Annotated in this window: 213 protein-coding genes, 18 tRNA genes, 6 rRNA genes, 15 pseudogenes and 4 riboswitches (2 of these 256 running past the window's edge); of the genes and pseudogenes, 208 read left to right on the plus strand and 44 right to left on the minus strand. The window is 50.0% G+C overall.

From position 1 onward, the window contains the following. The 23 genes from GC56T3_RS00880 to GC56T3_RS00985 form a co-directional block, all read left to right on the plus strand. Positions 1-2,435, plus strand: a 23S ribosomal RNA gene (locus GC56T3_RS00880); it begins 494 nt to the left of the window's first position. A gap of 241 nt (positions 2,436-2,676) precedes the next feature. Beyond that, positions 2,677-2,793, plus strand: a 5S ribosomal RNA gene (rrf, locus tag GC56T3_RS00885). 156 nt (positions 2,794-2,949) lie between these two features. After that, positions 2,950-3,024, plus strand: a tRNA-Asn gene (locus GC56T3_RS00890). Positions 3,025-3,031: 7 nt separating this feature from the next. Then, positions 3,032-3,107 (plus strand) — tRNA-Thr (locus GC56T3_RS00895). A gap of 10 nt (positions 3,108-3,117) precedes the next feature. Continuing rightward, positions 3,118-3,189, plus strand: a tRNA-Glu gene (locus tag GC56T3_RS00900). 114 nt (positions 3,190-3,303) lie between these two features. After that, a tRNA-Gln gene (locus GC56T3_RS00905) sits at positions 3,304-3,378 on the plus strand. Positions 3,379-3,803: 425 nt separating this feature from the next. Next, positions 3,804-3,879, plus strand: a tRNA-Lys gene (locus GC56T3_RS00910). Positions 3,880-3,883: 4 nt separating this feature from the next. Beyond that, positions 3,884-3,955 (plus strand) — tRNA-Gly (locus tag GC56T3_RS00915). Between the two features lie 6 nt (positions 3,956-3,961). Further along, positions 3,962-4,034, plus strand: a tRNA-Ala gene (locus tag GC56T3_RS00920). 148 nt (positions 4,035-4,182) lie between these two features. Further along, positions 4,183-5,082 (plus strand): arginase, encoded by a 900-nt coding sequence (gene rocF / locus GC56T3_RS00925; RefSeq protein WP_013143994.1) that lies wholly within the window; start codon positions 4,183-4,185, stop codon positions 5,080-5,082. Positions 5,083-5,282: 200 nt separating this feature from the next. Next, complete coding sequence (gene sigW / locus GC56T3_RS00930) at positions 5,283-5,846, plus strand: RNA polymerase sigma factor SigW (protein WP_011229662.1); 564 nt, start codon at positions 5,283-5,285, stop codon at positions 5,844-5,846. A gap of 14 nt (positions 5,847-5,860) precedes the next feature. Continuing rightward, positions 5,861-6,472: an anti-sigma-W factor RsiW gene (gene rsiW / locus GC56T3_RS00935; RefSeq protein ID WP_012820507.1), complete on the plus strand. Its 612-nt coding sequence runs from the start codon at positions 5,861-5,863 to the stop codon at positions 6,470-6,472. Positions 6,473-6,544: 72 nt separating this feature from the next. Beyond that, a complete protein-coding gene (gene cdaA, locus GC56T3_RS00940; RefSeq protein WP_011229664.1) occupies positions 6,545-7,366 on the plus strand; it encodes a diadenylate cyclase CdaA in 822 nt (273 codons plus the stop codon). Continuing rightward, positions 7,359-8,597 carry a YbbR-like domain-containing protein gene (locus GC56T3_RS00945; protein ID WP_013143995.1) on the plus strand — a complete coding sequence of 413 codons (1,239 nt, stop codon included), beginning with the start codon at positions 7,359-7,361 and terminating at the stop codon, positions 8,595-8,597. The genes cdaA and GC56T3_RS00945 overlap by 8 nt, the downstream gene beginning before the upstream one ends. 27 nt (positions 8,598-8,624) lie before the next feature. Then, positions 8,625-9,974: a phosphoglucosamine mutase gene (gene glmM / locus GC56T3_RS00950; RefSeq protein WP_011229666.1), complete on the plus strand. Its 1,350-nt coding sequence runs from the start codon at positions 8,625-8,627 to the stop codon at positions 9,972-9,974. A gap of 550 nt (positions 9,975-10,524) precedes the next feature. After that, positions 10,525-12,327, plus strand: a complete 1,803-nt coding sequence (gene glmS, locus GC56T3_RS00955) for a glutamine--fructose-6-phosphate transaminase (isomerizing) (protein ID WP_013143996.1) — start codon at positions 10,525-10,527, stop codon at positions 12,325-12,327. Positions 12,328-12,729: 402 nt separating this feature from the next. After that, on the plus strand, positions 12,730-13,035 hold the full coding sequence (locus tag GC56T3_RS19805) for an ABC transporter permease subunit (RefSeq protein ID WP_227456672.1): 306 nt from the start codon (positions 12,730-12,732) through the stop codon (positions 13,033-13,035). After that, positions 13,017-13,268 (plus strand): hypothetical protein, encoded by a 252-nt coding sequence (locus tag GC56T3_RS19810; protein WP_227456673.1) that lies wholly within the window; start codon positions 13,017-13,019, stop codon positions 13,266-13,268. Before GC56T3_RS19805 ends, GC56T3_RS19810 begins: the two co-directional genes overlap by 19 nt. Next, positions 13,268-14,284: an ABC transporter permease gene (locus GC56T3_RS00965; protein WP_013143997.1), complete on the plus strand. Its 1,017-nt coding sequence runs from the start codon at positions 13,268-13,270 to the stop codon at positions 14,282-14,284. The genes GC56T3_RS19810 and GC56T3_RS00965 overlap by 1 nt, the downstream gene beginning before the upstream one ends. Positions 14,285-14,310: 26 nt before the next feature. Continuing rightward, positions 14,311-14,916: a kinase gene (locus GC56T3_RS00970; protein WP_083778744.1), complete on the plus strand. Its 606-nt coding sequence runs from the start codon at positions 14,311-14,313 to the stop codon at positions 14,914-14,916. 520 nt (positions 14,917-15,436) lie between these two features. Continuing rightward, positions 15,437-15,916: a DUF2975 domain-containing protein gene (locus GC56T3_RS00975; protein WP_013143999.1), complete on the plus strand. Its 480-nt coding sequence runs from the start codon at positions 15,437-15,439 to the stop codon at positions 15,914-15,916. Positions 15,917-15,926: 10 nt separating this feature from the next. After that, entirely contained in the window at positions 15,927-16,151 is a 225-nt protein-coding gene (locus tag GC56T3_RS00980; RefSeq protein ID WP_013144000.1) for a helix-turn-helix transcriptional regulator, read from the plus strand. A gap of 16 nt (positions 16,152-16,167) precedes the next feature. Further along, positions 16,168-17,070, plus strand: coding sequence for a DUF817 domain-containing protein (locus tag GC56T3_RS00985; protein WP_013144001.1), 903 nt, complete (start codon positions 16,168-16,170; stop codon positions 17,068-17,070). Positions 17,071-17,133: 63 nt separating this feature from the next. On the opposite strand, the gene GC56T3_RS00990 is transcribed toward GC56T3_RS00985, so the two are convergent. The 3 genes from GC56T3_RS00990 to GC56T3_RS01000 are packed head-to-tail and all read right to left on the minus strand — an operon-like array spanning position 17,134 to position 19,855. Further along, entirely contained in the window at positions 17,134-17,622 is a 489-nt protein-coding gene (locus GC56T3_RS00990; protein ID WP_081132854.1) for a DinB family protein, read from the minus strand. A gap of 49 nt (positions 17,623-17,671) precedes the next feature. After that, positions 17,672-18,424 carry a TatD family hydrolase gene (locus tag GC56T3_RS00995; RefSeq protein ID WP_013144003.1) on the minus strand — a complete coding sequence of 251 codons (753 nt, stop codon included), beginning with the start codon at positions 18,422-18,424 and terminating at the stop codon, positions 17,672-17,674. A 57-nt stretch (positions 18,425-18,481) separates the two neighbouring features. Further along, on the minus strand, positions 18,482-19,855 hold the full coding sequence (locus tag GC56T3_RS01000) for a sigma-54-dependent Fis family transcriptional regulator (protein WP_013144004.1): 1,374 nt from the start codon (positions 19,853-19,855) through the stop codon (positions 18,482-18,484). A 235-nt stretch (positions 19,856-20,090) separates the two neighbouring features. Here GC56T3_RS01000 and GC56T3_RS01005 point away from each other — a divergent pair, with 235 nt between their 5' ends. The 5 genes from GC56T3_RS01005 (at position 20,091) to GC56T3_RS01025 (ending at position 26,572) form a co-directional block, all read left to right on the plus strand. Next, positions 20,091-21,503 carry an amino acid permease gene (locus tag GC56T3_RS01005; protein WP_013144005.1) on the plus strand — a complete coding sequence of 471 codons (1,413 nt, stop codon included), beginning with the start codon at positions 20,091-20,093 and terminating at the stop codon, positions 21,501-21,503. A gap of 95 nt (positions 21,504-21,598) precedes the next feature. Further along, a complete protein-coding gene (gene pruA, locus GC56T3_RS01010; protein ID WP_013144006.1) occupies positions 21,599-23,146 on the plus strand; it encodes an L-glutamate gamma-semialdehyde dehydrogenase in 1,548 nt (515 codons plus the stop codon). 115 nt (positions 23,147-23,261) lie between these two features. Next, positions 23,262-24,461, plus strand: coding sequence for an ornithine--oxo-acid transaminase (locus GC56T3_RS01015; protein WP_013144007.1), 1,200 nt, complete (start codon positions 23,262-23,264; stop codon positions 24,459-24,461). 26 nt (positions 24,462-24,487) lie between these two features. Continuing rightward, positions 24,488-25,726 carry a Glu/Leu/Phe/Val dehydrogenase gene (locus GC56T3_RS01020; protein WP_013144008.1) on the plus strand — a complete coding sequence of 413 codons (1,239 nt, stop codon included), beginning with the start codon at positions 24,488-24,490 and terminating at the stop codon, positions 25,724-25,726. Between the two features lie 237 nt (positions 25,727-25,963). Beyond that, entirely contained in the window at positions 25,964-26,572 is a 609-nt protein-coding gene (locus GC56T3_RS01025) for a DedA family protein (RefSeq protein ID WP_013144009.1), read from the plus strand. A 198-nt stretch (positions 26,573-26,770) separates the two neighbouring features. Here GC56T3_RS01025 and GC56T3_RS01030 read toward each other — a convergent pair whose 3' ends face one another. The 4 genes from GC56T3_RS01030 to GC56T3_RS01045 all read right to left on the minus strand — a co-directional run bounded on the left by GC56T3_RS01030 (position 26,771) and on the right by GC56T3_RS01045 (position 30,556). Next, the gene (locus GC56T3_RS01030) at positions 26,771-27,760 is read right to left on the minus strand and encodes an iron ABC transporter permease (RefSeq protein WP_013144010.1); all 990 of its coding nucleotides are present in this window, start codon (positions 27,758-27,760) and stop codon (positions 26,771-26,773) included. Further along, a complete protein-coding gene (locus GC56T3_RS01035) occupies positions 27,757-28,764 on the minus strand; it encodes an iron ABC transporter permease (RefSeq protein ID WP_013144011.1) in 1,008 nt (335 codons plus the stop codon). The genes GC56T3_RS01030 and GC56T3_RS01035 overlap by 4 nt, the downstream gene beginning before the upstream one ends. Before the next feature lie 67 nt (positions 28,765-28,831). After that, positions 28,832-29,758: an iron-hydroxamate ABC transporter substrate-binding protein gene (locus GC56T3_RS01040; RefSeq protein WP_011229703.1), complete on the minus strand. Its 927-nt coding sequence runs from the start codon at positions 29,756-29,758 to the stop codon at positions 28,832-28,834. A gap of 6 nt (positions 29,759-29,764) precedes the next feature. Continuing rightward, on the minus strand, positions 29,765-30,556 hold the full coding sequence (locus GC56T3_RS01045; protein ID WP_011229704.1) for an ABC transporter ATP-binding protein: 792 nt from the start codon (positions 30,554-30,556) through the stop codon (positions 29,765-29,767). 715 nt (positions 30,557-31,271) lie between these two features. On the opposite strand from GC56T3_RS01045, the gene GC56T3_RS01050 reads away from it, so the two are divergent. From GC56T3_RS01050 to GC56T3_RS01070, 5 genes are all read left to right on the plus strand, one after another. Then, positions 31,272-33,344, plus strand: a complete 2,073-nt coding sequence (locus GC56T3_RS01050; RefSeq protein ID WP_013144012.1) for a sigma-54-dependent Fis family transcriptional regulator — start codon at positions 31,272-31,274, stop codon at positions 33,342-33,344. Then, positions 33,316-34,476: an acyl-CoA dehydrogenase family protein gene (locus tag GC56T3_RS01055; protein WP_013144013.1), complete on the plus strand. Its 1,161-nt coding sequence runs from the start codon at positions 33,316-33,318 to the stop codon at positions 34,474-34,476. Before GC56T3_RS01050 ends, GC56T3_RS01055 begins: the two co-directional genes overlap by 29 nt. Positions 34,477-34,864: 388 nt before the next feature. Further along, complete coding sequence (locus GC56T3_RS01060; RefSeq protein WP_013144014.1) at positions 34,865-35,119, plus strand: hypothetical protein; 255 nt, start codon at positions 34,865-34,867, stop codon at positions 35,117-35,119. Between the two features lie 144 nt (positions 35,120-35,263). Further along, positions 35,264-36,805 carry an aldehyde dehydrogenase gene (locus tag GC56T3_RS01065; RefSeq protein WP_013144015.1) on the plus strand — a complete coding sequence of 514 codons (1,542 nt, stop codon included), beginning with the start codon at positions 35,264-35,266 and terminating at the stop codon, positions 36,803-36,805. Positions 36,806-36,820: 15 nt separating this feature from the next. Then, entirely contained in the window at positions 36,821-38,032 is a 1,212-nt protein-coding gene (locus GC56T3_RS01070; protein ID WP_013144016.1) for an iron-containing alcohol dehydrogenase, read from the plus strand. A gap of 63 nt (positions 38,033-38,095) precedes the next feature. Here GC56T3_RS01070 and GC56T3_RS01075 read toward each other — a convergent pair whose 3' ends face one another. After that, complete coding sequence (locus GC56T3_RS01075; protein ID WP_013144017.1) at positions 38,096-38,497, minus strand: DoxX family protein; 402 nt, start codon at positions 38,495-38,497, stop codon at positions 38,096-38,098. A gap of 139 nt (positions 38,498-38,636) precedes the next feature. Here GC56T3_RS01075 and GC56T3_RS01080 point away from each other — a divergent pair, with 139 nt between their 5' ends. Beyond that, on the plus strand, positions 38,637-39,344 hold the full coding sequence (locus GC56T3_RS01080) for a DsbA family oxidoreductase (RefSeq protein ID WP_013144018.1): 708 nt from the start codon (positions 38,637-38,639) through the stop codon (positions 39,342-39,344). Positions 39,345-39,453: 109 nt separating this feature from the next. On the opposite strand, the gene GC56T3_RS01085 is transcribed toward GC56T3_RS01080, so the two are convergent. Further along, complete coding sequence (locus tag GC56T3_RS01085) at positions 39,454-39,918, minus strand: DinB family protein (protein ID WP_013144019.1); 465 nt, start codon at positions 39,916-39,918, stop codon at positions 39,454-39,456. Positions 39,919-40,108: 190 nt separating this feature from the next. Here GC56T3_RS01085 and GC56T3_RS01090 point away from each other — a divergent pair. The 8 genes and pseudogenes from GC56T3_RS01090 to GC56T3_RS01125 all read left to right on the plus strand — a co-directional run. Then, positions 40,109-40,405, plus strand: a pseudogene (locus tag GC56T3_RS01090) (response regulator transcription factor); the annotation flags it as partial. Between the two features lie 135 nt (positions 40,406-40,540). Continuing rightward, positions 40,541-40,909 (plus strand): annotated as a pseudogene (locus GC56T3_RS01095) (LuxR C-terminal-related transcriptional regulator); the annotation flags it as partial. 9 nt (positions 40,910-40,918) lie between these two features. Beyond that, a complete protein-coding gene (locus tag GC56T3_RS01100) occupies positions 40,919-42,025 on the plus strand; it encodes a sensor histidine kinase (protein WP_013144020.1) in 1,107 nt (368 codons plus the stop codon). Positions 42,026-42,127: 102 nt separating this feature from the next. Then, on the plus strand, positions 42,128-43,063 hold the full coding sequence (locus tag GC56T3_RS01105) for an ABC transporter ATP-binding protein (protein ID WP_013144021.1): 936 nt from the start codon (positions 42,128-42,130) through the stop codon (positions 43,061-43,063). 37 nt (positions 43,064-43,100) lie between these two features. Further along, positions 43,101-44,204 (plus strand): ABC transporter permease, encoded by a 1,104-nt coding sequence (locus GC56T3_RS01110; protein WP_013144022.1) that lies wholly within the window; start codon positions 43,101-43,103, stop codon positions 44,202-44,204. A gap of 1 nt (position 44,205) precedes the next feature. Further along, complete coding sequence (locus GC56T3_RS01115) at positions 44,206-45,351, plus strand: ABC transporter permease (protein WP_013144023.1); 1,146 nt, start codon at positions 44,206-44,208, stop codon at positions 45,349-45,351. A 211-nt stretch (positions 45,352-45,562) separates the two neighbouring features. Further along, on the plus strand, positions 45,563-46,246 hold the full coding sequence (locus GC56T3_RS01120) for an N-acetylmuramoyl-L-alanine amidase (RefSeq protein WP_013144024.1): 684 nt from the start codon (positions 45,563-45,565) through the stop codon (positions 46,244-46,246). Positions 46,247-46,379: 133 nt separating this feature from the next. Continuing rightward, positions 46,380-47,705 carry a S8 family peptidase gene (locus GC56T3_RS01125; RefSeq protein WP_013144025.1) on the plus strand — a complete coding sequence of 442 codons (1,326 nt, stop codon included), beginning with the start codon at positions 46,380-46,382 and terminating at the stop codon, positions 47,703-47,705. A 17-nt stretch (positions 47,706-47,722) separates the two neighbouring features. Here GC56T3_RS01125 and GC56T3_RS01130 read toward each other — a convergent pair whose 3' ends face one another. Further along, positions 47,723-49,687 (minus strand): LTA synthase family protein, encoded by a 1,965-nt coding sequence (locus GC56T3_RS01130; RefSeq protein WP_013144026.1) that lies wholly within the window; start codon positions 49,685-49,687, stop codon positions 47,723-47,725. 450 nt (positions 49,688-50,137) lie between these two features. On the opposite strand from GC56T3_RS01130, the gene GC56T3_RS01135 reads away from it, so the two are divergent. From GC56T3_RS01135 to GC56T3_RS01165, 7 genes are all read left to right on the plus strand, one after another. Next, positions 50,138-51,475, plus strand: coding sequence for a TrkH family potassium uptake protein (locus tag GC56T3_RS01135; RefSeq protein WP_013144027.1), 1,338 nt, complete (start codon positions 50,138-50,140; stop codon positions 51,473-51,475). Positions 51,476-51,625: 150 nt separating this feature from the next. Further along, positions 51,626-51,765, plus strand: a riboswitch (cyclic di-AMP (ydaO/yuaA leader). A 104-nt stretch (positions 51,766-51,869) separates the two neighbouring features. Then, positions 51,870-53,705, plus strand: coding sequence for an APC family permease (locus GC56T3_RS01140; protein WP_013144028.1), 1,836 nt, complete (start codon positions 51,870-51,872; stop codon positions 53,703-53,705). A 105-nt stretch (positions 53,706-53,810) separates the two neighbouring features. Continuing rightward, entirely contained in the window at positions 53,811-54,449 is a 639-nt protein-coding gene (ytaF, locus tag GC56T3_RS01145; RefSeq protein WP_013144029.1) for a sporulation membrane protein YtaF, read from the plus strand. A 65-nt stretch (positions 54,450-54,514) separates the two neighbouring features. Continuing rightward, on the plus strand, positions 54,515-55,498 hold the full coding sequence (locus GC56T3_RS01150; protein ID WP_013144030.1) for a sporulation protein: 984 nt from the start codon (positions 54,515-54,517) through the stop codon (positions 55,496-55,498). Between the two features lie 148 nt (positions 55,499-55,646). Then, positions 55,647-56,153, plus strand: a complete 507-nt coding sequence (locus GC56T3_RS01155; RefSeq protein ID WP_013144031.1) for a spore coat protein — start codon at positions 55,647-55,649, stop codon at positions 56,151-56,153. Positions 56,154-56,306: 153 nt separating this feature from the next. Next, positions 56,307-57,245 (plus strand): ROK family protein, encoded by a 939-nt coding sequence (locus GC56T3_RS01160; RefSeq protein ID WP_013144032.1) that lies wholly within the window; start codon positions 56,307-56,309, stop codon positions 57,243-57,245. A gap of 183 nt (positions 57,246-57,428) precedes the next feature. Next, positions 57,429-58,250, plus strand: a complete 822-nt coding sequence (locus tag GC56T3_RS01165) for an undecaprenyl-diphosphate phosphatase (protein ID WP_013144033.1) — start codon at positions 57,429-57,431, stop codon at positions 58,248-58,250. A gap of 644 nt (positions 58,251-58,894) precedes the next feature. Here the strand turns inward: GC56T3_RS01165 and GC56T3_RS01170 are convergent. Continuing rightward, positions 58,895-59,287, minus strand: coding sequence for a response regulator transcription factor (locus GC56T3_RS01170; protein ID WP_049775706.1), 393 nt, complete (start codon positions 59,285-59,287; stop codon positions 58,895-58,897). Positions 59,288-59,672: 385 nt separating this feature from the next. Here GC56T3_RS01170 and GC56T3_RS01175 point away from each other — a divergent pair, with 385 nt between their 5' ends. The 3 genes from GC56T3_RS01175 to GC56T3_RS01185 all read left to right on the plus strand — a co-directional run bounded on the left by GC56T3_RS01175 (position 59,673) and on the right by GC56T3_RS01185 (position 63,188). Then, positions 59,673-61,040 carry a DDE-type integrase/transposase/recombinase gene (locus GC56T3_RS01175; RefSeq protein WP_369769990.1) on the plus strand — a complete coding sequence of 456 codons (1,368 nt, stop codon included), beginning with the start codon at positions 59,673-59,675 and terminating at the stop codon, positions 61,038-61,040. A 429-nt stretch (positions 61,041-61,469) separates the two neighbouring features. Then, on the plus strand, positions 61,470-62,174 hold the full coding sequence (locus GC56T3_RS01180; protein ID WP_013144034.1) for a hypothetical protein: 705 nt from the start codon (positions 61,470-61,472) through the stop codon (positions 62,172-62,174). Between the two features lie 222 nt (positions 62,175-62,396). Further along, entirely contained in the window at positions 62,397-63,188 is a 792-nt protein-coding gene (locus GC56T3_RS01185) for a hypothetical protein (RefSeq protein WP_227456675.1), read from the plus strand. A 239-nt stretch (positions 63,189-63,427) separates the two neighbouring features. On the opposite strand, the gene GC56T3_RS01190 is transcribed toward GC56T3_RS01185, so the two are convergent. Continuing rightward, a complete protein-coding gene (locus GC56T3_RS01190; RefSeq protein ID WP_083778745.1) occupies positions 63,428-64,897 on the minus strand; it encodes a transposase in 1,470 nt (489 codons plus the stop codon). Positions 64,898-65,059: 162 nt separating this feature from the next. Here GC56T3_RS01190 and GC56T3_RS01195 point away from each other — a divergent pair. Continuing rightward, positions 65,060-65,530, plus strand: a pseudogene (locus GC56T3_RS01195) (transposase); the annotation flags it as partial. Positions 65,531-65,647: 117 nt separating this feature from the next. Further along, positions 65,648-65,827 (plus strand): annotated as a pseudogene (locus GC56T3_RS20250) (transposase); the annotation flags it as partial. Positions 65,828-66,365: 538 nt separating this feature from the next. On the opposite strand, the gene GC56T3_RS01200 reads toward GC56T3_RS20250, so the two are convergent. Beyond that, on the minus strand, positions 66,366-67,439 hold the full coding sequence (locus GC56T3_RS01200) for an undecaprenyldiphospho-muramoylpentapeptide beta-N-acetylglucosaminyltransferase (RefSeq protein ID WP_013144036.1): 1,074 nt from the start codon (positions 67,437-67,439) through the stop codon (positions 66,366-66,368). 378 nt (positions 67,440-67,817) lie between these two features. Between GC56T3_RS01200 and GC56T3_RS01205 the strand changes: the two genes are divergently transcribed. The 7 genes and pseudogenes from GC56T3_RS01205 (at position 67,818) to GC56T3_RS01235 (ending at position 74,762) form a co-directional block, all read left to right on the plus strand. Beyond that, positions 67,818-68,546 (plus strand): polysaccharide deacetylase family protein, encoded by a 729-nt coding sequence (locus GC56T3_RS01205; RefSeq protein ID WP_013144037.1) that lies wholly within the window; start codon positions 67,818-67,820, stop codon positions 68,544-68,546. 10 nt (positions 68,547-68,556) lie between these two features. After that, the gene (locus GC56T3_RS01210; protein WP_011229731.1) at positions 68,557-69,153 is read left to right on the plus strand and encodes a DedA family protein; all 597 of its coding nucleotides are present in this window, start codon (positions 68,557-68,559) and stop codon (positions 69,151-69,153) included. A 12-nt stretch (positions 69,154-69,165) separates the two neighbouring features. Further along, positions 69,166-70,308 carry a galactosyldiacylglycerol synthase gene (locus GC56T3_RS01215; RefSeq protein WP_013144038.1) on the plus strand — a complete coding sequence of 381 codons (1,143 nt, stop codon included), beginning with the start codon at positions 69,166-69,168 and terminating at the stop codon, positions 70,306-70,308. 254 nt (positions 70,309-70,562) lie between these two features. Next, positions 70,563-71,666, plus strand: coding sequence for a D-alanine--D-alanine ligase (locus tag GC56T3_RS01220; RefSeq protein ID WP_013144039.1), 1,104 nt, complete (start codon positions 70,563-70,565; stop codon positions 71,664-71,666). A 6-nt stretch (positions 71,667-71,672) separates the two neighbouring features. Next, positions 71,673-73,049: a UDP-N-acetylmuramoyl-tripeptide--D-alanyl-D-alanine ligase gene (gene murF, locus GC56T3_RS01225; RefSeq protein WP_013144040.1), complete on the plus strand. Its 1,377-nt coding sequence runs from the start codon at positions 71,673-71,675 to the stop codon at positions 73,047-73,049. Between the two features lie 87 nt (positions 73,050-73,136). Continuing rightward, positions 73,137-73,298, plus strand: a pseudogene (locus GC56T3_RS19815) (carboxylesterase); the annotation flags it as partial. Positions 73,299-73,358: 60 nt separating this feature from the next. Next, positions 73,359-74,762: a DEAD/DEAH box helicase gene (locus GC56T3_RS01235; protein WP_013144041.1), complete on the plus strand. Its 1,404-nt coding sequence runs from the start codon at positions 73,359-73,361 to the stop codon at positions 74,760-74,762. A gap of 11 nt (positions 74,763-74,773) precedes the next feature. On the opposite strand, the gene GC56T3_RS01240 is transcribed toward GC56T3_RS01235, so the two are convergent. After that, positions 74,774-75,391: a rhomboid family intramembrane serine protease gene (locus GC56T3_RS01240; protein WP_011229737.1), complete on the minus strand. Its 618-nt coding sequence runs from the start codon at positions 75,389-75,391 to the stop codon at positions 74,774-74,776. A 113-nt stretch (positions 75,392-75,504) separates the two neighbouring features. On the opposite strand from GC56T3_RS01240, the gene acpS reads away from it, so the two are divergent. The 6 genes from acpS (at position 75,505) to GC56T3_RS01270 (ending at position 81,584) form a co-directional block, all read left to right on the plus strand. Further along, a complete protein-coding gene (acpS, locus tag GC56T3_RS01245; protein ID WP_011229738.1) occupies positions 75,505-75,894 on the plus strand; it encodes a holo-ACP synthase in 390 nt (129 codons plus the stop codon). A gap of 79 nt (positions 75,895-75,973) precedes the next feature. After that, positions 75,974-76,987, plus strand: a complete 1,014-nt coding sequence (locus tag GC56T3_RS01250; RefSeq protein WP_013144042.1) for an outer membrane lipoprotein carrier protein LolA — start codon at positions 75,974-75,976, stop codon at positions 76,985-76,987. Positions 76,988-77,235: 248 nt separating this feature from the next. Further along, positions 77,236-78,390, plus strand: coding sequence for an alanine racemase (gene alr / locus GC56T3_RS01255; protein WP_013144043.1), 1,155 nt, complete (start codon positions 77,236-77,238; stop codon positions 78,388-78,390). Positions 78,391-78,516: 126 nt separating this feature from the next. Beyond that, the gene (locus tag GC56T3_RS01260; protein ID WP_013144044.1) at positions 78,517-78,798 is read left to right on the plus strand and encodes a CopG family ribbon-helix-helix protein; all 282 of its coding nucleotides are present in this window, start codon (positions 78,517-78,519) and stop codon (positions 78,796-78,798) included. Between the two features lie 4 nt (positions 78,799-78,802). Beyond that, on the plus strand, positions 78,803-79,153 hold the full coding sequence (ndoA, locus tag GC56T3_RS01265; protein WP_003253417.1) for a type II toxin-antitoxin system endoribonuclease NdoA: 351 nt from the start codon (positions 78,803-78,805) through the stop codon (positions 79,151-79,153). A 265-nt stretch (positions 79,154-79,418) separates the two neighbouring features. Next, positions 79,419-81,584 (plus strand): Tex family protein, encoded by a 2,166-nt coding sequence (locus tag GC56T3_RS01270; protein WP_013144045.1) that lies wholly within the window; start codon positions 79,419-79,421, stop codon positions 81,582-81,584. Positions 81,585-81,602: 18 nt separating this feature from the next. Here the strand turns inward: GC56T3_RS01270 and cmpA are convergent, their stop codons facing one another. Next, positions 81,603-81,716: a cortex morphogenetic protein CmpA gene (gene cmpA / locus GC56T3_RS19105; protein ID WP_013144046.1), complete on the minus strand. Its 114-nt coding sequence runs from the start codon at positions 81,714-81,716 to the stop codon at positions 81,603-81,605. Positions 81,717-81,805: 89 nt separating this feature from the next. On the opposite strand from cmpA, the gene GC56T3_RS01275 reads away from it, so the two are divergent. The 19 genes from GC56T3_RS01275 to tsaD all read left to right on the plus strand — a co-directional run bounded on the left by GC56T3_RS01275 (position 81,806) and on the right by tsaD (position 93,306). Next, positions 81,806-82,255 (plus strand): SprT family protein, encoded by a 450-nt coding sequence (locus tag GC56T3_RS01275; protein WP_013144047.1) that lies wholly within the window; start codon positions 81,806-81,808, stop codon positions 82,253-82,255. A gap of 636 nt (positions 82,256-82,891) precedes the next feature. Further along, positions 82,892-82,966: transfer RNA gene (locus GC56T3_RS01280), tRNA-Asn, on the plus strand. Positions 82,967-82,973: 7 nt separating this feature from the next. After that, a tRNA-Ser gene (locus GC56T3_RS01285) sits at positions 82,974-83,066 on the plus strand. A gap of 19 nt (positions 83,067-83,085) precedes the next feature. Next, positions 83,086-83,157: transfer RNA gene (locus GC56T3_RS01290), tRNA-Glu, on the plus strand. A 32-nt stretch (positions 83,158-83,189) separates the two neighbouring features. Continuing rightward, positions 83,190-83,265, plus strand: a tRNA-Asp gene (locus GC56T3_RS01295). A gap of 14 nt (positions 83,266-83,279) precedes the next feature. After that, positions 83,280-83,354, plus strand: a tRNA-Gln gene (locus tag GC56T3_RS01300). 293 nt (positions 83,355-83,647) lie between these two features. After that, positions 83,648-83,723 (plus strand) — tRNA-Lys (locus GC56T3_RS01305). A 5-nt stretch (positions 83,724-83,728) separates the two neighbouring features. Further along, positions 83,729-83,810: transfer RNA gene (locus GC56T3_RS01310), tRNA-Leu, on the plus strand. Positions 83,811-83,825: 15 nt separating this feature from the next. Beyond that, positions 83,826-83,908, plus strand: a tRNA-Leu gene (locus tag GC56T3_RS01315). A gap of 76 nt (positions 83,909-83,984) precedes the next feature. Then, positions 83,985-84,061, plus strand: a tRNA-Arg gene (locus GC56T3_RS01320). A 4-nt stretch (positions 84,062-84,065) separates the two neighbouring features. Further along, a tRNA-Pro gene (locus GC56T3_RS01325) sits at positions 84,066-84,139 on the plus strand. A 169-nt stretch (positions 84,140-84,308) separates the two neighbouring features. Next, positions 84,309-84,382, plus strand: a tRNA-Gly gene (locus tag GC56T3_RS01330). Positions 84,383-84,778: 396 nt separating this feature from the next. Continuing rightward, positions 84,779-86,336: ribosomal RNA gene (locus tag GC56T3_RS01335) — 16S ribosomal RNA — on the plus strand. Between the two features lie 714 nt (positions 86,337-87,050). Then, positions 87,051-89,979, plus strand: a 23S ribosomal RNA gene (locus GC56T3_RS01345). A 359-nt stretch (positions 89,980-90,338) separates the two neighbouring features. Further along, positions 90,339-90,455, plus strand: a 5S ribosomal RNA gene (gene rrf / locus GC56T3_RS01350). Together the 16S, 23S and 5S rRNA genes with 11 tRNA genes alongside form the textbook arrangement of a ribosomal RNA operon. A 233-nt stretch (positions 90,456-90,688) precedes the next feature. Next, positions 90,689-91,147, plus strand: coding sequence for a tRNA (adenosine(37)-N6)-threonylcarbamoyltransferase complex ATPase subunit type 1 TsaE (tsaE, locus tag GC56T3_RS01355; protein WP_013144048.1), 459 nt, complete (start codon positions 90,689-90,691; stop codon positions 91,145-91,147). Further along, positions 91,144-91,884 carry a tRNA (adenosine(37)-N6)-threonylcarbamoyltransferase complex dimerization subunit type 1 TsaB gene (gene tsaB, locus GC56T3_RS01360; RefSeq protein ID WP_011229746.1) on the plus strand — a complete coding sequence of 247 codons (741 nt, stop codon included), beginning with the start codon at positions 91,144-91,146 and terminating at the stop codon, positions 91,882-91,884. Before tsaE ends, tsaB begins: the two co-directional genes overlap by 4 nt. Further along, positions 91,844-92,296, plus strand: coding sequence for a ribosomal protein S18-alanine N-acetyltransferase (rimI, locus tag GC56T3_RS01365; protein WP_011229747.1), 453 nt, complete (start codon positions 91,844-91,846; stop codon positions 92,294-92,296). The genes tsaB and rimI overlap by 41 nt, the downstream gene beginning before the upstream one ends. Further along, positions 92,293-93,306: a tRNA (adenosine(37)-N6)-threonylcarbamoyltransferase complex transferase subunit TsaD gene (tsaD, locus tag GC56T3_RS01370; RefSeq protein ID WP_013144049.1), complete on the plus strand. Its 1,014-nt coding sequence runs from the start codon at positions 92,293-92,295 to the stop codon at positions 93,304-93,306. The genes rimI and tsaD overlap by 4 nt, the downstream gene beginning before the upstream one ends. 321 nt (positions 93,307-93,627) lie before the next feature. On the opposite strand, the gene GC56T3_RS01375 is transcribed toward tsaD, so the two are convergent. Continuing rightward, positions 93,628-95,553, minus strand: coding sequence for an ABC-F family ATP-binding cassette domain-containing protein (locus tag GC56T3_RS01375; protein ID WP_013144050.1), 1,926 nt, complete (start codon positions 95,551-95,553; stop codon positions 93,628-93,630). A gap of 96 nt (positions 95,554-95,649) precedes the next feature. Here GC56T3_RS01375 and moaC point away from each other — a divergent pair, with 96 nt between their 5' ends. From moaC to tatC, 4 genes are all read left to right on the plus strand, one after another. Then, positions 95,650-96,138: a cyclic pyranopterin monophosphate synthase MoaC gene (gene moaC / locus GC56T3_RS01380; protein ID WP_011229750.1), complete on the plus strand. Its 489-nt coding sequence runs from the start codon at positions 95,650-95,652 to the stop codon at positions 96,136-96,138. 15 nt (positions 96,139-96,153) lie between these two features. Beyond that, positions 96,154-96,795 carry a redox-sensing transcriptional repressor Rex gene (locus tag GC56T3_RS01385; protein WP_013144051.1) on the plus strand — a complete coding sequence of 214 codons (642 nt, stop codon included), beginning with the start codon at positions 96,154-96,156 and terminating at the stop codon, positions 96,793-96,795. Positions 96,796-96,974: 179 nt separating this feature from the next. Beyond that, on the plus strand, positions 96,975-97,127 hold the full coding sequence (gene tatA, locus GC56T3_RS01390) for a twin-arginine translocase TatA/TatE family subunit (protein ID WP_013144052.1): 153 nt from the start codon (positions 96,975-96,977) through the stop codon (positions 97,125-97,127). A gap of 20 nt (positions 97,128-97,147) precedes the next feature. Then, on the plus strand, positions 97,148-97,891 hold the full coding sequence (tatC, locus tag GC56T3_RS01395) for a twin-arginine translocase subunit TatC (protein ID WP_013144053.1): 744 nt from the start codon (positions 97,148-97,150) through the stop codon (positions 97,889-97,891). 183 nt (positions 97,892-98,074) lie between these two features. On the opposite strand, the gene GC56T3_RS01405 is transcribed toward tatC, so the two are convergent. Next, positions 98,075-98,254, minus strand: a complete 180-nt coding sequence (locus GC56T3_RS01405; protein ID WP_013144055.1) for a YdiK family protein — start codon at positions 98,252-98,254, stop codon at positions 98,075-98,077. After that, a complete protein-coding gene (locus GC56T3_RS01410) occupies positions 98,251-98,985 on the minus strand; it encodes a CPBP family intramembrane glutamic endopeptidase (protein ID WP_013144056.1) in 735 nt (244 codons plus the stop codon). Before GC56T3_RS01410 ends, GC56T3_RS01405 begins: the two co-directional genes overlap by 4 nt. Positions 98,986-99,340: 355 nt before the next feature. Between GC56T3_RS01410 and groES the strand changes: the two genes are divergently transcribed. After that, positions 99,341-99,625: a co-chaperone GroES gene (gene groES / locus GC56T3_RS01415; protein ID WP_013144057.1), complete on the plus strand. Its 285-nt coding sequence runs from the start codon at positions 99,341-99,343 to the stop codon at positions 99,623-99,625. Between the two features lie 104 nt (positions 99,626-99,729). Next, complete coding sequence (groL, locus tag GC56T3_RS01420; protein WP_013144058.1) at positions 99,730-101,346, plus strand: chaperonin GroEL; 1,617 nt, start codon at positions 99,730-99,732, stop codon at positions 101,344-101,346. Positions 101,347-101,424: 78 nt separating this feature from the next. On the opposite strand, the gene GC56T3_RS01425 is transcribed toward groL, so the two are convergent. From GC56T3_RS01425 to GC56T3_RS01440, 4 genes are read right to left on the minus strand one after another with little or no spacing between them, the layout of a single operon-like run. Next, the gene (locus GC56T3_RS01425) at positions 101,425-102,609 is read right to left on the minus strand and encodes a site-specific integrase (RefSeq protein WP_013144059.1); all 1,185 of its coding nucleotides are present in this window, start codon (positions 102,607-102,609) and stop codon (positions 101,425-101,427) included. A 2-nt stretch (positions 102,610-102,611) separates the two neighbouring features. Next, entirely contained in the window at positions 102,612-102,809 is a 198-nt protein-coding gene (locus tag GC56T3_RS01430) for a hypothetical protein (RefSeq protein ID WP_255347842.1), read from the minus strand. A gap of 28 nt (positions 102,810-102,837) precedes the next feature. Beyond that, the gene (locus GC56T3_RS01435) at positions 102,838-103,278 is read right to left on the minus strand and encodes an ImmA/IrrE family metallo-endopeptidase (protein WP_013144061.1); all 441 of its coding nucleotides are present in this window, start codon (positions 103,276-103,278) and stop codon (positions 102,838-102,840) included. A 20-nt stretch (positions 103,279-103,298) separates the two neighbouring features. Continuing rightward, complete coding sequence (locus GC56T3_RS01440) at positions 103,299-103,745, minus strand: helix-turn-helix domain-containing protein (RefSeq protein ID WP_013144062.1); 447 nt, start codon at positions 103,743-103,745, stop codon at positions 103,299-103,301. Positions 103,746-103,907: 162 nt separating this feature from the next. Between GC56T3_RS01440 and GC56T3_RS01445 the strand changes: the two genes are divergently transcribed. From GC56T3_RS01445 to GC56T3_RS18225, 65 genes and pseudogenes are all read left to right on the plus strand, one after another. Next, positions 103,908-104,144 (plus strand): helix-turn-helix transcriptional regulator, encoded by a 237-nt coding sequence (locus GC56T3_RS01445; RefSeq protein WP_013144063.1) that lies wholly within the window; start codon positions 103,908-103,910, stop codon positions 104,142-104,144. After that, positions 104,141-104,896: a phage antirepressor Ant gene (locus tag GC56T3_RS01450; protein WP_013144064.1), complete on the plus strand. Its 756-nt coding sequence runs from the start codon at positions 104,141-104,143 to the stop codon at positions 104,894-104,896. Before GC56T3_RS01445 ends, GC56T3_RS01450 begins: the two co-directional genes overlap by 4 nt. Positions 104,897-104,912: 16 nt before the next feature. After that, a complete protein-coding gene (locus tag GC56T3_RS20105) occupies positions 104,913-105,047 on the plus strand; it encodes a hypothetical protein (protein ID WP_255347843.1) in 135 nt (44 codons plus the stop codon). Between the two features lie 157 nt (positions 105,048-105,204). Beyond that, the gene (locus tag GC56T3_RS01455; RefSeq protein ID WP_013144065.1) at positions 105,205-105,519 is read left to right on the plus strand and encodes a hypothetical protein; all 315 of its coding nucleotides are present in this window, start codon (positions 105,205-105,207) and stop codon (positions 105,517-105,519) included. A gap of 2 nt (positions 105,520-105,521) precedes the next feature. Then, on the plus strand, positions 105,522-105,797 hold the full coding sequence (locus GC56T3_RS01460; RefSeq protein ID WP_011888091.1) for a hypothetical protein: 276 nt from the start codon (positions 105,522-105,524) through the stop codon (positions 105,795-105,797). Between the two features lie 351 nt (positions 105,798-106,148). After that, positions 106,149-106,481, plus strand: coding sequence for a hypothetical protein (locus GC56T3_RS01465; protein ID WP_013144067.1), 333 nt, complete (start codon positions 106,149-106,151; stop codon positions 106,479-106,481). Further along, entirely contained in the window at positions 106,482-106,679 is a 198-nt protein-coding gene (locus GC56T3_RS01470; protein ID WP_013144068.1) for a hypothetical protein, read from the plus strand. Positions 106,680-106,698: 19 nt separating this feature from the next. Next, positions 106,699-107,175, plus strand: coding sequence for a siphovirus Gp157 family protein (locus GC56T3_RS01475; RefSeq protein WP_013144069.1), 477 nt, complete (start codon positions 106,699-106,701; stop codon positions 107,173-107,175). Next, positions 107,172-107,873, plus strand: coding sequence for an ERF family protein (locus GC56T3_RS01480; RefSeq protein WP_013144070.1), 702 nt, complete (start codon positions 107,172-107,174; stop codon positions 107,871-107,873). The genes GC56T3_RS01475 and GC56T3_RS01480 overlap by 4 nt, the downstream gene beginning before the upstream one ends. After that, positions 107,870-108,025: a hypothetical protein gene (locus tag GC56T3_RS19530; protein WP_013144071.1), complete on the plus strand. Its 156-nt coding sequence runs from the start codon at positions 107,870-107,872 to the stop codon at positions 108,023-108,025. The genes GC56T3_RS01480 and GC56T3_RS19530 overlap by 4 nt, the downstream gene beginning before the upstream one ends. A gap of 19 nt (positions 108,026-108,044) precedes the next feature. Further along, on the plus strand, positions 108,045-108,269 hold the full coding sequence (locus tag GC56T3_RS01485; RefSeq protein WP_013144072.1) for a hypothetical protein: 225 nt from the start codon (positions 108,045-108,047) through the stop codon (positions 108,267-108,269). A gap of 14 nt (positions 108,270-108,283) precedes the next feature. Next, positions 108,284-109,210, plus strand: a complete 927-nt coding sequence (locus GC56T3_RS01490; protein WP_013144073.1) for a DnaD domain protein — start codon at positions 108,284-108,286, stop codon at positions 109,208-109,210. Positions 109,211-109,230: 20 nt separating this feature from the next. Next, a complete protein-coding gene (locus GC56T3_RS01495) occupies positions 109,231-109,494 on the plus strand; it encodes a replicative helicase loader/inhibitor (protein ID WP_013144074.1) in 264 nt (87 codons plus the stop codon). After that, positions 109,491-110,741, plus strand: a complete 1,251-nt coding sequence (locus tag GC56T3_RS01500; RefSeq protein ID WP_013144075.1) for a DnaB-like helicase C-terminal domain-containing protein — start codon at positions 109,491-109,493, stop codon at positions 110,739-110,741. The genes GC56T3_RS01495 and GC56T3_RS01500 overlap by 4 nt, the downstream gene beginning before the upstream one ends. 4 nt (positions 110,742-110,745) lie before the next feature. Further along, on the plus strand, positions 110,746-111,174 hold the full coding sequence (locus GC56T3_RS01505; protein ID WP_011888084.1) for a hypothetical protein: 429 nt from the start codon (positions 110,746-110,748) through the stop codon (positions 111,172-111,174). 140 nt (positions 111,175-111,314) lie between these two features. Further along, positions 111,315-111,419 (plus strand): annotated as a pseudogene (locus GC56T3_RS19820) (HNH endonuclease); the annotation flags it as partial. A gap of 36 nt (positions 111,420-111,455) precedes the next feature. Continuing rightward, positions 111,456-111,629, plus strand: coding sequence for a hypothetical protein (locus tag GC56T3_RS19825; RefSeq protein WP_227456737.1), 174 nt, complete (start codon positions 111,456-111,458; stop codon positions 111,627-111,629). A gap of 89 nt (positions 111,630-111,718) precedes the next feature. After that, positions 111,719-112,216 (plus strand): single-stranded DNA-binding protein, encoded by a 498-nt coding sequence (gene ssb, locus GC56T3_RS01515; RefSeq protein ID WP_013144078.1) that lies wholly within the window; start codon positions 111,719-111,721, stop codon positions 112,214-112,216. A gap of 18 nt (positions 112,217-112,234) precedes the next feature. Beyond that, entirely contained in the window at positions 112,235-112,588 is a 354-nt protein-coding gene (locus GC56T3_RS01520; RefSeq protein WP_227456676.1) for a hypothetical protein, read from the plus strand. A gap of 91 nt (positions 112,589-112,679) precedes the next feature. Then, the gene (locus GC56T3_RS01525; protein ID WP_013144080.1) at positions 112,680-112,862 is read left to right on the plus strand and encodes a hypothetical protein; all 183 of its coding nucleotides are present in this window, start codon (positions 112,680-112,682) and stop codon (positions 112,860-112,862) included. A gap of 18 nt (positions 112,863-112,880) precedes the next feature. Next, complete coding sequence (locus GC56T3_RS01530; RefSeq protein WP_013144081.1) at positions 112,881-113,429, plus strand: dUTP diphosphatase; 549 nt, start codon at positions 112,881-112,883, stop codon at positions 113,427-113,429. A 9-nt stretch (positions 113,430-113,438) separates the two neighbouring features. Further along, entirely contained in the window at positions 113,439-113,939 is a 501-nt protein-coding gene (locus GC56T3_RS01535; RefSeq protein ID WP_013144082.1) for a hypothetical protein, read from the plus strand. A gap of 12 nt (positions 113,940-113,951) precedes the next feature. Continuing rightward, positions 113,952-114,374 carry a hypothetical protein gene (locus tag GC56T3_RS01540; protein ID WP_013144083.1) on the plus strand — a complete coding sequence of 141 codons (423 nt, stop codon included), beginning with the start codon at positions 113,952-113,954 and terminating at the stop codon, positions 114,372-114,374. Between the two features lie 11 nt (positions 114,375-114,385). Beyond that, on the plus strand, positions 114,386-115,180 hold the full coding sequence (gene thyA / locus GC56T3_RS01545; RefSeq protein WP_013144084.1) for a thymidylate synthase: 795 nt from the start codon (positions 114,386-114,388) through the stop codon (positions 115,178-115,180). 13 nt (positions 115,181-115,193) lie between these two features. Beyond that, positions 115,194-115,622, plus strand: coding sequence for a helix-turn-helix domain-containing protein (locus tag GC56T3_RS01550; protein WP_013144085.1), 429 nt, complete (start codon positions 115,194-115,196; stop codon positions 115,620-115,622). Then, positions 115,616-115,900 (plus strand): annotated as a pseudogene (locus tag GC56T3_RS01555) (ArpU family phage packaging/lysis transcriptional regulator); the annotation flags it as partial. The gene GC56T3_RS01550 and the pseudogene GC56T3_RS01555, both read left to right, overlap by 7 nt. Positions 115,901-116,124: 224 nt before the next feature. Continuing rightward, positions 116,125-117,087 (plus strand): hypothetical protein, encoded by a 963-nt coding sequence (locus GC56T3_RS01560; protein WP_013144086.1) that lies wholly within the window; start codon positions 116,125-116,127, stop codon positions 117,085-117,087. A gap of 25 nt (positions 117,088-117,112) precedes the next feature. Beyond that, entirely contained in the window at positions 117,113-117,478 is a 366-nt protein-coding gene (locus GC56T3_RS01565; RefSeq protein WP_013144087.1) for a hypothetical protein, read from the plus strand. A 112-nt stretch (positions 117,479-117,590) separates the two neighbouring features. Beyond that, a complete protein-coding gene (locus GC56T3_RS01570) occupies positions 117,591-117,908 on the plus strand; it encodes a hypothetical protein (RefSeq protein ID WP_041468155.1) in 318 nt (105 codons plus the stop codon). Between the two features lie 734 nt (positions 117,909-118,642). Further along, positions 118,643-119,005 carry a DUF2513 domain-containing protein gene (locus tag GC56T3_RS01575; protein WP_013144090.1) on the plus strand — a complete coding sequence of 121 codons (363 nt, stop codon included), beginning with the start codon at positions 118,643-118,645 and terminating at the stop codon, positions 119,003-119,005. A gap of 65 nt (positions 119,006-119,070) precedes the next feature. Further along, the gene (locus tag GC56T3_RS01580) at positions 119,071-119,604 is read left to right on the plus strand and encodes a hypothetical protein (protein WP_013144091.1); all 534 of its coding nucleotides are present in this window, start codon (positions 119,071-119,073) and stop codon (positions 119,602-119,604) included. Further along, positions 119,579-120,970: a phage terminase large subunit gene (gene terL / locus GC56T3_RS01585; RefSeq protein ID WP_013144092.1), complete on the plus strand. Its 1,392-nt coding sequence runs from the start codon at positions 119,579-119,581 to the stop codon at positions 120,968-120,970. The genes GC56T3_RS01580 and terL overlap by 26 nt, the downstream gene beginning before the upstream one ends. 18 nt (positions 120,971-120,988) lie before the next feature. Then, the gene (locus GC56T3_RS01590) at positions 120,989-122,431 is read left to right on the plus strand and encodes a phage portal protein (RefSeq protein WP_013144093.1); all 1,443 of its coding nucleotides are present in this window, start codon (positions 120,989-120,991) and stop codon (positions 122,429-122,431) included. After that, complete coding sequence (locus GC56T3_RS01595; RefSeq protein ID WP_013144094.1) at positions 122,424-123,290, plus strand: phage minor head protein; 867 nt, start codon at positions 122,424-122,426, stop codon at positions 123,288-123,290. The genes GC56T3_RS01590 and GC56T3_RS01595 overlap by 8 nt, the downstream gene beginning before the upstream one ends. Before the next feature lie 67 nt (positions 123,291-123,357). Then, a complete protein-coding gene (locus GC56T3_RS01600) occupies positions 123,358-124,761 on the plus strand; it encodes an XkdF-like putative serine protease domain-containing protein (protein ID WP_013144095.1) in 1,404 nt (467 codons plus the stop codon). A gap of 42 nt (positions 124,762-124,803) precedes the next feature. Further along, on the plus strand, positions 124,804-125,721 hold the full coding sequence (locus GC56T3_RS01605) for a phage major capsid protein (protein ID WP_013144096.1): 918 nt from the start codon (positions 124,804-124,806) through the stop codon (positions 125,719-125,721). A gap of 14 nt (positions 125,722-125,735) precedes the next feature. Then, on the plus strand, positions 125,736-126,095 hold the full coding sequence (locus tag GC56T3_RS01610) for a hypothetical protein (protein WP_013144097.1): 360 nt from the start codon (positions 125,736-125,738) through the stop codon (positions 126,093-126,095). A gap of 63 nt (positions 126,096-126,158) precedes the next feature. Continuing rightward, positions 126,159-126,524 (plus strand): hypothetical protein, encoded by a 366-nt coding sequence (locus tag GC56T3_RS01615; RefSeq protein WP_227456677.1) that lies wholly within the window; start codon positions 126,159-126,161, stop codon positions 126,522-126,524. Positions 126,525-126,550: 26 nt separating this feature from the next. Then, positions 126,551-126,955 (plus strand): HK97 gp10 family phage protein, encoded by a 405-nt coding sequence (locus GC56T3_RS01620; protein ID WP_227456678.1) that lies wholly within the window; start codon positions 126,551-126,553, stop codon positions 126,953-126,955. Further along, a complete protein-coding gene (locus GC56T3_RS01625) occupies positions 126,952-127,395 on the plus strand; it encodes a hypothetical protein (protein WP_013144100.1) in 444 nt (147 codons plus the stop codon). Before GC56T3_RS01620 ends, GC56T3_RS01625 begins: the two co-directional genes overlap by 4 nt. Position 127,396: 1 nt before the next feature. After that, positions 127,397-127,609, plus strand: coding sequence for a hypothetical protein (locus tag GC56T3_RS01630; protein ID WP_013144101.1), 213 nt, complete (start codon positions 127,397-127,399; stop codon positions 127,607-127,609). Between the two features lie 11 nt (positions 127,610-127,620). Then, positions 127,621-128,571: a phage tail tube protein gene (locus tag GC56T3_RS01635; protein WP_013144102.1), complete on the plus strand. Its 951-nt coding sequence runs from the start codon at positions 127,621-127,623 to the stop codon at positions 128,569-128,571. A 69-nt stretch (positions 128,572-128,640) separates the two neighbouring features. Next, positions 128,641-129,069 carry a hypothetical protein gene (locus tag GC56T3_RS01640; RefSeq protein ID WP_013144103.1) on the plus strand — a complete coding sequence of 143 codons (429 nt, stop codon included), beginning with the start codon at positions 128,641-128,643 and terminating at the stop codon, positions 129,067-129,069. 192 nt (positions 129,070-129,261) lie between these two features. Then, positions 129,262-131,958 carry a TMP repeat-containing protein gene (locus GC56T3_RS19830; RefSeq protein WP_013144104.1) on the plus strand — a complete coding sequence of 899 codons (2,697 nt, stop codon included), beginning with the start codon at positions 129,262-129,264 and terminating at the stop codon, positions 131,956-131,958. Next, positions 131,955-132,704 carry a distal tail protein Dit gene (locus tag GC56T3_RS01655; RefSeq protein WP_013144105.1) on the plus strand — a complete coding sequence of 250 codons (750 nt, stop codon included), beginning with the start codon at positions 131,955-131,957 and terminating at the stop codon, positions 132,702-132,704. Before GC56T3_RS19830 ends, GC56T3_RS01655 begins: the two co-directional genes overlap by 4 nt. 15 nt (positions 132,705-132,719) lie before the next feature. Next, positions 132,720-133,784 carry a hypothetical protein gene (locus GC56T3_RS01660; RefSeq protein WP_013144106.1) on the plus strand — a complete coding sequence of 355 codons (1,065 nt, stop codon included), beginning with the start codon at positions 132,720-132,722 and terminating at the stop codon, positions 133,782-133,784. A 10-nt stretch (positions 133,785-133,794) separates the two neighbouring features. Beyond that, the gene (locus GC56T3_RS01665; protein WP_013144107.1) at positions 133,795-135,288 is read left to right on the plus strand and encodes a phage tail spike protein; all 1,494 of its coding nucleotides are present in this window, start codon (positions 133,795-133,797) and stop codon (positions 135,286-135,288) included. Further along, positions 135,285-135,482, plus strand: a complete 198-nt coding sequence (locus GC56T3_RS01670; RefSeq protein ID WP_013144108.1) for a hypothetical protein — start codon at positions 135,285-135,287, stop codon at positions 135,480-135,482. Before GC56T3_RS01665 ends, GC56T3_RS01670 begins: the two co-directional genes overlap by 4 nt. Before the next feature lie 4 nt (positions 135,483-135,486). Next, positions 135,487-136,284 (plus strand): hypothetical protein, encoded by a 798-nt coding sequence (locus tag GC56T3_RS01675; RefSeq protein WP_011888048.1) that lies wholly within the window; start codon positions 135,487-135,489, stop codon positions 136,282-136,284. Further along, a complete protein-coding gene (locus tag GC56T3_RS01680) occupies positions 136,281-139,172 on the plus strand; it encodes a glycosyl hydrolase family 18 protein (RefSeq protein WP_013144109.1) in 2,892 nt (963 codons plus the stop codon). Before GC56T3_RS01675 ends, GC56T3_RS01680 begins: the two co-directional genes overlap by 4 nt. After that, positions 139,124-139,540, plus strand: coding sequence for a hypothetical protein (locus GC56T3_RS01685; RefSeq protein WP_227456679.1), 417 nt, complete (start codon positions 139,124-139,126; stop codon positions 139,538-139,540). The genes GC56T3_RS01680 and GC56T3_RS01685 overlap by 49 nt, the downstream gene beginning before the upstream one ends. Then, positions 139,540-139,734: a hypothetical protein gene (locus GC56T3_RS01690; protein WP_013144110.1), complete on the plus strand. Its 195-nt coding sequence runs from the start codon at positions 139,540-139,542 to the stop codon at positions 139,732-139,734. The genes GC56T3_RS01685 and GC56T3_RS01690 overlap by 1 nt, the downstream gene beginning before the upstream one ends. Continuing rightward, a complete protein-coding gene (locus tag GC56T3_RS01695) occupies positions 139,734-140,114 on the plus strand; it encodes a hypothetical protein (protein WP_013144111.1) in 381 nt (126 codons plus the stop codon). Before GC56T3_RS01690 ends, GC56T3_RS01695 begins: the two co-directional genes overlap by 1 nt. A 105-nt stretch (positions 140,115-140,219) precedes the next feature. Further along, on the plus strand, positions 140,220-141,038 hold the full coding sequence (locus GC56T3_RS01700) for a hypothetical protein (protein WP_013144112.1): 819 nt from the start codon (positions 140,220-140,222) through the stop codon (positions 141,036-141,038). Between the two features lie 51 nt (positions 141,039-141,089). Next, positions 141,090-141,812, plus strand: coding sequence for an N-acetylmuramoyl-L-alanine amidase (locus GC56T3_RS01705; RefSeq protein WP_013144113.1), 723 nt, complete (start codon positions 141,090-141,092; stop codon positions 141,810-141,812). Between the two features lie 66 nt (positions 141,813-141,878). Next, a complete protein-coding gene (locus GC56T3_RS01710; protein ID WP_013144114.1) occupies positions 141,879-142,649 on the plus strand; it encodes a hypothetical protein in 771 nt (256 codons plus the stop codon). Positions 142,650-142,655: 6 nt separating this feature from the next. Beyond that, positions 142,656-143,216, plus strand: coding sequence for a hypothetical protein (locus GC56T3_RS01715; protein ID WP_013144115.1), 561 nt, complete (start codon positions 142,656-142,658; stop codon positions 143,214-143,216). Between the two features lie 616 nt (positions 143,217-143,832). Next, positions 143,833-145,203, plus strand: a complete 1,371-nt coding sequence (gene fumC / locus GC56T3_RS01720) for a class II fumarate hydratase (RefSeq protein ID WP_013144116.1) — start codon at positions 143,833-143,835, stop codon at positions 145,201-145,203. Between the two features lie 190 nt (positions 145,204-145,393). Then, complete coding sequence (locus tag GC56T3_RS01725; protein ID WP_013144117.1) at positions 145,394-146,350, plus strand: MoxR family ATPase; 957 nt, start codon at positions 145,394-145,396, stop codon at positions 146,348-146,350. Beyond that, positions 146,347-147,528 (plus strand): DUF58 domain-containing protein, encoded by a 1,182-nt coding sequence (locus tag GC56T3_RS01730; protein ID WP_013144118.1) that lies wholly within the window; start codon positions 146,347-146,349, stop codon positions 147,526-147,528. The genes GC56T3_RS01725 and GC56T3_RS01730 overlap by 4 nt, the downstream gene beginning before the upstream one ends. Next, complete coding sequence (locus GC56T3_RS01735; RefSeq protein WP_013144119.1) at positions 147,525-149,687, plus strand: transglutaminaseTgpA domain-containing protein; 2,163 nt, start codon at positions 147,525-147,527, stop codon at positions 149,685-149,687. The genes GC56T3_RS01730 and GC56T3_RS01735 overlap by 4 nt, the downstream gene beginning before the upstream one ends. A gap of 40 nt (positions 149,688-149,727) precedes the next feature. Continuing rightward, a riboswitch (purine riboswitch) is annotated at positions 149,728-149,829 on the plus strand. 61 nt (positions 149,830-149,890) lie between these two features. Next, positions 149,891-151,423, plus strand: coding sequence for a glutamine-hydrolyzing GMP synthase (guaA, locus tag GC56T3_RS01740; RefSeq protein ID WP_013144120.1), 1,533 nt, complete (start codon positions 149,891-149,893; stop codon positions 151,421-151,423). Positions 151,424-151,511: 88 nt separating this feature from the next. Then, positions 151,512-151,613: riboswitch (purine riboswitch) on the plus strand. A gap of 100 nt (positions 151,614-151,713) precedes the next feature. Further along, positions 151,714-153,039 carry an NCS2 family permease gene (locus tag GC56T3_RS01745; protein WP_013144121.1) on the plus strand — a complete coding sequence of 442 codons (1,326 nt, stop codon included), beginning with the start codon at positions 151,714-151,716 and terminating at the stop codon, positions 153,037-153,039. Positions 153,040-153,115: 76 nt separating this feature from the next. Next, a pseudogene (locus GC56T3_RS01750) lies at positions 153,116-153,499 on the plus strand (GNAT family N-acetyltransferase); the annotation flags it as partial. A 228-nt stretch (positions 153,500-153,727) separates the two neighbouring features. Beyond that, positions 153,728-155,090, plus strand: a pseudogene (locus GC56T3_RS18225) (ISLre2 family transposase). Positions 155,091-155,391: 301 nt separating this feature from the next. Here the strand turns inward: GC56T3_RS18225 and GC56T3_RS01765 are convergent. Continuing rightward, positions 155,392-155,862 (minus strand): YjdJ family protein, encoded by a 471-nt coding sequence (locus GC56T3_RS01765; protein WP_041468649.1) that lies wholly within the window; start codon positions 155,860-155,862, stop codon positions 155,392-155,394. 127 nt (positions 155,863-155,989) lie between these two features. Here GC56T3_RS01765 and GC56T3_RS19110 point away from each other — a divergent pair. The 5 genes and pseudogenes from GC56T3_RS19110 to rrf (GC56T3_RS01785) form a co-directional block, all read left to right on the plus strand. After that, positions 155,990-156,130, plus strand: a pseudogene (locus tag GC56T3_RS19110) (IS4 family transposase); the annotation flags it as partial. 145 nt (positions 156,131-156,275) lie between these two features. Next, a complete protein-coding gene (locus tag GC56T3_RS01770; RefSeq protein WP_013144123.1) occupies positions 156,276-156,839 on the plus strand; it encodes a hypothetical protein in 564 nt (187 codons plus the stop codon). Between the two features lie 318 nt (positions 156,840-157,157). Next, a pseudogene (locus GC56T3_RS19120) lies at positions 157,158-157,689 on the plus strand (transposase); the annotation flags it as partial. Between the two features lie 254 nt (positions 157,690-157,943). Beyond that, positions 157,944-158,219 (plus strand): transposase, encoded by a 276-nt coding sequence (locus GC56T3_RS01780; protein WP_255347861.1) that lies wholly within the window; start codon positions 157,944-157,946, stop codon positions 158,217-158,219. A gap of 541 nt (positions 158,220-158,760) precedes the next feature. Next, positions 158,761-158,877, plus strand: a 5S ribosomal RNA gene (gene rrf, locus GC56T3_RS01785). A gap of 254 nt (positions 158,878-159,131) precedes the next feature. Here the strand turns inward: rrf (GC56T3_RS01785) and GC56T3_RS01790 are convergent. Continuing rightward, positions 159,132-159,575 (minus strand): Hsp20/alpha crystallin family protein, encoded by a 444-nt coding sequence (locus GC56T3_RS01790; protein WP_013144124.1) that lies wholly within the window; start codon positions 159,573-159,575, stop codon positions 159,132-159,134. Between the two features lie 149 nt (positions 159,576-159,724). Next, positions 159,725-159,826: riboswitch (purine riboswitch) on the plus strand. A 110-nt stretch (positions 159,827-159,936) separates the two neighbouring features. Between GC56T3_RS01790 and purE the strand changes: the two genes are divergently transcribed. The 12 genes from purE to purD all read left to right on the plus strand — a co-directional run bounded on the left by purE (position 159,937) and on the right by purD (position 172,797). Then, positions 159,937-160,425 (plus strand): 5-(carboxyamino)imidazole ribonucleotide mutase, encoded by a 489-nt coding sequence (gene purE / locus GC56T3_RS01795; RefSeq protein ID WP_013144125.1) that lies wholly within the window; start codon positions 159,937-159,939, stop codon positions 160,423-160,425. Continuing rightward, positions 160,418-161,566, plus strand: a complete 1,149-nt coding sequence (purK, locus tag GC56T3_RS01800; RefSeq protein ID WP_013144126.1) for a 5-(carboxyamino)imidazole ribonucleotide synthase — start codon at positions 160,418-160,420, stop codon at positions 161,564-161,566. The genes purE and purK overlap by 8 nt, the downstream gene beginning before the upstream one ends. Next, positions 161,563-162,858 (plus strand): adenylosuccinate lyase, encoded by a 1,296-nt coding sequence (purB, locus tag GC56T3_RS01805; protein WP_013144127.1) that lies wholly within the window; start codon positions 161,563-161,565, stop codon positions 162,856-162,858. The genes purK and purB overlap by 4 nt, the downstream gene beginning before the upstream one ends. Before the next feature lie 60 nt (positions 162,859-162,918). Next, positions 162,919-163,662, plus strand: a complete 744-nt coding sequence (purC, locus tag GC56T3_RS01810) for a phosphoribosylaminoimidazolesuccinocarboxamide synthase (RefSeq protein WP_014194762.1) — start codon at positions 162,919-162,921, stop codon at positions 163,660-163,662. Further along, positions 163,650-163,904 carry a phosphoribosylformylglycinamidine synthase subunit PurS gene (gene purS / locus GC56T3_RS01815; RefSeq protein WP_013144128.1) on the plus strand — a complete coding sequence of 85 codons (255 nt, stop codon included), beginning with the start codon at positions 163,650-163,652 and terminating at the stop codon, positions 163,902-163,904. The genes purC and purS overlap by 13 nt, the downstream gene beginning before the upstream one ends. Beyond that, positions 163,901-164,587, plus strand: coding sequence for a phosphoribosylformylglycinamidine synthase subunit PurQ (purQ, locus tag GC56T3_RS01820; RefSeq protein ID WP_013144129.1), 687 nt, complete (start codon positions 163,901-163,903; stop codon positions 164,585-164,587). The genes purS and purQ overlap by 4 nt, the downstream gene beginning before the upstream one ends. Beyond that, the gene (gene purL, locus GC56T3_RS01825) at positions 164,571-166,799 is read left to right on the plus strand and encodes a phosphoribosylformylglycinamidine synthase subunit PurL (RefSeq protein WP_013144130.1); all 2,229 of its coding nucleotides are present in this window, start codon (positions 164,571-164,573) and stop codon (positions 166,797-166,799) included. Before purQ ends, purL begins: the two co-directional genes overlap by 17 nt. Continuing rightward, a complete protein-coding gene (gene purF, locus GC56T3_RS01830) occupies positions 166,775-168,187 on the plus strand; it encodes an amidophosphoribosyltransferase (protein WP_013144131.1) in 1,413 nt (470 codons plus the stop codon). The genes purL and purF overlap by 25 nt, the downstream gene beginning before the upstream one ends. A gap of 123 nt (positions 168,188-168,310) precedes the next feature. Continuing rightward, entirely contained in the window at positions 168,311-169,351 is a 1,041-nt protein-coding gene (gene purM / locus GC56T3_RS01835) for a phosphoribosylformylglycinamidine cyclo-ligase (RefSeq protein ID WP_013144132.1), read from the plus strand. After that, entirely contained in the window at positions 169,348-169,980 is a 633-nt protein-coding gene (gene purN / locus GC56T3_RS01840) for a phosphoribosylglycinamide formyltransferase (RefSeq protein WP_013144133.1), read from the plus strand. The genes purM and purN overlap by 4 nt, the downstream gene beginning before the upstream one ends. Next, complete coding sequence (gene purH, locus GC56T3_RS01845; protein WP_013144134.1) at positions 169,943-171,481, plus strand: bifunctional phosphoribosylaminoimidazolecarboxamide formyltransferase/IMP cyclohydrolase; 1,539 nt, start codon at positions 169,943-169,945, stop codon at positions 171,479-171,481. The genes purN and purH overlap by 38 nt, the downstream gene beginning before the upstream one ends. Positions 171,482-171,504: 23 nt before the next feature. Then, positions 171,505-172,797, plus strand: a complete 1,293-nt coding sequence (purD, locus tag GC56T3_RS01850) for a phosphoribosylamine--glycine ligase (RefSeq protein ID WP_013144135.1) — start codon at positions 171,505-171,507, stop codon at positions 172,795-172,797. Here purD and GC56T3_RS20255 read toward each other — a convergent pair. From GC56T3_RS20255 to GC56T3_RS01855, 3 genes are all read right to left on the minus strand, one after another. After that, complete coding sequence (locus GC56T3_RS20255) at positions 172,751-172,855, minus strand: EYxxD motif small membrane protein (RefSeq protein WP_325048220.1); 105 nt, start codon at positions 172,853-172,855, stop codon at positions 172,751-172,753. The two genes, purD and GC56T3_RS20255, sit on opposite strands and share 47 nt — an antisense overlap. 130 nt (positions 172,856-172,985) lie before the next feature. Then, positions 172,986-173,111, minus strand: coding sequence for a hypothetical protein (locus tag GC56T3_RS20110; RefSeq protein ID WP_013144136.1), 126 nt, complete (start codon positions 173,109-173,111; stop codon positions 172,986-172,988). Then, positions 173,108-173,353, minus strand: coding sequence for a DUF2892 domain-containing protein (locus GC56T3_RS01855; protein WP_013144137.1), 246 nt, complete (start codon positions 173,351-173,353; stop codon positions 173,108-173,110). The genes GC56T3_RS20110 and GC56T3_RS01855 overlap by 4 nt, the downstream gene beginning before the upstream one ends. 96 nt (positions 173,354-173,449) lie before the next feature. Between GC56T3_RS01855 and GC56T3_RS01860 the strand changes: the two genes are divergently transcribed. The 8 genes from GC56T3_RS01860 (at position 173,450) to GC56T3_RS01895 (ending at position 183,677) form a co-directional block, all read left to right on the plus strand. After that, entirely contained in the window at positions 173,450-175,195 is a 1,746-nt protein-coding gene (locus tag GC56T3_RS01860; protein ID WP_013144138.1) for an adenine deaminase C-terminal domain-containing protein, read from the plus strand. 27 nt (positions 175,196-175,222) lie between these two features. Further along, entirely contained in the window at positions 175,223-176,242 is a 1,020-nt protein-coding gene (locus tag GC56T3_RS01865; RefSeq protein WP_013144139.1) for a DUF3048 domain-containing protein, read from the plus strand. A 92-nt stretch (positions 176,243-176,334) separates the two neighbouring features. Next, positions 176,335-176,670 (plus strand): YerC/YecD family TrpR-related protein, encoded by a 336-nt coding sequence (locus GC56T3_RS01870; protein ID WP_011229782.1) that lies wholly within the window; start codon positions 176,335-176,337, stop codon positions 176,668-176,670. 98 nt (positions 176,671-176,768) lie between these two features. Then, complete coding sequence (locus GC56T3_RS01875) at positions 176,769-177,488, plus strand: heptaprenylglyceryl phosphate synthase (protein WP_013144140.1); 720 nt, start codon at positions 176,769-176,771, stop codon at positions 177,486-177,488. Between the two features lie 28 nt (positions 177,489-177,516). Further along, positions 177,517-179,691, plus strand: a complete 2,175-nt coding sequence (gene pcrA, locus GC56T3_RS01880) for a DNA helicase PcrA (RefSeq protein ID WP_013144141.1) — start codon at positions 177,517-177,519, stop codon at positions 179,689-179,691. A 20-nt stretch (positions 179,692-179,711) separates the two neighbouring features. After that, the gene (ligA, locus tag GC56T3_RS01885; RefSeq protein WP_013144142.1) at positions 179,712-181,724 is read left to right on the plus strand and encodes an NAD-dependent DNA ligase LigA; all 2,013 of its coding nucleotides are present in this window, start codon (positions 179,712-179,714) and stop codon (positions 181,722-181,724) included. Further along, a complete protein-coding gene (locus tag GC56T3_RS01890; RefSeq protein WP_013144143.1) occupies positions 181,721-182,944 on the plus strand; it encodes a CamS family sex pheromone protein in 1,224 nt (407 codons plus the stop codon). The genes ligA and GC56T3_RS01890 overlap by 4 nt, the downstream gene beginning before the upstream one ends. Before the next feature lie 175 nt (positions 182,945-183,119). Further along, positions 183,120-183,677 (plus strand): TIGR00730 family Rossman fold protein, encoded by a 558-nt coding sequence (locus GC56T3_RS01895; RefSeq protein WP_013144144.1) that lies wholly within the window; start codon positions 183,120-183,122, stop codon positions 183,675-183,677. An 87-nt stretch (positions 183,678-183,764) separates the two neighbouring features. Here GC56T3_RS01895 and GC56T3_RS01900 read toward each other — a convergent pair whose 3' ends face one another. The 4 genes from GC56T3_RS01900 to GC56T3_RS01915 form a co-directional block, all read right to left on the minus strand. Continuing rightward, a complete protein-coding gene (locus GC56T3_RS01900) occupies positions 183,765-185,240 on the minus strand; it encodes a flavin monoamine oxidase family protein (protein ID WP_013144145.1) in 1,476 nt (491 codons plus the stop codon). A gap of 102 nt (positions 185,241-185,342) precedes the next feature. Beyond that, positions 185,343-186,119 carry a VOC family protein gene (locus tag GC56T3_RS01905; protein WP_013144146.1) on the minus strand — a complete coding sequence of 259 codons (777 nt, stop codon included), beginning with the start codon at positions 186,117-186,119 and terminating at the stop codon, positions 185,343-185,345. A gap of 29 nt (positions 186,120-186,148) precedes the next feature. Next, on the minus strand, positions 186,149-186,571 hold the full coding sequence (locus GC56T3_RS01910) for a hypothetical protein (RefSeq protein ID WP_041468163.1): 423 nt from the start codon (positions 186,569-186,571) through the stop codon (positions 186,149-186,151). Positions 186,572-186,755: 184 nt separating this feature from the next. Next, positions 186,756-187,331, minus strand: coding sequence for a Uma2 family endonuclease (locus GC56T3_RS01915; protein WP_013144148.1), 576 nt, complete (start codon positions 187,329-187,331; stop codon positions 186,756-186,758). A gap of 364 nt (positions 187,332-187,695) precedes the next feature. On the opposite strand from GC56T3_RS01915, the gene gatC reads away from it, so the two are divergent. The 11 genes from gatC (at position 187,696) to GC56T3_RS01970 (ending at position 199,161) form a co-directional block, all read left to right on the plus strand. Further along, on the plus strand, positions 187,696-187,986 hold the full coding sequence (gatC, locus tag GC56T3_RS01920) for an Asp-tRNA(Asn)/Glu-tRNA(Gln) amidotransferase subunit GatC (protein WP_013144149.1): 291 nt from the start codon (positions 187,696-187,698) through the stop codon (positions 187,984-187,986). A 12-nt stretch (positions 187,987-187,998) separates the two neighbouring features. Further along, positions 187,999-189,456: an Asp-tRNA(Asn)/Glu-tRNA(Gln) amidotransferase subunit GatA gene (gene gatA, locus GC56T3_RS01925; RefSeq protein WP_013144150.1), complete on the plus strand. Its 1,458-nt coding sequence runs from the start codon at positions 187,999-188,001 to the stop codon at positions 189,454-189,456. Between the two features lie 13 nt (positions 189,457-189,469). Next, positions 189,470-190,900: an Asp-tRNA(Asn)/Glu-tRNA(Gln) amidotransferase subunit GatB gene (gatB, locus tag GC56T3_RS01930; protein ID WP_013144151.1), complete on the plus strand. Its 1,431-nt coding sequence runs from the start codon at positions 189,470-189,472 to the stop codon at positions 190,898-190,900. Positions 190,901-191,075: 175 nt separating this feature from the next. Continuing rightward, positions 191,076-192,380, plus strand: a complete 1,305-nt coding sequence (locus GC56T3_RS01935) for a homocysteine synthase (protein WP_013144152.1) — start codon at positions 191,076-191,078, stop codon at positions 192,378-192,380. Between the two features lie 624 nt (positions 192,381-193,004). Continuing rightward, positions 193,005-193,394: a hypothetical protein gene (locus GC56T3_RS01940; protein WP_013144153.1), complete on the plus strand. Its 390-nt coding sequence runs from the start codon at positions 193,005-193,007 to the stop codon at positions 193,392-193,394. Between the two features lie 121 nt (positions 193,395-193,515). Then, a complete protein-coding gene (locus tag GC56T3_RS01945; RefSeq protein WP_013144154.1) occupies positions 193,516-194,397 on the plus strand; it encodes an NADH dehydrogenase in 882 nt (293 codons plus the stop codon). Beyond that, positions 194,381-195,121: a hypothetical protein gene (locus tag GC56T3_RS01950; protein WP_013144155.1), complete on the plus strand. Its 741-nt coding sequence runs from the start codon at positions 194,381-194,383 to the stop codon at positions 195,119-195,121. The genes GC56T3_RS01945 and GC56T3_RS01950 overlap by 17 nt, the downstream gene beginning before the upstream one ends. After that, a complete protein-coding gene (locus tag GC56T3_RS01955; protein WP_013144156.1) occupies positions 195,118-195,819 on the plus strand; it encodes a hypothetical protein in 702 nt (233 codons plus the stop codon). The genes GC56T3_RS01950 and GC56T3_RS01955 overlap by 4 nt, the downstream gene beginning before the upstream one ends. A gap of 12 nt (positions 195,820-195,831) precedes the next feature. After that, positions 195,832-196,485: a heme ABC exporter ATP-binding protein CcmA gene (ccmA, locus tag GC56T3_RS01960; RefSeq protein WP_013144157.1), complete on the plus strand. Its 654-nt coding sequence runs from the start codon at positions 195,832-195,834 to the stop codon at positions 196,483-196,485. Positions 196,486-197,057: 572 nt separating this feature from the next. Further along, on the plus strand, positions 197,058-197,756 hold the full coding sequence (locus GC56T3_RS01965) for a response regulator transcription factor (RefSeq protein WP_013144158.1): 699 nt from the start codon (positions 197,058-197,060) through the stop codon (positions 197,754-197,756). Beyond that, a complete protein-coding gene (locus GC56T3_RS01970; protein WP_013144159.1) occupies positions 197,743-199,161 on the plus strand; it encodes a HAMP domain-containing sensor histidine kinase in 1,419 nt (472 codons plus the stop codon). The genes GC56T3_RS01965 and GC56T3_RS01970 overlap by 14 nt, the downstream gene beginning before the upstream one ends. Before the next feature lie 86 nt (positions 199,162-199,247). Here the strand turns inward: GC56T3_RS01970 and GC56T3_RS01975 are convergent, their stop codons facing one another. The 4 genes from GC56T3_RS01975 to GC56T3_RS01990 form a co-directional block, all read right to left on the minus strand. Next, positions 199,248-199,682 (minus strand): NisI/SpaI family lantibiotic immunity lipoprotein, encoded by a 435-nt coding sequence (locus GC56T3_RS01975; protein ID WP_041468654.1) that lies wholly within the window; start codon positions 199,680-199,682, stop codon positions 199,248-199,250. A 94-nt stretch (positions 199,683-199,776) separates the two neighbouring features. After that, entirely contained in the window at positions 199,777-200,565 is a 789-nt protein-coding gene (locus tag GC56T3_RS01980) for a lantibiotic immunity ABC transporter MutG family permease subunit (protein WP_013144161.1), read from the minus strand. A gap of 1 nt (position 200,566) precedes the next feature. Next, a complete protein-coding gene (locus GC56T3_RS01985; protein ID WP_013144162.1) occupies positions 200,567-201,313 on the minus strand; it encodes a lantibiotic immunity ABC transporter MutE/EpiE family permease subunit in 747 nt (248 codons plus the stop codon). Positions 201,314-201,328: 15 nt separating this feature from the next. Then, positions 201,329-202,021, minus strand: coding sequence for a lantibiotic protection ABC transporter ATP-binding protein (locus tag GC56T3_RS01990; RefSeq protein WP_013144163.1), 693 nt, complete (start codon positions 202,019-202,021; stop codon positions 201,329-201,331). Positions 202,022-202,331: 310 nt separating this feature from the next. On the opposite strand from GC56T3_RS01990, the gene GC56T3_RS01995 reads away from it, so the two are divergent. The 5 genes and pseudogenes from GC56T3_RS01995 to GC56T3_RS02015 all read left to right on the plus strand — a co-directional run bounded on the left by GC56T3_RS01995 (position 202,332) and on the right by GC56T3_RS02015 (position 207,997). Further along, the gene (locus tag GC56T3_RS01995; RefSeq protein ID WP_013144164.1) at positions 202,332-203,171 is read left to right on the plus strand and encodes a polyprenyl synthetase family protein; all 840 of its coding nucleotides are present in this window, start codon (positions 202,332-202,334) and stop codon (positions 203,169-203,171) included. Between the two features lie 19 nt (positions 203,172-203,190). Further along, complete coding sequence (gene comX / locus GC56T3_RS02000) at positions 203,191-203,346, plus strand: competence pheromone ComX (protein WP_013144165.1); 156 nt, start codon at positions 203,191-203,193, stop codon at positions 203,344-203,346. Positions 203,347-203,352: 6 nt separating this feature from the next. After that, positions 203,353-205,617: an ATP-binding protein gene (locus GC56T3_RS02005; protein ID WP_041468167.1), complete on the plus strand. Its 2,265-nt coding sequence runs from the start codon at positions 203,353-203,355 to the stop codon at positions 205,615-205,617. A 161-nt stretch (positions 205,618-205,778) separates the two neighbouring features. Next, positions 205,779-206,450, plus strand: a complete 672-nt coding sequence (locus tag GC56T3_RS02010) for a response regulator transcription factor (RefSeq protein WP_013144167.1) — start codon at positions 205,779-205,781, stop codon at positions 206,448-206,450. Positions 206,451-206,768: 318 nt separating this feature from the next. Next, positions 206,769-207,997, plus strand: a pseudogene (locus tag GC56T3_RS02015) (IS701 family transposase). Positions 207,998-208,063: 66 nt separating this feature from the next. Here GC56T3_RS02015 and GC56T3_RS02020 read toward each other — a convergent pair. The 4 genes from GC56T3_RS02020 to GC56T3_RS02035 form a co-directional block, all read right to left on the minus strand. Beyond that, on the minus strand, positions 208,064-209,260 hold the full coding sequence (locus GC56T3_RS02020) for an ABC transporter permease (RefSeq protein WP_041468656.1): 1,197 nt from the start codon (positions 209,258-209,260) through the stop codon (positions 208,064-208,066). Positions 209,261-209,262: 2 nt separating this feature from the next. After that, positions 209,263-209,946, minus strand: coding sequence for an ABC transporter ATP-binding protein (locus GC56T3_RS02025; protein ID WP_013144169.1), 684 nt, complete (start codon positions 209,944-209,946; stop codon positions 209,263-209,265). Then, positions 209,939-211,087: an efflux RND transporter periplasmic adaptor subunit gene (locus GC56T3_RS02030; protein ID WP_013144170.1), complete on the minus strand. Its 1,149-nt coding sequence runs from the start codon at positions 211,085-211,087 to the stop codon at positions 209,939-209,941. The genes GC56T3_RS02025 and GC56T3_RS02030 overlap by 8 nt, the downstream gene beginning before the upstream one ends. 117 nt (positions 211,088-211,204) lie before the next feature. Beyond that, a complete protein-coding gene (locus GC56T3_RS02035) occupies positions 211,205-211,873 on the minus strand; it encodes a YIP1 family protein (protein ID WP_013144171.1) in 669 nt (222 codons plus the stop codon). A gap of 490 nt (positions 211,874-212,363) precedes the next feature. Between GC56T3_RS02035 and GC56T3_RS18100 the strand changes: the two genes are divergently transcribed. From GC56T3_RS18100 to GC56T3_RS02060, 6 genes and pseudogenes are all read left to right on the plus strand, one after another. Next, positions 212,364-213,455 carry a M50 family metallopeptidase gene (locus GC56T3_RS18100; RefSeq protein WP_013144173.1) on the plus strand — a complete coding sequence of 364 codons (1,092 nt, stop codon included), beginning with the start codon at positions 212,364-212,366 and terminating at the stop codon, positions 213,453-213,455. Beyond that, positions 213,452-214,855: a ThiF family adenylyltransferase gene (locus tag GC56T3_RS18105; protein ID WP_013144174.1), complete on the plus strand. Its 1,404-nt coding sequence runs from the start codon at positions 213,452-213,454 to the stop codon at positions 214,853-214,855. The genes GC56T3_RS18100 and GC56T3_RS18105 overlap by 4 nt, the downstream gene beginning before the upstream one ends. A 214-nt stretch (positions 214,856-215,069) precedes the next feature. Then, positions 215,070-215,584 (plus strand): annotated as a pseudogene (locus tag GC56T3_RS19835) (ABC transporter ATP-binding protein); the annotation flags it as partial. Between the two features lie 57 nt (positions 215,585-215,641). Further along, positions 215,642-215,968: a DUF4162 domain-containing protein gene (locus GC56T3_RS19840; protein WP_049775711.1), complete on the plus strand. Its 327-nt coding sequence runs from the start codon at positions 215,642-215,644 to the stop codon at positions 215,966-215,968. Beyond that, positions 215,968-217,233, plus strand: coding sequence for an ABC transporter permease (locus tag GC56T3_RS02055; protein ID WP_013144176.1), 1,266 nt, complete (start codon positions 215,968-215,970; stop codon positions 217,231-217,233). The genes GC56T3_RS19840 and GC56T3_RS02055 overlap by 1 nt, the downstream gene beginning before the upstream one ends. Before the next feature lie 370 nt (positions 217,234-217,603). After that, a pseudogene (locus tag GC56T3_RS02060) lies at positions 217,604-218,935 on the plus strand (IS1634 family transposase); the annotation flags it as partial. A gap of 298 nt (positions 218,936-219,233) precedes the next feature. Here GC56T3_RS02060 and GC56T3_RS02065 read toward each other — a convergent pair. Further along, a complete protein-coding gene (locus GC56T3_RS02065; RefSeq protein WP_013144177.1) occupies positions 219,234-219,863 on the minus strand; it encodes an ABC transporter permease in 630 nt (209 codons plus the stop codon). A gap of 224 nt (positions 219,864-220,087) precedes the next feature. After that, complete coding sequence (locus GC56T3_RS02070; RefSeq protein WP_227456681.1) at positions 220,088-220,450, minus strand: CBS domain-containing protein; 363 nt, start codon at positions 220,448-220,450, stop codon at positions 220,088-220,090. Between the two features lie 243 nt (positions 220,451-220,693). On the opposite strand from GC56T3_RS02070, the gene GC56T3_RS02075 reads away from it, so the two are divergent. Next, entirely contained in the window at positions 220,694-222,361 is a 1,668-nt protein-coding gene (locus tag GC56T3_RS02075) for an IS1634 family transposase (RefSeq protein WP_013144178.1), read from the plus strand. Positions 222,362-222,452: 91 nt separating this feature from the next. Here the strand turns inward: GC56T3_RS02075 and GC56T3_RS02080 are convergent. From GC56T3_RS02080 to GC56T3_RS02090, 3 genes and pseudogenes are all read right to left on the minus strand, one after another. Next, positions 222,453-223,148: pseudogene (locus GC56T3_RS02080) on the minus strand (ABC transporter ATP-binding protein); the annotation flags it as partial. 16 nt (positions 223,149-223,164) lie between these two features. Continuing rightward, the gene (locus GC56T3_RS02085; RefSeq protein ID WP_013144179.1) at positions 223,165-224,067 is read right to left on the minus strand and encodes a glycine betaine ABC transporter substrate-binding protein; all 903 of its coding nucleotides are present in this window, start codon (positions 224,065-224,067) and stop codon (positions 223,165-223,167) included. Between the two features lie 433 nt (positions 224,068-224,500). Further along, positions 224,501-225,316, minus strand: coding sequence for a tropomyosin (locus tag GC56T3_RS02090; RefSeq protein ID WP_013144180.1), 816 nt, complete (start codon positions 225,314-225,316; stop codon positions 224,501-224,503). A 145-nt stretch (positions 225,317-225,461) separates the two neighbouring features. Between GC56T3_RS02090 and GC56T3_RS02095 the strand changes: the two genes are divergently transcribed. The 3 genes in view from GC56T3_RS02095 to GC56T3_RS02105 are tightly spaced (at most 2 nt apart) and all read left to right on the plus strand, a layout consistent with a single transcriptional unit that may run on beyond the window. Continuing rightward, positions 225,462-226,952, plus strand: a complete 1,491-nt coding sequence (locus GC56T3_RS02095) for a TIGR02677 family protein (protein ID WP_013144181.1) — start codon at positions 225,462-225,464, stop codon at positions 226,950-226,952. A gap of 2 nt (positions 226,953-226,954) precedes the next feature. Beyond that, the gene (locus GC56T3_RS02100) at positions 226,955-228,151 is read left to right on the plus strand and encodes a TIGR02678 family protein (protein WP_013144182.1); all 1,197 of its coding nucleotides are present in this window, start codon (positions 226,955-226,957) and stop codon (positions 228,149-228,151) included. Next, positions 228,111-230,686, plus strand: partial view of a TIGR02680 family protein gene (locus tag GC56T3_RS02105; protein ID WP_013144183.1) — the 5' portion only. Its footprint extends 1,546 nt past the window's final position; only the first 2,576 of its 4,122 coding nucleotides appear in the window; its start codon is at positions 228,111-228,113; its stop codon lies off the right edge, out of view. The genes GC56T3_RS02100 and GC56T3_RS02105 overlap by 41 nt, the downstream gene beginning before the upstream one ends.

Genomic DNA, 230,686 nt, shown 5'->3' on the forward strand with positions numbered 1-230,686 from the left:
GATAGTGCACCAGTACCGTGAGGGAAAGGTGAAAAGCACCCCGGGAGGGGAGTGAAAGAGAACCTGAAACCGTGTGCCTACAAGTAGTCAGAGCCCGTTGATGGGTGATGGCGTGCCTTTTGTAGAATGAACCGGCGAGTGACGATGGCGTGCGAGGTTAAGCCGGAGAGGCGGAGCCGCAGCGAAAGCGAGTCTGAACAGGGCGTCAAGTACGTCGTCGTCGACCCGAAACCAGGTGATCTACCCATGTCCAGGGTGAAGGCCGGGTAACACCGGCTGGAGGCCCGAACCCACGCACGTTGAAAAGTGCGGGGATGAGGTGTGGGTAGGGGTGAAATGCCAATCGAACTTGGAGATAGCTGGTTCTCCCCGAAATAGCTTTAGGGCTAGCCTCGGGTTTAGGAGTCTTGGAGGTAGAGCACTGATTGGGCTAGGGGCCCAAAACGGGTTACCGAACCCAGTCAAACTCCGAATGCCAACGACTTATGCCCGGGAGTCAGACCGCGAGTGATAAGATCCGTGGTCGAGAGGGGAACAGCCCAGACCGCCAGCTAAGGCCCCGAAGTGCACGTTCAGTGGAAAAGGATGTGGAGTTGCCGAGACAACCAGGATGTTGGCTTAGAAGCAGCCACCATTTAAAGAGTGCGTAATAGCTCACTGGTCGAGTGACTCTGCGCCGAAAATGTACCGGGGCTAAACGTGCCGCCGAAGCTGCGGGATGACCGTTGGTCATCGGTAGGGGAGCGTTCTAAGGGCAGAGAAGCCAGACCGGAAGGACTGGTGGAGCGCTTAGAAGTGAGAATGCCGGTATGAGTAGCGAAAACAGAGGTGAGAATCCTCTGCGCCGAAAGCCTAAGGGTTCCTGAGGAAGGTTCGTCCGCTCAGGGTTAGTCGGGACCTAAGCCGAGGCCGAAAGGCGTAGGTGATGGACAACAGGTTGAGATTCCTGTACCACCTTCTTCCCGTTTGAGCGATGGGGGGACGCAGGAGGATAGGGCGAGCAGGCGGCTGGAAGAGCCTGTCCAAGCCGCAAGGCTGATCCGCAGGCAAATCCGCGGATCATAAGGCCAAGCGGTGACGGCGACGGATGGATCCGGAAGTCCCCGATTTCACACTGCCAAGAAAAGCCTCTAGCGAGGGAAGAGGTGCCCGTACCGCAAACCGACACAGGTAGGCGAGGAGAGAATCCTAAGGCGCGCGGGAGAACTCTCGTTAAGGAACTCGGCAAAATGACCCCGTAACTTCGGGAGAAGGGGTGCTCTTTGGGGTGAAGAGCCCTGAAGAGCCGCAGTGAAAAGGCCCAAGCGACTGTTTATCAAAAACACAGGTCTCTGCGAAGCCGAAAGGCGACGTATAGGGGCTGACACCTGCCCGGTGCTGGAAGGTTAAGGGGAGCGCTTAGCGGAAGCGAAGGTGCGAACCGAAGCCCCAGTAAACGGCGGCCGTAACTATAACGGTCCTAAGGTAGCGAAATTCCTTGTCGGGTAAGTTCCGACCCGCACGAAAGGTGTAACGACTTGGGCGCTGTCTCAACGAGAGACCCGGTGAAATTATACTACCTGTGAAGATGCAGGTTACCCGCGACAGGACGGAAAGACCCCGTGGAGCTTTACTGCAGCCTGATATGGAATTTTGGTATCGCTTGTACAGGATAGGTGGGAGCCTGGGAAGCCGGAGCGCCAGCTTCGGTGGAGGCGACGGTGGGATACCACCCTGGCGGTATTGAAATTCTAACCCGCACCCCTTAGCGGGGTGGGAGACAGTGTCAGGTGGGCAGTTTGACTGGGGCGGTCGCCTCCCAAAAGGTAACGGAGGCGCCCAAAGGTTCCCTCAGAATGGTTGGAAATCATTCGGAGAGTGCAAAGGCACAAGGGAGCTTGACTGCGAGACGGACAGGTCGAGCAGGGACGAAAGTCGGGCTTAGTGATCCGGTGGTTCCGCATGGAAGGGCCATCGCTCAACGGATAAAAGCTACCCCGGGGATAACAGGCTGATCTCCCCCAAGAGTCCACATCGACGGGGAGGTTTGGCACCTCGATGTCGGCTCATCGCATCCTGGGGCTGTAGTCGGTCCCAAGGGTTGGGCTGTTCGCCCATTAAAGCGGTACGCGAGCTGGGTTCAGAACGTCGTGAGACAGTTCGGTCCCTATCCGTCGCGGGCGGAGGAAATTTGAGAGGAGCTGTCCTTAGTACGAGAGGACCGGGATGGACGCACCGCTGGTGTACCAGTTGTCCCGCCAGGGGCACCGCTGGGTAGCTATGTGCGGACGGGATAAGCGCTGAAAGCATCTAAGCGTGAAGCCCCCCTCAAGATGAGATTTCCCACCGCGTTAGGCGGGTAAGATCCCTCGAAGATGACGAGGTCGATAGGTCCGAGGTGGAAGCGTGGCGACACGTGGAGCTGACGGATACTAATCGATCGAGGGCTTGACCTAGCAAGAAAAGCGGAGGCGAGCGGGTCGCCGCGATGGGCAAATGTTCTTCACCCGCAGGGGTGCTTGCACCCCGAGGGGGAAGGTTATTTGACCCCGAGCGGCGGCGAGCCGGAGCTGGACAACGAAAAGCGGAAGCGCCGCGGCTTCTTCCGACGGTTATCTAGTTTTGAGGGAATGAACATCCTGTTGACAAATCCAACAGGATGGATATAATAATTACTGTCCAAGATGATAACCATTGCCTAGTGGCTATGGCGGAGGGGAAACACCCGTTCCCATCCCGAACACGGAAGTTAAGCCCTCCAGCGCCGATGGTAGTTGGGGCCAGCGCCCCTGCAAGAGTAGGTCGCTGCTAGGCAATGTTTCATTATTCTGTAATAGTTCAGCGACGAGCTTCACATCTTCGAATTCGCTACGAGTTGCCTCGACGCATCTCGCTTCCTTGAATTAGCTGGCAGAGGAAGAGGCAACGAGCACATTGGGAAGATGTGCATGACATATAGTTATTCATCATTCCGCAATAGCTCAGCGGTAGAGCAACCGGCTGTTAACCGGTAGGTCGTAGGTTCGAATCCTACTTGCGGAGCCATTTTTACGCTTCCATAGCTCAGTAGGTAGAGCACTTCCATGGTAAGGAAGAGGTCACCGGTTCGAGCCCGGTTGGAAGCTCCATTTATTTTCCGGCCCGTTGGTCAAGTGGTTAAGACACCGCCCTTTCACGGCGGTAACACGGGTTCGAATCCCGTACGGGTCACTCCATTTCGGCCAGTCGTCCTTTCAAGGATGATTGGCCGAAATGAAAAGTGTATACTTCCCTGATTGCTGAGATATAATAGCAATTGAATACAGCGTTTCTTTCTCATCGCGTTGGGCTATAGCCAAGCGGTAAGGCAACGGACTTTGACTCCGTGATGCGCTGGTTCGAATCCAGCTAGCCCAGCCATTATTTTTTTGTACATAAAAATGGTCATGAGCCATTAGCTCAGTAACGAGCGTTACATCGTCGAATAGGCATCGAGTTGCCCCGACGCATCTGCTTCCTTGAACAGGCTGGCAGAGGAAGGGGCAGCATACTTAGAGTGTTATCCTAACTATGAGCCATTAGCTCAGTAACGAGCGCTACATCTTCGAGTTCGCTTCGAGTTGCCTCGACGCACTTGGCATCTTTGAATCGGCTGGGAGAGGAAGAGGCAGGTAGAGCTAGGTAGTACCTAGAGTGTATACCCAACCATGAGCCATTAGCTCAGTAGGTAGAGCAACGAGCAAAGCATCTTCGGATTTGCTTCGAGTTGTCCCGACGCATCCTGCATCTTCGAATATGCTAGTAGAGGAAGGGACATCGTTCACTGTGAGTGTATGCCCAACCATGAGCCATTAGCTCAGTAGGTAGAGCATCTGACTTTTAATCAGAGGGTCGGAGGTTCGAGTCCTCCATGGCTCACCATAGCGCGGAAGTAGTTCAGTGGTAGAACACCACCTTGCCAAGGTGGGGGTCGCGGGTTCGAGTCCCGTCTTCCGCTTGGGGCGGGGCCTTAGCTCAGCTGGGAGAGCGCCTGCTTTGCACGCAGGAGGTCATCGGTTCGATCCCGATAGGCTCCATCAAGAGCAGACTGCTTGACAACCAAAAGCAGCCTGCTCTTTTTTGTTATATCGGTATAAATATTCAAAATTTTGTCAAGTTGAGTCATCCCCTTTCTTTCCTCTACAATAAAGACGTAACAGGAACCGGAAAGGAGTGGGAGACAGCATGAAGCCAATTTCAATTATCGGGGTTCCGATGGATTTAGGGCAGACACGCCGCGGCGTTGATATGGGGCCGAGCGCAATGCGTTATGCAGGCGTCATCGAACGTCTGGAACGTCTTCATTACGATATTGAAGATTTGGGAGATATTCCGATTGGGAAAGCAGAGCGGTTGCACGAGCAAGGAGATTCACGGTTGCGCAATTTGAAAGCGGTTGCGGAGGCGAATGAGAAACTCGCGGCGGCGGTTGACCAAGTCGTTCAGCGGGGGCGCTTCCCACTTGTGCTGGGCGGCGACCATAGCATCGCCATTGGCACGCTCGCCGGGGTGGCGAAACATTATGAGCGGCTTGGAGTGATCTGGTATGACGCGCACGGCGACGTCAACACCGAGGAAACGTCGCCGTCTGGAAACATTCATGGCATGCCGCTGGCGGCGAGCCTCGGGTTTGGCCATCCGGCGCTGACGCAAATCGGCGGATACAGCCCCAAAATCAAGCCGGAACATGTCGTGTTGATCGGCGTCCGTTCCCTTGATGAAGGGGAGAAGAAGTTTATTCGCGAAAAAGGAATCAAAATTTACACGATGCATGAGGTTGATCGGCTCGGAATGACAAGGGTGATGGAAGAAACGATCGCCTATTTAAAAGAACGAACGGATGGCGTTCATTTGTCGCTTGACTTGGATGGCCTTGACCCAAGCGACGCACCGGGAGTCGGAACGCCTGTCATTGGAGGATTGACATACCGCGAAAGCCATTTGGCGATGGAGATGCTGGCCGAAGCACAAATCATCACTTCAGCGGAATTTGTCGAAGTGAACCCGATCTTGGATGAGCGGAACAAAACAGCATCAGTTGCTGTAGCGCTGATGGGGTCGTTGTTTGGTGAAAAACTCATTTAATGCATGTGGGCAAAGAGGGTTGGTTGCGGGATTCACGGATATGATGATGATTTGTTCCCGCTGTTTGTGAAAGAGGGGCTGCCATTTGTTTGGCGTCCCCTCTTTTTCAGTTGTATGATACAATAAATATGTTGCATGAAACTTTTCTTGATCGAGCGCCGTAATATACAGTAAGCCGTGAGGCGGGGGTATTGTATTTTATGGATCTATTTATTAAAAAGAGAATTAAGGCGATCCAAAAAGGGGATCAAAACGCATACGCGGATCTTGTCGATTTGTATAAGGACAAGATTTACCGTCTTTGCTATCGAATGTTGGGCAATCGGCATGAGGCGGAAGATGCGGCGCAGGAGGCGTTCATCCGCGCCTACATCCATATTGATACGTACAATCCTGAAATGAAGTTTTCCACTTGGCTGTACCGAATCGCGACGAACTTGACGATCGATAAATTGCGGAAACGGAAGCCGGACGTGTATTTAGATGAAGAGGTCGGAGGCACGGACGGGTTGACGATGCAGGCTCAGCTTCCTTCCCGCGAAGCATCCCCGGAGGAGGCAGTGGAAAGCCTGGAGCTGCAAGAGACGGTGCAGCGAGCGATTGAGCAGTTGCCAGAAAAGTATCGAAGCGTGATCGTGTTGAAATATATGGAAGATTTGTCGTTGCAAGAAATCAGCGAGATTTTAGGATTGCCGGTCGGCACGGTGAAAACGCGGCTGCATCGCGGCCGCGAAGCGTTGCGCAGGCAATTGGGTCATTTATAAGAGGGTGGGAGACTATGGAATGTCCGAAAGAAATCGTGTTGCTCATGCACAGCTATTTTGATGGAGATCTCCAGCCAGAAGGAGAGCAGCAGCTGAAAGAACATTTGCGTTCGTGCGCTGCGTGCGCTGCCCATTTTCACGAGCTGAAAAAGACGGTTGCTTTCCTCCAATATGCCGCCCACGTTGCGGCGCCGCCGTCGTTTGCAGCCAAGGTTATGGAGGCGATGCCGAAAGAGAGAAAGACCGCGCGGCTGCGCCGTTTTATGCATCGTCATCCGCTGCTTACGGCTGCCTCGTTGTTTTTAGCGCTCACTTTAGGCAGCTTAGCTTCTTCATGGGGGGAAAGAGGCGCGTTTTCCGTCTCAGCTGATGAACATGTCATCATCCGCGATCATACTGTCATCGTGCCGAAAGGAGAAACGGTCAAAGGAGATATTGTCGTCCGCAATGGCTCGATTCGGATTGAAGGAACGGTTGATGGGGACGTGACTGTGATCCATGGAAAGAAATATATGGCGTCCGCCGGGCAAGTGACAGGGGAAGTGGAGGAAATTAATCAAGTGTTTGAATGGATTTGGTATAATATTAAAGAAAGGTTCAATCGTGCGCTCCAATCGATTGAATGATGGCAGCCATCGTTCGATGGCTTTTTCCGTGGCCATCAACAGATTGGAATTAGAGATAAAGGAAGTGTGAAGATGTCCTTCGGAGAGCTCCCCATCGTGTCATATTTGTTAAAAGTGGTTGATATCCTTGTCGTTTGGTATGTGATTTACAAGTTGATCATGATGATTCGCGGGACGAAGGCCATTCAGCTGTTAAAAGGCATTTTTTTAATTATTTTGGTTCGTTTCGTGAGCAATTACCTCGGATTGACGACGTTGCAATGGCTGATGGATCAGGCGATCATTTGGGGATTTCTCGCGATCATCATCATTTTTCAACCAGAATTGCGGCGCGCCCTTGAGCAGCTCGGCCGCGGACGGCTGTTCACCCGCAATACGGTCAATGAAGATGAAGAGCGGATGCGAATGGTGGAAGCCATTGTAAAAGCGACCGAGTATATGGCGAAGCGACGCATCGGCGCGCTGATTTCCATTGAGCGGGAAACCGGAATGAACGATTATGTCGAAACCGGCATTATGTTAAACGCTCATGTATCGCCGGAACTGCTCATTAATATTTTCATTCCGAACACGCCGCTTCATGATGGGGCGGTCATTATTCAAAAAAACCAAATCGCTGCGGCGGCCTGTTATTTACCATTATCGGAAAGTCCGTTTATTTCGAAAGAGCTCGGAACACGCCATCGGGCGGCGCTCGGCATCAGCGAAGTGACTGACAGCGTCACCGTCGTCGTGTCGGAAGAGACGGGAGCAGTATCGTTGACGAAAAACGGCGAGCTGTACCGCGATTTAACGATCGATGAGTTTCGGGAGCTGTTGACCGGCGAACTTGCTCCAGCGACGAAGGCGCCTGCTTCTTCCCGTTGGCAGTGGAGGGGGAAGAAACATGGATAAGTTGATGGACCATCCTTGGTTTATTCGCGTTGTCTCCTTATTGCTGGCGATTATGCTGTATATGTCGGCCAATGTCGGGGCGAAAACCGGTGAGACGCGCAACACGTTTGGCCAGGAAGATACGGAAACGTTGATCGATATTCCGGTGGTCGCTTACTATGATGAAGACAACTTGGTCGTATCTGGCGTCCCGAAATACGTGAACGTTACGCTCCAAGGACCCGCCAGCATTGTCAAGCCGACGGCTCTGCAACGAAATTTCGAGGTGTATGTCGATTTAACGGAATTGCCATTAGGGACATACACGGTGCCGATCAAATACAGGGACATCTCCGACAAGTTGAAAGTGACGATTCAGCCTTCCTCGGCCAAAGTGACGATTCGTGAAAAAGTGTCGAAACGGTTTTCGGTCGGTGTTGAATTTTTCAATCGAAACAAAATGCCGGATGGCTATTCCGTTGGAGAACCGACTGTGAAACCAGATGCCGTGACGATTACCGGGGCGAAGGAACTAATCGACGAGATTGCGTTTGTCAAAGCCATCGTCGACTTAGATGGGGCGACGGAAACGCTGACGAGAGAAGCGCGCGTTCGGGTGTACGATCGACGGGGAAATGAGTTGGATATTGAGCCAGAGCCATCGTCGGTGGAAGTAACCGTGCCGGTGAAAAGCCCGAGCAAGACGGTGCCGGTTCAAGTGCAGACAACCGGAGAGCTGCCGGATGGTGTGCATCTTGTCAGCATCACGCCGGAGCCGGATCGAGTGACGATTTATGGACCGAAGGAAGTGTTGAACCATATTGACAAGCTGGAAGGATTGACAGTTGATTTGGACGACATTACTGATGATGCGACGGTAGAACTTGACGCTCCGCTCCCTGATGGGGCAAAAAACGTCGATCCAGACAAAATCAAGGTGCATATTGATGTGGAAAAAGACGTCACGCAAACGTGGAAAGACGTGCCGATCGCTGTCGTTGGTTTGCCGGATTCATACAAAGCCGAATTTGTCAAACCGCTTGAAGGCAAAATTACGGTCCGCCTTGTCGGTCCGCCCGATGTCGTCCGCGGGTTGACAAAAGACGATATTCGTTTGTATGTCGATGTCCGTGGGCTTGACACCGGCGAACATCAAGTTCCCATTCAATGGAACCACCCTGAACAAGTCCAATGGCAGCCGTCGGCGGAAACGGCGATGGTCCATATTAGCGACAAAGCAACTGCACAATAAACTGCATAGTAAGGAGAGAGTGAACGAATGGGCAAATATTTTGGCACTGATGGTGTACGAGGAGTCGCAAATCGTGAATTGACGCCAGAGTTGGCGTTTCAAATCGGCCGCTGCGGCGGATACGTGCTGACCAAAAGCGCTGAGCGCCCGAAAGTATTGATCGGGCGCGACACCCGCATTTCCGGCCATATGTTGGAAGGCGCCCTTGTCGCCGGGCTGCTGTCGATCGGGGCTGAAGTGATGCGCCTTGGCGTCATTTCCACGCCAGGTGTCGCCTATTTGACGAAGGCACTCGGAGCGCAGGCCGGCATCATGATTTCTGCTTCTCACAACCCGGTGCAAGATAACGGCATTAAATTTTTCGGCCCGGACGGGTTCAAGCTGTCGGATGAGCAGGAAGCGGAAATTGAGGCGCTGATCGACAGCGCGGAGGATATGCTGCCGCGGCCGATCGGGGCTGGACTTGGGCAAGTAAACGACTATTTTGAAGGCGGGCAAAAATACTTGCAGTATTTAAAACAAACGATCGATGAAGAAGATTTTTCCGGGATGAAAATCGCCCTCGACTGCGCGCACGGAGCGACGTCATCGCTTGCGACGTACTTATTTGCCGATTTGGATGCGGATGTCGTGACGATGGGGGCGTCGCCCAATGGGCTCAACATTAACGAAGGAGTCGGTTCCACCCATCCGGAAGCGTTGGCGGCGTTTGTCAAAGAAAAAGGAGCCGATGTCGGGCTCGCCTTTGACGGCGATGGCGACCGCCTCATCGCCGTGGATGAACGCGGCAACATTGTTGACGGCGATCAAATTATGTACATTTGCGCCAAATATTTAAAAGAAACCGGCCGCTTGAAACAGCAAACCGTCGTCTCGACGGTCATGAGCAACCTTGGGTTTTACAAGGCGCTTGAGGCGCAGGGAATCAAAAGTGTACAAACGGCCGTTGGCGACCGCTATGTCGTCGAGGAAATGAAGAAGAACGGCTATAATCTCGGCGGCGAGCAGTCCGGACATATCATCTTCCTCGACTACAACACGACGGGGGACGGCATGTTGACGGCGCTCCAGCTTGTCAACATCATGAAAATCAAAGGCAAGCCGCTGTCCGAATTGGCGGGGGAAATGAAAAAATACCCGCAGCTGCTTGTGAACGTCCGGGTGGCCGATAAGGAAAAAGCAATGGAAAACGAACAAGTGAAAAAAGTGATCCAGGAAGTGGAGGCAGAGATGAACGGCAATGGCCGCGTCCTCGTTCGTCCGTCAGGGACGGAACCCCTCGTGCGCATTATGGCGGAGGCCCAAACCGAGGAAGCGTGCCGCGCCTACGTTGAGCGGATCGCGGATGTCGTCCGCCGTGAAATGGGAGTGGAATAACCGACCGCTTGGACAACCACCCTATGCATAGACGGAACGTTCGCTTCCGTTTATGCATAGGTTATTTTATATAAAGGGATGGATAGATGATAGTTGACGCCGCTGGGAATGTCCTGTAATATTAACGTTGTTGCTTTTTTCTTGAAAGGAGGCGATGGAAGGGCGAAGAGCGGAACATGGTGAAGTGATGGCTTGCCGCAACCGTGGGCATGGCCAACAAAGCAAAAAGGTGGTTGGCTGTTGCATCGGTTTTAACGATCACAAAGCGCCTGGACTAAGCGTTGGACGGAAGAACGCTTAGTTGACGAGGAGGAGGTTTATCGAGGTTTTCGGCGGATGCCTCCCGGCTGGAGCGATGACAGCCGCAAGTCCTCTCTTAAAACAAAGGGGCGACCCTTTGCACAAAGGGGAGGATGTCATCGCGCAAAACGAAGAAGGGAGTCTGCCGCCCGTGGATCGGCGAGACCCCGAACATGTTCTTTGACAACTGAACAGGAAAGACGGTTCTCGTTAGCGGCAGCCTCCAAGATGAAAAGGAGGAACATTTGCCATGTGCGGCATTGTTGGTTATATCGGTTACCAAGATGTGAAGGAAATTTTATTGCGCGGATTGGAAAAACTCGAGTATCGCGGCTACGATTCGGCGGGGATCGCCGTGTTGAACGAAAGCGGCGTGCATGTGTTTAAGGAAAAAGGACGGATCGCTGATTTGCGCCGCATCGTCGACCCGAACGTCAACGCGACGGTCGGCATTGGCCATACACGCTGGGCGACACACGGGGCGCCAAGCCGAGTGAACGCCCACCCGCATCAAAGCGCCTCAGGCCGTTTTACGCTCGTGCATAACGGTGTCATTGAAAACTATGAAATGGTCAGGCGCGATTATTTAGCCGATGTCACATTCCAAAGCGACACGGACACGGAAGTCATCGTCCAGCTCGTGGAGAAGTTCGTCAATGATGGACTGGCAACGGAAGAAGCGTTTCGAAAAACGCTCTCGCTGTTAAAAGGATCGTACGCCATCGCCATGATCGATGCACAAGACGAAAACACCATCTATGCGGCCAAAAACAAAAGCCCGCTTCTTGTCGGATTGGGCGATGGGTTTAACGTCGTGGCGAGCGATGCAATGGCGATGCTCCAAGTGACGAATCAATTCGTCGAACTGATGGATGGGGAACTCGTCATCGTCACGAGCGAGAACGTCACGATTCAAACGCTAAACGGTGAAAAAGTCGAACGGAAGCCATTTACGGCTGAGCTCGATGCGAGCGACATTGAAAAAGGGACGTATCCGCATTATATGCTGAAAGAAATTGATGAGCAGCCGTTCGTCATCCGCCGCATCATTCAAAAATACCAAGACGAAAACGGCGGATTGACGATCGACCAAGCGATCATCAACGAAGTGCTGAACGCCGACCGCCTGTACATTGTCGCGTGCGGAACGAGCTACCATGCAGGTCTCGTCGGCAAGCAGTTGATCGAATCGTGGGCGAAAATTCCGGTGGAAGTGCATATCGCCAGCGAATTTTCGTACAACATGCCGCTGTTGTCGGAAAAGCCGCTCTTCATCTTTATCTCGCAAAGCGGCGAAACGGCCGACAGCCGCGCCGTGCTCGTGCAAACGAACAAACTCGGCCATAAAGCGATTACGATCACGAACGTCCCAGGTTCGACGCTGTCGCGGGAAGCCGATTATACGCTCCTGTTGCACGCCGGCCCGGAAATCGCCGTTGCCTCGACAAAGGCATATACGGCGCAAATTGCTGTGCTTGCGATTTTGGCCGCCGCGGCGGCGAAAGCGAAAGGCTTTGAGCTGGACTTTGACTTGACGAAAGAGCTTGCCATCGTCGCCAATGTGATGGAAATGCTGTGCGATGCGAAAGAAGAAATGGAGAAAATCGCAAGCGACTACTTGACGTTGACGCGCAACTGCTTCTTCATCGGCCGCGCCGTTGACTACTATGTCTGCCTAGAAGGCGCGCTGAAACTGAAGGAGATCTCTTACATCCAAGCGGAAGGGTTCGCCGGCGGCGAGCTGAAACACGGCACGATCGCCTTGATTGAGGACGGCACGCCGGTCATCGCCCTCGCTACCCAAGAGCACGTCAACTTAAGCATTCGCGGCAACGTAAAAGAAGTCGTCGCCCGCGGCGCGAACCCGTGCGTCATCTCGATGCGCGGCCTGGAAGGCGACGGCGACCGCTTCATCATCCCGGCCGTCCATCCGGATCTTACGCCGCTTGTGTCCGTCGTGCCGTTGCAGCTGATCGCATACTATGCCGCCTTGCACCGCGGCTGCGACGTCGACAAACCGCGCAACTTGGCGAAGAGCGTGACGGTGGAGTGAGCGGTTCGTTGGTCGGAAAGGCTGTTGTTAGGTGACAAAAAAAGCCTTATACTCGCGATCGTATCGAAGCGAAACAAATTCAATTCAGTTTGATTGGCAACGAGGATGGGATTCCAATTAGGGAGAAGGAAATAGGATTGAAGGGAATCGAGAAAGGCACCTAAAGGTGCTTTTCTCGATTTTTTATTTGGAACTAAAAGAGGAGACCTTCATGTCGCCAAACTAGTCATAGAAGAAGGAATCTGCTAAAGCCGGATAAAATCCAAATATAGCGGGAATAAAATTCCCCCTTCAAGATAAGCCCTACTGCAGCTAATTGAGTTTCTAAACTTATTTAGTCATATAAAAACTGCGCCTCCATTGGTTAGTTGTGTCTAACTGCTTCCGCGTCCGCTGCAAAAAATGGTTAAAGGAATCGCGTTTTTTCTTGAGTCGATCCCCGATGTTATTTTTATTTTTTCTACGCAACTGTTTGTCATCTGGGTGTTTAAAAAGACAGATTTGCTTATTGTCAATCCTGTTGCCGGTTTTGACAATGTATACGTGCTGCCGATTGTCATGATTTCCATTTTGCCTTCCATTCTGCTGTTCCAAATGACATTTCTTGCGTTTACGGAGGAAAAAGACAAGCCATACGTCGAATATGCGCTAGCGAAAGGATTGTCAAAAACGGCAGGCTATGGCGCCATATGTTCCGCAACGCGCTGATCACCGTGTTTTCTAACGTCCAATATTTGTTTTGGTTTATGCTGTCGAACTTGTTAGTGGCGGAATATTTGTTTAATATGCACGGATTGTTCCGGTTTTTGTATGAGCAGCTCCATACGCCGGAAGTAGTGGCTATCGGTCTTGCCATGCTGTTTTTGCCGTTTTACATCATTGATGTGGCCGGGAAACGAGTGATTGCTTATTTGACGGGAATCGAGAGGGGGGTAGCGTGATGCGCGCATTCCGTAACGTTTATTTTACGACAGGGTTTATGATCGCGGCCGGTCTATTGCTGGCCAGTTTTTTCTATTCTTATTGGCTGAAAGACATCATTCCACAGCCGTCGAAGCAGATCTACAATGAGGCTGGGCGGCTCGTTGACGTTCCTCCGTACCCGCCGAGCTGGGCCCATCCGTTTGGCGTCGATCGCCAAGGCGAAGATGTGTTTTGGAAAGTCATCGATGGGGCGAAATATACGATTTTCACCGCATTGGCGGTCAGTTTGCTGCGGCTGGCGTTCGGAACGGTCGGCGGAATCATGTATGCTTTTTATTTACAGAAATTTCGGTTTATTGCCGAGTCCATCGTCCGCGCCTTTCGGTTTGTGCCGGCGATCTTTTTAACGATGCTCTTTTTTGCTTTCATTCCATTGGAGGAGCAAGGAGCTGGAATGGGAGTGTTGATCAAACAACTATTGGTGCTTGCGGCTGTTGCGCTTCCGCCGTTAATGCTGGTCATCGGCAATGATATCGCTGTCTTTTTGCAAAATGAATTTGTCGTTTCTTCCCGGCTGATGGGAGCTGATCACGTTTGGCTCATCCGCAAGCACGTTCTCCCGTATATGCGGCCGCGGCTGTTTTTGCTGTTTACCCAGCAGACGGTGCAGTCGCTCTTGCTGCTTGTGCATCTCGGGGCGTTTCAAATATTGCTAGGAGGCGTAAAAGTTATATATGATTCCGATGGGTTGGGCCCTCCGGAGAAGGTGGCGCTCTCCCTTTCGAACGAATGGTCCGGCTTGATCGGTCTTTCCTATCGGGAAATGATGCTTGACCAATGGATTGTTGTCGGGCCGTGTGTTGCCTTTATCGTTGCCATTTTTGCCTTCAAATTAATGGGAAAAGGGTTAGAGCAAGTGATCGCTGGAAAAGGAAAACGGAAGCAGCGGAAAAAACAGCGGAGTTCATCGGGAAAAACCGCTTCTTTTCCGCCGCAGCAGGGCGATTTTGAATTTGTACTTTTTTATAGATAGGCTATCCTAAAAATACATGAGGGGGGATGGAGTTGCGTGATCGCATCGACTTCTTATGCAAGACCATTTTGGCGATCAAAACAGCGGGCCGATTGGTCCTCGGGATTGATGGGCTAAGCCGATCGGGCAAAACGACATTAGCCAATCAGCTGAGTCAAACGTTGCGGGAGCAAGGCATCTCCGTGTGCGTTTTTCACATGGATGATCATATTGTCGAGCGAGCCAAACGTTATCATACGGGAAACGAGGAATGGTTTGAATATTATTATTTACAGTGGGATGTGGAGTGGCTAACGCATCAGTTGTTCCGTCAACTCAAAGCATCCCACCAGCTGACCCTTCCGTTTTATGATCATGAGACCGATACGCACTCCAAGCGAACGGTTTACCTCTCTGATTCGGACATGATCATGATTGAAGGTGTTTTTCTGCAAAGGAAAGAATGGAGGCCGTTTTTTGATTTCGTCGTCTATTTGGATTGTCCGCGGGAGATTCGCTTTGCCCGTGAAAACGATCAAGCGAAACAAAACATCCAAAAGTTCATCAACCGGTATTGGAAAGCAGAAGACTATTATTTGGAAACCGAAGAGCCGATTAAACGGGCGGATGTTGTTTTCGATATGACCTCATGATCGGGAATCTTTGGTAGGGTTTGTTCCTTTGCGAGGATGACGATGTTGGAAAAGAAAACATCGAATCGATCATCGATAATTTCATACAATTTGTTGAATAATCAACGAATTGTCTTGATCTAACCATTGAAAGTGCCCTCATTCTTTTATAATGATAGACAGGTGTTGATGAAATTTATGGATTGAAGGAGGGTATCCTATTATGATTTCCGCGAAAGCACGGGCTGTCGATGAAAAACGAGTAATTGGGGGGAGTGCGGTTAAATAGCAGAATCGGGCCTGACGGGCCGAACGGCGGCTTTTTCCGGGATGGAAAGCGAATCGATTGGTAATGGGCGGCGTGGAAGTGAATACGGTGTGCCTGTTGTCTCAATAGGTATGGTCGGGCGTTCCCGTGTGGGGACGTCTTTTCTTTTTGTTGTTTTGCAGAAAAAATTTAATTTAAATCAACAATTATTTATTGATAAACGATAAGACATTCATTACAATAAAGTCGAAAACGAGTCAGTGAGGTGTTTCGATGAAACGGGAAACGTTGTTTTTGAAGGCGTCTTTAGTGTTGATCGGCCTTCCGGTTTTGGCATTGTGCCTATTTTTGGTTCCTGCGCTTGCGAAGGTGGCTGTCAAGCTGGTGCCAACGTTCCCTTGGATCAAGTATTTTGTTTATCTTGTGTTTGAGGTGTCCGCGCTGCCGTTCTACTTCGCTTTGTATCAGGCGTTCCGGTTGTTAGTGTATATTGACCGAAACGACGCGTTTTCCGAGGCGTCGGTGAAAGCGTTAAAGACGATCAAACATTGCGCCGTCGCCATCAGCGGGCTGCATTTGCTTGTCTTGCCGCTGTTTTACTTGTTCGCCGAGAAAGACGACGCTCCGGGTGTCATTTTCGTCGGTCTGATTGTGCCGTTTGCGTCGCTTGTCATCGCTGTGTTCGCCGCGGTTTTGCAAAAGCTGCTGCAGCAGGCGATTGAAATCAAACAAGAAAATGAGTTGACCATTTGAGGTGGATGGCATGCCGATTATCGTGAATCTTGATGTCATGTTGGCGAAGCGGAAGATGAGCGTCACCGAGCTGTCGGAGAGAGTCGGGATCACGATGGCGAATTTGTCGATCTTGAAAAACGGGAAGGCGAAGGCGATCCGTTTCTCGACGCTCGAAGCCATTTGCAAGGCGCTCGATTGCCAGCCCGGGGACATTTTGGAGTATCGAAGTGATGAAGGGGAGTCAAATCCGTGAGTAGGGAGGGGACGGCTTGAAAGGGGAAAAGCAAGAGCTAGCGGTGGACGAATCTCCACCGTTTGGCCTCATGATCGTCCGGGTGCGCCAGTTTGGCAGAAAGTCGCGGCTCATCAAAGCGTTTGTGCAGCTTGTTCGCTTCGGTTGGGCGCAGGCGCGATCGTGCGTGTTTCCGGTTGTCATTTTTGCCTCATTGGCGCTGACGAAGATCGCGCCGCTTCCGCTATTGCCGCGGTATGATTGGCTGCTTGTTATTTGCCTTCTCATGCAATGGTGGATGGTGCGGTCAGGGATGGAAACGCGGGATGAACTCAAAGTGATCACCTTGTTCCACGTCATTGGACTTGCGCTCGAGCTGTTTAAAGTGCGCATGGGTTCGTGGTCGTATCCGGAAGAGGGGTATACGAAAATCTTTGGCGTGCCCTTGTACAGCGGCTTTATGTATGCGAGCGTCGCCAGTTACCTTTGCCAGGTGTGGCGAAGGCTGAAGGTGGAGTTGGTGCAATGGCCGCCGTTTTGGATGGTCGTTCCTCTCGCTTCGGCGATTTACTTGAATTTTTTCACCCACCATTATTGGGTGGACGTTCGTTGGTGGCTCTCAAGCCTCGTCATGCTTGTCTTTTGGCGGTCATGGGTGACGTATGAGGTTGGGGGAATCCGCTACCGGATGCCGCTTGTTTTGTCGTTTTTGCTGATCGGGTTTTTCATCTGGATCGCGGAAAACATCGCCACCTTTTTTGGCGCTTGGCAATATCCAAACCAGGCGAAGGCGTGGAGCCTTGTTCATCTTGGGAAGGTGAGTTCGTGGTGTTTGCTCGTTATTGTCAGTTTTCTCATCGTGGCGACGTTAAAGCAAGTGAAAACAATTGCTGTGACAGGGGCAGTGGAGCGTTCACATGCAGATGGAAAATCGTTGTAAGCCGAGCAGGGCTACGATTCGTTGGCCGTTGCTCGGCTTTTTCCTTGATGAGCCGCCCGCTCCTCACGGAAGCTGTGCCTTGATTTCTTCAATTTGCGCGAGGTGGCGCTGTTCATGATAGCCGACAAATTCCACCCATTGCTTCAAATTCAGTGGCCCAAAAATTGGATGCGGGAACGATTTGGCTTCCAAGTCAGCCGGATTGGCTTGCTCCGTGATTTGGCGCAACCGCTGCCGCGATTGATGCAATTTTTCTTCCAGTTCGTGTCGAGTGAAAAAGCGGTTGTCCGGGCGGGCGAAATCAGGCGCCTCCACTTTTTTCGAACGGTCAACGGTCAAGTGGATCGGTTTCTCCTCAACCGGCTGGCTCTCGCCATGCTTTAATGTATGGGCGATCATGGCTGCGATCGATGTTTCGATTAAGTACAGGTGTTCGAGCACTTGGGCGATGGTCCAACTCCCTTTCGCCGCCCGGGTGTTCAGCTGTTCGTCCGACAGCCCGGAAACGCTTTTGATCAGCTGTTGGCGCACTCGCTCATTATGATCCATCATGTTTCCCTCATTTCGATGTAGATTTGGTTTCATCGTACGATAAGGAAGATCAACCGTAAAGCCGTTTTGTGTTCGCCGTGATCATGGTTTTGACTTGTTCGATATCTCGGCCATAGTGTGCCGCCACGGCTCGCGCGGAGTCCAATAGCCATAACGGCGTCGTCAGTTTTCCGGCAAACGGGCCTGCAAACGGCCATGGGCCATCGGTTTCAAGGAGCAGCTGCTCGATGGGAACGAGGGATAACAGCTGCTTGTCGCGCTCGCGGTAGCACACTTCCGGCGTGACGGAGATGTAGTAGCCGCATTGGACGATTTGTTTGACAACGGCAGGCTCGGCCTTCAGCCAGTGGAAATGGGCTTGTCGGACGCGAGTTTGCTGCAAGATGGCCAAGGCGGTTTCGGCGCGGTCGTAGACGGCGTGAAGAACGAGCGGCAAGGAGGCATTCGCGGCGATGGCCGCGATTTCGGTTAATCGTTCTTGATACGCGGGCAGCTTGGCGCATGCTTCCGCTGAATAGTATGGCAGCCCGACTTCGCCGATGGCGGCGAGCAGCGGCCGCTCTTGCTTGACAAGCTCTGTCCATTCGTTCCAATCGGCTTCGCTTGGCAGCGGTTGCTCGGGATGAAAGCCGATGGCGGCGTAGACGAAGGAAGGGAATCGCTGTTTCAACTCGAGCGTTCGGCAGCTGGAGCGCAAATCGGTGGATACGGCGACGACGCCGATGATGCCCGCTTCTTGCCAACGGTTGATTTGTTCATCGATGTCCGTGTACTGGTCGAGATGAATATGAGCGTCGATCATCCACAGCGACCTCCCCTGTCCTTTTTGCCGTCCCGCTGGCTGAGGCTTTTCGCCTTTTCATCCCCATTCCTTATCAATCTGGTACTTGCGGATGCGGTATTGCAAGTTTTGTCGGCTCAAACCAAGCGCTTTGGCCGTTTTTGTGATGTTGAAGCCGTGATGCTGCAGCGCCTTGCGGATGTAGTAAATTTCGACTTCTTCCATGTATTTGTCAAGAGGCAAAATGTCTTCCGTATCAAATAAAAAGTCCGTTTTCGTTTCGTCGGGCGCCAGCTTGGCTCGAAAAGGGGCAGGCAGATGGGCGAGGGTGATGGTTTGTTCTTGTTCCATCGTCGCCATCGTTTCCAAAATGACGGCCTCAAGCTCGCGCACGTTGCCGGGCCAGCTGTAAGCAAGAAACGCCTCTTGCACGTCATCGCCGAGTCCTTCGACATGTAGGCCATAGCGCTCGTTGCCTTGACGGATGAAATGGATAGCGAGCGGCAAAATGTCCTCTTTCCGTTCGCGCAACGGCGGCAGGACGATGCAGTGGACGGCAATTTGGTAGTAAAGCGATTTGAGCAATTCCCTGTTTTGGACCGCGTCAATCGGGTCGCCGCTTGTCGAGGCGATAAGGCGAATGTCCGCACGAACCGGTTTTTGGCCATGGGCGCGGACAAACTGTTTTTCTTGCAGGAAACGGGCAAGTTTTTGTTGAAGCGGCAGGCTTAACGAGTCAATATCGTCAAGCAGGACGGTGCCGCCGTCCGCTTGTTCAAACAAGCCGGGCTGGATCTCGCCGTCTTCTTCGCTGCCAAACAGCATCGTTTCCATCCAATCGTCCGGAAGCGACAAACACGTTTGCGCAAAAAACGGCTTAGCTCGCCGTTCGCTTTCATGGTGAATGCAGGAAGCGAGCAAGTCTTTTCCTGTCCCTTTCTCCCCAATGAGCAGCACGGACGCTTCGGAGCGGGCGGCATGACGAGCAAGGCGGATGGCCTTTTGCATGGCTTCGCTTTGGCCGATGATGTCCGCAAACGTGCGACCGGCTTCACCGCGTTGGTGGTGCTCTTGGATCAGCTTGCGGAATTTGGTGATGTCTTTGGCGATTTCCACGGCGCCGATGATGCGCCCGTCTTTTTGCAGCGGGTGTGTTTGATTGACCGTTGTCACGGCTTGTCCTTTGTTATTGAAATACGTTTGCTGCTTGTTCAGAATGCTTTCACCGGTGCGCAGCGCTTCAAGCAATGTGCTCGGCTGCTCCGGGTTGAAGCGGAAGACGTCCAAAATGTTTTTATCGAGTACGTCCTCGATGTTCATACCCTCTATGTCCCGCATTTTCCGGTTGTAAATGACGGTTTTCCCATGTTGATCGACCGCATGGACGCCAAGGTCGATCATTTCGAGAATTTGCTCATACATCGATAAAAGCGTTTCCATATCCCGGTTCACGATCAGCACCTCTCTTTTTTGTATTATAGCATAAGGTGGATGGGAGACAGGAAGGGAAAGAAAGATGTGAAAAAATTTTTTGCTAAATATATTGAAAATAGAAAAAAATCATTTCATAATAAAGTTGTAATACATTAGAAATTGAAAAATAATTTTGCATAAAAGGAGGTTGCTGTTCGTTTGATAAAAATGTAAGCGGTTGCGGAATCTATCATAGAGAGGGGAGAGTTTTCGGATGCAACCAGTGCAAGAACTGAAACGAGAGCTAAAAAGCAGGCATTTATTTATGATCGCGCTAGGTGGAGTGATCGGCACCGGTTTGTTTTTAGGATCGGGTTATACGATTCATGAGGCGGGGCCAGGAGGGGCCGTCGTTGCTTATCTTTTTGGCGGATTGGTCATGTATTTGACAATGCTTTCGTTAGGAGAATTGGCCGTGAGGATTCCTGATGCCGGGTCGTATCAGACGTATGCGACGAAGTTCATCTCGCCGGCAGTGGGGTATTGCATCGGTTGGCTGTCATGGCTGAACTGGTCGGTGACGGTCGGCATCGAGCTTCTCACTGTCAGCATCCTCATGAAACGATGGTTTCCCGATGTGCCGACATGGGTGTTTTGCGCCGTCTTCGCTTTGCTCTTGTTTTTGATCAATGCGTTGTCTGTCAAAGGATTTGGCGAGGTGGAGTTTTGGTTTTCAAGCGTGAAAGTGTTGACGGTCATCGCCTTTATTGTTCTTGGTCTGGCGGCGATGTTCGGAGTCATCCATATGAAAAATGGACAACCCGCTCCGTTTTTCTCGAATTTTACTGATCATGGCGGATTGTTTCCAAACGGGTTTTGGGCCATCTTTACGACCATGATCCTTGTGAACTTTTCGTTCCAAGGGACGGAATTGGTCGGCGTGGCCGCGGGGGAAAGCCGCGAGCCGGAAAAAACGGTGCCGGTTGCGTTGCGCAACACCGTATGGCGCATTTTGATCTTCTTTATTTTGGCCATTTTTGTGCTGGCTGGTTTGTTTCCGTGGGAGAAAGCCGGCGTTGTGGAAAGCCCGTTTGTTGAGGTGTTTGACAATATCGGCATTCCGTATGCGGCCGATATTATGAACTTTGTGATTATTACCGCGGTGTTGTCGGTGGCCAACTCGGGCTTATATGCGACATCGCGCGTCCTCTGGTCGATGTCGCGCCAAGGCATGGTCAGTCCGTTTTTCAGCAAGCTATCGAAACGCGGCGTGCCCATCAATGCGCTTATTGCCAGCATTGCCATCGGCTGCTTGTCTCTGTTGTGCAGCGTGTATGCGGAAGATACGGTGTACGTCTGGCTGACGGCGATCGCCGGGTTTGGCGCCGTCACGGTGTGGGCTTCCATCGCGCTGTCAAGCTATTTCGGCCGGAAAGCGTTTTTGCGCGAAGGCGGCGATGTGCGCGATCTGAAATACCGGACGCCGTTGTATCCGTTCGTGCCGCTGGCCGCGTTTGCGTTGAATATGGCGACGATCATCGGACTGGCCTTTATCCCAGATCAACGGATCGCTCTTTACTGCGGCATTCCGTTTTTGCTCGCTTGCTACGGGTACTACCACCTTGTGGCGAAAAAACGGGTTCAGCCCCTAGCCGCAGAAAAAGGGGAGCTCAAGGCCGCCAAGTAAAAACAATTGAAAAAAGCCATAATCATTTGCATAATATAACTATGAAACCGTTTTATAACGAAAAATTTTTTTGCCTTTAAAAGGAGGATGACGAAATGGTGCAGCCGTACAGACACGAACCGCTCACCGACTTTACCGTAGAAGCAAACCGTGAAGCGTTTTTAGCGGCGCTCAAAAAAGTGGAATCGGAGCTTGGGCGCGATTATCCGCTTGTGATCGGCGGCGAGCGGGTGATGACGGAAGACAAAATCATTTCGATCAATCCGGCGAACAAAACGGAAGTGGTCGGCCGGGTGGCGAAAGCGAACAAAGAGCTGGCGGAGCGGGCGATGAAAACCGCTGATGAGGCGTTCCGTACATGGAGCCGGATGAGCCCGGAAGCGCGGGCCGATATTTTGTTCCGGGCGGCGGCGATCGTGCGCCGGCGCAAGCACGAGTTTTCCGCTTGGCTGGTGAAAGAAGCAGGCAAACCGTGGCGCGAAGCGGACGCCGATACCGCGGAAGCGATTGACTTTATGGAATATTACGGCCGGCAAATGTTGAAGTTGAAAGACGGCATTCCGGTCGAAAGCCGTCCGGGGGAAACGAACCGGTTTTTCTATATCCCGCTTGGCGTCGGGGTTGTCATTTCGCCGTGGAACTTCCCGTTTGCCATTATGGCGGGAACAACGGTCGCTTCGCTTGTCACGGGCAATACGGTGCTGTTGAAACCGGCGAGCGCAACGCCGGTCGTGGCGTATAAATTTGTGGAAGTGTTGGAAGAAGCGGGGCTTCCGGCTGGTGTATTGAACTATATCCCGGGCAGCGGCGCGGAAGTCGGCGACTATTTGGTTGACCATCCGCGCACAAGATTTATCAGCTTCACCGGATCGCGGGATGTCGGCATCCGCATTTATGAGCGGGCAGCGAAAGTGCACCCAGGGCAAATTTGGCTGAAACGCGTCATCGCGGAAATGGGCGGCAAAGACGCCATCGTCGTCGATAAAGAAGCCGATCTCGAACTGGCGGCGCAATCGATTGTCGCGTCGGCGTTTGGATTCTCGGGGCAAAAATGCTCGGCGTGCTCGCGCGCGATCGTTGTTCAAGATGTCTATGACCAAGTGTTGAACCGCGTCGTCGAGCTGACGAAGCAGCTCAACGTCGGCGATCCGGCGGAGCAAGCGACGTTTATGGGCCCGGTCATCGACCAAGGGGCGTACAACAAAATTATGGAGTATATCGAAATCGGCAAACAAGAAGGCCGTCTCATGACGGGCGGAGAAGGAGACGATTCGAAAGGGTTCTTCATCCAGCCGACCGTGTTTGCTGATGTCGACCCGAACGCGCGCATCATGCAGGAGGAAATTTTCGGACCGGTCGTGGCGTTTGCGAAAGCGCGCGACTTTGACCATGCGCTTGAGATTGCGAACAACACCGAATACGGTCTGACAGGAGCCGTCATTTCGCGCAACCGGGCAAATCTTGAAAAAGCGCGGCACGAGTTCCATGTTGGCAACTTGTACTTCAACCGCGGCTGCACAGGGGCCATTGTCGGCTATCAGCCGTTTGGCGGCTTTAACATGTCAGGCACCGACTCGAAAGCTGGCGGCCCGGACTATTTGATTCTCCATATGCAAGCGAAAACCGTATCGGAAATGTTTTAATGGCGGGGCGGCCGCAGCCGCCCTTTTCCTGTAATGGAACGTTGGTCCGTCAATCGTCGGATGAAGGCAAACGTTGTCCGTGAAGGTGGAGAGTGAGGAAAAAAGGGGGATTTTGATGACGACAAAATCGCAACAGCTCATCGAACAAACGGAACGATATGGAGCACGAAATTATCATCCATTGCCGATTGTCATTTCGGAAGCGGAAGGGGTATGGGTGAAAGACCCAGAGGGCAACCGCTATATGGACATGTTAAGCGCTTATTCCGCTGTCAACCAAGGCCATCGCCATCCGAAGATTATTGAAGCGTTGAAAAAGCAAGCCGATCGGGTGACGCTCACATCGCGCGCGTTCCATAACGACCAGCTCGGCCCGTGGTATGAAAAAGTGTGTCAGCTGACGAAAAAGGACATGGTGCTGCCGATGAACACCGGCGCCGAGGCGGTGGAAACGGCGCTCAAGGCGGCGCGCCGCTGGGCGTATGACGTCAAAGGCGTTCCGGACAACGAAGCGGAAATCATCGTTTGTGAAGGCAATTTCCACGGCCGGACGCTCGCCGCGGTGTCCTTGTCGTCCGAACCGGCCTATAAACGGGGTTTTGGGCCGCTGCTATCCGGAGTGAAAATCATCCCGTACGGCGACATCGAAGCGTTGAAAGCGGCGATTACACCGAATACGGCGGCGTTTCTTGTCGAACCGATCCAAGGAGAAGCCGGCATCCGCATCCCACCGCAAGGTTTTTTAAAAGCGGCCTATGACGTGTGCAAAGAAAACAACGTGTTGTTCATCGCCGATGAAATCCAAACCGGTCTCGGGCGGACAGGAAAATTGTTTGCCTGCGACTGGGAAGACGTTGTGCCTGACATGTATATTTTAGGGAAAGCCCTCGGCGGCGGGGTGTTCCCGATTTCTTGCGTCGTCGCCAACCGCGACATTTTGTCGGTGTTTGAACCCGGCTCGCACGGATCGACGTTTGGCGGCAATCCGCTTGCATGTGCGGTGTCGATAGCGGCGCTCGAAGTGATTGAAGAAGAGCGGCTAGCGGAGCGTTCGCTTGAGCTTGGCGAATACTTCCTTTCGAAACTAAAACAAATCCGAAACGCCGATATTAAAGAAATCCGCGGCCGCGGCTTATTTATCGGCGTCGAGCTGCATGTGCCGGCGCGTCCGTACTGTGAGGCGCTGAAAGAGCAAGGATTGCTTTGCAAGGAAACGCATGAGACGGTCATTCGTTTCGCACCGCCGCTCATCATTACGAAAGAGGAATTGGATTGGGCGTTTGAACGGATTGCGAATGTCTTGTCCCGTCCATAAATCGAGTCAAAGAGGCGAATGAGACGATGGAAGAAAATATGTTTCTCTCCACCCAGCGTGTGATCAAAGCGGCGCTGGCCAAACTCGGCTACGGTGAGGAGATGTATGAGCTGCTCAAAGAACCATTGCGCGTCCTTACCGTACGCATTCCCGTCCGTATGGATGACGGAACGGTGAAAGTGTTTACCGGCTACCGCGCCCAGCATAGCGATGCCGTAGGGCCGACCAAGGGAGGCATTCGTTTTCATCCGGATGTCACCGAGGAAGAAGTGAAGGCGCTGTCGATGTGGATGACGATCAAAGCCGGAATTGTCGGTTTGCCGTATGGCGGCGGCAAAGGTGGCATCGTCTGCGACCCGCGGAACATGTCGATGGGTGAGCTGGAGCGGCTCAGCCGCGGCTATGTGCGGGCGATCAGCCAGATCGTGGGGCCATCCAAAGATATCCCGGCGCCGGACGTGTTTACCAACTCGCAAATTATGGCGTGGATGATGGATGAATATAGCCGCATCCGCGAATTTGATTCGCCTGGCTTTATCACCGGCAAGCCGCTTGTGCTCGGCGGCTCCCAAGGTCGGGAAAAAGCGACGGCGCTCGGTGTCACGATTTGCATCGAAGAAGCAGCGAAAAAAGCGGGAATTGAGTTGCAGGGGGCGCGGGTCATTATTCAAGGATTCGGCAATGCAGGCAGCTTTTTGGCCAAATTTTTGCATGAAGCTGGAGCTCGCGTCATTGGCATTTCCGATGCGTATGGCGCGTTGTATGACCCGAACGGACTGGATATTCCGTATTTGTTGGATCGCCGCGACAGTTTTGGCACGGTGACAACGCTGTTTGAGAATGTCATCACCAATCAAGAGCTGCTGGAAAAAGAGTGTGATATTTTAGTTCCGGCCGCGGTAGCGAATCAAATTACGCGTGACAATGCCGCGAATATTCGCGCTAAAATTGTGGTCGAGGCGGCCAACGGCCCGACGACGCTGGAAGCGACCAAAATCTTGACGGAGCGGGGCGTGCTATTGGTGCCTGATGTGCTGGCGAGCGCTGGCGGGGTGACGGTTTCCTATTTTGAATGGGTGCAAAACAACCAAGGCTATTATTGGACGGAAGAGGAAGTCGTCGAGAAGTTGAAAGAGAAATTGACGAGCGCGTTTCATCGCGTCTATGAATTGGCGGAATCGCGCCGTGTGGATATGCGCATGGCGGCGTACATGATCGGGCTGCGCCAAACAGCAGAAGCAGCTCGCTACCGTGGTTGGGTATAATCATGGAAAGGTTGTTGCTAGGGGGGCGCGCCGTCCATCCTCATCTGCTTGGGGGTGGGCGGCCTTTCGTTTGCGGGACGCCGATGAAGCCGGTGATATCGAAGGGAGAGCGAAAGCAAGCTGCTTTTCTTTTTTGCAAAGGATCTTTTTTTGTACTACCATATCATATACATACATTAATGAGGAAAGAGACATGCATACATACAATGAGCCGGGCGGAAGGGAGAGAATGGCGCCATGCAGGCGTGGATCACGAATGTAATGGAACAATTCGGCTATATCGGCATTTTTCTGATCATCGCGCTGGAAAACATTTTTCCACCGATTCCGTCGGAAGTCATTTTGCCGTTTGGCGGGTTTATGACGACGTACACGTCTTTGACGGTGCCCGGCGTCATTGCGGCGGCGACCGCCGGTTCGGTTGCCGGGGCATTGGTGCTGTACGGAATCGGCCGGCTGTTGTCGGTTGAACGGCTCGAGCGGATCGTCGACCGTTGGGGGAGATGGCTGCGGGTGAAGCCGGAAGACATCGCCAAGGCGAACCGGACGTTTCACCGTTATGGGGTATGGGCCGTCTTTCTTGGCCGCATGATTCCGTTGGTGCGCAGCTTGATTTCCATCCCGGCGGGCATGGCGAAGATGAATATCGGACTGTTTGTCTGGCTGTCGGTGCTGGGCACGCTCATTTGGAATACGATTTTAATCTCGATCGGGGCGGCGCTCGGTGAGTCGTGGGGGAAAGTATCCGAAGTGATTGGGATGTACGCCGAAGTGGTGTATGTCATTATTGCTGCGATCATTTTGATTGGAGCTGTCCGCTTTTGGAAGCGGCGCCGGGCTTCTTAATTCCGGCATTTTAAGGAATGGTTTTGCCAAAAAGGGCTGCGCGCCCAAGGCTGTTTTTCGGTCTTGGAGCCAGCCCTTTTCGCATCGCAAACGGAAAAATTCCCGTTTCAAAGTGAAACGGGAGTAGAGAGATGAAGATGAAGGCAGTTGAACGAGCTTATCCGCCATCCTTGATCCGTCTCATGGCCATCAAAAGGTTCAACGCTTCAATAACAAATAAATGAAGTATGGTGCACCGATGAATGACACAACAACTCCGGCCGGAAGCGGTTCGGCGAGAACGTTTCGCCCGATCGTGTCAGCGGCAAGCAGCAGCCAGCCGCCGATGAGCATCGCTGCCGGAATGGCCCGTTCATGGCGCGGGCCGACGATCATTTTGGCGATGTGCGGCGCCATTAAGCCGATAAAAGAGATGCCCCCGGTTACAGCGACGGCCGCTGCAGCGACGGCGACCGCTGTCGCCATCAGTACGAGCCGCTCGCGGCGAACATGAACGCCGACGCCGATGGCGACCGGATCGCCTAAATGCAAAAGGTTTAGCCGTTTCGCCCGATATAGACCGATCAATGCACCGATGACAAGCCACGGCAGCATCGCCCAAATAAACGGCCAATCATCGCCCCAAATGTTTCCGGAAAGCCATCTGGCGATAAAGTCGACTTTCGTTCGGTCCGCGGCGGAAATGAGGATGATCATGAGCCCGGAGAGCGCCATCGAAAACCCGACCCCGGTCAGGACGAACGATACCGGCTGCAGCCCGGTTGTTTGATGGTAGGAAACGGCGTACATGGCCGCCGCCGTCAACAGTGCTCCCACTAAGGCGACGAGCGGCAGAGCATAAAGGAACGTCCCGGCTTCAATCGGGAAAAATAAAAAGAATATAGCGACGCCTGCGCCGGCACCGGCGTTGATGCCCAATATGCCCGGATCGGCGAGCTCATTTCGGGTGGTGCCTTGCAGCATCGCTCCCGACAAGGCGAGCGCCATCCCGGCGAGCAACGTAATCACGATGCGCGGCAGGCGGAGAGAAAACAAAATAAACGCTTCTTGCATCGAACCGTAGCCGAACAGTGTCGGCGCGATGCGTCCGTACGAGAGCGGCGCTTCGCCGGTGCCCAACGCGATGGCGGCTGTTGCGGCAATAAGCAACAAAAGCATGCCTAACACTGCTGTGATGCGCATTCTCATTCAAAGCCCCTCCCTTTTTTCCGCACGACAAACAGGAAAAACGGCAAGCCGATCACCGCAACGATGGCTGCCACTGGCGTTTCAAATGGGGCATTGACCGTGCGGGCCGCCGTATCAGCGACGATCATGCCGGTCGCGCCGACCGTGGCCGACAGCGGGATGATAAATCGGTAATCGGCGCCGGCGATTGCGCGCACAAGATGAGGGATCATCAAGCCGATGAAGGTGATGTTGCCGGCGATGGCGACCGATGCTCCTGTTAATAAAAACACAGCGGAAAACAGCCACGTTTTGACGGCTGTTGTTTTTTGTCCGACGCCAACGGCGACGTCTTCGCTCAAGCTAAGAATCGTCAGCTGCCGCGAATACCATACGGCAATGGCGAGCCCGATCACGATGAGCGGAATGATGACTGACAGCTGTTTCCACGACGTTCCGGCTACCCCGCCCGATGTCCACATCGAAACGTCTTTGGAAATATGAAAATAAAGGCCAACTCCTTCAGCGACGGCAAACAAAAGCGCTGAGACCGCCGAGCCGGCTAGGACGATGCGCAATGGCGAAAAGCCGCCTTTGCGGGCGGCGCCGATGCCAAAGACCATCCCTGCTCCGGCCGCCGCCCCAAGCAAACAGGCGATGGTGATTGCGAGATAATGGGCGGAAGGAAAAAAGGCCATCGTTATGGCCAACGCTGCGTTCGCTCCAGCGGTTAAGCCGAGCAGTCCTGGGTCAGCAAGCGGGTTGCGTGTCATTCCTTGCATGATCGCCCCAGCGACGGCGAGTCCGGCGCCGACAAAGGCCGCCGCGGTTTCCCGAGGCAAACGGAGCTCGCGAATCAAGTCCAGTTGTTTACCTTGTTCATCGGAAAAGAGCGCGCGCCATACGTCACTCCATGTCGTATCAGCGACGCCGATGGCCATGGATCCGAACCAGATGGCCATCAGCAGGATAAGAGAGAAGAGAAACGTATAACGAAACGGCCATAGCCGGCGGTTTGCTTCCATCGGCGGTTTCCTCCTTTTCACAAGAAAGGACGGGACATTCACTGTCCGTGAACGCCCCGTCTCGTCATTATTGGCCTAAAAAATGCTTTTTAAAGAAATCGAGCTGGTAGTCTAACGTAATCGGGTCATTGAAATAAAACGCCTTGGCATCAGCGACGAACATACGGCCGTTTTTGACAGCAGGGATGTTTTTAAACGTGTTCGTTTCCATAAACGATGTATCGCCGTCGCCGTTTTTGCTTAAGATGAGGTAATCGCCGACAAACTGCGGCAGCGCTTCAAGGGAAACGGCATAGTAGCCCGGTTTGAGCGCCTGCTCTTCGACCGCTTTTGGCATTTTCAGCTTCATTTCTTGATACAAAATTTCTGTGCCGCGCGCCCAATTGTTGCCGAACACATACAGCTGCTTATCAAAGTTTTCGGCTACGGTGACCGTTGCGTTTTCGCCGATTTTCGCCCGGATGTCTTCCCCGGCTTGTTGCGCCCGTTGTTTGAAATCGTCGATCCACGCTTTCGCTTCTTTTTCTTTATTCAACAGTTTCCCGATTTCCAAAAACTGTGTCAAATAATCGACTTTGCCGTATGTAAAGGTGACGGTCGGGGCGATTTTGCTTAATTTGTCGACGTTTTTCGTATTGGATAATCCGATGATTAAGTCCGGTTTTAACGCCATAATTTTTTCAATGTCTTCATCGGTCACGACTTCGGCATCTTTCAGTTTTTCTTGAAAAAGCGGGCTCATTTTCGACCACGAATCCACGCCAACAATGGGGACGTCCAAGGCCAGCACATGCCCAGCAAACGTCGATAAGACGACGACGCGTTTTGGATCAGCCGGTACTTCCACCGGTCCGTTTTCCGATTGGTATGTAATCGTTTCCGGCTTTTTTTCTTTTGGTGAAGCGCTGCTGTTCTTGTTGTCGTCCGCCGCGTTGCCGCAGGCGCTTAGCACAAGCGCCAAAAGAAGCAACAAGGAAAGCCATGTTTTCCTCATGACGAATCAAGCCTCCCTAAGCAGTTGATAAGTGAAGCAAATCGGTTTGTTCGTCCGCGGGTCGCGGCCGATGTCAGCGTCAATGCCAAACACGTCGCGAAGCACATCGCGGCAAATGACGTCTTCGCTCGGCCCGGCTTTGACGATCGTGCCCGCCTTCATGGCGATCACATAGTCGGAAAACCGCGCCGCTTGGTTAATGTCATGGAGCACCATCACAATTGTCCGCCCTTCTTCTTTGTTCAGCCGTTCAAGCAGCTCGAGCACCTCGAGCTGGTGGGCGATGTCCAAATACGTCGTCGGTTCGTCCAAAAAGATGATGTCCGTCTCTTGAGCGAGCGCCATGGCGATCCAGACGCGCTGCCGCTGTCCGCCGGAGAGGGCGTCAACCGGCCGGTGTTTCAAATCGGCTGTTTTCGTTACGGCAAGCGCCCAGTCGATTGCTTCGTAATCTTGTTTCGTTAGGCGGCCCCATCCTCTTTGATAAGGGAAGCGGCCGTACGAGACGAGCTCAGCGACGGTCAATCCGCTTGTCGCTTCCGGCGTCTGCGGCAAAATAGCTATTTTTTTCGCCAGTTCTTTCGTTGGCTGTTGCGAAATGGCCCGGCCGTCCAAAATGACGGCGCCGGACTGCGGGGAAATGATGCGCGTCAACGTCTTGAGCAGCGTCGATTTTCCGCATCCGTTTGGTCCAATAATGGCTGTGATTTGTCGGTCGGGAATGCGGACGGACAAGCGTTCGAAAATCGTCCGGTCATCGTAGCGGACGGTCAACTCCTCGGCGTATAGGCGGACCATGAGGCCACCTCCTTCCGGATCAAGAAAATGAGAATCAATATCAATATTATTATAGCGCATCCAATGAAAAAAACAATGATTTTTTGAAAATGGGAATCAATTTTATATAGATGCAATTTAAAGCTTTAACATTTTTCGTCTTTGCCGGTCATTGCATCCGACTGTCGAGTGACCGAACAACGCCGCTTCCAGACCCATGAATGGGTCTGTGAAGCGAGTCGTTGTTCGGTCTTCCGTCACGCTAAGGCGTGACGGAGGCAAGCCACACGCTTGCCTTCGACAGTCGAAAATGGGCAAACCACTTTTCTGTCAAGGATATGTTAAACTTCTTTGTTGCATCTATATAGTTGCAAAGAAGTGACTAATGAGTGTTGCGAAATAACAACATTTTTTAGCTGAATAACGGCAGAACTGCAACAAATTCGTTCTGTTTGTTGCGAGATTGCAACAATATGTTGTTGTTTGGCAACAAGCGATCAAGTAAGATGAATTTTAGAAGGTTGGTGATTTAAGGGGAAATGCTGCTCTCCAACAGTGTTTCTCAAATTGAAAAACCTTGCAACACCATAACCTCCTTCCTTACGATTTCTCACAAACCGAGCGAATCCGTTGTTTTTCACCAGCCTTCTAGGGGTTTGTTTTTTCTGAATAGCGGGAACTTTTTTGGCACAAAAATTGCTTGAGTAGAAAATAAGGCGGAACGGTGGGAGAGGAAATGGCAATGATGGTCGGAGACATCATGGTGAAGGCAAAGGCAGTAATTTTTGAAAGCGATTCCCTTGATGAAGCGGCTCGGACATTCGTTGAATATGGACTTGATGGGATGGTCGTATGCCGTTGCAGTGAGGAAATCGTCGGCGTGGTGGCGGTCAAAGACGTGTTGTTCGGTCTTGTCCAAGGGAAAACAACTGTGCGTGAGGTGATGCGCCCGTCGCTGCCGCCGCTTTCCATTCACGACCGTGTGGAAGTGATCGAGTTTGGCGGCGGTCCGCTCCGGCCCGTTGTCGATGAGAGCGGACGCCTTGTCGGTGTGTTGACGAAAGAGCAGCATTTGACGGCATATGCGAAGGTGGCACAACTCCGCTTAAAACATTTGGATGCCATTTTCAACGCCGCCCATAACGGCATTTTATCGATCGATGCAAAAGGACGGATTACATCGATCAATCCACCGGCTGAGAAAATGGCGCGGACGACGAAAGAAGAAGCCATCGGCAAGTTTTTGACCGATGTCGTGATCCCGTCTGGCTTGCTCGAGGTCGTGCGCACCGGCAAAGGGCATACGGAAAAATACCGCGTCGGCAAGCGCGTCTATATTACAAACCGCTCGCCAATTATCGACGAGGGGAAGGTCGTTGGGGCGGTCGGGGTGTTTCAAGACATTTCCGAGATTGAATTTATCTCCAACGAACTTGAGACCGTCAAGCGCATCGTCAATGAATTGCAAACGGTGATGGAGGCATCCAGCGACGGCATCGCTATCACGGACCGCAGTGGAATGATCACACGGCGAAACAAAAAATGGGATGCGCTGTTTCTAGGAACGGAGCAAGAGCGGGTGACCGCCCCGCTTGACCGGGTCGTTCGACAGGCGCTTGATGGACGTCAGCCCTGTTCGATGCTTCATCAGGGGATGGAAACAGGAAATATTTGGATCGTTTCCGCGGTGCCGATCATCGAGGAAGATGGGCGGGCAGAGCGGGTTGTTCTCTACGTCAAAGATATGACCGAGATGGAACAGCTGCGCTCGGAACTGGAGGAGACGAAACGGCTCCTTCATATGTTGGGCCGTCAGGAAGAAGATCATCTCATTTATCGCGCTCCAGCGATGGCGCATGTTGTCAATATCGCCCGCCAAGCGGCGGCTGTCGATGTGACGTTGTTGTTGACCGGAGAGTCGGGCACCGGGAAAGAGGAATTGGCGAACTACATTTGGAAACAAAGCGCCCGCCGCGCCCGACCGTTTGTGAAAGTGAATTGCGGGGCGATCCCCGAGACGTTGATGGAGTCTGAACTGTTCGGCTACGAGCCGGGGGCGTTCACCGGAGCGGCGAAGAAAGGGAAAAAAGGCTATTTCGAGCAGGCGGATGGCGGGACGATTTTTCTCGATGAAATCAGTGAAATTCCGCTTCACCTGCAAGTGAAGCTCCTTCGCGTGTTGCAGTCGATGGAAATCATGAGGTTGGGGGCGGAGGCGCCGAAGCGGATCGATGTGCGTGTCATCGCCGCGACGAACAAGCCGCTTGAGGAGCTTGTTGCCGCTGGGCGGTTTCGCGCTGATTTGTTTTACCGGCTGAACGTGATGCCGATTGCCATTCCGCCGCTGCGCGACCGGAAAGAAGATATTCCGCTCTTGGTTGACCATTACCGAAAGCGGTTTGCGGAAAAGTATCAAAAACCGCTTGTCTTTACCGACGGAGCGCTGGCGGCGATGATGGACTATCACTGGCCCGGCAACGTTCGAGAGCTCGTTAATGCTGTAGAACGTATGTTTGTGACCGCCGTTTCCCCAGTCATTGACGAACACCAAGTGGCGAAATGGCTCCACCTTGAACCGGAGCCAGCTGCGAGCCCGGTGGCGGTCGGAGAGATCATCCCGCTCAAACAGGCAACGGCTGAGGTCGAGCGCCAGCTGATCATCAAGGCGCTTCACAAGGCGAAGACGTATCGGCGGGCTGCGAAACTGCTTGGTGTCGATGCGTCGACACTCGTGCGCAAGGCGCAAAAATATGGAATTCAATCATGGGGAGGGGAAGAAGATGGATTTCACGCTGCCAGCCGAGATTGAATTTTTAAAAGAAAACGTCCGCAAGTTTGTGAGAGAAGTTGTCGAACCGGTGGCGATGGATATTGAGGAAAATGACCAGATTCCGCAAGATATCATTGAAAAGTCGAAAGAAATGGGGCTGTTTGGATTAAGCATTCCGGAAGAGTACGGAGGCCTCGGTTTGTCAATGGTCGGCAAATGCGCCATTTACGAAGAGCTCGGCAAAACGCATAACGGCTATACGACGTTAATCGGCGCCCATACCGGCATCGGCACCGTCGGCATCGTTGAGCTCGGCACGGAAGAACAAAAGCAGCGCTATTTGCCAAAGATGGCGACGGGCGAATGGATCGGCGCTTTTGCTCTCACTGAGCCCAGCGCCGGATCAAACGCCGCTGCGATCAAAACGACCGCCGTCCGCAAAGGCGACCGCTACATCATTAACGGCTCGAAACATTATATTACGAACGCTGTCGACGCCCATGTGTTTACCGTCATGGCAGTCACCGATCCGTCGAAAGGCCCGAAAGGCATCACGTCCTTTATCGTAGAAAAAGATTTTCCCGGCTTTATCGTCGGAAAAGTCGAGCGGAAAATGGGGCTGCGCGGATCGCATTCGGCTGAGCTGTTTTTTGACAACTTGGAAGTGCCGGCCGAAAACGTGCTCGGGAGAGAAGGCGAAGGGTATGTCAACGCCTTGAAGATTTTAGCGAACGGCCGTGCTGGTCTTGCCGCGCGCAACCTCGGCTCGTGCATCCGCCTCTTGGAATACTGCATGGAATACGCCGAACAGCGTGAACAGTTCGGCAAGCCGATTATCGAGCAGCAAGCGATCCAGCATATGCTGGCGGAAATGAGCATGTTGATCGAAGTGCTGAGTTCGACCGTCTACCGCGTCGCCTGGATGGTCGACCAAAAGATGCGCGTCGTCAAAGAAGCGGCCATCGCCAAGCTGTTCGGTTCGGAAGTGTACAACAAAATCGCTGACATGGCCGTGCAAATCCACGGCGGCCTCGGCTACATGAAAGACTACCCGATCGAACGTTACTTCCGCGATGCCCGCATTACGAAAATTTACGAAGGTACCTCGGAAATCCAGCGCAACATCATTGCGAGCGAACTGCGGAAAGAATACGGAAAAGTGCGGGCATGACCGGAGTAGGTGCTGTCCTAACGAGGTGCTGGCTTTCAAGAGGAGTGCGAGAGATTGAATAACAAATCAGCTCGATGCGGATATACGGCCGTGGCAGAGGAGGTCTCGATGCTGTTGTGACCCCCTCTGTTTTTTTAGCGTTATTGTCGGAAAATGTCATTCGCTTTTTGTTGACGAAAGAAAGGGAAGGTTGCTAGAATGAGGGAAAATGATTGACTATTCATAACATTTTGGTCATTTTTACAACCTGCCTTTTTGCCAGCAACCCGCCTATTGTCGCAACAGCCTATTTGTAAGCCTTTACATTGATTGGTTGTCCCCGCGTTCATCTATCCAGAAGTACAACACCAGCCGACATTTCAAGAAAAATGGAAAAGGAGTGGTGAGCGTGCGGCGGGCCGAGCCGTTGGTTACAACAGGCAGCCGCGGGCTGCAGGAGGATTCGTTTCCGTTTCGGCTTTATCAAAAGGCCAAGCGGTTGGAAGCGGCGGCCCACGATTCGATGTTCGGCCCCGATCACCATGCCGACATCATGAATTTCACCGCTCGCCAACTGGCAACGAGGATGGAAGTGTTGAAAAAAGCGCAGGAGAAACCGTTTGACGAGCTGTTTGGGCTTGAAGAAAGCGAAATTGTCGGGTGATAGGGAGAGATTAAGCCGAAGAACGGTCTTCTGTGCGTTGGACAGGCAGTCGCCAACCCGCACTGGTGCCTGGCTGTTCAGCGGCAGGGGAAATCGATGGGTGATGCCATATGGGCAACAAAAAAAGAGAAAGGAGATGCCATCATGACGATTGACGTGCAAATGCATCATTTTCCGCTCTTCATTGACGGCCAATGGCAGCCGGCAAGCAGCGGGGAAACGTTTAACGTATACAATCCGGCGACCGGAGAGGCGGTGGCGACCGTCGCGAAGGCGACAGCGGATGATGTTGACCGGGCGGTGAAGGCGGCGCGCAAGGCGTTTGACGAGACCGATTGGAAGGCGATGAAACCGAAAGAACGGGCGCGCGTGCTGAATGTGATCGCCCAAGCCATTGCCGCCAACGCTCAAGAGCTCGTCTATTTGGAAGCAATCTCAAGCGGAGGGACGATCCGGCGCATCAGCTCGATCGATATTTTGCAGACGGTCGATTTATTCCAAACGATGGCAAACATCGTCCAAGAGTACCCGTTTTCGGAAACACTGCCGATTCCGCCGTTTCCCGGACCGGCGCACAACTTTGTCTGGCGCGAGCCGATCGGGGTTTGCGCGGCGATCACACCATGGAACTTGCCGCTCATGATCGCGTCGTGGAAAATCGCCCCGGCGCTGGCAGCGGGCAATACGATCGTCGTGAAACCGGCGAGCTATACACCGCTGTCGACACTGAAGCTGGCAGAAATCATTTCGTCCTTTGTGCCGCCGGGGGTCATCAACGTGGTGGCTGGTCCGGGCGCGGAAGTGGGAGAGGCGCTTGTCCGCCATCCGCAAGTGGACAAGGTGGCGTTCACCGGTTCGACGGAAGTCGGCCGCCGCATTATGGCGTTGGCGGCGGAAACGGTGAAAAACGTTACGCTTGAACTTGGCGGCAAGTCGCCGAACATTTTGCTCGAAGATGCCGATTTGGACATTGCCGTTCCCGGCAGTTTGTTTGGCGTCTTTTTGCATTCTGGTCAGTTGTGCGAATCGGGAACAAGGCTGTTTGTGCCTGACCGGCTCCATGATGAAGTGGTCGAGCAGCTTGCCGCGCTGACGAAGACGCTGCAAATCGGCCATCCGCTTGATCCGGCGACCGACGTCGGGCCGGTTATCTCCAAGCGGCAAAAAGAGACAGTGCTCTCCTATATTGAAGCCGGCAAGCAAGAAGGTGCGACCATTGTATGCGGCGGTCATGAAGTCGAAGTGCCCGGCTGTGAAGGCGGCCATTTTGTCGCGCCGACGATTTTTTCGAATGTCACGAATGACATGACAATCGCCCAAGAAGAGATTTTCGGCCCGGTGCTGTCGGTCATCCGCTATCATGACGTGGAAGAGGCAGTGGCGATGGCAAACGATACGATCTACGGGCTGGCAGCCGGCGTTTGGACGCGCGACGTCAACAAGGCGTACGCCATCGCCGGGCGCCTGCAGGCCGGCGTCGTCTGGATCAATGATTGGCATATGCTGCGCAATGACGCACCGTTTGGCGGCTACAAACAAAGCGGCATCGGGCGCGAGATGGGCAAATATTCACTTGATGCTTACACGCAGCTGAAGCATGTGCACACATCAATGGTGCCGGAGCTCGAGAAGCGGAAATGGTATCAAGTGCTGTTTTCCCGCCTGCACACCATGATGAAAAAGTAAAGGGGGATGAGGAACATGACGACGTTAGCGAACTTTTGGCTGCGCACGGCAATTTACACCGGGTCGAACACCCGAGCGCTCGTGCCGGACTTGTTCCGCGGGCTGGGGGCAAAACGGGTGCTATTGCTTTCCGACCGTGGGCTCGAGCAAGCTGGGGTTGTCGAAAAAGTAGCGAGCCTCTTTGACTTGACGATGCATGGAGTCGGACCAGAGCTTGCGGGCATCTTTTTGGATATTCGCCAAGATGCGGAGAGCGAATGCGTCAATGAAGCGGTGCGCTATGCGCGCGAGATCGGAGCGGACGCCTTGTTGGCGGTCGGCGGCGGCAGCGTGCTCGATACGGCCAAAGGGGTGAAATACGCCCTGTTTAAAGGGTTGCGCGACATTAAAGAGGCGATTCCCGGCGGGCTGCGGTACGAGTCGTTCCCGCAAGCGCAATTCATGCCGATCCCGCACATCGCCATCCCGACGACGGCCGGCACGGGGTCGGAAGTGTCGCCAATTGCGGTCATCTATAACGAAGAGCTGCGCTTGAAAACGAACATCATCAATCCGTTTATCAATGCTGATGTGGCCGTTTTGGATCCTGATTTAACGGTAGGGCTTCCCCCGAAGGTGACGGCGTTTACCGGCATGGACGCGCTCACCCATGCCATTGAGGCACTCGCCTCGCCGATGGCGACCGCGCTCACCGATGCATGCGCCTTGCAGGCGATCCGTTTGATTCGTGACTACTTGCCGGCGGCGGTTCGTGACGGCGGGAACATCCGCGCCCGCTTGGAGATGCTGCAGGCGAGCTTGCTTGGCATCACCGCGTTCAGCTTTGCGTTAAACGCCATTCCGGTGCACAATTTCGCCCATGCGTACGGAGCGATGTTTCGCATTCCACATGGCTTGGCGAACGCCGTCTTTTTGCCGGTCGTGATGGAAGCGATTCCGGAGTTGTATTTGCCGAAAGCGAAGCTGTTGGCTCAAGCGCTTGGCATTCATGATCACGGTCAAGGCAATGAAGCGCTGTTGGTAAAGTCCATTGAGCGAATTCGTCAATTGCGCGATGACATCGGGCTGCCGGCTGATTTTGCCGACTATCCGATGACGGAAGAACAATTCGCGGCGACGATTCAAGCGGTGGCATCTGACCCGGCTGCGATCAGTTTCCCGATGCCGCCTGAATTGATTCGGGCGATCGGCGAGCGCGTCGTCAAGCTGACAGTGGAAAAAGGGTGAAGCAGACAGAAAGAAACAGGTGTCCCGCGTCATGTGCGGGACACTTGTTTTCATGCCGGCTGTTCAGCCCCGCGGCCGTCCGATGACCGCATCTAACGACCAAAGCCGGCTGCCGTTTAACCATAAATAAATAGACATCGCAAGCAAGGCGAGATTGAATTCATAGCCCGTTTCCCGGCCGTTGCCGAGCAAACCGGCGTCGACTTTCGCCGTGGCGATGGCCCCGACCATGATGACGGCAAACGCCGCGGCGATCGGGCGTGTGCCAAGGCCGAGCATCATCGCCCAGCCACCGGCAAGCTCTACAATCGTCACGATGTAGGCGAGCCAGCCGGGAAGCCCCAGCGTCGCAAACGAATCCGTTGCCGCCTCAAGCCCCCGCTGCCATTTCACCCAGCCATGGGCGAAAAAGATGAACCCGGTGACAATCCGCAATAGAAAGGCGCATAGTTCCTGGAAATGCATCGGTTTTGTCCCTCCTTGTCCCAACAGCATGGTAGTACAATGTATGCGGGCGGGTCTGTCCCCATGCCTTTCGTTAGCCATTCGACCGGCAATGGGCTACAATGGAGGGGAAGCGCGTCAAAAGTAGAGGAGGATGGCCATGAAAATTGAAGTATGGTCCGATTTTGTCTGCCCGTTTTGCTATATCGGCAAACGTCGCTTGGAACAGGCGCTTGAACAGTTTCCGCACCGAGAAGATGTTGAGATTGTATTTCGCAGCTTTGAATTGGATCCGAATGCGAAAAAAGAGACGCCATTGACGATTCACGAAATCATTGCTAACAAATACGGCATTTCAATCGAGGAAGCGAAGCGGGCCAATGCCGATATCGGCAGGCAGGCGGAAGCGGTCGGATTGACATTCCGCTTTGAGACGATGAAGCCGACGAATACGTTTGACGCCCACCGTTTGGCTCATTATGCCAAGGAAAAAGGGAAGCTGAATGAAATGGTGGAACGGCTGTTTTATGCATATTTCACGGAGTCAAAGCGAATCAGCGACCGCGATGTGCTGCTTGCGATCGCCGAAGCAACCGGGCTTGACCGGGCGGAAGCTGAGGAGGTGTTGGCAAGCGGCCGTTACACGGAAGAGGTGCGCCGCGATGAGGAAGAAGCAGCGGCGTTGGGCGTCCGCGGCGTACCGTTTTTCGTGCTGAATGGGAAGTATGCGATTTCGGGGGCCCAGCCGGTTGACGTGTTCCGGCGGGCGCTAGAGAAAGTATGGGAGGAAGAACAACAAGCTTCCCCGTTGCGGTCGTTGGCGGGTGAAGGCGGAATGTGCGCAGACGGAAGCTGCTCGATTGACTAAATCGCCTCAACCAAAAAGGAAAAGCCGGCTAGGGGTTTCTTAGCCGGCTTTTTTGTTATTTTCACGGAGAAGCCTCTCGGTTAGTTAGATGAAACAAAAATGGGGAAGATTAACCGCGTTTCACAAACAGCGGCAAGTCCGTATGCCCCATGCCGCGGACGTAGACGAACAGCTGGCCTTTATGGTGGATTTCATGGTCCATTGCCAATTGCAGGAACTGAGCTGTGGACATTTGCGTGCCAAAGATGGCAGTTAAATCAAGCGTCCGGTCGAAGTCGTCATCGCTCATCGATTCGATGAGCTGCCTCGTTTTTTCCGTATACGTTTCCGCCAGCTTGGCCAAATTCGTCTCCGGTTCCTCGATTTTTTGCCGGAACAGCGATGGATCGCCGTGTTTTGCCGTGTTAGCGAAATTGTAGAAGCTGAACAGCATATGCGTCGCCAGCTGCTTCGCTGTCATCGAGGTCGGCGTCGGTTTGTAATCATAATGCGCTTCGTCGATTTTGTGGATCAGTTCCATCGTGACATGGCGGTGGGAAAGGAAATATTGCACCCATTTTTTTGCGCGGGACATGGCTCTTCCTCCTTCTAGTTATGGAATTCTGTTTTCCATTTTACCATAAACATCTTCTCTATCGTCATTTGGCTCATTTCCCTTATGGCAATGGAAGAAATCCCCCTTATTCATTATAATGAAAGTAAATCATAAAAATCATGCACGCGAGGTAGTGGACAGGCGTCATGATGAAAAGGGGTGGGTAAAGATGGAACATCACTCTTCGTCCCATGTTCCGCGCATAAAAGTGCTCATCGCCGATGACAATCCTTTTGTCCGCGAAGGGCTGCGGATCATCTTAAGCACGTATGACGAGTTTGATGTCGCCGCGACTGTAGGCGATGGGAAAGAGGCAGTGGAATATTGTCGACATCATGAAGTTGATGTCGCGTTATTGGATGTGCGCATGCCGAACATGAATGGAGTGGAAGCGATAAAGCTTCTATGCGAGCAGACGAAGACAAAGCCGCTCATCTTGACGATGTTTGATGATGATGAATACATTCTAGAAGGACGGTGAAAAACGGTTGTCACGAGCAAATCAGCGGCATTTCGCCAAAAAAGAAGGCTGATTTCGCAAGGTTTTTCTAATTGAGAAATAGCTGGAACTAGCAGCATTTTGTACTAAATCACCAGCCTCCTAGACGCCATTCAATACGGTGCAAAAGGATATTTTTTAAAAAATACCGATCCGGAACGAATCCGCGAAGCGATCAAAGCGGTGTATCACGGCCAAGTGGTGATGCAGGAGATTGTGATGGACAAAATTAAGTCCAACTTAAAAGAAGAAGCAGAAGCAGCCCCGAAAATCGATAAAAGCCTGTTTACGGAACGAGAGTTGGACATTATGGCGCTCATTGCGAAGGGGCTTTCGAATAAAGAGATTGCCAAACAGCTATTTCTCTCCGAGGGAACGGTGGCCAATTACATCACATCGATTTTGGACAAAACTGGACTGCAACATCGAACGCAAATTGCCGTTTATTATCTGACGGGAAAAGTCGGCTGAGGGGACGTTATGGAATCGCTGCTGATCATTTACAAGCTGATTGTATGGGGGTATGCGGCATTCGATTACATTTCATCGAAACAGCAAACGGGAGCGGGCTTTGTTCTCGTCTCTCTGATCTATTTTTGTCTTCAGCTGTTTGCCCTGATCGTTCGGCATATGAGGTGGAAAAGGGGAGCGGCGTTTGGTTCCGTTGTTCTTCTCGTTCTAGCCGCCGCCTTTGTGGAGCCGCTGTGGGCGTTGTTGCTGCCTCTCAATGGGTATGAGCTGGCCTCCGTGTATATCCACCGAGTTTGGGGGATCGGGGCGGTGTTGTTGACGCCGATGATTTGGCTTGATCCATCGGCGGGGAAATTATACGGCTTTGTGGCATTGTTCAGTTTTGTCAGCGTGACGGCAGTCAAGCGGCACATCGAGCGGATGGAACAACAAGAAGATCGTTTGGATCAAATGCGCAACGATTTGCATCGGCTGACAAGAAGGATCAGCGAATATCATCAATACATCAAGCAGTCGGAATATACGTTGCAGTTGGAAGAACGGAACCGTCTGTCGCAGCGCATCCATGACCAAATCGGCCACTCGCTCGCGGGAGCGCTCATTCAGATGGAGGCGGCCAAACGGTTGATGGATGCGGACCGCAACAAGGCGAAACAACTGTTGGAAAACGCCATCCATATTTCCAAAGAAGGCATGGAACAAATCCGGATGACATTAAAACAGATCAAGCCACCGCTCGAGCAAATCGGGCTGAATCGGGTGAAATTATTCATTGAGGAATTTTCCGCCCAACATCATCTCCCTGTTCCACTCGTATGCAAAGGGGATTTGGATGTGATTACACCAATCCAATGGAAAGTGATTTATGAGAACATTGCCGAAGCGTTGACGAATGCGAGCAAATACGCTGAGGCTACGGCCATTGCCGTTGAAATTCACGTGTTGAATCGAGTCATCAAGGTGGAAGTGAAAGATAACGGGAAAGGTGCGGCCAAGATCAAGAAAGGACTTGGGATCATCGGCATGGAGGAACGAGCGGCCTCTGTTCATGGCACGGTCATTGTCGATGGAACGAACGGTTTCTCTGTCACGACGTTGCTTCCGATTCATGAGTAAATCGTGAATGTTCTCATGTCAACGAGATGAATTCCTGCACTTACAGGAGTTCATCTTTTTTTCTATAATCCATAATACCAAGCATGGAAAGAAGGTGGAACGATGAACATGTTAGAGATCAAACAAGTGACCAAAAAATTTGGTGACTTCATCGCTGTTGATCATATGTCTCTTACGGTTGCCGAAGGGGAAATTTTTGGCTTCCTCGGAGCCAATGGCGCGGGAAAAAGCACAACCATCCATATGATTGCTGGGTTGCTCCGTCCGAATGCAGGAGAAATCAAGATTCTCGGCAAGGACATCGCCAAGCATCGCCAGTTTGCCAAACGACATATCGGCATTGTTCCCCAAGAGATCGCTATCTATGAAAATTTGACGGCGTATGAGAATGTTGAATTTTTTGCCGGGTTGTATGGACTGCGTGGCGCGGAGCTGCGCCAGCGGGTTGAAGAGGCGCTCGAGTTTGTCGGTTTAAGCGATAAGCGCAAAAGTTATCCGAAACATTTCTCAGGAGGGATGAAGCGGAGGCTCAATATCGCCTGCGCTCTTGCCCATCGGCCGAAGCTCATCATTATGGATGAACCAACTGTTGGCATCGATCCACAGTCGCGAAATTATATTTTGGCTTCGGTGAAAAAGCTCAATGAGATGGGATGCACGATCATTTATACAAGCCACTATATGGAGGAAGTGGAGGAGATTTGCACACGGATCGCCATCATTGATCATGGAAAGATCATCGCAGAGGGGACAAAGGAGAAGCTGGAAGCGATTATCACCGATACAAAAGATATTTGGCTGGAAATCAGGGGGATGGATCGGCTCAACAAGCAGCATCTCCAAGACATTCGCGGGGTCAAGGCAGTGCAATGCGAAGAAAATATGATCAAAATCAGTTCGGATATCAGTGTCAATAATTTAAACGAAATTGTGCAATGCCTGATCAATGACGGTGTCGAAATCCGTTCGCTGGAAGACAAATCACCGAACTTGGAAACGGTCTTTTTGGCGCTGACGGGGAGAAATTTGCGGGATTAGCGGTTTGGAGTGCCATCATGCGAAGGAGGTGCTTCTTTTGAATATTTTTCGCATTGCAGCCAAGGAAATCAAAAGCGATTTTCGTGATGTCCGGACGCTGTTTTTTATGCTGCTGTTTCCGATCGTACTGATGTTCATCTTAGGAACAGCCCTTTCCAACGCGTTTCACTGGACGATTTCTGTCGGTGATGTACACGTCTTGTACAACGATCAAAAAGCAGGGCCGTTGTCGCCGTATATTCAAACGATGATCCAAGCAGCGAAGAAAGCCCACATCGATTTTCAAAAGGCATCCGACCGTATAAAAGGAACGAAAGCGGTGCAGGAAGGAAAAGCGGATGGATACATCGAGATCGGCCCGCGTGGAGTGGAGTTGTACACCAATGAACGCAACAAGATCAAAGGAAGCATTGTAGAGGGGGTAATGGCCGCGTTTGTCGGCCGATGCCAGCTGGCGATGGCCGTTTCAGAGGTGAAGCCCGGTTTTGTTCCATCCAATAAAAGTGTGCATGATGAGTATATTCAAGAACGGTCGCTGCATGCCAAGCGCAAACCGGGAGCGATGGATTATTATGCGGTGGCGATGACGACGATGATCGCTTTGTACAGCGCATTGCCGGGCAGTTCGTTGCTGCGGGGGGAGCGAACGCGGAAGACGGCTGATCGCCTTTTGGCTGCTCCTGTTCGCAAAAGCGAGATTTTTATTGGAAAGCTGGCCGGGAACGTCGCGGCGAATTTTCTTTGTGTTGCGGTCGTCATGTTGTTCAGCCAATGGGTGCTTCATGCCGATTGGGGGCATCACGTAAGCCTCGTATGGTTGCTTATGTTGACCGAGGTGGTCTTAGCCATCAGCTTTGGTCTAGGGATGGGCTATATGGCAAGGACGGAAGGAGCGGCGCGAACGATTGCGATGGTCATCATTCAGCTGTCTTCCTTTTTCGGCGGCGCTTATTTTCCGATCGATGAAACAGCATGGTATGCCCATTTGTCTCCGCTTTCTTGGATGAATGACACGATTTTCAAAATCGTGTATGCGAACGATTTGTCAAGCGTCGTTCCAACTATGCTGCTGAATATCGGTATAGCGGCGTTGTTTTTGGTGATCGCTGTCGTGTCGATGGCGAGACGGGAGGGATTATAAGGTGAATGACGTCATCTGGTTGGTGAGATATACGTTAAAGCGAACGTTTCGTCGGAAAATCAATTTTTTGCTCTATTTCGGCACCCCTTTGGCCGCGATTCTGTTGTCCTTGTTTGCTTACGGAAGCTCCCCGGCCAAGGATGTGCGCATCGGGGTGGTCAATGAGGATCATGGGCGGATTTCCGATGATACGATCCGTTTTCTGAAAAGCCTTGATCATCTCTCCGTGAAAAGCGTGAAGTTATCAGCGGTCGATGAGCAAATCACCTCGCAAAAGATGGATGGCGTGCTGATTTTTCGCCAAGGGTTTTCCGAAAGCGTTCAGCACGGCCAGCCCCGGCCGATCAAACTCGTCTCGCTCAAGGGAGCGGAAATCACGATGTTCATCAAGTCGTACTTGCATGAATACATCGATCATCTGGCGATATTGGGGCGATTGGCCAATGGGGATCGCGATCTCTTTTGGAAGATGTATGAACGGTATCAACAAGCGCCGTTCCGCTTGTCCGTTCACTCGCTGTCCGACACAGCCAAACAAAAAGGGGTCACGTATCAAACGATCGGTTATTTGGTCATGATTATGTTGATGTCAGCGGGAAATTTGACGGAGATCATCATCAAAGAAAAAGAAGAGCGCACCTATTCTCGTTTATTGACGACGCCGATTCAGGCGAGAACGTATGTGTTATCGAATATCGTGGTGAATTTGTTGATTATGACGGCACAAATCATCGTGACAATCGTGGCAATGAAGAACATCTTTCATATTGATCCTAATATTCCGATGTGGCAAATGGCCCTGGTGCTCCTGCTTTTCTCTTTATCCGCGATCGGCTTGTCTTTGATTACAGTGATGTTTGCGAACAGCTCTGCTTCCGCCGGGGCGCTGCAGCCATTGATTACTGTGCCGACATGTATGCTGGCTGGCTGTTTTTGGCCGGTCGAGCTGATGCCGAAATTTTTGCAAAAAGCGGCGTATTTTATGCCGCAGCGGTGGGCGCTCGATTTTTTGGTAAAGCTGCAGGAGGGGCGCTCTTTTGGAAGTTTGTATTGGCATCTGTTGATTCTTCTCGCCTTTGCGCTGACCTTTTTCCTTCTGGCTGTTTACAAGTTTAGCCGAAGCCAACAGAGTGGACAGTTTGTATAATGCCCAGCGGTCTATGTTTTCTTGTATGGCTGTGTGGGGGGCTTTCATCATATCGAACAAGTCGATCAGCGGGAATGTCAGGTGCAGTCGTTCTTTTTGACTGCGCCTTATTTGTTGGCCCTGGGGAAGTATCCATGGCATTTGGGAGTGCCACGCTTATGCTAATAGTGCCATATTCCTAAACGACGAAGGATGTGAAAGGAGAAGAAAGATGGTCAAAATTTTTCTCGATCCAGGGCATGGTGGGAACGATGCCGGCGCGGTCGGCAACGGGTTGTTGGAAAAAGACATTACGTTGTTTATCGCTCTCGAAATCAATCGTCTGCTGCAAAGTGAGTATGAAGGAGTTTCCGTGCAGTTGAGCCGGACAAAAGATGAAACGGTGCCGCTTGATGAACGGACGGACCGGGCCAATCAATGGGGGGCGGATTTATACGTCGCGATTCACGTGAATGCCGGTGGCGGCACTGGGTATGAAGATTATATTTATGATCGGCTCGATGACGATTCGGCAACAGCCCGCATCCGCGATGCCATTCACGAAGAAGTCATCAAGTCTACAGGATTTCGCGATCGCGGGAAAAAGAAAGCGAATTTTCATGTGTTGCGGGAGACCGTGATGCCAGCCGTGCTCACGGAGAACGGATTTATTGACCGGGAAGAGGATGCGAGAAAACTGAATGATACCCGTTTTTTGCGCATGGTCGCCCGCGGGCATGTGAATGGGTTGGAGCGGGCGCTTGGGCTGCGGAAAAAACAAAAACCAGCATTGACCCGCGTCATTGTTGATGGGACGCAAGTCGGCGCATTTGCCAAACGGGAAAACGTGCTTCGTCAAGTCGAGCAGCATTTAGGGAGAGCCAGACAGATTGTGCTTGAACAGGTGGAAGAATGATAGAAAAAGCTTGCTTCGTTTCGTTTTGACGGGGCAGGCTTTTTTTCGTTCGTTCGTCCTAGTGGAACTGCCGCTTCCTTCTTTGTCTGCGCGTCATATGAGTATAGCGACAAACGAAAAGAGGAGGAAGAGCATGTTTGGCCATTCCATCGTGCAGCTCGTCCGCCGCCATGCGGGACGGCTTGACCGTCCGCTTCGTCATGTGCTCGTCAATATGTATAAACCGATGATGCATATGCCGTGCGTTTTTCACCACTGGCTGGAGAGATGGATGCGGAAATGGAGGACCATTCCGGTTCTCGTTCAAGTAGAGGATGAAGCCGGAATCGAAGCGGTGGCTGCGGTTGAGCAAGGCCATCTGCGCATGAAAGTGCATCACCGCTTTCGCCATGCTCCATTTTGCAGCGCCAGCGTGACGCCGGCGGCGCTCGAGCAGCTGCTCGAGCATCCGAAAGTGAAAAAAGTGTACCTTAACCGGCAAGTCAAGGTGCTGTTAAACAATGCAGTGCCGTCGGCCAATGCGAAACGCGTGGCGGTCAACGGGACGGAGTTGAGTGGAAAAGGAGTGACGATCGCTATTGTCGACACGGGGATTTACCCGCACCCGGACTTGGAGGGGAGGATTGCCGCCTTTGTCGATTTTGTCAATGGGCGTACGACGCCATATGATGACAACGGACACGGTACGCACTGCGCCGGCGATGCCGCTGGGAACGGGCGCATGTCCGATGGGCTGTATGCTGGACCGGCGTACGAGGCAAACCTTATCGGCGTTAAGGTGCTCGACCGTTCAGGAAGCGGGACGCTGGAAACGGTTATGCGCGGCATTGAATGGTGCATCGATTACAATGAAAGACATCCATCGAAACGAATCGATATTATTTCCTTATCGCTAGGAGGGGAGCCGCAACCGTTTCCGACCGAAAATGACGACCCGCTCGTGCAGGCGGCGGAGCGGGCGTGGGAGCAGGGGATTGTCGTCTGTGCGGCGGCCGGGAATGAAGGGCCGAGTTACGGCACGATTGCCAGTCCGGGCATTAGCGACCGTATCATTACCATCGGTGCTCTTGACGATCATGATACGGCGGCAATGCGCGCCGACGATGATGTGGCGTCGTTTTCAAGCCGAGGGCCGACGGAGTACGGGGTGACAAAACCGGATCTCGTCGTCCCAGGGGTCAACATTATTTCGCTTCGCGCCCCGCGTTCATTTCTTGACAAGATGAATAAGCAAAGCCGGGTCGGTGACCATTATATATCGATGTCCGGCACGTCCATGGCGACGCCGATTTGCGCCGGCATTGTCGCGTTGATGCTTCAGGCCAAACCAAATGCAACGCCGGATGAAATCAAGCGGGCGTTAAAAGACGGCGCCGATTTGTGGAAAGGGCGCGACCCGAACGTCTACGGAGCCGGCTATGTCAACGCCAAACGCGCTGTCGAGCTGCTGCAGCGCTAGAAAAAAGAGGGAGGCGATCATTGATCGCTTCCCTCTTCATTGTCTTCGCGGTTGTTATAATCGTATTTCGACGGATCGACCGGCTTGAAGCCTTTCGGTGTATAGAACCGGAGCAAATCGCCGTAGACGACTTTATCCGATAGGTCAAGCTTCGTACGGACGATTTGTTCGAGCCGCTGAATTTCCGGCGTGCTTTCAACAGGTTCGCCTGTTTTCGTGTCATAGTACTTGCCGTTGACCGCTGTCACCTTCGGCGTGACAAAGTCGCCGTTGCGGAACGGAACGATTTCTTGATGTTCAGGTGACAGCAAATCCGTTCCAAAATGGACGTAATTTTTTGTATCAATGCCCAGCAGGTGCAAGACCGTCGGCAACAAATCGATTTGGCCGCCAAACTCGTGAATGACGCCGCCTTTTATGCCCGGCACGTGGATGAACAGCGGCACCCGCTGCAATTGCGCATGTTCATACGGCGTAATTTCTTTTCCTAAAATTTGCGCCATGGCTTTGTTATGATTTTCCGAAATGCCGTAATGGTCGCCGTATAAAATGATGACCGAGCGGTCGTACAGACCTGATTTTTTCAAGTAGTCAAAGAACTCTTTCACTGCTTCGTCCAAATAGCGTGCCGTTTGGAAATAACGGTCGACCGAGCCGTCGCCTGTCGTTGCCGGCGGGATCGTCGCATCTTCCTCGCTGATCGGGTATGGGAAGTGATTCGACAGCGTAATAAATTTCACATAGAACGGTTCTTTCAATGTTTCTAATAGCGGGATCGACTCCCGGAAGAACGGTTTATCTTTCAGACCGTAGTTCAAGACGTCCTCGTCGTTCATATCGTAGTAGCTGGCGTCAAAGAAATGGTCAAAGCCGAACGACTTGTAAATTTCATCGCGGTTCCAGAACGTTTTGTAGTTGCCGTGGAAGACGGCGCTTGTATAGCCGTATTGGTGCAAAATGGCCGGAGCCGCCTGATACGTGTTTTGTCCTTTCGTCGTAAAGACAGCGCCTTGCGGCAAGCCAAACAGCGAGTTTTCGAGCATAAACTCCGCATCCGACGTTTTCCCTTGTCCTGTTTGATGGAAGAAGTTATCGAAATAGAACGTGTTCGGATCGCGGGTGAGCGAGTTTAAGAACGGGGTGACTTCTTCACCGTTCAACTTATAGTTAATCACAAAGTTTTGCAGCGACTCTAAATGAATGTAAATGACGTTTTTCCCTTTCGCCACGCCGAAATATTTCGGGTTCGGTTTGGCATACGTCGCCTGCACATAGTTCAGCACGGTCGTGATGTCGCTTTTGTTTGCGAACGCCCGCTGCGTCGATGATTTCATGCTTTGGAACGCATCGTAAATCAAATAGTTGTACACGCCTAAATATTTGACGATATAGTTGCGGTCGAACGTTCTTGTCAAGAGCTGCGGGCGGTCGGTCTCAGCGAGCGCCAAGTTGATGCTGAACATAAGAATGGCCGAAGCGAAAATGGCGCCTTTTTTGAATCGGCCGGCCTGCACTTCCGGGAGCGAGAATCGCTTCGAGAAAACGATCACCGCCAAAATGATCGTATCCAAGAAATAGAACACGTCATACCAGCGGAGCAACTCCCAAATGCTTCTGCCGAGATCGCCGAAGTTTTTCGTTTGCGTCAACGTCGGGAATGTAATAAAATCGCTGAAAAAACGATAATAAACGATATTGGCGTATAGAATGAACGATAAGATGAAATTAATAATAATGATCCATTTGTACACACGCGTTTCCTTGGCCAACAGCGCCAACCCAAGGAAGAATACCGCCGAGCTGATCGGGTTGATGAACAATAAAAACTCCTGCATGGAGTTGCTGATGCCAAGGTTAAATTCCGCTAAATAGGCGGCGTACGTCTTCAACCAAAATAAGAGCACGGCAAAAATAAAAAAGCCAATGTATTGGTTAGGGAGAGAACGACATTTTTTCAACCATTTTTCCCAAATTGCCTTCACGTCCTCTTCTCCTCCTTTGCCTCGTATTCTTAACGATGCTTCTATGTTTATATCAACAGCCGTTGCCCACAGCAACAGACATTTTATTCTTACATGATTTTACATCGGAACGTCTCCATGTCAAGTAGCATAATACGTCTGTTGCCAAAAGTCAATGGAATGTTTTTATGGGACTGGTGCAAGCCCCCTTCCGCGCTTCAATGCCTGTGTGGTCCCAGTCGGACTGTCATTCGCCATTCATATAGACGAACGGAGACGGAAAAGGTTTCAATGCATCCACATTCTTGAAGTCGGTGGCCATGCCCTTTATCCATTTTATTATGCAGAAAGAATGTTATGATGAAAATGGTTTAGAGTACCCGAACAAGCTTGTTTTTGGTATATTTTTTCTATGCATCATCCACAACTATAAAGAGGCGATTATGTGAGCGAGGGGGAAGGGATGGGGCTTTGAATGCGAACCGTAAATTTTTCGATCCGCCGAAAGTATTAGTGTCCGGCTTTGCCTTGATTATTTTGGTTGGAGCTTTCTTGTTGATGCTGCCGACGGCGACCGTTGACGGAAAAGGACTTCCGTTTTTAGACGCTTTGTTTACGGCGACGTCTGCTACGTGCGTGACCGGACTTGTTGTGGTTGATACGGGGACGACGTTCACGTTGTTCGGCCAGCTGGTCATTTTAGCGCTGATCCAAGTGGGCGGGCTTGGATTTATGACATTTGCTACGTTGTTTGCCTTTTTGCTCGGCAAGCGGATTTCCTTGAAAGAGCGGTTGTTGCTGCAAGAGGCGCTCAATCAGCTGAGCATCGAAGGGATTGTTCGGCTCGTGAAACGCATTCTCGTTTTTACCGTCGTCATTGAGGGCATCGGCGGATTGCTGTTGGCGATTCGTTTCTCGTTCGATATGCCGTTTTGGAAAGCCGTGTACTTTGGGTTCTTTCATGCGATTTCCAACTTTAACAACGCCGGCTTTGACTTGATGGGCGAGTTTCGCAGTTTGACCGGCTATGTGGAAGATCCGGTCGTGAGCCTTGTCGTGCCGATTTTAATTATACTGGGCGGCATCGGATTTATTGTCATGAATGAAGTGTATGAGTACCGGCAAACACGGCGGCTGTCTCTTCATACGAAGGTGGTGGTCATCACGACCGCATGGCTGGTGTTTGCCAGCATGGCGCTGATATTGCTGCTGGAGTGGAACAATCCGAAGACGATGGGGCCGCTGTCGCTCTCAGGCAAGTTTTTGTCCGCGTTTTACCAAGCGGTCACTCCGAGAACGGCGGGCTCGAATACGCTTAACATCCCGGATTTGACGCAACCGACGCTGTTTTTGATCGTTTTTCTCATGTTTGTCGGCGCTTCCCCGGGTTCGACGGGCGGAGGAATCAAAACAACGACATTTACGACCTTGCTCGGCGCGGTTTGGTCGCAAATCTGCGGGAAGGAAGACGTCATTTTGTTCCGAAAACGAATCGTCTACGATACGGTATACAAGTCGCTGACGGTGACGATGAGCGGATTGTTTGTCGTCATGCTTGTGACGATGGTGTTGACGATTACCGAAAAGGGAAAAGACTTTTTCATGATTTTATTCGAAGCGACATCGGCGTTTGGGACTGTTGGACTATCGATGGGATTAACGCCTGAATTGTCTCCGCTTGGAAAAGCGATCATTATTTTCACGATGTTTGCCGGCCGCGTAGGCCCGTTGACGATCGCTTATGCGGTCACGCTGCGCCGTCAGCCCGATCCGTTCCGCTATCCGAAAGGGAAAATGATGATTGGATGAGTGAAAAACAGAAAAATGTCGGGAGCGTGAGCGAAGGGAAGATAATAAAGAAAAAATAAGCCCAAAAGCCCAGAAACTCGCTGTTTTCCTCCTTTTTCAAGGTTGGCGGAGGGACAAGCAAAGGGGTAAGATATGGAAGCAAGAATAACTTGATACGATGCGCTGAATCCGGCATGGAGCGGGGGACCCGATTTGGCAGCGTCTGCTGTCTTGGGGTGAATCCGAAAGGACGGGCATCTCTCCGAGCCCGAACCCGACAGCTAACCTCGCAAGCGCTTTGGGGAGGGACGAGTATGACCTTAGAACATTTGTAGCCGTTGAGTGCGTCCTCAGCGGTTTTTTCTTTTGAATCGATGAGTCAACTCTATATGCTGCTTTAGGGAGGAACGGAAGCATGGCTTCGTTAAAACGTTTGTTGATTGGGAAACCGATGGAAACGAAACAGTTGAAACATGAAAAATTGCCCAAGTGGAAGGCATTGGCCGTTTTTTCTTCCGATGCCCTGTCATCGGTGGCTTACGCGACGGAAGAAATTTTGCTTGTGCTTGCTTTATTAGGGACAAGCGTCTTTTTCTATTCGCTGCCGATCGCGATGGCGATTTTAGTATTGCTCTTGTTAGTGACGTTGTCGTATCGGCAAATTATTTACGCGTTTCCGTCTGGAGGCGGGGCGTATGTTGTCGCCCGAGACCATTTGGGGACGAAAATCAGTTTAGTGGCTGGGGCGGCGCTTATGATCGATTATATCTTGACCGTCGCTGTCAGCATCAGCTCCGGCGTCGCCGCGTTGACATCGGCGTTTCCGGGGTTGCTGTCATGGAAAGTGGAGCTCGCTGTCGCTCTTGTCTTGCTTTTGATGGTGCTCAATTTGCGGGGCATTACCGAATCCGCGACGGTTTTCGCCTATCCGACGTATGTGTTCATTGGCTTCGTTCTTGTGATGATCGCTGTCGGTGGGTGGCAGTTGTGGCATGAAGGATGGCATGGGTTTACGATGCATGAGCATGCGTCAACCGCTCACATGTTTGCGTCCGGTTACAGCTTGTTTATTTTGCTGCGCGCCTTTTCGTCGGGATGTTCGGCGATGACCGGGGTCGAAGCCATCAGCAACGGCGTGCCGGCGTTCCGGCCAGACAGTTCAAAAAACGCCGCCATTACCATGGGATGGATGTCCGTGCTGCTTGGCACGATGTTTTTAAGCATCACCGTGTTGGCGGCAGGGTTTGGTGTTACCCCGACTGAGCATCAGACGGTCATTTCGCAAATCGGGCGCCATGTATTTGGGAATGGTCTTTTTTTTTACTTGTTTCAGCTGGCGACAATGGTCATTTTAGTGCTCGCAGCCAATACGAGTTTTGCCGGGTTTCCGCAGCTGACGTCGATTATGGCGAAGGACGGTTTTTTGCCGAGAAGCTTGGCGGCCCGGGGCGATCGCCTCGTGTTTTCCAATGGCATCATTTTGTTGAGCGTGCTGGCGATCGTATTGATCATCGCGTTTCATGCCAAAACTCATTCGCTCATCCCGCTTTACGCGGTCGGCGTATTTCTTTCCTTTACCATCGGTCAGAGCGGGTTGATTAAAAAATTATGGAAACGGGAAGAAGGACGGAAGATCGGCGTGCTGCTTACCGTTGGAACGGGAGCGGCTGTCACCGGGATGGTCACGCTCGTCACGATGGTCGCCAAATTTACGCAAGGAGCCTGGATCGTTATCGTGGCGATTCCGTTGTTTGTCTGGATGTTCAGCCGAATTCATGAACATTACAAAAAACTTGGCGAGCAGCTGCGGCTTGACGAACGGGAGTGGCAACAGCGCGAGAAACTGTTGAAACCAAAAGTCATTATTCCCATTTCCGGCGTCAGCAAAGTGGTCGCCCAATCCGTTCAGTACGCTCGCAGCATTTCCGACGACATTACGGCACTGTCGATTATTTTCGACGAAAAAGACGAACAAAAGCTGCGGCAAAAGTGGGAGAAGTTTTATCCGGACATTCCGTTGAAAGTCATCTATTCACCGTACCGAACCATTTTGTCGCCATTGTTAGAATACATCACGAAAGCGGAAAAAGAAGCAGACCGCGCGCCGGTGACGGTGCTCTTGTCTCAATTTATCGTGAAAAAATGGTGGCATACATTTTTGCATAACCAAACAGCCATCATCTTGCGCTTTTTCTTGATCATGAAAAAAGATGTTGTCATTGCGACATTGCCGTATCATTTGCGGGAATAATGTCGAGAAAAGGGGAAACATTTCCCCGGAAATCGATGCGTGTCGAATGGCAAGAAAGTCCCCTCTCCGTACGGAATTGCATATCGTACGGCAGGGGGGATTCATATGTGGTTATGGGTGTCCATGATTTTGCTCGCTTTCAGCGTGAGCATGGACAGCTTGAGCGTAGGCATTACGTATGGAATGGGTGGTGTCCGTTTTTCCTTCTTTTCGTTGGCGCTTATCGCATCCATGTCCGGGGCGGTGGTGTTTGCATCCATGAACATCGGCCGTCTGTTGGCGCTTTTTTTGCCGTTGCAAGTCGAGCGAGGGCTTGCTTCAGTCATTCTCATTGCGCTTGGCGGTTGGGCGATTTATAACGTCTATAAGCCAAAGGGAGATGGAAGCGATTCATCTATGGAATCTGATGGAGCAGGGGAGGCTAACCGATTCAGCGGCGCTGTTCAAGTATTGAAACGCCCCGAACTTGGCGATCTTGATCGTTCAGGCACGATCAGCCAAAAAGAAGCGGTGTTGATCGGGCTTGCCCTGTCGATGGATGCGTTTGGCGCCGGGATCAGTTCGTCGCTTTTGCATTTTCCTCCGCTTTCGTTTGCCCTGTTAGTTGGCGTGTTTAATCTCGTGTTCATCCGCGTTGGCTTATTGTTGGGGTACATGGTGTCGAAAACGGGAATCATGAAAAAGGCAACAATGCTGCCTGGGGTTGTGTTGATCGTCCTAGGGTTGATCAAATTATTTCGGTGACACCATTTTGGCGGCTTGTTCGTAATTCAAGTGTGAAATTAGGTTGATGAAAGGAGAGAGGTTCGATGTGGAAAAAGTTTTTATCGAAATTCGGCATTGGCGCTGCCAAAGTGGATCTTGTGCTGCATCGCCCTCATGTGCGCCTTGGTGAAACGTTGGAAGGGGAATTTTTGCTGGAAGGTGGTTCGGTCGCCCAACACATTCGGAACCTAGATGTCGTATTGCAATTGGAAGTGCACGCGGAAGGAAAGGCATATCGCCGAACCGCAGCGGTGATCCCGGTCGCTTCTTCGTTTACGATTCAGCCCGGTGAGCGGAAAGTGCTCCCGTTTTCGTACGCACTGCCGCTCCATTTGCCGATCAGCCGCCCAACGGTCCGTTATACGTTCGTCACCCGGCTGGATATTGCCGATGGGGCGGATGCATATGACCAAGACGCCATTCACATTTTGCCGCCGACGGCCTTGGAGCAAGTGTTTTCCGCTTTGGCCGCCCTGGGATTCCGGGAGAAAGCGACATCCGGAAGCATTACGCCGCATGGCCAGGAATTTTCGTTCTTCCCGACGAGCGAATTTCAAGGGATCGTCCAAGAAGTCGAGTTTTTTGCCCTCGTCGAGGGAGAAGGGGTGCGTTTGTATATGGAGATCGACGTCCGTCACGGCTTTGGCGGGGAACGCGAAATGAAACGGGAGCTGTTGATCACTCACGAACAGCTTCGCGATTCGGCGACGGCAGCCCGTCTGCTTCGAGAAGCCATCGAAGAGGCGGTGCGGGCGGCCGGGGCGTTCGGCCAGCTGAGCGGGCATCCGTTGGCAACGCCGCATTCGCCTATTTATAGCCATCCAGTTGGCCATTATCCACCCGTCCATCATTCGCATCATGGCGGACATGGGTGGGCTGGCGCCATTGGAGGATTTGCGGCCGGGATGTTGGCGGGAATGGTGGCGGAAGAGTTGCTTGACGATGTGATCGATGATGTCGCTGACGGGTTGGACGTGGATGATTGGTTTGATGGCGGCGATGGATTTGACGGCGGGGATCTGTTGTGACAGTGACTGAGGAAGGCGTTTCGCTTTTCGCGGGACGCCTTTTTTTGCTGGTGCGGGAAGCTTGGACAATAGTGACCATTTCCTTTTGGCAGGCATATACAGTAAATGGAAATCAACCAATGAAAAACAAGGGGAGAACGTGATCCATATGCATGGACAGATGCACGGCCATCGCCATTTGGCTTGGCATGAAACGTTGGAGCTGCATGAACTGATCGCTTTTCAAGCAAACGGGCTCATAAAAATGAAAAAGGCGGTCGGCAAAATCGACTGTCCTGAATTAAAAGGATTGTACCTTGAGACGATTCAAGGGCTGGAAACGAATTTGCGCGAGCTGCTTGCCTTCATTCCGGCGGCACCTATGATGGAAGAAAGCCGCGACCATGATGATGGCGACCGCGCCTTGCACGCTGGCGATTTGCTTGGCTTTTCAAAAACGGCAGTGCGTAATTATGCTGCTGCCATTACCGAGGCGGCGACGCCGGTGCTGCGCAAAACGTTTGTGAAGCATCTGCTCAAAGCCATTGACACGCACGAAAAAGCGTTCAACTATATGTATGAACGCGGCTATTACCCGGCATATGACCTTGCCCAGCTGCTGCATAACGATGTTCGCAATGCGCAAAAGGCGTTGTCAATGGGATATGAACGATGATGAAGGCGAGCCGCCCCCGCCTAACGGGGCGGCTTCTTTCCTTGCAGCGGGGAGGAGCGGATGGACCGACGGCGAATACATAAAAGCGGAGAAACAGCTGAGCCTAATGGAGCTAGAAGAGAGGAAAGATCATAAACGAAGGAGGCGTCATCGGTGCGTTACTATATCGTTTTTGATATTGGCGGCACATATGTCAAACATGCCGTCATGAACGAGCATGGCGACTTTTTCGAAAAGGGGCGTTACCGTTCGGAGCGGCATGACTTTCATCAATTTCGCGATGACTTGCTTAACGTCGTCCGCCAGGCGCAGGCCAACTATCCACTTTCCGGCATTGCGATCAGTTCCGCAGGAAGCGTTGACAGCGATCTTGGCATCATCGGCGGAAGCAGCGCATTGCCGTGCATTCACGGCCCAAACTTTAAAGAAGTATTCGGCGGGGCGATGGGCCTGCCGGTGGAGATGGAAAATGACGCGAATTGCGCGGCGCTTGGCGAGTTATGGAAGGGGGCGGGACGGGGCTGCCGCGACATCGCCTTTGTCATTGTCGGCACCGGCATTGGCGGGGCGATCGTGAAAGACGGACGCATCCATAAAGGGGCGCATTTGCACGGCGGGGAATTTGGCTATATGTTGATGGATGTCCGCTATAAGAACGGAAGGATCGAATGCAAAACATGGAGCGAACTGGCGGCGACAAGCGCGTTGATCCGGATGGCGGCTGAGGAAAAGGGGATGCCGGAGAGGGAGCTGGACGGAGAAAAAGTATTTGCGTTGGCCGAGAGCGGCGATGAAGCCGCGCAAAAGGCCATTGACCGGTTTTATTTTTCATTGGCCCAAGGGATTTTTAACTTGCAGTACGCATACGACCCGGAAAAAATCATTTTGGGCGGGGCCATTAGCAGCCGCCCCGATTTCGTCGACGAAATCAACAAGCGGCTTTCGGTGTTATTGTCGCTCGTTCCCATTGCCAAAGTCCAGCCGGTGGTGGAGACGTGCCAATTCAAAAACGATGCGAACTTGCTCGGCGCTTTGTATCATTACTTAGAGCGGCGCGGGGAGTTAGGGGAAGCGTCCGGCCCGTCCCATTAGGCAGCAACAGGAAGTCGATGATTCTGTCTCGAAAACAAGGTCGCTGACTAGAAAAAGCGCGGGTAGTACAAGACAAAGATTTGTAGTACAATAGAGCAGGCGCGGCCAAAAGCGGAGTGTTATTCCATCCGCTTGGCCCATATGTATAGAAAGGACGACCCCGCGCAGAAAGGATGGAAGGACATGCACTGGATGGAATTATGGAAGGCGATCATTTTAGGGATGGTCGAAGGGCTGACCGAGTTTGCCCCTGTTTCCTCGACCGGCCATATGATTATTGTCGACGATCTTTGGCTGAAATCCACAGAGTTTTTAGGCAAGTACGCGGCGAATACATTTAAAGTCGTCATTCAGCTCGGCTCGATTTTAGCTGCTGTGGTCGTGTTTAAAGACCGATTTCTCGACTTGCTTGGCGTTCGCGGCCGCCATCCGGGCGGACATCCGCGCCTTAACCTCATTCACGTCATCATTGGCCTGCTGCCGGCTGGGGTGCTCGGCGTCTTGTTTGAAGATTACATCGATGAACATTTGTTTTCGACAAAAACGGTGCTGATCGGCCTTGTGCTCGGCGCGTTGCTTATGATTGCCGCCGACAAATTCGCCAAAAAAGCCGCGCGGACGCAGACGGTCGACCAAATTACGTACAAGCAGGCGTTTTTTGTTGGTTTGATGCAATGTTTATCCTTGTGGCCCGGCTTTTCCCGCTCCGGCTCGACGATTTCTGGCGGGGTGCTTGTCGGCATGAGCCATCGCGCCGCCGCCGATTTCACGTTCATTATGGCTGTTCCGATCATGGCTGGGGCGAGCGGGCTGTCGCTGTTGAAAAACTGGCAATACGTCACCGCCGCCGATATCCCGTTTTTCATCGCCGGTTTTTTTAGCGCCTTTGTCTTCGCCTTGCTCGCGATCCGCTTTTTCCTTGAGCTCATCAACCGCATCCGCCTCGTGCCGTTTGCGGTGTATCGGATCGTGCTGGCCGTTGTCATTTATTTCTTATACTTCTAGTCGTGCCGCCTGGCGGGGTTGTTCCGACGGGCGGTTTTCGTTTGACGGGAAGTGAACACGGGAAGGCAGCAACAAACAAACATGAACGCATGTTACACTTCAGCCTTGAAAATGACTGCTTGTATATACATCCATTTTATAAGGGAGATCATTTAACTGAAAAATCCTGTTCTCCAGCAATGTTTTTTTAAATTAAAAAACCTTCTAAATCCGGTGTTCCGTCTTCGTAGAGAACCATCGATGGAAAAGGACAGGTTTTTTAACCACTCTTTTAGAAGGCCGGTGAATTAATGAAAAAGGCAACTCATCCCAACTCTTTTTCAATTAGAGAAACTTTGTCAGATCTGTTCTCCTTGCTGATCAAATACGGCTGGTTTGAGCAAAAAACTTGTTTTTCACCAGCCTTTTAGAAGAAAAATTAGCGTTTTCCACAATTCAATCATCCAAACAATCCGAGTTCGATGGCTTTTCCCACCGCTCCCGCCCGCGACTTTACATCAAGTTTTCACAAATATGGGAGATACGTGGTGCTCCACGGTTCGTTTACTGACTCACATTTCGCACCCTGAATAAAAATTTGAAATAAGCCCGATTTGACCGAATAAAAATTAATTATTTTACAATTTTTGTATAAAAAATTATATTTATGCGAATATTCTGGTCGTTTTTTGTATATTATGCAAAGGTTGCGAAATATGAGTACTGATGTTCAGTTGTTCGCCGATTTCGCTATTCGTTTTGTCTCTGGCAATGAGATCGAGAACGGCCAACTCCATTTCGGTTAGGGACGAACGATCATGGAAAACGAGATGGGTCGGAAATGATTTCACCCCTCGATGGCTTTCCCGAATGGCGTGAATAAGTGTTTCGACAGAGTCTTGTTTGGATACAAAGGCATAGGCGCCTGCCTCGTAGGCGGCGTTCATGCACTCCAAACAATGAGATCGAGACAAAATCACGACTTTGCATGCAGGAAATAATGATGCGATTTTCCTTATCCAAAGGAGGCCGTTTTTCCCTTTGAAGCGAATGTCCATGACAATAATGTCAGGCTGATGTTGAGCTTATTTTCTGCTCCAAGTCGGTCGGAGAGGAAACGGCGCCCATCACTTCCAAGTCTAACTCACGTGCCATCCATGACAAGACAATGATCATCCACTAGCAGGAACTTTGATCTTCACAATTTCTTCCCTCCCCCCCCCCCGTAAAGGTATTGTCAAAAGTGTATCCTCCACACTCACGGTTTTCCCTTGAGTTTCAACGGTTGAACGAAAAAAAGCTTGCCACCCCCGTTGTTTTCGGCCATCATTGAGGTAACGACACCCAACAGCCAAAACAAAGGAGTGACAAGCTTTGTTACCTCAATGATTAGCCTATTTGCTTCAAATCATCAAGACCCAATATCAAATCATTGTGTATTTGATGGGTGTGATATTGGGAAAATCCTTGAATCTCGAGGACTTGGACGAACCCATCCAAAAGCCGTGCCGGAAACTTCAGGTCGATGACCTTCCCATCATCGATGTGCCGGAAACCCTTGATTACCGGAAGCTGTTGGCGGACTACGAAGCCCAGCACGGACGTCCTTTACGGCCCATCCAGCGCCGCGCGAATGCGAAACACCGTGTTCCGGATTCGTTGACCTGCCCTCGCTGCCAGGCTCCCTCTTCTTACCTGTACGCCAATAACGGCGGAAACGGGCAATACCAATGCAAAGTGTGCCAATGCCGGTTCAACCACCGAAATCGGTTCACCAAGCAAGCGGTCTTTCGCTGCCCGCACTGCAAAAAGACGCTGGAAAAAATCAAGGAACGCAAAGAATACCACATCTATAAGTGCAAGAACAACGATTGCCCGTTTTACCAGGCCAACCTTCGCCGGATGACGAAGAAGGAGCGCCAACAGTTTCAACAGGATCCTCAAGCCTTCAAGGTGCGGTATTTGTTTCGAGAGTTCTTGTTTGACTTTCTCCCGTTGGCTTCCTCGTCGCTCATCAAGCCGAAGGTCGATTTGTCCCGGCTGGCTGCGTCGCCGCACGTGTTGGGGCTCGTGTTGACGTACTACGTCAACTTTGGGATGTCCTCGAGGGAGACCGCCGCCGCCATGAAGGACATCCATGGCGTCTCGATCTCCCATCAGACGGTGCTCAACTACGCCAACAGCGTCGCGCTTTGGATCAAGCCCTTTGTCGACCGGTTCCCGTATGAGCTGTCCGGTTCGTTTTGCGGGGACGAGACGTATATTCGCGTCAAAGGGCGCTGGCATGACCTGTTCTTTCTATTTGACGCCGTCAAAAAGATCGTGCTGTCCTATCGCGTCTCGCCCAACCGGGACACGCTCTCGGCCATCAAGGCCATCGATGATGTCCTGAGGAAGCTGGCGTCCCTCCCAGACGACTTGTCGTTCGTCGTGGATGGCAACCCGATTTACCGGCTGGCGCAACACTTCTTTGCCCAGCACGGGATTTCGTTTGACGTCCGCCAGGTGATCGGCCTGACCAACGAAGATCCGGTCTCGGAAGAGTTTCGCCCTCTCAAGCAGATCATCGAGCGATTCAACCGGACTTTTAAAGGCAACTACCGCCCGACCCATGGGTTCGGTGCGGAAGAAGGCTCGGTGTCCTTTGTGACGCTGTTTGTGGCGTATTTCAACTTTCTGCGCCCGCATAGCGCGCTCGAGGGCCGGGTGCCGGTCGTCATCCCGGAATTGGCGGATCTTCCGCATATGCCGGCCCGGTGGACGAAGCTGATCGCCATGGCACAAGCGTTTCTCCAACAAGAGGCGGCCTGACTTTTTTGTCCTCCGGAGCCCGTTGAACAGAACTCCTGCCGGATTCGGCGAAGCGAACCCTTGACCAACCGAACACCGCCAAAGGTAACATTCGGTCATGGCAAGGGCGGCTTTCTTATTGCCTTCTTTTTTGTCCCCGTCGCCCTTGACGACTCTTCCGCACCTTTGGCGGGTGTTGGTCAAGGGCGAATCCGGCTCTCCGCATGCCCAATGATGCTCAATGGGATGGCCTGTGTGGAGTTTTCATAAAACTTTTGACGCTACCCCCGTAAAACATTGTGAGTGGCTGTTTATTTGGTTGAAACACGGGTTGCTGTGGAAAACGATGGAGTTTTACAGGGGGATGAACGATGTGCCGTTTTGTCCAATGAGGCCGTCTCTCTCAGCCTAATCCATTAACTAAATTTCAAAAAATAGGTATTTTCCGCAATGAAATTTGCGGAAAATACGGATGTTTTTTCGATTTTATTTTGGTACAGTAAGGGTGAAGCCGGCCGGCTTGATAAGATAATGAATGAGGAGTTGTTTATTTTGAAAAAGGTAAAAGTATTAGCATTTTCACTCATCGGAGCATTGTCCATTTCTATAGCTACAGTATGCTTTGCTGCTGAAGGGGATGTGTTAACGGCAAAACAACAACAAGAAATCAAGGCCATTCAATCCTATCACCCAAGTATCAAGGGGATTGATCTTAAACATCCAGAAACTTGGAATCTTAAACAGAATGTAGGCATTCAAGTACCAGTTCAAAGTTCGGGAAAAGTGTCTTCAGGACAAGTTTCCACGTCATCAACAAGTACAGAATTTGTAGGGGCCAAGGGTTATACCTATGTAGTAGACGAAGGACTATATTATGAAGGCGTTCATGGTACAATTCCATATCAATTAACTCCAGTAGTAGTGGTTAATGCTTGGTTAGGAAAACAATCACCATCTGCTTCAGAAATTACATGGGTAGACAATCAGGAAGAGATAAAATATGCAACAAAGAGTGCTGCTGATGTTACAACAGGTACAAACAAAAAGGCAAAAGGTTCTGTAGGGACACTTATATATGGAGAAGCTGCTCATTCCATAACCTTTTTAACTGGAACTTATACTTCTACAACAAATGACGCCAAGATTATTGAATAATTATAATAATTAGAAAGAAGAGTTATTTCTCTTCTTTTCCGTTTATAGAAAGGTATTTGACTTATGACAATAAGTAATAAAACAGGATTTTTAATCATAATACTTTCAATGCTACTATCTTTTTTCATCACTTTGTATATCGTTAAAGGAAACCATCAGGAAACAGACGGGAGGCCGAAATTGAAACAAATATATAGCTATACAGACATAAGAGAAACTAGTATGACTACAAAGCTGGATTATATAGTTGACTCTAAAAAATTGTTATACACTGTAGATCAAGATGGCAAGTTTGAAGCAACTTATACTTTAAAACATAATACTAGAACCCCAGAGAAAATGGTTTTTTATATCTTAATGGAAAATACTAATACTCCAATTTCAGTCAAAATTAATGGAATACAGAAAAAGTACCATGTCATGAAAGTACCCAAAAAAGGAAAAGTCTCCGTTACTTTTACCATTAGCAATGTGCCTAAAGGTAATCATATTGTTTATTTATTTACTGAAATATATGAAGAGGATCTAAACAGTAAGAATCCAGTAGAAAAACACAATATTCAAACATTCATGTCTTTCTATTATTTCCAATTAAAAGGTAAGGAAGGAGTGACAAAGGCAATTTCTCAAAAATCTATTAAGCCAATTTCTGTTTTAAAAGCTGACGCTAAAAAAGACCATTCATTAAAACTATTTAAAGATGAAAAACTATCAAATGAAATATTAGATAGTATTACTAGAGGAATGTATTATCTATCATTTAATAACTCAGACGAGTTTAATATGAGAGCTAATATGTATGTTCTTAATGATTATGAAGTTCAAAACAATGACCCAAATTCAGTTGATATTGCCCCATTCACAAAAGCGGTTGTTCCTATTGACCTTTCAAATATCAAAAGCAATAACAGTATACGAATAATCATGATCGGAATCCCTGAAAAGAATAAGACTGAAGCGCCGTTTCCAGTAAGAGTTGCGTTTAGTACTATGCGTTTTCAAGTTTTACGGTAATGCAACACCCGTAGAAGATAGCGCTGAAAAAAGCAGAATCAAGCGATATAGAGGAGAAGAGTGATATGGGATGGCATTGGAGGGGAGCGCGAATTATAGGCACATGGCCATCTTACAACATATTGCTGCAATCCGTTCAAGCCATTCAGGAACAAATGTTTACCCGAGTTCGACAGTTTTGAGGCCACTTTAGGCAAATGAAAATGGCCAAAATGTTGTTGGATTTCGCGATACCGATCCTAGAAGGCCGGTGAATTAATGGGGCATAGACTTCCCTCATGTCGAATTTTGGAGGCCATTCTCCCCGCCATTTGGCGCCAAAGGATGGGAAGACGAGCAGGACTTCCTGCTCCCAATTCCGTTTTTGCGCACGCCAAAGAGCCGGTCCCCCCTTGTTTTTTTCGAAACCGGCACAATCGCTTCAGATTTTGCACGACGGCGGTCAACAGCGCCTGTTCTTCCATGGCGTAAAGGCCCCGGCTTCGGGCCCGGTCCAGCCCATGACATTCCTTCCCTTCGGCGAACACATGCTCACAACGCGTGCGAAGGGCTTGAATCGATCGATAACCGCCCTGTTGCTGAATGAGCCTCGCTTGGTTGCGAATCTGAACGTCTCGGACTTTCGCCTGGCGTTGTGCTTCCTGAGCGGGATCCTTCGCCCGGCGCTTCCAGGTTGGAATCTCCTCCATCTCCTTGCGGCGCAGCGACACGAGCGGCGTGATGCCTTGGATGAAGAGCGCTTTCAAATACTCCGTGGTGCCATACGCTTTGTCCGCGGACAAGGTCCGAATCGTGATCGACGGGTGGCGAAACCGAATCGAAGCCAGCTGCTCCAAACTCGTCTCCCGTTCCGCCGTTCCGGTGGCGAGGCTGGCCCGTCTGGACAAAATCACGCGCGACTGGACATCGATGACGTCGTGCACCAGATACCGAGGATACGCTTCCTGTCCTTTGCCTTTCTTGTACAACCGGGCATCCGGATCCGTCACGCTTCGATGGGTTTGGTTGGAAAACCTGGTTCCACGGAAGTTTCCTCGTTCTTCGGCATGGACGCACTCCCCTGATGGGGGAGACGGAGAGGGCGGGGCGTCATCCGGATCCCGTGACTCGGTCTGTTCATCTTCCTGGGCAGTGCGGGCGAGGTAGTCTTCCGACGTTTCCACCGGAGCGAGCTTGACTTCCCGCAAGCTGTGGATCGAAGCATTCGCCCGCACTTGGGTGCCATCGGCCGCCGCATGCACATCCGGCGAGACCAGACCCGCCGCGATGCACTGATCCACCACGTAGGTCATCAGCCGATCAAAGATTCCGTGTTGGCGCCAGCGTTTCCGTGTTTTGACGAGCGTCGTTCGATCCGGCAGTGTGGGGTGATGAGGATCCGGATGGAGCACGGATTCAAAGTCGAGACCGCAAAACCACAAGTATCCGGCATGCATGGGGAGGATCTCATACAACTCCCGCTCGGAGTGGTCGAACAAATACGAGAGCAGCATCAGGCGAAGCAGCCGTTCCGGATCCGCCGCCGGGCGACCCGTTTTTTCCGTGTACAGGGGAGCCACCCAATCGTGAATGACGGAAAAGTCAACCGCTTCGTTGATTTGGCGCAGGATATGATGTGGGGGAATCAGGTCCTCCATGTCGATGACTTGAAACAGCCGAGGCTGAGTCGAAGGGTTTTTGGGAGCTTTCATGATCCGCTCACGCTCCATTCCAACGATTTTTCTTCCTTTTTCGACACAAGCCCCCTAAATTCCTGCCTCAGGGTGTACTTTTTCACCGGCCTTCTAGAAAAAAACGCTGAATTTCATAGGCACAAGACTTGACAATTTATCCTTTTAAAAAAGCCCGATATCGTTTGTAATATAGACTCGCATATCAAAGAAATCATCGTAGGCGACGGAGAAGCGCGTCAGCGCTATGTTCTCGTGTATAATCCCAGCGAAGCCGAGCGCCAACGCAAGGAACGGGAAACGCTGCTCGAATCGCTGAAAGAGGAGTTAGAGGGGCTTCGCCAACTCCCCAATGAAGCTCATCATAAGGCCACCTGCCGGCTGCGTTCCCCTCCGTCCTACGGAAAATACTTGCGTCAATTGAAGGATGGAACGCTTCGCATCGACAAGCAAGCGGTTCGTGAAGCGGAAAAGTACGATGGCAAATATTTCATCGGAACCTCCGATGACACCTTGTCTGCCGAGGATGTCGCCATAGGGTATAAGCAGTTGGTGGATATCGAGAAGGCCTTTCGGACGTTGAAATCAACACTCGAGCTGCGCCCTATGTATCATCGCTTGGAAGACCGCATCCGGGCGCATCTGCTGCTCAGTTGGTTGGCTCTCTTGCTGGGGGTTGTCCTAAAAGGTTGTTTGCCTTTCCACGAGGCACAACATACTGTTTTCTGAGTTGGTGTCATGCTTATATACAGGCGTGAGAGAAGGTGCCCCATAGCTTTTGGGACACCTTCTCATGAATCGTGGCCGGAAGTAAGAGACGAATGCGAACGTCTCATGCTTGGACATTTTTCTTCCAAAAACGGCGACCTTGATCAACGAACCGAACTGACGGCCAAACAAGCGCTATTCCTTGCGGCTCTAGGGCTGGAGCCTCCTCCGAAGATCCTAGGCATCCATCCTCGCGCCTAGATACACGCCCAAAGTGTGCCCAAATGTCTCTCGTCCCTTTTGCCTCAAGGGGCGAGAGGCATTTTGTTTGCCTAGTGACTGTCGAACTCGGGAAAAAGATTCTTGCTCTTATTCTGTACTATAAGTTATAATACAGTCAAATCACTTTAGGTGTAGCCCCATCGCATAGACAAGTTATCGAGAAGACATCATTATTTCTGTGCGGCCTTATTATGTTTATTGCAAAATAAAAATGCAGATATCTGCAGAGAATTTGGCTTAGGCCAACTTTACATGGAGAGGGGGGCGTGATAGCCTTTTTAGGCATAGCCAGCCCTTGATATTGCCGGCTTCCTGGCTTTTTAATCACGCCCCCAGAGGCTCCATGTCAAGTTGTAATTCTCTGCACTTTTCGTCGCGAAACTCTGTATTTTTTCTTTGCAGAAAACACCTTATTATTTATTTTAAATGAATTGTGATCGGCTTGAGCCGGTGTGAGGAAAAAACAAGGCGATGCCGAAAAACGGCCGTGGTTGGCCGCATCGGACATCGCCTGTTTTTACCGGCGGGCGGTGTCTTGAATGATTGCAAGCAGCGTTTGCAGCGGATCGCTTGCGCCGGCTTTCTCCATGTTTTTTCGGTAGCGGTCTTTGTTTTCATATAGGCGGTGAATGGCGGCTTGCAGCGATTCGTTCGTCAAGTCCTCTTCCATCAGCACTTCCGCATAGCCTGCTTTTTCAAACGAACGGGCGTTTAGGATTTGGTCGCCGCGGCTTGCCGCTTTCGAGAGCGGGATGAGCAGCATCGGCTTGCGCAAGGCGAGCAGTTCGAAAATGGCGTTCGCCCCGGCGCGGGAGACGACGATGTCGGCTAAGGCCAGTAGGTGGGGCAGCTCTTCGTTGACGTATTCGAACTGTTTGTATCCTTTTTGGCCTGTGAGGCTTGGGTCGATGTTCCCTTTGCCGCAAATGTGGATGATGTCAAATTCGACAAGAAGCGTCGATAGGTTGGCGCGCAAGGCGTCGTTAATTTTTTTCGAGCCTAAGCTGCCGCCCATCGCCAGCAAGACCGGTTTTTTTCCGTCGAACTGGCACATCTTCCTCCCTTGTTCGGCGTTGCCATCCTTCAACTCTTCGCGGACGACGGCGCCGACGTAGACGGCTTTATCGGCATTGACGTATTGCTTCGTTTCCGGGAAGGTGAGGCAGATTTTTGTCGCAAACGGCATGGCGATTTTGTTTGCAAGCCCCGGGGTTAAGTCAGATTCATGGATCACCGACGGCACACCGTTCAGCCAAGCGCCTAGAATGACGGGAACGGAGACGAATCCTCCTTTTGAGAAGACGACGTCCGGTTTTTCTTTTTGGATCAGGCGGTACGCCTGCCAAACGCCTTTCAGCACGTTGAATGGATCTTTAAAGTTTTTCCAGTCAAAATAGCGGCGCAGTTTTCCGGTCGAAACCGAATAGTACGGGACGCCGTCGATGCGGCCGATAATCTCCCGTTCAATCCCTTGATGAGATCCGATGTAAACGATATCCCATCCAAGCTCTTTCAATTTCGGGATGAGGGCGACGTTGACCATCACGTGGCCGGCTGTGCCGCCGCCGGTTAAAATGATTTTTTTTCGCAATGCGGATCACCTGTCTTTTTTTAATCGCTCGTGTATCGTTATGTATTATAGCAAATTCCACCGAGCTTCGGGAGGAAACCGAGCGGTGGCGCTTTTCGTATAGTAAGGAAACTGGACGGTCTGCATGAAATTTTCATGATTTTCTGTTCGATTTCTCATTTGTTTGTTATATGATAAAACATCTACAGCGTGATGATCTCGAATATATATGAGTTGCAATCAAGAATTTTCGATTTTTCGTTTCTGTTTTATCTCCATACAAGTCGACTTTGATATAACGTGGCGAACGATCGGCTGGATGTAAAACAAAATTAAAGTTCATTTTTCTATTTTCAGAGAGAAGAAATATTGGTAAAGTACAATCAAGAGGTGAATGCCATGTGGGCTTGGCTGTTCGTTTGTTTCATTGTGGGAATTGCCATTTATGGGATTGTACCGACGATCATCATTCGCAAAAAGCGGGTGCGTTTGTTTCGGGAGGGAACGGCATCCGATTGTCTGGCGCTGACGTTTGATGACGGCCCCGACCCGTATTATACGCCAAAGTTGCTTGATTTATTAAAGAAATATGGCGTGAAGGCGACGTTTTTCGTTGTCGGCCGCAAAGTCGAGCGCTATCCGGATATTGTGCGGCGGATGGCCGAAGAAGGCCATGAAATTGGGATTCATAATTACCGCCACATCAGCAATTGGCTGTTGCCGCCGCTTTGGTTGGATTGGGGGGTGCGCCGCGCCGCCGCGGCGATTGAGCGGGCGACGGGCCAACGCCCGGTGTATTACCGCCCGCCGTGGGGGCATTTTAACGCTTGGACGCCGATCGTGCAAAAGCGGTATACAACGGTGTTATGGTCGCATATTCTTGGCGATTGGAACGAAAAAATTGGTACAATGGAATTGTTCCGCCGCTTGCGTTCGTCCATACGCGGCGGGGCGGTGATTGTGCTTCATGACAATGGGGATGCGTTAGGTGCTGACAAACGCGCGCCAGAGCAAATGTTGTCAGCGCTCGAGTTGCTGTTTAAGGATGAAGCAGCGAAAAAGATGCGTTGGGTGACGATTACGGAACTGAGAAATGTGCAAACTAATACACAAATCTCGGCGATGTAGTGGGGGAGCTATGGATACAAGCGTATGGTTGCCGTATGTCCAGTCATATGGATATGTGATGCTGTTTTTCTTTTTGTTTTGCGGCATTGTCGGCATTCCGGCGCCGGAGGAAAGCTTGCTCTTTTTGGTCGGCGTGATGGTTGCCAAGGAGCAGTTGCTGCTTGGACCGTCGCTCGCTTCATGCTGGGGCGGGGCGATGGCCGGCATGGTGACGGCATACGGCGCCGGCCGGTGGTGGGGGGCGCCGTTTGTGCAAAAGTACGGCAAGTGCGTCGGAATTACGGCTGAACGTTGGGAGCGGGCTCGCCGATGGTTTGGCCGCTATGGCAAATGGGGGATTTTATTCGGCTGCTATGCTCCCGGGGTGCGGCAAATTTGCCCGTATATGGCGGGAGTGAGCCGGTTTCCGTTCGGGCCGTTTTTGTTGCTGTCGGCGCTTGGAACGGCAGGTTGGGCCGTTCCGTTGACCGCGGCGGGGCTTTGGCTCGGCCAGCGCATCCATATCCCCCTGATTTCTTTTCCTCTTGCCGGTTTGGCGTTGTTTTTGCTTTTTTTGCTTGCGGCATGGGTTGGGCAGCGGAGGCGCAAAAAATCTTTCGAAAGCTAAAGGGTGCGATCGATGATGAAAGTATTGTTTTTGCCGCTGTTTCAAATGAATACGGGACACCATAAAGTAGCCGATACGTTGATGGATTTTTTGCGCCGCCAGTTTCCGGCGGTCGAAAGCAAAAAGATCGATTTTTTGAGCTATTGCAATGAACTGATGGAAAAAATGGTGTCAGAGGCCTACTTGCGCTGGATTCGCTCGCATCCTGCTTCGTACCACCGTGTGTACAAAAGGCTGATGTACCAAGAGCCGCCCCGGTTTGAGTTCATTTCGTTTGAGCCATGGCTGCCTTATTTTGAAAGCAAAATGAAAAAGATGGTGGAAGAAGAACAGCCGGATTTAATCGTCTGCACCCATTCGTTTCCGTCGCGCATTTTGCAGCGGCTGAAGCGAAAACGGGTGCTGACGGTTCCAGTTGTCAATGTCTACACCGACTTTTTTATGAACAGCATCTGGGGGAAACGGTTTATTGACTATCATTTTGTTCCCCATCAAGAGGCGAAATGGGAGCTGATCACGAAGTACGGGGTTGACAAAGGACGCATCATCGTCACTGGCATCCCAGTGCACGATGTGTTTATGAATCGGTCGGAAGCGAGACGCAAGCGGCAGCCTGCTCATGTGCTTGTCGCCGGTGGAAACCAAGGGCTTGGCAATATGCTGGCGTTTTTGCGGGCGGCCCGCACGTCAACGTTGTTCCGCTATTCGGTGCTGTGCGGCGCCAATCGCCAGCTGTACGAGGAAATCGCCAGCTGGCAGCTGCCTCATATCCGGCCGCTTCCATACATCGCTGACCCGGAAGAGATGAATCGGCTGTATGAAGAGGCGGATGCCGTCATTACGAAACCAGGCGGGGTGACGGTCAGCGAGTTGCTTCATAAGCGCATTCCGATTTTTACGATCGATTGCTTGCCTGGGCAGGAGCGCATCAATTTGCAATATTTACAGCAAAATGGTCTCATTTATCATTTGGTCGGGCCAGAAAGCGGCGAGCAGCACATGCTTCGCTTGTTGATGGATGATGTGGAGAAAAACCGGTTTTTCCGCCGTGTGTCTGATTATTTTGCCGGCGTGGAAAAAACGGGGCAAGAAGCGCTCGCCGAAGTGGTAGCGGCCATGCCGCAACGCATGGCTTGGCGCGTGTTGCATCCGTAGCGACAGAAGGTGTCCCAAAACGGTCGGGGCACCTTTTCTTATTCCTGTATATACGTGTAAAACAAATGCTGGAAAACGATATGTTGTGCTTTGTTGAAAGAAGAACCACCTTTTTAGACACCCTCACTTTTTTGTTCCTTATCGCTTATGGGGGGGTGGCGAAACAACCTGCATCGTACATATAAAATATCAGACCGTTGGGCGCGAAACGTGTTACAATAGGAACGATGGCCAAGGAAAGAGGAGGAACGATGATGAAAACGAGAGTTGGCGTGTTATACGGCGGCAAATCACCGGAGCACCAAGTATCGTTGTCGACGGCGATGGCGGTGATGAACGCCATTGATCCTCATAAATTCGATGTCATTCCGATTTATATTACACCGGAAGGTCAATGGATCAAGGGCGAACAACTGACCGGACCGATCGAGGAAATCAAGCAGCTGCAATTCACTTCGGCGGCGACCGCCTTGATTCCGGTTTCCTTGAACCAAGTTCCGGCTGCCGATTCGGCTGCGGGAGGAAACGAGGAAACGATCGATGTCATTTTCCCGCTTTTGCATGGGCCGAACGGCGAAGACGGAACGGTGCAAGGGTTGCTTGAGATATTGAACATTCCGTATGTCGGCAACGGGGTGCTTGCTTCCGCGGTCGGCATGGATAAGGTGATGATGAAAAACTTGTTTGCGCAGGCCGGGTTGCGCCAAGCAAAATATATCGCCGTGACGAAGTACGATTGGCAAAAAAGCGGCGAGACGGTGTATGACCGGATCGAACGAGAGCTTGGCTACCCGTGCTTTGTCAAGCCAGCCAACGCCGGTTCGAGCGTCGGCATTTCCAAATGCAAGCAGCGCGGCGATTTAAAAGCCGCATTTATCGAGGCATTTAAGTATGACCGAAAAATTATTATTGAAGAGGCGATTGTCGGCCGCGAAATTGAAATCGGCGTGATCGGAAATGATGAGCCGATTTGTTCGGTCGTTGGCGAAATTGTTCCCAAAAAGGAATTTTACGACTATGAAGCGAAATACGAAGACGGGCAAACCGAATTGATCATCCCAGCGGACGTAACGAAAGAACAGTATGAGACGATCAAACAAATGGCCATTACGGCGTTTCAGGCGCTGGATTTGTCTGGACTTGCGCGCGTCGATTTTTTCCTCGCCGAAGATGGCGCTGTTTATATCAACGAAGTGAACACGATGCCAGGCTTTACGCCATACAGCATGTTCCCGCTTCTTTGGCAGCACAGCGGTGTGCCGTACCCGGAGCTGATTGAACGGCTTATCGCGCTCGCATTGGAACGACATCAAGAAAAGCAGACGATCACGTACACGTTCAAAAAAGAAAAGAGGTGAGAGCCGATGATCAAACGGACAGTGCGGCAAATCGCCGAAATGGCTGACGGACAGTGTTTAAAGCCGGAATGGGAGAATATGGTCGTAAGCGGTGTGTCAACCGACACAAGGACGATCCAAGCCGGCAACTTGTACGTTCCGTTGCGCGGTGCGACCTTTAACGGCCACGATTTCGTGCAAGAAGCGGCGCAAAAAGGAGCTGCCGCCGTACTCTGGGCGGAAAGGGAAGGAACGCCGCCGGAAGGTGTGCCAGTGGTCGTTGTGGATGATACGCTTTTGGCATTGCAGCGGCTCGCCGCCCGCTACCGCGAGCAGCTTGGACTGAAGGTGATCGGCGTCACTGGCAGCAACGGCAAAACGACGACGAAAGATATGATTGCCGCGCTGCTTTCAACCCACTATCGAGTGCAAAAGACCGAAGGGAACTTGAACAATCACATCGGCGTGCCGCTGACGCTTCTTTCGCTTGACGAAGGGACGGAGATGGCCGTTGTCGAAATGGGGATGAGCGGGTTTGGCGAAATCGAGCGGTTGACGATGATCGCCAAGCCGGACGCGGCTGTGATTACGAATATTGGGGAGTCGCACCTGCAAGAGCTCGGGTCGCGGGAAGGCATCGCCAAGGCGAAGTTGGAAATTTTGGCGGGTTTGCACCATGATGGTTTATTCGTCTACCATGGCGATGAGCCGCTCTTGACGGAGCGCGTGCCGAAGCTGCCGCTTCCCCGCCATGTCGTGACGTTCGGGGCGGGCGAACAGAACGATTACTATCCGACCGATGTGCGCATTGAAGCGGGAGGAACATCGTTTGTCATCAATGCGCTCCCCGGCCGGACGCTGTTTATGCCGGTATTAGGCAAACATCATGTATACAACGCGCTCGCCGCCATTGCGGTCGCCCGCTTTTTCGGCATCGATTGGGAAGGCATTGATGCGTCTCTCTCCCGCCTGCAAGTGACGCGCATGCGTACGGAAGTCGTCAAGACGAAATATGGCTTTACCGTCATTAATGACGCCTACAATGCTAGCCCGACATCGATGCGCGCCGCCTTGATGCTTCTTCAAGAATTGAGCGGTTATCGGCAAAAAATCGCCGTATTGGGCGATATGCTGGAGCTTGGCGACGAAGAGGTGGCGTTTCATCGAGAGATCGGGGAGGTGTTGCGGCCGGGAATGGTGGACTATGTGTTCACTTACGGGCCGCTGGCGCACCATATCGCCGCGGCGGCCGCCCCATTTTTTGATGATGGACGGGTGAGGGAGTTTGACGATAAAGCAGCGTTGGCCGAGGCTGTGCGTTCCGTCGCGACTTCGGATGACATTGTTTTATTGAAAGCATCGCGCGGCATGAAATTGGAAGAGTTGCTTCGATATTGGGTGTAACATCAAGCAACCCGAGAGAAACTAAAAGCGGCGTCACAGGCGCCGCTTCTCATTCGGGCGGGGGTGGAAATGATGATCGGCTGTTGATATGAGCAGATTGGATCGGCGGAAAAAAAGCTGTTGCTTTTGCCCAATTCGTTCCATCATGTTTGTCATAGCATCGATCGGCACGTTCTGTTTGCTGAGGTGGAAACATTTTTGCGCGCTGCCCATGCCCATCATTGCAAATCACCGCATAACATGGTATGATAACTGTCAAACCTTTCTCTCGGATAAAGGGACGATTTTTTATAAGGAGTTTGAATAACATTGACGACATTTCAAGAATTAGGATTAAGCCAAGAAGTGATGAAAGCGATCGAGCGGATGGGGTTTGAAGAGACGACTCCGATTCAAGCAAAGACGATTCCGCTCAGTCTGCAAAATAAAGACGTAATCGGTCAAGCGCAAACCGGAACGGGGAAAACGGCGGCGTTTGGCATTCCGATCGTAGAAAAAGTGGATGTGAAAAACGGCGCCATTCAGGCGCTTGTGGTCGCGCCGACGCGTGAGCTCGCCATCCAAGTATCAGAAGAGCTGTACAAAATCGGCGCCGTCAAGCGCGTGCGCGTTTTGCCGATTTACGGCGGTCAAGATATCGAGCGGCAAATCCGTGCTTTGAAAAAACATCCGCACGTGATCGTCGGGACGCCGGGCCGTATTATCGACCATATCAACCGCGGGACGCTCCGCCTTGAGCATGTGCATACGGTCGTTCTCGATGAGGCGGATGAAATGCTCAATATGGGCTTTATCGAAGATATTGAGGCGATTTTAAGCCATGTGCCGGCCGAGCGGCAGACGTTGCTGTTCTCGGCGACGATGCCGGATCCGATTCGCCGCATTGCCGAGCGCTTCATGAACGAGCCGGAACTTGTCAAAGTGAAGGCAAAGGAAATGACCGTGCCGAACATTCAACAGTACTACTTAGAAGTGCACGAGAAAAAGAAATTTGACATTTTGACGCGGCTTCTTGATATTCAGGCGCCGGAGCTCGCGATCGTGTTCGGCCGCACGAAGCGTCGTGTCGATGAGCTGGCGGAGGCGCTCAACTTGCGAGGCTATGCAGCGGAAGGCATTCACGGTGATTTAAGCCAAGCGAAACGGCTGTCGGTGCTGCGCAAGTTTAAGGAAGGTGCGATTGAAATTTTAGTGGCGACGGATGTTGCGGCGCGCGGCTTGGATATTTCCGGCGTAACGCACGTGTACAACTTTGATATTCCGCAAGACCCGGAAAGCTATGTCCACCGGATTGGGCGCACCGGGCGCGCCGGCAAGACAGGGGTGGCGATGACGTTTGTCACTCCAAGGGAGATCGGCCAGCTTCACCATATTGAGCGGACGACGAAGCGGAAAATGGAGCGGATGAAGCCGCCGACACTTGATGAGGCGCTCGAAGGCCAACAGCGTATCGCTATCGAAAAGCTTCTCAACGTCGTGGAGACCGAAAACCTGTCATTTTACAAACGGGCAGCGGAAGAATTGCTTGAAGAGCACGATTCGGTAACGATTGTCGCTGCCTGCTTGAAAATGTTGACGCGCGAGCCGGATACGACGCCGGTGCAATTGACGGAAGAGCCGCCTTTAGCGGTCAAGCGGGAGAAAAAACGGGGCGGCCGCCCGGACGGCTCAGCCCGCAGCCGGACGAAGAAACGGCGGATTACGGCGCATTAAGCGCCGTTTTTTCATAGCCGAGGCATGTAAAACGACGGCCGCTTGGGGCGGATGGACAAAAAGGGGGCAAGCAGGCCGCCGACGGCGAAGCCAAATAGATGGGCCAATAAATTCCCATCTGGTGTCATGATGCCAAGCAGCAAATGAACCGCCATGACCGAAAGCAGCAACTGGGCGTGGCGGGGGGCGACTAAGTCGCGGCGGAATAGGGCGAGGTAGCTGTACATGCCAAACAAGGCGAAAATGGCGCCCGACGCCCCGACATGGGTGTACAGCGGCGGCAGAAGGAATAAAGTGGCGACATTGGCGCCGATTCCGCCTCCGATATACAGAAACAAAAACTTTCTTTTCCCAAGTGCGTGCTCCAGCCAGGGGCCAAACAGCCATAAGGACAAACTGTTGACGGCCATATGGTGGAAATCGCGATGCAGCACGATTGGGCTGACAAGCCGCCAGTACTCTCCATGGCGGATCGCGCCGTTCGTCCCGACGGCGTATTGCCAAATGGGTTCAAGCGCTGTCAAGGGAAGAGAAAACAACAGCCATGCGGCGATATGGACCAATAATAAGGCGGCAACGACGGGATAAAGGCGGACAAATGAGCGGACATCGCTTGCATGTTGAAACACGGGTTGGTCTCCCTTCTTCGCGGAAATGGGGCGTTTTTTATAAGCCATCTTATGCGGGTCTCTCATAAAAAATTTGTCGGACCATCAGGGCGGATAGGATAGGTGAGGAAGCAGTGATCGTCGGCATTGGCATTGATATTGTAGAGTTGGAACGGATCCGCTCCCTTCTTGAGCGGAGCCGCAAATTTCCAGAGCGAATTTTGACGCCGCGTGAAAAAGCGCAGTTTGGCGAGTTGCCGCCCGCAAGACAGGCAGAGTTTCTCGCTGGGCGATTTGCGGCTAAAGAAGCGTACGCCAAAGCGCTCGGAACGGGGATCGGGCGGCATCTATCGTTTCAAGACATCGAGATCGTTTCCGATGAGCACGGAAAGCCGAGCATTGCTGCCCGCCGCGATGGCGAGACGGTTCATCTGTCCATTTCCCATAGCCGCGATTACGCCGTCGCCCAAGTCGTCATTGAGCGCCTTGGACCGATGACGCCGGCTGATGCTTGCCATGGCTAGTCTGCATATTCCCGAAAGTTGTCTCATATATTGTAGTGCATGGGTAGAAATCGATATATGAGGCAAAGGGGTTGAAGCGATGGGCAGAAACGTGCTGATGGCGTTGGTCGGCATCATTTTTCTGTTTGCTTTGGCTGGCTGCGGGTCGAAATCGCAGGAAGAGGTGCTGAAGGCGCTTGATGAAAAGGTCGATGAGATGACGGGTTATCAGGCTGAGGCGAAAATGACGTTCCGCACCGGGGAAAAGCCGCAAGTGTATCATGTTGAAGTGTGGCACAAGCAGCCGTCCTACTACCGCGTCAGCTTGAAAAACGCCGACAAAGGACAAAGCCAAATGATTTTGCGCAATGACGAAGGGGTGTTCGTCTTCACGCCGGCGCTCAACAAAACCTTCAAGTTTGTGAGCGATTGGCCGAAAAACAGCAGCCAAGCGTATTTGTACGAATCGCTCGTCAAAGACATTTTGAGCGATTCGAAGGCGAAGTTTAAGGCGACGGACGATTACTATGTGTTTGAGACGAAAACGAACTACCCGAACAGCGAAGTCGTTCCAACCCAAGAGATTACACTGCGCAAAAAAGATTTGGCGCCCGTCTCGGTCAAAGTGATGGATACGGACCGGAAAGCGCTGTTGACGGTCGAATTTTCCAACGTCGAGTTTAACAAAAAGTTTGATGATGACGCGTTTGATACAAAGAAAAACATGACTGGCGCCCGTCTTGAGGTGCCAACGATGGCCGAAGGAAAAGAGCAAGTGATGGCCGTCATGTACCCGAGTCAGCTTCCGAAAGGGGTTCAAGCGCTTGAGGAAAAAGAAGTGAAAGGTGAAAACGGCACGCGCGTCATTATGACATTTGGCGGCAAAAAATCGTTTACGCTCGTGCAAGAAAAAGCGGATGTGCTTCCAGCGACAAGCATGCCAGTTCTTGTCAACGGCGACCCGGTTGATTTAGGATTCACCATTGGCGCCCTCACCGACCGAACGTTGACATGGTGGTACAATGGGGCGGAGTTTACGCTCGCCTCGGACGATTTGACGCCGGAAGAAATGGTGATGGTCGCCAGCTCCGTGCAAGAAAAAGCGGCAAAATGACAGTGCGGATTTGCAAACGGGCGGCTCTCCGCGTTGAAGCGGAGAAGCTGCTTTTTGTTTTTGTGCAGAAGCAGTGAAGGCAGGCCAGTGGACGAATCGTTGCGATCTCCAATGTTTTCCGCCGTTTTTCTCATTTTTCCGCCGCTCATCCTATTCCTTCTTCCCTAGGAACATGGTAAACTAAAAAAGGAATCCAATCGATTCAAGCGCTTTCAAACTGGCTATGACTAGAAAGGCAGCGAGAGAGGATGGACGAGTTTCACCGCGATACGTGGGTGGAAATTGATTTGGACGCCATTTACGACAACGTCGCGAATTTGCGCCGCTTTTTGCCGGAGGGTACGCAAATTATGGCCGTTGTCAAGGCGAACGCCTACGGGCACGGCGATGCCCAAGTGGCGGCAACGGCGCTCGAAGCGGGCGCTTCCCGCTTGGCCGTCGCCTTTTTGGACGAGGCGCTTGCCTTACGAAAAAAAGGCATCGATGCCCCGATTTTAGTGCTTGGGGCGTCTCGTCCCGAGGATGTGGCGTTGGCCGCCGAACACCGCATCGCCTTAACCGTGTTTCGCTCTGATTGGCTCGAGAAGGCGTCATCGCTGTATAACGGTTCGACCCCGATTCATTTCCATTTAAAGATGGACACGGGAATGGGACGGCTTGGGGTGAAAGACGAAGAGGAGACAAAGCGAATAGCGGCCTTGATCGATCGCCATCCGCCCTTTGTGCTTGAAGGAGTGTATACGCATTTTGCGACCGCTGATGAAGTGAATACGGATTACTTTTCTTATCAATACGCCCGCTTTTTGCATATGCTTGACTGGCTGCCGTCGCGGCCGCCGCTCGTTCATTGCGCCAACAGCGCGGCGGCCCTTCGTTTTTCCGATCGAGCGTTCAACATGGTTCGCTTTGGCATTTCGATGTACGGGCTCGCCCCATCGCCGGACATCAAGCCGCTCCTCCCATACGAATTGAAAGAGGCGTTTTCGCTCCATAGCCGCCTTGTACACGTCAAAAAACTGCAACCAGGCGAAAAGGTGAGCTACGGTGCGACGTACACCGCGCAGACGGAAGAGTGGATCGGCACGATTCCAATCGGTTATGCGGACGGCTGGTTGCGAAGGTTGCAGCACTTTCATGTGCTTGTTGGCGGGCAGCGGGCGCCGATCGTCGGCCGTATCTGCATGGACCAATGCATGATCCGCCTGCCGGAGCCGCTGCCTGTCGGGACGAAGGTGACATTAATTGGCCGCCAAGGGGACGAAGTCATTTCCATCGATGATGTCGCCCGCCATTTGGGCACAATCAATTATGAAGTGCCGTGCACGATCAGCTACCGGGTGCCCCGTATTTTTTTCCGAAATAAGCGTATAATGGAAGTGAGAAACGCCGTTGGCCGCGGATGAAGCGATGCATAATCTGCTTCGGAAGACAAAGGATAGAAAATGGAGAAATGACTTTGCAGCGCCGTTGTTTAATGGTATCATGAAGTGGAAGCAATCAATGGCTGCAGTTCGTGGAGGTGTATATTTGTGTCGGAATCTGGCGCAACAACGGAAATCGTCGTTCGTTTGCCGCAGTCGCTGCTGACAGAACTGGACGTGCTCGTAAAGCAGGAAAACGGCAACCGCAATGAACTCATTTATCAAGCGACGAAAATGTACATTCGCGAGCGGAAGAAACGGCAAATTCGCGAGGCGATGAGACGAGGCTACATGGAAATGGCGAAAATCAATTTATCTATCGCTTCTGAAGCGTTTCATGCTGAATACGAGGCCGACCACACCGTTGAACGCTTAGTTAGCGGGGGGTAATGCTTTGATTGTCAAACGTGGCGACGTGTATTTTGCGGACCTTTCCCCGGTTGTTGGCTCGGAGCAGGGCGGCGTGCGCCCCGTGTTGGTGATCCAAAACGATATCGGCAATCGTTTTAGCCCGACGGTGATTGTCGCGGCGATTACGGCGCAAATCCAAAAAGCGAAGCTGCCGACGCATGTCGAGATTGACGCGAAACGCTACGGGTTTGAACGCGATTCGGTCATTTTGCTTGAGCAAATTCGCACGATCGACAAGCAACGGCTGACCGATAAAATCACTCATTTGGACGATGAAATGATGGATAAAGTCGATGAGGCGCTGCAAATTAGCTTAGGACTGATCGACTTTTGATAGAGCGAAAAACCTTTGCTTTTGGCATAACAGCGAACAGGAGAAACGGCGTTTTCGGTTGCCAACGGGCGGCCGAGCGGATGGGGAAAGCGGCGTTGACGTGCGGCATCGGTCTTGATTATCGAGTGTTCACGTTGGTGAGACGGGCAGATCGGTCTTCCCGGAACGATCTGTCCTTCCATTTTCATCTATGTATACTGTTTCACAAAGCAGCTGCGTACAGGTAGCGCTTTTTTATTTTCCATGTCATTAAGGAGGGAATCGCTTGGCTAACGAACAGCGGCTCATTGAAGTCATTGCCGCCGAGCAGCAGCTGGCAGCGAAGCAAGTCGAAAACGTCATTGCGCTCCATCGAGAAGGAAACACGATCCCGTTTATCGCCCGCTACCGGAAAGAAATGACTGGGGCGCTCGATGAAGTGCAAATTCGTGAAGTACTGGAGAGATGGGAGTATTTGCAGCATTTAGAGCAACGGAAAGAGGAAGTGATTCGCCTCATTGATGAGCAAGGGAAGTTGACGGAAGAGTTAAAGCGCGACATTCTTGAGGCCACGAAGTTGCAACAAGTCGAAGATTTATACCGCCCATATCGGCAAAAGCGGCGCACGAAAGCAACCATCGCAAAAGAGAGAGGGCTTGAACCCCTTGCCGAATGGCTCCTTTCGTGTCCACCGGCCCCAACTCCGGAACAACAGGCCGAAATGTTCGTCAACGAAGATAAAGGAGTCGCAACCGTTGAAGAGGCGCTTCAAGGTGCGAAAGATATCATCGCCGAAAAAGTGGCAGATGACGCTGCTCTTCGTCAATGGGTGCGCGACGAGACGCGGCGGAAAGGAACGATTGCTTCGGTTGCCAAAGCGCCGGAAAAGGACGAAAAGAGTGTGTACGAAATGTACTACGACTACGAGGAGCCCCTCGCTAAAATCGTTCCGCACCGCGTGTTGGCGTTAAACCGTGGTGAAAAGGAAGAGGTGCTGCGCGTCTCGATCAAGGCGCCTGTTGAGGACATCATTCGCTATTTGCGGCGAAAAACAGTCGCTGATGAATCGTCCCCGGCCGCTCCCATCGTGGCAGAAGCGATCGAGGACGGATACAAGCGGCTGATGGAGCCTGCCATTGAACGCGACATCCGCAACGAGTTGACGGAGAAAGCGGAGGAGCGGGCCATCCATATTTTCGCTGAAAACTTGCGCAAACTGCTTCTCCAGCCGCCGCTCAAAGGAAAAACGGTGCTCGGCATCGACCCAGCCTATCGGACTGGGTGCAAGCTCGCCGTTGTCGACGAAACGGGGAAACTGCTTCGCATTGATGTGATCTATCCGCATCCGCCGCAAGAGCGAAAAGAAGAGGCGCGCGCGAAACTTCTTCGCCTGCTTGATGACTATCACGTTGATATGATCGCGATTGGCAACGGAACAGCATCTCGGGAAACCGAACAGTTTGTCGCCGACACGCTGAAGCATGTGCAACGCGATATCTTTTATTTGATTGTCAATGAAGCAGGAGCGAGCGTCTACTCTGCTTCCGACCTTGCACGCGCTGAGTTTCCCGGCCTGCAAGTTGAAGAGCGGAGCGCCGTCTCGATCGCCCGCCGCGTCCAAGACCCACTCGCCGAGCTTGTCAAAATCGATCCAAAATCGGTCGGCGTCGGCCAATACCAGCACGATGTGTCGCAAAAAAAGCTTGCCGAGTCGCTTCGTTTCGTCGTCGAGACGGTCGTCAATCAAGTCGGTGTCAACGTCAACACTGCCTCCGTCTCCCTGCTTCAGTACGTGTCCGGGCTCACGAAAACCGTTGCAGAAAACATCGTCAAGCGTCGCGAAGAGCAAGGGAAATTCCGCAACCGCGAAGAGTTGAAAACGATTCCTCGGCTCGGAGCGAAAACGTACGAGCAGTGCATCGGTTTTTTGCGCATCATTGATGGCGACGAACCGCTTGACCGCACGCCGATTCACCCCGAGCGGTACGCGGAAGTGAAGCAACTGTTGCGTAAGTTAGGATTTACGACCGCCGCCATTGGCAGTGATGAACTGCGCCAGGCGCTGCAAGCCATCGAGGTCGAGACGGTGGCTGCCGAGCTCGGCATCGGAGAACTGACGCTCTGCGACATCATTGACGCGTTGTGCCGCCCAGAGCGCGACCCGCGCGACGAGCTGCCCAAGCCGCTATTACGCAAAGATGTGTTGAAGATGGAAGATTTGAAGCCAGGCATGGAGCTGGAAGGAACCGTGCGCAACGTCGTTGACTTCGGCGCCTTTGTCGACATTGGGGTCAAACAGGACGGGCTCGTGCACATTTCCAAACTAAGCAAACAATACGTGCGCCATCCGCTCGATGTCGTTTCGGTCGGCGACGTCGTCAAAGTATGGGTCGAGCATGTCGATGTGGCGAAGGGAAGAATATCGCTGTCGATGGTGCCGCCGAAAGAGTGAAATGGAGAAAGCACTGCCTTAGGAGCAGTGTTTTCTCCGATAAAAAAACCAGCATTGGTTCAACAGTTTAATTTGCTCACGGTTTTTCTCATAGTAGGCTCGTCTCATCTGATTTTTCAGCCATGTAGGCAAAATCAGTCACCTCCCTGACAGTGGAAAGGTAATATATGTGTATGTAATGGTGAATTGTCCTGTGCCAAAAGATGAAGGAGAGACCCGCCATGGACCAAAAGCAGCTGCAAGCCCTTGTCGAACAAATTTCCATTCGCGTGTTCGGCAAGCCGTTCCGCCATACCGCTTTCTTCAACCCTCGTTTGCGCACCACCGGCGGGCGCTACATGTTGCAAACGCACAACATTGAGCTCAATAAAAAACATTACGAGCAGTTCGGCGAGGAAGAATTGATCGCCATCATCAAACACGAGCTTTGCCATTACCACTTGCACCTTGAGGGAAAAGGCTACCGCCACCGCGATCGCGACTTCCGCGAACTGCTGCAAAAAGTGGGGGCGCCTCGCTATTGTCGTCCGCTTGCTCGAAATACAAAAGCGCCGAAAACGATCTACACATACATTTGCACGTCATGCGGCCTCACCTACCGCCGCAAAAGACGGATCAACATAGACCGTTATGTTTGCGGCCGCTGCCGAAGCAAGCTCAAACGATCCTAGACTCCCATGACAGAAAAATTTGGTTGCCATCGGAAGGATGAAAATATCTCTATGTCGAATATTACGGTTTTACACATTTTGAAGCTCACGTATTTTCAGAGTAGATGCAATTTGAAACTTTAACATTTGCAGTTTTTACATAGCTCCAGCATTTGATCGACTGTCGGGCGACTGAACAACGCCGCTTGCAGACCCATGCATGGGTCTGTGAAGCGGGTGGTTGTTCGGTCTTCCGTCACGCCTTGGTGTTCGTCAGTCGAGAAAATAGACAAGCTACCTTTTCGTCAAGAATTGTTAAACTATAATGTCCAGTCAACGCCCATAATCAAACAAAACATTTTGCGAAAAAAGGTTGACAATCAGGATGATCGTGTGCTAAATTATAAAAGCCGTCGCTAAACGGCGGAAAACAGCAGAGGAAGTTGCGGGAAAACGTATTGACAAACGACAAGTTGCTCAATATAATAAACAATGTCGATTGTCAAACATCATTCCGCAATAGCTCAGCGACGAGCCTCACATCTTCGAATTGGCTGCGAGTTGCCTCGACGCATCTCGCTTCCTTGAATTAGCTGGCAGAGGAAGAGGCAACGAGCACATCGTAAAGATATGCATGACATATAATTTTTTCATCATTCCGCAATAGCTTAGCGGTAGAGCAACCGGCTGTTAACCGGTAGGTCGTAGGTTCGAATCCTACTTGCGGAGCCATTTCTTTGGAGAAGTACCCAAGTGGCTGAAGGGGACGGTTTGCTAAACCGTTAGGTCGTGGCTTTACGGCGCGCGGGTTCAAATCCCGCCTTCTCCGCCACTCCAATACGTATATGCGTGGCCCGTTGGTCAAGTGGTTAAGACACCGCCCTTTCACGGCGGTAACACGGGTTCGAATCCCGTACGGGTCACTGAATAGCGCGGGGTGATCCCCGCGATTTGTGGTCCCGTAGTGTAGTGGTTAACATGCCTGCCTGTCACGCAGGAGATCGCGGGTTCGAGTCCCGTCGGGACCGCCATTGCACTAAATCGCTGGGCCATAGCCAAGCGGTAAGGCAACGGACTTTGACTCCGTGATGCGCTGGTTCGAATCCAGCTGGCCCAGCCATTTTTATGTGTTAAATACATGAGTCATTAGCTCAGTAACGAGCGCTACATCTTCGAGTTCGCTGCGAGTTGCCCCGACGCACTAGGCATCTGTGAAACAGCTGGGAGAGGAAGAGGCAGGTAGAGTTAGGTAGTACCTAGAGTGTTATCCTAACCATGAGCCATTAGCTCAGTAGGTAGAGCAACGAGCAAAGCATCTTCGGATTTGCTTCGAGTTGTCCCGACGCATCCTGCATCTTCGAATATGCTAGTAGAGGAAGGGACATCGTTCACTGTGAGTGTATACCCAACCATGAGCCATTAGCTCAGTAGGTAGAGCATCTGACTTTTAATCAGAGGGTCGGAGGTTCGAGTCCTCCATGGCTCACCATATTAGCGGGTGTGGCGGAATTGGCAGACGCACCAGACTTAGGATCTGGCGCCTCACGGCGTGGGGGTTCAAGTCCCTCCACCCGCACTGATTAGTCAATATGCGGTCGTGGCGGAATGGCAGACGCGCTAGGTTGAGGGCCTAGTGGGGGCGACCCCGTGGAGGTTCAAGTCCTCTCGACCGCATTTTTTAGATAAACTATTGACAGCAACACAGTGAGTTGCTAAAATATAATCCGTCTCTTTGGTGCAATAATCTATTGCGCTCGTAGCTCAATTGGATAGAGCATCTGACTACGGATCAGAAGGTTAGGGGTTCGAATCCTCTCGAGCGCGCCATCATCGGGAAGTAGCTCAGCTTGGTAGAGCACATGGTTTGGGACCATGGGGTCGCAGGTTCAAATCCTGTCTTCCCGATTTTGTTAAACTAAATATTATGCGGGTGTAGTTTAGTGGTAAAACCTCAGCCACGAGCCTTCACTTCGCCGAATATGCTTCGAGTTGCCCCGACGCATCCAGCTTCTTTGAATCGGCTGGCAGAGGAAGGGGCATGAAAGATTGTGATGGGTGTTTCATCAAAAATTATGCGGGTGTAGTTTAGTGGTAAAACCTCAGCCTTCCAAGCTGATGTCGTGGGTTCGATTCCCATCACCCGCTCCATGAAGAGTCCATAGGATTATTTCGTTCCTTGAAAACTGAACGAAACGAAGCGCAACGAAAAGCGGAGGTCCGGTATTTCGCCTAACAGCAGCCCGCGTCCTGCGGGCAACGGCGAAATATCGCCATCCTGGCGATCGCGACGGGCAAATGTTCTTCACCCGTAGGGGTGCTTGCACACCGAGGGGGAAGGTTATTTGATCCCAAGCGGCGGCGGACCGAAGCTAGACAATTCGAAAAGCTAAGGCCGCTTGCCTATCGGCGAAACGCGCTGAGAGGCCCGCGAGCGGGCTTAGCCCGCCGCAGCGGGACACGAAGCGTCGCAAGCCGATAGCGGCCGAAGCTAGACAATTCGAAAAGCTGAGGCCGCATTGGCCAAAGCAAAAGCCAATCAACTTTCTTTTGGAGAGTTTGATCCTGGCTCAGGACGAACGCTGGCGGCGTGCCTAATACATGCAAGTCGAGCGGACCAAATCGGAGCTTGCTCTGGTTTGGTCAGCGGCGGACGGGTGAGTAACACGTGGGCAACCTGCCCGCAAGACCGGGATAACTCCGGGAAACCGGAGCTAATACCGGATAACACCGAAGACCGCATGGTCTTTGGTTGAAAGGCGGCCTTTGGCTGTCACTTGCGGATGGGCCCGCGGCGCATTAGCTAGTTGGTGAGGTAACGGCTCACCAAGGCGACGATGCGTAGCCGGCCTGAGAGGGTGACCGGCCACACTGGGACTGAGACACGGCCCAGACTCCTACGGGAGGCAGCAGTAGGGAATCTTCCGCAATGGGCGAAAGCCTGACGGAGCGACGCCGCGTGAGCGAAGAAGGCCTTCGGGTCGTAAAGCTCTGTTGTGAGGGACGAAGGAGCGCCGTTCGAAGAGGGCGGCGCGGTGACGGTACCTCACGAGGAAGCCCCGGCTAACTACGTGCCAGCAGCCGCGGTAATACGTAGGGGGCGAGCGTTGTCCGGAATTATTGGGCGTAAAGCGCGCGCAGGCGGTTCCTTAAGTCTGATGTGAAAGCCCACGGCTCAACCGTGGAGGGTCATTGGAAACTGGGGGACTTGAGTGCAGGAGAGGAGAGCGGAATTCCACGTGTAGCGGTGAAATGCGTAGAGATGTGGAGGAACACCAGTGGCGAAGGCGGCTCTCTGGCCTGCAACTGACGCTGAGGCGCGAAAGCGTGGGGAGCAAACAGGATTAGATACCCTGGTAGTCCACGCCGTAAACGATGAGTGCTAAGTGTTAGAGGGGTCACACCCTTTAGTGCTGCAGCTAACGCGATAAGCACTCCGCCTGGGGAGTACGGCCGCAAGGCTGAAACTCAAAGGAATTGACGGGGGCCCGCACAAGCGGTGGAGCATGTGGTTTAATTCGAAGCAACGCGAAGAACCTTACCAGGTCTTGACATCCCCTGACAACCCAAGAGATTGGGCGTTCCCCCTTCGGGGGGACAGGGTGACAGGTGGTGCATGGTTGTCGTCAGCTCGTGTCGTGAGATGTTGGGTTAAGTCCCGCAACGAGCGCAACCCTCGCCTCTAGTTGCCAGCATTCAGTTGGGCACTCTAGAGGGACTGCCGGCGACAAGTCGGAGGAAGGTGGGGATGACGTCAAATCATCATGCCCCTTATGACCTGGGCTACACACGTGCTACAATGGGCGGTACAAAGGGCTGCGAACCCGCGAGGGGGAGCGAATCCCAAAAAGCCGCTCTCAGTTCGGATTGCAGGCTGCAACTCGCCTGCATGAAGCCGGAATCGCTAGTAATCGCGGATCAGCATGCCGCGGTGAATACGTTCCCGGGCCTTGTACACACCGCCCGTCACACCACGAGAGTTTGCAACACCCGAAGTCGGTGAGGCAACCCGCAAGGGAGCCAGCCGCCGAAGGTGGGGCAAGTGATTGGGGTGAAGTCGTAACAAGGTAGCCGTACCGGAAGGTGCGGCTGGATCACCTCCTTTCTAAGGATGAAAAGCGGAGGCGAGCGTTTCGCCGCGATGGGCAAATGTTCTTCGCCTGGAGGGATTTACAATCCCGAAGGCGAAGGTTATTTGACCCCGAGCGGCTGCGAGCCGAAGCTAGACAGAGAGAAAAGCGGAAGCGCCGCGTTCGGCTCTCGAAGCCAAATGTTCTTCACCCGCAGGGGTGCTTGCACCCCGAGGGGGAAGGGTTATTTGGCAGAAGAGAGCCAGGCGCTGGAGCTAGACATCAGTCGTTATTCAAAGCAAAACGCGCTTCTGTTTCGTTCGGTTTTGAGGGAATGAGAAATTCCTTCACTTGTTTTGCGCCTGCGTCTTCTAGCAGATTCAAGGAAGATGGATTCCTCGGCGCAAAGCTGCAAGGAAGCAGACTCAAGGCAGTCGCTTCGTTCAGTTTTGAAGGAATGAAAAGTTCCTTCAAAAGCGCCTGTGCCTGCGTCTGCTAGCAGGTTCAGGGAAGCAGCTTCGTTTGCTTCTGCGTCTACAAGTGAATTCAGAGAAGCTGGATTCCTCGATGCAAGACTGCAGAGAAGTGAATTCAATGAAGTAGTCTCGTTTGCGTCTGCGTCTACAAGCGGATTCGGAGAAGCCGAATTCCTCGACGCAAACCAGCGAAGAAGCAGGTTCAAGGCAGCAACTTCGTTCCTTGAAAACTAGATAACCGGAAAAGCAAAGGAAGAAGCCGAGAGCGCAATAGGTTAAGCTGGAAAGGGCGCACGGTGGATGCCTTGGCACTAGGAGCCGATGAAGGACGGGGCAAACGCCGAAACGCTTCGGGGAGCTGTAAGCAAGCGTTGATCCGGAGATGTCCGAATGGGGGAACCCACTGTCCGTAATGGGGCAGTATCCATGCCTGAATCCATAGGGTATGGAAGGCACACCCGGGGAACTGAAACATCTTAGTACCCGGAGGAGAAGAAAGCAACCGCGATTCCCTGAGTAGCGGCGAGCGAAACGGGAACAGCCCAAACCAAGAGGCGTGTCCTCTTGGGGTTGTAGGACCGCTCACGATGGGAGTGAGAAAGGGACGGGGTAGACGAACCGGTCTGGAACGGCCGGCCAGAGAAGGTGAGAGCCCTGTAGTCGAAACTTCGTTCCCTCCCGAGCGGATCCTGAGTACGGCGGGACACGAGGAATCCCGTCGGAAGCAGGGAGGACCATCTCCCAAGGCTAAATACTCCCTAGTGACCGATAGTGCACCAGTACCGTGAGGGAAAGGTGAAAAGCACCCCGGGAGGGGAGTGAAAGAGAACCTGAAACCGTGTGCCTACAAGTAGTCAGAGCCCGTTGATGGGTGATGGCGTGCCTTTTGTAGAATGAACCGGCGAGTGACGATGGCGTGCGAGGTTAAGCCGAAGAGGCGGAGCCGCAGCGAAAGCGAGTCTGAACAGGGCGTCAAGTACGTCGTCGTCGACCCGAAACCAGGTGATCTACCCATGTCCAGGGTGAAGGCCGGGTAACACCGGCTGGAGGCCCGAACCCACGCACGTTGAAAAGTGCGGGGATGAGGTGTGGGTAGGGGTGAAATGCCAATCGAACTTGGAGATAGCTGGTTCTCCCCGAAATAGCTTTAGGGCTAGCCTCGGGTTTAGGAGTCTTGGAGGTAGAGCACTGATTGGGCTAGGGGCCCAAAACGGGTTACCGAACCCAGTCAAACTCCGAATGCCAATGACTTATGCCCGGGAGTCAGACCGCGAGTGATAAGATCCGTGGTCGAGAGGGGAACAGCCCAGACCGCCAGCTAAGGCCCCGAAGTGCACGTTCAGTGGAAAAGGATGTGGAGTTGCCGAGACAACCAGGATGTTGGCTTAGAAGCAGCCACCATTTAAAGAGTGCGTAATAGCTCACTGGTCGAGTGACTCTGCGCCGAAAATGTACCGGGGCTAAACGTGCCGCCGAAGCTGCGGGATGACCGTTGGTCATCGGTAGGGGAGCGTTCTAAGGGCAGAGAAGCCAGACCGGAAGGACTGGTGGAGCGCTTAGAAGTGAGAATGCCGGTATGAGTAGCGAAAACAGAGGTGAGAATCCTCTGCGCCGAAAGCCTAAGGGTTCCTGAGGAAGGTTCGTCCGCTCAGGGTTAGTCGGGACCTAAGCCGAGGCCGAAAGGCGTAGGTGATGGACAACAGGTGGAGATTCCTGTACCACCTTCTTCCCGTTTGAGCGATGGGGGGACGCAGGAGGATAGGGCGAGCAGGCGGCTGGAAGAGCCTGTCCAAGCCGCAAGGCTGATCCGCAGGCAAATCCGCGGATCATAAGGCCAAGCGGTGACGGCGACGGATGGATCCGGAAGTCCCCGATTTCACACTGCCAAGAAAAGCCTCTAGCGAGGGAAGAGGTGCCCGTACCGCAAACCGACACAGGTAGGCGAGGAGAGAATCCTAAGGCGCGCGGGAGAACTCTCGTTAAGGAACTCGGCAAAATGACCCCGTAACTTCGGGAGAAGGGGTGCTCTTTGGGGTGAAGAGCCCTGAAGAGCCGCAGTGAAAAGGCCCAAGCGACTGTTTATCAAAAACACAGGTCTCTGCGAAGCCGAAAGGCGACGTATAGGGGCTGACACCTGCCCGGTGCTGGAAGGTTAAGGGGAGCGCTTAGCGGAAGCGAAGGTGCGAACCGAAGCCCCAGTAAACGGCGGCCGTAACTATAACGGTCCTAAGGTAGCGAAATTCCTTGTCGGGTAAGTTCCGACCCGCACGAAAGGTGTAACGACTTGGGCGCTGTCTCAACGAGAGACCCGGTGAAATTATACTACCTGTGAAGATGCAGGTTACCCGCGACAGGACGGAAAGACCCCGTGGAGCTTTACTGCAGCCTGATATGGAATTTTGGTATCGCTTGTACAGGATAGGTGGGAGCCTGGGAAGCCGGAGCGCCAGCTTCGGTGGAGGCGGCGGTGGGATACCACCCTGGCGGTATTGAAATTCTAACCCGCACCCCTTAGCGGGGTGGGAGACAGTGTCAGGTGGGCAGTTTGACTGGGGCGGTCGCCTCCCAAAAGGTAACGGAGGCGCCCAAAGGTTCCCTCAGAATGGTTGGAAATCATTCGGAGAGTGCAAAGGCACAAGGGAGCTTGACTGCGAGACGGACAGGTCGAGCAGGGACGAAAGTCGGGCTTAGTGATCCGGTGGTTCCGCATGGAAGGGCCATCGCTCAACGGATAAAAGCTACCCCGGGGATAACAGGCTGATCTCCCCCAAGAGTCCACATCGACGGGGAGGTTTGGCACCTCGATGTCGGCTCATCGCATCCTGGGGCTGTAGTCGGTCCCAAGGGTTGGGCTGTTCGCCCATTAAAGCGGTACGCGAGCTGGGTTCAGAACGTCGTGAGACAGTTCGGTCCCTATCCGTCGCGGGCGTAGGAAATTTGAGAGGAGCTGTCCTTAGTACGAGAGGACCGGGATGGACGCACCGCTGGTGTACCAGTTGTCCCGCCAGGGGCACCGCTGGGTAGCTATGTGCGGACGGGATAAGCGCTGAAAGCATCTAAGCGTGAAGCCCCCCTCAAGATGAGATTTCCCACCGCGTTAGGCGGGTAAGATCCCTCGAAGATGACGAGGTCGATAGGTCCGAGGTGGAAGCGTGGCGACACGTGGAGCTGACGGATACTAATCGATCGAGGGCTTGACCTAGTGAGAAAAGTGAAAGCGCCGCGATTAGCTCTCGAAGCCAAATGTTCTTCACCCGCTGGGGTGCTTGCACCCCGAGGGGGAAGGTTATTTGGCAGAAGAGAGCTAGGCGCTGGAACTGGACAGCAAGAAAAGTGGAGGCCGCCCGCTTATCGGCGAGGTGCGCTGGAGGGCCTGCGAGCGGGCTTAGCCCGCCGCAGCAGGACCGAAGCGTCGCGAGCCGATGGCGGCCGGAACTAGACAGCGAAAAGCGCAGGCGAGCGGCTTCTTCCGACGGTTATCTAGTTTTGAAGGAATGAATTTCCTTCTTGACATTGTTTATTTTTCAAGTATAATAAATGATGTCAAAATCAAACCGCTTGCCTAGTGGCTATGGCGGAGGGGAAACACCCGTTCCCATCCCGAACACGGAAGTTAAGCCCTCCAGCGCCGATGGTAGTTGGGGCCAGCGCCCCTGCAAGAGTAGGTCGCTGCTAGGCAGCTTCATTCACCAGGGAGTTTCGACACGCCTCATTCCCTTTTTCTTTTTAGGGGCGATTGCGCAACAGGGCGATCTGTCAGCGAGCCAAAAGGCTGCGCGGGATCGTCCTTTTTGTTTTTCCTTTTCTCCTATGCCTATTTTTCGTTTTTGGAAGTGGCGGCAAGATGTTCGGATATGATACAATTTCAAAAGCAAGAGTGAAGATGATAAAAGGGGATAAGGTAGAACAAAATGAAAAAAATTGAAATTTTGGTGCATTCTCCGGAAGAAACGAAGTCGGTGGCCCGCCGGCTGGCGGAACATCTTGAGCCGGGAATGGTCATCGCATTAGAAGGTGATCTCGGGGCGGGAAAGACGACGTTTACGAAAGGTCTTGCTGAAGGGCTGGGCATTACACAAACGGTCAATAGCCCGACGTTTACGATTATTAAGCAATATGATGGTCGGCTTCCGCTTTATCATATGGATGTATACCGACTTGAAGATGAATGGGAAGATCTTGGATTTGACGAATATTTTGCTGGCGATGGTGTTACGGTTGTTGAATGGGCGCATTTGATCGCCGGCCAGTTGCCTGAGGAACGGCTGACCGTTTTCTTGTTTCATCGAGGTGGCGATGAGCGGTTGCTTCGCTTTGAGCCGTCGGGGGAGCGTTATGAACAGTTGTGCAAGGAGATTTTTCCATCATGAAAGTATTGGGAATTGATACATCGAATATGCCGCTTGGCATTGCGTTGGTAGATGGTGATGTCGTGAAAGGGGAATTCATCACTAATGTGAAAAAAGACCATTCATCCCGGGCGATGCCAGCCATTGAGTTGTTGCTTCGACGATGTGACGTTGCTCCAAAAGATCTCGATTTAATCGTTGTAGCGAAAGGGCCGGGGTCGTATACCGGGGTGCGGATCGGCGTGACGATTGCGAAAACGCTTGCCTGGTCGCTCGGTATTCCGATCGCCGGAGTGTCGAGCCTTGAGGTGCTCGCCGCCAATGGCCGTTATTTTCCTGGGGTGATCGTTCCGCTGTTTGACGCACGGCGCGGACAAATTTACACCGGGCTTTATCGCTACGAAGGCGGTGCGCTCCGCTGTCTTGAGGAGGACCGGATTGTGGCGGCGGATGAGTGGGCGCGTCGGTTGAGCGAGCGGGAAGAGGATGTATTGTTCATTGGTGCGGATGCACCGCTATATCGTGATTTGTTTCGAAGTCATTTAGGCGAACGGGTTCACGTGGCCCCGCCGTCTTTGGCGTTGCCGCGTCCGAGCGAGTTGGTGATGCTAGGCAAACAAAAAGAGCGCGAGAACGCCCATGTGTTTGTGCCGAACTACCTCCGCCTTGCCGAGGCGGAGGCGAAATGGCTCGCGAAACAAAAAGGGGAACAGAACGATGGGGATCAATGTTCAATTTCGGCCAATGACCATTCATGACATTGATGAAGTCGTGCAAGTCGAGCGGGCATCGTTTACTTCGCCTTGGAGCCGTGAATCGTTTTACAACGAGCTCATGTACAACCGCTACGCCAAATATATCGTCATGGTGTACAACGGGCGGATCATCGGGTATGGTGGGATGTGGCTTGTTATCGATGAGGCGCATGTGACGAATGTAGCCGTGTTGCCGCAGTTTCGTGGGCAAAAGCTTGGTGAAGCGCTCATGCGACGCTTGATGGACATGGCCAGGCAGCACGGGGCGGCGACGATGACGCTTGAGGTGCGCGTGTCCAATCATGTTGCCCAGTCGCTGTACCGAAAGCTTGGGTTTCGCAACGGAGGCATTCGCAAACGGTATTATCCGGATAACTTTGAAGACGCGTTAGTCATGTGGGTGAAGCTGAGATGAATGAGGACGTATATGTATTAGGCATTGAAACGAGCTGCGATGAAACGGCGGCAGCAGTCGTGAAAAACGGAAGAGAGGTTTTATCGAATGTAGTGGCGTCGCAAATGGAAAGCCATCGGCGGTTTGGCGGCGTCGTGCCGGAAATTGCTTCCCGCCATCATGTGGAGCAAATTACGCTCGTTATTGAGGAAGCGATGCAGCAGGCCGGCGTATCGTTTGCGGGCCTTGATGCGGTGGCGGTGACGGCCGGACCGGGGCTTGTCGGAGCGCTTCTTGTTGGGGTCAACGCGGCGAAAGCGTTAGCGTTCGCCCATGGATTGCCGCTTATTGGGGTGCATCATATCGCCGGTCATATTTACGCTAATCAATTAGTGGCCGAAATGAAGTTCCCGCTGTTGGCGCTCGTCGTTTCCGGTGGTCATACGGAACTAGTGTTCATGAAGGAGCATGGGAATTTTGCGGTGATCGGTGAAACGCGCGATGACGCTGCCGGTGAGGCGTATGACAAGGTGGCGCGGGCTTTAGGCCTTCCGTACCCAGGAGGACCGCACATCGACCGGCTAGCTCATGAGGGAGAGCCAGTGATTGATTTGCCGCGAGCGTGGCTTGAGGAAGGTTCGTATGATTTCAGCTTCAGCGGCTTAAAATCGGCGGTTCTCAATGCGCTCCACAACGCGAAGCAGCGCGGCGAGGAGATCGATCCGAGACAGATGGCCGCGAGCTTTCAGGCCAGCGTCGTCGATGTGCTGGTGACGAAAACGGTGCAGGCCGCCAAAGAATACCGCGTACGGCAAGTGCTGCTCGCCGGGGGGGTGGCGGCCAACCGCGGGCTGCGGGCTGCACTGCAGGATAAAATGAAAGAGCTCCCCGATGTGGAGCTTGTCATCCCGCCGTTATCGCTATGCACCGATAATGCTGCGATGATTGCCGTTGCGGGAACAGTGTTATATCAACAAGGAAAGCGGGCTGATTTGGCGCTCAACGCCAATCCAAGCTTGCCGCTTGTCTAGGCAGCTGGCTGAAACGCGAAAGACACCGAAGGGCGATCCGTTTGCGGCAGGCAAACGGATCGTCCTTTTTGTTTTCATGTGAAAAAAGTTTGTGTATATTTTTATCCACAAATCTGTGGACAATGTGGAAAAAGCGGTAAAACACTATCAACATAAGAAAACAATACACAGCGATTTTTGTGCAAAAAGAAGATGTTTTTTTGTGGATAATGTGGAAAAGTTGGTGAATAACTTATATTCCATGGTGGAAATTGTGGATTTTTTTGTGGATAATGTGACTAACTAAAGAACAACCCGCCTCTAGTTTCGGCGGGTTGTCGGTTATAGTGAAGTATAAAGCTGTTCCCATTCGGCCAATAACATTTCGACTCGCTGCTTCCGCTCGTCGTTTTCTTGCGTCAATCGTTGCATCGTCTCATAGTCGCCGTAAACGGATGGATCACAAAGTTGCTGCTCGATCTCAGCGATTTGTGCTTCAAGCGCTGCAATCTCGGCTTCGATTTCATCCAAGCGGCGTTGGCGCTGGCGCCGTCGTTTTTTTTCCTCTTTTTCTTGCTCGTATGTCGTTTTGGCAGAATCACTTGCCGTTTCTGTCGGGCGGACGTTCAGGAGCGCCAGTTCGCGCATTTCTTCTTTTTTGGCGATGTAGTAATCATAGTCGCCTAAGTATTCCGTTAGGCCTCCGCTGGAAAGTTCAAACACCTTTGTTGCGATTCGGTTGATGAAATAGCGGTCGTGGGAAACGAACAAAATCGTTCCCGGGTAGTCGATGAGCGCTTGCTCGAGCACTTCTTTGCTGTCGAGGTCTAGATGGTTTGTCGGTTCGTCCAAAAGAAGGACATTTGCTTTTTGCAGCATCAGCTTGGCGAGCGAAAGGCGTGCTTTCTCCCCGCCGCTTAAAGCGGAGACCGGTTTTAAAACGTCATCGCCGGAAAACAGGAAGTTGCCGAGCACGGTGCGAATTTCTTTTTCCGTCTTTTCGGGGTAGGCGTCCCACAGCTCGTCAAGCACCCGTTTGTTCGATGACAAATCAGCTTGGTCTTGATCGTAATAGCCGATTTGGACGTTTGCGCCGTAGCGGAGCTCTCCTGTTTGGATAGGGAGTTTTCGGGCGATCGCCTTCAGCAATGTCGACTTGCCGATGCCGTTCGGTCCGACTAGGGCGACGCTTTCGCCGCGCGTGATGCGGAAGCTGATTTGGCGGATGATGGGTGCACCGTCGCCATAGCCAACGGCTATGTCTTCAGCGGTGAGCACTTCATAGCCGCTCGGTCGATCGATCGAGAACGAAAAGGAGGCTGATTTTTCATCGCCGACAGGCCGTTCGAGCCGTTCTATTTTTTCCAGTTGCTTTCGCCGGCTTTGCGCCCGTTTGGCCGTCGAGGCACGGGCGATGTTGCGCTGGATGAAGTCTTGGAGTCGGGCGATTTCTTCTTGCTGTTTCTCGTACCGTCTTAACTCTTGTTCGTATTGCTCGGCCCGCAACTCCAAATAGCGGCTGTAGTTGCCGGCATAGTGTTTGAGCGTGGCATTCGACAGTTCGTATACGTCGGTGACGATTTTGTCTAAAAAGTAGCGGTCGTGGGAAACAACCAGGACGGCACCGGGATAGGCTTGCAAGTACTGCTCCAGCCAGGCGAGCGTCTCAAGATCCAAATGGTTCGTCGGCTCGTCCAAAATCAATAAATCCGGCTTGGACAACAGCAATTTCCCAAGGGCAAGCCGCGTCCGCTGTCCGCCGCTTAACGACGAGACCGGCGTTGTTTTATAATCATATGAGGAAAACTGCAGCCCGTGCAAAACGGAGCGGATGTCGGCTTCGTATTGGTAGCCGCCTTGTTCTTTGTATTGTTCTTGCAGCTCGTCATACGTTTTCAGCGTTTTTTCATAGCGAGCTGGATCGGCGAGTACGTCTGGGTCGCCGAGTTGCATGCTGAGTTCGGCGAGCTGTTTTTCGAGTCCTAGAAGCGGGGTGAATACCTCAAGCATTTCGTCCCAAATGGAACGCGGCGAGTCGAGCCCGCTGTTTTGCGCCAAATAGCCGATTTTGATATGGTTTGGTTTGATGATTTTGCCGCTGTCGAAAGAGAGTTCACCGGCGATGATTTTCAACAATGTCGATTTTCCCGCTCCGTTGCGGCCGACAAGGGCAATTCGGTCGCGGGACTGTATTTCTAGTTTTATATTCGATAAAATAAGGTCAGCGCCGAAATATTTCGTGAGCCCGTGCACTTGCAAAATGATCATGTCCGTCACCTCGCGAATAGTTTAACGTAAGTCGCGAAAACGGTCAAAGACGAATGATGAAAAATCGTGTATAGTGTATAAATGGAGGAGATTGTATTGTCATCGTTCACTCATTTCAATGAACAAGGGCGCGCGAAAATGGTTGATATTACGCACAAAGAAGATACTGTGCGAGTGGCTGTGGCGCAAACGAGCGTGACTGTCAGCCGGGAAATTTACGAAAAAATGACGAGCAATGCGATCGAGAAAGGGGATGTGCTCGCCGTCGCTCAAGTGGCGGGGGTGATGGCGGCGAAGAAGACAGCTGACCTTATTCCAATGTGTCACCCGCTTATGTTAAAGGGTGTGGACATTGCTTTTGCTTGGGAAAACGATGGAGAAGCGCATAAGCTCGTCATCACGGCAACGGTGAAAACGAAAGGGAGCACAGGAGTGGAAATGGAAGCGCTGACGGCCGCTTCGGTCTGTGCGTTGACAGTGTACGATATGTGCAAGGCGCTTGATAAAGGAATGGTCATCGGTCCGACGTATTTGGTCGAAAAAACGGGCGGGAAGTCTGGCCATTACCGACGGAAAACCGATTAGCTAGGGGATGAGATCATGAGCAACGAACAACCGAAAATTCCGCAGGCAACCGCCAAACGGCTGCCGCTTTACTATCGGTTTTTGAAAAACTTGCACGCTTCCGGCAAGCAACGCGTCTCCTCTGCCGAGTTGAGCGAGGCGGTGAAAGTCGATCCGGCGACGATCCGCCGTGATTTCTCCTATTTTGGCGCGCTTGGCAAAAAGGGATACGGGTATAATGTCAATTATTTGTTGTCGTTTTTCCGCCGGACGCTTGAAGAGGATGAGGTGACCGAAGTCGCCTTGTTTGGCGTCGGCAATTTAGGCACCGCCTTTTTAAACTATAATTTTTCGAAAAACAACAATACGAAAATCGTGATGGCGTTTGATGTCGATGAGCGGAAAGTAGGGACGACAGTCGGCGGGGTGCCGGTCTATCATCTCGATGAGTTGGAGGAGCGGCTTCACGAAAACATCCCGGTCGCCATTTTAACCGTGCCGGCCGCCGCGGCTCAAGCGCTGACCGACCGCCTTGTCGCGCAAGGAATTAAAGGCATTTTAAACTTTACTCCGGCGCGGTTGAACGTGCCGAACCATATTCGCGTCCATCATATCGATTTAGCCATTGAGCTGCAGTCGCTCGTCTATTTTTTGAAAAACTATCCATCGCCATCGTAAAAAGGATCTTCACCACAAAGTGTGCTTGACAAAGAAAGAAGATGATGATAGTGGAAACCAAAATTGCACTTCTCCCTTTTTATTCCACATCCTTCTTAGGGCAACATTGCTATCATGTTTGCCTTTAAAAGTCAAGTACATCTTTTGGTGATGAACCCGTAAAAAGGAGAGAACAACACATGAAATATTTGTTGCTCGTTGCTGTGATTTTGTTGCTGTTTGGCACGAAAAAGCTACCGGAATTAGGGCGGTCGTTCGGCCAGTCGCTTCGCGAGTTTAAAGACGCCACAAAAGGGCTCGCTGATGACGAAGAAACGAAAACCGACCGATGACAAGGCAGGATGGGGAAACAATGAATGACAAAGAAATGTCAGTGTATGAGCATCTGGGTGAACTGCGAAAACGGCTCATCATCGTGCTCATCTTTTTTGCTGCGGCGCTTGTCGTTAGTTTCTTTTTTGTCGATGATGTCATTTTGTATTTGCAGCGAACGGCCGAGGCGAAGCATTTGACCATGAACGCCTTCCGCCTCACCGATCCGATTAAAGTGTATTTTCAGTTTGCCTTTGTCATCGCGGCTGTACTGTCGGCTCCGGTGCTGTTGTATCAAATTTGGGCGTTTGTCAGCCCCGGTCTGTATGAAAAAGAGCGGAAAGTGACGTTAAGCTATATCCCGGCGTCGATCGTTCTTTTTTTAGCAGGCGTCAGCTTCGCTTATTTCGTCTTGTTTCCGTTTGTCGTTCGATTTATGAGCCAGCTGGCTGACCAACTAGGGGTTCAACAAATGATCGGCATTAATGAATATTTTCAGTTTTTGCTTCAGCTCGTGCTGCCGTTTGGCATCGTGTTTCAGCTGCCGATCGTCGTGTTGTTTTTCACCCGCTTAGGGCTTATTACGCCGCAGCTTCTTGTTCGCATCCGCAAGTATGCGTATTTGGCGCTGCTTATTTTAGCGGCAGTCATTACGCCGCCGGATGTGCTGTCGCAAGTGATCGTCATGATTCCGCTCACCATTTTGTATGAAGGAAGCATTTGGGTGGCGCGCATCGGCTATCGGAAAGCGCAGCGAGCAGCCGAGGAGGAAGGCAATGAGTGAGGCGGGACGAAAAACATGGAGAGGAAAGCGAGCAAGGCCGGGCCAAACGAAGGGGCTGTCTCAAAAGCCGCAAAACAGGGCTTTGAGGCCGGCCTCTTGTTTTTTTGTTTCCATTTTCACGATATGATCGCCGTCATGAGATTGATGTTCTGGTCCCTTCCCGTGCGAATCACGGGAAGGGGGTCAGCGTTTTGAGGCGAAAAGAAGGCGAAGGGCGGTGCCGAAATCAAAGGCAGCGAGCGCCGCTAAAGCGATGGTGGAGACGTTCCAAACCGTTTCATGAGCACTTTCGATGGCCAAATACGTAAACATTGAGCCTAAGACGAAATACGGAAGCGAAAACAGCTGAGGGTTTCGCATCATAGCCAAACCCTCCAAACGGCGAGCGGCAGCTCGGACTGGCGCATCATTTTCTCAATCTCGTCGGCCAACAGCGTCTGCATGGCGACGACGAACGTATTCATGGCGACATGGGCGAAAATCGGCACGAAAATGCGTCCGGTTTTCGCGTATAAAAACGCGAATACCATCCCCATGGATGTGTACAGAAGCAAATGTTCCGGCTCCATATGGACAAGGGCAAACAAGAGCGAACTGACAAGCGCAGCAAGCCAAAAGTTGTATTTTTCATAAAGCGAGCCGAAAATGATTTTGCGGAAGATGATCTCTTCCAAAATCGGGCCGATGACGGAGGTGACGACGATCAACAGCGGCGTCAGGCGGATGATATCGATGATTTGCCTTGTATTTTCCGACCCTGGTTTGATGCCGAGCAACCGCCATTCGATGTTGGCGGCGATGCTTTGCGCCGTGAGCGCCAAAAAGACGCCCAAGACCGCCCACATCCACGAGGAACCAAGCGGCAGCCGCCGCATCATTCGTTCGTTGCGGTCACCGCGGAGCAGCCATAGGATAATGACAAAAGCGAGCAGGAAACTAATGATCGCCCAATACCCGGAAGCCAGTTTGGCGGCTTCGAGGCGGCTTTCCGTTCCTTGGCCGACGCCGAGGGCGCGAAGAAGCGGCACGCCGACAAAGGCGGACAGCTGCATGACGATATACGTGATGATGACGTACCAGTGGTTGCGTTTCAAACCCTCTACCCCTTTTATTTCAAATTATATCCGTATTGTAGCACATGTATGGCGAAAATAGTAAGAAAACTGCATCCTCGCATCCCACCTCACCGCCGTAAAAAAATGAACCGGAGCCGTTTATCAGTCCGAGGAATGTGAAATAATGAAAACGAGCTCCGCGCGGATGGGGAGTAGAGGCAAAACAACCGGCTCCTTTTGCTCTTTCTTCTTTAGGAGAGAAAAACAGTTATTTTTTTGCATTTCCTACTTGCAAAACTGAAAGAAGTTCATTAATATTATAAGTGTGTTAGCACTCGATAGTGATGAGTGCTAATAAGAACGGTGAAAACTATCGTTAAGGAGGTTGTTCCCCGTGTTGAAGCCATTAGGCGATCGTATTGTCATTGAAGTCGTGGAAACAGAAGAAAAAACGGCTAGCGGTATCGTTCTGCCGGATACGGCGAAAGAAAAACCGCAAGAAGGCCGCGTTGTCGCTGTCGGTGCAGGCCGCGTGCTCGATAACGGCCAACGCATCGCGCCGGAAGTCGAAGTTGGCGACCGCATCATCTTCTCGAAATATGCGGGCACAGAAGTGAAATACGACGGCAAAGAATACTTAATTTTGCGCGAAAGCGATATTTTGGCTGTCATCCGCTAATATATGCGTTCATCACATAAACATTCCGAAAACATACTGGGTACTTAATCGGATACTTAACTTGTGGCACGCAGTCCAACAATTTCATAAGGAGGTAACGGGGTATGGCAAAACAAATCAAGTTCAGCGAAGAAGCGCGCCGTGCGATGTTGCGCGGGGTGGACAAACTTGCAGACGCAGTGAAAGTCACATTAGGTCCGAAAGGCCGCAACGTCGTATTGGAGAAAAAATTCGGTTCGCCGCTCATCACGAATGACGGGGTAACAATCGCGAAAGAAATCGAACTCGAAGACCCGTTTGAAAACATGGGCGCGAAATTGGTCGCTGAAGTCGCCAGCAAAACGAACGACATCGCTGGGGACGGTACAACAACCGCTACGGTATTGGCTCAAGCGATGATCCGTGAAGGCTTGAAAAACGTGGCTGCTGGTGCCAATCCGATGGGCATCCGTCGCGGGATTGAAAAAGCGGTTGCCGTTGCGGTTGAAGAATTAAAAGCCATCTCCAAACCGATCAAAGGGAAAGAGTCGATCGCCCAAGTGGCTGCGATTTCGGCTGCTGACGAAGAAGTCGGTCAATTGATCGCTGAAGCGATGGAACGCGTCGGCAACGATGGCGTCATCACGCTCGAAGAATCCAAAGGCTTCACGACGGAACTCGACGTTGTCGAAGGGATGCAATTCGACCGCGGTTACGTTTCGCCGTACATGATTACGGATACAGAAAAAATGGAAGCCGTTCTCGAAAATCCGTACATCTTGATTACGGACAAGAAAGTATCGAGCATCCAAGAATTGTTGCCGATCTTAGAACAAGTGGTCCAACAAGGCCGTCCGCTCTTGATCATTGCGGAAGATGTTGAAGGCGAAGCACTCGCGACGCTTGTTGTCAACAAACTGCGCGGCACGTTCAATGCGGTAGCCGTCAAAGCGCCTGGCTTCGGTGACCGCCGCAAAGCGATGCTCGAAGACATTGCGATTTTGACAGGCGGCGAGGTGATCTCGGAAGAGCTTGGCCGTGAATTGAAATCGACAACGATCGCTTCGCTCGGCCGTGCGTCGAAAGTTGTCGTTACGAAAGAAACGACGACGATCGTCGAAGGCGCTGGCGATTCGGAGCGCATCAAAGCGCGCATCAACCAAATCCGTGCGCAGCTTGAAGAAACGACGTCCGAATTCGACCGCGAAAAACTGCAAGAACGCTTGGCGAAATTGGCTGGCGGCGTAGCGGTCATCAAAGTTGGGGCGGCAACAGAAACAGAATTGAAAGAACGCAAACTGCGCATCGAAGACGCGCTCAACTCGACTCGTGCGGCTGTTGAAGAAGGCATTGTCGCCGGCGGTGGCACGGCTCTCATGAACATCTACAACAAAGTCGCTGCCATCGAAGCGGAAGGCGATGAAGCAACCGGCGTGAAAATCGTATTGCGCGCGATCGAAGAACCGGTTCGTCAAATCGCGCAAAACGCTGGTCTGGAAGGCTCGATCATCGTTGAGCGCCTGAAAAACGAAAAACCGGGCATCGGCTTCAATGCGGCAACAGGTGAATGGGTCGACATGATCGAAGCTGGTATCGTTGACCCGACGAAAGTCACTCGTTCGGCGCTGCAAAACGCTGCATCTGTCGCCGCAATGGTCTTGACGACAGAAGCGGTCGTTGCCGACAAACCGGAAGAAAACAAAGGCAACAACAACATGCCGGATATGGGCGGCATGATGTAATCATCGCCTCCAATCCTTTGGAACACTGGGGTTCTCCCCGGTGTTCTTTTTGTTTTGACCACATTTTGACCACGAAAATCACAAATTTTTGATGAAGTTGCTCATAAGCTCGCTAAATTTCTGCGAAGCTCTTTCTTCCAAATCTTTTGTTAGATGCGCATAAATGTTCATGGTTGTTTCGATATCTGCATGGCCGAGGCGCTGCTGGATTTCTTTGATTCCCACTCCTGCTTCAATAAGTAAACTAGTATGAGTGTGCCGAAGGGAGTGAGGTGTTACATGTTTATGAATGTTTGCGATTCTCAGTAGTCGCTTCATTCTGATTTCAATTTTTTTAGGCACTTCAGGAAATCCACTTGGCCGCGCAAACACGAAACCCAGATCGTGATATAACTCTCCCATTCGCAATTTGATTTCATTTTGCTCAGCTTTGTGCTTCTTTAGAAGTGAAATGATGTTTGGATCGACTTTGATGGTTCGAATGGATCCCTGTGTTTTAGGGGGCAGTAATTGATAATATCTTTCGTTGTTTCTAGGGCTGTACAACGTTTTTGTAATCGCAATGGTATGTTCTTTAAAGTTAATATCCTTCCACTGAAGGGCCAGTAATTCACCTAGCCGCATACCAGTGTATGCCAAGGTTGAAAACACGACATAATCCATAGCTAGCCCGTGTTCTTGGGCTGTTTTCAAAAAGAGGGCTAACTCATGCTTTTCTAAAAATTTCATGTCTTTATTGCCGCTTTCAATGTCCTCCACTGTTTTTTTCTGCTTAGGCACCTTGGCGTATTCCGTAGGATTAGAGTTTATCAATTCCAATTCCATCGCTTTTTTAAAAATCATTCTCCCTGTTGTATGAATTCCGTCTAGGGTGTTGTCAGCATATCCTTTTTTTTTGAGATCCAAGAGCATGTCTTGATACATTTTTCGTGTAACATCCTTTAGCTTCAAGTTACCGAAGTAACGCATCAAGTGCCCCAGTTCATGTTTCCTGGCGCGAATCGTGCTTATTTTTGCGGTTTCGCTGTATATTGCTAACCATTCTTGTGCGAAATCCTTGAATAGTATATTCGTGTCCTTCACGTAGCCTCCGTTATTTATTTCGTCGTACAATTTGGCCGCAGCCAGCTGCGCTTCTTTTTTGGTTTTAAAACCTCGGCGTGTCGTTGTTTTGCGCTTCCCAGTAGCAGGATCGATCCCGACATCCATTTTAAACATCCATTTCTCGCCGTCTTTCGTTTTATACTTTTGGAACGAAGCCAATGTTATCGGTCCTCCTCTGAGTTTTCGATGATGATCTTCTGACCATTTTCTAAAACACCAACGAGTTTGCCATCCTCTACGGTGATTCGTGAAAATACAGGAATACTGATCATGGAGCAGCTGTTTGTTTTCTTTTTCTTCTTATTCTTCTTATTCTTCTTATTACGATAGTCGTCCAAGTGAATAATCAATCTGATCATCTCCTTTTTGTGGGAATATACGTTTGGTTCAGAAGTCAAAATTTTTTAGATGCACCACCTCCTTAGGGATTCCATACGCCGCCGCGGCCTCATAAATGGTTGCATCAGTGTCGCGGTATGTATAGAGAACATCATCTGACAGAAGCAATTCCACCGCAAACTCATTCGCCTCCCTTTCCACTTTATCCATGCAGAAAAGTGTGTGTTTTCGCAAAAATGAGGTGCTAAGTTCGGGGTGCAACACCGCATGCCCCAGCTCGTGCGCGCATACGAAGCGTTTCATCGGCTCGTCCAACTCTGAATTGATGTGAATGATCTGAATCCGGCGAAATGTATGATGATACCCGTATGTCCCGCCAAGCGGTTCAAACAACAGCACTATGCCTTTCTGCGATGCGATCTCAAAGGGGTTGTTCGTGCCGTGCTTGGTGATTAATTTCTCTACGATCTGTTTGATCTTCTCAGCCATAGCGAACCCCCTGGAGATGGTTATTCTTTTCGATATTTCTTCGGCGTGAATTTTTGCTTTGCGATGCGCTTGGCGAGGCGGAGAGAGTTTTCCAAAGATGCGATCAGCAGTTCCCGATCCTCTTCATCGAGTTCGTCGATGTCCACTCCGCCGAATGCAGCGAAACCGCTTCCTGTCTTGAGCCCCTTGATGATCTTTTCCAGCTCCTTTTGGATGTCGCGCTCGTCTTTCTCGGTGAGGGCGGGGAGCTTGGTGTCGGTGGGTTGGGTATTATCCCGTCCTAATAGGTAGTCAATACTTACATCCAATGCATCAGCCAAAGCTTTTAAAGTATCCATGTCTGGTGTTCTATTTCCACTCTCATATCCCGAAATTGATACTTTAGTAACATTAACCTTTCGTCCCAGTTCTTCTTGTGTTAAACCTTTTGCTTTTCTTAACATTCTTAGTCTTTGAGGGAAACTCATTTGTAAACCTCCCGTTAATTTAATAACTCTACAGATATTATAAGTTAACAAAAAGCTAACGTAAATCTTGTTAACAAATTAGAAATTTTTTATTGACAGTTAACTATAAGTTAATCTATAATGTAGTTAACAAGAGGTTAACTTAAGAAAGGAGGAAACGGGTTGAACAAAAGGAGAGAAAAATTAATTAGCACAAGAAAAAAAGAAGGGATGACGTTACAGGAAGTGGCAGATAAAGTAGGGATCAGCAAGCCATATTATTGGCAGATTGAACAAGGAAAAAGAGGGCTTTCATATGAAATGGCTGTAAAGATTGCTCGTGTTTTTAACAAAAGACCAGACGATATTTTTTTGGTCGGGGAGTTAACTTATGAGGAACAAAAGGAGGGAGTTAAATGAACCAATTACAGATTTTTAATCATCCGATGTTCGGCGATGTTCGATTCGTCGAAATTAACAACAATCCACACGCCGTTGGTAATGATGTTGCAAAAGCATTGGGGTACAGCCGGCCGCACGAAGCAATTTCAAGTCACTGCAAGGGGGCGGTAACTTACCGCATCCTTACTAATGGAGGAGAGCAAACGGTGAAAGTTATCCCAGAAGGGGATATATACCGCTTGATCATTAAGGCGGCTGATCAGAGCAAAAATCCGGAAATCAGACAAAAGGCGGAGGAATTTGAAAAGTGGATATTTGAAGTAGTCCTCCCAACCATCCGTCGAACCGGCGGCTACGTCGCGAACGAGGACATGTTCATCAATACGTATCTTCCGTTCGCGGACGAACAAACGAAAATGATGTTCCGTGGCGTGCTGGAAACGGTGCGCCGGCAAAATGAGCAGATCGCGGCGATGAAGCCGAAAGCAGACTATTTTGACGCCTTAGTTGATCGAAATCTACTCACCAACTTTAGAGACACAGCCAAAGAGCTTGAGGTGAAAGAACGGTATTTCATTGAATGGCTCCTCGATAACAAATTTGTCTACAGAGATCAAAAAGGAAAATTGAAACCATATGCGCAGTATGTGCCAGAACTATTCAAACTGAAAGAATTCGCTCGAAATGGGAAGGCCGATGTGCAAACGTTGATTACCCCACGCGGGAAAGAAACATTTCGGTTGTTGCTAAAGAAAGACCAAACGGCGTGAAAGGGGGTGAGGAGAAATGAATATCGAACAACGGTTAGCCGAATTGGAACAGCGCGTTGCCGAGCTAGAAAAGAAAGCCGCCGATGAGGCGACGGCTCAGGTAGATATCGATACAATCGCGAGAAAAATTCGCGAAATATCTAAACATTAACGTTTAGTTAATTCATCCACAACTATTCATTCTGGGGAGTAAGCTTTCTGCCAAGGATTTTACGTCCATACGGTTGCTCATCAATCTAACACCTCCTCTCTTGGTCAACATTCGACAAAAGGAGGGGAAATCCTGCAAAAAAGGAAGGGAAGTCGTCATGCAAATGGTGGTGCAGGTTCCCGACATTGATAAATACGTGAAGGATCTCGTCCGCCAAGCGTATGAGTTGGGGGTGGAGGAAGGGCGAAAGAGATATAGCTATCCTCCAGTCCTAACTAGGAAAGACTTAGCAGAAATCTTCCAGGTCCAGCTTTCCACGGTAAGCAATTTAACCGATATTCCAGGCTTTCCAAAGCTCACGCACATTCGCGCCCGATATCCTCGCGATCAGGTGTTTCGCTGGATTGAAGAAAATTCGACCTATTTGGATCAAGTGGCGCCTAATCGAAAAATTGGGAGAAGGAGTGAATGATGATGCAAATCAAAAACCTCTCGTTCGATGAGTTGCCCAGCGGCGTCAGAGAAGTAGCGGATCGGGCGCTGGCGGAACGGAAAGTCAGAAATGTCTTTCGAGTCACTGAATTGGATTTCGGTGACGGCCGGGTGTACTACGAGATCAGCGCGATCAGTGACAGCTTCATTTTTGAGCTGAGTGTCAGCGAACTGGGAGTTGAACACGTCAACCGCATCGGAGTGGATACGGTTCGCGACGCGATCAAAGCGCATCCAGAACGCTTCGGCCTCGAGTGAAACGGAGGTGAAAAACATGAACATGGAATGCCCACGTTGTGGCGCAGAAGCTCGTTGGGAAGTAGTGGAAATCGTTGAGGGGAAAGGGTACGTTTGGGAAGCAGAATGCGATGAGTGCGGTTGGGAGGATAGCAAATACGAGTTTTGAACCTCGAATGAGTCGATTCAACCTTGAGAGAAAAAAAGGGGAAGGGCAAAGAGGGCTGCTCACCTTCTTTGCCAACTACTCCTTAGTGCCTATCGTCAGGCGCAGGATGTTGTCCTGTTTTCCCGAATTGCCTCATGTTTTTGGCCAAAGTTGTCCTGTTTCCTGCGTCTGAATATGGGCGTTAAGGGAAGGGAGGTGATTCGTTGGATGATAAAAGAAAAGCACGTATCCGCATAGGAGAGCTGTTAAACGCCTGCCGCAGATGTCCGTATGGGGGACTTCGAACAAGCAGTCGATATGTCAAACAATGCGGGACGTGCGATGTCTACAAAGAAATGCGGGAGCTTGGGGATTGGCTCGCCAATACCAGTAAGCGCCGGAAAAATCGAGGGATCAAGAAATGGACGGAGGAAGAACGACGGATACTGATCGACAATGTTCATTTGCCGGTCAGAGAGCTGGCGAAGATGCTAAACCGAAGAGTTTCATCAGTCAAAAATCAAATCGACTTTCTTAAGAGAAAGGGGCTGTTATGAATGGCTGTGGAAAATCCTATGACGCTGAACGTGAAATGGGAAGAGCCGCGCGTGATCGGCGAATGCGCCGGGTGCTATGAGAACATCGTCGAAGGAGAGGAATTCATCGAGTTTCTCGATGGGCAAATGATTCACTATGACAATCATTGCGCGATGGCTTTTTGTCTGGAAAGTGGAGAGCGGAAAATTGCTTGGTGAAGCAAAGGGGGGAGAAGATATGAAGCTATACGAGTTAGCAGAAAACTATCGCGAACTGCTTGAAATGGCAGAAGAAATGGAATCCGATGCGATAGTAGATACGCTCGAAGCCATACGCGATGAAATCGAACTTAAAGCCGAGAACATCGCGAAGTTGATTCGGAATCTAGAATCGGACGCGAAAGCCATTCGGGAAGAAGAAAAACGGCTGAACGAGAAGAGAACCGCCATTGAAAATAAGGTGAAACGGCTGAAAACGTATCTATTCGAGCAGTTGGAACGCGCGGGCATTCAAAGAATTAAACGCCCGACCATCACCGTATACATTCAAGACAATCCACCGTCTGTGGATGTTGTGGATATGTCGGCGATTCCGGCAGAGTTTTTGAAACAAAAAGTCGAGGTGGACAAAAAGAGCATTTTGGAGCGGATCAAAAGCGGCGAACAAATTCCGGGAGTTGAACTAAAACGAGAAAAAGGAGTGAGAATTCGATGACGAAAACAGCAGAACAACCGAAACCGCTCAATATTCATCAGAAACTCGTTGAAATCAGAAAAACGGTCGATGTCTTCGTGAAAGATTCGCAAGGGTACGGTTATCGTTATGTGTCCGGCACGCAGGTGCTGAAAAAGATTCGAGAAAAAATGGACGAATTGGGCGTGTTGCTCGTCCCAATCGTCCTCAACCAAACCCACTCTACTTTTAATTATACCGTATGGGACAGAGAAAATAAACGCGAACGGCCAAAAACAGACTTTGTTGTCACTGGCGATATGAAATATGTATGGATCAACGCCGACGATCCGAGTGATCGTATTGAAATTCCTTGGCAGTATATGGGGCAACAGGACGACATTTCAAAAGCATTTGGCAGTGCGTTGACGTATACGGAGAGATACTTCCTTATGAAGTTTTTCAGTGTTCCGACTGACGAGGACGATCCCGATGCGAGAGATACAGCAAAACAAAACGGCAAGATTGACAAAAAGGAAAACGGGAAAAACAAAAAAGCGAGCAAAAACCAATTGGATTACATTGATGCGCTCATTTCGCGCCGAGTGACAGCGGATTGGACGAAAGAAATGCTGTACGAAAAGCTGAAAGAAACGATGGGTGTCGATAAAGAACCGTCTGAATGGACAGTCGAGGAAGCAAGCAAAGCCATCTCGATCATAACGGGGCGGTTCGAATGAAAACATGGATCAAACGGTTCGGGGAAGCATATTGGTGCTTCCTCGAAACCGATGAGGATACGGATACGATTTTAAGAGAAACGAAGCTGGGGTGGCTTCCTTACGCCGTTTCCGGCGCGATTCTCGCTTTGATTCTTATAGGGAACCATTGAAACTCGGAGATGAGACCGATTGGACACAAGAAAGAAGAAAGAGAAGGTTCAAAAGGCATTTAAAGAAGGGCTCGAATATCGAGTAGCCTTTCCGTTTTGCTACACGTGGATGGCTAGAACAGAGAAGGAATATGAAGCATATGCGACTGGATATATCAAAATCGTTCATCCCGAATTTAAAGTGATCGGTGTAGATAGAGAAAAACAAGTAGTGATTTGCGTTAAGGAAGATAAGATGCCGTAAAAGGAGAGAGCAACATGCTGACTGGACATCCCATTGTAGATAAAGTAGCAAAAATAAATCTCGCTGGGACGGTAATTCCTCACAATTGGTTTAGCACCATTACCTTTGAAAATGGAAAGCCAGATACGATTGCAATCGTTCTTCTGTCCGAAATTGTGTATTGGTATCGGCCAATGTTCATAAAGGACGAAGCGACAGGACGAATCAAGGAGGTTCGGAAACGCTTCAAAGCCGATCTTTTACAACGAAGCTACGATAGCTTCGCTGAACAGTTTGGCTTCACCAAAAGACAGGTGAGGGATGCTATAAAGCGGTTAGAAGATAAAGGCCTAATACGACGGGAATTCCGAAATATCCATGTAGATGGAATGACACTGACTAACGTGCTTTTTATAGAACTGAATCCGGAAAAACTATCAGAATTCACATACGGTATAGAGGATATGACGACAGATGAAATAGGCTCTGACGTTTCAACAGATAGGGTATTACGTTCTAACGTAACACCCTATACGATAGAGCGCCAGACAAATACAGAGATTACTACAAAGACTACTACAAATATAGATGATGATGATAAGGACGAACCGATAAACGAAATTTCGAGAGAAGAAAAAACCGAATGCAATCCTGTTACCGAATTCGAGAAAGCATTTGGTTATCTACCGCCTTCTATTTTGCAACAAGAATTTGAACAGGTCATTGAGAACGGACAATTTCAAGAGCCGGAAGCGATCATCGTCGAAGCGATCCGATTGGCACGGAAACAGATGCCGCGCAATCCGGCACGCTACATTTCTAGCATTCTACGAAACTTCGAGTTTATGGGGCTGTTCACTCTTGAGGACGTAAAAGAGTACAACGAAATGTTCGAGCAAAAGAGGAAACAGGCGCCGCGCCGCCGGCAATCACCGACGGAAATCAACTGGGACGAACTCTAACCAAAGGGGGGAGAACCGGCGTGACAAGAGAGCAAGTGAAACACGTCATGAAGCTCATTTCATTCGTCTATTCAAACTTCGAGGTATCGAAAGAGAAAGTAGACATTTGGTACGACTTGTTGGCGGACGAACCGTTCGACTTGGTGCTGTCCAACGCCAAGCGGCATGCAAAAGAAAAGACCTATCCGCCTACGATCGCCGAACTTTGCCATAGGGATGAACGGCCAGCTTATTATGAGCTGTATGTTCATAACATGAACGCCGGAGAGGACTGGACACAATGAGTGTCGAGGCAGAAAAAGCAGTGTTAGGGACATTTCTTGAATGTCCCTACCTGCTCAAAGAAACGGTTCTGACCGAAACGCATTTCAGCGATCCGAAGCACCGGAAGCTGTTCGCCGCCATGAAGCGGATCGCACAGCAAGGAGACGAACCGGATATTGTGACGCTTTCCACGACAGAAGATGTGGCTGACTTTGGCGGCCTCTCCTATCTCAACGAGGTATCCGCATTTGCAAACGAAACGAAATTCGACCAATACGAGGCGTTGGTTCTTGACGAATGGAAAGAGCGTGAGAAGCGGCGGATTCTTGTTGTGGCGGCGCAGGAAAATTGGGATATTGACAAGATCACAACCGCGCTGACTCGTTTAAACGAAGGGAGGATCACCGACCATCATGACATCAGCGATTTGTTGCATGAGGTGGCCGAAGCGCCGTGGACGCCGACCGAGCGGAAAATGGGGGCGCCGTCGGGCATTAGCGAACTTGACAAAATGCTGAACGGTTTCAACGATGGCGATTCGATCATTTTGGCAGCGCGACCGTCCATGGGGAAGACCGACTTCATGATCCATTTCGCGAAGAGCGTCGGATGGCACGGGTACTTGCCTATCGTGTTTTCGCTTGAAATGGCGGCCGACAAAATTCGCGACCGGCTCATCGGCTCGATTGGCGGATTCAACCGGATGAAGTTGCGAAATCCGTATCACGATTTGTCAGAAGAACAGAAGCGCATGTGGATCGAAGTCATTGGGAAGGCATCCGAAACACACATGCAAATCTTTGACGGCGCCGGACAGAGCATCGCGGACATTCGCTCGAAAATCAGAAAGGCCGTAAACCGGTTTCCGGACAGAAAACCTGTCGTGTTTATCGACTATCTCACGTTGATACGGCCGGAACGATATTACGGTGGAAACATGCATTTGCAAGTCACCGAGATTTCCAGAGCGATCAAGGAGACGGCCAAAGAGTTCAGTTGCCCGATCGTCACACTGGCGCAATTGTCGCGGGATGTAGAGAAACGAAGCGACAAGAGACCGCTTATGTCGGACATCAGAGAGTCGGGAAGCATTGAGCAAGACGCGGACGTGGTGATCTTTCTATACCGCGACAGCTATTACAACGCCGAAGCTGATCCCCGCGTTGCGGAAGTCATTGTGGCTAAGAGCCGCAATGGAGCGGTCGGGACGGTTCGGGTTTCATACAATCGAAACACGGGGGTGATTCAAGATTTATACCGTTCATGAACTGATGAAAGAAGCCATTCGTGACGAAGCCGCTTCTCTTATCTATACGCTTCACTATTTTTTGTCCGCAGGACGGATACGGCGTGACAGCACGATGGATGAACTCGAAGCGGCTATGGAAAGCGTGGCTGAAGAAGATACACGCACCATCGCGCGTCTTATTGAAGAAAACCCTTTGAAGGTGTACGAAATTCGCGTCTTTTCATTGAAAATCGGGCAGGGGCGATTTGCCTTTGTGTTTGCCGCAAACGAAGAAGAAGCAAAATCGTTTGTTCGGCACAAATACGGCATAGAACCGAAAAACTGTTTTCAATATCCGATAGATTTTCCTGTTTCGATTGGCAATCGCTTCACAACTTTTCGAGAGATGGCAAGAGCGAAGAATTCGTTTCCGTCACTGGCAGGATTTTATCAAAAGGAGGTGAGGGAGTGAGTTTCAAGGAATGTCGAGCCGTTCCCAAGAAAGTGCCGGAGAAGCGGAGAAAACGGAAAGCACCTTCGTCAAAAACGAGAGGAAGCATTAGCAAAACCGAGTACAATCGCATGATCGAAGTGTTTGGCTGTCGTTGCATGATGTGCGGTGATCCGCGAATTGAGGCGCACCATGTCCGTTTCCGTTCTCAAGGCGGGAGGGGGAAGTGGAGAAACCTTGCTCCCTTATGCCACTGCTGTCATCAAGCTGTCCACCAGAATCGGGCGTTGGCGGAAAGGCTGATGGCGGTGAGGGAAGACATGTTTGGGAAATGGTACTGGGCGGATGAATACGACTTGTATGAAAACGGGCTAATCAAAGAACCGCTAAAGGAGAACTTCGAAGACTTTATGAGGAGAGAGGAAAATGAAGAAGTGGTACGTCATTGTACAGGAAAAGAAATCGGTGGATGGTGAGTGTTTGATAGAGATCAAAACCATAGAGAGCCGACCAAAAAAATTTGCGTATGTTGTGTTTGCCGAGAAATAGAAAGCGAGGGATTGTCATGATTAACCGCGTCATTTTGACAGGACGACTGACGGACGATCCGCAGTTTCGATATACGCCAAGCGGAGTGGCTGTTGTCACATTCATACTGGCCGTTACCCGTCCGTTTGCGAATCAAAACGGGGTGCGGGAAGCTGATTTTATTCGTTGCGTCGCATGGCGAAAACAGGCGGAGAACATCGCAAACTACTTGAAGAAAGGAAGTATGGTCGGGATCGACGGGCGATTGGAAACGGGCAGCTATGAACGGAACGGACGGAGGACGTATTATACACAGGTCGTGGTGGATACGGCAACATTTCTGGAGCCGCGCAACGCTTCGAATTCGGGCGAGAAGCAGAAAGGGAATAGGGAGACATCCAAACAAGAGAAAAACGCCTCTAGGAGGGCGAGAGAAGCGTTTATGAAGCCACAAGATGGACAGGGATGGTTTAATGATCCTTTTGCTGATAACGGGGAGCCGATCGAAATGAACGATGACGATTTGCCGTTTTGACGAAAGGGATGGTAGAGGGTGAAGGAAACGGATAAAAAGTGGCTCGATAGCGAAACATCGATAAAACCGGGAGATTGGGTGTATTGTGTCAGCGTAAATAGCGCGTATTGTGGATGGTTGGGTTACGTCGAATGGGTTAGACCGCCCGCGGCGATGGTTCGATTCACACTTGACCACGATGAAAAACCAGTCCGGAGAAGAAAACAAATGTTGCTCCGGCAATTGGCGCTTGTGGATCAATGGGAACTGACGAGGGAGAACATCGACGACATGGTGAACATCGCATTGGACACGAGCGATCAAGAATGGTTCGAACAACTGATAACAATGAGAAACGAGAAAGAAAGGGAGGAACAAAAATGGAGAAAGTGAATAAGCGAATGCGGCCAGTCGATTTGTTCGAATTGGAACTTATCGCTCTTGTGGAAAGCCGATTTGATATTGATTGATGGAGGGAACGAAAATGGGTTCACTCTACCGCTATTTTCAAAAATCAGAAGTCGAAAGGGAGATGAAGAGGCACAACGCGATCCAGCAGTTGCGGCAAATGGGGATCAATGAATTTAAAGGGCAGCGAATAGACGAATTCGATTACGAGGAACTGAAATGGATTTTGGCAGTTGAGCGAGCGAAGCGGGATGAATAATCGAGGGGGAAAAGAAGCATGGAACTACGTGAACTTTTTGAGGTACAAGGAGAATTGGATGCGCATATTGAGAAGATTCACCCACGCAAAGAAGGCGAAAAACGGTTGGAAGAAAAGATTTTGGCGTTGCAAACGGAGCTTGGGGAGATCGCGAACGAATGGCGGCAATTCAAGTTTTGGTCGAATGATCGCAAGCCAAGAACCGACCAACTTCTTGAGGAATATGTCGATGGATTGCATTTTGTCCTTTCTATCGGTCTTGAGGAATCGGAACGCTACGGACAATTGGTGCCAATTCGACTAGGCCTGCCGGATGAACTGACGTCAATTTGCTATGAAACGACGATTCAGCAATTCAATTATCTATTCTTTGAAATCGGGCGCCTATACGACAGCGTAACGCTCCATGAAGTTACAACAGATACCGAAGTCGAGGAAGCCTATGAAAATATCATCCGCATGTTCATAGGGCTTGGCGAAAAACTAGGGTTTACGGAAGATGAGATCGTCGAAGCGTACACGAAGAAAAATCGGATTAATCACGAGAGACAGGCAAACGGATATTGAGGTGTAGTCATGCGATTTGAAAGATTCGTCGGCATTGATCCATCATTACGGACGGGTTTTGTAGCGTTATCCCCGCTTGGGGAAGTGATTGAGGCGAAAGAGATTGAGAAAGAGGGAGACGACCCGGCGAGGATGAGTGAACTGATCCAAGCCGTAGTCGATTCGGTGCATGATACAGATTTTGTCGCGATCGAAGGGTTTGGATATGCGAGTCAACGCGGATTCCTTTTAGGCGGCATTGGATGGGGCATGCGAATGGAGCTGTACAGACGGGGCATTCAATATATCGACGTCGCCCCGTCCCTTGTGAAGAAGTTTGCCGGAGCGAAAGGAAATGCAAATAAAGAGAAGGTTGTGCTTGAGGTGTACAAACGATGGGGATTTGAAAGCGACTCGAATAACGTTATAGATGCGTTCGTATTGGCGCAAATCGCTAGGGCAGCCAAAACCGAAACGAAACTCATTCAAGCACAGAAGGAAGTATTGGACAAAATTTTGAAGTTGAAATAAAGGGGGAGCACGATGAACGAAGCGACGGATAAGGAGTTCGAAGAATATACGCGATTGCATGGCCGCTATATCCAGCAGATTCGCTTTTACGAAGAGCGGATGGATGAGCTGACGCCATATGAGCTATCGAGAATGGAATATCTCTATACCAAACTTGAGCAAGTGGCGTGGCAAATTGCCGGATGGTACAAGAAACGCGCAAAATACCATGAAGGGATGGCGGAAATTGCACAAGGCCAACATTATCGCAAGGAGCGCGAAAAGTCATCAGCGACCGACGCCCAACATTACAGCCGGATCGCCAAGGGAACACAGTTGAAAATCGCCGGACAGTATGAAGGTGATTTCATCACGTGGCGCGGGATCGCTGGAACATACGAGCGAGCCGCGAATGCGATTAAGGACATGATTAAGTCCATAACGACAGAGGAATAGAGGGTGGGGTTATGAAGCAATATTTGGACTTGTTGCGCGACATTCTTAAAAACGGCATTGAAAAAGAAGACCGGACGGGAACGGGAACGATTTCTGTATTCGGGCGTCAGTTGCGCTTCGACTTGCAAAAAGGCTTCCCGTTGCTGACGACGAAGAAACTTCATATTCGCTCGATCATCTATGAATTGCTGTGGTTTTTGCGCGGTGATACGAACGTTCGCTTCTTAAATGAGAACGGCGTGACGATTTGGGATGAGTGGGCCGATGAAAACGGCGAACTAGGGCGCATTTACGGCGCCCAATGGCGCGCTTGGAGAACAGCAGACGGTGGAACAATCGATCAAATCACGAGAGTTATCGAGGAAATCAAGCACAACCCGAATTCGCGGCGGCTGTTGGTCAGCTCATGGAATATCGGAGAACTCGACCAAATGGCGTTGCCGCCGTGTCATTACGCCTTTCAGTTCTATGTCGCGGCTGGCCGGCTGTCGTGCATGTGGCAACAGCGTTCTGTCGATACATTTCTAGGATTGCCGTTTAACATCGCGAGCTATGCCCTATTGACACATATGGTTGCCCAACAGTGTGATTTGGAAGTAGGCGAGCTTATTTTTTCCGGCGGCGATGTTCACTTATATAAAAACCATGTGGAGCAGGCGAAGTTGCAATTAACGCGCGATCCATGTCCGCTGCCAAAACTTATCATCAAGAGAAAACCGGATTCGATTTTTGGCTATTGCTATGAAGATTTTGAGTTTGTCGGATACGATCCACATCCGGCGATCAAAGCCCCGATTTCTGTATAAAGGAGGGCATGACATGACCGCTGTAAAAATCGAAAAAGGCGTTGCTCAATATATCGAACATAACCTTTATTACTACTTTGAATATGTGCGTGACATTCAACGTTTAAAGAAAGATATTCTGTTCGGTCGGGCGAATTACGACGAGAATGTCGGGGGAGGGCGCGGCAATCTCCCTTCGCGCCCAACCGAGCGCCGGACAATTGAACTGATTACACACAGACGTTTGGAGCGTTTGGAGCAAATCGTTCACGCGATTCAAACAGTATACGGGTTGCTTTCGCCGGAAAAACAGAAAGCGGTGCAGTTGAAGTATTGGTCGGGGAAGAACTACACGTGGGAACAGGTTGCTAGAGAGATTGGGGTGAGTGTGCGACAATTGTATCGATGGAGAGATCAAATCATTTATGACATTGCGAAGTTGTTGGGAGAGGCAAATTCATGAAATCGGTTGAAGATGCGACGATCAAGAAGGTGGATTTTGAACGAGAACGTGACGAGTACATGGAGAGAATACGCCGCGCTGTGAATCGACTGAACAAAATGGAACGGGAATTGATTATTAAGCGATATATGACACTGGAAGAGCCTTATGATTACGAGGTATATAACGAAATGGGGATCAGTGAATCGAAGTTTTACCGTATCCGTGAGAAGGCGTTTTATAAGCTGGCTTTTGCTTTACGTATTGAGGTTTACAAAGAAGAAGAGGCACCTGTTTAGGTGTCTCTTTTATATTTCAAATTTCAGTTACAAGATTTTTGGATAAAATTGTAGAAAAATAGAAAAAAAGTTGCTAAAATTATCTAACAGAAAAAGAATTGCGTCCTAAAATTAGGACGCAATAGGACACAATCTGCTTAGCTAAGAACATAATAACATTCTCTTAAATATTTGTACAGATGTGTGTCCTCTCTAACATTTGGGTGAGGAAGGGCAGGGTTTGGATGTTTCAATATCGAAATATACCAAGCAAATATATTAATCAATTAGCCAAGATTCATAAAATAAAGTATACAGGTCGGTCTGATGAAGAGATTATTAATGACCTGGTTCAAGCTGGACAAAGAGAAAAGTTACTTTATCTAAATGAACAATTTAAATTTGCTGACCGTTTTTTAAATCTTTGCAAAACAGAATCGAATTTCCCGGAAAAGTCGAAGACACCGGAGAAATTTTTGGAAACACTTATTGCCGAAGGACATATAAATAGAAATAACATAAATACAGAGTGGGAGCCTTCGCTAAATCCATCAATTCAAATTTGTGCTGTTAAACATGAAGGGGCAACGGTCTATTTGAAGCTGGTAGAGGAAAAAGTTACCTTAAGAAAAAATGGTTATAGTAAAATTCCCTTGTCTTACGCTCACTTTACTCCTGTTGCTATTCACTTTGGGAGTGAAGAGTTAATAGAAGTACGTTGCCCATATAAAGAAGTGAAAAAGTATTGTGAATATATTATGAAAATTATGGGGTTCGCATTGCCTTATAAATATTTTACTGTGCCAAAATTGACGAAGGAGAATGCCAAAAAACTTTGCTCTTTATTATCTGCAGGGGTTTCGTCTACTCATATTTTATTACCTACAAGCGTGGGAAGTATGCGTTTGAATGGTAAAAAGGGAGTAAACTTAGATGCGGATAATACATTCAAATTAATTACGAATGCAATTGAAAAATTAGGGATTCCAACTAATGATACTTCGGATGAAACATGTTTCTTTTCATTTCAAGATCCAGTAACGTCTATCGTTATTGAAGCAAAGTTTGAGGTGAATATAAAAAAGAACTACTTTAAATTTACCACTGAAGTACCACAGATAGTTGTTGATCATGTTTTAGATGCCCTTGTCATGATTAATGAATCGGATAATCAAGGGGAACAGCAGGTTGCTACAGGATTAGATTAATTCTTATTTAGAAGGGGGAGTAATGATGGCCACATCTATACCTTTTGGAAAAATAAATGAAATTTTAGCAAGGTGGGCAGCGAATACTCCCCCAATCGAAGATTTTACGGTTGAAAATGTATTATATGCTGTTGGATTAGATAGCAGCTATTATGAGATAATATTGCGTTTTCTTATGTCAAAAGCTGGATTTGAATTAATACCTAAAAAAATGCTTGTATGCCCATCAAATCATAAAATACAAGCGTTTGATTTGGATGAAGATCTTGAAGGAGAATTGTTTGATTGTTTCTGTGGAGAAAGTGATTTTGAAGCGGAAGATTTCATATTGGTATTTTCGTTTACAGATGATTTTAAAAAGGATGCCTTAGCCTTAAAAAAAAGTTTATGAAGAACCAAGAACAGAGATACCTGCAGCTAGTTTAGGTACTGAAAAGACTTTTGCAGATTTAATTAGGATGGGGCTGTTTAGTGAGCCACAAAAAGGAGTGTTTGTATATTATATGGATAATAGAAGAAGTATAAGTATTCAAAATAGTACACTCAACAATACTAATTTAAGTTCTGGCGACGGAAATTCCCAGTCAGTCGTTACAAATAATCCGGCTGTAGAAGATTTATTTAAACAGTTAGTGAACGTAATAGAGAAAGAAAGCCCTGAGGACGAAAAAGCAGATGCATTAGAAAATGCTGCAAAACTTCAGGAAGCAGTTAATAAAAATGATAAAACTAGGGCGAAGAGAATTTTTAATTGGTTACCTACAGTGGTACAAGCCTCAAGTGTAGGTGTTGAAATTTTAAAGTTGATTAACTCACAATAATTTTTTCATAATGAATGGGGATCATTTTTTGATAAGAATTCAAAAAACGGAATGACAGAAAAATGAAGGAAAAATGACAGAAAGATGACAGATTATTTTGTTTCGAATGTGTTATGATGATATCGTGAGATATATTGAAGCAGGGCGTCACTCCGATCGGGGTGGCGTTTTTTATTTTCAATGAATTAAAAAGGGAAAACAGGGAACAATAAGCCAATGTAATATAGAAAGTTACAGCGAGAGCATGAAGTGAGGTTTGCGATGATGTATTTGTACGACGACAAAGAAAAGGCGAAAATGGCTTATGAACGGCATAGGTGCAGAAACTGCATATGGGCGAAGTGGCAAGTGCCGTATCTTGTTTGTTGCCCGTTTATGCGATGCATACGAATGTCGGAAATTGACGAAAAATGACGCGGGAAAATCCATCCCTTGTTGAAATGAACCGGCGAATGAGAAGAGCGATAAAACGTCAAAAACATGTCAGTTTTGGCACGTTTTTTTGTGATAAAATGATATTGAACAAATGAATACCCTCTACCATATATACGCATGAGTGGAGCAGACTAACCGAGAAGAGCCCAACAAATCCCTTCCCCGCAAAGAGGCTGTCGCTGATTGAGCGGCGGCTTCTTTATTTTAGTAACGAGTACGAATGTCGGAACTTGACGAAAAAACCATGTAGGAAACTATCTCCTTTTGTTGAAATACAACACAAAGGGGGATTATGAACCATGGAAAGAAATATGGATTTAGTAAGGGAGCTACTATTTATTATCGAAAAAAATGATGATAAAAAAGAACTGCCTATTCCTAAAGATTGGGATAGGGAAGTAGTTGCATATCACTTGAAAATTTTAGAGCAAGCAGGGTTTGTAGAAAATTATACAAAGTGGGCAGGAAATGAACCGTTGTGGATTTTAGCGTCACTGACATGGGATGGACATGAATTTCTTGATTCAATTAGAAACAATACAATTTGGAATAAAACCAAAGAGGGTATTAAAGGAAAGGGACTAGAAATTGCTTCAGTCCCTCTGGAAGTAATAAAAGAATATGCAAAACTACAAATCAAAGCTTTATTGGGATTGAATTGAACGCGCCTTCTATGGCGCATTTTCTTTTTCCAAAAATAAATGAATTGGAAGGTGGTGAAGGGGGTATGACAAAAAACAAAAAGGGACGTCCAATAAAACTCACTCCCGAATTGCAGGAAGAACTCGTAAAAGTGATCCGAGCGGGCAATTACATTGAAACGGCCTGTGCCTACGTAGGGATTAACAAAACAACATTTTACGATTGGTTGAAACGTGGAGCGCGGGAGAAGGAACGTCTAGCGAAGAACCCGAATGCGCGGCCGAAGAAAAGCGAACAGCCGTTTGTCGAGTTATCCAACGCAGTAGAAAAGGCACTGGCGCAAGCGGAGATACGAGATGTAGCGATCATCGGCAAGGCGGCGGAAGAAAATTGGCAGGCGGCCGCATGGCGTCTTGAGAGAAAGTTTCCCGAACGGTGGGGGCGCAGAGACCGCCTAACGGCAGACTTGAACCACTCGGGGCAGGTGGCGAATCATGGGCAATACGAAATCAGAGTGGAGCACAACATCGTCAGTGAACTTCTTGAAGACGAAGAAGCAAGGGAGCTTATCAAGCGACTTATCCGAAAGCGCAATGCTAATAAGCGAGATTCTGAATAATTTAGACGCGCTCGAAAAAGAGTTAGCCAAAGAAGATTACTCGGTCTATTTGGAATACACCCATTTTGGGCGCTATTGCCCGTCCCGACATTCGGATTTAATTTGCGATTATCTCATGAGAGTGGAACGGGGCGAAATCGACCGTCTCATGATATTCATGCCGCCGCGTCATTCCAAGTCCATGACGGTTACCGAGACGTTCCCATCATGGTTTATCGGGCGCAATCCAAACAGGCGAGTCATCGAAGTCTCCTATGGCGATTCATTGGCAAGGCGGTTCGGGAAGGCCAACCGTCAAAAGATCGAATTGTTTGGCGAGGAATTGTTTGGCATCCGTCTTTCAAGAGACGTTAATTCGGTGACGAGTTGGGACGTCGAAGGGCATCGCGGTGGGATGATTTCGGTCGGGATTGGCGGTGGGATCACAGGGCAAGGTGCGGACTTGCTCATCATCGACGACCCGATCAAGAACCGCAAAGAGGCGGATTCGCTCACGTATCGAAACATGCTTTGGAATGAGTGGCAAAACACGCTATCCACCCGTTTGCAACCCGGCGGACGGGTTATTTTAATTCTCACAAGATGGCATGAGGATGACCTTGCCGGACGGCTTTTAGAACACGCGCCAGAGCGGTGGACAGTGGTTTCCTTGCCTGCGATTTGCGATTCCGAAAACGACTTGCTAGGTCGAAAAATCGGCGAGCCGTTATGGCCGGAGTACGGATTTGACGAGAAGTGGGCGGAAGAAACGAAAAAGACGGTCGGTTCCCGAACATGGAACGCGCTCTACCAACAGCGTCCAACGCCGCCAAGCGGCGCGATCATTCATCGTTCGTGGTTCAAGTATTACAAACAAGCCCCTCAAATGGACGAATACATTCAATCGTGGGATTTTGCGTTCAAGGATACCAACGACGGTTCGTTTGTCGTCGGTCAAGTATGGGGCAGGAAAGGCGCGGACAAGTACTTGCTTGACCAAGTCCGTGCGAAGCTGTCTTTCACCGAGTCGATCCGCGCGATTGTATCGCTGACGTCCAAGTGGCCGCAGGCGCAGGCGAAACTTATCGAAGACCGCGCGAACGGGACAGCGATCATTAATGCGTTGCGGCATCAGATCAGCGGCATGTTGTCTGTTGTGCCGAACGGAACGAAAGTCGAGCGGCTGAATGCCGTATCGCCGCAATTCGAAGCCGGAAACGTCTATATTCCGCATCCGAGCATCGCGCCGTGGGTGCATGATTACGTCGAGGAATTGGTGGCGTTTCCGAACGCACCGACCGACGACCAAGTGGACGCGACATCACAGGCGTTGCGATACCTCGACCGAGCCGGAACGAAGGGAACGATCAAAGTCGACATCTTCTAATGGAAGGGAGGGAATGAAATGGGGAAACAAGCAGTGGCCAAGGCGTATGTGTTGAGTGACGGAGAGATTATCGAGGAAAGCACACTCGAACGCTACGCGATCAAGCAAGGGGAATCAAGAGCCCTTCCAAGCGACCGTTTTGGCGGCGCGTATGGGGAACTGGGGCTTGTCGAACCGTTATACAATCTTGAAGCGCTGGCGCAACTGCTTGAGCTCAATCCGTACCATTATCGGGCGGTCAAAACGAAAGCCAGAGATACCGCAGGGCTAGGGTGGTATCTTGAGGCGAAAACGAACAACCCAAGCGAACAGCAACGCGAGATCGCCATGCAGTTTTTAGAGAACCCGAACCCGTACAAGACGCTGACCGACATCAATAACAACGTGATGGTGGACTACGATTCCATCGGGAACGGCTACTACGAAGTCATCCGCGACGAAGACGGAATACTGATCGGTCTTGAGCATATTCCGGCGCATACGGTTCGCGTTCATCAGGATATGAACCGCTTTTGCCAAATTCGCGGCACAAAGAAGGTGTGGTTCAAGCGGTTTGGCTTTGAAAATGACGTGGACTACGTGACGGGCGAAATCGTTCCTGCCGGTTCCATTCCGGCCGAGCGGCGAGCAACGGAAATCATTCACATCCACAATTACACAAGCCGGAGCGATTACTACGGTCTGCCGGACATTTTGCCTGCGCTAAGCGCGATTATTTCCGACCGAGAACGGGCGGAGTACAACATCAGTTTCTTTGAAAATCATGCCGTCCCTGCCTACGTCGTGACGGTGACAGGCGCGGAACTCGACGAGCAAACGAAGCAATTGATCCGACGATACTTTCAACAGGACATCAAGAAAAATCGGCATTCAACCCTTGTAGTGACGGCGCAAAAGCCGCAAGGTGATTTCTCGGACACGCCAGTTGAAATCAAGTTCCAAGCGTTGTCTGTGGAGACGAAGGAAGCAAGTTTCCGCATGTTGCGGGCGGACAACCGCGATGAAATCCTGTCCGCACATGGTGTCCCGCCTTATCGAGCCGGCATCGTCGTCGAAGGTTCGCTTGGTGGATCAACGGCGAGAGAATCCACCGAGATATACAAGCAATCGGTCATTGAGCCGCGACAAGACATGCTTGAGAATGTGATGAACCGATTGCTGTGGATTGGGCTAGGGGTAACGGACTGGCGTTTTCGTTTCAAGGACATCGACACGAAAGACACACAAGCGAAGATTGAGGAACTGCGCTTTTTGTTTGAGGTGGGCGCATACAGCCCGAACATGATTTTGCGCGAATTGGGCAGAGACCCGATTGACGATCCGAACCTAGACAGGCATTTCATTTTTGGGCAACCGCTCGACGCTTCGCAAGAGGAAACGAATGCGATATTGAATTCGCTGAAACAATTGCACGCCAAACTCATTGACATCGCCACGAAAGAGGGCGGTAAGCATGTGTGAAGTGTGCAAGCTGTTGGACATGGATCGCGAGCTTGTCGCGTTCCTTGTTGCACATGGAGCGCTTCCTGCAATCAAGGAACAGGATGAGCGGATCACCGAAATTGAAGAAAAATTGGCGCGCCGGTTGGTCAGCCTGCAGGTTGGGCTGGAAAGTATGTTCATCCAGCGGTTGCGCGAGCTTGGCTATATCCCGCTGTCGATTCTCGAACAGGAAACGTTTATCGCGGATATTCTTGATCCGATTTTCGCGGACATGGAGGAAGAGATCGCCGAAGCCGCTGTCGAAAGTGCGGTCGTGGCGAGGCAATTGACGTTTGAAGAAATTCTCGAACAGGGCTTGGAATTGGTGTTTACAGAATTCAGTGAACGCGTTCTCGAAGAATTGCGAGAGCGCGTTTATGTTTTTTCGGAGGATACATTCCGGCGAATTAAAGGCGATTTCCGCGCTACGCTGATTCGCGGCTATGAAGAAGGAAAAGGGATTGACGACATCGCTGTGGATTTGCGCGCCGATTTTAAAGACTTGCGCGATCATCGACTGCAAACGATCGCTAGAACCGAAGTGCAGGGAGCGCAAAACGTCGGCATTTTCCAAACCATGCAAGATTACAACGTCAGGTATAAGCAGTGGCTGACGGTCAGAGACAGCCGAGTGAGGGGAAGAAACCCGAAAGACCGCGCCGATCATTATTCCCTGCACGGACAGGTGGTTCGGATGGATGAACGTTTCTCCAATGGGCTGATGCATCCGCTAGACCGATCCGGTCCCATCGAGGAATGGATCAACTGCCGATGCCGATGCCGTCCATATATCCCGACAAAGGGCGAGCAAATCGTCCGGACGCCTTACTATCCGTAAAGGGGGTGATTTCATTCTAGGCGTGGCTTGTTTCATGAAGCGATTCCGAACAGAAAGGAGTGAGAGAATGAAACACGAACTCACCGCGCCAGTCACGCACAAGAACGAGGAGAAGCGGATTGTGTTTGGACCCGTTCTTGTTCCAGACGAGCCGGACAGTGACGGGGATGTCGTAACGGCCGAGAAAATCGAAGAAGTGGCGCACAAGTTTTTAGAGCAGTACGGCAACATCGACTTGCAACACACGCTGAACAATGTCGGCAAGGTAGTGGAATCGTACATCTTGCCGTTTGACTGGAAGGTTGACGACGAATTGACTATTCCGAAAGGGAGTTGGATGATGGGCGTTCGCGTTCAGGACGAGGACGTTTGGCAAGCGGTCAAAGAAGGAAAGTTGACCGGTTTTTCGATTATGGGCGTCCCGAAAGTGGCGCTGAAATCAAAAGAGGCGCTGAAACGAACGACGTTGGCCGACTTAGAGCGAGAAGCCGGCGATTGGGTAGTCAATGCCGTTTCCCTTGTCGACGAGCCGGCTGTCCCGAAAGCCAAGTTCGTCGCGATCAAAAGCAAGGACAACCGAGAAGAAGCGGTGAAAAAGGCGATCCAAGGATCGTATGAATACATCGCCGATTTACTACGCCGGAAAGTCTATCAAACGTTCGACAGCGGCTCGTTTGATTCGTATATCTATTCGATTTTTGACGATTCGGTGATTATCCGCGTTGAGGATATGTCAAGCGGCAAAACGCGGTTCTTCCAAATCGGCTACACGATCAACGAGCAGGGAGACGTCGAATTTGTCGGCGACCTGCAAGAAGTTCGCATCGTTGAGAACATCGTCCCTGTTGAATCCCCTTCGCCGCAAAGCGTCGCTGTGGCCGCGCAGGCGGCTCTAGGAGGCGCGGAAAGCGAGGGGCAAGGGGTAACTCTTTCAAGCGAGGAAAAAAGCCCACAGCAGGCGAATAAAGGCCTTTTTGATAGATTGAAAGAAAAGCTGGGGCTGAAACCGTCCGAAAAGGCAGGGCGAAAAATTTCTGATGCGAACTACGAGAAGCTAAAAGCCGCAAAGGAGGTCATTGACGAACTCCTGCGGATTGCCGAAGAAGAACGAGCAAACAAATCGAAAGAAGGTGATGACGAAGTGAAAGTCGAAGACGTTCAAAAAATGATTGATGATTCGTTGAAACCCGTAAACGACAAGCTGTCGGAAATCATGAACACGTTGAAAGGAGCGGCGCCGGAGAACGAGCCGCAAGAACCGCAAAATGAAGAGGACGGCCTACAAGACGAAGCCGCGGCCAAAAGCGAAGACGACAGCTACAAAGAGAAATACGAACAAGTCGTCAAACAGCTTGACGAACTCAAGCGGAAAATCCCGTTCTCGAAGCGGCTGACGGGACAAGACGGAGCGGAAAAAGCGAAGCCGCAAGACGAACACGACCGCGACCCGTTTGGATTCAAGCGCAAGTAATTTGTGTCAGACACAAAATTCAAACAAAGGAGTGTTGAACATATGATGACGAACGACATGCTTCTTGGGAAATTAGACAACGTCTTAAAAGCGATTACGACGACCGACCTTGGCGCGGCTCGTTTAGCGCCTGCGAAACAACAGCTTTTCGTGCGGACGGTCTCCCAAGCGACGCGCATTTTGGATGAGGCGCGCCGAATTGATATGACGAGCCATACGCATGACATCGACCGCATCGCATTCGGCTCGCGCATCTTGCAAGCGGCGACGGAAGGAGAAGCACCGACTGGAGAAGCGAAGCCGGAATTCAGCACGAACAAATTGGAATCGGTTGAAGTCATTGGCGTTTCGGGGATCACGGATTCGACCCTTGAGGATAACATCGAACGCGAAGGATTCGAGGATACGCTGATTCAATTGATCGCTGAACGTGTCGGCGTTGACCTTGAGGAATTGTTCCTTAACGGTGACAAAGCGAGCAGCGATCCGTTCTTGGCAAAAACGGACGGGTGGCTCAAGAAAGCGGCCAATCTTGTTCAAGGCACGACTGACTTTGACCCGACGAACGTCGAAGCGATGTTTGACGCGATGATTCAGGCTTTGCCGAAAAAATACCTGCGCGACCGTTCGCAATGGCGCTTCTACGTCCATTGGGACATTGAAGACGCCTACCGTGACGTCCTCCGCGCTCGCGGCACGGGACTTGGCGATACGGCACAAACGACTGCGACGCAATTGGCGTACAAAGGAATTGCGGTCGTCGATTCGGCCAACATGCCTGCCGGAACGGCGCTCTTGGTCAATCCGGCTAACCTTGTTTACGGCATCTATCGCGACATTCGCATTGAACCGGATCGCCAACCGAAATTGCGCCGGACGGACTTTGTCACGACGTTGCGCGTCGACTGCAACTTTGAGGATGAAAACGCCGCTGTCGTTGGGCAAGGCTATACGGGCTGATGAGGTGAAGATGAATGAAGACACTGCGCGTGGTGAACAAAGGCCGGAAAACTCGGTACCGTCTTGGTATCGAGTTTCCGCCTAACCAACCGGTCGAAATCACAGTCGGAAATCGCGAATATCTAACCGTGAAAGCGGTGCGAGACTTTGAGGTGGAGATCATCGAAAAAGATGACAAAAGCGAAACGAAACATCGTCATGAAAGTGCCAAGACCGCCGGAAACTCGTTGGACGTTCAAAGCATGACCATTGACGAGGTGCTCGAAGCGGTCAAGGAAGGCAAAATTTCCGTTGACGAAGCGTTGTCCCAAGAGAAAGCAGGAAAGAACCGCTCCCGGCTCATCGACAAGCTCGAAGCGTTGAAAGAAGCGTGATGACACATGCCGTTATTTGAAAAGCCTGTGACTGAGGTGGTCACTCCGCAGGACGTTCGGAATTTGACCGGCGTTTCTGCGGAGTATTTCCGTTTTCCGAATGCGACTGATCCCGAAGCGGCGCTGGACGATTTGCTGTCGACATGGATTGAGCGGATCGCGTCACATATCCATGCTAGGCTCAAGCGAACCGTTCTTGAAACGGATGACGACTATTTGGCGATTCAAGACGTTTTATTGCGGACTGTCGCCAAAGTTGTCGCGGTCGCCCAACAGCAACGTTCCAGTCCGATTATTCAAATTGACGACTTTGCCGTCTCCATTTTGAATACATCGGACGTCACTAAGGATTTAGGGACAGAATTGCGGCCGTTTATGAAGCAAAGTATTGACGTTTTCCTTTCATCCGATGACTTTGTAGAGGCGTGATAAATATGTTTGATGCTGAAATTAGGATGGACGATTTACGGCGCTTGATTCCACGCATGAGAGCGGCGCTGAACCGTGCAACAGAGTTGACCGCGCTCGAAGTGTGGGGCAATTTGATGGAGTTTTCGCCGCAAGACCATGGACGCTTGGCCGGATCGTGGAAATTGCAAAAACGAAACGCGCGGTTCTATACAGTCGGAACGAACGTTGAATATGCGCTCGTGCAAAACTACGGTTCTGGACCATACGAAATCTATCCACGTCGGGCGAAAGCGTTGCGATTTGAGGTAAACGGTGAAGTGGTCTTTGCCAAAAAGGTAAAACACCCGGGAATCAAGCCGAAACGCTTCATTGAGCGTTCGATCGCCGCAGCCGAGCGGCGAATTGACGATTTCGTTGAACAGGCGTTGAGGGAAGTGAAATTGATATGATTCAAAGAAAGCCTCTCAAGGACATTCACAAGGAGATTCGGACGAAGATTCGGGAAGTATTGGAGCAGGCGCCGGAACTCACTGAAATCAAACGGATTGTCTACGGGGACAAGGTGAGAGTCGGGACGTTGCACACGCCCGCGATTTGGATTGTCCCCGAGCCGTATGCCCCGAACTTGCTTGGCGGTCACACGGCCGATCACGACATACGGTTCGACTTTGTCGTTCTTGTCAAGGCAAATGACCCCGAACAAGCGCTTGAGAAAGCACATGATTTGGCGTTGACGGTCTATGACGTACTGATGCAAGACCGGACGCTAGGCGGCACTGTGGCAGATGTACGACCGACACAAATCGACCCTGCCTACGAGATGGGCAATAACACGCAGGTCTGTTGGTCTGCGGTGCAATTTGATTTTCGAGTGAAACGGAGGGAGTAGCATGGCGAAAGTGCCAAAATACATCGGAAAAGGTGAAGGTGGCGCTGGCGTTGCTCAACTGCCGGCGATTTTTTATGACTTGATTGACGACTTGAACGAACTGCGGAACAAACAAATCGCCCTGTTGCAAAAACTTGACGCGGATGCCGGAACGGCGGATACGGACTATGCCGCCGTCTTAACGCCTGCTCCGCTCAAGACCGTTAAAGAGTGAGGTGATAACGCATGGCGATTACGCGCTACTTGATGATCGGCGAGGAAACGGAATTCGGTGTGGAAGCGGCGCAATATGCGGAAACGCTTGACCCCGAAAGTGTTTCCATTGAGCCGGCCGAAGACGACAAGCTGATTTACGAGGGCATTTCCGGCTTGGATCGTGTGGCGCAATTGGGCGTGTATTCGACAGGCGGAGCGATCACGTTGCCGCTTGACGACAAGGCGACCGGCTGGTTTTGGAAATGGGCGCTAGGCGGCTATGAAGTGACAGGCGACGCCGCGACCGGCTATACGCACACGTTCTATCCTGCCCGAAATGCGCTGATGCCTTCATTTTCGGCGAAAGTCGGGAAGGACATTATGGAACACGTGTTTCTTGGCAACGTGATTGAGTCGCTTGAATTGGAGATTGAGAACGAGTGGGCGCTGCTAACGGTCAACACATTGGGCGCGTCGGACAAACGGGCGCCGCTCGCCACTAACGTGCAATTTACGGAGGGGAACGTCTTTACCGCTCCAATGGCGGCGCTTGAAAAGAACGGCGCGGATATGAGCGCGTCGGTCAACAGTCTAACGCTAACTGTCGAAACCGGCGCGGACATCGAGAGCGCCCAAGGATTCGGATCGCGTTTCCCGAAAAAGGCGTTTATGGGTTCGATGGTCGTCACGTTGGAAGTCGCCCTTGGATTTGACAGCGATCAAGAGCTGATTGCCTTTTGGGGCGGCGCGGACGGGCCAAGCACTGACACGTTGCAAGAGTTCAGCTACACGTTGCATCTAGGAAACAATTTGGACATCATTTTTCCGCGGCTGATTTATACGGCATCGAGCCAACCGGTGGAAGGTCGGGAAGGCATTGTGCAAACCGTGACGGCGCGAGCCTTGTTCGACCAATTGACTGGCACAGGACCGATTCAAGTGTCGCTGACGAACAATAAGGCGTCGTATACGGTTGCATGAGGATAGGTGGAGCGCCTATCCTCATTCGCTTTTTAGCAAGATGAAAATCGGAGTATGGAGGGAGAACGAATGGCAAAGAAATTGACCGCAGGCGTTTTGAACGGGACGGCCTACCAAGAAACGTTAACCGTGACGTGGAACGGGGAAGAATTTGAGGTGGATATTCGGCCGCTGAATAACAAAGAAGCGATGGAAATCGAAGAACTCTTACAAGAAGGTGTGGCCGTAAAAGGAACGCCAACGCTAAAAGGCAAAATGACGCAAACGATCCAATTCGATACGAAGGCCAACCTGCGCGGCCGGAAACGGGCGGCGATCAAAGCTGTTGCATACGGGACGGTTGATCCGATGATTACGGAGCAAGTCGTGGAAAACGAATTTCCGCCGAAATTGGTCGATGAGATCGCCGCTCGTATTTACGAATTGACAGGCATCGGAAACAAGCAACAAATTCAAGAAGCAGTAGAGAATGACGAAGATTCCTTTCCTCAATCGTGAGGGAAGGAATTTTTATTTTCTCGTCAAAGAGTGCGGCATATCGCCGCTTGACATTCCCTACATGACGCCTTTGCAAAAAGAGGTGCTGATTGCACACCATAACAAAATTCAAAAAGAGAGGGAAAAGGAACTGAAAAAACTGGGAAGAGGTGCGCTTGCGAAAAGACATAAGCGATAAAGGAGGTGAGACGGATGGCGAACGTCGTGGAAATCGAAGTGAGGGGCACCGATGAAATATCGAAAGTTTTGCAAAGAGTGAGCAAGACAGCGGAAAAGGCATTTAGAGATGTCGAAGCCGCCATCGAGTCGATCCCCGACTTGGACATTGATGTGGCGACAGAGGCGGTTCAGAACGCGAAACGACACCTCGAAGAAATCGAGAATAAAGTAAAGTCTTTACCGCAGGCCAATGTGAAGGTGAATGCTCAAACTGAAGAAGCGACAGGAAAAGTCCAAGGCTTTTTGCGGACATTAAGGAGCATTCCAAGGAAGGTTACTACTCACATCGAAGCGCAAACCAATCAAGTGCGCGAACAAATGGATAGGCTAGCGGAGACCTTCCAAAACTTCGCGATCATCGGGCGAACCATGGTCGGAGGGGGATTGACAGCCTTTCTCCCTGCCCTTATTCCGACCATCTCTTCCTTAACGGTCACCGTCGGCGGATTAGGTACTGCTTTTGCTTCGGCCGGAGCGGGCGCTGCCGCTTTTGGATCGGTGGCCGTAACAGCCCTTAACGATGTTTTCGAGGCTAACGAGAAGTTGAGTGATTTACAAGAGAAGTTAAACAAGACGACGGACGCGAAGAAACAACAAAAAATTTTGCAAGAGATGCGTGCGGTAGTGGACGGGTTATCTTCTTCCCAACAAAAGGCGTTATCAAGCCTTCAAAAGTTCTTGGATTTTTGGGATGAATTCACAGCAAAATTCCAAGCGCCGGTTGTAGAGATTTTCGCTAGAAGTTTAGAGCAGATTCAGTCTGTTATTAAAGCGCTGGAGCCGGCTTTTAACGGAGCTGTTTCGGCCGTCGACCGCTTGTCGGCAAGTTTATCGAAAGGGCTGAAGTCCGAACCCGTCGAGCGGTTCATTGGGTTTTTAAATCAAAATGCAGGTCCGATGCTACAAACGTTCGGCAAGATAGCAGGAAATGTCATCATGGGGCTTATGAACATTTTCGTGGCTTTTGGAAGCGTAGGAAGTGACTTAGCGGATCGCCTGTTAAAGGCGAGCGAGTCGTTTGTCCAATTTACATCGAATTTGGAAAACAATCAAGGCTTCCAGAACTTTATCAATTATGCTATGGCGAACCTGCCGAACGTTATCGCTTTTATCGGGGAGTTAATCAAATTTATTATTAACTTTTCGATTGCTTTGGCGCCTATCGGGCAAACCGTTTTGCAGGTGGCGAACAGCTTTTTGGCTTGGCTGTCCTCGATCACTCAAAACCACCAATGGATCGCCCAGTTAATTGGCGTTTTGGTCGTGATGTCGGGGTTAATTACCGCATTGTCGCCTCTCGTCTTGGGCATGATGAGTATATTTAGAGGGCTAGGATCGGTATGGAATTGGATCGTTCCGATTGTGAAAAACCTAAATTTAAGCATCGGGACTAGACTGTTTTTGGCGTTCACTTCTGTCGGCTCGGCCATGTCTCGGGTAATTCCTTTGATCCTGAAAGTTGGATCATTCCTTTTGCGGTTGGCGAATCCCGTCACGCTTGTTATCTCGATTATCGCGGCATTGGCGATAATTATCTATCAAAATTGGGATTCGATCAAAGCATACTTGGCGCAAGTGTGGAATTACTTATCATCGTTGGCTCAAACGATTTTCAATATGCTTGGAGCGTTCTTTTCGCAAGTGTGGAACAGTGTTAAGAGTGTATCCATCACGGTCTGGAATGCCATCAAATCAGCCTTATCGACGGCGTGGAACACCATTAAAACGGTCGCTTCTACCGTTTTCGAGGCAATCAAAACAGCGATTTCGAATATTTGGAACACGATTAAGAGCGTGACCTCGACCGTCTGGAACGCCATCAAGTCGGCGTTGACGGCAACGTGGAACGGCATTAAAAGCGCCGTTTCGGCGGTCTTTAACGCGATCCAAACCGTGATTTCGACCGTGTGGAATGCCATTAGCACCGTGACGACAACGGTCTGGAACGTCATTAAAAGTGTACTGTTTACGTTGCTTAACAATTTAAAAAGAGATTTCAACAACGTTTTTAATTTCATTCAGACGATTGTTTCGACAGTATGGAATGCCATCCGTTCTGTCACATCGAGTGTATGGAATGGCATCAAAAGCGCGATCAGTTCTGTTATCAACGGCATCCGTTCGGGAATTTCGAGCGCGTTCAACAGTATTCGCAGTATCATTTCGAGCGTATGGAACGGAGTGAAAAGCGCAACATCCAGCGCATGGAACAGCGTGGTGAGCTCGGTTCGTGGAGCGGTGAACAAAGTCATCGATTTTATCAATCGCATGATTAACTCGATCAACAGCGTTCGCATTCCGATTCCGAAGATTCCCGACTGGGTTCCGGTGATTGGGGGACGCGGCGGCGGTTCGATTGGGTTCAATATACCGAACATTCCACGTTTGGCAACAGGTGGTGTCGTTGACGAGCCGACGCTAGCGATTGTCGGTGACGCCGGAGCAGGAAACCCCGAGATTGTGGCGCCGCAACGAATGTTACGAAGCATCATCCGTGAAGAACTGCAAAACAGCGGAGCACAAGGAGCAGAGCAAATACAAGTTGTCGTTCCTGTCGTCTTGGACGGCAGGGAAATTATGCGAGTGGTCACGCCTTATATCGACCGTGAACTCGGTCAACGGCGCATCGGAAAAATGAGGGCAAACGGCATAGGGGGGAGCGTCTTGTGATTACGTATGACGGGTTTGACCTTTCACCGTATCTACTCGTTCGAGACATTGGACGCCCCTTAATGCCGCCGCAAGAAATCACATCCATGTCTATCGCCGGAAGGCATGGCGCGTATTTCTTGGAGAAGCGGCATCAGTCGGTCGTCATTCCTGTCGAGGTGGTTATCTTTGAGCATCTCGACATGTCATATTTTGAACTGAAACGCTTCTTGGCCGGAAAATTGAACAAGAGCGAGCCAAAGCCGCTCATTTTCGATGATGAGCCGGACAAGTACATTAACGCCATCATTCAGGATCAAACGGAAATTGACGACTTGATTCGATCCGGTCAAGGAACGCTGAACTTTTTCTGCCCCGATCCGTTCTATTATGCAATTGAAGACGAGGTGTTTGAGTTCAGCGGCGCGGGCGTGTATGTCATCAATCGACAAAAGGGCAACGAGTATTCAGAGCCGTTGATTGAAATACAGGGAACATGCAGCGGCGGTTCAATTGGCGTGCGAACGCCGTTCACGTCCGTACGTTTTTCAGGAACGTTGCAACAGGGCGAAACGCTTGTACTGGATAGCCAACTTGTCACGTCCTACATTGTCGACGGATACGGAAACAAGCGATCAGCGAATCAGCATTTAGATTCGATGGATTTTCCGTTTTTGGACATCGAGGAAAACGAGGTGGAGTTTTTCACAGAGGGAAATGCGACCATTCAGAAAGCGACCGTCTACGCTCGAAGCCGATGGATTTAGAAAAGAGGTGAAACCATGGCGCAAACTCCTTATCGCGACCTAACAAGCCAAGACATTTTGGCCGCTCACATTTCAGGCTTGCAACACGACATCAACAAAATGCAGGCGGTTTTAGAAATGCAGACGGCGCAAGAGACAGGGCACGTATTGACACCCGTGGCGGATCAAGATGACCCGACCATTCGCTATCGAATTTACGAGGGAACGATACGAAATTGGCTCGACAACCCTGCGCCTGTCATCTATCGAAACGGCGTGCAAGTCGATCCAAGCGAATACGAAATCAGTCCGGCGCATGGCGTTGTCGTTTTTCACAATCAACAGAATTTAAACGATACCATCGCGGCAGACTTCACGTACATTACAAACGTTTCAGCATGGCGACAAAGCGTCGAGGGAAGCATTGGAAGCATTCCATCGTTGCAACAGGCGGTGGATCAACATTCGTTGTTGCTTGCTAATAATCCGGCGGGAGTTGAGCCCTTTTATCCGTTGTCGGGAACGTATGTCAGCCATTTTCGGCGCGATTACAATCCGTTGAATGCAGACGGAACGGCGAACGTGAACAGCCACGTGCCCGCGTTTCGGATATTGGTTTACGGCAACACGATTGACGCTTTTCCTTTTCCAGTGCCGACAAAAACACGGTTCGGCAAGGCGGCGATGAAGCTCAATTCGGCTAGTACGGACGTATCGTTGCGGATTGGCATTTATCGCGACAACGGCCTGCGACCGAGCGAATTGCTGTTTCAAAGCCCTGTCATCACCATTCCGGCGGCCGGAGGGTGGGGCATGGTGGACATTAATTTGGAGTTAGAACCGGGGTTCTATTGGATTGCAAGGCACGATGGGGCAACAGCGTATTATGACGGACTGAACCAAGTCAGTGCCATTCCGATTGTGAAATTCGATGCTCAAACATTCTTGCAAGATTTATCGCCACGCCCCAATCCTCATACGTTCTATGGAGGCTATCGGGCGACGAACATTCCTTTTGGGGATATGCCGTCAACGTTTCCGGCAAGCGGAGCGTTGTTTCAACGAAGTTCCTATTGCTCGCCTTGGCTAGTCGTGGCGTGAGGTGACGCCTATGCTGAAATACAATCAGTTGAGAGTCGGACGGTATAACATACTCGGAAAAATTCGATACAACAGCCAACCGCCGCAACGACAGCAACCCTTGTACAATCGACTGTCCAATGCTTTGTTGGTCGTGTATGACCAAAACGGGAATCGGCTTGGCGTATTGGAAAACGCGGATGACCCGATTTTGGAACAAGAGATTGGCAGTGTGGATACGCTGACGTTTTCCCTTCCATACAACGATCCAAAACGAGAATACATTCAAAATGAAAACATCGTCGAAGTCGTCAATCAGCGTTATTTCATTCGGGATGTCTCGAAAGTGAGAGCGGGAGGACGGCTCGAACTTGTTGTGTATTGCGAAGCGACATGGTACGACCTGCAATATACCGAGCCGATGAAAGCGTTGAGTTGGCAGGACGCGACGCCGGAACAAATCATGGCGGATATTCTGGACGGGACGGGGTGGACAGTCGGGCGCGTAGAAGTGACAGAGCGTCGAAACCTTCAGTTGGAAGAAGGATTAACGAATCGGCTGAAAGCATTGAGAGAGCTTCCCAACGTCTTTACGGGCGAGTTGTGGTTCAACACAAGCAACAATACAGTCGATTTCTTGCGGCCGGAAGGAAGGGATTCCGGAGCGTCTATCGTCTATCGGAAAAACATGAAGGAAATCGAAGTGAACTACAGTACGAAAAATCTTGTCACAAAGCTGTACTTGTACGGGAAGAACAATATGACGATTGAAGACGCTCATCCAGAAGGATTGCCTTATATCGAAAACTATCAATATACGACCAAGAAGAAAGTGATGGTCGTGAAAGATGAGCGTTTCACCAACCCGTTTCATCTTTACGAGCGCGGCGTATATGCTTTGAGTATCCTCTCGCGCCCGACCGCTTCATACGTGATGAAAGTCGCCGACTTGTCAAGAATGTCGGGTTTGAGCCATGAACAATTCGCCCTTGGCGATAACGTGTTTGTGTACGACAAAGAATTGGGCATCAACGAGAAGAAGCGCATTGTTCGTTGGAAGTACAACATCAAAAAGCCGTGGGAATCGGAAGTGGAGCTTGAACGTCCACAACCGACGCTGTCTGATTTGCTGTCGGGTGTTCAGGAAGCGGCATCCGTTTTGGAATCGGAGGATACGGTAGACAGACAAGATTTGCTGAATTTGAGTGTTTTTAATTACCTTATGAATTCCCGTGCCGATGACGGATTCAACTATTGGACGAATAGTGGATGGGAGATTGATCCGGTCAACGGATACAGCGGCAACGCCTCGTTTAAGGCAACGGCCGAAGAAGGAAAAACCAAGACACTCAAGCAAATCGTTTACCCGTCCCATCGCGATTCGTATTCCATCAGCATGCGAGTGGCGGCGGAAAACTTGCAAGTCGGGAGGGGGCGCGTCGGTGTTTACATTCGCATCAAGTACGCGGACGGAACAGAAGACGAGCCAATTTGGCTGTCACTGGCCGGAGGTGAGACGATATGATGTTCCAATTACTCAATCAAGTTATCGAAGTGAAAAACCCCGATCGGGGAGTTTCGGCGATTGAAATTGAGTTTGTCGTGGAGAATTGCCAATCGGGGCAGGTGAATGTCACCGACATCATGCTGCAAAGCGGTTCAATCGCGACTTTGTGGAAAGGGCATCCGTCGGAAACACGTTGGTCGCTAGACGGGTGATGGTATGAATAAAGGAGATTGGACGCGATTTCTCGCTACATTGACCAAATTTCAACGAAAAAAAGTGGATCATATCGAATTTGAGCTAGTCGCTGAAAACCTGCGGCGCGGAGCGATCCGCATCACTGACTTGCAATTGCAAGAAGGCGAACAGGCGACGGCTTCCATTCCGAACACGGCGGAATGGTTCCAACCTGCATACGGAACACTGGACGAAACATCAACGGCCGTTGGGGGAGACGTTTATTTAGGCGATCAGCCGAGAGTATTCGAGAATGTGAAAAATCGCTTCTACAACATTGTCGGGCGAGGACATGAAGCGATTATCGTGCCAAACGTGTACGAAACAGACTTCTCACGTCAACTGACGACTACTGTCGTGGACATCACGCTATACGCGAAAAACGACTTCGATTTGTTGCGGATTTCCACCAACTATGGAGACTATGTGGACGAATACGAGCGAGTATATCCCGACGAGCCGGAACATCCCTTAAATAAGCGATACAGCCGTGAATTTTTCTTTGAAGGCGGCGCGGCCGGAAGCGAAATTCGGTTGTGGGGCTCAAGGAACGAGGCGTCGATCAACGGCGTTCCGGCCAATCGGGCGAGCCGGAGCCTGCCTGTCGGCAACGGAACGCTCAAGATAAGGCGTCAATTGTTCATGGGCTTGCCTTATGGCTCGAACCGGATTCGCATCGAGTTTTACAAGCTAGTTAATGGGAAAATGCAAGACGTTGGCATTGGGTACTGGGGAGTTGTCGAACTCATTCAATGGCAGGAAGGGAAGTCCAAGCCATGATAAAGCTGTTATCTTGGTCGCTAAATGAGCCGTCAAACGCTGAATTTGAGCAATACGCGAGAGAAGTCTCAACAGGCTTATGGGAAATCATTGACCCGAACGCTTGGAAGAATTGGGGCGGCGATCAGCGCAACTTTTGGTACGCGTTTTTAGAACATCACGACAAAATACATGCGTTTGGTCTTCACGATTTCGGCGTGTTGGCCGACGGCTCCATTTATCATTACAAGGCCGGCGAATCGTATCCTGTCTTGACCGATGACGAGAGCGGCATTCGCTATTGGATGAGAGATTCGTTGCGATTTTTGGTGGATCACTACCCGAGTATCAAGTGGTCGTTACAAATGGTTTGTTTTAATGAAAGTCGGGTAGAGCCGATGTTAGATAACGTGAACAATGCACAAGACACGTTCATCCGACAACTGCGGAAAATCGCCGAACTCTACATGAACCGTTTCCCGAACCGCATCAAAGGGATTGAGATGGACTTTGAAAAAAGTTCGTCTCGAAGTCGCTCATATCAAGAAGCGGAAAAGTATCGCGATTTGCTTGTAAGGGTGAAAAACGAGGTTTGTATTCCGTTAGGGCTGGAATTGCGCGTGAACCTTCATGCGATGACGGGCGATTTTGAGCCGTATTGGTATCAATGGACAGACTATCGAACCGTCGCCAGCGGAAGGGATTTGAACGGAAATCAGGCTATCGACGAGTTCCAAATCATGTCCTATGATTTCTCGTCGGGCAATACTGCTCCTGGAGCGTCTACCCCATTGTGGTGGCTCGAACAGGTGTTGGATCACGTACGAAATGTACTGCCGCCGGAAAAGGTGTATGTCGGAACAGCCGCCTATGGGCGCCGCTGGCAGTTGAATGAGAAGCGGACAGGAACAATCGTAAGATATTGGCAGTTGCTTCAATGGCAAAACGGATTGTTCAAGCATAACGCTGGCAGTAGAAACGAGAATGACGAATTTGTTTGGTATAATCAATCGTTCATTCCATATGCCGGATTCCATGATGAAGAATCATCCTACGAAAAGACGTATTTGCATGTGTATGACCGATTTGCGGTGCAGTTCGCAACGTTAAAGACGTTTAACGATCAAACCGTGATTTTCCGTGATACGTACAACGGACAGGACTACATCACAAGCTATTCGAAGCACCAAAGAGCGAAGTTCACGGGCATCAAGAAAATATTGAACGATGTGACGAGCCGGATGGGGAACACGCGAACAGGCACGACTTGGACGCCGCGTGATACACTGTCCGGCTATACATTTTACGGCTATTCAGCGCATTCGGCGGTCTACAACTACAACAAAGACCTGAACACATGCGAACCAGCAGAAGGAAACGAAGGGCAGGACGGGCGCTTGTACTACTCATTCACCCTGCCAGAAGCGGGAAGCTATCGACTGATCGCCGTTGTCTATTTCCCGTATTTAAACCCGCGGATTCCCATCAGCGTGAACGGACAGGGCTTTGTCATCGGGGAAAAAGGAAATCAGCCCGAATGGTATCCGTTTTACGTCAATCCCGACAGGCATTTCTACGACTGCGATGTTTTTTCGTTTGGCACTTCAAACACGATTGAGGTTGGCATATGCGAAGACGATGCGCAAATTCTAGGGTTTATCGTTTGCGAGGCGTTTGAGCATGGCATGTCGGGCGGGGAAGTCGAGTATCGCGTCAATTTGCAGCCAGCGTGGAAACGAGGAGAAGTGACAAACGGGATCGTTTCAAAAGTGCAAGCCGCTTTTCCGGCGAACATGACTATCACCGGCGAATTATTGCGGAGGCCACCTCGTCCGGCCATCATATGGGAGGATATGTTTGGCCCACACGTTCGAAGCGGCATTACGGATTTGGCGAAAACAAAATACTATCTGCACGTCGATCCGAATTACGTTCCGCCGGGTGCTACACCCGATCCGAACTTGCAACGATGCGTCGGCGCTCCAGTGAGCAGGGGATACTCATTTGGATCATGGCGCCCCTATGCGGCGACAAGCACCGAGGAAGCGCACGTATTCGCCGATACAAGGACACAGTCTATGCAATTGATCGTCAACCGCCAATACGAGATGAACGCTCATATCGAAGCGGATTTGCGCGCTGACGTGAACGATAGAAACGCTGTGTACGGCATTCGCTTTTGCGCCGATCAAGCCGGACAAATCGGGCGAGGGTACGCCTTTGTTGCCGATCATCGAGCCGGACGATTTTATCTCAAATATGAAAGTGGCGGAAACAGCCAAGTGTTAGCGTCTGCTCCACTCACGTTGACGCTCGGACAACGCTACACATTCAAGGTTCGAGTGTACGGCAATCATATCAAGTGCATGGTCGGGAACACGGAAGTCATCGACTATCCGAGTACACAAACGTTTCCGGCGCCGCCAAACAAGGGAGCGCACGGTGTATATGCGAGTGGTTGTCGCGTGAAGTGCTATCGACTGCAAATCGCCACAAATGATCGGTATGAGCCGATGGAGAAGGTAGCAGCGATCATCGACGGCGTGGAACATGTTGCACTTGAAGAAACGCGGCCGTACAGCTATGACGAGCTAGGCTATCTTGTATATTCGGGCTTTGACCCCGATGAAGGGTTAGGCATTAAGATTTCCAATGACTACGAAAACCTCCCGATTGTAACCGTGCCGTCTTGGCAAGGGGAGAAAACCATCCGCATCCGTATGGCGGACGCAGGTGTATGGCTGCGCAATTTCTATGTCGGCGATTCGGAAGGCTATTCGATTGCGTGGAACGGCGACCTTGAAAGTTTCATAAAAGCCGCCGAATACACAATGCGATACGGTTGTAAAGGTGTGGCGATGTGGACAATCGGGCAAGAAGACCCGCGGATATTCACTTATATCCCATGAAAGGGGGTGAAGCCATGGGTATTTCTCCACATGACGGAAACGGGGTGACAATTACACTGCGAGAGATTTATGACTCGCTAAATGGAGTGTCGTCGTCATTGGACAGACTGGAACAACGAATTATTCGTTTGGAGGAAAAAACGTCCATGGCCAGTGAAGCTGATGAGCGAAGCCGGAACGCCTTGAAAAAGGCGGAGGAGGCGTTTCAAAAAGCAAGCGAAGCGCTTGTCCTGATCCAAGAAAAAGAGGCTGAGAAAAAAGAATTCAAGAAAATGTGGTTTAGCGCGATCCTAACAGCTATCACTCCGTGGCTGTTAGGTTTTTTATTCGCCCTTATTTATCTTGTCCAGAAAGGAGGTGAGTTGTGATGAAGGATTGGAAGAAAATCATCGGGTATTTCATCCCGATTGTCGCGCTTGTGATTGCCAACATTGTCAAGGTTGATGATCCGTCGCAAATCGAAGGAGCGCTGGAAATCATCGTTTCCGGCGTTTTTGGTTTGTTGGCGGCGATTGGGGTCTACAAGAACAATGACAAAAGCGACGAGAAGGACAAAAAATAATGGGAAAGGGTGGTTGGAATATGCCTTGTAGTGATATTATGATGCCGCATGTTGTTTGCACTGATGCCAGCTACTATACAGAAAACGCTACTTCAATTGATGTAACGGTCTCTTATCAAGGTGGAGGAATTGCAGATCCAAACGGCGATGGATTTATTGCGCCAACTTGGGATTATGTCTTGGCATTAGAAATTTATGATGGTTATTGGAAGGCTGTGGAATTGCAATCGGGATATTATAGACATCAAACACCTGTCAAAAAATTTTACTTGGCCGGAAAGAAAGAAGGTCGATACAGGGTCCGTTTGTACTATCAAGCCAGAGAAAATGAAGAATATACGGGGGTGGTAACAACATATTCTTTCATGGTGTATCGCTGATTGTTAAGGGGCAGGGGCGCCCGAATTGGCGCCCCTTCATTTGAAAGGAGTTAAAAAATTGGTTAAAATGGTAACGACTAATAAGGAAAAGGGGGAGGATTCGAGTTGGGCAAATTGGCTTTTGGATTGTTAGCCGCCGTTGTTTTAGGGATCGGGTTTTTTGTAATGAGCGATAAGGATGCCCAAAGTGCCAAACCTGCCTCAAATACACAGCAATCGAAATGGGAGCAAAAAGAACAGTTGACTGTTGGAATTGATCCACATGATCATCCTGAATACAAATCGAATTTTGAGCTCTACTTTGCTCATCTTAATTCTGCTGTTCTTGTAGACAAAGCAAATGTTGATAATGGCGGGAAAACTTTAAGCAACGAAGATTATAAGAGAATTTTAAACGACATCAGGAAGAATTTAGACAATATCAAATATGACGGAGAAAAGAAAGACGAGCTAAACAAAGTGAAAAAGCTGGTGGATCAAGCGATTCAAAATAACGCAATCAAAGGCGATGAGATTTTTTACGAGATTCACCAAATCATTCATGAGTTGGATAAGCACTTTAACACAACTTATTTTGTCGATGAAGTTTCAAACAAACAATCTGAAGCATCGTTTTTCATTGAGAAAAGCGAATTTGACGATGTATATAAATGGTTGGCAAGCACTAAACGGGATCTTCATTCTGACAAATACGACCCGTTTAGAGACAGAGAGGAATTTTTGGTTCACATAGCGCATGCGAGTTATGCATACTCAAGACATTTTTACAATCTCGAAGATGACATTTTTATGAAAATGAAGTTAAGTGAGTTAATCAAACTATTTGGGAAAATGAAAAACGAATCCGATTCAAGAAAATATAATGAGTATATCGAACAATTTGATGCCATTTATGATGAAATCCAAAAAGAACGACGCCTGTAAAGGGCGTTTTTTGTTTGCCTTTTATTCCAAAACATCGAAGGAGGAATGGATATGGCTGACTTCGTCCAAGTCATCGACCCAGGCCATGGCGGCCACGATCCAGGTGCAGTGGCGAACGGACTTCGCGAAAAAGATTTGACGCTGAAAATCGCACTCTATACGAGAGACTACATTCATGAGCTATACGAAGGTGTCAAGGTCTACCTCACTCGCGACAAAGACGTTTTTGTCAGCTTGAGCGACCGCGCTGCTTTTGCCAACCGACTCAACGCGGATCACTTTTGTAGCATTCATATCAATGCAGGCGGTGGCGAGGGATTCGAGTCGTACATTTATAACGGCTCGTATTCTAGCAAACCGAAAACACAGGCATTGAGAAACGTTTTACACGATACCATTGTTGCCGAAACGAAATTTGTTAATCGCGGGAAGAAAGAGGCGAACCTTGCCGTTCTCCGCGAGACGAGGATGTCGGCCGTTCTGACCGAGAATGGGTTTATTGACAATAAAAATGATGCTGATTTTCTGAAGTCGGATGACAGTCTACGGAAGATCGCACTTGCACATGCACACGGGCTGGCCAAAGCGCATGGGTGGAAAGCGAAAGCGAAGCCCACGTTAGAGGCAAAGCCTGTACCGAAGCCGTCGGACGGTGGGAAGGTATTCTACCGAGTGGTGGCAGGCAGTTTCGCGGATCGAGAAAATGCTGAAAAACGAGTAAGGGAGTTGAAAGAAAAAGGGCTTGATTCTTTTATTGATGTATACAGAGCCTAACTACTTTCAAACGGAAAGGAGGTGATTTATGATAAATGTAAATACCAAATCTAGGAGGTTTTACAAATGAAACTGTACAAACCGATGATTGGTATGTTGGTCGCTGTCTTGTTGTCGGGGTGCTCTGATTCTCCGGAAAAAGAGTCGAAAGAACCAGACAAGCCTAAGGCAGAACAGACAGAACAAGAGCGAAACACGAAGCAGGATAGCCAAAGAGAAGAACAGAGCAAGGAGAAGGGGACTCGAAACGAAGAACAAAGCTCCAAACAGGAAGATAGGTCAGAGAACCAACAATCAAAAAATGCTGAGTACGAAGCTATTCGGTCATACGTTGGGCAAAAAGTGAACTGGAAGCCGGGTGTGAAAGAGAGCATTCAAAAGTTTGTCCGAGACCACCATCAATTTTATGAGGACACGCTAACCTACGGGAGAATCAAGAATGTCAATTGGGAGCAACAAAAGAAGCACGCTGATGCCTTGATTAAGGAAGCAAAAGCAATCATCCCCGAAATCACGGAACAGATCAAAACCATGGAACAGAACAACTTGCTCGATATAGTATCTATTGATGACGATCCGAGAGATTTGAAATTGGATTTTGAAGTTCTCGAGGTTGTTCTCGAAATTGCAACAAGCCAAAAAGATACAACCGGCCTGGTGTATGCACATCGGATTTTGCACGACTTGGATGTTGAATTGAACGGGACGAAGACGCACAAATTCGGGATGAGTTCATACTATCATGGTGGTGAGAATCGTCCAGAACTATGGAAATATATCGAAAAAAACGGAAGAGAGCGCCCACTTTCTTGGAATGAACAAAAAAGCAAGAGGTGATAGGGAATGAATATCGTTGCAATCAATATGTCTGGTCAATCGATTCCTGTTTATCGACTTGATGGATATACTGGAGAAAAAACACGGATTGGAACTATTTATCCACACGAGTTATATGGGTTGAATTATTTAGCTGGTGGTGACTATGTGTATTTTGACATTTTGTTTCGTAATTCAAGCGGATCCTTACAATGGGGGACGATCATCGAACCTCCCGAAAGTGCGAGAGAAAACGCCTATCGCTCCAAATATAGCTATGGAACCATAACAAAAAACGGGAAAACATATTATACATTCAAGATGACAAGAACAGAAAACCTTTATAGCGTGTCAGGGCGGAAAATAGGTTCTGTGGCGGCTGGGCAATATGTGGCGACCATAGCTGATCCGAGTTCCGGCGACACAAATCCTCATTGGTTGCAAGTCTATTTTGCTCGTAGTACTAGTGGTGTATGGGACTCTCTCGCTGCGGATGGAGCTAGCTATGGATTTGTAAATATCGGCCTTGAAGACGGGTCGATGTATAATACCGTTTCTTGTGATGGATTGTGGTCAAAGTATTTTTAGCTAAACAAAAGGCGGATCTCTCCGCCTTTTTTTGACCACGTGACCACATTGTGACCACGAATTTAATCAAAAATTATATTTTTTATTGGATATTTAAACCTTACAAGTCTCTAAAAATCCCTATAATTCAACATTTAACAGACTTAAAGAAACTTTGATGTCCATTGATAAGCGATGGGCGGCATGATGTAATCCGCCTAGCGAAACAAAGAACACTGGGAGTAATCCCGGTGTTCTTTTTCTTTTTGCCGCTGGGCAGTAGTCAAATTGAACGTGAAGTTTTGCACTCGGGGCGGCAGGATGGAGCTTGAGTTCTTTGACGAGCAGCGGCGGGGCCGCAGCATCAGCAACCACTCCGCGATGGCCTGTTGACCATGAATACGTTCCGAGCCGGTAGTCGACCGTTTCGCTGTTGATGGTCAATACCAGTTTTGGCGGTTCGAATGAACAGCCGGAAAATCATAGAAGCAGGAGAAAAAACAAACTCCGTCGTTTTCTCATAGGCAATTCCCCCTTTTTTAGTTTAGGCGTCTTTTCTGCAGATTTGTTGCGTTTATCCGCACGGAAAAGGGAATAAAAACATAATGGAGACGTCTAAACAAAGGAGGACAACACGATGAATGAACGGATTGAACGCGACTCGCTCGGCGAGGTGCGGGTGCCGGCCGATAAATACTGGGGGGCGCAGACGGAGCGGAGCCGGCAAAACTTCCGCATCGGCAAAGAAACGATGCCGCTTGAACTCATTTACGCCTATGCCGAGTTGAAAAAAGCGGCGGCCATCGTCAACCATCGAGCCGGGAAACTGAGCGAAGCGAAGCAGCGGGCGATTGTGGCCGCGTGCGAGGAAATTTTGGCGGGCCAATGGGATGACCATTTTCCGCTCGTCGTCTGGCAGACGGGAAGCGGGACGCAGACGAACATGAACGTCAATGAAGTCGTGGCGAGACGGGCGAGCGAGCTGCTGGATGAGGGGGAAGGGCGCATTCACCCGAACGATGATGTGAACATGTCGCAAAGCTCGAACGACACATTCCCAACTGTGATGCATATCGCGATCTTCACGAAGATCCAAACGCACCTCCTGCCAGCGCTTGATGGCTTGATCGGGACATTCGCGACCAAAGAACGCCAATATGGGAAGACGATCAAAATCGGGCGCACCCACTTGCAAGACGCGACGCCGCTCACATTTGGGCAGGAGATTTCCGGTTGGCGGGCGATGCTTGAGAAAAGCAAGGCGATGATCATGGAGGCGAGTGAGAAGCTGCTTGATTTGGCGATCGGCGGCACGGCGGTTGGCACCGGAATCAATGCGCCGCCGGGATTTGGCGAGCAAGTGGCCGAGCAGCTAAAAACGCAGACGGGCTATCCGTTCCGTTCTTCAACCAATAAATTCCATGCGCTGACAAGCCATGATGAGATCGTGTATGTCCACGGAGCGTTGAAAGCGCTCGCCGCCGATTTGATGAAAATCGCCAACGATATCCGCTGGCTGGCGAGCGGGCCGCGCTCCGGGCTCGGGGAGATCACGATTCCAGCCAATGAACCCGGAAGCTCGATCATGCCGGGGAAAGTGAATCCAACGCAAAGCGAAGCGATGACGATGGTCGCTGTGCAAGTGTTCGGCAATGACGCCACGATCGGCTTTGCGGCGAGCCAAGGCAACTTCCAATTAAATGTGTTCAAGCCGGTCATCGCCTATAACGCCATTCAGTCCGTGCAGCTGCTCGGCGATGTGATCCGCTCGTTTGATGAACGGTGCGCCCAAGGGCTGGAGGCGAACGAAGCGAAAATGAAAGAATACGTGGACCGCTCACTCATGCTCGTGACGGCGTTGAGCCCGCGTATCGGCTACGACCGGGCGGCGGAAATCGCCAAGCTCGCCCATCGCGAAGGGTTGACGCTCAAGGAAGCGGCGTTGAAAACCGGGTATGTCACGGCGGAGCAGTACGAGGAATGGGTGAGACCGGAGAAAATGATTTAAGGGAAAAGCGCTCATCCCGCTTCCGTGGGATGGGCGTTTTCATTTTTGACTTCTCCCTTTTTTCTCCTTCTCCCCTTTGTTGCAAATCCATTCCAAAAGTTGTGTATATTCGATATTATATTAATAGTAGAAACTAGATAGTGCCTACCCCTAAAAGTCCCATTGATCACCATAAAAGGAGTTTGATGTCATGACGATCAACGAACCGTTGCTTTCCCCGCTTGAGCAAGTTGTCCGCAATATTGAACAAGTCATTGTCGGAAAACGCAATGTCATTGTGCTCAGTTTAACGGCGCTGTTGGCCAAGGGCCATGTGTTGCTTGAAGATGTGCCGGGCGTCGGCAAGACGATGCTTGTGCGCGCGCTGGCGAAATCGTTCAGCGCCGAGCTGAAACGGATTCAATTTACGCCGGATTTGTTGCCGAGCGATGTGATCGGCGTTTCCGTCTATAATCCAAAAGAACGGCAGTTTGAGTACAAGCCCGGCCCGATTGTCGCTCATATTGTGTTGGCTGATGAGATTAACCGGACGTCGCCGAAAACGCAGTCGGCGCTGCTTGAGGCGATGGAAGAAGGAAGTGTGACGGTGGATGGTGTCACGCGGGCGCTGCCGCAGCCGTTTTTTGTGATGGCGACGCAAAACCCGATTGAATATGAAGGAACGTATCCGCTTCCTGAGGCCCAGCTTGACCGGTTTTTGTTGAAATTGCATATGGGCTATCCGTCCCCTGACGAGGAAATCGAAATGTTAAACCGTCTAGAAAAGACGGCACCGCTGGCGGAGATCGGCCCGGTGATGTCGCTTGATGAATTGCTTGCGCTGCAACGAAAGGTAGCCGACGTGCATGTGAGCGATACCGTGAAACGATATATCGTCGATCTCATCCAGCAAAGCCGTCAGCATGAAGCGGTCTATTTAGGCGTCAGTCCGCGCGGATCGGCCGCATTGATGAAAGCGGCGCAGGCGTACGCGTTCATCCATGGCCGCGATTTTGTCATCCCCGATGATGTGCAGCAGCTCGCTCCCTATGTGCTCGCCCACCGCCTGCTCGTCCGGCCGGAGGCGAAATGGGACAAGTTTGATGCAGAAACCATCATCGGACAGCTCATTGCCCGCACGCCGGTGCCGGTGCCAGGGCGGCGATGAGCATGAGAGGAAAATGGAATGGCCGACGATGGCCCGCTTTTCTTCGCCTGTTGATTTTGGCGGCTGTCTTGTTTTCGTACGCCATGTTTCAAGGTGGATTTGTCAGCTGGTTTTTGTTTTACAGCTTTTTGCCGTTCGGTTTGTATGCGTTCTTGGTCGCGATGTATCCGCTTCGACGCGCCGCGGTAAGCCGGACGGTGCCGGCGCGGCGCTACCATGCGGGTGAATCGATTCCGGTGATGGTTCGTATCGAGTTGCCGTGGGCGGTTCCGCTGGCGGCGCTTGCTGTTGCTGAGGAAGGGTGGAAGCACGGAGGAGAGATGATTGCGATTGCTTGGCCGTTTCGCCGCCACCTTTCTTGTACATGGCCGCTTTCCTTGCCGCGCGGCCGTCATCAATTGGAAGCTGTTCGCTTGGAAGCGCGCGATGTCTTTGGCTGGGTGAACAAAACGGCATCGTTTTATGCCCCGTGCACGGTCATCGTCTATCCACGTTATATCGAATGGCCGCCTGAGATGGTGTGCGAATGGTTTGCCCAAGGAAAAGCTGCGCGCACGCTTGCCTATCGCCGCGATATGGCCGTGGCGGCCGGCGCCCGTGAATACGTGCCTGGGGACAAAATGTCGTGGGTGCATTGGAAGGCGTCAGCGCGCAGACAGGAACTGATGACCAAAGAGTTTGATGAACAGCGCAATGACGATTGGATCGTTGTGCTCGACGGCGCCGCGTCTCCATGGTTTGAGGAGCTTGTCACGTTAGCGGTTTCCGTATCGAAGGCGTTGATCGATGAGGGGGTGCCGGTCGGGCTGTTCGTTGCTGGAAAAGAGCGTTCTTTCTTAGCGCCGCGCCGCCATGACGGACAGTGGCAGTCGATTCTTCTCCGGTTGGCGGAAGTGGACGTCGGCGGCCAAGAGCCGCTCGCGCATGTTTTAGCTGAGGAGGCGAACTGGAGGACGGCTGCTGGTTGCATCATTGTGACGTCCGCGTTGTCCGCCCAGTTGGCCGGGCAGCTGCGAGCAATGGCGCCAAAACGCCATATTGTTCTGTATGTTGTCAACCGTGAATGGGGAGAGGATGAGCGGAATTGGGCGGACAGGCTTCGCCGCAGCGGAGTGTACGTATCGCGCATTGACCCGCAGGCGTTGCAAACCGTCCGGCAAGGAGGAGGAGACGGATGAGACCGTTAGGGGCAAACATGTTATCTACCGTGCTGCCTAACGCCCTAGCCGCTTGGCTGCTCACGGAATGGCTTTGGCCGTTAGAGGCCGTCACCGATACAGCGCATATAGGCGTGTTTGTATCATTTGTCGCCCTTTGTTTCGGACTTCATTTGCTCCGTGTTCCCATATGGCTTTCCGCGCTCGGGAAAATGGTTTATATATGGTGGGCGCTTTCTCGTTTATTTTCTTTTGCTTCGATCGCCGCTTTGCCTTATGCGCTTTGGCGGGATAGCACCGTCTGGTTGTCGGGCGATTGGTCTTCTATGCCGGGCGATGCGCTGCGCACCTTTGTCTTTTTTCTGCTGTTATGGGCCGTTTCGTTCCTGTTGCATTGGCTTATTGTACGGCGGAATCGGTGGTTTGTCCCATACGCGTTGACAGTTGGGTATATCGCTGTGCTTGATACGTTTCTGCCATATAGCGGCAACGGGGCGATCCTTCGTCTTGTTGCGCTCGGCTTTTTTGCTTTCGTTTGGCTCCAGGGCGAAGAGCTGCAGGCAAAAGCGCCGTCTTTTCGCATCGGAAAGTGGCGGGCGGCCGCTCTATTCATTCCTGCCGTCGCTCTTGCGGTTGGGTATGCGGGTCCGAAGCTGCCGCCGCAATGGCCGGATCCGGTGGCGTTTATCCGCAGCTATCACGCCCAGCCGGAAGAAACGAACGATGACTCACCTTCTCCTGGTGTGGCAAAAGTGGGATATGGGCAAAATGATTCCCGCCTCGGCGGGCCGTTTATTGCTGATGATACCGTCGTTTTCATTGCCAAAGACCAAGGCCGTCATTATTGGCGCGTCGAAACGAAAGACATTTACACGGGAAAAGGGTGGGAAGCGTTTCAAAGCGAACAAGTCCAGTCGTTTGGAAACGGTGAGCTGATTAGGTATGAATGGTGGAGCGACAAAGTCAAGACGGTCGAGCAGACGGCGGAAATCACCCGCCAAGACCAGGCGTTTCATCTCGTCTATCCGCTCGGCTTGCAACAGGTGCAAACGTCTGACCATATCGTCTACCGCATGCATATGGCGACGGAAAAAATTTATACGAGCGATCAAAACGCCAACGCGCTTCCGATCCGTCAGTATATGCTGACGTATATGGAGCCAGATTTTCCGATTGAGGCATTGCGCGCCGCTCCTCCTGTCCAAGACCCGCCCTTTTTGAAACGCTATACGCAATTGCCAGAGACGCTTCCGCAGCGGGTTCGCGAGTTGGCGAAGCAAATTACTGATGGAAAAGAAACCGTGTACGACAAGGTAAAAGCGATCGAGCAATACTTCCATCTGAACGGATACACGTACGAAACGACGGACGTCGCTGTTCCCAGGCCTGATCAAGATTACGTCGACCAGTTTTTATTTGAGACGAAGCAAGGGTATTGCGACAATTTTTCCACCTCGATGGCGGTGCTCGTCCGCACACTGGGCATTCCAGCGCGCTGGGTGAAAGGGTACACATCCGGACGGTTGGTTGGGGAACAAGACGGGCAATCGGTTTATGAAGTGCGCAACAACGACGCCCATTCATGGGTCGAAGTGTATTTTGAAGGCATCGGCTGGGTGCCATTTGAACCGACGCAAGGGTTTGTCAATCCATATGCGTTCTCGCTTGCCGCTTCGAATCCAGAGGAGCCAGAACCACAGCTGCAGCCGGAAGAACGGGAAACGCCGCATGTGCCGCTCGATCAATTACTTGAGCAACCTTCGACGGCACAGGGGGAGCATTGGTGGGAGAAGCTGGCGGATGTTTGGTCGTGGAAAATGGGATTAACCACGCTGGTCGTGTTGGCCGTGTTGGGCGGAGCGGCCTATGCGACAAGGCGGAAATGGTGGCCGCGCTTTACGCTGTTTCGGTTCCGCCGCCGGAAACTCGATGGGGCCGCCTGGCTCATTTCTGCGTACGGGGCGCTTCTTCGCCATTTGCAAGATTATGGACTTAAGCGTCGGCCGCATGAAACGCTGCGTCAATACGCCGCCGAAGTGGATCGCCTGTTTGAAACAGATGAGATGAATCGGTTGACGAAACTATATGAACGCGCCGTATACGGAACGGGAATCAAGGAAGCCAATGTCCGTGAAGCGGTGGAATTGTGGGAAAATTTAATAAAAAGGACGATCTCTTGACCGTATGCCGGCAAGTTGATAGAATGAACTCAAATTTGCATACGGATAGACGAAAGCCCTTCATATAAGCGCAAGAATATGGCTTGCGCGTCTCTACCGGGCCGCCGTAAACGGCCCGACTATGAAGGCAGAAGACGCTGCTATTCTGCCTTCATCCATGTTTTGGGCAATGGCAGCGTTATTTTTTTGACGGGGTGGAAAACATGAACCAAGAAATGATCGTCGTCTTGGACTTTGGCAGTCAATATAACCAGCTGATTACCCGCCGCATCCGAGAGTTTGGCGTCTACAGCGAACTGCATCCGCACACGATCCGTGCTGAGGAAATTCGTGCGCTGAACGCCAAAGGAATCATTTTCTCGGGCGGTCCAAACAGCGTGTATGATGAACAAGCGTTTACATGCGACCCAGCGATTTTTGAGCTGGGGCTGCCGATTTTAGGGATTTGCTACGGGATGCAGCTAATGGCGCACCATTTAGGAGGTAAGGTGGAAAAAGCGACGCACCGTGAATACGGCAAAGCGCTCATCCAAGTGAAAAACGATTCTTTGCTTTTTCATGGTTTGCCGGACGAGCAAGTCGTTTGGATGAGCCACGGCGATTTGGTGACCGCTCCGCCGGCTGGTTTCGCTGTCGATGCGACGAGCCCTTCGTGCCCGATTGCTGCGATGAGTGACGAACGGCGAAAATGGTATGGAGTGCAATTCCATCCAGAAGTGCGCCACTCGGTATACGGCAATGATCTATTGAAGAAATTTGTCTTTGAGGTATGCGGCTGCCGGGGCGACTGGACGATGGAAAACTTTATTGATGAGCAGGTGCGCCGCATCCGTGAACAAGTGGGCGGAAAAAAAGTGCTGTGCGCCTTAAGCGGCGGAGTCGATTCGTCGGTTGCTGCCGTTTTGGTGCACCGCGCCATTGGCGATCAACTTACTTGTATTTTCGTCGACCATGGCCTTTTGCGCAAAGGTGAAGCCGAAAGCGTCATGAAGACGTTCCGTGAGCAGTTCCAAATGAATGTCATTAAAGTTGATGCGAAAGACCGCTTTTTGGCGAAACTCAAAGGGGTTACGGACCCGGAACAAAAGCGGAAAATCATCGGCAACGAGTTTATTTACGTATTTGACGACGAGGCGGCCAAGTTTGAAGGCATTGAATTTTTAGTGCAAGGCACGCTCTATACCGACATTATCGAAAGCGGCACGGCGACGGCGCAAACGATCAAATCGCATCATAATGTCGGCGGTTTGCCGGAAGATATGAAATTCGAACTGATCGAACCGCTCAATACGCTGTTTAAAGACGAAGTGCGTGCACTCGGCACGCAACTAGGAATCCCAGACGAAATCGTCTGGCGGCAGCCGTTCCCGGGGCCAGGGCTTGGCATCCGTGTTCTTGGAGAAGTGACGGAAGAAAAATTGGAAATCGTTCGCGAATCAGACGCCATTTTGCGCGAAGAAGTGAAAAAAGCTGGGTTGGACCGCGAAATTTGGCAATACTTTACCGTCCTTCCCGACATTCGCAGCGTTGGGGTGATGGGGGATGCCCGCACGTACGATTATACGGTCGCCATCCGCGCGGTGACCTCGATCGACGGGATGACCGCCGATTGGGCGCGCATCCCGTGGGATGTGCTCGAGCGGATTTCAACGCGCATCGTCAATGAGGTGCCGCATGTCAACCGCGTCGTCTACGATATTACAAGCAAGCCTCCGGCAACGATCGAGTGGGAATAAAAACGAACAAAAGACGAACATTTACAAATAAATGTTCGTCTTTTTTCTTGACAGGTCATCTTCAGGCTGATACAATAGCCGTGGAATCATGAATATTGTTGAATTCCGTCGTATAATCCCGGGAATATGGCTCGGGAGTTTCTACCAAGCTACCGTAAATAGCTTGACTACGAGGGATGCGGGATAGGAGAGTGCTTGTTTGTCCTCTCTCTGTTCGTCATTCCTTCCTAGTCAACGCTTCTGGTAGCTGCTAGAAGCGTTTTTTATTTTATGTATAGGAGGGGGCAGACGTGAGAAAGTACTTCCAGTTTGATGAGCTCGGCACGAACTATCGAACGGAGATGATCGCCGGGCTGACGACGTTTTTGTCGATGGCGTACATTTTGTTCGTCAACCCATTTACCTTGTCGTTAGGGGCTGTGAAAGATTTTCCTGATGAACTGCGCATTGACCAAGGCGCCGTGTTTGTCGCCACGGCTTTGGCAGCGGCGTACGGATCGATTTTGATGGGAGTGTTGGCCCGCTATCCAATCGCCTTGGCGCCTGGGATGGGGCTGAATGCCTTTTTCGCCTTCACCGTCGTGCTGCATATGGGCATTCCGTGGCAAACAGCGCTGGCAGGAGTGTTTGTTTCCGGCGTCATTTTTACGATTTTATCGCTCACCGGCATTCGGGAAAAAATTATCGATGCCATCCCGGTTGAACTGAAATATGCAGTCAGCGCCGGAATTGGCCTGTTCATCACGTTCATCGGCTTGCAAAACGCTGGAATTATTGTCGATAACAAAGCAACGCTCGTCGGATTAAGTTCGTTGAAAGACGGCAATACACTGTTGGCCATTTTTGGATTGTTCATTACTGTTGTTTTGATGGTAAGAAAAGTAAACGGCGGCGTCTTTTACGGCATGGTCATTACCGCGATTGTCGGCATGATTTTCGGTTTGATCAAAGTGCCGCATCAAATTGTCGGCGCTATTCCGGATATTTCGCCAACATTCGGTGTAGCGATCAAGCATTTGCCGGACATTTTCTCGTGGAAAATGCTCGGTGTTGTCTTAACGTTCTTTATTGTCGACTTTTTCGATGCGACCGGGACGCTCTTGGCTGTCGCCAACCAAGCCGGGTTGTTGAAAAACAATAAACTGCCGCGCGCCGGCAAAGCGCTGCTTGTCGATGCGACAGCGGTGATGGTTGGGGCGGTGTTCGGCACATCGACAACGACGTCGTACATCGAATCGTCAGCCGGCGTCGCCGCTGGAGGGCGCTCAGGGTTTTCCGCGGTCGTGACGGGGATTTTGTTCTTGCTGGCATTGTTCTTCTCGCCGCTGTTAAGCGTCATTACCGCACCGGTCACCGCGCCAGCGCTCATCATCGTCGGGGTATTAATGGCCTCGTCGATCGGCGAAATTGACTGGAAGAAGTTCGAAGTCGCTGTACCGGCATTCTTCACGCTCATCACGATGCCGCTTTCCTACAGCATCGCCACTGGGATTGCCGTTGGCTTCATCTTCTACCCGATCACGATGATTTTAAAAGGCCGCGGCAAAGACGTGCATCCGCTGTTGTATGTGCTGTTTGTCGTCTTTATTTGTTACTTCGTCTTTTTACGGGAATAGTAACGGAGACGCAAGACTGTTCCAAAAGGCAGTTTGGATAGCCTTTCGGAGCAGTCTTTTTTGTATGTCCTAAAAGGTCGGTCAAGGATTGCAGAAATTTGCTGCTGGCAATGGTTTTGAGGCAGGGATTTGGCATCGTGGCCAATTGGCCGTTGTCATTGGAATTCATTATATTGATCGAGTAAATCGAAAAACGAGCATTGGCTACTGGCTTGGCGAATCGTTTCAAGGAATGGGATTGATGACGAAAGCATGCAAGGCGTGCATTGACTATTTGTTGGTTGAACAGGGGATGAATCGTGTCGAAATCCGCTGTGCGGTAGAAAATCAACGGAGCAGAGCGATTCCTGAACGGCTGGGATTTACGAATGAAGGGACGATTCGAGATGCGGAGTGGCTTTACGATCATTTTGTTGACCATGTTGTGTACGGGATGTTAGCAAGAGAGTGGAAGAGATAAGAACAAAGCGGTTTTGATTTGAAAGAAAAAATCTTGAAGTGTGAGTAAAATATTTGTGGGTGGCATTCCGGAATGATTCCCCGACGAGGGTTGCGAACTTTTGTTCGCGACGCTCGTCGGGGCCACCAAGCGAAGCGCGGTAGAACAAGCAAATGTCATGCAAAAAGGACTCTCTCCCTGCTATGATGGTGATTGGCAAACCAACCGAAAACAGGAGGGAGAGAGTCCATGAAACATCTTACCACAGAATGGCCTTTATTAAAAGAGCTGGAGGAGCAATTAGTCAGAACTCTTCAAAAGGTGTTCGCTGTCTTGTTGGCGGCCCTTTTGGAGGAGATCGATCAACAACTGGCGGAAGCGCGGGACAAGCGCCGGTATCAGCTGAAAGACAAACGGCCGACTACGATCCAAACGCTGTTTGGGGAAGTGACGTTCCGACGGAACTACTACTATGACCGGCAAACGGGGAACTATACCTTCTTGCTGGATGCCGAACTGGGCTTTGATGGAGCCCAATCGATCAGCCCTTGCCTCGAGGAAACGGCGGTCGAGTTGGCCGTGGAGTGCTCTTCCTACCGCAAAGCAGCTCGCACACTCGAGTCAATCGTGGGGTATGCGGTCCTCAGCCACGAGGCGATTCGCCAGTTGGTGCTCGAGGCCCCTGTCTCGCTGCACCGCCCTGTTTCCAAACGGCATGGCCGAGTGTTGTTTGTGGAGGCGGAAGGACTCTGTTTCCCGCCAGGGGAAAGGAAAACGGGCGAAAGAAGAGAAAATCCTGGCGGTTCACGAGGGATGGAGACGAAACGGGTCGCAGCTCGAGCTCGTGAACCGGCGCCACTACCTCCATGAAGGGACGGGGGACGTGTGGGAACGGTTTGAGGAGTGGCTGATGAAGGAATATGCCTATGATCCGTGCCGGGACTTGTTGATCATCAACGGCGACGCGGCGGCGTGGATCACGGCCTGCCGGGAGTATTTTGGGAAGCGGGCGTGCTTTCAGCTGGATCGATTTCATGTGGCGCGGGAGCTGCGTCAGTGTCTGTCCGGCCATCCGCGTTGGCGGGAAGTGCGGAAGAAGCTGGCGAAACAAGACGAAGAAGGGCTTCTCGTGGAGCTGAACAGCGCCATCGGCACGTTGGAGGACGAAGCGAAAGAGAAGCAGATGGCTGCCATGATCCGCCGGATCGAGTCGATGCCGGGATGCATCCGGGACTACCGGGAGTGGCTGTCGGAGCAAGGGGTGGAGCCGACCGGCATGCGTCCGATGGGCCACGCCGAGAGCGTGATGAGCCGATTTGCGCATCGGGTGAAATCCCGCCGCAGCTGGAAAGACCAAGGGCTTCGAGCGTTTCTAAAAGCGATGGTGGCCCGAATCGACGGGATCCGGTGGAGAAAGGGACCGTTGGAGGAGGAAGAGCCCCGGAGGGCAGCCTCGTCCTCGACAAAGTCCAAGCGGATTGAACAGGCCAAACGGAAGGCAGGACGGTTGTGGGCGGATGTGGTGCGTCAGAATCTACCGTGTCTGCAACAGTCATCTGGGACGCCGATCCATCAAGCGTTGTCGGCGCTCCGGGATGGTGGTTGGGTGTAAAAAAATGGAATATCGTATCATCGCCTCAAGATGAGGGATGAGAGCCTGAAAGCGCTTACGATATTAATTCCTGAAAATGGTTCGCTAACTAGTGATTGACAACGCCCGTAGTGAACCGAAAAAATGTTCTCCACAAAGTCTTGGCTGACTCTCGATGCATATTGTTTTTGAATCTTCGCTCGATCTGTAGTAAAATGAAAGTGCTCTTACATGGTGATCTCTCCTTTCAAATGTTGGGTGACACTTTCATTCTAGTAGGGGGTTCACCAGCAATGGCTATTTTATGCTTGTTTGAGTTTATCTAGCGCCGCGGGTTGTGATTTAATACTTGGAAATAAGTTGTTATAGCTGTTGCAGTACACAAAGAGCCACTCACTAACCAAATATAAAAAAAGATTTTTCCACCTGTTGTGGTAGAATCCATAAAAAAGCAACCAAGCAGGAATAAGCCTCCTCCTAAAATGAATAGAAAACAAGCAAATTTCTTATTCTGTGGTTTTAAGAAATAGTATCCAATAAGAATTAATAAGTATAAACTGCTTATTGCCATGATAATCGGAAAAAAGGGGTGAAATTTAGCGGAGTATACAAAGTAGTCAAGTTGTGAAATATGACTTTTACTATGTACTTGACCATACATCATTTGGGAAAACGGTGTTGAATGCTTCCATTCCCAAGGATTATCTAATATTGCACTGCCTTCATACCAAGCAGCTAGAGTAGAAAATAAAAGTAAAATAGCGGCTAATCCAAATTGAATAATAATCCACAAAACAACAATACCTCCCTTAATGTATATCAAGCTAGGCGTGTTGATTATCCAATAAAATCCAAAAGACAGAAGAGTGCCTTTGCTGTAGAAGATGAGTAACGATTCAAACAAACCCGGGCGGTGCTCTATAAACAAGCATAGCACACCTCCAAGTTTGATGCAAAAACTTGTTTCTGATGAAGAAATTCAACGGATAGCTGAAGTGGTTAGGGATCGTGATTTGGTCCGAAACTTTGCGTTGCGCAAGTTGATTCATTTGTTCTTGTTGGTTACGCATTAATGGTTTTGCCTATCCTCCTGTAGGAAATTGCATTGCTTGTCAAGCATATGTTCCTGGTGAAGAGTCAATTTTTAAATAAATGCTAATGTTGTGGAGATAAATGTTCAAAGATGAATGAAAGGATGAGAAAAATATGAGAATGATGAAAAAGATTCATCATATTATAATTACATTGGCGACTATTCTTTTGTTTATATTCGAATCAAACGCCGTAAATGCTCAAGTAAATGATCAAGCAATTAACCGAGATAAAGCTCCAAGAGTTGAAATTTATGATGAAAATAATAATCTTATCAAAACGATTAATCTTGAAGAGAAATCCATCGAAACAGATGACCCTAAAACAAAATCTATTATAGCAGAACAAACAGTAACTGCTCAGAGCATTAAAAAATACTCCTTTGGCAATACCACCTTTTCAAATTACGTTTGGATTAATGGTGGATACTATTTTTATAATCCTGGGATTTTTGAATTTGAACTAATTAATAGACCTGAGGCAGTTGCAGTAGAAGTTTATAAACTAGGTCAAGTATATACTGGTAAAGTTGTATGGAGAGATGTGGCTGGCTGGGCTGCACTTGATTGGAGAGACACTACACTGGTAAAGCATCCCGGTAGTTATGCATTTAGATTTAAAAATGACGGTTCTGGTACAGTACAAATTAAACATGGTAATTTAAAATATAATTATTAACCCGTGGTGCTATAGACATGCTTTTTCCGCACATACGCCATCCGTTTTTGTCATTCTTCCGCCGTCAGACGGCGGAAAACCAACCGTGGAACGTACAAGCGTTCATGTCCGATGTACACATGTTCCATGTTTTTGACGATGCACAAAGATCAAAATTCGTAACTTGATGGGTATGGGTGTGGACCTCTTGCTTCACTGGGATTTCGCGCCCGGACGCGAGCTGTTTCTCACGGAAGAACAGTAGAAAGAGATCAAGCGGCTCGTGCTCACCAAGACTCCCGCCGAACTGGGGTGGGATGTGGCTTCGGCGTGGAACACCAAACCCCAAACGAAGCCCATCATAAGGCGACCTGCCGGCTGCGTTCCCATCCGTCCTACGGAAAATAATTGCGCCAGTTGAAGGACGGAACCCTTCGCATCGACAAGCAGGCGGTTCGTGACGCGGAAAAGTACGACGGCAAATATCTCATCCGGACATCTGACGACACCTTGTCTGCCGAAGATGTCGCCATCGGGTATAAGCAGCTGGTGGATATTGAGCAGGCCTTCCGAACATTGAAGTCTACATTGGAATTGTGACCTATGTATCATCGCTTGGAAGACCGCATTCGGGCGCATGTGCTGCTCAGTTGGCTGGCGCTCTTACTGGTTCGGATCGTAGAGATCCGAACTCATGAATCATGGCCAAAAGTAAGAGACGAATGTGAGCGTCTCATGCTTGGACATTTTTCTTCAAAAAAACGGAGACCTTTATCAACGAACCGAACTGACGGCCAAACAAGCGCAACTCTTTGCGGCTCTAGGGCTGGAGCCTCCTCCGAAGATCCTAGGCATCCATCCTCGCGCCTAGATACACGCCCAAAGTGTGCCCAAATGTCTCTCGTCCCTTTTGCATCAAGGGGCGAGAGGCATTTTGTTTGCCTAGTGACTGTCGGACTCGGGTCAAAGGGCGGCATCCCAACCGGATCATGGCGCTTATTCTAGAGGGCCGGTGAAAAACGACCGATTTCGCCGAACCCGTTGCTTTCGGCTGAAAGAGAAGCGTTGATTTTACAGGACTTCTCAATTTGAGAAGAGATTCCGTTTTCCGCGACTTTTCACTAAATCACCAGCCTTCTAGACAATGCCCGGATTCATCACGCTCGAATGGTGAAGGAGTTTTTGCGGGAAGAAGGACCATGTTTTCATTTCTTGTATCTCCCGCCCTACTCGCCGCAGCTCAACCCGATCGAGCGTTTGTGGAAATGGCTGAAGGATACGGTGTTCGCCAACGCCTTTCACAAAGACCGTCATGAGATCCTACAAGCGGTTCAACGATTTGTTCATTCCATTCAGGAACGCCCGGAAGACGTGTTGCGACGCTTGGGGTGTGTTGCGTAATCGAGAAGTTAACTTTTCAAGGTGCATTTATATAGCTATTATAGCTATTTACAATATAACCGAAAAAAGTGCTCCGCAAACTCTTGACTGACTCAAAAGTAAAAATGTGTTGACAAAAAAAGGTGATATATTGTAAGAGTCACTTTCGAGGAGGTAAGTTCCTCGAACGAAGAAAGGATAGCTCGTTCCTTGAAAACTGAACGAAACGAAGCGCAATAGAAAGGCTGAGGCGCCGCAATTTCGCCTAAAGGCAGTCCGCGTCCTGCGGGCGACGGCGAAATATCGCCATCCTGGCGATCTCGAAGCCAAATGTTCTTCACCCGCAGGGGTGCTTGCACCCCGAGGGGGAAGGTTATTTGGCAGAAGAGAGCTAGGCGCTGGAACTGGACAAAGAAAAACGCAGGCGAGCCGGAGCTGGACAACGAAAAGCGGAAGCGCCGCGGCTTCTTCCGACGGTTATCTAGTTTTGAAGGAATGAATTTCCTTCTTGACATTGTTTGTTTTTCAAGTATAATAAATGATGTCAAAATCCAACCGCTTGCCTAGTGGCTATGGCGGAGGGGAAACACCCGTTCCCATCCCGAACACGGAAGTTAAGCCCTCCAGCGCCGATGGTAGTTGGGGCCAGCGCCCCTGCAAGAGTAGGTCGCTGCTAGGCAGGCAAAAAAATGAGGGAGCTGAATGGTTCTCTCATTATTTTTGCCTAATGGGAAATGAGTCATTTTGAATGACGCCATTTTCAATCCTCTCCCCCAAAATGTAAAGCGTGATCATCGTTTCCTAGACCCCCTTTTTCATAAAAGCGATAGGAAACGGAAACTCGCGTAAGGGTGTCCTGTACGGCATGGACACCCTCTTTTTTTATTTTTTTCGGAAAGGCAGGTATCTCCTTTTTTGGACTCGTGGGGGAGATTATTCGCTTTTTTTGATGACAATTTTCTTTTTCGGCTCGTCAGGGATGAGTCGATGCAGGTGGATGAACAACAGGCCGTTATGGTATGTTGCTTCGATGCGGTCCTCTTTGACGGCGAACGGCAGTGGGATTGTTTTTTGGAATTGGCCTTGGAAAAGGCCTTCTTCTACTAGCTCAAACCCTTTGAAGTTTAGATTAATGGTTGCCTTCACTTCCAACGTTTTGTATGATACATACACTTCTGCATCTTCGATTTTTTCGAGCCCCGGGAGGCTGATGACAACGAGCAGCTCGTTGTCTTTTTTGTAAATGTTCATACCGGATGATGGCTTGTTCGATGACGGCAGCAACGGCTGGATGCTTCCCCAAAAATCATTTTGAAAAAATTGCTGCCAATGTTTTGTCCAATCGGAAAACGGCGTAAACGGATTTTCTTTGGCCATCGTGTCTCTCCTCCTCCGCTCATTCATCATATGCCGCCTTCTTCGTTTGGTGATTCAAAAAACACGAACATTTGCTTTGATGAAATACTAAATGTTCGATTTTTTCCTTGACACGCCGAAAAAAAACCTGCTACTATAAAGGTAACTTCATAGTGTATGAGAAGATCCCTCATATAATTTTGGGAATATGGCCCAAAAGTTTCTACCCAATCACCGTAAATGATTGGACTATGAGGGAAAGGATCGGTTTTGGCTTTTTTTCGATCAGCAACTGTCAAAGCCCGGAACGATGCTTTCCCTCGTTTACGGATGGGAACGCATGTTCTGGGTTTTGTTGTGCTAGCAAAAGGAGTGAAACGGTATGAGCCCGCTCGTTGGGGTGATCATGGGAAGCCATTCGGATTGGGAAACGATGAAACATGCTTGCGCCATTTTGGAGGAATTGGGTGTTCCGTTTGAGAAAAAAGTCGTATCGGCGCACCGGACGCCGGATGAGATGTTTCGGTATGCGGAGACAGCCGAGGAGCGCGGCATCCGCGTGATCATTGCCGGCGCTGGCGGGGCGGCTCATTTGCCGGGGATGATCGCGGCGAAAACGACGCTGCCGGTGATTGGGGTGCCCGTGCAGTCAAAAGCATTGAATGGACTTGATTCGTTATTGTCGATTGTGCAAATGCCAGGCGGGGTGCCGGTGGCGACGGTGGCGATCGGCAAGGCGGGGGCGACCAACGCCGGACTGCTCGCCGCATCGATTCTTGGACTGCTTGAGCCACGCTATATGGAGGCGCTCAAAGCGCGGCGGGAAGCGATTCGCAAACAAATCGTAGAAAGCAGTGATCAATTTGACTAAGCAACGGATCGTTCCTGGGCAGACGATCGGCATCATCGGCGGGGGGCAGCTCGGGCGGATGATGGCTTTGGCGGCGCGCGAGATGGGTTTTCGCATTGCCGTGCTCGACCCAACGCCTGACTCCCCGTGCGGGCAAGTGGCCGATGTGGAGATTACGGCGCCTTATCATGATTTGGACGCCATCGCTGAACTGGCCTGCGTGAGCGATGTCATTACGTACGAATTTGAAAATATCGATGCGCGAGCGCTTGAGTGGCTGGAGGCAAACGCCTATGTCCCGCAAGGAAGCCGACTGCTTGCGGTGACGCAAGACCGGGCGCTGGAGAAAGCGGCGATCGTTGATGCCAGCTTGCCGGTGGCGCCCTATGTCGAAGTGAATGGAGCGGAGGAACTTGAACAGGCCGTTCAGACGATCGGTTTCCCGTGCGTCTTGAAAACGCGGCGCGGCGGCTACGACGGCAAAGGGCAATATGTGCTGCGCGGCGAAGGCGATCTAGCCAAAGCGGCTGATTTGCTTGGGCTTGGCCCATGCATTTTGGAAGGCTGGGTGCCGTTTGTGAAGGAAATGTCGGTCATTGTCGCCCGCAACCTCGATGGTGAGACAGCTGTTTTTCCAGTGGCGGAAAATATTCATATCGAGAACATTTTGCATCAAACGATCGTTCCGGCCCGAATTCCGGAAAGCGTGCAAGAGCGGGCCATTCGCTACGCGGAAGTGTTGGCCGCATCGTTTTCGCTCGTTGGGACGCTGGCGGTGGAAATGTTTTTGACTGCGGACGGGGATATTTATATTAATGAGCTGGCCCCTAGACCGCACAACTCCGGACATTATACAATCAATGCATGCGCGACGTCGCAGTTTGCCCAGCACATCCGCGCTGTTTGCAACTGGCCGCTCGGATCGACCGAATTGTTGAAGCCGGCGGTGATGGTCAATATTTTAGGCGAGCACGTCGAGCCGGTCATTCGGCATATCGGTGCGTTCGACGGGGGGACCTACGTCCATCTGTACGGCAAACACGAAGCGAAGCCGAAGCGGAAAATGGGGCATGTGACGGTGCTGGCAGACGATGTCGAGGCGGCGTTGGCGCGAATCGAATCGTGGCAAATTTGGCATGATCGGAGGCTGGAACGAGGATGATTGAACGTTACACAAGACCGGAAATGGGAGCGATTTGGACCGAGGAAAACCGCTTTAAGGCATGGCTTGAGGTGGAACTGCTCGCGTGCGAGGCGTGGGCCGAGCTTGGCGTCATCCCAAAAGAAGATGTCCGCCGCCTGCGTGAAAACGCGTCGTTTGACGTCAACCGCATTAAGGAAATCGAAGAAGAAACGCGCCACGATGTCGTCGCCTTCACCCGCGCCGTTTCTGAGACGCTTGGGGAAGAACGAAAATGGGTGCATTATGGTCTCACGTCGACCGATGTCGTCGATACGGCGCTCGGCTACTTGTTAAAGCAGGCGAACGCGATTTTGCGGCGTGATTTGGAAAACTTCATTCAAGTGCTGAAAGAGAAAGCGCGCGAACATAAATACACGGTCATGATGGGGCGCACGCACGGCGTTCATGCCGAACCGACGACGTTCGGGCTGAAGCTGGCGCTTTGGTATGCCGAGATGGTACGGAATTTGGAGCGGTTTGAACAAGCTGCCAAGATGGTGGAAGTAGGGAAAATTTCCGGCGCAGTCGGCACGTACGCCAACGTGGATCCGTTTGTGGAGCAGTATGTTTGTGAAAAACTCGGCTTGACGCCGGCGCCGATTTCGACGCAGACGCTGCAGCGCGACCGCCACGCTTACTATATGGCGACATTGGCCTTAATTGCGACATCGATTGAAAAATTTGCCGTCGAGATTCGCGGCTTGCAAAAAAGCGAAGTCCGCGAAGTCGAAGAGTTTTTTGCCAAAGGACAAAAAGGCTCATCAGCGATGCCGCATAAGCGCAATCCGATCGGTTCGGAAAACATGACCGGCATGGCGCGCGTCATTCGCGGCTATATGGTGACAGCGTACGAAAACGTGCCGCTTTGGCATGAACGCGACATTTCCCATTCGTCGGCCGAGCGCATCATTTTGCCGGATGCGACGATTGCGTTGAATTATATGTTGAACCGATTCGCGAATATCGTGAAACATTTGCTTGTGTACCCGGAAAACATGAAAAAAAATATGGAGCGCACGTTCGGGCTCATTTATTCACAGCGAGTCTTGCTTGCCTTGATCGACAAGGGGATGACGCGCGAGGAGGCGTACGATTTGGTGCAGCCGAAAGCGATGGAAGCGTGGGAGAGACAAGTGCCGTTCCGCTCGCTTCTTGAAGCGGATGAGCGGATCATGAGCCGGCTGACGAAAGAGGAACTCGATGATTGTTTTGATTATCGTCATCATTTGAAACATGTCGATACGATTTTTGCCCGCTTAGGGTTGGAGTGAGCGGCTGCCGGCTGGTCGAAGCCGGCCGGCTATACAAAAGATTTTCAATCTTCTGGACAAATGGAGGCGTTGATCGTGCCGACGAAACAACAGCTGTTATATGAAGGGAAAGCGAAAAAAATTTACGCGACTGACGAGCCAGATGTGCTTTGGGTCGAGTACAAAGACAGCGCAACGGCGTTTAACGGCGAAAAAAAGGCGACGATCGCCGGCAAAGGGCGGCTCAATAACGAGATTTCCAGCTTGTTGTTTTTGAAGCTGCGCGAAGCAGGCATTGCCAATCATTTTATTGAAAAGCTGTCGCCAACGGAACAATTGGTCCGGCGCGTGACGATCATCCCGCTTGAAGTCGTTGTCCGCAATGTGGTAGCGGGAAGTTTAGCCAAGCGGATCGGTCTAGAGGAAGGGACGCCGCTTGAGGCGCCGCTTGTTGAGTTTTATTACAAAAACGACGACCTTGGCGACCCGTTGTTGTTGGAAGATCATATCTTCATTTTAAAACTCGCCAGCCGCGAGGAAGTCGCCGCGCTGAAGCAGGCCGCGCTTGCGGTGAATGACGTGCTGCGCCTCCATTTTGCCGAGCGGAACGTGCGGTTGATTGATTTTAAGCTTGAGTTCGGCCGTACAGCAGACGGAGCCATCCTCTTGGCGGATGAGATTTCACCGGACACGTGCCGGTTATGGGACGCAAAGACGAACGAAAAGCTCGACAAAGACGTGTTCCGCCGCGACTTGGGCAGTTTGACGGACGCATACGAAGTCATTTTACAACGGTTAGGGGGAGAATCGGCATGTACAAAGTAAAAGTGTATGTCACGTTGCGAGAGAGTGTGTTGGATCCGCAAGGGACCGCTGTAAAAGGGGCGCTGCACAGCTTATCGTATACGGAAGTGAAAGATGTACGAATCGGGAAGTTTATGGAGCTCGTGATTGAAGAGAGCGGCCGCGACATCAACGAGCTCGTTCGCGAGATGTGTGAAAAACTGCTTGCCAACCCGGTGATTGAAGACTACCGCTATGAAATCGAGGAGGCCGTCGCCCGATGAAGTTTGCCGTCGTTGTGTTTCCGGGATCGAATTGCGATGTCGATATGTATCATGCGATCGCCGATGAACTTGGTGAAGAGGTCGAATACGTTTGGCATGACGAGGACGATCTAGACCGTTTTGACGCCATTTTGCTTCCAGGCGGGTTTTCGTACGGCGATTACTTGCGTTCCGGAGCCATTGCCCGTTTCTCCAAGGTGATGGCTGCCGTAAAAAAAGCCGCCGAAGCGGGAAAACCGGTGCTTGGGGTGTGCAACGGGTTTCAAATTTTGCTCGAAGCCGGCTTGCTTCCTGGGGCGATGCGCCGCAATCAAGGGTTGAAATTCATCTGCCGGCCGGTCCAGCTGACGGTGGAAAATCATGAAACGATGTTTACGTCTGCCTACGAAAAAGGCGAAGTCATTACAATTCCAATCGCCCATGGTGAAGGGAATTATTATTGCGATGAACAGACGCTCGAGCGCCTTGTCGAGAACCGGCAAATCGTGTTCCGTTACCATGGAGAAAATCCGAACGGCAGCTTGGCGGATATTGCCGGCATCGTCAATGAACGGGGCAATGTGCTCGGCATGATGCCGCATCCGGAGCGGGCGGTCGACGCCTTGCTCGGCAGCGCGGACGGATTGAAACTATTCCGATCGATCGTCAACTATTGGAGGGAGACGCATGTCGTTACTGCTTGAGCCGAGCGCGGCGATGATCAAAGAACAAAAGTTGTACCGTGAGATGGGGTTAACAGATGAAGAGTTTGCGCGCATTGAAGCGATTTTGGGGAGACTGCCGAACTACACGGAAACCGGCATTTTTGCCGTCATGTGGTCGGAGCATTGCAGCTACAAAAACTCGAAGCCGGTGCTGAAAAAATTCCCGACTGATGGTCCGCACGTGCTGCAAGGGCCGGGTGAGGGTGCGGGCATTGTCGATATTGGCGACGGGCTGGCGGTGGCGTTTAAAATCGAAAGCCATAATCACCCGTCAGCGATCGAGCCGTACCAAGGAGCGGCGACCGGGGTCGGCGGCATCATCCGCGACGTCTTTTCAATGGGAGCGCGGCCGATTGCGCTGCTGAACTCGCTTCGATTTGGCGAATTGACGTCGCCGCGCGTCAAATATTTGTTCGAGCAGGTCGTTGCCGGCATTGCCGGGTACGGCAACTGCGTCGGCATCCCGACCGTCGGCGGCGAGGTGCAGTTCGACCCGGCGTATGAAGGCAACCCATTGGTCAACGCCATGTGCGTCGGGATCATCCGCCATGAGGACGTTCAGCGCGGCGTGGCGACCGGGGTCGGCAACACGGTCATGTACGTCGGGGCGAAAACGGGCCGCGACGGCATCCACGGGGCGACGTTTGCTTCGGAAGAGTTGAGCGAACAGTCGGAAGCAAAGCGTCCGGCCGTGCAAGTCGGCGACCCGTTTATGGAAAAACTGCTGCTTGAGGCGTGTCTTGAAGCAGTCAAGTCCGATGCGTTAGTCGGCATTCAAGATATGGGGGCGGCAGGACTCACGAGTTCATCCGCCGAGATGGCAAGCAAAGGCGGATTTGGCATTGAAATGAATTTGGATCTCGTCCCGCAGCGTGAGGCAGGCATGACGCCGTACGAAATGATGCTGTCCGAATCGCAGGAACGGATGTTGCTTGTCGTCAAGCAAGGTTGTGAAGACGAAATCGCCGCGATTTTTGCCAAATACGGCCTCGAGGCCAAAGCGATCGGAAAAGTAACCGATGACAAAATGCTTCGTCTGTTTTTCCGCGGCGAGGTGGCGGCGGAAATTCCAGTGGACGCCTTGGCGAAAGATGCGCCGGTGTATCATAAACCGTCTGCGGAGCCGGCTTATTACCGCGAGTTTCAAGCGATGCCGCCGTATATTCCGCACATCGAAGACTACAATCAAACATTGCTCGGGCTGCTCGCCCAGCCGACGATTGCGAGCAAAGAATGGGTGTACGACCAGTACGACTATATGGTGCGGACGAATACGGTCGTCGCCCCGGGATCGGACGCGGCGGTCGTGCGCATCCGCGGCACGAACAAGGCGCTCGCGCTGACGACGGATTGCAACTCGCGCTACTTGTATTTGGATCCAGAAACGGGCGGGAAAATCGCCGTCGCCGAGGCGGCGCGCAATGTCGTCTGCTCCGGAGCGAAGCCGCTCGCCATTACGGACTGCCTCAACTTTGGCAGCCCGGAAAAGCCGGAGATTTTCTGGCAGCTCGAAAAAGCGGTCGACGGGATGAGCGAAGCGTGCCGGGCGCTCGGGACGCCGGTGGTGAGCGGCAACGTCTCGCTGTACAATGAAACGAACGGCGAGGCCGTGTACCCAACCCCGGTCGTTGGCATGGTCGGTCTCATTGATGATCTTTCCCATATTACGACTCAGTCGTTTAAGCAAGCGGGCGACCTCATTTACGTGATCGGCGAGGCGAAGCCGGAGTTTGGCGGCAGCGAGTTGCAAAAATGGCTGGAAGGCCGCATTTTTGGAAAAGCACCGGAGATTGACTTAGAGGTGGAAGCAAGCCGCCAGCGCCAGCTGCTTGCGGCGATCCGCGCGGGGGTGGTGGCGTCAGCGCATGATATTGCCGAAGGAGGATTAGCCGTTGCGCTTGCTGAGTGTGTCATGGGTGCCTCGGGGCTTGGCGCCAAGGTGACGATCGGCGGTGACCTCGTCAGTGAACTGTTCAGCGAAACGCAATCACGCTTTGTTGTCTCGGTGAAAAAAGAGCAAAAAGAGGCGTTTGAGCAACTGGTTGAAGCGAAACAAATCGGCGAAGTGACAGACGACGGCGCATTCGTGGTGAACGGGGAGCACGGTGAGACGCTCATTCACCTTTCCGTTGCCAAGATGCGAAACGTCTGGAAAGGGGCTATTCCATGCTTGCTGAAATCAAAGGATTGAACGAGGAGTGCGGCATTTTCGGCATTTGGGGGCATGAAGACGCCGCCCGGCTCACATACTACGGGCTTCACAGCCTGCAGCACCGTGGGCAGGAAGGGGCCGGCATCGTTGTCGCGCATAACGGGAGCTTATCCGGTCATAAAGGGCTGGGGCTGGTGACCGATGTGTTTCAAAGCGGTACGCTCGATGCGCTCAAAGGGGCGGCGGCCATCGGTCATGTCCGCTATTCGACGGCGGGCGGGGGCGGCTATGAAAACGTTCAGCCGCTCTTGTTCCGCTCGCAAACCGGCGCGATGGCGTTGGCCCATAACGGCAACTTGACAAACGCCATCGAGTTGAAGCTCGCGCTTGAAGGGCAAGGAAGCATTTTTCAGACGACATCGGATACGGAAGTGTTCGCCCATCTCATCCGCCGCAGCCAAGCGCCGACGTTTGTCGAGCAAATGAAAGAGGCGCTCAGTCAGATCGAAGGGGCGTTTGCGTTTTTGCTGCTGACGGAAAAGGCGCTCTATGCGGCGCTTGATCCGCACGGGTTTCGGCCGCTGTCGCTCGGCCGGCTCGGCTCGGCGTATGTCGTGGCGTCGGAAACGTGCGCGTTTGATGTCATCGGCGTCGCCTATGAGCGGGAAGTGTCGCCAGGGGAATTGCTCATCATCAGCCATGAAGGGGTGCGTTCGGAACGGTTTGCTCCTAGGCAGCCGCGGTCGATTTGCAGCATGGAGTACATTTATTTCGCTCGTCCGGACAGCCATGTCGACGGCATCAATGTCCATACGGCCCGAAAAAACTTAGGGAAGCGGCTGGCTTTGGAAGCGCCGGCAGAGGCCGACATCGTCACCGGCGTGCCGGACTCAAGCATCTCTGTTGCCATCGGCTACGCTGAGGCGAGCGGCATTCCATACGAATTGGGGTTGATTAAAAACCGATATGTCGGGCGGACGTTCATCCAGCCGTCGCAGGCGTTGCGCGAGCAAGGAGTGAAAATGAAGCTGTCGCCGGTGCGCGGGGTTGTGGCCGGCAAACGGGTTGTGATGGTGGATGATTCGATCGTGCGCGGGACGACGAGCCGGCGCATCGTCTCGATGCTCCGCGAAGCGGGAGCGGTCGAAGTGCACGTGCGCATCAGCGCGCCGCCGATCACCCATCCTTGCTTTTACGGCATTGATACGTCGTCAAAGGAAGAATTGATCGCGGCGAATCGCACTGTTGAAGAGATTCGGCGCTTGATTGGCGCTGATTCCCTCGCCTTTATCAGCCAGGAAGGGATGCTTGAGGCCATCGGGCGTCCGGACGTCTCGCCGCAGCGCGGGCAATGTTTGGCGTGTTTCACTGGCCAATATCCGACCCGCCTCGGTCAAGCGGCGCGGCCATGTCTGACGATGAAATGATGGAGGAAGTATAACCGGTGCAGCTGACGAGTGTGGTGGCGCGTTTCCGCGAGAGAAACGCTGCGCAACAAGAGCGTCGCCTGGCGTCCTGAGCGTGATGGGCGGCGAAAAGGAGGAGTTGACGTGGCAAAGGCATACAAACAAGCAGGGGTCGACATCGAGGCTGGTTATCAGGCCGTCGCCCTCATGAAAGAGCACGTGCAAAAAACGATGCGTCCCGAAGTGCTGGGCGGGATCGGCGGGTTTGGCGGCTTGTTTGATCTATCCGCGCTTGGTTACCGCCAGCCGGTGCTTGTCTCCGGCACGGACGGTGTCGGAACGAAGTTGAAACTAGCGTTTTTGCTTGACCGGCATGATACGATCGGCATCGACTGTGTCGCTATGTGTGTCAACGATATTATTGTCCAAGGGGCGGAGCCGCTCTTTTTCCTCGACTATATCGCTTGCGGCAAGGCGGTGCCGGAGAAAATCGCCGCCATCGTCAAAGGGGTGGCCGACGGCTGCGTGGAGGCCGGCTGCGCCTTGATCGGCGGGGAGACCGCGGAAATGCCAGGAATGTATGATGAAGATGAGTATGATTTGGCTGGGTTTGCGGTCGGCATTGCGGAAAAAGACCGATTGGTGACCGGGCAAACGATTCAAGCAGGCGATGTGCTGATCGGCCTGCCTTCAAGCGGTCTTCACAGCAACGGCTATTCGCTTGTGCGCCGCATCGTGTTTGAACAAGCGAAATTGTCGCTTGATGAGATTTACGAGCCGCTTGATGTTCCGCTCGGCGAGGAGTTATTGAAGCCGACGCGCATTTATGCGAAACTGTTGCGCTCTGTGCGCGAGCGGTTTACGATCAAAGGGATGGCGCATATTACCGGCGGCGGGTTGATCGAAAACATTCCGCGCATGCTGCCGCCAGGAATCGGCGCGCGCATTCAGCTCGGTTCATGGCCAGTTTTGCCAATTTTTTACTTTTTGCGTGAAAAGGGCAGCCTTGAGGAAGAAGAGATGTTTTCCGTCTTTAATATGGGCATCGGCCTTGTGCTCGCTGTCAGTCCGGAAACGGCGGCGCCTCTTGTTGAGTGGCTTTCGGAACGAGGCGAACCGGCGTACATCATCGGCGAAGTGGCCGAAGGAGCGGGCGTGTCGTTTGCTGGAGGGGGCCGGGCATGAAGCGGCTGGCGGTGTTCGCTTCAGGAAGCGGCACGAATTTTCAAGCGATCGTCGACGCGGCCAAGCGCGGCGAGGTGCCCGCGGAAGTAGCGCTTTTGGTCTGCGACCGCCCAGGTGCGAAAGTCATTGAACGAGCGGCGCGCGAAAACGTGCCGGCGTTTGTGTTTTCTCCAAAAGACTACCCGTCCAAAGCGGCGTTTGAGAGCGAGATTTTGCGTGAGCTAAAGGAACGCCAAATCGACTGGATTGCGTTGGCCGGCTATATGCGCTTGATCGGGCCGACTTTGCTTTCCGCCTATGAAGGGAAAATCGTCAACATTCATCCGTCGCTGCTGCCGGCGTTTCCGGGCAAGGATGCGATCGGCCAAGCGTATCGGGCTGGCGTTTTGGAAACAGGGGTCACCGTTCATTACGTTGATGAAGGGATGGACACCGGGCCGGTCATCGCCCAGCGTGCGGTCCCGATCGTGCCCGGTGAGCCGATCGAGGCGCTTGAAGCGCGCATCCATCAAGTCGAACACGAGCTGTACCCGACGGTGTTGCGCATGCTGCTAGGGGAAAAGGAACAACAGGAAGAAAGGATCGAGAACGATGGCAGTGAAACGAGCATTGATCAGCGTGTCCAATAAGGAAGGCATCATTCCGTTTGCGAAGCAGCTGGCTGAACTTGGCATTGGTATCATTTCGACCGGTGGGACGAAACGAGCGCTTGAAGACGCCGGCGTTCCCGTCATTTCGATTTCCGATGTCACCGGCTTTCCGGAAATTTTGGACGGGCGCGTCAAAACATTGCATCCGGCCATTCACGGCGGCATTTTGGCGGTGCGCAGCGATGAGCGCCACCAAGCAGCGCTCGCAGAGCATGGCATTCGCCCGATCGATTTGGTCGTCGTCAACTTGTATCCGTTCCAACAAACGATCGCCAAACCGGATGTGACGCTCGCGGAGGCGATTGAAAACATCGATATCGGCGGCCCGACGATGGTGCGTGCGGCGGCGAAAAACTATGCTGATGTCGCGATTGTCGTCGATCCAGCCGACTATCCGATAGTGATTGAAGAACTGAAAATGACCGGTTCGATCCAAGCAAAAACGCGGCAACAACTGGCGGCGAAAGCGTTCCGCCATACGGCGGCGTATGACGCGATGATTGCGGAGTATTTGACAAACCTCACCGGAGAGAACTATCCGGAAACGCTCACGGTCACGTATACGAAAAAACAATCATTGCGCTATGGCGAGAATCCGCATCAATCGGCAGCGTTTTATGCCAAGCCGCTCGGTGCGGCGTTCTCGATTGCCAACGCGGCACAGCTGCATGGCAAAGAGTTGTCGTACAACAACATTAACGACGCCAATGCGGCGATCAACCTCATTCGCGAATTTCAAGAGCCGGCTGTGGCCGCCATCAAACATATGAACCCGTGCGCCGTCGGCGTCGGCGCGACGCTTCTTGAGGCGTTTACGAAAGCGTACGAAGCGGACCGGGTGTCGATTTTCGGCGGCATTATTGCGGTCAACCGTGAAGTGGACAAAGAAACAGCCGAACGGATGCACGACATCTTTTTGGAAATCGTCATCGCTCCGTCATTCAGCGACGAGGCGTTTGCCATTTTGACGAAAAAGAAAAACATCCGTCTGTTGACGCTTGATTTTACCGCGCCGGACGTCAAGGAAAAAATGCTCGTTTCCGTCAATGGCGGCTTGCTCGTCCAAGAGGCCGATACGTTCACGCTCGAAGACGCTGAATGGAACGTCGTTACGAAGCGCGAGCCGACCGAGGCTGAGCGCGAACAGCTTCGGTTTGCTTGGAAGGTTGTCAAACATGTGAAATCGAATGCGATTGTACTGGCCAAAAACGGGATGACGGTCGGCGTTGGCGCCGGGCAAATGAACCGGGTCGGCGCGGCCAAAATTGCGATTGAACAAGCCGGGGAACAGGCGGTTGGCGCCGTGTTGGCGTCCGATGCGTTCTTCCCGATGGACGATACGGTCGAGGCGGCGGCGAAAGCCGGCATTACCGCTATCATTCAGCCGGGCGGCTCGATTCGCGACGCGGATTCGATCCGCAAAGCGGATGAATACGGCATCGCCATGGTCTTCACCGGCGTGCGCCACTTTAAACATTAAGCGTGGCAAAGGAGAGGGAGACGATGAATGTACTGGTCATCGGACGAGGCGGGCGCGAGCACGCCATCGCCTGGAAAGCGGCGCAAAGCCCGCTTGTTGGCAAGCTGTATGTAGCGCCGGGAAACCCGGGCATCGCGGACGTGGCGGAACTGGTCCATATTGATGAGCTCGATATTGAGGCATTGGTGCAGTTTGCGAAACAACAGGCGATCGATTTGACGATCGTTGGGCCGGAAGCGCCGCTTGCTTCCGGCATTGTTGACCGTTTTATGGCCGAGGGGCTTCGCATTTTCGGCCCAAGCCAGAGGGCGGCGCTCATCGAAGGAAGCAAGGCGTTTGCCAAAGAGCTGATGAAGAAATACGGCATCCCAACGGCGGACCATGCGACCTTTACGTCGTACGAAGAGGCGAAAGCTTACATTGAACAAAAAGGCGCGCCGATCGTCGTGAAAGCGGACGGATTGGCCGCCGGAAAAGGCGTCACCGTCGCCCAAACGGTGGAAGAAGCGCTTGCCGCGGCGAAGGCAGCGCTTGTCGACGGACAATTCGGCACAGCCGGCAGTCAAGTTGTCATTGAGGAGTATTTAGAAGGGGAAGAATTTTCGTTTATGGCGTTCGTTAACGGCGAGAAGGTGTATCCGCTCGCCATCGCCCAAGACCATAAGCGGGCGTATGACGGAGACGAAGGACCGAACACCGGCGGCATGGGAGCCTACTCGCCGGTGCCGCAAATTTCGGATGAGATGATTGATGCCGCGCTAGAGGCCATTTTGCGGCCGGCGGCGAAAGCGTTGGCGGCGGAAGGACGGCCGTTTCTTGGCGTGCTGTACGCTGGATTGATGGCCACGGCAAATGGGCCGAAAGTGATCGAATTCAACGCCCGCTTCGGCGATCCGGAAGCGCAAGTCGTGCTGCCGCGTCTGAAGACCGATTTGGTGGAAGCGGTACTAGCGGTGATGGATGGAAAAGAGTTGGAGCTTGAATGGACGGACGAGGCGGTGCTTGGCGTCGTGCTGGCAGCTAAAGGTTACCCCGGGGCTTACGAGCGCGGGGCCGAAATCCGCGGGTTGGACCGAATCTCCCCTGATGCGTTGTTGTTCCATGCTGGCACCAAACGAGAAGGCGGCGCATGGTACACCAATGGCGGACGCGTTCTCCTGTTAGCGGCCAAAGGGGAGACGCTCGCAAAAGCGAAGGAAAAAGCGTACGAGCAGTTGGCGGCGATCGACTGCGACGGCTTATTTTACCGGCGCGACATCGGCCGGCGCGCTATCGAACGCGCCTCCGCCGCATATACACGTATGAAAGGGCGATAATGCCGCCGATTAACGCGGCCAATACGAACGACATGTCGGTCATATACTCGAGCAGCATGGTGGTTCACTCCTTTGTAGTCGAAGGTGTCCCAAGTATGGGACACCTTTTTTGATGATGTTTGGCTAGTCCACAATGCCAAGCCGCAGATCATTTTGCTTTCTTCTCTTTCGTTGACAGTTGGCACTCTTCATTGGCCGCTTCGATACCGCAGCAGCACGTATCGCTCACGATGCGAAAAATGTTGCCAAATGACGGTGGAATGGAAGACATCGGCAAAAGCGGTGCGCAACGTCGGACGGATGTCCTCCCTCATGTCGGATTGACGACCGCTTCCTTTTCCTCTTCAAGAAGCTGCCGGCGCTGCATATTGTCAAACAGGGCGGTCATCGGACAAAAACGGGTGATCCCTTCTCCGACTTTCATCGCCCCAAGCAAAGCGGCCCACAAATAGGATGTGCACCATGGCCGACGGGCGAGGCGGGCGGTGGCCCAGGCGATGACAGTCAGGCCAACCGTGATGCGAATGAATGCGTTCACAATGCCGATATTCGCCATCGGTCTGTCCCCTCCTTATATTTTTTATTGTGAAAGTCGCTTTTGTGCGTTAAAATGGTTGTATGGAACGATTAGGAAACAAGGGACGGGGTGTCAATGGGCGAACAACGTTACCGATGGAAAGGCAGTGAGCTGCGGGAACAAGCAGCCATCATCGATGGCAAACAATCGCCGACGAAAGTATTAGTGAACGCGACGTATTTGCATTCGTATTTTCGTGAATGGGTAAAAGGAAATATATGGATACATAGCGACCGCATCGTGTATGCCGGCGAGCGGTTCCCTAATTTTGTCGATGATGCGTGCGAGATCGTCGACTGCCGTGGGTATGTGCTCGTTCCAGGCTACATTGAGCCGCATGTTCATCCATTTCAATTATATAATCCCCATTCGTTTGCTCGTTATGCAGCGGCGCACGGAACAACAACGCTCCTCAACGATAACTTGTTTTTGCTTTTGCAGCTCGATGATGAAGAGGCGCTTTTCTTTTTACAAGAAATGAATGCGCTTCCAACATCGATGTATTGGTGGTGCCGGTTTGATGGGCAAACGGAGCTCGAGCGCGAAGAGGAACAAGTGTCCAATGCTCGGATCAAGCGCTGGCTTGACCAAGAGGCGGTGCTTCAAGGCGGTGAGTTGACCTCATGGCCAAAAGTGGCGAGCGGCGATGACATCATCTTGTATTGGATGCAAGAAGCGCATCGGCGGCGCCGCAAAATTGAAGGGCATTTTCCGGGGGCGTCGGAAAAGACGCTTGTCAAAATGGCGCTCTTTGGCGCAGATGGCGATCATGAGGCAATGACGGGAAAGGAAGTGCGCATGCGCCTTTGGCACGGCTATACCGTCGCGCTTCGGCATTCCTCGATTCGCCCCGATTTGCCGGTGCTGCTTGAAGAGATGAAAGCGCTTGGCATCCGGCATTATGATAAATGCTTGTTGACGACGGATGGCTCGCCGCCGGCGTTTTATGAGAATGGGGTGATCGATTGGCTGATCCGCATCGCGATCGAGCATGGCGTGCCGGTGATCGATGCCTATGCGATGGCGACGATCAACGCCGCCCGCCACTACGGCATCGAGCATCTTCACGGCAGCATTGCCACCGGCCGCATCGCTCATATCAACTTTTTGCGCTCGGCTCACGATCCGACGCCGGCGCAAGTGCTCGCCAAAGGCGAATGGGTGAAGCGCGATGGAGAAGCGCCGCCTCTCTGGCCGGATCTGGAATGGGGGCAGTTTGGCATTCGGCCGCTGTCGTTGCCATGGGAGATGGACTGGGATGATTTGCAGTTTTCGATGCCGATGGGGCTGCGCATGGAAAACGCCGTCATTTTAAAACCGTATTCCGTATCGATCGATACGTCGCGCGACCGTTTAGGGCATGACCATGATGAGTGTTTTCTGGCCTTGTTTGACCGAAACGGCCGCTGGCGCATCAATACGATGTTAAAAGGTTTTTCATCGGCGCTTGGCGGGCTGGCAAGTTCTTATTCGAACACCGGGGATTTGATTTTGATCGGCAAGCATAAGGAAGATATGATGCTCGCCTTCCGGCGGATGAAGGAGATCGGCGGCGGCATTGTGCTCGCTGAGGACGGAGAGATTTTGTTTGAGCTCTCGCTTCCTTTAGGCGGCATGATGTCCTCCTTGGAGGTGGATGAATTGATCAACGAAGAAAAAACGTTCGTCCGTTTGCTGCGTGAGCGCGGATATCCGTTCGAAGACCCGGTGTATTCGTTGCTCTTTTTGCAATCGACCCACCTGCCGTATGTGCGCGTCACGCAACGCGGGATTTATGATGTGATGAACAAAACGGTACTCTTTCCTTCGATAATGCGGTAAAATAAAAAAGAAAAGGTTGTGTGTCCATTGAAACGTTGGCTGTTCGCCGTCAGTTGCGCGGCATTGTTGTTAGGCGGCTGCACGACCAAAAGCGAGCCGAAGCAGGCCGAACCGGCCAAACCGGCTCCTCGGCAGGAGCAGCCGTCCAAGCCTCCGGCGGAGGAAAAACAAACGTTCCCGCTGACGGGGCTGCCGGCGAAAGGGAACATCCATCAACGGGTCGTCGGCGTGATGATCAACAATCACCCGAAGGCGCGGCCGCAATCGGGGCTTCGTGCGGCGGACATCGTGTATGAGGTGCTTGCCGAGGGCGATATCACCCGTTTGTTGGCGTTGTACCAAAGCGAATTGCCGGAGCGGGTCGGACCGGTGCGAAGCGCGCGTGATTACTATATTGACTTGAGTGAAGGCTACCATGCACTGTATGTATGCCATGGCTGGAGTCCGGAGGCGAAAGTGCGTCTTGAGGGAGGCGGAATCGACTATTTGAACGGATTGTTTTACGACGGCACATTGTTTCAGCGCGTCCCGTTCCGCAAGGCGCCGCACAACTCATACATTTCATTCGCCAACATCGAAAAAGGAGCGAAACAAAACGGGTATGCTTGGACGGACAACGTTGCCCCGCTATCGTTTCGCACCGATGAGCCGAGAGGCAAGAAGGTCGAGACGGTTCACATCGCCTATTCGCATCGCGCCTATGCCCAGGTCGAATACCAATATGTTTCGGAACAAAAGGGGTATTACCGGTACAGCGGCGGCGAGCAAACGATCGATTATGATACGCATAAGCCGGTTGTCGTGCAAAACGTCATGATCATCGCCGCCCACCATCAAGTGGTTGACAGCCACGGGCGGCGCGACATCGACCTCGTCTCCGGCGGCAAGGGGTACTTGCTGCAGGGCGGCGTCATGCAGCCGATCGAATGGAAAAACGTCGACGGCCGGCTGCTGCCGTACCATAACGGGGCTCCGATCGGATTCGTGCCGGGAAAAACGTGGATCAATATCGTGCCGGAACTGGCGATCGTCCAGTGGAAATCATAACCGCCTTGTCTGTTGCAAGGCAAAGGGGCGGTGGATTCGCAGATTGGTTGGCTACAACATTTTTCCCGCCAAAACGCAAGGAGGAAGCAGCTATGCAAATTGACAAACTGCGCGGCAGAGAGTTGGATCAACTGTTTAAAGCGATTTTATCGCTGCGCGATTTAGAAGAATGTTACCGTTTTTTTGATGATTTATGCACCGTGAATGAAATCCAGGCGCTCGCCCAGCGGCTCGAGGTCGCCCGCATGCTGCGCGAAGGATATACGTATCACAAAATCGAAACGGAAACCGGAGCGAGCACGGCGACGATTTCGCGCGTCAAGCGCTGCCTCAACTACGGCAATGATGCTTACGCCATGGCGCTCGATCGCATTAAAGAGGAGCAACAGCAAGAAGAGAAAGAAGCCAACGAAGCGGTCACAGACTGACGCGGCAAGGAGATTCCTTCCATTTGCAAAGGAACTCCTTTTCTTTTTGCGGATTTGTTATAATGGAACAATGGAGAAATGAGTGGAGGGTTGCCGCTATGGAGGAGATTCGCGCTTGGCGCCATGTGTTTAAACTCGACCCGAATAAACCGATTGATGACGAGCGCCTTGAGCGCCTTTGCGAGTCGGGAACGGATGCCGTCATCGTCGGCGGAACCGACGGGGTGACCATCGACAACGTGCTTGATTTATTGGCTCGCATCCGCCGTTTTTCGGTGCCATGCGCGCTCGAAGTCACCGACGTCGAAGCGCTGACGCCGGGATTTGACGTATATTTGGTTCCGATCGTGTTAAACAGCCGGCAGGCGGAGTGGATCATCGGCCGTCATCACGAGGCGGTGAAACAATACGGCGATGTCATGAACTGGGATGAGATTTTCGCGGAAGGTTACTGCATTTTAAATCCAGCCTGCAAAGCGGCCGAGCTAGCCGAGGCCGACGCGGCGCTCACCGATGATGATGTCGTGGCGTACGCCCGCCTCGCCGCACATTTGTACAGGTTGCCGATTTTTTACCTTGAGTATAGCGGCGTCTATGGCGATCCGTCCTTAGTGGAAAAAGTGAAACAAGTGCTTGATCAGACGCAGCTGTTTTATGGCGGAGGGATCACAACGCCTGAGCAGGCGGAGCATATGGCGCGTTATGCCGATACGGTGGTCGTCGGCAACGCGATTTACGACGCGTTCGAACAGGCGTTGGCGACGGTGGCGGCGGTGAAGAAGATGGCTGGTCAACGCAGCGGCGATGACGGAAAATAGAACATATGTTTTATTGGTGGTGGACATGATGAATTTTTTATCGGAAAAGCTGCTTGCGCATTTAAACAAAGAGCAGCAAGAAGCCGTTAAAACGACAGAAGGCCCATTGCTCATCATGGCGGGAGCGGGCAGCGGAAAAACGCGCGTGCTGACGCACCGGATCGCCTATTTGATGGCGGAAAAACAGGTGGCGCCGTGGAATATTTTAGCCATTACGTTTACGAACAAAGCGGCGCGTGAAATGAAGGAGCGGGTGCAGGCGCTCTTAGGCGGGGCGGCGGAAGACGTGTGGATTTCGACGTTCCATTCGATGTGCGTCCGCATGCTGCGCCGCGACATTGACCGCATCGGCATCAATCGCAATTTTTCCATCCTTGACCCGACGGATCAGCTTTCGGTCATCAAAGCGATTTTGAAAGACAAAAATATCGATCCAAAAAAATTTGAGCTGCGAACGATTTTAGCGACGATCAGCGGGGCGAAAAACGATTTGCTCACGCCCGAGCAATTCGCGAAGCGGGCATCGACGTACTACGAAAAGATCGTCGGCGACGTGTATCAAGAGTATCAACAGCGCCTTCTCCGCAATCATTCGCTCGATTTCGACGATTTGATCATGACGACGATCCACTTGTTTGACCGCGTGCCGGATGTGCTTCAATATTACCAGTATAAGTTCCAGTACATCCATATCGATGAGTACCAAGATACGAACCGCGCTCAATATACGCTGGTGAAAAAGCTCGCAGAGCGGTTCCAAAATATTTGCGCCGTCGGCGATGCCGACCAGTCGATTTACCGGTGGCGCGGGGCGGACATTCGCAACATTTTATCGTTTGAGCGCGACTATCCGAACGCGAAAGTCATTTTGCTTGAACAAAACTACCGCTCGACGAAACGCATTCTGCAGGCGGCAAATGAAGTCATTGCGCATAACGTCAATCGAAAGCCAAAGCGGTTGTGGACGGAAAACCCGGAAGGGAAGCCGATCGTCTATTATGAAGCGATGAACGAAGTGGACGAAGCGCAATTTGTCGCCCGCCGCATTCAAGAGGCGGTTGAGAGCGGGGAGCGCCGCTACCGCGATTTTGCCGTGCTTTATCGGACGAACGCCCAGTCGCGCGTCATCGAGGAAATGTTTTTAAAAGCGAACATTCCGTACCAAATCGTCGGCGGCTTAAAGTTCTATGACCGGAAAGAAATTAAAGACATTCTCGCTTACTTGCGCGTCATCGCCAACCCCGATGACGATTTGAGCTTGCTTCGCATCATCAACGTGCCAAAGCGCGGCATCGGCGCCTCTACGATCGACAAACTTGTCCGCTATGCGGCCGAGCATGAGCTGTCCTTGTTTGAAGCGCTCGGCGAGCTGGAGATGATCGGCTTCAGCACGAAGACGGCCGGGGCGCTCGCCGCGTTTCGCGGACAGCTTGAGCAATGGACGCAGCTGCAAGAATACGTTCCGGTGACGGAACTTGTGGAGGAAGTGCTCGACCAATCGGGCTACCGCGAGATGCTCAAGGCGGAACGGACGATTGAAGCGCAAAGCCGGCTTGAGAACTTGGACGAGTTTTTGTCGGTGACGAAGCATTTCGAAAATGTAAGCGACGATAAATCGCTCGTCGCCTTTTTAACCGACTTGGCGCTCATTTCTGATTTGGACGAGCTGAATGGGACAGATCAGGCGGCCGAGGGCGATGCCGTCGTCTTCATGACGCTGCACGCCGCCAAAGGGCTTGAGTTTCCGGTCGTGTTTTTGATTGGCATGGAAGAAGGCATTTTTCCGCATCTTCGTTCACTGGAGAATGAGGATGAAATGGAAGAAGAGCGGCGGCTGGCGTATGTCGGCATCACTCGGGCCGAGGAAGAGCTCGTATTGACGAACGCGCAAATGCGGACGCTGTTTGGCAACATCCAAATGAACCGGCCGTCGCGCTTTTTAGATGAGATTCCCGCGCATTTGCTGGAGACGGTCTCGCGCGGGAAACCGTCTGTTTCCCGTTCAGCGTCCGCTCGCTTGCAGGCAGGCGGCGCCATCGGGGTGTGGAAAGTCGGCGACCGGGCGAACCATCGGAAATGGGGAATCGGTACGGTTGTCAGTGTCCGTGGCGAAGGTGACGACCAAGAACTCGATATCGCCTTCCCGAGCCCGATCGGCATTAAACGTCTGCTCGCTAAATTTGCGCCGATTGAGAAAGTATAGAAAGGAGAACGGGTGAACGTATGGACCGCCAACAAGCCGAACGGCGCGCGGCCGAGCTGCGCGAACTGCTGCACCGCTATGGCTACGAATATTATGTGCTCGACCGGCCGTCCGTCCCGGACGCCGAGTATGACCGGCTCATGCAAGAGCTCATCGCCATTGAGGAACAGTATCCGGAGCTCAAAACGAGCGACTCGCCGACCCAGCGCATCGGCGGCCCGCCGCTTGAGGCGTTTCGCAAAGTGACGCATCGGATTCCGATGATGAGTCTCGCGAACGCGTTTGACGAAGGGGATTTGCGCGATTTTGACCGCCGCATCCGCCAGGAAGTCGGCGAAGCCGCGTACGTATGCGAGTTGAAAATCGACGGCCTCGCCGTCTCGGTCCGCTATGAAGATGGTTATTTCGTCCAAGGAGCGACGCGCGGCGACGGAACGACGGGCGAGGACATTACAGAAAATTTGAAAACGATCCGCTCGCTGCCTCTCCGCCTGAAAGAACCGGTGTCGCTTGAGGCGCGCGGCGAAGCGTTCATGCCGAAAGCGTCGTTTTTGCGCTTGAATGAGGAGCGAAAAGCTCGAGGCGAGGAGCTGTTTGCCAACCCGCGCAACGCTGCGGCTGGCTCGCTCCGCCAGCTCGACCCGAAAGTGGCGGCGTCGCGCCAGCTCGATTTGTTCGTTTATGGTTTGGCCAATGCCGAAGAGCTTGGCATTGAGTCGCACAGCGAGGCGCTCGACTACTTACAGGCGCTTGGGTTTAAAGTGAATCCCGAGCGGCGGCGCTGCGCCAACATCGATGAGGTGATCGCGTTTATCAACGAGTGGCACGAAAAACGGCCGCAGCTGCCGTATGAGATCGACGGCATCGTCATCAAGGTTGATTCGTTCGCCCAACAGCGGGAGCTTGGTGCGACGGCAAAAAGCCCGCGCTGGGCGATCGCCTACAAATTCCCAGCCGAGGAAGTGGTGACGACGCTCATCGGCATTGAGGTGAACGTCGGCCGCACGGGCGTCGTCACTCCGACAGCGATTCTTGAGCCGGTCCGCGTCGCCGGCACGACCGTGCAGCGCGCCACTCTTCATAATGAAGATTTTATACGGGAAAAAGACATTCGCATCGGCGATGCGGTCATCATTAAAAAAGCGGGCGACATCATCCCGGAAGTGGTCGGCGTCGTCGTCGACCGGCGCGACGGGGATGAAACGCCGTTTGTGATGCCGACGCATTGTCCGGAATGCGAAAGCGAGCTCGTCCGCCTAGATGGAGAAGTGGCGCTCCGTTGCTTAAACCCGAAATGCCCGGCCCAGCTGCGCGAACGGCTTATCCATTTTGCCTCAAGAGCAGCGATGAACATTGAAGGGTTGGGCGAAAAAGTCGTCACCCAACTGTTTAACGCTGGCCTCGTCCACGATGTCGCCGATTTGTACCGGCTGACGAAAGAACAGCTCATCGGTTTGGAACGGATGGGCGAAAAGTCAGCAACCAACTTGCTTGCAGCGATTGAGGCATCGAAGCAAAACTCGCTCGAGCGGTTGCTGTTCGGTCTTGGCATCCGCTACGTCGGAGCGAAAGCCGCCCAACTTTTGGCTGAGCATTTTGAAACGATGGAGCGGCTGGAAAAAGCGACGAAAGAGGAATTGATGGCCGTGCCGGAAATTGGCGAGAAAATGGCGGACTCGATCATCGCCTTCTTTTCCCAGCCAGAAGCGGCCGAGCTGCTCCATGAGCTGCGGCTTTACGGCGTCAACATGGCATACAAAGGGCCGAAGCGGGCGGCTGAAGCGCCTGCTGACTCCGCCTTCGCCGGCAAAACGGTCGTCTTGACCGGCAAACTCGCGTCGATGTCGCGCAATGAGGCAAAAGAAGAGATTGAACGGCTCGGCGGGCGCGTCACCGGCAGCGTCAGCCGCAGCACCGACATCGTCATCGCCGGTGAGGACGCCGGATCGAAGCTGGAGAAAGCCCAGCAGCTTGGCATTGAGATTTGGGACGAATCACGATTTTTGCAAGAGATCAGCAGGGGGAAACGATGAAACGAATCTCACCACTTCGCAGTTTGGTTGCCTGCCGTTGGACGAATCGGGCCCGAAAGCGGTTGGCCGCTGTCAGCCTCGCTTCGATTTGTTTGTTGTCTGCGTGTGCGCCGAAGTTTGACAAAGGTGAGGAAGTCGTGCAAGACAAAGGCAGCAAACAGCAAGAAGCCGTCATCCCGAAATACAACATTGCCGACTCGTATTACCGCGTCATCCTTCCGTTCAAACCGTCCGGGGCCCGTGGGGAGGTCGTCAATGATTTAAATACGCGCCTTGATGTCGACGAATTTGAGACGGGGCTCATGCGCTTGGCCACTGAGCAGTTTCCGTCGGATGAGTACTTGTTCCAAGAGGGGCAATATTTAGATAGCGAGACGGTCGGAAAATGGCTCGCTCGCAAGAAGACGACTCGCCAGCTGAAGGAAGAGAAAATGAAGCCGGAAGACAACCTCGGCTTAAACCCACCGATCAGCGATACGGGAACAAACGAACAAAAAAACAAACAAAGCCCGATTTATTTGGCGAGCATTTTGGAACATGATTATTTGGTGAAGATCGACAACGACAAAGTAAAGCTCGGCGGCATTGCCATCGGCCTGGCGTTAAACTCCGTCCACTATTATTCGACCGAGCAAGGCTATCCGCGCGAGGTCAAAATCAAAGACGATGTCATCGAACGGGAAGGAAAGCGGATCGCCGCGGAGGTGCTGAAGCGGCTGCGGAGCATGAAAGGGCTTGGCAGTGTGCCGATTACGATCGCTTTATACAAACAAGCGCCCCGTTCATCTGTTGTTCCAGGCCACTTTTTCGCCGTCGCCCATGTCGATGGGGGGGACAGCACGATCGATGAGTGGGAGGCGGTGAACGAGGAATATTATTTATTCCCGTCCGATGAGGCGGAAGAGAACCATCGTGATGACTGGCTCAAATTCAACAATTTTAAATCAGATGTTGAAGACTTTTTCCCGAACTACACGGGCATCGTCGGCAGAGGGTTGTACGTCAACGACCAGCTTCAGAAGTTAACGATCAACATTACGATGCCGTTTTACGGCAAAGCGGAAGTGATCGGCTTTACCCAATACGTGACCGGCTTGGTGATGGAAAAATTCCCGGACTACATCACCGTTAATGTCTACATCGCCTCGGCCGGCCAGCCGGAAAGCCTCATCGTGCGCCAGGCGAAAGCAGACGAGCCGTTTGTGCATATTTATCAATGACAACGTGCCGCATCCTCTCTGGACGAGCCAGAGGGGATGTGTTTTTTGCGACGTTGCGGTTCGAAAAGGCTGGTGTAAACGGATTCGGTGGCAGCCTGTCGGTGTGATTTGCCGGATGGGGGACAGACTGATAAAATAATGAAGACCTAGATGCGAGTAAAGGTGTGTCGCGATCATGAAAGCCATCTGTGTGTTTTGCGGATCAAGTTATGGACAAAGCGTAAAATACAAGGAAGCGGCGAAAGAGCTCGGAACGTTTTTAGCCCGAAGCGGCATTACGCTCATTTACGGCGGAGGGACACGGGGCTTGATGGGAGAGGTTGCTCAGGCGGCGCTCCGTCATCAAGGGCGCGTGGTTGGGATCATTCCGCAATTTTTGAAGGACCGGGAAGTGGCGCATAATCGGTTGAGCGAACTGTTGGTCGTCGATACAATGCACACCCGCAAAGCGAAAATGTACGAGGCGGCCGACGGATTTATCGCCATGCCAGGGGGTTATGGAACGTACGAGGAGCTGTTTGAAGTGCTCTCGTGGTCGCGCGTCGGCCTCCACCAAAAACCGATCGGCCTGCTCAATGTGGATAGGTTTTTCGACCCGCTCCTTGACTTGCTTCGGCATACAGTCGAAAACGGATTTGCCGCGCCGGAAGATCTCGGACTTATAGTCAGCGCCGGAGATGTTCCGACGCTGTATGAGCGGATGAGCCTGTTCCGCCATCATCGTAGACAGTGATGACGGGAGGTCTTTTTATGCGATCATGACGGTGCATTTGATCTTTCAAGGCCAATCAAAACGATGGTGCGGGCTGCCAGTGGTTCGTCAAGCCTGTGCATTGTTCACTTCATGGGCGACGCGAATGCCGGATTCAATGGCGCCTTGAATCCATCCGTGGTGGGTGGAAGCGTGTTCCCCGGCAAAATGCACCCTTCCCTCAGGAACCGCGATATAGGGAGACAGCTCTGTGACTTGGTTCGGCTTCATCATCGTGAAGGCGCCGCCGGAGTACGGATAGCGAACCCAGCTATGGCTCGTTCCGGTTTCAAATTCACGGTACACTTGCTCTCCATGGAGGATCGCTAAATTTTTCAGCGTATATTCCAGTCGCTCTTCATCGCCCAAGCTGTCCCAAGGAATGGTGTCATCTTCCCACGTATAGCTCGCCAATACGACACCTGGCCCCGTGGTGCCAATGCCTTGGCTTGGATATTGTGTATACGTAATCGGCAGATCGGAAACCGCTCTGCCCCCAAACATGCCTTCTTTTTCCCAAAACCGCGTTTTAAACTGGATGCCCGTTTTCGTCGAACCGGCATAGTGAAGTTCACGAATGGCTTTCCATTTGTTTTCGGAAAATGAATGGCGGGGTTCGATGTCGACAAACTGCAAAATCGAAAATGGGATGGTGACGATTGCTCGATCGGCGGTGACTTGAAACGGTTGAAGAATTTTGGTGTGTGTGGCGTGGATAGTGACGCCGTTGGGATCCTGGACGATTTTTTGCACTTTGTGGCTGAAAAGGATATCATCTTTCAGCTGCGGCAAAAAGGCTTTTGGAAGCCGGTCGTTTCCGCCGACGATTTCGTAAAAACGGATGTTCGGCGTAAACAGCACCATCAATTCACGCAACATTTCCAGAAACGACAGTTCTGGCAATCCTCCGAGCGAAAGAACGGCTTTGATCATATCGATGGCGCCGACGGACAACGACAGGCCGAACGGGTTGTAACGCAAATACGAGTCAAGCGAGTAGCGGTCGAGTTGCTCGATGACGATCGGCCAATGTTGTTCCGGATTTTGCTCAATGAATTGAACGACCGGGCGAATGGCCATCTGCAATAACTCGGAAGCGGTTTTGCCCCGTTCGTGCGGGGCGACCGGAAAGCCAAAGAGGCCGGGATGCTGCTCATATTCGCCAAGACGCGCTTTCACGCCGCGAAAATACAGAATGTCGCGCGGAGTGCTGTTGATAAACGGGTAAAGCGGCAAGTTGAATTTTTTGATATATTCCAATGTCAATTGGTGGGTGTGCGGGATGCGCATGGCGCCGGCTTCGAGATACTGGTCATCGCGAAAGTTGGAGCGGAGCGTGTAGATTCGGCCGCCGACCCGCTCGGATGCTTCAAGAATCGTGATGCGATGGCCGGCTTGCTTCAGCAATGACGCTGCGACAAGTCCGGCCATTCCGGCGCCGATGATGACGATGTGTCGAGGCGCCGCGGTTTTCTTTAAGCCGTTTCGAATGATCGAGATCATCGTTTCCATCGAAAGTTTTGGAGAAACATACGGGTGGGACACGGTTGGACTCCCCCTTTGCCGTTTTCACCGCGCGAGGATGAAGGTGCGGTTATTCCATCTTATTCCGCGGCAAAGGGGAGTATGTGAGAATAGGAATGCCCGTCACGGCCTGGAAACGATATACGTCGCGCCATCGATTTCGATGGAGCGCTGTTCCTGCACCCCCACAAGCCGGCACGAAAACGGGCGCGTTGATGGATGACGTCGGTCAGCCTCATAGAACCGAATCGCAATGCCGCCGACAGCGAGCTTCGCATACGCTCCCGCCTCATCGCGCCCCACATCGGGTTCGGGCAAGTCAAACAGCCGGCGATAGCCGTTGGCCGCCCGCTGGAGATCGAGGGTGTAGATGCTAATTGATGACAGCGAAACAGAGCCAATCGGGTGTCTCATGAGCGGCGCCAGCTCGTTCATCCGCACGTCATCGCCGTCGCCCCATTGGATGAAAAACGGATAGCGAAATGCACCGTCTGTGTCGTCTTCGATAAACAGCATCGACCATGTCAGCCGCTTGCCGTCATCGCGCTCGCGGCTGCCGGGGAGCGGACCGATTGGGGTAAACCCGTTTCGTTTGAGATGTGCCGCCACCGCTTCGATGTTATTCGTGCGGAAGGCAAATTGGGAAAAGCCGTTTCCTTCTTGGCGGTCGGCGACAAGCTGGGCGATGAGCGGATTTCCGCACGTTCTCGCCGTCTGTCTATCAGCAATGCCGATCCACTCAATGTAGCGCAAATGCTCGAAGTAGCATAAGGCGTTGTACGTTCCCCATGACGGATGGCGGCCGCCATGGATGGCTGTAAACCCCCATTGTTCAAACGCCGTTTTCGCTTGCTCCGGTCGTTCGACCAGATGGACGAGATGGTCAAACACGACATGCATGGCGGCGGCCTCCTCCTAGATGGAATCGATCAGCGGAACAGCATTTCTTTGAGCTTGTAGATGATGCGTTCGTTATCGACGGTGCGGTGGGCGATAAAATTCAAATCGAGCTTGATGTCTTCGATTTGGGCGGACAATTGTTCGTAACGGGAATCCATTTTTTGTTCGAGGCGGTCCACCGTTTGTTTCAATGAGGAAAATTCCCGGTGAAGCTGGTGGACGTCAGCAGCGAGAGCTTCCAGTTTGGCGTCTGTTTCGTCTTGGCGGTGGAGGAGAGCAGCCACGATGCCGTTCAATTCCGTTTGCCCAGCGCGAAGCGAATCTTGTTCTTGACGAATGGCGATTTGTTCACGCTCGAGCCGCTCTTGGCCTTCTACGAGCTTTTGCAGTGTGCTGTCCATGGCGTTCAGGCGATCAAGCACTTGGGCGAGCAAAGCGTCACTCATCGTCATGATTCCCCCTTTTTTCGTCTGTTATGGCCATTATAGTACATATGTTCGGGGTTGTCAATCAAGAAAATTTGAACATCCATGGCGGACAAACTCCTTCCCATTCCTTGTTTGTCAACGGTTTATTCCATATCGATGCCCAACAATCCTCCCGATTTTTGTCAGCAGCATCCAAAATATGAGATGTTCACATGGAAGCAAATACTTTTGGCAATGAGATGAAGAGCTTTGGAAAAATATGAGGGCAAATCGTTTCATCTTTATAGTGCACTCCCGCTTGGTGAAACTTTTGATCTTGCAAGGCATATTTTTCGACGGTCTCATGAACCGGATCGACAATCCAGTATTCTCTGACACCAGCTTGTTCGTAGTTGTGAAATTTCGTAATGCGGTCGTGTTTGGCGGTAGATGGAGAAAGAACTTCTACGATAAGATCAGGCGCTCCATAAATTCGCTCATCACCAATTTTTTGTTTGTCACAAACAACAATGAAATCGGGAATATACCAATCTTTAATGTCATGAAGAGGAGTATCTTTTGTTGCGAATAAACATACATCGATCGGTGCGACAAATACTTCACACGAGGAATGTTGTAGAAAGTCGAAAAACTGTGCTGACAAAGCTGTCACGATCCGTTGATGTCTTGGTGTAGGTGAAGGAGTCATAAATAGGACGCCGTCAATTCCCTCATATCGTTTTTCCTCAGGGAAGTTTACGTAATCTGCATATGTCCATGGATGATTTTGATTTGGCAGCGACATGCAATTTCCCTCCTTGTGCTTTCATTTTATCGTATTTCTTTGAATAAAAAAAGGCGTCACGAGCGATTCCTTCCTGTGTCTAAATTAGGAGCGCGTCCTTTTTCTCCCATCAACCGTTTACTCATGCGAGTGACGTCCTATTGTGCGCTGTTCAGGAAAACGAAATATTCCTACATCAAAATTAAATCCTCCCGGTTTCACGCCTGCCTTCGCTATTAGGAGGTGTTATGAACGTTGTATTTATTTGCATCGCGAATATGTAGATTGATTCTCGTCCAGAACATGCGGCAACTGTTGCTTCATTCGATGAAAGTTTGGTATCATCATGGTATTGTGATAGGTCGAACTCGTTGGAGGTGAAACTATGTCGCGAATTTCGATTGACCAAGTCAAACACGTCGCCGACCTAGCGCGATTGGCGATTACGGATGAAGAGGCGGAGATGTTTGCGAAACAGCTCGATGCGATCATTACATTTGCCGAGCAGTTGAATGAATTGGATACGGAGAACGTTCCGCCGACTTCGCACGTGCTTGATATGAGAAACGTGATGCGCGAGGATATTCCAGAACCGGGGCTGCCGCGCGAAGAAGTGTTGAAAAACGCGCCGGATCAGCAAGACGGCCAGTTTCGTGTGCCGGCCATTTTAGAGTAAGGAGGGGGATTTATGTCGCTTTTTGACCATTCCGTATCAGAATTACATACGTTGCTGCAGAAAAAAGAAGTGTCCGTTTCCGATCTCGTCGACGAATCGTACCGCCGCATCGGCGAAGTGGAAGAGAAAGTGCAAGCGTTTTTAACATTAAATGAAGAACAGGCGAGGGCGAAAGCGAAGGAGCTCGATGACCGGCTCGCCAAAGGTGAAGAAACGAACCCGCTGTTCGGCTTGCCGATCGGCATTAAAGACAACATCGTCACAAAAGGATTGCGCACGACATGCGCCAGCAAAATTTTATACAACTTTGACCCGATTTACGACGCTACTGTCATGGAGCGGTTGCATGCCGCAGGGGCGATCACGATTGGGAAGTTGAACATGGACGAGTTCGCCATGGGCTCGTCGACGGAAAACTCCGGGTTTCAGCTGACGCGCAACCCATGGGACGTAGAGCGCGTTCCGGGCGGCTCGAGCGGTGGTTCGGCGGCGGCGGTGGCGGCCGGCGAAGTGCCGTTTGCTTTAGGTTCTGATACGGGCGGTTCGATCCGCCAGCCGGCGGCGTTTTGCGGGGTTGTTGGCTTGAAGCCGACGTACGGCCGCGTCTCGCGCTTTGGCCTCGTCGCGTTTGCCTCGTCGCTTGACCAAATCGGCCCGATTACGCGCACGGTCGAAGACAACGCCTACTTATTGCAGGCGATTGCAGGCGTCGACCCGATGGATTCGACATCGGCAAATGTTCCGGTGCCAAACTATGTGGAGGCGTTGACCGGGGACATCAAAGGATTGAAAATCGCCGTGCCGAAAGAATATTTAGGCGAGGGCGTCGATGAAGGCGTGCGCCAGTCGGTGCTTGCGGCGCTTGCCGTGCTTGAGAAGCTTGGTGCGGCGTGGGAAGAAGTGTCGCTGCCGCATTCGAAATATGCGCTCGCGACGTACTATTTGCTCGCTTCATCGGAAGCTTCGGCGAATCTTGCTCGCTTTGACGGCGTCCGCTACGGCTACCGGACGGACAACGCGAAAAACTTGATCGATATGTATAAACTCACACGGAGCGAAGGATTCGGGGCGGAGGTCAAGCGCCGCATTATGCTCGGGACATTCGCGTTAAGCTCGGGCTATTACGATGCGTATTACAAAAAAGCGCAAAAAGTGCGGACGTTGATCAAACGAGATTTTGAGAACGTCTTTGAACAATATGACGTCATCATCGGCCCGACGACACCGACACCGGCGTTTAAAATCGGTGAGAAAACGAATGATCCGCTGACGATGTATATGAACGACATTTTAACGATTCCAGTCAACTTGGCAGGCGTGCCGGCCATTTCCGTGCCGTGCGGCTTTGTCGATGGCTTGCCGGTCGGCTTGCAAATCATCGGCAAGCACTTTGATGAAAGCACTGTCTACCGCGTCGCCCACGCTTTTGAACAAGCGACCGACTACCATAAGCAAAAACCGGTGTTGTAAGGGGGGTTAGGTGATGAACTTTGAAACGGTCATCGGACTTGAGGTGCACGTCGAGCTGAAAACGAAATCGAAAATTTTCTCCAGCAGCCCGAACGCGTTCGGCGCGCCCCCGAACACGCAAACGAATGTCATCGACTTAGGGTATCCGGGCGTGCTGCCGGTGTTGAACCGGCAGGCGGTCGAGTTTGCGATGAAAGCGGCGATGGCGTTAAACTGCGAAATCGCGACCGAGACGAAATTCGACCGCAAAAACTACTTTTATCCGGACAACCCGAAAGCGTACCAAATTTCGCAATACGATCAGCCGCTCGGCAAAAATGGCTGGATTGAAATTGAAGTGAACGGGAAAAAGAAAAAAATCGGCATCACCCGCATTCACTTGGAAGAAGACGCCGGCAAGCTGACACATACGGGCGACGGCTATTCGCTCGTTGATTTTAACCGCCAAGGGACGCCGCTCATCGAGATCGTCTCGGAACCAGACATCCGCTCGCCGGAAGAGGCGTACGCCTACTTGGAAAAATTAAAGGCGATCATCCAATACACAGGCGTCTCCGACTGCAAAATGGAAGAAGGATCGCTCCGCTGCGACGCCAACATTTCGCTCCGCCCGATTGGATCGGACCAATTCGGCACGAAAACGGAGTTGAAAAACTTAAACTCGTTCAACTTCGTCCGCATGGGGCTCGAGTATGAGGCGAAGCGGCAGGAGAAAATTTTGCTCTCCGGCGGCGTCATCCGCCAAGAAACGCGGCGCTTTGACGAAGCGACGAAAACGACCGTCCTCATGCGCGTCAAAGAAGGCTCGGAAGACTACCGCTACTTCCCGGAGCCGGACTTGGTGATGCTCTATATTGACGACGAATGGAAAGAGCGCGTCCGCGCCTCGATTCCGGAGCTGCCTGACGCCCGCCGGAAGCGGTATGTGGAAGAATGGGGCCTGCCGGAATATGACGCCAAAGTGCTGACGCTGACCAAAGAAATGGCGGATTTCTTCGAAGCAACGGTCGCAAACGGCGCCGATCCGAAACTGGCGTCGAACTGGCTCATGGTCGAAGTATCCGGGTACTTAAACGCCGAGCAAAAAGAGCTCCATGACATCGCCTTGACGCCGGAAAGCCTAGCAGGCATGATCAAACTCATCCAAAACGGCACGATTTCGTCGAAAATCGCGAAAAAAGTGTTCAAAGAACTCGTCGAACACGGCGGCGACCCGGAGAGAATCGTCAAAGAAAAAGGGCTCGTGCAAATTTCCGACGAAGGAGCGCTGCGCAAAATTGTGCTCGAAGTGCTCGACGCCAACCCGCAGTCGGTCGAAGACTATAAAAACGGCAAAGACCGCGCGCTCGGCTTCCTTGTCGGCCAAGTGATGAAAGCGACGAAAGGACAAGCGAATCCGCCGCTTGTCAATAAGCTGTTAGTAGAGGAAATTGGAAAACGATAATGAAACAATAGGAGGCCTGCCCACCGGCAGGCTCTGTTTTCAATAAAAATTTTTGTACTATTAAAAAAATACAATTGACAAACGTTGTGATCCAATGATAGATTCTTTATAAGAAAAACCAATTGATTTAGTAGGATATGAAATCTCGAGGGATCAAAGAGGGGGAGAGGAAACGATGAGCCATGAACAAACTTTCCGCCCGGAAACGCTCGCCATCCACGCCGGGCAAAAACCGGATGCGGAAACGGGCGCGCGGGCGGTGCCGATTTACCAAACAAGCTCGTATGTATTCCGCGACAGCGAGCACGCGGCCAATTTGTTTGGCTTGAAAGAGGAAGGGTTTATTTACACGCGCATTATGAACCCGACGAACGATGTCTTGGAAAAACGGATCGCGGCGCTTGAAGGCGGCATTGGGGCGCTTGCGCTGTCATCAGGGCAGGCGGCGGTGTTTTATTCGATCATCAACATCGCCTCGGCGGGCGATGAAATCGTCTCGTCGTCGTCCATTTACGGCGGAACGTACAACTTGTTCGCCCATACGCTGCGCAAGTTCGGCATTACGGTGAAGTTTGTCGATCCGTCCGATCCGGAAAACTTTGAGCGGGCGATCACCGACAAAACGAAAGCCTTGTTTGCGGAAACGATCGGCAACCCGAAAAACGATGTGCTCGACATCGAAGCGGTGGCCGACATCGCCCATCGCCATGCCATTCCGCTCATCGTCGACAACACGGTGGCAAGCCCATACTTATTGCGGCCGATTGAATTCGGCGCCGATATCGTCGTCCACTCAGCGACGAAGTTCATCGGCGGGCACGGCAATTCGATCGGCGGTGTGATTGTGGACAGCGGCAAGTTCGACTGGAAAGGGAGCGGCAAGTTTCCGGAGTTCATCGAGCCAGACCCAAGCTACCACGGGTTGGTGTATGTGGACGCCGTCGGCGAAGCGGCGTACATCACGAAAGCACGCATTCAGCTCTTGCGCGACTTAGGAGCGGCGCTGTCGCCGTTTAACGCGTTTTTGCTTTTGCAAGGGCTGGAGACGCTCCATTTGCGGATGCAGCGCCATAGCGAAAACGCCCTTGCCGTCGCCAAGTTTTTAGAAGAGGAAGAAGTCGTCGAATCGGTCAACTACCCAGGGCTTCCAAGCCATCCGTCGCATGAACTGGCGAAAAAGTATTTGCCGAATGGGCAGGGCGCGATCGTCACGTTTGAAATCAAAGGCGGCGTCGAAGCTGGCAAAAAACTGATCGACTCGGTCAAGCTGTTCTCCCATTTGGCCAACATCGGCGATTCGAAATCGCTCATCATCCACCCCGCCAGCACGACGCACGAGCAGCTGAGCCCGGACGAACAGCTGTCCGCCGGCGTCACCCCGGGCCTTGTGCGTCTGTCCATCGGCACGGAAGCGATCGACGACATTTTGGACGACTTGCGCCAAGCCATTCGCCAAAGCCAGACGGTGGGGGTGAAGTAGAAGCAGCGAAGCGAGAACCATTTAAAATAGAAAGAGCGTCCTAATCGACAAACTAGGGCGCTCTTTTTTGATTTGCGGAGCAAAGCTATCTCAGAACACGCCTTCTCTGCATTTGCAAGGGAAAATCAGTACATCAGATTTTCCGGACACGGAGACTCCAGACTATCCTCGCTTGTCAAGTACGTTCCACCTGAATCCGTGATAGAAGTGTACCCGAAATGCCGGGAAACTCTCAATTATGCAGAGGCCTCTACTCTATTTCGAATGTTCACCTATTAAACGTTTTGTTGATTGATCAAATTTTCTTGTGGGGGCGTGAACCCGTCTTGATCACCGATTCAAGGTTACAGTGATGCACCCATTTTGTTTTAATTTTTCGTATTTACTTCTTTTTTTTTTGTTATAATATCCCATGGGACCGGTCCTGTATTTTAAGGTTCATCACCAAAAGATGTACTTGACTTTTAAAGACAAACATGATAGCAATGTTGCTCAAAGAGACGTGTGGTATAAAAAGGAAAAATGCTGTTTTGATTTTCTTTATCATAATCGTCTTTCTTTGTCAAGTACACTTTGTGGTGAAGAGCCTATTTTAAAATATATTAAGGGAGAGGGGATCGAATCATGAAGAAAAAACGTAAAATGGTTGCTGCTTTGCTTGCTTCTACCACATTCATTGTGGTAGGGGGAGTCAGCGCCGCATCTTATGTGACGTATGCGGGGGTTCTCCCTCGTTTTCAAGCCGATACAGAATTAGCAAGCGCCAATAAAGCGACAAACAGTAAAAGCAAAGTGGAAAATTCGGTTGTTGGGAGCGATTATAAAGCGAATATGTGGATTCAGCAAGGCTCCACGAAAGTGTCGCCAACCGCGCTGAATGTAACCGATAATGACACGCGTTATTTCACTGTCGACCAAAGCGCTGTTGGCAAAAAAGTTTCATTAGTGGCGGAAAATGCATCCTTCACTTACGTTACAGTTGATATCGCAGGCAAATTTTACCCCGACAATTGATCGATTTTATAGATATGTTCAGTCAACTTGGACAAGAGAGAGGTTTTCTTCGTCAGGGACGGTCTTCTTCAATTTCAATGAAGAAGACCGTCCTTAAACAGAAGAATTAGGAGATGATTGTATGTATATGGAATTGCTTAAACTTCTGAAAAATAAGAACCTTTATATCAGCGCAGCTTGCCTGTTGTTGCTCGTCATTGGCGCTGTCGTGTTGGGGGTGAAAGATTACCGTGAGAATGTGGAGCTGTTTGAACGAATTTACCACCACAATCCTAATGTTTCCGCCTTGGCATCGCCTCACCTTGAATGGGTTGGTCTAGGAGGCTTCCGATTTAACGTACTCTCTTCTTTATATTACTTCCTTTTTCCACTATTGTTGTCCATTCCATTGGTAGATTCGATTGATCGTGAGCGAAAGAGCGGAAATATTCATTATCAATTGACACGGATGGGAAGGGGAGTCTATTTTCGAAGGAAATTTGTGTTTTCCTATATCAGCGCTTTCTTCTTATTCCTTCTTCCTCTTGTGCTGGGAGTTGTGCTGGTGAATCTTTTGACGAACCATTGGGATTATTCGAGCTTTTCCCAGGCTTATCGGCAATTGGTCCATGGCGCGTTGCCGTTGCCGGACAATTCATTTGAAGGGGAAAAGAAAAGCCTTTTTTCTCCTTTATTGGAGATCTCCCCTTATTGGTATGTTCTCGCGTATTATGTCATTGGCGGGTTGTTTGCCGGCGGCTACGTTTGTCTCGGTTTAGCCTTTTCTTTATTCTTGAAAAATCGGTATTTGATCACGTTGATGCCGCAAATCATTTATATGGTTTGTTGGGCGGCACTGACGATCACCAACCAGTTGGGATGGGATCCATTTAATTTCTTAATCCCTTCACAACCAGTGGAAGGATTGTCCTATTGGAAAATCGTCATCGTGTTTGTCCTCCAATTGTTGATCGCGGTAGGGGTATTTTCATATGGAGTGAAGAAGAGTGAAGATGTTCTCTAGACAGATTGTTTTTTTTGTTTGGCAAGATTTGCTGTTGCATCGCACCGTTATCCGAATGATTTTGGGCGTCATGGCTCTGTTGATGGTGGTGAGCATCTTGCCGCTAGGAATGGTGGTAGTGGGGAAATGGCACAGCCTTAAAGATTTTATCTTGCTCTATCGGTATGAGTTTTTTCATCTGCCTGTTTTTTTATTTCTTTTAGGTTCAACACTTCAAACGAACGCGTGGGTGATTTTAAGACGATACCGCACCCGGGGACAAATCGGGCTGCATAAAGCGTTGTTGGTCGTCGTTTTGGCTGGGGGCGTGTCCCTTTGGGTTGCTGTAGCAGGAGGATTATGTACAATGTTTGTGAAATTCCTCATCTACCCCCATATGCCAAACGCCCATGCGGCTTTTTTGTACGTGCCGCATAGTGAGGATAAAAGTTCGTTTCTCTATTTTCTTGTTATGTATTTTTTCGTCACCGCTATATACGGATTGCTGTTTATAGCATTCATCGACTTTGGATGGAGTCGCTTTTTTGCCTTCGCTGCCGTCATCATACTGGCTGTATTGGATATGTTCACGGTGCATATGCTCCCTTATTTGTTTTACATCAGTGAACAGGCGGCTCCTGTTTGGACCATCCTCGTTCTCATTGTGGTGCTGCTGCTGTTAGTCTATCTCATTTGCCTTTCGTCAAGCCGAAAAAACTATTATGTTCAGGATGATCTGTTATGAAACCGATGGATTTGGAGTTTACCTTGATCAAAATGGATATCAAAAGAATTGTCATCACCTGCCTCCTGTTCCCGCTGTTGGGCACTTTGATGTGCAGCTGGTCAGAGGCGTTTTCCTCCCAACACCTATCGGAGTTGTTCGCCCGCTTATTCGGAGCGGTGACGACCTCGAATTGGATGTATTGGCTGATGATTTGCTTCGGCTATGTGGTGTTGCTCCAAATCGTTTGGAAAAAGCGGGATCAATATTTTGAACATAAACTGTTCATTTTGTTGAGGGATACGACGTCGTATACAATGGCTAGATTGTTGGCAGGAGTTCTGTTTACAGTGGGATATGTCTTGTCATCGTTTTTGATCACTGGCGGCTTCGGCCTCTTTGTGTCGCATATGGCGTTTTCGTTTGACCGTTCGCTCGTGCTCATGTTTGTTAGCATCGCCGTGAATTTGTATTGGCACGCCAGCGTGTGGATGTTGTTGAACGTGTATGCAACCTATCACTTGGCGAATGTTGTCATTCTCGCTTTGTTTTTTGTGGGTGTGAAGATGCCAACGCCTTTTATTCCTTTGTACTACAGCATGGCGGATCTCGTGCGGAGCAGCTCGATGTTCTGGTCGGCGTTGATCGTGGAGCTCTTGTCGATCGTTGTGTTCGGGTATTGGACGATAAAGAGAGTGAAGCATGCGGATTATATCTAGGAGGTTTTCGATATGAAGGCGATCGTCTTATCCAATGTTTCCAAAACAATAAAAGCAAGAGAAGTTTTGCGCAATATCAACTTAGAGTTGGAGAGCGGAAAGATTTATGGGTTCGTCGGGCCGAACGGATCGGGAAAAACGATGTTATTCCGAGTCATCAGCGGACTTGTGAAGCCGTCCAGCGGCACGGTGGCGGTATTTGGCCAGACGTTGCACCAAGATGTATCCTTTCCGAGCGATATTTCTGTTTTGTTGGAAAAACCAGGTTTCCTTGAACAATACTCAGGATTCGATAATTTGCATTTTTTAGCCATGATTCAAAACAAAATCGGCGAGCGCGAGGTAAAAGAGGCAATCGAGCGAGTGGGGTTGGATCCGCATGATAAAAGGCCGGTGAAAGCGTACTCTCTTGGAATGAGACAAAGACTGGCCATTGCACAGTGCATCATGGAGAAGCCGCAGCTGATGCTGCTCGACGAACCGATGAATGGCTTGGATGAAAAATCGGTGGACCAAGTGTACCAAATTATTCGCGAGGAAAACAAAAGAGGCTGCACCATTTTGTTGACGTCTCACAACAAGGTGGACATCCAGTCATTATGCCACGAAGTGTATTCGATGAATGAAGGGGTCATTACGGGTGTAACCCATATTGCGGCAGAATGACTGTCATGTGTGTAATATCGAAATTCGCGAGGGGGTGGCCATCTTGAACAAGCAACAGTGTGAAGATGCCGCTTCCGTGTTCATGGGACAATCAAAAGATGGGATTATGGAGTGAACCAAAATAGCTCCCTGCATCCTCCTTAGGTGCAGGGAGCTTCAGTGCAGCTATTCTTTCTTCCTGAAGCCAAATTCGAATTCCCTCATCCCTCTGCTTTCGAACGCGCTGTCATGAAAAGACAAAGATGCTATCTGTTTAGTCGACACCGCCTCTTGTGCACTCCCACTATCATGGGAAGGATTCATTATAGGCAAGTGGGGGGTTCCCTCGTTTCCGCATGCACCAAAATAGCCCGATTGGCTGATTTCTTCCTTCAACAGAGAGCATGACATGCTTTGAGAGAGTTCGGTACGATCTTCTCCAAAAGGTACATACCGAAACATTAGAAAAATCTTATGATTTTAATCTATTTTGAATGTGAAAATGTCTCTATCAACAAGGCATCGGTGACATGAGATTCAGGATATAGGGGATGAAATCAGTTTGTTATTCAACTGTATGGGGGGATCAAAACATGAACAAAAAGAAGATTTTGCTTGTTGATGATGATGAAGATATTTGCTGCACAATCAAGCAATATTTGGAGCTTCATCATTATCAGGTAGAAACGGTTCATAGCGGTGTAGAAGCGTTGAAGATGATGAACAACGATTTTGACTTGATTGTGTTGGATATCATGATGGAAGGAATTGACGGAATGGAGTTGTGTCGCTTGATTCGTGAACGCGTCGATGTCCCCATTGTTTTTGTCAGCGCAAAGACGCTGGAGGAAGATAAGGTTCAAGCTTTGGCGATCGGTGGAGATGATTACATCACTAAACCATTCAGCTTAAAGGAGTTAAAGGCGAGAATTGATTGCCATTTAAGAAGGGAGGAACGGATTCGTTCGAACGAGAGATATCTTTTGAGTTCTAAAAATATGACGATTGATCTTTTGGCTAATGAGGTCTTTTGTAAAGGAAAGAAATTGCCGTTCACAAAAAAAGAATATGAGATTGTGAAGTTGTTGATGCTGAATCAAAAGATCGTTTTCTCGAAAGAACGAATATTTGAACGAGTATGGGGGATTGACTCTGAAAGCCAGTTAGACACGGTGGCAGAAAGCATTAAAAATATTCGAAAGAAAATCAAGGCCGTCGATCCAGACACCTCTTATATTCAAACATTATATGGGCTCGGTTATAAATGGGATGTGACCGATGAAAAACAATAAAACGATTAAACGAGATTTTTATTTGTTAGTTGTGAAAGTTGTGCTGGCAACGGCGATTACTTCGGCCTTTACTTATATATGCATCATCTATTTGATTATGACATTAACCACCAACCATGTGGTGAAACCGACCAATTATTTCGTGAAAGATTTGGATTTGATTGAGAAAAAGGTGAAAGAAAACGAAGAAGCTATTTTCAAGGGGAGACTCATTCCCATCCATCGTTACAGTGAAAAGATAAAAGGAGAAGTTGTAGACATCAGCGGCAAGCATCTGTATGGCGATCGCGGAATTGTAGACGGTCAAGTGGATATGAGCAAAGTGATCAACCGTGAGATTGTAAAAGGAAGCTATGTGTATCGGTTCATTCCCGTTCAACATGATAACGCCATTCAGGCGGTGTATGTGTTGAAAGCGCCTTTCGGGTTTATCATTAACAATCAACATCGCTTCGGAGCCGTGTTGATTTATGCTTTGCTCCTTATTTCTCCGTTGATCTTTTTTATTGTCTATTTGATTTTCTTTACATCAAGGCTGTACAAATCATTGTTTCATAATGTCAGGTTGCTGCTTCAGGCTTCTGATCACATTGCAAGCGGGGATTTTGATTTTCAAGTCTCAGGGTTGAAAAGAAAAGAATTTATGAAAATCCAGGATTCCTTTAATACCATGATCAGTGCGCTGAAAGAAATGGTGGAACGTTTAGCCAAGACCGATGACGAACGGAGAATGATGGTATCATCGATCGCGCATGATATCCGAACCCCGTTGACGGTCATCCAAGGACAAATTGATTTGATTCAAGACTTGCGAAAGTTGGACCACTTTGATCTCACTCCCCATTTAGAGATTATTCGCAAAAACTGTGGGAAGATGACCATGTTGACAGATAATTTGTCGTTGCTCTATAAAGTGGAGAATGACCACTTCTCACTGAATGCAAAAGAAGTGGATGTAAGGCAAATTCTTGATGAGAAAAAACGAGAGATCACAACAATGGTTTATCATCAAAAATCGATAAATATTTGCTTTGATGTGAATTTGCAAAAATCATGTTACATCCTTGATGAAGCGATGTTAATGAGAGTGTTGGACAATATTTTATACAATAGCTTGCGGTTTACCAAAAGCGGAGAAATCAAGTTGGAAGTGCATGATGAAAAAGAGGGGGATGAGCGTAAAATCTATTTTCGCTGTTCCGATACTGGAACGGGGTTTAAAGAAAGCGATACGTCGTTGTTGTTCCAGCCTTTTTATCAAGATCAGCAGTATAAACATCATGTTGGATTAGGGCTGTATATTGCCAAACGAATTGTCAATCATCATGGCGGTGAAATTTGGGCATACAACAACGAAAAAGGCGGCGCGACCGTTGAATTTTATATTCAGGAGCTGGCTGATTGATCATTCCATCTCATGGCTTTTCCGCTGTTGTAGAGAACGGAAGGCGGCTAGGGAGATTCCGATTTCCCTAGCCCATCTCTGAGTCTCTATTTTCTTTTCGCAATGAGAAATTGGTGGTTCACCGTAACAGCCACTTCTTCGTCCGGATTTACACCTTTGATGCTGTAAACCCATCCGAAGTTTAAGTGAGTTCGTTTTTCGTCTTTTTGATCGGGAATGATTTCAATCTTTCGCAGTTCTTTTTTGCTCAAGATTTGATGATGCTCATTGATGGTGATCGTCTCCGCTACTTTCCCGATTGGTTTGTGCAATTGATGTCGATCTACTTTTGCTGCCTGAATGATGTACGTTCGGTCTTGATAGTGAATTTCTTGCAAATTGTCTTTGTTCAACTCATATTTTGGCAATTTCCGATCGATCTCCATATTTTTTGTTGCTGTCTTTTTTAAGTCGCTGACAAGTGAACAACCTCCTATAAAGAGGATCGCGATCAACATGAGGGGTAAGAGGAAGTTTTTCATCGCCACTCTAAAACCTCCCTCTAGAAATGTTGATTTATCAAGGCTTTTCGGCCCCTCCTTTTTGAACATCCCATTGAAAGAGAACCACGGGGGTTCATTCATGTGGTTTATTTCCTTCCCAACGATGAAACCAGACTGAACCGATGATGGTCACGATGATAAAGCCTAGAAGGGCATAGGCCATCCCTCCCCACAATGATAGCGAATAGGAATTGAACAACTGCGCCCCCAATGCTTGCTTTACTTCGGGCATCATCAAAATCGGAAATTGTGAGAGGCGAACACCCCAAGCCCAAGGAACATAGCTCCATATATGATCGCCTAAGGACGTTGCGCCAATAAGAGCGGAAATGAGAAATCCGCCGCTCCCGATGGCAATCGATGCTCCCATTCCAAAGGCAAGGCTGATGAACAGATGCAAGGAAAAAAGGATCAGTGAGCCCACGATCGAGAGCATGGCTCCTTGCAAAAATAAGTGATCATGAATGGGCGCGACGTTGAGTACGTATTTCACTCCAAAGAGCATGAGAATCATCGCCAGCAAGATATCCGCGCATGCGATGAAGATGAGCAGCGTGAGTTTGCCAACATACCATTTGATTTTGGATACAGGGCCGGCCAAGATGTTCATGAAATTTCCTGCTTTTTCTTCTTGATAGGACATCAGTCCGGTAAGCAAGGAGATGATGATCGGCAAGGAAACGGTCATCACTTCGAAAAAACCTTGGTAGATTTTCACCTGCCAAAACACGGAATGTCGGTAGTGCGAAAAATACCATACCATAAAGAGCGGATACAGGATTGGTATGATGATGACCATGATCCGAACTGCTGTGCGTTTCGTTTTGATCCATTCGGATGACAGAAGGCGAAGAAACGACATGTCAATGCACTTCCTTTCGCGAAAACCAAACGGCGGTCAGAAAAGATAGCAACAGAAACATGACAAGGGCAATCGTTAGGCCTATTGGAATGACAGAAGGATCCAATAGCGAATTCCCTTTTTCCAAAGGAACGCCGTTCGGATGAACCCCGACGATCGGGCACATCATCCTCATTCCCCAGCTCCATGGAATGAACAGCCAGTAAGGCTGTGCAGCCATGACGACCCCTAAGGCGAGGCCGATGACACTGACAAGGATCGAGGCTGCCATCCCGAACCGCTCGGCGATAAATAATCCGATCGGGATATAGGATAAAGAACTCATCCAAATGACCAAGCTGGCAAACACCGCGACCGTAGCGGATGAGAGGCTGTTGGGCAAAAACCATTTCAATAAAACAAGCAGGACGATCAGCTCGATAGTGGAGAGCAACATATAATAGGCGATGACGGCGATTTTGCTCCACCATAGACGCACAATGCTAATGTCGAGACAACGCAGCGCTTTATCGTTTCCGGACTTTTTCTCCCTTGACACTGAAAGGGAAGCAGTCAAGGCCGTTCCAATGGGAACAAAAATCAACGGCCACCAATTAAATACCGTGTATTCAAAATAATGGCGCGTTGAATTCATGGTTGGCATGGTGATCATGGCATACAGGACAAAGAAAAGCGGAGCGATGAATATAAGTTTTTTGGCAAACGTTCGCTTGTATTTTAAGTGTTCTGACTGGAACATATTGAGCATGACTCCCATCCTCCTTCATTGCTTGTTCACAACATCGATGAAGAGTTTTTCGAGATCTTGACTCTCGTCTATTTTCCCCTCGTACCTGAGTTTTCCGTTTTGAATAATGCCAATGTAATCGGCTAATTGTTTGACTTCGGACAAAATATGGCTCGATAGGATGACGGTGATCCCGTTTTCGGCAAACGATTTAATGAGTGTTCGCAAGTCCTGGATGCCTAATGGGTCCAAGCCATTTGTCGGTTCGTCGAGAATGAGCAGTTTTGGATGGTTTAAAAGAGCTTTGGCAATTCCTAGCCTTTGCTTCATGCCAAGGGAAAATTGAGATGCTTTCTTTTTCCCCGTATTTTCTAAGCCGACGATGTTCAAAACTTCTTGGATTCGCGAGTCGGGCAAATGAAGCAATTTGGCGTGAACGAGTAAATTCTCATAGGCTGTTAAATTGCCGTAAAGAGCCGGGGATTCGATCAGTGCGCCGATATCTTTCAGGACTTTTCTGCTCCAAGGATGGCCGTTGATGACGATTTCCCCTTTTGTGGGACGCAACAGCCCTGTCAGCATTTTTAAAAGAGTGGATTTTCCCGCTCCATTTGGCCCGAGCAATCCATAAATGGTATGTTTCTTGACTTTTATGGATACATCATCCACCGCGAGTTGTTTCCCAAACGCTTTGCTTATATGACGGGTTTCTAACATATACTCTTCCATGTTCATTCTCCTTTCATAATGGGAACATGTTAGGCGGTTCTTGACTGGCATAAGCGCAAGAATAGGACTGTTAGATCCGTGCTGTTCTCATATTAATGACTCAATCTAATGTTTTTATAAGAAAAGAACACATGGATGATGTTTTTTACCAGACTTGTCACAATCTTCGACAAGTCTTTTTATTTTTCAGGAAGGAATTTTATTGAACTTGTCGAATATTCCCTATTTGTAAATATTTGTGTAAGGTGCGATAGGATGAGTGAAAAAGAAAAAAATAGCGAAACAAATGAAAGAAATCGTGGAACAATTTATGTCGGAACCGCAACTGAAAGCGCACATGCTCTTGGCAATCGAGCAACATATGAAAGAGAGCGATTTGTTGTTTGGGCGGTCGGCTTATTTGCATTATGACTTGTTTTCGATACAAGGAGATCACTCAACATATATCGCAGCGGCTATTGAATTGATCGTGCTTGCTGGGGATTTATTGGATGATATAGTCGATCAAGATCGTTTCGAGGATACAGCTATTCCTCTTCATATTGCGATCGGGTTCTTGCTGCTTGCTCAGCAAGCGATTGCGAATGTACCGATTTCTAGTAATAAAAAATTAAAGGCACTGTCATATGTTACGTCTTGCTTGTTGCAAAGTGTACACGGACAACAGACTGATGTGGCGTGTGACGTACAAACAGAGGCAGATTATTTAAAAATGGTAGAGAAAAAAGCAGGCTCTCTTGTTGCGATGGCTTGTGTCATAGGCGCTTTATTAGCAGGAAAAGAGGACATCGCAGCGATTGAAACATATGCTCGCTACATCGGCATTGCAGCACAAATCGACAATGATCTTGATGCGCTATACAACTGGGATAAAAAAGCGGATATTCAAGCAAAGAAAAAGTTGCTTCCGATTTTGTATATGCTAGAAAGCAAACAAAATAACTTGTGGAAGCAGTATTTCAACAACGATATAGACTACGATCGGATGTACGTCCAAAAAGAAAAAGCACTTCAGCAAATGGAACAGGAAGGAGCGATTTATTATGCTAAAGTGATAAGCCAGATTTACAAGGAAAAGGCTTTGCAAGAAATCGAGAAACTGGATGTAGACGATAGGTACAAATCCGTACTGAAAACAATGATTTTGTAATGTTGGAGGGAGATCTGCGATGCAAGAAATCATTCGCTTTTTAGTAGAACATCCAGAAGTCATCGAAAAATTACAAAATGGTACGGTGAGCTTGATCGGTTTAAGTGAGTTAGAGGTAAAAGCGGTTGTAAAGGTATTTAGTGAATCGACGGAGCCGCTTGGATATTGGAAGTAGATCACGATGAATCGAGCAGTCATTGCGATGATTGTTGCTTTGATTGCAGCACTATATTTAACCATTTTAAATGTTAGGCATCCATTGATCGGCATGGATGTAGTAGAAAACAAGAATGGTGATATTATTGTTAATGATATTTACGAGTTTGGTTGGGCAAAAAAACATGGTATTCATATTCATGATCAAGTGCTGAAAGTGGATGGAAAGCCTCCGCTCTCCCATTTTACTGTACGGGAATACAAAACAATTGAACAAGCGAAAACAATAACAATTCAGAGAGAAAATCAAATCCAAACATTGACGGTTGACTATCAATCGCATGGAACGGAACAATGGCTGTATTATATTGCCTTGCCGGCGGGTTTTTTTCTATTCGCTGTTAGTTTAAGCATTTTTTTGCTTCGTCTGCGGCCGAATGACAAATCGGCAACCGTGCTGATCTATTTTTTATTATTGACAGGGATTTGTTATATCAGTGCCAGCTTATCAGCGAAATATGCGCCGTTTGGGCGGCAAATATTTAACGGTATATTTTTCATATTGCCTGCCGTCTTTTTGCATTTCGTTTATCATTATTTTGAAAAAGAAAGGAAAGTATGGTTTGCGAAAAAAATCGTCTTTTCTCTTTATGGTTTTAACTTTGTGATGTTTATTATTTCACTGATGTCTATATCGTTTCGTTCGATAAGTGAAGTGGAAGTGCTATTGACGACATTTTTTATCAATATAGTTATCATTCTTGCTTTGTTAGGAAAAGGGTTCGTTGATCTTAAAAAAGATGAACAGCAAAATACGGTCAAAGGGTTGCTTTTCGCCATTGGGCTATCTGCCGCACCATTTGTTTTATTTTATAGTCTCCCGGTTCTCATCATTGGAAAATGGGTACTGCCAGCTGAATTAACCGTTACTTCGCTTTTTGTGTTGCCATCCGTCTTTCTTTATTTGATTTGTACGGATCGGCTATTTCGATTGCCGTTTTCCATCAATCGTTTTGTGTACCATGCTTTTTTGTCATTACTCCCAGCTTTTTTTGTTACGTTGCTTTATGCCAAATTTGTTCATGAAGCAAGGAGGTTTGCGGAACTCGCTTTGTTGTTTTTACTGATTTATGTAATCAATATCCTTGCTCTCTATTCAAAAGGATATTTTGATCGAACATTAAGAACGAAGTTATATGTACAAAAAAACTTTTATCAAGAAAGTATATATCGGATCGGTGAAGCATTAAAAAAACAGAAAAACATGCAAGAAGTGATCCGATGCATGGAAAAAGAAGTGAGGGAAGTATTAGATATAGAGAATCTGGCTTTTGTACAATTGGCGGTCCAAAATAGGCAAGCACCTTTTCATTGCGATGAAAAAGAGTGGATGAAGTTAATCAAAAAGATGGATGTTCAACCACTTTCGATTGGAAAAATCATTGAAAATAAACGTTTGTTTGCGGTTTTTGTAGGCTCGTTCCGCCAAAGTCCTTTACTATTAATAGGAAAAAAGAAACATTCCATTCCATTTCGGGCAGAACAAAAAGATTGGCTATCCACCATTGTCTATTATGCCAGCATCACGATTGAAAATATGTTAAAAGCAGAGGATTTCATCAAAGAGTTAGACAGCTTAAAGGAAAGAAGCCATTCTGTTTGGCTCACTCGTTTGATCTTTCAATGGTCGGAAAAGGAAAGAAGAAAGTTAGCCATTGATCTGCACGATACGATTCTTCAAGATTTAATTGTTTTAAAACGGAAAGTGGAGAGTTTGCGTTTTCAAAATATGCGTATGGAAGAAATGAAAAAGCAGCTAAACAATATCGAAGAAGAAATCGTAGATATGATTGATGTAACAAGAGAAACGTGCCATGAATTAAGACCGACGTTTTTGGAACAAGTCGGATTAAGAGAAGCATTAGCCGAATTAATCGGAAGATTTCATTTGCGTTCAAATATCAAAGTGGATTGGAATGTTCATGTATCAACCAAATTAGATGAAGAACGAGAACTTGCAATATATCGGATGATCCAAGAATTATTAAACAATGCGCTGAAACATTCGCACGCATCGCACATTCAACTAACATTGGAGGTTCAAAATGAGGAAGTTCAACTTCATTATATTGACAATGGTATAGGTATAGACATAGAAAAATTAAATCATTATGATGGAAAGCTTGGTTTGTTTGGCATAAAAGAGCGTGTGCAAGGCTTAGGTGGAACATGCGAGATGACATCACAACTTGGCGAGGGGCTAGACATACGGATCACCATTCCATTATAAGCATAGAAGGCCTGTGATTTAGTGAAAAATCGCGGAAAATGGACTTTTTTCTCAAATAGAGAAGTCTTGCAAAATCAACGCTTCTCTTTCGACCGAAAACAATGGGTTCAGCGAAATCAGTCGTATTTCACCAGCCTCATAGGAAGGAGAGAAATGACTAGATGATTCACATTTTGGTTGTCGATGATCATCGTCTTGTTGGTGAAGGGACAAAGAATATGCTCGAGAGCGAACAAGATTTTCAAGTAGAACTTGTTACATCTGGCACAGAGGCGGAGCAGATGATGGAACAACGTACATATGATGTGTTTTTGCTTGATTGGCGTATGCCGGATATGAGCGGTATTGAATTGAGTAAACGAATTCTCGAAAAACAGCCAAATGCGAAAATTGTCATCTATACCGGATATGATATTGTTCCTTTTTTAAATTATTTCATTGAATCAGGCATTACAGGCTTTGTCAGTAAAACCGCATCAAGCGAGCAATTAGTGACGGCGATTCGCTGTGCGTTAAGAGATGAGGCGGTTATTCCTGTGCATGTACTGCGCCAGCTGCGGCTTTTCGAAGTGAAAGCTAGGATGGAAGAAGAGGTGGAACATATCACGCTCGACATGTTTGAACAAAATATATTGATAGAGGTTGCCAACGGTTTAAGCAATAAAGAGATTGCAAGAAAGCGCTGCATGAGCCAGCGGAGCCTAGAAAGACAGCTATCGCGTATTTTTTCAAAATTGCGTGTATCTTCTCGGATAGAAGCGGTGGAAAAAGCAAAACAATTGGGACTCATTCCAGAGCATTATATGTTGTTAACGTCCTCATCGGATGGATGAGGGCGTTTTTGTCTAGTCCGCCAAAATTGGCGGGCGCACCGTCAAAAAATGGCGGGGTTCCGACACAAGTTGGCGGTGAAGAAGAAAGAAAGTGGTAGTATGATTCGAGATAGGGGGAGGCATGGAGAAGAGTGTGTATTTGAAGACGGTTAATAGGAATTTATGAAAAACAAAAATAACAGTCGTATTAATTTTGATAAAATTAAAAATTTATTTTAACAATCAAATCAGCAAAGAAAAATATCGATTACTGTAGATGAGCAAATTCACTAACATAAATTGACAACCAAACAAAAAAGGAGACATGAACCGGACTCCTTGGGTAAAATAGATGTGCTCAAAACCCATTCACACAAGGAGGTTCATGTCTCATGAATCGATGAGCACATCACCAAGGAATCCACAAGTTTTTCTTCACGCTGGGGTTGACGCTGCAGCTTTCCAAACCGGTCTTGAAGCACCTCGTTCACCTTGTCGATGCCTTGACCACCAAGGGATTCTCGGGAACATGGACCGATATTCATCACTGGAGCTTTCATCCGAATCATCGAACGACGCTCCGTCACTTTTTCACGAAAAGCCCTTGGGATGAGGAAAGGCTGCTTGGAAAGCTTCAAGAGTGGATCCTCCGCCGAATTGAGCGAAAGAATCAGCCTCTTTTTGTCTCGATTGATGATACGATTTGCCAAAAAACGAAGCCTTCGTCACGGGCCACGCACGCCATCGAAGGGTGCGACTGGCACTACTCGCATAAAGATCATCAATCGGTTTGGGGGCATTCGCTCGTTTGGCTGATGGTGCACACCTTCACGCAAGCGTTTCCGTTCGCGTTTCGTCTGTATGACAAGAAGGCCGGAAGAAGCAAAATCGACCTGGCGATCGAGATGCTTTCCTCGCTCAAAGGGAAGCTGACTCAGCCGGTGTATGTGTTGATGGACTCTTGGTATCCGTCCAAAACGCTCATCGAAGCCTGCCTGAAAAAGGGATTCCATGTCATCGCGATGCTCAAGACGAACCGAATTCTCTACCCGAAAGGCATCGCCGTCCAAGCCAAGCAGTTCGCCCGCTATATCGAGCCCCAAGACACCTGCCTCGTCACGGTGGGGAACGAGCGCTATCGTGTCTACCGCTACGAAGGTGCGCTCAACGGTCTTGATGATGCGGTGGTGCTGCTTACTTGGAAGGCTGCTCAGCCGATGACACCCGAACATCTTCATTGCATCTTGAGCACCGATCGGGAGCTGAGTGACGAAGACATCTTGCGTTACTATGCCCAACGCTGGTCGATCGAATGCTTTTTCCGGCAGGCAAAAGACCAGCTGAAGCTCGATGGGTACCGTGTTCGTCACATTCGGGCGGTCAAACGGTATTGGATCACCGTGTTGTTAGCTTGCGTGTACAGCATAGCCGAATCTCAACAAGACCTCTCCGCCGGGCTGGACCTTCTTCGGACTCGGAAAGGACACAGCCTGATTGAGTTCATTTACGACGCGGCGAAGCAAGATATTCCCATTGATGTTGTGAAAAAACAGTTCCATGTCGCCTAAGGGGTACCCTGTTTGTCTCTTAATAAATGGAAATTATTGTAATAAAAAATGCTCATCTACAGTCTCTTATTCATAGCGGAGACATTCAATTGGGTTTAGACGAGAAGCTTTATTTGCAGGTAATATACCAAAAATGATTCCAATTGCCACAGAAAATACGAGTCCCCCAACAATTACTTGCCATGATACCGAGAAAGGCCATCCTGCTAGAAGTGATATTAAATAAGATATTAGAGATCCGAGTAATATTCCGGCTGTACCGCCAATTAGAGTTAATATAGAGGATTCTGTTAAAAATTGGAATAAAATCTGCCCTCTTGTTGCTCCTAATGACATACGTATTCCAATTTCTTTAGTTCTTTCAGTAACTGATACTAGCATTATATTCATCACGCCAATTCCCCCAACAATTAAAGAGATCCCTGCTATACTCCCAATGATTAATGTCATTATATTTGTAATGTTCCTGATTCCCTGTTCAATTTCTTTAATATTAATTACTTTATACCTATTTTCGGTATTGTGCATTCTATTTAGCATAGAAGTAGCCTCATCCCCAACCTCTTTTAATAAATTAGGGTTTGAAACTTCTATAGTTACTTCACTGAAGTTGTTTTTCCCAGAAATCGTTCTCCAAGTTTTCCATGGTATATATACTTCTTTCAAACCTACAGAAAATAGATTTTTTCTTTCTTCCAGCACTCCCACAATCTCAACAGGTTGAGACCCTATTCGAATAATACTGCCTATTGGATTTTTATTTGGGAACAGTTCTTCTTTTAATCCATTAGAAATCAAAGCGACACGACGCTCGCCTATAAAATCTGTTGAGTTGAACATTCTTCCGCTTTGAATGTTTAGTTTATGAATATTAATATAGGAATCATTTATTCCATAAATCGTACCATTTATATATTTTTTTCTATACTGTACCGGTAAAAAATCTTTACTAGCCGCAACAACATTTTTAATATTCTGTATTTGTTTCAAAGCATTGATATCCTGTTCAGTAAAAGCTGATTCTTCTAAGATATCAGGATTAGCGTTTAATTCTTCATTACTAGGTTCATAATAAACTTGTATAGTATCACCTCCTGGTCCGACAATTTGGGATTTTAACATATTTTCTCCACCCTTTCCGATTGACACAATAACAATAACAGCTGCAACTCCAATTACAATACCTATGATCGTTAAAATGGATCGCATTTTATGAGCATTAACTGAACTAAATGCTATCTTAATACTCTCAAGTACACTCATTTTCATTTCCCTACCTTAGTATCACTTATAATATGTCCATCTTTTAATATTATTTTTCTGTCTGCAAAATTTGCGATATCTTCATCATGTGTCACAATGATTATTGTTGTTCCTTCTTTATTTAATTGTTTAAATATATCCATTATTTCATAACTTGTTGAGGTATCTAATGCACCCGTTGGTTCATCAGCTAGTAGCAATGAAGGTTTGTTTATCAGCGCACGAGCAATAGCCACACGTTGTTTCTGACCACCAGATAGTTCATTAGGAAGGTGGAACATTCTTTCTTCCAAATTCATTCGTTTCAATTCATTTTTTGCACATTCCTCTCTAAATGTTGATGATTTATGTCCTGAATAGATCATTGGGAGTTCAACGTTTTTTAATGCTGTCAAGCGAGGTAATAAGTGAAATTGTTGAAAAACAAATCCTATACGCCTATTCCTGATTCTTGCTAATTCTTTGTCAGTAAAATTAGTTACATTTTGACCTTCGAAAATATAATCACCAGAAGTAGGTTTATCCAAACAACCAATAATATTCATTAAAGTTGATTTTCCAGAACCCGAAGGTCCCATAATAGAAACAAATTCCCCTTTACTTATTTTGAGGTTTATTTTTTTTAAAATAGGTATAGGTTCATCTCCTAAATAGTAGCTTTTTTCAATATTTTTAAGTTCAATCATTCACTTTCACGTCCATCCCATCTTTTAGGTTTTTTGAAGGATTTAAAACCACTTTTTCTTTTAGTGAAATTCCTCTTTTTATTTCAATATTATCCTCTGTGATTATTCCGACTTTTACCTCACGTTTATGTAATTTTCCATTCTTTACAACATAAACATAATATTTACCTTCACTTTGGATTACCGAAGAAATAGGAAGAGAAAAAACTTTTTTAGTTTCTGTTTTTATTTCCATCATTAATTGAAAACCTGGCTTTAAATCTTCCGTGTTACCTACTATTTCTACGAAGACAGGGTATTTTGCAGTACCAGTATCGTTATTATTAACAGGGTTATTTGAGTTATAATTTACTGGAAGATAACCTATCTGCTGAATTTTACCATACCAACTTTTATTAGGAGATACATCCGAAGTTAAAGTCACTTTTTGTCCTTTTTGTACTTGTAAAGAATCATATTCTGAAATATATCCTTTTACTATGAGTTTGTTTAAATCTCCGATTATGATTATTGGTTCTGGTTCTAGGTTTTCTTGCGTATAATTTTGGGAATTAGGATCATTAACATCTATTACTGTTCCTGTAATCTTACTTTTAACAATCAGATTGTTTTCTTGTTTTTGTAAAATATCTTTCTTCTTTAAAGCGTATGAAAGATTTAAATTGGCCGTTTCTTTTTCCGTATCAATACTATCTAATTGTTCTTGTAGATTCTCTTTTACCTGATCTGACGCATTCTTTTCTTTCAATTCTTTTAACTTCTCCCTTAATCGTTTTTCTTTTTTATTAAGATCATCTATCTTTATATAGGCAGATTTAATATCAATATTATTTTGCTGTATTTCTAATATCAATTGTTGGTTACTATATTTTAGTAGAGGGTCTCCTTTTTTAACTTCCTGATTCTCATTAACGAGCACTTCGCTGATATTCCCCAGTTGTGGGTCTTTGTATACTTTATAAACATTTTTTAACTCAACAGTTCCATTTGTAGTGATTGTTTTGGATAAGTCTCTTTGCTGTAAGGTTGTAGTTTTCACTGTTGGTTTCCCAGCAAAAGCGATATATACGTTTACACCAACTAATAAGAAGATAATTGCAATTACTGAAACACCAATTAGAATTCTCTTCTTATTTTCCATAATCCCTCTCCTTTGGTAAATAATTCACTGAAAGAATGAAATTTATCATAGTAATACACCTCCTTATACAAAGAGGTGTATCTCTGATAAATTTGTTAAATTAGAAACTCTTCTGCTCTATCCTAAAACCGCTCCAATTAGTATACCCCCTAAAAAAACAATAATAGCTACGATTAATGCAAAAGATTTTGATAAATTTGCTACTATTTTTAAACCTAAATAAGTTAAGATTACTCTCCATATAGAAAAAACTTCTATTGCATTTAGTAATTTAGACGAAAATCCGTCTGTTTTTATTATCGAACCTAAACTTGTAACAATTAAGGTCATATCTCCATTTATTAAAAATCTGATAAGAGAATTCAAAATAAGCCCAGCCGTTCCAATAATGAATATATAAGTATTCATAGAAAATAACTGTTTAAAATTCACATCAGAAGAGGTGAATTTTGCAAAAAGAATGTGAAGTGCACTAAATAGCAGAATTAATAATATGGGTAATAGAATACCACTAATTATCATCGTTATTTGAGCGAATTGTTTTGCTGTTGCTAACTGTTGTTCATTCAGCCCATGGAATTGGGAAGGATCAAATTTTATAGTGTAAGCATTAAAAGTCATTGCTCCTGTTTGTAAAACAATAACCACAAATAATGGAAATAGGATCCTTGGGTTTTCTTTAATCCTTTTAAATTGTAAGCTAGGATTCCAAAACATTCCTAATATTTTGGGGGTCGGTCCTTTTTTGGGTCTAAGCTCTTGGTTTAAATTTATTTCTGTTACCATAATCATACCTCCTTATAAGTCCAATTTATTATTACATTAAATAATTTTAACATATATAATACATTTTTTGTATATTATTATATTTTTTTTGTTATTTGAAATTTATAGTTGAATTTATATTATTTTAAATGGTAATATTTTCTCAGATTATATATAGGAGGTGATAACTATGATTTTAGAAGAAATGCATACTGTTGATGCTCCAGGTGATGCTGCATACTGGGGCGGAGTTGCAGCAGGGGCCCTTATTACTGTAGGGATTGGTTGGCTTGTTTTTTGCTAAATCTATCTATTAGGGGGGAAGATGATGATTATCGAACAAATTCAATCCGTAGATGCACCTGTTTCTGATTTTTCATCTGGTTTTTCTACAGGAATTGGCATTGGATTAGGAATTCTTGGAATAATGATTAGTTTGGGATGCTAATAAAATACCCGGGCAAACACTAACTATTGTGTTTTGCCTGGGTATTTAAAAAAGGTGATGCGCATGTATCTAAAAATTAAAGATAGTCTTCAATTCTATAAATTAGATAATGGAATCTATCATGTCTACGATCCAACGTCTATGAAACATTTTAGAATAGGAGAGCAAGAGGTTAAATGGTTAAAGTTGTTAAATGGGGAGAATTCAGAAGAATTTTTGAAAAAGCATATACCTGAAGAATTTTTTGAAAAGTTTATCAATCAAGTAAAACAACTTGGATTGCTAGAGGGACAAAAAGTAAAAAAGAAATTTGATCTCTTTAAAATTAAATTCACAGTTTTAAGCGTGAATGATTTATTAAACAAACTTGGAAAATTCTCTTATATATTTCGTAAATTTTTAAAATATTTTTCTGGAATTTTCCTTTTTATTAATTTTATTTTCATCGCTTTAAATTTTAATAACATTAGAGATATTTTAAATAATTTCCATTTTGATTTATCGATCATCTTTTTTTATTTAATTTCTGTTTTAACCATAGGATTTTTGCATGAGTTTTCTCATGCATTGGTTGCAAAATCTTATGGAGTAAATGTTCCTAACATAGGTATGATGTTATTCTATCTACATCCTGCTTTTTATGCAGATATAAGTGGTATAAATCTACTTAGTAATAAAAAAGCAAGAGTGTCTACTTTATTATCAGGTATTCTCATAAATAATATATTGCTAAGTATGTCTGTTTTATCTTATCACTTTTTGAAAGATAATCATCCAAATTTATCATTGTATATTATTTACTTTTCTATAATAAATTTGATTATGATATTTATAAATATTATACCTTTTGTGGAATTTGATGGATATTATATATTAATAAATCTTTTTGATGAAATTAACTTTAAATATAATTCTATAATTCAGTTTAAAACATTTATGAAATTAAAATCTCTCCGAGGAATAAAGCTCGAGTATCTACTCTACTATGTAATCTCTAATATGATGGGATTATCTATGATATGGTTAGCAATCATAGCAATTAAAAATTATGTTTCTGATATTTTTCAATTTATATACTTGGATTATTTCTTTATACTTTTGATAATTTTAGTCACCATTTATTTTTACTATATAAGAAACAGGAGGATTACATGAAAAGAGATACCAAATATAATGTAAATCCTTATACTGCTTTCTTTGAAACTGATACTGCATTCATTATTAACTCTTTAGACGAAAATCGAATTGTGCTTCCAAAGACTAAAAGAACATATATCGATTTTCTATTGAATAATAAACTTGTATCTTATTCTGATCTAAAAACTATTATGGAAGATGAAGAAATAGAAGAGCTAATACAAAAAAGAGTGCTGTTGAAAGATGAAGTACCTCTAACAGAAGGAAGATATTCAAGACAAGAGGGTTTCTTCTCTCTATTAACAGATAATATAAATAAGTACAAAGATCAAATTAAAAATTCACAGGTCCTAATCCTAGGAGCAGGTGCGATAGGAACTCATGTTCTTTGGAATCTTGCTGCCATGGGAGTTAAAAATATTACAGTTGTCGATTATGACATCATAGAAGAAAGTAATCTAAATCGGCAACTCTTTTATGATAGCAATGATATTGGTAAGTACAAAGTAGATGTATTAAAACAAAAAGTTAATCTATATAATCCTGAAGTTAATTTAACTGTATATAACGAAAAAATATCCTCGCCTAAAGACTTAGAAAAATTTATTCAAGGTAAAACACTGGTTATCAAAGCTATTGATTCTCCAGATCAAGTCACCGAGTGGATTAATAAAATTTGTGTAAAGTTTAAAGTTCCTTTTATTGCTGGTGGTTTTTTAGATTACGAAGGTATTGTTGGTCCGATATATATACCAAATGAGTCCTATTGTGCAGCCTGTACAGGTCTTAATAATGTTAAAAGATTAAATCGATTATTTCCTTCATTTGCTCCATTAACAACTATAACTGCGGCGAAACTATCAATGATAGCATTTAAAATCATTACTTCTGATTCAATAAATGAAATTAAAAATAAAGTATATGTTTACAACACGAAAAAAGCTAACTGGAGAACCATTTCTTTAAAACCGACAGAAAAGTGTAGTGTTTGTGGAAATGAACCTCAAATAAATGAAAAGAATTTACAAACAGTATTTTATAGGTTCCTAGTATTCTTATTGGCTATCACTGTTTCTTTACTAAATATATTTTTTAGATGGAATTTTATGGGCATTATTGCACTTTCCATATTAATAGGTTCTTTATTTTATTTAAGATATCTTTTGAAGGATAACAATGCCAAAATTCAGAAGGAGATCTTTAACATTAGTTGTATATATTCAATAACTATTATTTTTATTAACTCAATAGCTAACATTATTAATAAAGGGTTTCATTTATCAAATATTAATGATGTTTTTAACATAATTCAAAATATAGCAGTTAGTTTTATACAAATGGGTATTACCATATCAATTTTATTCTTCATATTGCATATATGTATGAGTGGAATTATTAAAATGAGTGGAAGTAGGTGATTAAAATGAATAATAAAAAAATAGGAATAATTGTCTGTCTTGCTGGATTATTGACTATAATATCTGCATCGTCTGATAAAATATCCAAACATACCCATATACCCCAAAGTTATATTATTTACTTTAATATTTTTTGTTATTTGGTGTTATTTATTTTTCTATACATCATCAAACGGTCCATGAATTAGGAAGATAAAAATGGATAAGAAAGGTGATGTTAGCATTGTCACTATTAGTAACAGATTTGCAAAAATCTTTTGGAGTTAATAAAGCTGTTGATCGTCTTACATTTCATGCAAAACCTGGTAAAGCTTTTGGATTATTAGGGAGAAATGGAGCTGGAAAAACGACAACCATTCGTTCAATTATTGGTCTTATAAGTTTCGAATCTGGAATTATATTATGGAAAGACAAACCAATAAAAGTATCCAGACCAAAAATTGGTTATTTACCTGAAGAAAGAGGGTTATATCCTAAAGTAACCGTAATAGAACAACTCAATTTTTTTGCGAGTTTAGAGAGAATGGATAAGCATTCAGCAAATAAAGCTATTAAATACTGGCTTGAAAAATTAAATATTGAAGAATATAAGAAAAAAAAGTAGAAGAATTATCAAAAGGAAATCAACAAAAAGTTCAAATTATATCTGCTCTGTTACATGACCCAGAGCTTATAATACTAGACGAACCATTTAGCGGACTCGATCCTGTAAACTCTGATTTACTATCTTCTATTATTAGGGAACTACTTGCTTCAAATAAAACAATCATCATCTCTAGTCATCAAATGCATTATATAGAAAGGTTCTGTGAAGACATTTGTATACTAAAAAAAGGGAAAACAGTATTAGCAGGAAATTTAAATGATATTAAAAGATCTTATGGAAGAAATACATTAATTATAAAAAGCGAATATAATATTGAGGATGCGATAAAACAAGTTGGTGGAAATGTAATTGATAAAATGAATAACTCATGGACAATCAAGGTAAAAAAAGAGGATGATGCTCATCATATAATACAAGAGCTTGTAAACAATAAGATTAAAATCTTAGGATATGAAATCAAAGAGCCAACATTGCACGAAATATTTATTGATAAGGTGGATGAGTAATGGAACTCTTTTGGCAAGTGTTTAAGTTCTCTTTCATACAAAAAATAAAAACAAGATCATTTTTTTTAACAACAGTTATTACCATACTATTTCTTAGTTCTATTGCTTGGATTCCTAAACTGTACAATTCTTTGGTAGATGATAATAACAAAAAAGTTGTTATAATTGACGAAATTGGCTACATTAAACAAAGTATAAACATAATAAAAAAACAAGTAATAAAACATTACGATGTACAAATAGTCAGTCCTGTTGATGTATCTAAGAATAAAAAATTGTTAAATAGAGATAAGATAGACTGTATTATTTGGTATAAGAAAAAAGATGGCTTACCATTCCTAGAGTTGATGATTAATGGAGAAAAAAACTTGCCATTTCTTAATGGTCTAATTACCTATCTTCGTACACAGTATACTTTAACTGAAATGCAGTTGTTGAATATTCCCCAAAATATACAGAACCAATTAACATATCAAGTAGAATACAAAATTAAAGATATTTCGGATAGGTCTAAAGAAAAATCAAATATGTATGCACCTATATATATAATGTCTTTTCTGTTATATATATTAATTGCTATTTACGGTAGTAATGTAGCAACCTCTGTTGCTGGAGAAAAAAGTTCCCGTATTAAAGAAATACTTATAACTAAAGTAAAGCCTATCTATTTACTATATGGAAAAATTTTGGGTGTTGGTTTTGCGGGGCTATTACAATTTATTATCATACTGGTTGGTACGTATTCTATTATCCTGATGAGTACGGATGGTCAAGAAATTGAGCTCTTTTCATTTAAATTTGATCTAACAAAGTTGTCTATCGATACGGCTCTCTTCCTTATATTCTTTTTTATCTTAGGTTATATTTTCTATGCAGCTTTATTTGCTGCAACAGGGTCATTGGTAAGTAGGAGTGAAGATGTTAACCAAGCTAATTTGCCGGTATCCATTATTATTATGTCTGCAATGATACTGGCTATCTTATCTATGACAGACCCTACAGGAAAGCTAGCTGTTTTTGGGTCTTATATTCCATTTTTTACACCATTTTTAATGTTCGTACGGGTTGGTATGGTTAATTTAACGATAGTGCAGATACTTGTCCCGATAATAATAATGCTTATTTCAACTGCCTGTGTTGTTTGGTTATCGTCGAAAGTTTATCAAATAGGCGTCTTATATTATGGCCAGCCTCCAAAAATCACTAAAGTTCTTAAGGCTATAATAAGTAATAAGCAAAATAAAAATTTAAACTATCATATTTAAAAAATTCAAAATGTATTCTGAATAACAGCAGGCTGTCGTTCGGAAGAGAAATTCAACGCCTCATTAGCCCCTTTTGGACACACGATAAGGTTGTTTTTGATAATCGTAGTGGCCAAATTGTTGGGGGCTAATGATCAACATTAGTTTTTTTATATATCAAGGTATATTTTTTAGGTCTAGCAAACTTACTCACATTTCGCACCCTTCCGACGAAAATCGGGAGGATTTTTTCATTCCGGTGTCGAATGAATCCTTGACACACAAGGAATGTAAAGGAGTTTTTCTCTCATGAATGTGAAAGTCAAAGGGGTCTATCGTAATGATTATTTGAATATAATAAGTGTTCTAGTCAAAAAGCTGGACATCCCCCACTTGCTTGATTCATATTTATCGCAAAGAAGGCCTTTCCCTCCGAGTCTTTCATGCCGATACGACGGACAAGACGGTTTACGGAGCCTATGAATCGGCCTCGTTGGAGGCTTTGCAGATCACACATGGCTATAACCGCCATCATCGTTGGCAAAAACCAATCGGCTTTGGACTGGTCGGCAACGAGGATGGCATCCCGTTTTACGGCGATGTGCACGACGGCAATCGATCGGATAAGGCGTGGAATCCTGAGGTGCTGTCGCGGATCCACGAACAGTTCAAACAAGCCAAGATCGACGATGAGTGGATTTACGTGGCCGATTCCGCCGCGATGACAAAAGACACCTTGGCGCAGACCAAAGCCGCCCGTGCCTTTTTGATCACCAGAGGCCCTTCATCGCTCCGGATCGTGAAACAGGCGCTCGCGGAGGCCGATTCGCCTCACATCCCGTGGAGCAAACCCTTTACCCTAGCGGAGAGAAACGGCGCCACGCACCGGGTATGGGAAACAGCCGCGACCTATGAAGGCCACTCGGTTCGGCTGATCGTCGTCGAATCGAGCGCCCTCGACCAGCGCAAAGGAAAAACGCTCGAAAAAGAGAGGGTCAAAGAAGCGGAGCTTCTTCACGAGGAACAAGTCCGTTGGGAGCGCCGCCCCTTCTCCTGCCGCGAAGACGCCGAACAAGCCTTGACGTCCCTCAAGGCGTCCCTTCGCCCTCGGTTTCATCGAGTGGAGGCCGCGGTCGAAGAGATCGTGCGTCCGAAAAAACGGCGCGGACGGCCGAAAAAAGGGGCGGAGCCCGAGACGGAGACGCTGTACACCCTTCGCCTAAACGTCGAATTCGACCAACCGGCATGGGAACAGGCAAGACGGAAAGCGTCCCGGTTTGTTCTCGTCACGACCGTTCCGAAGGAATGGAAGGGCCAACCCATGGATGCCCAAGAGATCTTAAAGCTGTATAAAGGGCAAATCTCGGTGGAAATGAACTTCGCGTTTTTGAAAGATCCGTTTTTCACCGATGAGATTTACGTCAAAAAACCGGAACGGGTCGCCGTATTGGGCTATTTGTTTCTGTTGGCCCTAGCGATTTACCGCGTTTTTCAGCGCCAGGTGCGCCAGTTCATCACACCCGAACGTCCGTTAAAGGGTGCGGGAGGCCGCAAGTTGACACGGCCAACGGGACAGGCGATTTTTCAGCTGTTTCAATATGTGAACGTCATCCTGCTGGAGCTGCCAGACGGGCGCATCCAACGCGCACTCGATCGCCCCCTCAACCCGGACCAGCGAAGGATTCTGCAGGGATTGGGCATGGATGAGAGCATCTACGTGTAACGTGATACGGAACGACTAGTGATGGTAAAAAAAGGATTGTCATCGCTCGTTGTGTTGGTCAAAAAGTTATTCTGAAAAACTAAATAAAAAATCTTTTGTTTTGACCTTGTTAGGGTGCGAAATGTGAGGGGCATGTTCATGTCTAGAAGGCTGGTGATTGAATGAAAAATCAGCTCAACAATAGTTGTTGGAGAACACCTTTTTCAAGAAGGCTTCCATCTTAGGAAGTTTTGCGTCAGGGCCACTGTGTTTGTTGGTCGCCTGAAGCGTATGGAAGAAGTCAACATCTGGTGGCCCGTCACAACCCTTTCGGCGTCACTTTCTTTTCGACTTTGCGCAGCAGCCAGTCAAAGGCAATCGCTAAGATCGCTGCGGGGATGGCGCCGGCTAAAATCAAGTTTTTGTCGGCGATGCGCAAGCCGCGGTCGATCAAGTCGCCAAGCCCGCCAGCGCCGATGAAGGTCGCCAAGGCGGCGACGCCGATCGTCAGCACCGTTGCCGTGCGCACGCCAGCCATAATGACGGGAAGCGAGAGAGGAAGTTCAACCATCCATAAAATTTGCCGCGATGTCATCCCCATCCCCCGGCCAGCGTCCACCAGCGCCGGGTCGACGCCGAGAATGCCGGTGTACGTGTTGCGCAAAATCGGAAGCAAGGCATACAGCATCAACGCGATGATCGCCGGCAGTTTGCCGATGCCGAAAATCGGAAGCATAAACCCAAGCAACGCCAAGCTCGGAATCGTCTGAATGATGGCGGCCACACCAATGATCGGCTCGGCGAGTTTGCGATGCCGCGTCAATGCGACGCCGAGCGGCACGGCGATGACGATCGCAATGCCCATGGCGATAGCGGATAAGAGCACATGCTCTTGAAAGGCGATCCAAATATCGTTCTTTCGTTCGATAAACGTCTGCAACAATTCCATCGTATCCCTCCTTGGCGGAAAAAACGGCAGCGGATGGCTGCCGCTTCGTCGTGAAAAGTGAAGATGAAAACAGTCATCCACTTTTTATTCGCAAGCAGAACGAATTCCGTTGACAAACCGCTCGAGCGATTTTTCCTTTTTAACATGAGGCGTGTTGTTCAAGCGAGGCGATTGCGGCGTCGAGTTTTTCGGCTGTGATTTGCCTGCGCATGTTCCGTTGCCCGTCACGCGTGCTGCTGAAACGTCCACTCCGCGAGCGCGCGCATCATGCTCGAGCGCGTGATCCCGCCGACGAGCCGGTCGCCATCGAGCACCGGAATGATGCGCACATCCGGATTTTGGAACAGAGCGGCGACGTTCGTGACGTCCGCTTCTTTCGCCAACGTCGTCACATCGTAATCGGCGATGTCGGCGACTAACAAATGTTCTTCTTGATAGCGCTTCTCGATTTGTTTCAGCGTCACGATGCCGAGAAAGGCCTGCTTTTTATCGACCACGACCAGGCTGTCGACTTTTTTCGCTTTCATCAATCGGAATGCCTCGGCCAAACCGCGGCGCGGCGAGATCGTCGCGACGTCCGCCGACATTAAATCTTCCGCCGTCGGCACGGTCGTCTGGCGGGTCCGCAGCCGATCCTCGCCGATAAACTCGCGGACAAACGACCCGAGTTCGACAGTTTTGAGGCCATTTTAGGCAAATGAAAATGGTTAAAATGCTGTAATATCAAGGATTTCACGATGCGGATCCTAGAAAAAAACGCTGAATTTCATAGGCACACGACTTGATGATTTAACCTTTTAAAATAGCCGAATATCGTTTATAATATAGGCATGTACATACGGAGAGTCACACGCAAAAACAAAGATGGAACGACTGTTGCATATCTTCAGCTTGCTCACAACGAATGGGATCCGAAGGCCAAATATGCGAAAGCGAAGGTGATTTATTCGTTTGGGCGCGAAGACGAGGTGGATCGCGCTGTCTTGGAGCGTCTGGCCAAAAGCATTTCGCGATTCCTTTCTCCTGAGCAGGCTTGGGAAATCGAGACGTTGACAGGAGAAGTGTCGGATGACTTTCAGTTTCAATCAAGCAAACACCTCGGCGGCGTTTGGCTCTTGGATCAGCTCTGGAGACAACTGGGGTTGGGAGAGATTCTCCACTCCTTGTTTACCTCCCGACATCACCAGATTTCGCTGGAACGGCTGATTTTTGCCATGGTGGCCAATCGCGCCCTTCATCCGTCAAGCAAGTTGGCGATGGAGGAGTGGGTGGAGAAAGACGTGTATATCCCTCACCTTCCTCAAGCCGCCAGCCACCAGTTGTACCGGGCGATGGATGAACTGCTGGCCGTGCAGCCGGAATTGGAACGTCAAGTGTTCCATGCCGTGGCCGATTTATTGAATTTGGAAGTCGACTTGATTTACTTCGATACGACTTCGTCGTACTTCGAAGTGGATCCCTCTGAAACACCGGAAGGAGAATCGCTTCGAAAACAAGGATTCTCGAAAGACAAACGCCCAGACTTGGTTCAAATCGTCATTGGGCTGGCTGTCACCCGGGAAGGAATCCCGATTCGCGCTTGGGTATGGCCTGGCAATACCATGGACATGACGGTCATCAAACAGGTGAAACAAGACTTGATTGGCTGGAAGCTTGGACGTGTGATCAGCGTCATGGACCGCGGCTTTTCCTCTGAAGAGAATTTGCGAATCTTGCAACAGGCCGGGGGACACTATATTGTCGGCGAAAAAATGCGATCCGGCAAAGCCGCCGTCGAAGAGGCCCTAAGCCGTCGCGGGCGCTACCAACAAGTTCGCGAGAACTTGCATATCAAAGAAATCATCGTGGGCGACGGAGAAGCGCGTCAGCGCTATGTTCTCGTGTACAATCCCAGCGAAGCCGAACGCCAACGCAAGGAACGGGAAACGCTGCTCGAATCGCTGAAAGAGGAGTTGGAGGGGCTTCGCCAACTCCCCAATGAAGCTCATCATAAGGCCACCTGCCGGCTGCGTTCCCATCCGTCCTACGGAAAATACTTGCGCCAGTTGAAGGATGGAACGCTTCGCATCGACAAGCAGGCGGTTCGTGAAGCGGAAAAGTATGACGGCAAATATCTCATCCGAACATCCGACGATACCTTGTCTGCGGAAGATGTCGCCATCGGGTATAAGCAGCTGGTGGATATCGAGCAGGCCTTTCGGACGTTGAAATCGACACTTGAGCTGCGTCCCATGTATCATCGCTTGGAAGACCGCATCCGGGCGCATGTGCTGCTCAGTTGGCTGGCTCTCTTGTTAGTTCGGATCGTAGAGATCCGGACTCATGAATCGTGGCCGAAAGTAAGGGATGAATGTGAGCGTCTTATGCTTGGACATTTTTCTTCCAAAAACGGCGACCTTTATCAACGAACCGAGCTGACGGCCAAACAAGCGCAACTCTTTACGGCTCTAGGGCTGGAGCCTCCTCCGAAGATCCTAGGCATCCATCCTCGCGCCTAGATACACGCCCGAAGTGTGCCCAAATGTCTCTCGTCCCTTTTGCATCAAGGGGCGAGAGGCATTTTGTTTGCCTAGTCACTGTCGAACTCGGGAACGAGTTCGCCGGCCGCCGGAGCATTTGGTCGGGCGTCGCAAACTGGACGATTTCCCCGTCCTTCATCAAGGCGATCCGATCGGCGATTTTAATGGCTTCATCCATATCGTGGGTGACAAAGACGATCGTTTTCTGAATCTCTTCCTGCAGGCGGATGATGTCATCTTGCAGCTGCTCGCGGCTGATCGGGTCAAGAGCGCTGAACGGTTCATCCATCAAAATGATATCCGGTTCAGCCGCCAAGGCGCGGACGACGCCGACGCGCTGCTGCTGGCCGCCGCTGAGCTCTGATGGGTAGCGGTGCTTGAACGTCGCCGGATCCAATCCGACGAGCTCAAGCAGCTCATCCACCCGCTTTTCATAGACGTGTTTTTCCCACTTTTTCAACTTCGGCACGAGCGCGATGTTTTCCGCGATCGTCATGTGCGGAAACAAGCCGATTTGCTGGATGACGTAGCCGATGTTGCGCCGCAGCTCAACCGGGTCGAGCTCGGAAATGTCTTGCCCGTCGATGTACACTTTGCCCGATGTCGGCTCGATCAAGCGGTTGATCATCCGCATCGTCGTCGTTTTTCCGCACCCGCTCGGCCCGATCAAGGCGACAAGCTCACCTTTGCGGATTTCAAGATTCATATTTTTTAAGGCGACAAAGCCGTCCTCATACTGTTTCGTCACATTCTCAAATCGAATCATCCACATTCCTCGCTTTCTAGTCGATCAGTCCTTCCGATTTCAAAAAGTCGATCGCCACCTCGCGCGGCCGTTTTCCTTCCAAGTTCACTTGGCCGTTGAGTTCCATCATCTTTTCATCGGTTAAAATATTGGCCAACTTGTTCAGCTTCTCTTCCAGACCCGGATTGGCATCGAGCACTTCCTGGCGGATGATCGGCACGGCGTGGTACGGCGGGAAGTAGTGTTTGTCATCTTTGAGCACGACAAGATCATATTTTTTAATGCGGGCATCAGTCGTATAGGCCGTAATGACGTCAATCTCCCCATTTTTCGCCGCTTCGTATTGCAAGTCCGGATCGATTGTCACTTTTTTCTTGAATTGAAACCCGTACGTATCGACAAGCCCGTCATAGCCGTCGCTTCGCTCAAAAAACTCGGCGTCCGACCCGAAGGTGAGGGAGGACGAGTGTTTGGCCAAATCGGAGTACGTTTTCACCCCAAGTTTCTCGGCAAGATCCTTGCGCAACGCCAAGGCGTAGGTGTTGTTAAATCCGAGTGGTTTGAGCCAAGCGATGTTGTATTTTTCCTTATATAATTTCTTTGTTACGTTGTAAATTTGTTCGGGCGTCTTTTTGGGGTCGTACGGCTGTTTTAAAATGTTCAAATACCCTGTCCCTGTGTACTCGACATACATGTCGACATCGCCATTTTCAATGGCCTGCTGCAACATAAACGCGCCGCCTAAACTGTCTTTCACTTCAACATCCAAATCCGTATGGGCTTTCACATATTCGGTCAACAAATGCGTCAAAATCACCTGCTCGGTAAACTTCTTTCCGCTAATCACAATTTTTCCTTTCGCATCGCTCGTTCCGTTGCAGGCAGCCAATCCAAATACAAGCCCAACAGCGAGCAAAGATCGGATCCATTTTCGCAACACAATTCCTCCTTTTTTTGGCTGTTATCATGCATAATGAAGGGGGGGAAAAAGGCGGCAACAAGACGCGGAGGGGATGAAAAAGCGTCACAAACAAAGGATACCGCAATTTGGGTGCAACTGGCAAAGCTGGTATCAGCCGATATGTTTGCCTCTCGCCTGCTCTCGCGGTGATGATGGCCCTCTCCTCCCTGATTCTAAAAAATGCTCTGGAATGCTGGCGAATCCTTCAGAATGCTCCGAATTCGAGATGTCCGAACAAGCCCGCCGTTTATCCATCAACATGCTGGCTATGCATTCCCCCGCGCCGTTGATCGAAAGGTTGGCAGGCTCCATGGCGAAGACGAACGGATCGACACGTGAACAAAAAAACGGCAGCCCACGGCTGCCGGGTGAAAAAGGAATCCGTGTGGAACGTTTTTTTATGGGGAACGCATTAGGCATGAACAAGGCGATGAAGGGTGCTTTCCGTTTTGAAAACGCGGGCGTTCAAGACGTGCAGTCCCGCTTCATGTTCGGCGAGGGCAGGCAGCACTTTGTCTTCGAGGATGGATGTGATATGGGTGAGGTCGCCTTTCATATGGTGAAGGTCGTGCGCCATCGCCTCGTATTTGGCGGTCAGCACTTCTTGCCCATGGCGGAGCGCTTCAACGATCGCCTTCGTTTCATTCGTGCGCTCATCCAGCAAGTCGATTCGTTGCGCAAGCGTGGCCGTCTGCTCGTTCAGTTGAGCGACTTGGTGTTCGACAGTGCCCATGCGTTCGTTGAGTTGAGCGACTTGGTGTTCGACAGTGCCCATGCGTTCGTTGAGTTGGGCGACTTGGTGTTCGACAGTGCCCATGCGTTCGTTGAGTTGAGCGACTTGATGTTCGACAGTGCCCATGCGTTCGTTGAGTTGGGCGACTTGGTGTTCGATAGTGCCCATGCGTTCGTTGAGTTGGGCGACTTGATGTTCGACAGTGCCCATGCGTTCGTTGAGATGAGCAACTTGGTGCTCAAGGTTGCTTGTCCGCTCATTCAACTGAGTGAACTGCTGCTCAAGGGCGCTTGTTCGTTCGTTAAGCTGTGCGACCTGGCGTTCGAGAACGCTCGTGCGCTCATTCAGCTTGGTCATTTGAGCTTCAAGAGCACCTGTTCGTTCATTGAGCTGGGCCACTTGCCCCTCCAAGGCGCCAACCCGTTGCTCGAGCGATTCGACCGCCGCGCGCGTCGCTTTCACTTCATGCAAAATTTCCCGAAGCAACGCTTCCATTCGTTTCACCTCCTTTTCCTCTCTATTTTACAAAAAACGCGCGCCGATGGCGAGAAAAAATAGGAAAACGGTTTTTGCTAGAAAAAGAGCGGAGAGAATCGTTACAATAAACATAGGAAAAAAACCGAAGCAAAGGTGGACGGAAATGGACGCCACATGGCTCAAGCCGATTGTCGAAACAAAATATTTATCAACGGAAAACGCGCACCGCTACCGGGCGATTTTGCGCTATTTCTACATCCAGCACGAGCGGATGCGCCAATATTTGTTTCCGGAAGAAGTGTACGCCTTTTTAAAGCAGCACGAGGAGTTTGCGGATTACACGGAAGATGACTTGCAGCAAGACCTCGACCAGCTCGTCAAATGGAACAACTTGATCGCCCGCCAAGAGACGGCGCATGTGCGGACGATTGAAGAGTTTAAGAAAAAGCGGTTTCGCTACCAATGCAGCCCGTACACGGTGGAGATCGAGCGGATGATCCGCACCCTTGAGCAGCTCGGAGATTCGTTCGGAGGATCCCTCGAGAAAACACGGTTCGACCGTTTGTATGCATCTCTTTCCCGCATGGAGGCGATCATCGCTTCTGATTTTCAAGAACAAGCGGATGAAATGCATCAAGTATGGGAAGAGACGTTCGATTATTTCAAGAAAATCATCCAAAATTCCGCTGACTATATCGCTTATTTGCACAGTGAAAACTTGGAAGAGCGGATGACGTCCGAGTCGTTTCTCGTCTATAAAGAGCAGTTTACGGCGTACTTGCGCGATTTTATCGTCGCCTTGCAAAAAACGTCGATGCAGATTGAACAATTGCTTGAAGATCTGCCGGAAGAAGGGGTTCGGCAGTTCATCGAGCATGTCGTCGACTATGAGCGGTCGATCCCGCGCTTTGCCGATGCGCTGCCGCCGCGCGCTGTGCAGATTGAAGAAAAATGGGAGACGTGGCGCAGCCTGTGCGAATGGTTTTTAGGCCGCGATGGGCGCGAGAGCGAGCTGTCGTTTTTGCAATACCAGACGAACGAGGCGATTCGTCGTTTGACGCGCGTTGTGCAGCGGCTTGGCGAGCGGCATCACCATTTTCGCAGCCGCAAAGGCGACTACTTGCATTTGGCCCGTTGGTTTTCCCGCCTTGAATCGATTGAAGAGGCGCACTGCCTGTCAGCGGTCGTATTCGGCTGCTTCCATACGAAACATCTCGTGGCCGATTTCGGGGCGACAGACAACATATACCGCGACGTATGGGACGAGCCGCCAGCCGAGTGGGTGACGAAGCCGCGCGTCCGCCATTACGGGGAAAAGAAAAAACCGCAGGCAATAGAAGACAAAGAACGGGAGAAAGAAGAAGCCCGCCTTCGCTATTTGGAAGAAAAAGAGCGCGAGGAAGCGGCGCTCAGGCAGCTTGTGACCGACGGGAAAATCGTGCTTGCCGACCTTCCAGAGGTGACCCCATACGTACGGAAAACGCTGCTCGGCTGGATCGCCAAAGCGATGGGGCGCGAGGGGCAAGCAATGAAGACGGAAAACGGGTGGGTGGTCAAAGTGGTGAACAAAGACGGGACGATTTGCCTTCGCGCAGAAGATGGGGAACTCGTGATGCCGAACTACGAAATTCATGTGCTTTCGGGAGGTGAGTGAGGATGGAAACGGCGTTTGACGACAAGGCGAAAGAAGCGCTCGCCGCGCTGTTTGAGCAGTTTTGGATCATTCGCGACAAAGAGCCGGATTTGTACCAGCTCGTCCGTGAGCGCGAACATGTGTTGAAACGGTATGTGGAGGAGAAGTTTGGCTATCGGCTCATCGTTCACCGCTATTTTGCCAAGCTCGAGAAAATTCCCGCCGAACCGGAGCCGTGGATGGGAATCGAGTCGTTTCAAGAGCCGCTTGACTATGCGTTGTTTTGTTGTTTGATGGCGTATTTGGAAGGAAAAGCGGTGGAAGAAAAGTTTTTGCTTTCTGACGTATGTGAAGAAATCCGCGCCATGTACCCGGGGGATCTACCGGTCGATTGGACGAACTACTCGCATCGGCGCGCGCTCATCCGCGTGTTGAAAACGGCGGAACAAATCGGACTCGTCCGCCGGATGGATGGGGAGATTGAGGCGTTCGCCCAGCATGTGGAGGAAGAGGCGCTGTACGAAGTGCCGGTGTTGGCCCGTTATTTTATGCGCACGTATCCGAAAGATTTGTTGCAATATGAATCGATCGACGAATTGCTCGCCGAGGAGTGGAAAGCATCACCGCAAGATTATCGGCGCCATCGCCTGTATCGAAAGCTGTTTTTATCCCCGGCGGTGCATCGGACGGAAGGGGACGAGCAAGATTTTTACTACTTGCGCAACTTCCGCCATCGGCTGCGTGATGATATCGAAGCGCATACGCCGTTTCGGTATGAATTGTACAAAAATGCCGCCATGTTGACGCTTCCCGAACGGCAGGCGCCGTACACCGTATTTCCTGATCAGAAAGGAACGTCGGAGATCATCCTTCATTTTGCCGCCTTGGTGCGCGAGCGGCTTAGGGAATATCCGCCGGATGAATACGGCCGCATACGATTGACGCCTGAACAATTTTCCGCCTGGCTTGCCGATTGCCGGCGCCGCTATGGGGCGGGATGGGGGAAAACGTACCGCGACATGTCGGCTGCCGAGCTTGTCCGCGAAATGCTTGCGGCGCTCAACGAATGGCGCATGGCCGATGTGGAGCACGACACCGGAATGATCGTCCTTTACCCGCTACTCGGGCGGCTTTGCGGGCGGTATCCGGATGATTTTGACGCGAAAGAGGGGGAAGAACATGGCGAATCCATGGGTTCTTCATCGCGCCGGATTGATTAATTTTTGGTATTACGATGAGCAATATTTTCATTTCGCTGACGGCAAGCTGCTTTTGCGGGGAAGCAACGGGGCGGGCAAGTCGGTGACGATGCAAAGCTTGATCCCGGTGCTTTTAGACGGCAAGAAGACGCCCGATCGCCTCGATCCGTTCGGCTCACGGGCGCGGCGCATGGAAGACTACTTGCTTGGGGAAAAAGATGTCGTCAATCGCGATGAGCGGACCGGATATTTGTTTTTAGAATATAAACGGAAAGAATCCGACCAATACGTCACAACAGGCATCGGCCTGCGCGCGAAGCGGCAAAAAAGCCTCGACTTTTGGGGGTTTGTCCTCTTTGACAACCGCCGCATCGGCTATGACCTTCAGTTGTATAAACAAGAAAAAACAGGTGAAAAAATCCCGCTGACGAAACGCGAGCTCGCCGCATTGCTCGGCGCGGGCGGGACGGTCGTGGAGACGCAAAAAGAGTATATGGAGCTCGTGAATAAACATGTGTTTCGCTTTGAATCGCTCGAGGCGTTTCAAGAATTGATCGAACTGCTCATTCAACTGCGCAGCCCGAAGCTGTCCAAAGACTTTAAGCCGACGGTGATTTATGAAATTTTGGAAAGTTCGCTGCCTCCGTTGACCGATGACGAGCTCCGCCATTTATCCGAAACGATCGAAAACATGGACCAAGCCAAGCAGCAGCTTGAGCAGCTCGAACGCGACGAACGGGCGTTGAAGCGTCTTTGCGATCAGTACCGCCTTTACAACGAATATATGATCGCCGAAAAGGCGGCAGAATACGTAAAAGCGGTCAAACAAGCGGAACAGCTCGCTGCTGAACAACACCGCCTTCACGATGAAGAAGAGCAGGCGCGAAAGACGCTCGGTGAGCTTGATGAGTCCATCATCCGCCTCCGCCGCGAAGAAGACGTGTTGCGTTCACGCGAAATCGACTTGGCTGGCCACGAAGTGTTCCAGCAAGCGGAGAAGTATGAACAGTTGAAAGCTGAGAGGGAGCGTCTGCAGGAGCGGCGGGAGCGGCACGAGCAGACGATCGCGGAAAAAGAACGGCTTGAGCGGCAGCATCGCCGCCGCCTCGATGAATCGGAAGCGCGGTTGAATGACCTTGAACGGAAGCTTGAAGACGAGTTGGCGCAACTGCGAGCGGATGCGGAAGAAGGAGCCTTTTCTTTACATGAAACGAACGAAGACGATTTTCACCGCCATCGCCAAAAGCAACAAGAGTTTTCGTTTGCCGCTTGGAAACAGGAAGCTGACCGCCATATCGAGCGGCTCGAGGAGTTGGCGCGCCTTTGGCGCAGGCATGACGATGTGAAACGACGCTATGAAGAAGCGAGCAACGAAGCGAGCGAACGGCGGCGGGAAATGGAGGAATGGCGTCATCAGCAACGGAAATGGGAAGAGCTGTTCGAGCAGGAGAAAGAGCGGTTTGAACAAGCCGTGCTTGCCTGGGTCGAGCAGGGAGGAATCGACGTTTCCGAAACGGACATTCAGGCGTTTTTGCAACAAATGGGCTCCCTCTATGAGCAGTATTCGCTCGATGATCTGAAGCGCCCGTTCGTTCAAGCGTATTACGATGCCGTCGGTAAGAAAAAGGATGAGAAATGGCGGCTCGAACATGACATCCGTCTGTTGGAAGAGAAACAGGCAGAACGTGAGGCCGAACTGCGTCAATGGCGGGAACAACGCGACCCTGAACCCGAACGGGATGAACAAACGACAGCCGCCCGCTTGGCATTGGAACAGGAAGGGATTCCGTTTGTCCCGTTTTATGCCGCGGTCGAATTTGTCGACGATGTGCCTGACGATGTGCGAGAGCGAATCGAATCGGCGCTTTCGCACGCTGGGCTGCTTGACGCCCTCATTGCGGCTCGCGATGTCGACGTCGACTGCGACCGTGTGCTCATCCCGAAACCGGTTCATATGGCGCATACGTTGGCCGATTATTTGCGACCAGATGCGGATGCCCCTGTGTCGGCGGAGCGGATTGACGAAGTGCTCCGAAGCATCGTGATCACCGATGCGGAACAAGAAGGCGGCATGACGATCGACGAAACAGGACGCTATTCGCTCGGCCTTGTCCGCGGCCATGCGCCGCGGAGAGCGCGGGCGATGTTCATCGGCCGTGCGGCGCGGGAACGGTGGCGGCTTGAGAACATCGCGGCGCTGGAAGCCGAGATCGCCGCTTTGGGACAAGAGATCGACCGTCTAAGCGGTGAGCATCAGGCGGTGGAAGCAGCCATCCGAGCGCTCGCCGACTGGTTTGTGTCCTTCCCATCGGACCGCGATGTGCGCACCGCGTTTGAGGAAGGGCAAGAAGCCCGCCGCCAAGCCGAAAGCAAAGAACGGGAATGGAAGCGGCAAGAAGAAAAAGCCGCCCTCTTGGCGCGTGAATGGAAACAAATCAAACAACAGCTCCATGACGAGTCGGCCGAGCTTGATTTGGCCTTTACCTTGGACGGCTGCGAACAAGCCCAGCTCGCCATGAAATCGTACGTCCGCCATTTGCACGAACTCGAAGTGCT

The sequence above is a fragment of the Geobacillus sp. C56-T3 genome (genome assembly GCF_000092445.1).
In the GTDB taxonomy this organism is placed as follows: domain Bacteria; phylum Bacillota; class Bacilli; order Bacillales; family Anoxybacillaceae; genus Geobacillus; species Geobacillus thermoleovorans.

Bases quoted from the DNA above. Each gene is read 5' to 3' on its own strand.
- purN (WP_013144133.1), top strand. From the start codon at position 169,348: ATGAAGCGGCTGGCGGTGTTCGCTTCAGGAAGCGGCACGAATTTTCAA.
- GC56T3_RS01600 (WP_013144095.1), top strand. From the start codon at position 123,358: ATGAAACACGAACTCACCGCGCCAGTCACGCACAAGAACGAGGAGAAG.
- GC56T3_RS01715 (WP_013144115.1), top strand. From the start codon at position 142,656: ATGAATATCGTTGCAATCAATATGTCTGGTCAATCGATTCCTGTTTAT.
- GC56T3_RS01710 (WP_013144114.1), top strand. From the start codon at position 141,879: ATGAAACTGTACAAACCGATGATTGGTATGTTGGTCGCTGTCTTGTTG.
- GC56T3_RS02055 (WP_013144176.1), top strand. From the start codon at position 215,968: ATGGAACTCTTTTGGCAAGTGTTTAAGTTCTCTTTCATACAAAAAATA.
- GC56T3_RS19830 (WP_013144104.1), top strand. From the start codon at position 129,262: ATGGCGAACGTCGTGGAAATCGAAGTGAGGGGCACCGATGAAATATCG.
- GC56T3_RS01875 (WP_013144140.1), top strand. From the start codon at position 176,769: ATGGAGGAGATTCGCGCTTGGCGCCATGTGTTTAAACTCGACCCGAAT.
- GC56T3_RS02025 (WP_013144169.1), bottom strand. From the start codon at position 209,946: ATGATTGAACTTAAAAATATTGAAAAAAGCTACTATTTAGGAGATGAA.
- GC56T3_RS01215 (WP_013144038.1), top strand. From the start codon at position 69,166: ATGATGAAAGTATTGTTTTTGCCGCTGTTTCAAATGAATACGGGACAC.
- GC56T3_RS00970 (WP_083778744.1), top strand. From the start codon at position 14,311: ATGGAGTTGCGTGATCGCATCGACTTCTTATGCAAGACCATTTTGGCG.
- GC56T3_RS01610 (WP_013144097.1), top strand. From the start codon at position 125,736: ATGAAGACACTGCGCGTGGTGAACAAAGGCCGGAAAACTCGGTACCGT.
- GC56T3_RS01955 (WP_013144156.1), top strand. From the start codon at position 195,118: ATGAAACCGATGGATTTGGAGTTTACCTTGATCAAAATGGATATCAAA.
- ytaF (WP_013144029.1), top strand. From the start codon at position 53,811: ATGTGGTTATGGGTGTCCATGATTTTGCTCGCTTTCAGCGTGAGCATG.
- GC56T3_RS02030 (WP_013144170.1), bottom strand. From the start codon at position 211,087: ATGGAAAATAAGAAGAGAATTCTAATTGGTGTTTCAGTAATTGCAATT.
- GC56T3_RS01915 (WP_013144148.1), bottom strand. From the start codon at position 187,331: ATGTCGCTGCCAAATCAAAATCATCCATGGACATATGCAGATTACGTA.
- purB (WP_013144127.1), top strand. From the start codon at position 161,563: ATGATTGAACGTTACACAAGACCGGAAATGGGAGCGATTTGGACCGAG.
- GC56T3_RS19805 (WP_227456672.1), top strand. From the start codon at position 12,730: ATGGTTAAAGGAATCGCGTTTTTTCTTGAGTCGATCCCCGATGTTATT.
- GC56T3_RS01005 (WP_013144005.1), top strand. From the start codon at position 20,091: ATGCAACCAGTGCAAGAACTGAAACGAGAGCTAAAAAGCAGGCATTTA.
- GC56T3_RS01595 (WP_013144094.1), top strand. From the start codon at position 122,424: ATGTGTGAAGTGTGCAAGCTGTTGGACATGGATCGCGAGCTTGTCGCG.
- GC56T3_RS01105 (WP_013144021.1), top strand. From the start codon at position 42,128: ATGAACATGTTAGAGATCAAACAAGTGACCAAAAAATTTGGTGACTTC.
- GC56T3_RS01735 (WP_013144119.1), top strand. From the start codon at position 147,525: ATGAGACCGTTAGGGGCAAACATGTTATCTACCGTGCTGCCTAACGCC.
- GC56T3_RS01140 (WP_013144028.1), top strand. From the start codon at position 51,870: ATGGCTTCGTTAAAACGTTTGTTGATTGGGAAACCGATGGAAACGAAA.
- GC56T3_RS01675 (WP_011888048.1), top strand. From the start codon at position 135,487: ATGAATAAAGGAGATTGGACGCGATTTCTCGCTACATTGACCAAATTT.
- GC56T3_RS01385 (WP_013144051.1), top strand. From the start codon at position 96,154: ATGAGCAACGAACAACCGAAAATTCCGCAGGCAACCGCCAAACGGCTG.
- GC56T3_RS01945 (WP_013144154.1), top strand. From the start codon at position 193,516: ATGTATATGGAATTGCTTAAACTTCTGAAAAATAAGAACCTTTATATC.
- GC56T3_RS01725 (WP_013144117.1), top strand. From the start codon at position 145,394: ATGACGATCAACGAACCGTTGCTTTCCCCGCTTGAGCAAGTTGTCCGC.
- tatA (WP_013144052.1), top strand. From the start codon at position 96,975: ATGAAATATTTGTTGCTCGTTGCTGTGATTTTGTTGCTGTTTGGCACG.
- GC56T3_RS19810 (WP_227456673.1), top strand. From the start codon at position 13,017: ATGTTCCGCAACGCGCTGATCACCGTGTTTTCTAACGTCCAATATTTG.
- GC56T3_RS01620 (WP_227456678.1), top strand. From the start codon at position 126,551: ATGGACGATTTACGGCGCTTGATTCCACGCATGAGAGCGGCGCTGAAC.
- comX (WP_013144165.1), top strand. From the start codon at position 203,191: ATGCAAGAAATCATTCGCTTTTTAGTAGAACATCCAGAAGTCATCGAA.
- GC56T3_RS01435 (WP_013144061.1), bottom strand. From the start codon at position 103,278: ATGGCTGAGAAGATCAAACAGATCGTAGAGAAATTAATCACCAAGCAC.
- GC56T3_RS02075 (WP_013144178.1), top strand. From the start codon at position 220,694: ATGTACATACGGAGAGTCACACGCAAAAACAAAGATGGAACGACTGTT.
- GC56T3_RS01180 (WP_013144034.1), top strand. From the start codon at position 61,470: ATGAAATTTGCGGAAAATACGGATGTTTTTTCGATTTTATTTTGGTAC.
- glmM (WP_011229666.1), top strand. From the start codon at position 8,625: ATGGGCAAATATTTTGGCACTGATGGTGTACGAGGAGTCGCAAATCGT.
- groL (WP_013144058.1), top strand. From the start codon at position 99,730: ATGGCAAAACAAATCAAGTTCAGCGAAGAAGCGCGCCGTGCGATGTTG.
- purF (WP_013144131.1), top strand. From the start codon at position 166,775: ATGCTTGCTGAAATCAAAGGATTGAACGAGGAGTGCGGCATTTTCGGC.
- tatC (WP_013144053.1), top strand. From the start codon at position 97,148: ATGAATGACAAAGAAATGTCAGTGTATGAGCATCTGGGTGAACTGCGA.
- purD (WP_013144135.1), top strand. From the start codon at position 171,505: ATGAATGTACTGGTCATCGGACGAGGCGGGCGCGAGCACGCCATCGCC.
- GC56T3_RS02095 (WP_013144181.1), top strand. From the start codon at position 225,462: ATGGACGCCACATGGCTCAAGCCGATTGTCGAAACAAAATATTTATCA.
- GC56T3_RS01035 (WP_013144011.1), bottom strand. From the start codon at position 28,764: ATGGAAGCAAACCGCCGGCTATGGCCGTTTCGTTATACGTTTCTCTTC.
- GC56T3_RS01155 (WP_013144031.1), top strand. From the start codon at position 55,647: ATGCATGGACAGATGCACGGCCATCGCCATTTGGCTTGGCATGAAACG.
- GC56T3_RS01070 (WP_013144016.1), top strand. From the start codon at position 36,821: ATGACGACGTTAGCGAACTTTTGGCTGCGCACGGCAATTTACACCGGG.
- GC56T3_RS01125 (WP_013144025.1), top strand. From the start codon at position 46,380: ATGTTTGGCCATTCCATCGTGCAGCTCGTCCGCCGCCATGCGGGACGG.
- fumC (WP_013144116.1), top strand. From the start codon at position 143,833: ATGAATGAACGGATTGAACGCGACTCGCTCGGCGAGGTGCGGGTGCCG.
- GC56T3_RS01905 (WP_013144146.1), bottom strand. From the start codon at position 186,119: ATGCATGTCGTGTTTGACCATCTCGTCCATCTGGTCGAACGACCGGAG.
- GC56T3_RS02065 (WP_013144177.1), bottom strand. From the start codon at position 219,863: ATGGAATTGTTGCAGACGTTTATCGAACGAAAGAACGATATTTGGATC.
- GC56T3_RS01605 (WP_013144096.1), top strand. From the start codon at position 124,804: ATGATGACGAACGACATGCTTCTTGGGAAATTAGACAACGTCTTAAAA.
- GC56T3_RS01175 (WP_369769990.1), top strand. From the start codon at position 59,673: ATGGGTGTGATATTGGGAAAATCCTTGAATCTCGAGGACTTGGACGAA.
- guaA (WP_013144120.1), top strand. From the start codon at position 149,891: ATGAACCAAGAAATGATCGTCGTCTTGGACTTTGGCAGTCAATATAAC.
- GC56T3_RS02020 (WP_041468656.1), bottom strand. From the start codon at position 209,260: ATGAGTGTACTTGAGAGTATTAAGATAGCATTTAGTTCAGTTAATGCT.
- GC56T3_RS01120 (WP_013144024.1), top strand. From the start codon at position 45,563: ATGGTCAAAATTTTTCTCGATCCAGGGCATGGTGGGAACGATGCCGGC.
- gatC (WP_013144149.1), top strand. From the start codon at position 187,696: ATGTCGCGAATTTCGATTGACCAAGTCAAACACGTCGCCGACCTAGCG.
- GC56T3_RS01085 (WP_013144019.1), bottom strand. From the start codon at position 39,918: ATGTCCCGCGCAAAAAAATGGGTGCAATATTTCCTTTCCCACCGCCAT.
- GC56T3_RS01450 (WP_013144064.1), top strand. From the start codon at position 104,141: ATGAACCAATTACAGATTTTTAATCATCCGATGTTCGGCGATGTTCGA.
- ccmA (WP_013144157.1), top strand. From the start codon at position 195,832: ATGAAGGCGATCGTCTTATCCAATGTTTCCAAAACAATAAAAGCAAGA.
- purL (WP_013144130.1), top strand. From the start codon at position 164,571: ATGTCGTTACTGCTTGAGCCGAGCGCGGCGATGATCAAAGAACAAAAG.
- GC56T3_RS01025 (WP_013144009.1), top strand. From the start codon at position 25,964: ATGCAGGCGTGGATCACGAATGTAATGGAACAATTCGGCTATATCGGC.
- GC56T3_RS01460 (WP_011888091.1), top strand. From the start codon at position 105,522: ATGCAAATCAAAAACCTCTCGTTCGATGAGTTGCCCAGCGGCGTCAGA.
- GC56T3_RS01250 (WP_013144042.1), top strand. From the start codon at position 75,974: ATGGGCAGAAACGTGCTGATGGCGTTGGTCGGCATCATTTTTCTGTTT.
- GC56T3_RS01205 (WP_013144037.1), top strand. From the start codon at position 67,818: ATGTGGGCTTGGCTGTTCGTTTGTTTCATTGTGGGAATTGCCATTTAT.
- GC56T3_RS01770 (WP_013144123.1), top strand. From the start codon at position 156,276: ATGAGAATGATGAAAAAGATTCATCATATTATAATTACATTGGCGACT.
- GC56T3_RS01870 (WP_011229782.1), top strand. From the start codon at position 176,335: ATGCAAATTGACAAACTGCGCGGCAGAGAGTTGGATCAACTGTTTAAA.
- GC56T3_RS02005 (WP_041468167.1), top strand. From the start codon at position 203,353: ATGAATCGAGCAGTCATTGCGATGATTGTTGCTTTGATTGCAGCACTA.
- cdaA (WP_011229664.1), top strand. From the start codon at position 6,545: ATGTCCTTCGGAGAGCTCCCCATCGTGTCATATTTGTTAAAAGTGGTT.
- GC56T3_RS01100 (WP_013144020.1), top strand. From the start codon at position 40,919: ATGGAATCGCTGCTGATCATTTACAAGCTGATTGTATGGGGGTATGCG.
- GC56T3_RS20105 (WP_255347843.1), top strand. From the start codon at position 104,913: ATGAATATCGAACAACGGTTAGCCGAATTGGAACAGCGCGTTGCCGAG.
- GC56T3_RS01640 (WP_013144103.1), top strand. From the start codon at position 128,641: ATGGCAAAGAAATTGACCGCAGGCGTTTTGAACGGGACGGCCTACCAA.
- GC56T3_RS00945 (WP_013143995.1), top strand. From the start codon at position 7,359: ATGGATAAGTTGATGGACCATCCTTGGTTTATTCGCGTTGTCTCCTTA.
- GC56T3_RS01570 (WP_041468155.1), top strand. From the start codon at position 117,591: ATGGATAATAGAAGAAGTATAAGTATTCAAAATAGTACACTCAACAAT.
- GC56T3_RS01150 (WP_013144030.1), top strand. From the start codon at position 54,515: ATGTGGAAAAAGTTTTTATCGAAATTCGGCATTGGCGCTGCCAAAGTG.
- GC56T3_RS01985 (WP_013144162.1), bottom strand. From the start codon at position 201,313: ATGCTCAATATGTTCCAGTCAGAACACTTAAAATACAAGCGAACGTTT.
- GC56T3_RS01560 (WP_013144086.1), top strand. From the start codon at position 116,125: ATGTTTCAATATCGAAATATACCAAGCAAATATATTAATCAATTAGCC.
- GC56T3_RS01550 (WP_013144085.1), top strand. From the start codon at position 115,194: ATGACCGCTGTAAAAATCGAAAAAGGCGTTGCTCAATATATCGAACAT.
- GC56T3_RS20255 (WP_325048220.1), bottom strand. From the start codon at position 172,855: ATGCTGCTCGAGTATATGACCGACATGTCGTTCGTATTGGCCGCGTTA.
- murF (WP_013144040.1), top strand. From the start codon at position 71,673: ATGATCAAACGGACAGTGCGGCAAATCGCCGAAATGGCTGACGGACAG.
- GC56T3_RS01680 (WP_013144109.1), top strand. From the start codon at position 136,281: ATGATAAAGCTGTTATCTTGGTCGCTAAATGAGCCGTCAAACGCTGAA.
- GC56T3_RS01580 (WP_013144091.1), top strand. From the start codon at position 119,071: ATGACAAAAAACAAAAAGGGACGTCCAATAAAACTCACTCCCGAATTG.
- GC56T3_RS20110 (WP_013144136.1), bottom strand. From the start codon at position 173,111: ATGAGGGAGGACATCCGTCCGACGTTGCGCACCGCTTTTGCCGATGTC.
- GC56T3_RS01890 (WP_013144143.1), top strand. From the start codon at position 181,721: ATGAAACGAATCTCACCACTTCGCAGTTTGGTTGCCTGCCGTTGGACG.
- GC56T3_RS02090 (WP_013144180.1), bottom strand. From the start codon at position 225,316: ATGGAAGCGTTGCTTCGGGAAATTTTGCATGAAGTGAAAGCGACGCGC.
- purS (WP_013144128.1), top strand. From the start codon at position 163,650: ATGTACAAAGTAAAAGTGTATGTCACGTTGCGAGAGAGTGTGTTGGAT.
- GC56T3_RS01030 (WP_013144010.1), bottom strand. From the start codon at position 27,760: ATGAGAATGCGCATCACAGCAGTGTTAGGCATGCTTTTGTTGCTTATT.
- GC56T3_RS00995 (WP_013144003.1), bottom strand. From the start codon at position 18,424: ATGATCGACGCTCATATTCATCTCGACCAGTACACGGACATCGATGAA.
- GC56T3_RS01790 (WP_013144124.1), bottom strand. From the start codon at position 159,575: ATGGCCAAAGAAAATCCGTTTACGCCGTTTTCCGATTGGACAAAACAT.
- GC56T3_RS01970 (WP_013144159.1), top strand. From the start codon at position 197,743: ATGAAAAACAATAAAACGATTAAACGAGATTTTTATTTGTTAGTTGTG.
- GC56T3_RS01075 (WP_013144017.1), bottom strand. From the start codon at position 38,497: ATGCATTTCCAGGAACTATGCGCCTTTCTATTGCGGATTGTCACCGGG.
- alr (WP_013144043.1), top strand. From the start codon at position 77,236: ATGGACGAGTTTCACCGCGATACGTGGGTGGAAATTGATTTGGACGCC.
- gatA (WP_013144150.1), top strand. From the start codon at position 187,999: ATGTCGCTTTTTGACCATTCCGTATCAGAATTACATACGTTGCTGCAG.
- purE (WP_013144125.1), top strand. From the start codon at position 159,937: ATGAGCCCGCTCGTTGGGGTGATCATGGGAAGCCATTCGGATTGGGAA.
- GC56T3_RS02100 (WP_013144182.1), top strand. From the start codon at position 226,955: ATGGAAACGGCGTTTGACGACAAGGCGAAAGAAGCGCTCGCCGCGCTG.
- thyA (WP_013144084.1), top strand. From the start codon at position 114,386: ATGAAGCAATATTTGGACTTGTTGCGCGACATTCTTAAAAACGGCATT.
- GC56T3_RS01210 (WP_011229731.1), top strand. From the start codon at position 68,557: ATGGATACAAGCGTATGGTTGCCGTATGTCCAGTCATATGGATATGTG.
- pruA (WP_013144006.1), top strand. From the start codon at position 21,599: ATGGTGCAGCCGTACAGACACGAACCGCTCACCGACTTTACCGTAGAA.
- GC56T3_RS01980 (WP_013144161.1), bottom strand. From the start codon at position 200,565: ATGTCGTTTCTTCGCCTTCTGTCATCCGAATGGATCAAAACGAAACGC.
- pcrA (WP_013144141.1), top strand. From the start codon at position 177,517: ATGAATTTTTTATCGGAAAAGCTGCTTGCGCATTTAAACAAAGAGCAG.
- GC56T3_RS01275 (WP_013144047.1), top strand. From the start codon at position 81,806: ATGGACCAAAAGCAGCTGCAAGCCCTTGTCGAACAAATTTCCATTCGC.
- GC56T3_RS00965 (WP_013143997.1), top strand. From the start codon at position 13,268: ATGCGCGCATTCCGTAACGTTTATTTTACGACAGGGTTTATGATCGCG.
- GC56T3_RS01080 (WP_013144018.1), top strand. From the start codon at position 38,637: ATGAAAATTGAAGTATGGTCCGATTTTGTCTGCCCGTTTTGCTATATC.
- GC56T3_RS01860 (WP_013144138.1), top strand. From the start codon at position 173,450: ATGGGCGAACAACGTTACCGATGGAAAGGCAGTGAGCTGCGGGAACAA.
- GC56T3_RS01690 (WP_013144110.1), top strand. From the start codon at position 139,540: ATGAAGGATTGGAAGAAAATCATCGGGTATTTCATCCCGATTGTCGCG.
- GC56T3_RS01015 (WP_013144007.1), top strand. From the start codon at position 23,262: ATGACGACAAAATCGCAACAGCTCATCGAACAAACGGAACGATATGGA.
- GC56T3_RS18100 (WP_013144173.1), top strand. From the start codon at position 212,364: ATGTATCTAAAAATTAAAGATAGTCTTCAATTCTATAAATTAGATAAT.
- GC56T3_RS01470 (WP_013144068.1), top strand. From the start codon at position 106,482: ATGGCTGTGGAAAATCCTATGACGCTGAACGTGAAATGGGAAGAGCCG.
- GC56T3_RS01375 (WP_013144050.1), bottom strand. From the start codon at position 95,553: ATGATCATTTTGCAAGTGCACGGGCTCACGAAATATTTCGGCGCTGAC.
- GC56T3_RS01190 (WP_083778745.1), bottom strand. From the start codon at position 64,897: ATGGAGCGTGAGCGGATCATGAAAGCTCCCAAAAACCCTTCGACTCAG.
- GC56T3_RS00975 (WP_013143999.1), top strand. From the start codon at position 15,437: ATGAAACGGGAAACGTTGTTTTTGAAGGCGTCTTTAGTGTTGATCGGC.
- GC56T3_RS01995 (WP_013144164.1), top strand. From the start codon at position 202,332: ATGTCGGAACCGCAACTGAAAGCGCACATGCTCTTGGCAATCGAGCAA.
- GC56T3_RS01965 (WP_013144158.1), top strand. From the start codon at position 197,058: ATGAACAAAAAGAAGATTTTGCTTGTTGATGATGATGAAGATATTTGC.
- GC56T3_RS02010 (WP_013144167.1), top strand. From the start codon at position 205,779: ATGATTCACATTTTGGTTGTCGATGATCATCGTCTTGTTGGTGAAGGG.
- GC56T3_RS19530 (WP_013144071.1), top strand. From the start codon at position 107,870: ATGAAAACATGGATCAAACGGTTCGGGGAAGCATATTGGTGCTTCCTC.
- GC56T3_RS01525 (WP_013144080.1), top strand. From the start codon at position 112,680: ATGGGTTCACTCTACCGCTATTTTCAAAAATCAGAAGTCGAAAGGGAG.
- GC56T3_RS01045 (WP_011229704.1), bottom strand. From the start codon at position 30,556: ATGGTCCGCCTATACGCCGAGGAGTTGACCGTCCGCTACGATGACCGG.
- GC56T3_RS01625 (WP_013144100.1), top strand. From the start codon at position 126,952: ATGATTCAAAGAAAGCCTCTCAAGGACATTCACAAGGAGATTCGGACG.
- GC56T3_RS01705 (WP_013144113.1), top strand. From the start codon at position 141,090: ATGGCTGACTTCGTCCAAGTCATCGACCCAGGCCATGGCGGCCACGAT.
- GC56T3_RS01935 (WP_013144152.1), top strand. From the start codon at position 191,076: ATGAGCCATGAACAAACTTTCCGCCCGGAAACGCTCGCCATCCACGCC.
- GC56T3_RS19840 (WP_049775711.1), top strand. From the start codon at position 215,642: ATGCATTATATAGAAAGGTTCTGTGAAGACATTTGTATACTAAAAAAA.
- GC56T3_RS01500 (WP_013144075.1), top strand. From the start codon at position 109,491: ATGAGTGTCGAGGCAGAAAAAGCAGTGTTAGGGACATTTCTTGAATGT.
- purQ (WP_013144129.1), top strand. From the start codon at position 163,901: ATGAAGTTTGCCGTCGTTGTGTTTCCGGGATCGAATTGCGATGTCGAT.
- GC56T3_RS19825 (WP_227456737.1), top strand. From the start codon at position 111,456: ATGGCGGTGAGGGAAGACATGTTTGGGAAATGGTACTGGGCGGATGAA.
- glmS (WP_013143996.1), top strand. From the start codon at position 10,525: ATGTGCGGCATTGTTGGTTATATCGGTTACCAAGATGTGAAGGAAATT.
- GC56T3_RS00980 (WP_013144000.1), top strand. From the start codon at position 15,927: ATGCCGATTATCGTGAATCTTGATGTCATGTTGGCGAAGCGGAAGATG.
- GC56T3_RS01695 (WP_013144111.1), top strand. From the start codon at position 139,734: ATGGGAAAGGGTGGTTGGAATATGCCTTGTAGTGATATTATGATGCCG.
- GC56T3_RS01575 (WP_013144090.1), top strand. From the start codon at position 118,643: ATGGAAAGAAATATGGATTTAGTAAGGGAGCTACTATTTATTATCGAA.
- GC56T3_RS01020 (WP_013144008.1), top strand. From the start codon at position 24,488: ATGGAAGAAAATATGTTTCTCTCCACCCAGCGTGTGATCAAAGCGGCG.
- gatB (WP_013144151.1), top strand. From the start codon at position 189,470: ATGAACTTTGAAACGGTCATCGGACTTGAGGTGCACGTCGAGCTGAAA.
- GC56T3_RS01475 (WP_013144069.1), top strand. From the start codon at position 106,699: ATGAAGCTATACGAGTTAGCAGAAAACTATCGCGAACTGCTTGAAATG.
- GC56T3_RS01535 (WP_013144082.1), top strand. From the start codon at position 113,439: ATGCGATTTGAAAGATTCGTCGGCATTGATCCATCATTACGGACGGGT.
- GC56T3_RS01910 (WP_041468163.1), bottom strand. From the start codon at position 186,571: ATGACGATGAGTGACGCTTTGCTCGCCCAAGTGCTTGATCGCCTGAAC.
- GC56T3_RS01050 (WP_013144012.1), top strand. From the start codon at position 31,272: ATGGCAATGATGGTCGGAGACATCATGGTGAAGGCAAAGGCAGTAATT.
- GC56T3_RS01440 (WP_013144062.1), bottom strand. From the start codon at position 103,745: ATGAGTTTCCCTCAAAGACTAAGAATGTTAAGAAAAGCAAAAGGTTTA.
- GC56T3_RS01455 (WP_013144065.1), top strand. From the start codon at position 105,205: ATGCAAATGGTGGTGCAGGTTCCCGACATTGATAAATACGTGAAGGAT.
- rimI (WP_011229747.1), top strand. From the start codon at position 91,844: ATGGGGATCAATGTTCAATTTCGGCCAATGACCATTCATGACATTGAT.
- ligA (WP_013144142.1), top strand. From the start codon at position 179,712: ATGGACCGCCAACAAGCCGAACGGCGCGCGGCCGAGCTGCGCGAACTG.
- sigW (WP_011229662.1), top strand. From the start codon at position 5,283: ATGGATCTATTTATTAAAAAGAGAATTAAGGCGATCCAAAAAGGGGAT.
- GC56T3_RS01565 (WP_013144087.1), top strand. From the start codon at position 117,113: ATGGCCACATCTATACCTTTTGGAAAAATAAATGAAATTTTAGCAAGG.
- GC56T3_RS01730 (WP_013144118.1), top strand. From the start codon at position 146,347: ATGAGCATGAGAGGAAAATGGAATGGCCGACGATGGCCCGCTTTTCTT.
- GC56T3_RS02070 (WP_227456681.1), bottom strand. From the start codon at position 220,450: ATGTCGGCGGACGTCGCGACGATCTCGCCGCGCCGCGGTTTGGCCGAG.
- GC56T3_RS01405 (WP_013144055.1), bottom strand. From the start codon at position 98,254: ATGATGCGAAACCCTCAGCTGTTTTCGCTTCCGTATTTCGTCTTAGGC.
- GC56T3_RS01505 (WP_011888084.1), top strand. From the start codon at position 110,746: ATGAAAGAAGCCATTCGTGACGAAGCCGCTTCTCTTATCTATACGCTT.
- GC56T3_RS01635 (WP_013144102.1), top strand. From the start codon at position 127,621: ATGGCGATTACGCGCTACTTGATGATCGGCGAGGAAACGGAATTCGGT.
- GC56T3_RS00990 (WP_081132854.1), bottom strand. From the start codon at position 17,622: ATGATGGATCATAATGAGCGAGTGCGCCAACAGCTGATCAAAAGCGTT.
- GC56T3_RS18105 (WP_013144174.1), top strand. From the start codon at position 213,452: ATGAAAAGAGATACCAAATATAATGTAAATCCTTATACTGCTTTCTTT.
- terL (WP_013144092.1), top strand. From the start codon at position 119,579: ATGCTAATAAGCGAGATTCTGAATAATTTAGACGCGCTCGAAAAAGAG.
- GC56T3_RS01530 (WP_013144081.1), top strand. From the start codon at position 112,881: ATGGAACTACGTGAACTTTTTGAGGTACAAGGAGAATTGGATGCGCAT.
- GC56T3_RS01540 (WP_013144083.1), top strand. From the start codon at position 113,952: ATGAACGAAGCGACGGATAAGGAGTTCGAAGAATATACGCGATTGCAT.
- GC56T3_RS01855 (WP_013144137.1), bottom strand. From the start codon at position 173,353: ATGGCGAATATCGGCATTGTGAACGCATTCATTCGCATCACGGTTGGC.
- rsiW (WP_012820507.1), top strand. From the start codon at position 5,861: ATGGAATGTCCGAAAGAAATCGTGTTGCTCATGCACAGCTATTTTGAT.
- GC56T3_RS01430 (WP_255347842.1), bottom strand. From the start codon at position 102,809: ATGATCAGATTGATTATTCACTTGGACGACTATCGTAATAAGAAGAAT.
- GC56T3_RS01895 (WP_013144144.1), top strand. From the start codon at position 183,120: ATGAAAGCCATCTGTGTGTTTTGCGGATCAAGTTATGGACAAAGCGTA.
- ssb (WP_013144078.1), top strand. From the start codon at position 111,719: ATGATTAACCGCGTCATTTTGACAGGACGACTGACGGACGATCCGCAG.
- GC56T3_RS01665 (WP_013144107.1), top strand. From the start codon at position 133,795: ATGCTGAAATACAATCAGTTGAGAGTCGGACGGTATAACATACTCGGA.
- tsaB (WP_011229746.1), top strand. From the start codon at position 91,144: ATGAAAGTATTGGGAATTGATACATCGAATATGCCGCTTGGCATTGCG.
- GC56T3_RS01975 (WP_041468654.1), bottom strand. From the start codon at position 199,682: ATGAAAAACTTCCTCTTACCCCTCATGTTGATCGCGATCCTCTTTATA.
- GC56T3_RS01480 (WP_013144070.1), top strand. From the start codon at position 107,172: ATGACGAAAACAGCAGAACAACCGAAACCGCTCAATATTCATCAGAAA.
- GC56T3_RS01040 (WP_011229703.1), bottom strand. From the start codon at position 29,758: ATGAGGAAAACATGGCTTTCCTTGTTGCTTCTTTTGGCGCTTGTGCTA.
- GC56T3_RS01990 (WP_013144163.1), bottom strand. From the start codon at position 202,021: ATGGAAGAGTATATGTTAGAAACCCGTCATATAAGCAAAGCGTTTGGG.
- GC56T3_RS01055 (WP_013144013.1), top strand. From the start codon at position 33,316: ATGGATTTCACGCTGCCAGCCGAGATTGAATTTTTAAAAGAAAACGTC.
- GC56T3_RS01185 (WP_227456675.1), top strand. From the start codon at position 62,397: ATGACTACAAAGCTGGATTATATAGTTGACTCTAAAAAATTGTTATAC.
- purC (WP_014194762.1), top strand. From the start codon at position 162,919: ATGGAGGCGTTGATCGTGCCGACGAAACAACAGCTGTTATATGAAGGG.
- GC56T3_RS01165 (WP_013144033.1), top strand. From the start codon at position 57,429: ATGCACTGGATGGAATTATGGAAGGCGATCATTTTAGGGATGGTCGAA.
- rocF (WP_013143994.1), top strand. From the start codon at position 4,183: ATGAAGCCAATTTCAATTATCGGGGTTCCGATGGATTTAGGGCAGACA.
- GC56T3_RS01490 (WP_013144073.1), top strand. From the start codon at position 108,284: ATGCTGACTGGACATCCCATTGTAGATAAAGTAGCAAAAATAAATCTC.
- GC56T3_RS01630 (WP_013144101.1), top strand. From the start codon at position 127,397: ATGGCGAAAGTGCCAAAATACATCGGAAAAGGTGAAGGTGGCGCTGGC.
- purH (WP_013144134.1), top strand. From the start codon at position 169,943: ATGGCAGTGAAACGAGCATTGATCAGCGTGTCCAATAAGGAAGGCATC.
- tsaE (WP_013144048.1), top strand. From the start codon at position 90,689: ATGAAAAAAATTGAAATTTTGGTGCATTCTCCGGAAGAAACGAAGTCG.
- GC56T3_RS01065 (WP_013144015.1), top strand. From the start codon at position 35,264: ATGACGATTGACGTGCAAATGCATCATTTTCCGCTCTTCATTGACGGC.
- GC56T3_RS01220 (WP_013144039.1), top strand. From the start codon at position 70,563: ATGAAAACGAGAGTTGGCGTGTTATACGGCGGCAAATCACCGGAGCAC.
- GC56T3_RS01170 (WP_049775706.1), bottom strand. From the start codon at position 59,287: ATGGACATTCGCTTCAAAGGGAAAAACGGCCTCCTTTGGATAAGGAAA.
- GC56T3_RS02035 (WP_013144171.1), bottom strand. From the start codon at position 211,873: ATGGTAACAGAAATAAATTTAAACCAAGAGCTTAGACCCAAAAAAGGA.
- GC56T3_RS01940 (WP_013144153.1), top strand. From the start codon at position 193,005: ATGAAGAAAAAACGTAAAATGGTTGCTGCTTTGCTTGCTTCTACCACA.
- GC56T3_RS01590 (WP_013144093.1), top strand. From the start codon at position 120,989: ATGGGGAAACAAGCAGTGGCCAAGGCGTATGTGTTGAGTGACGGAGAG.
- GC56T3_RS01660 (WP_013144106.1), top strand. From the start codon at position 132,720: ATGGCGCAAACTCCTTATCGCGACCTAACAAGCCAAGACATTTTGGCC.
- GC56T3_RS01670 (WP_013144108.1), top strand. From the start codon at position 135,285: ATGATGTTCCAATTACTCAATCAAGTTATCGAAGTGAAAAACCCCGAT.
- tsaD (WP_013144049.1), top strand. From the start codon at position 92,293: ATGAATGAGGACGTATATGTATTAGGCATTGAAACGAGCTGCGATGAA.